Source organism: Streptomyces sp. NPDC058464 (assembly GCF_042721035.1).
GTDB lineage: Bacteria > Actinomycetota > Actinomycetes > Streptomycetales > Streptomycetaceae > Streptomyces.
The window spans coordinates 1-214445 of sequence record NZ_JBHXMA010000020.1 but is presented as its reverse complement, the minus strand read 5'-3'; the positions used below and the strand labels follow the sequence as shown (position 1 = coordinate 214445).

Genomic DNA, 214445 nt, shown 5'->3' with positions numbered 1-214445 from the left:
GGCTCACGCCGGCCGAGGCGCGGGAGCGCACGGACGCGGACGCAGTGGTGCGCACCGACGCGCGCGCCGTGCTGCTGGACGTCCGCGAGGCCGGCGAATGGGTGGCCGGACACGCGCCGGGGGCCGTGCACGCCCCGCTGTCCGGGCTGGCGGCCGGGGCTCCGCTGCCACCGGCCGCCGCGGACCGCCCGCTCGTCGTGATCTGCCGCTCGGGGCGGCGGTCGCGGGAGGCAGTGGCACTGCTGACGGCCCGCGGACTGGACGCCGTGGACGTCGAGGGCGGGATGACCGCCTGGCGCGCGGCGGGCCTCGCGGTCGGCGCCGAGGGCACCCCCGAATGAGCGCGCTCCTGCTCGCCCTCGGCGCCGGGGCGGTCACCGGGCTGGCGCTCGGGGCCCTGGGCGGTGGCGGCAGCGTGCTGGCCGTACCGGCGCTGATCTATCTGCTCGGCTTCACCCCGGCCGCGGCCACCACCGCCAGCCTGGTCGTCGTCACGGTCACCTCGGCCACGGCGCTCGTCGCGCACGCCCGCGAGGGCGCGGTGCGGTGGCGGGCCGGGGCCGTCTTCGCGGCGGCCGGGATCGTACCGGCGGCAGTGGGCGGCGCGATCTCCCGGCAGCTGCCGGCGGCGCTGCTGACCGGGGCGTTCGCGGTGCTCGCCGCCGTGGCGGCACTGCGCATGCTGCGGCCGTCCACCCCCGGGTCCACCGCGGTACCGGTAGCGGCCAGGGCGTCCCGGGTGGCCGGGGCGGGCGCCGGTCTCGGCGCGGTGACCGGGGTGCTCGGCGTGGGCGGCGGGTTTCTCGCCGTACCGTCCCTGGTGAACGTCGTGGGGCTGCGGATGCGCGCGGCGATCGGGACCAGCCTGCTGGTCATCACGATCAACTCGCTCACCGCGCTGGCGGCACGCACCGGTTCGGCGGCGGACGTCGACTGGTCGGCCGTGGGCCCGTTCGCCGGGGCCGCGATCCTGGGCGCCTGGGACGGCAGACGACTCGCGGCCCGGCTGTCCGCGGGCACCCTCCAGCGGATCTTCGCCTACGCGCTGCTCGCGGTGGCCGCGTTCATGCTGGTCGACGCGGTCGGTTGACGCGCTCAGCGGCAGCGCCCTGAAGGGGCGCGGGGCTGTATCAATATGCGGCTCCGCCGCGTGGGCGCGACCAGCCACGACGGCGCCGCACCCGACAGACGGCACACCGCGGCGCTTCCGACGGCCCGCTCAGGCCAGTGACAGGAACAGCTTCTCCAGCCGCGCCTTCATCTGCTCGGTGGTCTCGCCGTCCGCGCCGCCCCGCCCGGGGTCGGCAATGCACTGCTGGAGCCCGGTCGCGATGATCGCGAAGCCCGCCCGGTCCAGGGCGCGCGAGGCGGCGGCGAGCTGGGTGACCACGTCCTCGCAGTCACGGCCCTCCTCGATCATCTTGATCACGCCGGAGATCTGCCCCTGCGCCCGGCGCAGCCGGTTCAGCACCGACTTGAGCTCATCACCTTCGAACTGAAGCTCCACGACCACTCCTCACATACCCGTAGGGGTATGGTACCGCGCCGCTCACCACCTCCCGAAAGGATCGCATCCTCATGCCCACCACACCGTCGCACCCGGCACTCGACCCCGACCACGCCCTCACCCGTCTCCCCGAACTCACCGTCGTCGACGTCCGCACCCCGGGCGAGTACGCGTCCGGCCATCTCCCCGGCGCCCACAACATCCCGCTGGACAGCCTGGAGCGGGCCCTGCCCGCGCTCCGGGCGGCGCACGGCGAGCTCCTCCTCGTCTGCGCCTCCGGCGCCCGCGCGGAGAACGCCCGGGCGGTCCTGGCCGGGCACGGCATCCCGGCGGCCACCCTCACCGGCGGCACCCGCGGCTGGGCCGCGCGCGGTCACGAAGTGCACCGGCCGCGGGGCGGGTCCCGTACGGCATGGGCCATGGAGCGACAGGTGCGGTTCACCGCCGGGACGGTCGTCCTCGCCGGGCTGGCCCTCGGGCAACTGCACCCGGTCTGGCTGCTGCTGTCGGCGGGGGTCGCGGGCGGCCTGGTGTACTCCGCGCTCACCGACACGTGCGGAATGGCCGCGCTGCTGGCGAAGCTGCCGCACAACCGGCCGCGCGCGACGGACCTCGACGCGACCCTCGCGGCCCTCGCCGCCCCCGGTTCCGCCCGCGGCTGACCGCACGCCGGTACCGGGAGCGGCCGACGTAGCCTGGGGAGCGTCGGAGGGCGCCGCCCACCGCCGGACGAGGAGCACCGTGACCGCCGCCGCAGACGCAGTTCCGACGAGTCAGCCGAAGGAGCCCGTGTTCCGGCTGCTCCTCTCCTATGTACGGCCGCACCGCTGGGCCCTGCTGGCCGGCGCGGTGCTCTCGCTGGTGACGGGCGCGACCGGGCTGCTGCTGCCGCTGGTGGCCCGGGGGTTGATCGACGACCTGTCCCACGACCGTTCCATCACCGCCAAGTTGCTCGCGATGGCCGCTCTGGTGGTCGGCAACGCAGCGGTGGGCGCGCTGGGTTCGTACGTGCTCAGGCGCACCGCCGAGTCGGTGGTGCTCGGGGCGCGGCGCACCCTGTCGTCGTATCTGCTCAGGCTGCGGATCACCGCCGTGGACCGCACCGAACCCGGCGACCTGATGGCACGGATCACCTCGGACACCACCCTGCTGCGCGAGGTCACCACGGACTCGCTGGTCGCGCTCGGCACCGGCGGACTCACCCTGGTCGCCACCGTGGTGATGATGGGGGTGGTCGATCCCGTGCTCCTTGGCGTCACCCTCGTCGTGATCGCCCTGGCGGGCACGGTGCTGGGCACGATCGTGCCGCGCATCAACCGGGCGAGCCGCCGGGCGCAGGACGCGGTCGGGGTGATGGGGGCCTCGCTGGAGCGGGTGCTGGGCGCGCTGCGCACGGTGAAGGCGTCGGGTGCCGAGCACCGCGAGGAGCTGGCCCTGCACGAGGCGGCCGAGGAGTCCTGGCGGCAGAGCGTGCGGGCCGCCAAGTGGTCGGCGGCCGCCGGGAACACGGCGGGGCTCGCGATGCAGCTGGCGTTCATCACGGTGCTCGCGGTGGGCGGGGCCCGGGTGGCGACCGGTGCGATCGGCGTGGGCACGCTGGTGGCGTTCCTGCTCTACGTCTTCTACCTGATGCAGCCGATCCAGCAGGTGGTCGGGGCGATCACCCAGTACCAGACCGGCGCCGGCGCGCTCGCCCGGATCCAGGAGGCGCTGCGGCTGCCCGCCGAACCCGCGTCCCTGCCCGCCGAGTTGCCGACCGGCGGCGCCGAACCGGCCTCGGTCGCCTTCACCGACGTGCGCTTCCGCTACGCCGACGACCTGCCGTACGTCCACCACGGTGTCAGCTTCGACGTCCCCGCGCGGGGCATGACGGCGTTCGTCGGGCCGTCCGGCGCCGGCAAGACCACCGTGTTCTCGCTGATCGAGCGGTTCTACGACCCCGAGTCCGGCACCATCGCCGTGGACGGCCGCCCGGTGGCCGACTGGGAACTGCCGCTGCTGCGTTCGGCCATCGGGTACGTCGAGCAGGACGCGCCGGTGCTGTCGGGCACGCTCAGGGACAACCTGCTGCTCGGCAACCCGGCGGCGGACGAGGACGCGGTCGCGCGGGTGGTGAAGACGACCCGGCTCGACGGCCTGGTCGCCCGGCTGCCGCAGGGGCTGGAGACGCTGGTCGGGCATCGCGGGACCAAGCTGTCCGGCGGGGAGCGGCAACGGGTCGCGATCGCCCGGGCGTTGCTGCGCCGGCCCCGGCTGCTGCTCCTGGACGAGGCCACCTCGCAGCTGGACGCGGTGAACGAGGCGGCGCTCCGGGACACGGTCGCCGACGTGGCGCGGTCGACCACGGTGCTGGTGGTTGCGCACCGGCTGTCGACGGTGACCATGGCGGACCGGATCGTCGTCATGGACGCGGGCCTGGTCCGCGCGGTGGGCACGCACCGCGAGCTGGTGGCGGCGGACCCGCTGTACGCGGAGCTGGCGGCGACACAGTTCCTCGCCTCCGAGCACTGACCACGGCATCCGGCCGTAGGTCACGGCGTCCGGGGGCCGGGTACGGCGGAGGGCCGCCCCGGTTCCGGGACGGCCCTCGCGATGCGGTCAGGGGGGTCAGGACTCGACGGCCGGCACCAGTCCCATGACGGGCGCGGCCAGGTCGGTGACCTGGTGCAGTTCGCCCAGCCTCTGGACTCCGTTCAGGCCCTGCAGCTGGTCCGAGACCTTCGGGATCTCGTCCTTGTACGGCGCCGGGATGTCACTGCGGGCGAGCGAGTCGAGCACGCCGAGCGCGGTGAGCTTCCCGGGGTGCTGCGCGCTCGCGTCGGCCGCGTTCGCCAGCGGCGCGGCGAGGCCGGTGACCCCGACGGCAAGGCCGACGGCGGCGACGATACGTCGTGTTGAGATCATGTCCTCAGCAACGGCCCCGGCACCGGGCCGGACACGGGCAGCCGCTCCCCCTCACCCGTCAGGCGGAGTGCGCGGCCTGCGCTTGCCGACCCCGGCGGGGCGGAGGACGCTCGATGTGAGGGGCTCGCGCGGCCTGCTCCGCATCGGGTCGCGGGCTCCCGCAGGAGGTCACCATGGGCACCGCGACCGGTTCCACGTTCGACACCGCCACGTTGCGCCGGGCCATAGAGGGGAACACCGGGAACAGCCTGCTGGCGCTCTACGCGGACGACGCGGAGATCCGCATCATCGACCGCAACACCCAGCCCAGCCACCCCAAGGTCCTGCACGGCCGCAGGGACATCGCCGCGCTGCTGGACGACGTCTACAGCCGCGACATGACACACACGCTGGACCAGTGCATCGTCCAGGGCGACAAGGCCGCGTTCAGCGAGTCCTGCGAGTACGGGGACGGGGTCCGGGTGCTCGCCGAGTCGATGATCACGCTGCGGGACGGCAAGATCGCCGAGCAGATCATGATCCAGGCATGGGACGAGTAGTCGGGAGGACCGCGAGGGTCCAGGTCAGCTCCCGGTTGACCTGGACCTTCTCGGCGCGGGCGGCGCTGGGACACGCCCGCCGCCGGCGTCGCGGTGCGCCCGCCCTGCTGCTGTGGACGGTCCTGCGGGCGCCGCACCGCCGCGGGAAGCGCTGACGGCTCGGTTACCCTGTGGGCGGGCCGTGACTGGCGCTGAGGTGGATCACCACCGTGGAGCGGTCCGCACCGTCGATGCCGTGCGCCTGGGCGATCAAGGTCGAACAGCTCAGGAGTGTGCCGCATGTCCCAGGCCCGCCTCATCGACGGAACCGCCGTCGCCCGCCGGATCGTCGAGGAGACCGCGAAGCGGGCCGCCGACCTCACGGCGCGGACCGGTGTCACACCGTGTCTGGCGACCGTGCTCGTCGGCGAGGACCCCGCCTCCGTCACCTACGTCCGGATGAAGCAGAACCGCAGCCGCAAGGCGGGCATCGCCTCCCGGCACGTGGCCCTGCCCGCCGCCACGACCACCGAGGAACTCGTCGCCGTCCTGGGCGAGTTGTCGGCCGACCCGGCCGTGCACGGCATCCTGCTCCAGCACCCGGTCGGCGAACACATCGACGAGCGGGCCGCGTTCGAGGCGATCGCGCCGGAGAAGGACGTGGACGGCGTGACCTTCGCGTCGTTCGCGACAATGAGCTTCGGCCTGCCCGGCTTCGTCTCCTGCACGCCCGGCGGCATCCTGCGGCTCCTCGACGCCTACGACGTCGACCCGGCAGGGAAGCGAGCGGTGGTCGTCGGCCGCAGCGCGATCCTGGGCAAGCCGGCCGGCATGCTGCTGCTGGCCCGCGACGCCACCGTCACCTACTGCCACTCCCGTACCCGCGACCTGTCGGCGGTCGTCCGCGAGGCCGACATCGTGGTCGCCGCCGTGGGCCGGCCCCGGCTGATCCGGGGCCAGGACATCAAGCCGGGCGCGGTCGTGCTCGACGCCGGCTACAACGAGGGCAACGTCGGCGACGTCGACTTCGACACCGCCGTCGAGCGGGCCTCGCTGATCACGCCGGTGCCGGGCGGGGTCGGTCCGATGACCATCGCCGTACTGCTGGAGCAGACGGTGACGGCGGCCGCCCGGCAGCTCGGGGCGTGACGCGGGGCGTGCTCAGCGCATCCAGGCGCTGTACTGCATGACGGCCCCGGCCTTCACGCCGTACTCGGGGTCGTCCCGGGTGAGTGTGGACTCCATGCCGAGGACGGTCCCGGTGGCCGGGTCGAGGATCAGCATCCGGCGCAGCCCGGAGCCGCTGTCGTAGACGTACGCCTGCCCGGTGCGGCCCAGCCGGTCGGTGACCTCCCCCACCGGGCGCAGTCCGCCGGCCTTCGCGAGGAGTTCGGCCAGCGCCGCCGACTCACCGGCGCCGAGCGTCCAGTTGTCCAGCAACTCCGCGGCCGCGTCGAGGAGTTCGGGCGTGTCGAGGGTGTCGGTGTGGTTCAGCTCGGTCAGGTAGGCGCGCAGCTTCGCCGGGTCGTGCGGGGGTGTCGCCAGCGGTGGGGCGTCGCCCCACATCGGCGGATAGGTCCGCCGGCTGAGCACATGGCCGTCCTCGACGAGCCGCGGTGTGTCGCCTGCGTCGGTGAGGACCGGGCGGCCCGGACGACTCGGGTCGGTGGCCACGACCAGTTCGGTGTGGCTGCCGTCGGCCTGCCAGCGCACGACTCTCTCCTCGGGCAGGGTGACGGGCGGCTTGCCGTCGCTCATGCCCAGGCTCCAGGACTGCACATGGGTGCCCTGACGGAGGGCGGGCGACCCGTCGCGGGCCGCGACGGCGGCCAGTTCCGCCACGTCCGCGAGCGGTACGGGCACGGAGTGGGCACGGACGGTCAGCGGCCGGGGTGCGGCGAGAGCGGGCGTGCCCGACGAACCGCCCAGGAGCAGCGTCAGCGTGGTCGCGACCACGACGGCGGCCGCGACCAGCCCCCACGCCAGCCGCGGCCGGGTCCGGCGCACGGGGCGCGGCTCGTGCAGCAGCCGGGCGAGGTGCCGTTCGGCGGTGTGGTCGAGGGGGCCGTCGCCGAAGTAGGGGCCGTCGGCGGGGGCCGGGTCGGCGGCACGCAGCAGGTCGAGTTCGTCAGCCATGGCGGTGTCCCTCGGAGAGAGCCTCGGCGGCAGGGGGGCGCAGTCGGTCGATCTCGGCTCTGAGCCGGCGGCGGGCCCGGTGCAGCCGCATCGCCGCCGCCCGTTTCCCGCAGCCCAGGACGACGGCGACCTCGTCGACGCCGAGTTCCTCCCACGCCGTCAGCCGCAGCACCTCCTGGTCGGCCGGGGACAGCCGGGCGAGCGCCTCGTGCACCCAGGCGCCGGGCCGCTCGCTGCCGGGGCTGTCCACGACGTGCCGTCGGTGCGCGGTGTCGTCGTTGCCCACCCGGTCCAGGAGCCGGCGGCGGCGCCCGTACCCGCGCACCGCGTTGGCGAGGCAGTTGCGTGCCACGCCGTACAGCCAGGGCAGCGGGGCGGCCGGCAGGTCGGCGCGGCGCCGCCAGGCCACCGTGAACACCTCCGCCACCACTTCCTCCACCTCGCCGGTCCGCCCGTCCAGTCGCCGCGCGACATAGCGGCTGACCGCCCAGTAGTGCCGGCGATAGGCAGCGGCGAAGACCTCGTCGTTGCTCATGTCCCGTTCCTGTCCGGCACCTGCCCGATCGTCACACCCGTCTCCGTGACGCTCGTCGCATCCGTCGAGTGTGACCGGCGGGCACAGCCCGGACACAGGCGGGGCATGCGGAACCTCAAGTGGCTCACGACCACGGATCACAAGACGATCGGGACGCTGTACCTGGTCACAGCGTTCGCGTTCTTCCTTCTCGGCGGGGTGACGGCCCTGCTGATGCGCGCCGAGCTGGCCCGCCCGGGCCTCCAGATCATGTCGAACGAGCAGTTCAACCAGGCGTTCACGATGCACGGCACGATCATGCTGCTGATGTTCGCGACGCCGCTGTTCGCGGGCTTCGCGAACTGGATCATGCCGCTCCAGATCGGCGCCCCGGACGTGGCCTTCCCGCGCCTGAACATGCTGGCCTACTGGCTCTACCTGCTCGGCTCCACCATCGCGGTCGGCGGCTTCCTCACCCCGCAGGGCGCGGCCGACTTCGGCTGGTTCGCCTACGCACCGCTCTCGGACGCGGTCCGCTCGCCGGGCGCCGGCACCGACATGTGGATCATGGGTCTGGCCCTCTCCGGCTTCGGCACCATCCTCGGCGCGGTCAACTTCATCACCACGATCATCTGCATGCGCGCACCCGGCATGACCATGTTCCGGATGCCGGTCTTCGTCTGGAACGTCCTGCTGACGGCTCTGCTGGTCCTGCTCGCCTTCCCCGTCCTCGCCGCCGCCCTGTTCGCGCTTGAGGCGGACCGGAAGTTCGGCGCCCACGTCTTCGACGCGGCGAACGGCGGAGCACTGCTCTGGCAGCACCTCTTCTGGTTCTTCGGCCATCCGGAGGTCTACATCATCGCGCTGCCGTTCTTCGGCATCGTCTCGGAGGTCATCCCGGTCTTCTCCCGCAAGCCGATGTTCGGCTACCTCGGCCTGGTGGGGGCGACCATCGCCATCGCCGGCCTCTCGGTGACCGTATGGGCCCACCACATGTACGTCACGGGAGGCGTGCTCCTCCCCTTCTTCTCCTTCATGACCTTCCTGATCGCCGTCCCGACGGGGGTGAAGTTCTTCAACTGGATCGGCACCATGTGGCAGGGCTCCCTGTCCTTCGAGACGCCCATGCTCTGGACCACGGGCTTCCTGGTGACCTTCGTCTTCGGCGGTCTGACCGGCGTGATGCTCGCGTCCCCGCCGATCGACTTCCACGTCTCCGACTCGTACTTCGTCGTCGCCCACTTCCACTACGTGGTCTTCGGTACGGTCGTCTTCGCGATGTTCGCCGGATTCCACTTCTGGTGGCCCAAGTTCACGGGCAAGATGCTGGACGAGCGGCTCGGCAAGATCACCTTCTGGACCCTGTTCACCGGTTTCCACGGCACGTTCCTGGTCCAGCACTGGCTGGGCGCCGAGGGCATGCAACGCCGGATCCCCGACTACCTGGCGGCCGAGGGCCTCACCACGCTCAACACGGTCTCGACGACCTTCTCGTTCCTGCTGGGCGCGTCCCTGCTCCCGTTCTTCTACAACGTCTGGAAGACGGCCAGGTACGGGGAGAAGGTCGAATCGGACGACCCGTGGGGCTACGGCCGCTCCCTGGAGTGGGCGACGTCGTGCCCTCCCCCGCGCCACAACTTCCACGCCCTCCCCCGGATCCGCAGCGAGTCACCGGCGTTCGACCTGCACCATGCCCCCGTGGAGCGCGAGTTGAGCGCACGATGACGGCGAGGGAGGAGGAACGGGCACTGGTCAACCAGATCGAGGGGCATCTGCTGCTGTCCGCGACCAGGGAGGAGGGCCGGAGGGCGGCGGCTCGGCTCGCGGACCGCTTCGGCTGGCTCACGGACACTCAGCGAGTCGACCTTGAGCGGCATTTCGAGACCGAGTACGTGGCCCTGGCCCGCAGATCCTGGCAGCGCACGGCGCAACGCGCGGAGACACTGAGGCAGGAGTACGAGCAGAGATACCAGACGCTTCGCCTGCGACTCGTCGTCGGCTCCGTCCTCGCCTGCGCCCTCTTGGCGTCAACTGCCCTGATCTCACTGTCGGCCTGAGCGATGACGCGCCCCCGAAGGGGCGCGGGGAACTGCGCGACCAGCCACAGTCCACCCGCGCCCGACGAACTACCTACTCAGCTCTGACTCCACTGCTGGTTGGTCCCCCCGTTGCAGGCCCACAGCACCAGCGACGTCCCGTTGCTCGTGGCCGCCCCATAGGCATCCAGGCACAACCCGGCGTTGACGTTCGTGATCGTCCCGTCCGAGTTGACGTTCCACTTCTGGTTGTTCTGCCCGTTGCAGTCCCAGATGACGACCTTGGTGCCGTTGGTCGTGCCCTGGTTGTAGGCGTCCAGGCACTTGTTGCCGTACACCACGAACTCCTTGCGCGAGGTGTACGTCCACGCCTGGTTCTGACCGCCGTTGCAGTCCCAGATCTCGGCCTGGGTGCCGTTGGTGATGGTGTTGTTGTAGACGTCGGCACAGCGGCTGGAGGCCTTGCCCACGATGAGTGTGCCGTTGGTTCCGGGGATCGGGCTCACCGTGATCGAGCCGAGCGACGGCAGCGAACTCCCGGTGAACGTGAGCGAGTTGCCCGAACCCTTGCTCAGGTCGACCTGCACGGACACGGTGCCCTGCGCGGACCCCGTCGGCGGGAAGGAGACCGTGGTCGCGGTCTGGCTGTTGACCTGGAGGGTGCCGGTGACGGCGGTGGAGCCGGAGTTGGTGTAGGCGACGTCGACGACGTCCAGGCCGGTGCTCGCGGCGCTGACACCGGTGTACTTGCCGGTGGAGGACGCGCTGTAGCTGGTGCTCGCCGCCTCCGTACCGCCGCTGACCTTGAGCATCACCGAGCCGCCGGCCGGGACGCTGGTGGTGTAACTCGTGGCGTACGAGCCGAGGTTCGTCTGCGCCCACAGGTCGCGGACCGTCGCGGAGGCGCTGGTCAGGCCGAGGTCGGACCAGCGGGCGGTGATGTTCGCGGCGGCGGAGGTGCGGTTGAGCAGCACGACCGCGCGACTGCCGGTGCCGGCGAGGACCTTGCTGTAGACCTGCAGACCGGTGCTGTCCTCGGCGACCTTGACGCCCTGCAGCCCCCGCGCGTCCTGGTCGACGGCGACGACGTCGGAGTTCTTGAGGATGGCGGCCGTCTCACTGGTCATCGTGGTGAGGTCGTTGCCGGCGAGCAGCGGCGCTCCGGAGATCGCCCACAGGGCCATGTGGGTGCGGTTCTGGGCCGCCGTGAGGCCGGACATGCCGACGGTGAGCATGTCGGGGTCGTTGTAGTAGCCGGTGTGCTGGGCGGCCGGGTGCAGGGTCTGGTCGAAGTTGGACAGGACAGCCGACTGCGACGCCGTGCCGCCGTAGTAGTAGATGTCCGTGCTGGTCCGCCACATGGGGGCGAGGCCCGTCGCCCAGTTCCAGGTGTTCTGGTAGCCCCAGTTGCAGATGGACAGGGTCAGCGGGCGGCCGGTGGTGGCGGCGGCCGTGGCGACGGCCGAGCTGATCGACCTGTACGTGGTGGCCGCGTCCAGGCCCTCGGCGTCGCCGCCGCACCAGTCGACCTTCACGAAGTCGAAGCCCCACTCGGAGAACTGGAGCATGTCCTGGGCGTAGTGCCCCTCGCTGCCGGTGTCGGCGGCGGCCGGGCGGCCGGTCGGGTAGTAGTAGCCGCAGCCGTTCGCGCCCGCGTCGGTGTAGATGCCGGCCTTCAGGCCCTTGCTGTGGATGTAGTCGGCGATGGCGCTCATGCCACCGGGCCACTCACTGGTGTCGACGGTGATGTTGCCGGCACTGTCCCGGGTGCCCTGCCACCAGCCCTCGTCGATGTTGATGTACTTGTAGCCGGCGGCCGGGAGGCCGGCCGCGACGAACGCGTCGACCTGCGCCTTGATGACGTCGTAGTCGATCTTCGCCGCGAAGCTGTTCCAGGAGGCCCAGCCCATCGGGGCGGTGGGCACCGAGACCTGCGGAACCGTCGCCGCCTGGGCCGGGCCCGGGGCGGCGAAGAGCAGCGCGGCCGCGGCCGTCAGGGTCAGGGCGAGGGCGCGTACGGCGGCGGCCCACAGGTGTCGTACGAGACCGCTGCCGGTCGATCTGGGCGGGGGGTACATGCGGCTCCTCCACGGGGGTGCACGAGGGGGGTACGGCTCACTCACGTTCGGCACGCAGCTCATGTTGTTCGTGATTACGAACGTGGATCGATGTCCCGAACATGTCGCGCGCCGACCGTAGAGCCGCCGGAGGGTGAAGTCAACGGCTGTGACAGGTGTGAAGTCGCCGTTCCCTACGAGTCGTTCACCCCACCGGGACGCGCGCGCCGCCATACTGCTGGGCGTGCGCGTAGCGATCATGACGGCGGGCTCGCGGGGCGACGTCGCCCCCTACACCGGACTCGGGTACGGGCTGAGCCGTGCCGGACACGAGGTCACCCTGGTCACACACGGCCGCTTCGCGGGGCTGGTCGAAGGGTCCGGAGTCGGCTTCCACCCCCTGCCGGTCGATCCCCGGACCGAGCTGGAGTCCGCCCGGGGGCGCGGGCTGCACCGCAGCGCCAGCGGGGTCGGCAAACTGCTGCGGGTGGTGGAGCTGGCCCGCCGGCTGGTCGGACGGATGACGGACGACCTGCTCGCGGCCGCACAGGCCAGCGACGTCCTCCTGCTGTCGGCCTCCCTGGCCCCGATCGGCCACACCATCGCAGAGGGGCTCCGGCTGCCCAGTATGGGCGTCTACCTCCAACCACTCGCCGCCACCCGGGAGTTCGCGCCGCCCGTGCTCGGCGGCGGCACCTGGGGCGCCACCGGGAACCGGATCGCCGGACACGGCGTGACCCTGGCCGTGGAACAGGTCTTCGCATCCACCGTCCCCGCGCTGCGCACCCGCCTGGCCCTGCCCCCGCAGCGCTCCGGCACCGCCCGCCGGGCCAGGGAGCGCAGGCTGTGGCCCGTCCAGCACGGTTTCAGCCCCCAGGTGGTCCCCCGCCCCCGCGACTGGCGCCCGGGCCTCGGGGTGTGCGGCTACTGGTGGCCGTACGACGGCGAGGCACGGCTCCCCGAGGGGGTGGCGGCGTTCCTGGACGCCGGTCCGCCGCCGGTGTTCGTCGGCCTGGGCAGCGCCACGGTTCCCGACGCGAAGCTGCTGAGCGGGCAGGTCATGGCGGCGCTGCGGAGGGCCGGGCTGCGCGGGGTGATCCAGAGTGGCTGGGGCGGCCTGACCGCCGACGGCGACGACATGCCGACCATCGGCGAGCTGCCGCACTCGGTCCTGTTCCCCCGGATGGCGGCGGTGGTCCACCACGCGGGCGCGGGCACGACGGCGGCGGGCCTGCGGGCAGGGGTACCGGCGGTACCGCTCCCGATCCAGTTCGACGAGGCGTTCTGGGCGGCGCGGCTCGTGGGCCTCGGGGTGGCGCCGGCCGCCGTTCCGCTGCGGGGGTTGCGCGTGGAGACACTGGCGGATGCGCTCCATCAGGCGACCGAGCGACCCGAATTCGCGCAGCGGGCAGCCGAGTTGGGCCGCAGAATCCGAACGGAAGACGGCGTGGCCCCGGTGGTCGCAGCGCTGGACGAGCTGACCTGCTAGACGCCGGGGGCAAGAGCGCCCCTTTAGGGGCGCGGGGCTGTATCCGATATGCGGCTCCGCCGCGTGGGCGCGACCAGCGACCACGCACCCGCAGACACACCACTACCGCGAGCCCCCCGGACTCCACCCCTCCGGCCGCAAGATCCCCACCAGCAACCGCACCAACTCCTCCACGACGTCATCCAGACTCGCGTCCACCCACCCCGCACTCCAGTCGTGCAGCAACCCGTTCACGCTGCCGATGAACGCCGTCGCCGCCAGCCGGTAGTCCCGCGGCGCCGCGTCCCCCCGCGCCGCCGCCGCGTCCGCCTCGCTGCATATCAGCTCCACCCACCGCGCCCGCCGCGCCAGCCGCTGCTCCTCCAGCCGGGGACTGACCCCGATGATCTCCACGAAGGCGATGCGGATACGACGCGGGTCGGAAGTGACGTCCCGAGCGTAGGCCCGGAACAGCACCGTCACCCGCTCGACGAGCGGCAGCGGCTCCGCCTCCGCGAACGCCGCCGCCACCGCCGCCTCCGCCCACCCGTTGACCTCCAGGTGCAACGCGGCGAGCACGTCCTCCAACGTGCGGAACTCCTCGTAGAACTGACGGGTCGACAGACCCGCCGCCTGGCTCAGCGCGGCGACGGTGGTGGCGCGAAACCCCGGTGCGTCGCCGAAGAGCCGAAGCGCCGCGTCCAGGAAGCGCCGACGTCGCTCGGCCTTGCGTTCCTCGGCGGACCGGCCGCCGTAGCGACCCGTCGGTGCCTTGAGCCTGCCCGCCAAGATTGCCCCCTCCGTCGACCGCCCGATGGCCAATTTTCTCGCGTACGCCTCTTGTGGACTCAGCCACCCCCTCCTTACTTTTCAGTAAGTTCACTTTGAACGCGCCTGTGTTCAGATTTCGTGACCCATTGACCGCACGGGCACGGGCGCGTCCCCACCCCCCTTCAGAGGAGAGAGCAGTCATGCCTGCCTTCAGACCCAGGCACCTTTGCTCCATGGCCGCCGCCCTCGTCCTGACCGTCGCCGCACCCGCGACCGCCGCCACCGCCGCGGCCGACGCGTCCCTGCGCGAGGTGCTGTTCGTCGGCAACAACTGGGACGGCACCGCGACCGTCCTGAACTCGACCGGCGACTTCGCAAAGGTCGGCCAGCTCAACGTCATCCCCGACAAGGCCGCGCGGATCGCCGAGATCAACGCCGACCCCATCAAGTGGATCTACTACACGTCGATCCGCAACGAGGTCGGCCAGGGCCACGACCAGTACGTGGACGACATGTACTCCACCCCGGACGGAAAGTCCGTGGTCGTCTCGCGCCCGAGCTTCGCCGACGTCGTCTCCATCGACCTCGCCACCGACACGATCAACTGGCGCTTCCCGGTGGCCGGTTACCGCGCCGACCACATGGCCGTCTCCCCCGACGGCACGAAGGTCGCGGTCTCGGCGTCCACCGCGAACAAGGTGCAGGTGCTGGACATCAACACCGGTAAGGAACTGGGCGAGTTCGCCACCGGTGACAAGCCGCACGAGAACGTCTTCAGCCCGGACGGCAAGTACATCTGGAACATGGCGATCGGCGAGGTCACCACCTCGCTCGACGATCCGATCTGGGACTGGACGAAGGGCGACCGACACATCACCGTCGCGGACGCCACGACCTACAAGCAGGTCAAGACCATCGACATGCGGGACCGGCTGGACGCGATCGGCCTGACGGACTTCTCGGACGCGGTCCGGCCCGCGGCCTTCACACCCGACTGGTCGAAGATGTACTTCCAGGTGTCGTTCTTCAACGGCTTCCTGGAGTACGACATCGCCACCGACAAGATCACCCGGGTGAAGACGCTGCCGGCGAACCCGGCGACCAGCACCGACCGCACCACCTGGCTCCTCGACTCGCGCCACCACGGCATCTCGATGAAGCCGGACGGCACCAAGCTGTGCGTCGCCGGGACGATGGACAACTACGCGACGGTCGTGGACCGGACCACGCTCCAGGAGGGCCCGCTCGTCACCGCGTCCACGCCCTACTGGGCGACCGTGAGCGGCGACGGCAAGGACTGCATCATCTCGGAGGCCGGTGCCGACCAGGTGACGGCCATCGACTTCGGCACCGGTCAGAAGGTGCTCTCCGTCCCGGTGGGCGACCACCCGCAGCGCGTCCGGCTCGGCCATGTGCAGGCCGACTGGACGGGTTCGTCGGGGAGTTGACGGCTCATCACGGACTTCGGCCTCCGGGATGCGCGGCACCCCGGAGGCCGAAGCACTGCTCAGAACTTCGCCGCAACCCAGGCGGCCAGTTCCGCCTTGGCCGCGTTCAGCAGGGTGGAGCTGGGCGAGGTCGCCCCGTTGGTCACCAGCGCGAAGTGCAGCACGCCGGAGTCCGAGTCGGTGAGCAGCAGTCGGCGGCTGCCCGTCCCACCCGGTTCCGCCGCCACGCCGACCGGGGTCGAGGACGTGTACGACGGGGGCGCGTAGGACGTGCCCAGGTCGGAGACGACGGTGGTGGACGCGGTCGGGAAGGAGGCCGGGAGATGCAGGTCGGTCGGTGCGGTGGCACTGCTGGAGCGCCAGACCTGGACGGCGTACTGGCCGGAGCCGACCAGCGCGGCCACGTTCGGCAGGGAGCTGGGCACCGGGTTCCAGGTCAGGGTCGTGGAGCCGTCCCGGGAACGGTCCTCGTAGGTGTAGGCGAGGGTGGAGCCGGAGGTGGCGCTCGGGTAGATCCGGTCGAGCAGCCGGGCGTCCTGACGGAGCGTCACGGTACCGGAGTCGGTCATGTTCACCGCGGACATGTCCTCGTCGTTCCAGGCGTCGCCGGAGGTGAGGACCTTGTCGGGGTTGTCGTTCATCAGCTCGTGGTGGCGGCCGCTGTAGATGTCCCACTGCCACTGGGTGCCGGAGAGGACCGGCCCGGAGGACGCCGGAGTGGACCACCAATTGGCCCCGGAGAGACGGGAGTCGAGGGCCTGGTACATCGCCTTGTCGACGGTCGGCGCCTTGCCTGCGGTGGTGCCGGACAGCGGATGCCCGAACTCGCTGACGATCGCCGTGGTCCCGGCGGCCGACGCCCGGTCCCGGATGGTGCCGAAGTCGGTGGAGTACTGGCCGTCGGCGGCATTGCCCCACATGAGGATGCCGGAGATGGCCTTCTGGTCGTAGAAGTGGGTGTTGAAGACGTAGCGCGAGCCGAGCGTGCCCGCGTCCAGCAGGCCGCCCTCCTCCTTGGAGACGTTGCCGTTCCAGTAGAGGTTCGGTTCGACGAGGGCGGGCTTGCTGCTCCAGCCGGCCGCGTCCATCCGGGCGCGGAACTTCTGGTAGAAGGGCCACAGCCGGTTCTGCTCCCAGGTGCGGGAGGCCTCGCCGGAGTCGTAGGAGCCGGCGTACGGCTCGTTGTACGGGTCGAAGCCGACCACACCGGCGAACTCGTCGGACGTCAGGTGCTGGGCCAGGTAGGTCATGGTGGTCTGGGCCGTGGCCAGGAAGGCGTCCTGGAGGCCGTAGTTGTTGTGCCAGAAGTCGTACTGGCCTTCCTGGACGGCCGCGTTCTGGGTGATGTTCTGGCCCCAGAGGAAGCAGATGCCGCAGTACTCGGTCGGATAGTCGCCCAGCGCCACGGCCCATTCGGGGGCGCCGTCGCCCGTGTACCAGCTGCCCGAGTTGAACAGGTAGCGGGAGTACAGGTCCTGGTGGAAGTCGGGGAAGACGCGGATGCCGACGTCGAGGAACGCCTGCATCTGCGCGGTCGCGTTGGCCAGGTAGGTGGTGTCGACCTGGCCCTGGACGGGTTCGGCGTGCGCCCAGGAGAGCAGGAAGCGCACGGCGTTGCCGCCGCCGAGGGCGCGCAGCGCGGTGGCGGACTTCTTCGCGTCGGCGACCGAGGCGAAGGGCAGGCCGCTGTTCTCCTCCAGCTTGGTCTCGCCGGAGACGTTGTAGCCGCGCAGCACGACCTCACGGCCCTGGCCGTCGACGAAACGGCCGTTCTGCACGGTGAGCGCGGTGCCGTCGAACGAGAGGGAGCCGGACGGGGTGGCTGCGGTGGCGGACGGGACGCCCGCCACCGCGAGGAATCCGCAGAGGACAACCAGGACAACGATCAGTCGTGCCCGGATATTCGTCATGTCCATTACAGTCCGGTGATTTCCGGACACAGTCAATACTTCTGACTCACGAGTAAGTTGAGTACCGGTTCGCTCAGCCGGCCACTCGACCGGCCACGTTCAACAGGTACTCCTTACGGCTCAGCGGGTTGTGGTCGGTGCGCGGCCGCTCCGGGACGGGGCCCCGCTCCACCGGCGCGTAGTGGTCGAAGGCGGTCTCCAGCTCGCCCTCGCCCCGGGTCAGCCCCGGCAGCCGCTGCTCCAGTCCGTGCACCCGGGCCGCCGGCACCGCGCCCTCCAGGACCGCGAGCATCCCCTCGGTCCCGGTCCGCTGCGGCACCGCGCCGAGCCCGGCGAGCACCGGAAGCAGCGCGCCCAGCGTGTCCACCGGGGCCTCCAGGCGGAAGCGGTGCATGGGCTCGTGCACCAGGGTGCCGGCCCGCCGCAGCGCCTCGGTGAGCACCAGCGGGGTCAGACCGCGGAAGTCGTAGCCGGTGCTCGACATGCTCTTGTCGAAGCCCTGGTGCGCATGGCTCTGCCGGGGCGAGTAGCCGGAGTGGGTCATGGTCACCGCGCAGTCCGGGATCCGCCAGCCGTGCAGCCCCTGGCCGAGGGTCTCGCGCACGGTGTCCTCGACGGCCTTGAAGAAGGCGTACGGCATCGAGCCCAGCTCCACCTCCAGACGGAAGCCGATGCCCGCGCCGGGCGGGGCCGGCTCCACCCGCAGGCCGACCGTCGCGAGGAAGGGGTTGCCGTCCTTCTTGTTGAACTCGACGGCGGCCCCGGTGCCGGTGAGCCGTTCGACGCAGATGGTCGTCGACTCCCGGAAGGCCACGTCCAGGCCGTACTCGTCGGCGAGGGTCGCCTGGATCACCTCCTTCTGCACCTCGCCGTAGAGGGAGACGGAGGTCTCCTGCCGTGCCTCGTCGTGCCGGACGTCGATCAGCGGGTCCTGCTCGGCGAGCTGGGTGAGGGCGACGTGCAGGGAGCGCCGGTCGGTGCCCGCCCCGGGGACCACGACGGTCTCCAGGGTCGGGGGCGCGAAGTGGTGCTCGTACGCCCGGCCGGGCGCGCCGAGCGCATCACCGATCCGGATGCCGCCGAGCCCCCACAGCTTGACGATCCGCCCGGCACCGGCGCTGTCCCGCCGGAGGTCCGTACCGCACTCGAACACGCTGAGCGCGGTGACCCGCCCTTCCGGTCGGCCGGTGGCCGCCCGCCCGGACGCGCCGCGGTCGGCGGCCCGGGGCTCCCCCGTCCCGTGGCCCTCCCCGAACAGGACCCGGTCACGGACCGCGAGGCTCCCGGAGAAGAGGCGGGCATACGCGATCTTCTCGCCCGCCGGGCCCCGCTCCACCTTGAAGACCGAGGCGGACAGCGGCCCGGCCGGGTCGCCGGCGGCGGCCGGGAGCAGCCGCTCGATGCCGGCGACCAGGTCGGGCACGCCGGCGCCCGTGACGGCGGAGCCGAAGTACACCGGGTGGACCAGGGACCGCCGGGTCTGCTCGGCGAGGGCGGCGCGCAGCCGGGCGTCGGGGACACCGCCGTCGAGGTAGGCGGCGAGCAGCGCGTCGTCCCGGTCGGCGAGCGTGTCCAGCGCGGCCGGGCCGAGGCCGGGCAGGAAGCGGGCGGCGCGGGTGCCGAGCGCGGCGGCCCGGCCCATGGGGACGAGCGGCACGGCGAGCCTGCGGGCCAGCTGGGCGAGCACGGCGTCGTCGCGGGCGCCCCGCCGGTCGATCTTGTTGACGAAGACCAGGGTGGGGATGCGCAGCCGCCGCAGGGTCCGCATCAGGACGCGGGTCTGCGCCTGGACGCCCTCCACGGCCGAGACGACGAGCACCGCGCCGTCGAGGACACCGAGAACCCGCTCCACCTCGGCGATGAAGTCCGGGTGCCCCGGGGTGTCGATGAGGTTGACGGTGACGCCGTCGAGGGGGAACGACACGACGGCGGACTTGATGGTGATGCCGCGCTGCCGCTCCAGGGCGAGCGAGTCGGTCGTGGTGCTGCCGTCGTCGACACTGCCGAGCTCGTCGATGACGCCGGCGGTGTGCAGCAGCCGTTCGGTCAGGCTGGTCTTACCTGCGTCGACATGCGCGAGAATTCCGAGATTGAGCAGATGCACCGGTCGTGATGTCCTTCGGCATGGGTGGGATTCCTTCCTCGGTGGACATGCACGCAGTGCGCATCGGTGGTCCTCTCTCCGTGACGTCGGGTGAGGAGCAGTGCAGCAGGACGGCCCCGGCGGCCGCAATCGATTAACGCTCGGCGAGGGCGCCCGCCCCCACACTCGACAAGAGCCCCCGGACCACGCTCGGCAAGAGCCCCCGCCGCAGCGCTCGCCGCCCTCTCGGCGCGGTTCTAGAGTGACCTACATCACGCCGTCTGGCTCAAACCCCTCGCTCTCGCCACACGGTCTGGAGGCCACATGACCCACATCAAGGTGACGGTGGACGGCACGCCCTACGAGGACGAGGTGGCACCCCGTCTGCTGCTGGCCCACTACCTGCGCGACCGTCTCGGCCTGACCGGCACCCCGATCGGCTGCGACACCTCGAACTGCGGCGCGTGCACGGTCGACCTGGACGGGGCGACCGTCAAGAGCTGCTCGGTGCTGGCCGTCCAGGCGGACGGCTGCACGGTGACCACCGTCCAGGGGCTGGCCGAGGACGGGCAGTGGACGGCGCTGCAGCGGGCGTTCCACGAGCGGCACGGGCTGCAGTGCGGCTACTGCACCCCCGGGATGATCATGGCGGCCCGGGATCTGCTGCGGGAGAACCCGCACCCGTCCTCCGACGAGGTCCGGGAGGCCCTGGAGGGCAATCTGTGCCGGTGCACCGGCTACCAGAACATCGTCCGCGCGGTGCTCGCCGCCGCCGGACAACCGGACGGGCAGCAGGCCGGACAGCAGGCCCCCGCCGGGCAACAGGTACCCGAGGAGGCCACGGCATGACCGACCAGGCCGTACAAGCCGCCGCACACGAGATCGGCCGCTCCCGGCTGCGCAAGGAGGACGCCCGGCTGATCACCGGCCAGACCAGCTGGACCGACAACATCCAGGTCGCCGGGCTGCTCCACCTCGCGGTCCTGCGCAGCCCGATGGCACACGCCCGCCTCACCCGCGTCGACGTCTCCGCCGCCCTGGAACGCCCCGGGGTCATCGCCGCGTTCACCGGCGCCGACCTCGCCGAGGGCCTGGGCTCGCTGCCCTGCGCCTGGCCGGTCACCGAGGACATCGTGCTGCCGGACCACCCGCCGGTCGCCGTCGACGAGGTCCGCCACGCCGGCGACCCGGTGGCCGTCGTGGTGGCCCGCGACCGGTACGCCGCCGCCGACGCGCTGGAGGCGGTCGAGGTCGACTACGACCCGCTGCCCCCGGTCCTCGACCTGGAGGCCGCGCTGGCCGACGACGCCCCGCTGGTCCACTCCGACAAGGGCACCAACCGCTGCTACACCTGGCCGCTCGCCACCGGCGAGAGCTTCGAGGCCGTACGGCAGCGCGCCGACGTCACCCTCAAGCGGCGCTATCACCAGCAGCGGCTGATCCCCAACGCCATGGAGCCGCGCGCGGTCGTGGTCACCCCGATCGCCGCCTCCGGCGAGTACACGGTGTACTCCGCGACCCAGATCCCGCACATCCTGCGGATCATGCTGGCCACCGTCACCGGGATCCCCGAGCAGAAGCTCCGGGTGATCGCCCCGGACGTGGGCGGCGGCTTCGGCTCCAAGCTCCAGGTGTACGGCGAGGAGGCCGTCGCGCTCGCCGTCGCCCGCAGGCTCGGCCGCCCGGTGAAGTGGACGGAGTCCCGCTCCGAGGGCTACCTCGCCACCCACCACGGCCGCGGCATGATCCAGGACGTCGAGGTCGCCGCCACCCGCGAGGGCAGGCTGCTCGGCCTCAAGGTGGACCTGACCGCCGACATGGGCGCCTACCTGATGCTGGTCACCCCCGGCATCCCGATCCTCGGCGCCTTCATGTACCCGGGGATCTACAAGATGGACGCGTACGACTTCACCTGCACCGGCGTCTTCACCACCCGCACCCCCACCGACGCCTACCGCGGCGCCGGACGCCCCGAGGCGACCTTCGCCATCGAGCGGATCATGGACGAGCTGGCCGCCGAACTCGGCCTGGATCCCGTGGAGTTGCGGCGCCGGAACTGGATCCGGCACGAGGAGTTCCCGTACACCTCGATCGCCGGGCTGACCTACGACACCGGCAACTACGAGGCGGCCACCGAGAAGGCCCTCGCCCTGTTCGGGTACGACGGCCTCCGTGCCGAGCAGCAGCGGCGCAACGAACGCGGCGACCCGGTACGCCTCGGCATCGGCGTGTCGACCTACACCGAGATGTGCGGGCTGGCGCCGAGCCGGGTGCTGCGCGATCTCCGGTACGCGGCCGGCGGCTGGGAGGCGGCGAGCATCCGCATGCTGCCCACCGGCAAGGTCGAGGTGGTCACCGGCACCAGTCCGCACGGGCAGGGCCACGAGACCTGCTGGAGCCAGATCGCGGCCGACGTGCTCGGCGTGCCGTTCGAGGACGTCGAGGTGGTGCACGGCGACACCCGGTCCTCCCCGCAGGGCATGGACACCTACGGCTCGCGGTCGCTGGCCGTGGGCGGCGAGGCCGTGCACCGGGCGGCCGTGAAGGTGGTCGAGAAGGCGCGGAAGGTCGCCGCGCACCTGCTGGAGGCCAGCGAGCAGGACCTGGAGTTCACGGACGGCGTGTTCGCCGTGAAGGGCTCGCCGGAGGCGCGGAAGACCATCCAGGAGATCGCCTTCGAGGCGTTCACCAACCACGACCTGCCCGACGGCGTCGAACCGTCCATCAACGCGGAGACGGTGGTCGACCCGGAGAACTTCTCCTACCCGCACGGCACCCACCTGTGCGCGGTCGAGGTCGACACCGAGACCGGGCGGACCCGGATCAGGTCGTACGTCTGCGTGGACGACGTCGGCCATGTCGTCAACCCGATGATCGTCGAGGGCCAGGTGCACGGCGGACTCGCGCAGGGCATCGCGCAGGCGCTGTACGAGGAGGCCGTCTACGACGACGAGGGCAACCTCGTCTCCGGGACCATGGCCGACTACCTCGTGCCGTCGGCGGCCGACCTGCCGGACTTCGTCACCGACCGGACCGAGACCCCGGCGGCCTCGAACGCCATGGGCGTCAAGGGGGTCGGCGAGGCCGGGACGATCGCGTCGACGCCCGCGGTGGTCAACGCCGTGGTGGACGCGCTGCGTCCGCTGGGCGTGACGGACGTACGGATGCCCTGCACCCCCGAGCGGGTGTGGCGAGCGGTGAAGGAGGCGTCGGCATGATTCCCCCGGAATTCGAGTACGCCCGTCCGACGAGCGTCGACGAGGCGGTGCGCGCGCTCGCCGACGCCGGCGAGGAGGCGAAGGTGCTGGCCGGCGGGCAGAGCCTGCTGCCGCTGCTGCGGCTGCGGCTCGCCTTCCCGGAGCTGGTCGTGGACGTCGGCCGGATCCCGGAGCTGCGCGGGGTGCGCGAGGACGGCGACACCCTCGTCATCGGCGCGCTCACCACCCACCACGACGTCATCCGCGACCCGCTGGTACGGCGGCACGCCGGGCTGCTGGCTCAGGCCACGGCCACCGTCGCCGACCCCGCCGTACGGCACCGCGGCACCCTCGGCGGCTCGCTCGCGCACGCCGACCCGGCCGGGGACCTGCCCGCCGTGGCGCTCGCCCTCGACGCCGAACTGGTCGCCGAGGGTCCGGGCGGCCGACGTGCGATCCCGGCCGGGGAGTTCTTCGTGGACTACCTGCAGTCGGCGCTCGCGCCCGACGAACTGCTCGTCGAGGTGCGGATCCCGAAGACCGACAGCTGGGGCTTCCACTACGAGAAGTTCCAGCGGGTCGCGCAGGCCTGGGCGATCGTCGGGGTCGCGGCGCTGGTGCGGCGCGCCGACGGGCACATCGCCGAGGCGCGCATCGGGCTCACCAACATGGGTTCCACCCCGCTGCGGGCCGGCGCGGCCGAGCAGGCGCTGTCCGGTGCCGACGGTCCGGGGGCCGTGGCCCGGGCCGCCGAGGCCGCCGCCGAGGGCACCCGGCCCGCCCGGGACCTGTCGGCCTCGCCCGACTACCGGGAGCACCTCGCGCGGGTACTGACCAGGCGGGCCGTGCTGACCGCCGCCGGAATGGGGTGAGCGCCGATTCCCCCGATGGACGACCCGGAGCAGGTGGGGGCGCGCCTGGCGGAGACGGGGTACCTCGTCGACGAAGGGCTGTCCGTCACCTGCTTCCTGGCCCTCAGACTGCACCGGCCGCTGTTCTGCGAGGGTGACGCCGGCGTGGGCAAGACCGCGCTCGCCGCCGCCCTCGCCGGGGCGCTGGGCGCACCGCTGATCCGGCTCCAGTGCCACGAGGGCATCGACGCCTCCCAGGCCCTGTACGACTGGGACTTCCCGCGCCAGCTGCTGCATCTGCGGGCCGCCGAGGCGGCGGGCGTGCAGGACGCGGACCGGCTGGAGAGCGAACTGTACGACCGGCGCTTCCTGATCGCCCGGCCCCTGCTGCTGGCGCTCCAGCAGCATCCGTCGGTGCTGCTGGTCGACGAGATCGACCGGGCCGACGACGAGTTCGAGGCGTTCCTCCTCGAGCTGCTGTCCGAGTACTCGGTGACGATCCCGGAGCTGGGCACGCTGCGGGCCGAGGAGCCGCCGGTGGTGGTCCTGACCTCGAACCGGACCCGCGAGGTGCACGACGCGCTGAAGCGGCGGTGCCTCTACCACTGGTTCGACCACCCCTCCTTCGCCCGCGAACTGGCCATCGTGCGCAGCCGGTTGCCGCGGGTGTCGGCCCGCCTCGCCGAGCAGGTCACGGCCTTGGTGCAGGCGCTGCGCGGCGCGGACCTGGTCAAGCCGCCCGGAGTGGCCGAGACCCTGGACTGGGCCGAAGCGCTGGACGCGCTGGGGGCGAGCGAGGTGGACGCGGACCTGGCCGTGGCGACGCTGGGTTCGGTGCTGAAGTACCGGGAGGACACGGAGCGGGCGCGGGGGCTCGATCTCTCGGCGGTCCTCGCGGCCCGGGGCGGGTGAGCGGGCATGGGCGCGACGCTGTCGAGGACCGCCGGGGTGCCGGCGGATGCCGTACTGCTCGGTTTCGTACGGGCGTTGCGGGCGGCGGGGGTGGATGCGAGCGCCGAGCGCGGGTACGCGTTCCTGCGCGCCGTGGCCGCGCTGCGGCCGGGGCTGCGCTCGGACGTGTACTGGGCGGGGCGGGCCACGCTGTGCGGCGGCCACGACGACCTGGAGCGGTACGAGCGGGTGTTCGCGGCCTACTTCGGGTCGGTCGGCGCACCACCCGTCCGGCAGCCGGTGCGGACCGCTCCCCCGCCGCGGCTGCGGCTCGTCGCACGGGAGGCGGCCGGCGCACCCCGCTCCGGTGGCGAGAGCGAGCCGCCGGGCCCGCCCACCGCCGCCCTGGCCAGCTCCTCCGAGGTCCTGCGGCACCGCGACGTCACCGAGCTGGACCCCGCCGAACGGGACCAACTACGCCGTCTGCTGGCCGCGTTCACGCTGGAGGGGCAGACCAGGCGCTCGGCGCGGCGCCGGCCCGCCCGGCGCGGTGAGGTCGATCCGCGGCGCACGGTACGGGAGCTGCTGCGGCGCGGCGGGGAGCCGGCCCTGCTGCGGCGGCACGCGCGGGTGGCACGGCCGCGCCGGGTGGTGCTGCTCGTCGACGTGAGCGGTTCGATGGGGCCGTACGCCGACGCGCTGCTGCGGTTCGCGCACGCGGCGGTGCGCGCGGGCCGCACGGAGGTGTTCACCGTCGGCACCCGGCTGACCCGGGTGACCCGCGAACTGTCGCACCGGGACCCCGATCTGGCGATGGCTCAGGTCGCGGCGGCCGTGCCCGACTGGCGCGGCGGCACCCGACTCGGCGAGCTGCTGCGCGAGTTCCTCAACCGGTGGGGGCAGCGCGGCATGGCGCGGGGCGCGATCGTCGTCCTGCTCTCGGACGGCTGGGAGCGCGGCGATCCGGAGCTGCTCGGGCAGCAGATGCGCCGGCTGCACGGCCTGGCGCACCAGGTGGTCTGGGCGAACCCGCGCAAGGCCCGGCCCGGTTACGCACCGCTGGCGGCCGGGATGGCGGCGGCACTGCCCAGCGTCGACTCCTTCGTCGCCGGACACAGCCTGGCCGCTCTCGAGCGGCTCGCCGCGGTGGTGCGGGGCGCGCAGGACGGTGCTGCGCCGGGGAAGGGAGCGGACGGTGCGTGAGATTCTGCCGACGCTGGCCGGCTGGCACGCGGCCGGGTTCCCGTTCGGCCTCGCCACGGTGGTGGCGGTCAGCCGCAGCGCGCCGCGCGGCCCCGGTGCGGCCATGGCGGTGGGGCCGGACGACGAGGTGGTGGGCAGCGTGTCCGGCGGCTGTGTCGAGGGCGCCGTCTTCGAGCTGGCGCAGGAGGTCGTCGCGACCGGCGAGCCGTCGCTGCAGACCTTCGGCTACAGCGACGAGGACGCGTTCGCGGTCGGGCTGACCTGCGGCGGCGAGATCACTCTGCTGGTCCGGCCGGTGACCGCGGACTCCGACCCGGAGTTCGGCGCGGTCGCCGCGTCGGTCGCGGAGGGCGAGCCGGTGACCGTGGCCACGGTGGTGGACGGCCCCGCACCGCGGGGGGCCACGCTCGCCGTCTGGCCGGACCGGGCGGCCGGCTCCCTCGGCACCACCGGCCTCGACGTCGCCGTCACCGCCGACGCGCGCGGCGAACTCGCCCTCGGCGCCTCGGTCCTGAGGCACTACGGCCCGCACGGCGAACGCCGCGAGGACGCGGTCACCGTGTTCCTCCAGTCGTTCGCGCCGCCGCCCCGGATGCTGGTCTTCGGCGCGATCGACTACGCGGCCGCGGTGGCCCGCATCGGCGACTTCCTCGGCTACCGGGTCACCGTGTGCGACGCACGCCCGGTCTTCGCCACCCCGAAGCGCTTCCCCTCCGCCGTCGAGGTCGTCGTCGACTGGCCGCACCGCTACCTGAGCGGCACGGACACCGACGACCGCACGGTGATCTGCGTCCTCACCCACGACCCGAAGTTCGACGTGCCGCTGCTGGAGGAGGCGCTGCGCAGGCCCGCCGCCTACATCGGCGCGATGGGCAGCCGCAGGACCCACGGCGAGCGGCGCGCACGGCTGGCCGAGGCCGGTCTCACCGAGGCCGAACTGTCCCGGCTGCGCTCGCCGTTGGGCCTCGACCTCGGCGCTCGCACCCCGGAGGAGGTCGCGGTGTCCGTCGCCGCCGAGATCGTCGCCCTGCGCTGGGGCGGCAGTGGCGCGCCCCTGGCCACGATCACCGGCGCCATCCACGCACCCGCCGTCCGCTGACCGGGCCGGCCGTCAGGAGGAGTGAGTCATGGAACTGCACCACGAGTTCGGCGTCCCCGTCCCGGTCGACGAGGCCTGGCACGCGCTCCTCGACATCGAGCGGGTCGCGCCGTGCCTGCCGGGCGCGGTGGTCGAGGACTACGACGGCCGGACGGTGACCGGTTCGGTGAAGGTCAGGGTCGGCCCGGTCACGGTGACCTACCGGGGCACGGCGGTCTTCGAGGAGCAGGACGGGGCGGCGCACCGGATGGTGCTGGTGGCGAGCGGCCGGGAGACCCGCGGGCAGGGCACGGCCCGGGCGACGGTCACCGCGACGCTGGCCGAACGCGACGGCGGTACCGCCGTGTCGGTCCGTACCGACCTCACGGTGACGGGCCGTCCCGCGCAGTTCGGGCGCGGGGTGCTGTCGGAGGTCGGCGACCGGCTGGTGGGGCAGTTCGCGGACTGCCTGGCGGAACGGCTGGCCGAGCGGGCGCCCGGCCCCGGCGGCGAACCGGAGCCGCCGGGCGAGGACTTCGGGGAGGCCGTACCGGCGCAGCCGCTCGACCTGCTGCGTACGGCCGGGGTGCCGGTGGCCAAGCGGGCCGCCGCGGTGGCCGCCGTGCTCGCCGTGCTCACGGTGGCGGCGGCACGGCTGCGCCGGCGCCTTCGGCGGCATCGCGCAGGCCACCGGTGACTGTTCCGTCCGCCGAACACTATGAACACAACGCCCGGGCCATGGTTCCGGTCCCGGGCCGCTCCCTAGCATCGCCGCGGACGGCGCGCCGAAGCGCCGACGAGGACAGGGAGCCGCGCCTTGGACAGGTCGAGAACCCCCGCACGGGTCCGCCGGACGAGCCGCCACCGGCGTACCGGACTGCTCGCCTCGCTGGCGGCGGCGCTCACCGCCGCCTTCGCCGGCGCCCCTCCCGCACAGGCGGAGACACCGCCGCCGACCGCCGTCTCCTGCCCGGCCGAACTCGACGGCAGGGCCACCTGCTACACCGGCCAGGACGCCGACGGCGCCTACTACGCCATGGCCGTCCCCGCGCACTGGAACGGCTCCCTGGTCGTGCACGCCCACGGCGGCCCCGACCTCGGTACCGGCTCGGACCCGGCCCGCAGCGTCGACGACCTGGCCCGCTGGTCGGTGATGGTGAAGGAGGGGTACGCCTGGGCGGGTTCGTCGTACCGCAGGGGCGGTTACGGCACCCGCATGGCCGCCGAGGACACCGAGAACGTGCGCCGGCTGTTCGTCGCGAACTTCGGGAAGCCGCGGCGAACTTATGTGCACGGCCAGTCCTGGGGCGGGGACGTCGCCGCCAAGGTCGTCGAGGTGTACGGCCGCCGGGGCGGACCGTACGACGGGGCGCTGCTCACCAGCGGTGTCCTCGGCGGCGGATCCCGGGGGTACGACTACCGCGTCGACCTCCGCGTCGTCTACCAGTACTACTGCCGGAACATGCCCCGGCCGACCGAACCCCGGTACCCGCTGTGGCAGGGGCTGCGCGCGGACTCGACGCTGACGACGGCCGGACTGCGCGCCCGGCTCCAGGAGTGCACGGGCTACGCCTCGGCCCCGCAGGACCGCACCGCCCTCCAGCAGCGCAACCTCGACGACGTCCTCGCCGTCACCGGCGTCCCCGAGCGCACCCTGGAGTCGCATCTGCGGTTCGCGGTCTTCACGTTCCGGGACATCGTGATCGGCCGGCTGGGCGGCCGAAACCCGTTCTCGAACCAGGGTGTTCGGTACTCGGGGTCGCACGACGACGAGGCGCTCAACGCCGGGGTCGAGCGGTTCACCGCCGATCCGACGGCGGTGCGGGACCTGTCCTACGACAGTGATCTCACCGGCAAGGTGTCGATCCCGGTGCTCACGCTGCACGCGATCGACGATCCGACGGCGTTCGTGGAGCACGAGGCGGCCTACCGGGCCACCCTGCGCGGCGCGCACCGGGACCGGTACCTCGTGCAGACGTTCACCCACGAGTCCGAGCACAGTGCGCTGAGCGACGCGGAGTACGCCGACTCCATTGCGGCACTGGACGGTTGGGTGCGCACGGGCCGGAAGCCGACGCCCGGGACGATCGCGGACTCGTGCGCCGCGTTCGACCGTTCCTACGCCACGGGCTGCTTCTACGACCCGGACTTCCGCCCCGCCTCCTACGCCTCCCGGGTCCGGCCGCGGCCGGGCGGGCTGCACTGGCCCGCCATGACGGCGGCGCAGGAGAAGCGGTGGAGCAGGATCGCCGGGGTCGGGATCGCGCCCTGACGGAACGCCTCAGCGTGGCGGCAGCCGGTGCAGGGTCACCTCGGTGAGCGCGCCGTCCGCGGCGGTCGCGGTGAGGTAGGTGCAGTGGGGCTGGCGGCGGCGGTCGGTCGGGGAGCCGGGGTTGAGCAGCCGCAGGCCGCCCGGGGCCGTGGTGTCCCACGGGATGTGGCTGTGCCCGAAGACCAGGACGTCCAGGTCCGGGAAGCGGGCGGCGCAGCGGGCCTCGCGGCCCTGGGCGGGGCCGGTCTCGTGGATCATCCCGAAGCGCAGGCCGCCCAGGTCGGCGTGTGCGACCTCGGGAAGCCGGGCGCGCAGGCCGGGGCCGTCGTTGTTGCCGTACACCCCGATGAGACGGCGGCTGCGGCTCTCCAGCAGGTCGAGGGTGGCCTCGTCGACCCAGTCGCCGGCGTGCAGGACGACGTCCGCGCGCGGCAGCTCGGCGAGGAGCTGGTCCGGGAGCCGCTTGGCGCGCAGCGGGAGGTGCGTGTCGGAGATCAGGAGCAGGCGCACCCGGCCAGCGTAGGGCAGATGACCTCGGCGATATCTTCAGTCCAGACTTAACAGTCTCGACTGAGCAGCCTCGACTGGACAGTCACACCTGACGGTTCTACGGTGGGCACATGGCAGAGATCTCCGACTCCGCGACCCGTACGGCACGCGACCTGCGCGTGATGTTCAGCAGGATGCGCCGTCGCATCCGCGAGGTCGCCCAGGACGCGGACCTCACCCCGTCGCAGGAGTCGGCCCTCACCCTGGTGTCGAAGCACGGCGCGGCCACGGCCAGTGCGCTGGCCTCCGCCGAAGGGGTGCGGCCGCAGTCGATGGCGGCCACCCTGGCCGCGCTCGACCAGCAGGGCCTGATCCGCCGCAGCCCCGACCCGACCGACGGCCGCCGCCAGCTGGTCACCCTGACCGAGGCCGGCCAGGCCCGCGTCGAGGGCAACCGGCAGGCACGCGACGAGTGGCTGGCCCGCGCCTTCCAGGAGCGGTACACCGAGGACGAGCGCCAGGTCCTCCTCACCGCGATCGAGCTGCTGGAACGGCTGTCGCGCCCGTGACACCGAGGGGCACCGCGGGCCCCCGCGAGGACACCCGCGCGGCCTCTGCCCGGCCGCTCCCCGGCCCGGCTCACCCCCGAACCCCGTCAAGCCCCCGAAAGGCCTGATCCACCCCATGTCCCTGAGCACGCTCGACCCGCGCACCGCCCTTGTCGTCATCGACCTCCAGCAGGGCATCGTGGCCATGCCCACCCAGCCGCACACCGGCCCCGAGGTGGTGGCCCGCGCGGTGGAGCTCGCCGACGCCTTCCGCGCCCAGGACCTGCCCGTGGTCCTGGTCCGGGTCTCCTTCGCCGCCGACTTCGCCGACGCCGTCCCGGGCCGCACCGAGCGCCAGGCGCGCGGCCTCGCCTTCCCGGAGGGCTGGGACGTGGTCGTCGACGAGCTCTCCGGCCACGACGGCGACATCCATGTCACCAAGCACAACTGGAGCGCCTTCCACGGCACCGGTCTCGACGACCAGCTGCGCCGCCGGGGCGTCACCCAGATCGTGCTGACCGGCATCGCCACCAGCGTCGGCGTGGAGTCCACCGCCCGCGACGCCTACGCGCACGGCTATCACGTGACGCTCGCCACGGACGCCATGGCCGACGCCGACCCCGAGGCCCACCGGGGCAGCGTCGAGCGGATCTTCCCGCGGCTCGGCGAGTCCGGCAGCACGGCGGAGATCCTGGAGCTGCTCGCCAAGACCCACGGCTGAGGCCACCGTCGGGACCACGGCTCGCACTACGTCCGACCAGCCCTTTTGGTGCGCGGATGACACTTCACAACCCGGTCTTACCCGGAGGCGGGACACGCCTGTGGACAGGGCCGGGTTAGCATTCGGCCACAAGTAGGTGCCGTCCAGGCAAATGGGCGGCTTATCCAGGGGGCTAGGTAGCCGGATGCCGGTCAAAGTCAGTGTTGTCGTCCCTGTGTACAACCCGGGGCCCTATATCGAGGACTGCATCGCCTCGGTGCTGCGGCAGTCGCTGCCGCGCGACGAGTACGAAGTGATCTTCGTGGACGACGGGTCCAGCGACGAGACACCGGCCCGGCTCGACGCGGTCGCCGCCGAGCACCCGCACGTGCACGTCATCCACCAGGAGCCCTCCGGCTGGTCCGGCAAGCCCCGCAACGTGGGCATCGCCGCGTCCAAGGGCGAGTTCGTGATGTTCGTCGACAACGACGACTTCCTGGGCGACGAGGCCCTGGAGCGGATGTACAACTACGGCGTCGAGAACGAGGCCGACCTGATCATCGGCAAGATGGCCGGCAAGGGCCGCCCGGTGCCGGTCGAGCTGTTCCGCCGCAACCACCCGCGGGCCACCGTCGAGAACGCCCCGCTGATGGACAGCCTGACCCCGCACAAGATGCTGCGCCGGTCCTTCCTGGACCGCATCGGGCTGCGCTTCCCGGAGGGCCGCAGGCGGCTGGAGGACCATGTCTTCGTCGCCGAGGCGTACCTGCGCGCGTCGAACATCTCCGTGCTCAGCGACTACGTCTGCTACTACCACCTCAAGCGGGACGACGCCTCCAACGCCGGTTTCCAGCGCTTCGACCCGGTCGGCTACTTCGGGAACCTCCGTGAGGCCCTCGACGTCGTCGAGCGCTACACCGAGCCCGGCCACACCCGCGACCTGATGTTCCGTCGCTGGCTGCGCAGCGAGATGGGCGAGCGGCTGCGCGGCAAGCGGTTCCTGAAGCTGCCGGACGACTACCGCAGGGAGCTCTTCGACGAGATCCACAAGGTGATCGCCGAGCGCATGGGCCCCTCCGTGTTCGCCCTGCTGGAGCCGGCCCACCGGGTGGTCACCGAGCTGGCCGGCGCCGGCCGCTACGAGGACGTGCTCGCCGTCGCCGAGTGGGAGGCGGCCATCGCCCCCTCGACGGCCGCGCGGAGCGTCACCTGGGACGGCGACGCCCTGAAGATCGGGTTCAGCGCCGAGTACGCCGTCGACGGCGCGCCCAAGACCTACCCGGCCGACACCTCGGGCGCCGAGCCCGAGGGCCCGGCGGCCACGGCCGCGGACGCGATCGCCCGGCTGGAGCGCGGCACCGCCGCCCGCTTCGCGCGGGCCAGGGTCGACCTGATGATGCGCGAGCGCGAGACGCACGCCCAGTTCTTCCAGCCGGTCGAGATCACCCGCGAGACCCTCCCCGTCGAGGGCGAGCCGAACCGCGTCCGCCTGGTCGTGAACGCCACCGCCACCGTGGACCCGGCCACCGCCGCCAGCGGTACCCCGCTGCCGCCCGGGCTGTGGGACGCGTTCGTCCGCCTGACGATCGGCGGCTGGACCCGGGAGCACCGGCTGTTCCCGGTGTCGAAGGACCCGCTGCCCGCACTGCCCGTCCCGGGCGTCGTCGGCGGCCACCGGGTGCTGCCGTACTGGACGGTCAAGAACAACTTCGCCCTGGACATCGACCAGGCGGGCAAGCGGCTCGGCTTCGGCGAGTTCAAGCCCGCGGACTTCACCGTCGCCGGCGACCGGCTGCGCGCGGTGCTGCCGTTCCACGTCACCGGCGACGTGAAGGCGGCGATCCGGCTGACCGGTCCGAAGCCCGCCGCCGAGGTGCTGGAGGTGCCGGCCACGCTGTCGCCCGCCGAGGGCGGCCACGCCGTGCTGGACGCCCCGCTGCCGGTGCGATCGCTGCAGCAGGGCGGCTGGCGGATCGCCCTGTGCCTGGTCGCGGACGCCACCGAGCCGCGCTTCTTCACGCTGCCGCTCGTCGTCCGCAACTCCCCCGAGGGCCTGAAGGTCGCCAAGCCGGCCCCGAAGAAGCCCAAGGCCGCCGCCGCACCCCGGCCGAGGCCGCGGCCGGGCATCGCCCGCCGCCTGGCCCGCAGGCTCCCGCTGCCGGTGCGCCGCGCACTGGTCAGGGCGCTGGGCAGGGGCCGGAAGCCCGCACGACAGGAAGGCAAGTAAGAACCGTGCGACCGCTGAGCATCGAAGGCGCCTGGGTCCAGGAGCCCAAGGTCTTCCCCGACGACCGGGGCAGCTTCCACGAGTGGTTCAGGGCCGGGGAGTTCCGCGAGGCCCTCGGCTACGACCTCGACCTCGCGCAGGCCAACTGCTCGGTCTCCCGGCGCGGTGTGCTGCGTGGCATCCACTTCGCCGACGTGCCGCCGAGCCAGTCCAAGTACGTCAAGTGCGTGCGCGGGGCCGTGCTGGACGTGATCGTGGACATCCGGGTCGGCTCCCCCACGTTCGGCAACTGGGAGGCGGTCCGGCTGGACGACGAGAACCGGCACGCCGTGTTCCTGTCGGAGGGCCTCGGCCACGCGTTCATGGCGCTGACCGACGACGCCACCGTGGTGTACCTGTGCTCGGCCGGGTACGCGCCCGGCCGTGAGCACGGGATCAACCCGCTCGACCCCGCCCTCGGCATCGAGTGGCCCGAGGGCCTGGAGCCGGTGCTGTCCGAGAAGGACGCCGAGGCACCCTCGCTGGCCGAGGCGGCGGAGTCCGGGCTGCTGCCGTCGTACGCGGACTGCGTCGCCTACTACGAGCAGTTGCGCGGCTGACGACCGCGACGGGGAGCCGGGCCGTGGCCCGGCTCCCCGTCGGTCGGTGCGGTGTCAGGACTTCGCGTAGCGCTGCTTCAGCGCGCTGCGCTTGTTGCTGCCCTCGGCATTCCGGCCTTTTTCGATGATCACCAGATTGTGGTAGAAGTGCACGCCGACGACATTGAGGTCCGTGTACGACGGCTGGTAGTTCTCGGTCACGAATTCCTCGTAATTCAGCCCGTCCGTCAGCCGCTTCAGCATCCCCATACTGGTGTGCGCGGCGTCGAGGTCCTCGCTGCCCTGCCATTCGGGCCAGTACGAGGACTGCGTGTCCTCGACGATGTAGATGCCACCGTCCTTGAGACGCGGGAAGAGCGTGGCGAAGGTCGTGAGCACATGCGGACTGCGGTGACTTCCGTCGTCGATGATGACATCCAGCTCACCGATCTTGTCGGCGATCGAGTTCAGCGACGACGGGTCCGACTGGTCGCCGATGAACGTCGTGACGCGGTCCTCGTCGACAAATGACTTGTCCTGGATGTCCATTCCGAAAATCTGCGCCTTCGGGAAGAACTGCTTCCACATCCGCAGGGAAGCCCCGCCCTGACCTGGCCTGTTGTAGCCGCCGATACCGATTTCCAGCAGGTTGAAGGACTCGTTCCTCAGGTGCCCGAGGTGGCGCTGGTAGTGCTGGGTGTAGCGGTGTATTCCCCACTTGTCCGTCTTGAAGTGCTGGGCGAGTTTGTTGAGATCGCCGGAGATCGCGTCCAGCCCTGTCGGCTTGGCCGGCTGGGCCGGCCGCGCGGACAACCGCCGCTTCAGTCGTCGCAGGACCCGCACATTCTTCTCACCCAGTACGGACTTCACGGTCGCTCGCATCGACATCGCGGGACAAATCCTTTCCCTACCCGACCCACAAGATATTCAAAGCATCATCGTAGTGACGTGGGGCACTCCACAAGGGGCGAACACGGTGTCCTGTGAAAAAGACCGGCGGGCTCCGGTATTTCCGAACGCCGCAGGGCGGCCGACATGCTCGGTGAGCGGTCGGCCGCCCTGCGGCGCGTCGGTGCGAAGTGCCTTATGCGGGTATCTCCTTGCGGATGAGCGGCAGCCCCTCCTCGAGGGCCTGCCGCCAGTCCCGCAGCGGCTCCAGACCCACCTCGGCCCACCGGTCGTGCCCGAGGGCGCTGTAGGCGGGGCGGGGCGCCGGGCGGACGAACGCCTCGCTGGTCGTGGGGCGTACCCGCTCGGGGTCGGCGCCGAGCAGGCGGAACACCTCCCGGGCCAGCTCGCACCAGGTGGCCGCACCGGAGTTGGTGCCGTGGAAGACGCCGTGCGCGCGGTCGTCCCGGCCGAGGCGGGGGCCCAGGTCGGCGATCCGGGCGGCCAGGTCGGCGCTCCAGGTGGGCTGGCCGCGCTGGTCGTCGACGACGTCGAGGGTGTCCCGGCGGGACTCCAGCTCGATCATCGTGCGCACGAAGTTCTTCCCGTGCGTGCCGTACAGCCAGGCCGTGCGGACCACCGCGCTCGCGCCCGGCAGCTCCGCCAGGACGGCCCGCTCGCCCGCGAGCTTGGTGCGCCCGTAGGCGGTGCGCGGGTCCGTCGGGTGGTCCTCGGGATACGGGCTGGTGCGGGCCGCGCCGTCGAAGACGTAGTCCGTCGAGACGTGGACGAGGCGGGCGCCGTGCCGGGCGGCGGCACGGGCCAGCAGGCGCGGGCCCTCGCCGTTGATCAGCAGGGCCCGCTCCTCGTCGGTCTCGGCGTCGTCGACGGCCGTGTAGGCGGCGCAGTTCACCACGAGGTCGGGCCGGTGCCCGGCGAGTGCCGACTCCACCGAACCGGCACTGGTGATGTCGAGGTCGGCGCGGCCCAGGGCCACGACCTCCGCACCCCGGCGGGCGAGTTCCTCGACCACGTCGTGGCCGAGCATGCCGCCCGCTCCGGCGACGAGCCACTTCATCAGTGCTTCCCCTGCTCCTTGCGGGACTCCAGGGCGGCGCGCTCCTTGAGCGGCTCCCACCAGTCCCGGTTGTCGCGGTACCAGGCGACGGTGTCGGCGAGGCCGGAGGTGAAGTCGTGCTTGGGGGTGTAGCCCAGCTCGTCGTGGATCTTGCTCCAGTCGACGGAGTAACGCTGGTCGTGGCCCTTGCGGTCGGCGACGCGGTCGACGCGGTCCCAGTCGGCGCCGCAGGCCTCCAGGAGCAGCCCGGTGAGCTCCTTGTTGCTGAGCTCGGTGCCGCCGCCGATGTTGTAGACCTCGCCGGGACGGCCGCCGGTACGGACCAGGTCGATGCCCTGGCAGTGGTCCTCGACGTGCAGCCAGTCGCGGACGTTGCTGCCGTCGCCGTAGAGCGGGACGTTCTTGCCGTCGAGGAGGTTGCTCACGAAGAGCGGGATGACCTTCTCGGGGAACTGGTGCGGCCCGTAGTTGTTGGAGCAGCGGGTGACGCGGACGTCCAGGCCGTGGGTGCGGTGGAAGGCCAGCGCGAGCAGGTCCGAGGAGGCCTTGGAGGCGGAGTACGGCGAGTTCGGCTGGAGCGGGTGGCTCTCGGGCCAGGAACCGGTCTCGATGGAGCCGTAGACCTCGTCGGTGGAGACGTGCACGAACGGGCCGACATCGTGCCGCAGGGCCGCGTCCAGGAGGGTCTGGGTGCCGACCACGTTGGTGCGGACGAACGCGCCGGCGCCGTCGATGGAGCGGTCGACGTGCGACTCGGCCGCGAAGTGCACGACCTGGTCGGCCTCCGCCATGAGCTTGTCGACCAGCTCGGCGTCGCAGATGTCGCCCTGCACGAAGGTCAGGCGGGGGTGCGCCGCGGGGAGGTTCGTCAGGGTGCCCGCGTAGGTGAGCTTGTCCAGCACGGTGACGTGCGGCGCGTCGGGCGCGTCGGCGGCGAGCAGGCCGCGGACGTACGTGGAGCCGATGAAGCCGGCGGCGCCGGTGACGAGGAGGTTCATGAACGGATCTGCACCTTGCTGTGGTCTCCGAGAACGAGGCGGTGGGCGCTGGGGGTGCCGGTTGCCGGGGTCACCTCGACATGCCGGCCGATCAGCGAGGACTCGATCCTGCCCACCCCGTCGATGGAGGAGTCCCGCAGCACTATGGAGAACTCCAGCTCACTCTCGGTGATCCGGCAGTTCTCGGCGATCGACGTGAAGGGGCCCACGTAGGAGTCGCCGACGACGGTCCCGGCGCCGATCACGGCCGGGCCGACGATCCGGGAGTTGGTGACGCGCGCACCGGCCTCGACGACCACGCGGCCGACGATCTGGCTGGTCTCGTCGACCTCGCCGTCGATGCGCGGCTCCTGGGCCTCCAGGACCGTCCGGTTGACCTCCAGCATGTCGACGACGTTGCCGGTGTCCTTCCAGTAGCCCTTGATCACCGTGGAGCGCACGTCGGCGCGCTGGTCGATGAGGTGCTGGATGGCGTGGGTGATCTCCAGCTCGCCGCGCCAGGACGGCTTGATGGCGCGTACGGCGTCGTGGATGGCGGGCGTGAACAGGTAGACGCCGACCAGGGCGAGGTCGCTCTTGGGCTCCTGCGGCTTCTCCTCCAGGCCGACCACCTGGCCGTCGGCGTCCAGCTCGGCGACACCGAAGGCGCGCGGGTTGGGCACGTGGGTGAGGAGGATCTGGGCGTCGGGGCGGGTCTCGCGGAACTCGTCGACCAGTCCGCTGATGCCGCCGACGATGAAGTTGTCGCCGAGGTACATGACGAAGTCGTCGTCACCGAGGAACTCGTGCGCGATCAGGACCGCGTGGGCCAGGCCCAGCGGGTGCTCCTGGGGGATGTAAGTGACGTGCAGGCCGAACTTCGACCCGTCGCCGACCGCCTCCTCGATCTCGGCGGCGGTGTCGCCGACGATCATCCCGACCTCGGTGACGCCCGCGGCGGCAAGGGATTCGAGCCCGTAGAACAGCACGGGTTTGTTCGCCACCGGTACGAGCTGTTTCGCCGATGTGTGGGTGATCGGCCGCAGCCGGGTTCCGGCACCGCCGGAGAGCACCAAAGCCTTCATTCGCTACACCTTATAGGTGAACATCTGATTGAGACGTTCTTCTGTTTTCCTGACTGGTTACGACAGTATGGCTTCAGTGCGGATGCCATGTGACCACGAGGTACCCCGTAGCGGCATCCAGAGGCATCCAGACCGGTTTGTCCCGCGGTTCAGGAGTCCTCCGGCCAGGCCGCGGCGCGTTCCACCGCCGCCTCGACCTCGGCCCTTGACCGGCCCTCTTCACGGGCGTACTCGTTCACCGCGGCCAGTTCGTCGCGGGCCAGGTCGCGCCAGGCGCGCAGGGCGGTCTCGTAGGTCTCCGACTGGGCGCCGCCGGACTGCTCCCGGGCCGGTGGCCCGTAGGTGTCCCGCAGTTCCAGGACCTTGTCGTGGGCCGCGTCGGCCGCGCGGTGCTTCGCCACGAGTTCTTCGAAGGTATGTGCCACGTAAGGACACTAAGGAGGGTCGGCCCGCGCCGCCTGTCGAGAGCGGGGGCCGCGGGGTTCAGTCCTCCAGGACGAGATCCGCCCACACCTGCTTGCCGCCGCTGGCCGGCACCGTCCCCCAGGCCACCGCCATGGCCTCCACCAGGAGGATGCCGCGCCCGCCGGTGGCCTCCCAGCCGATGTTGGTGGGCTTCACCGGACTGCGCGGCGAGGCGTCGGCGACGGCGATCCGCAGCCGGTGGTCGACCAGGGTCAGGTCGAGCCGGACCGGTCCGTCGGTGTGGATGAGGGCGTTGGTGACGAGCTCGGAGACCACCAGCAGGGCGGTGTCCATCGCCTCGTCGGTCATGCCCCAGGAGCGCAGCACCCGGCGGCTGAAGCGGCGGGCGTGCCGGGCGGCCTCGGGGACCCGCCACACCGTCCAGCTCTCGCGCAGCGGGCGGACGGCCATCCCGTCGTAGCGCATCAGCAGCAGGGCGACGTCGTCGGAGCGGTGTGCGTGGCCGAGCAGTGCGTCGGCGGCCAGACCCAGCCGGGCGGGGTCGGTGCCGGCGAGGTCGCGGGCGAAGCGCTCCATGCCGTCGTCGATGTCGGTGTCGGGTGACTCGACCATGCCGTCGGTGGTGAGCGCGAGCAGGGTGCCGGGGTACAGGCTGAGCTGGGTCATCGGGAACTCGGTCTGGCCGAGCACCCCGAGCGGGGGGCCGCCCTCGGTCTCGGTGATCAGCGTGGTTCCGTCCGGGTGACGCAGCACGGGCGGCAGGTGTCCGGCGCGCACGCACCAGGCGGTGCCGTCCTCCATGTCGACGTCCACGTAGCAGCAGGTGGCGAAGAGATCGCTCTCCATGTCCAGCAGGAGCCGGTTGGCGTGCGAGACGACGACGTCGGGGGTGTGGCCCTCGGCGGCGTAGGCGCGCAGGGCGGTGCGCATCTGGCCCATGAGCGCGGCGGCGCTCGCGTTGTGCCCCTGGACGTCGCCGATGACGAGGGCCACGTGGTTGTCGGTCAGCGGGATCACGTCGTACCAGTCGCCGCCGACCTGCAGGCCCACGGTGGTGGGCAGGTAGCGGGCGACGGCCTCGCCGCCGGGCAGGCCGGGCAGCCGGCGCGGCAGCAGGGCGCGCTGGAGCATCCCGACGAGCTCGTGCTCGGCGTCGAAGGAGTGCGCGCGCATCAGGGCCTCGCCGGCGAGGCCGGCGGAGGCGATGAGCAGGGCGCGTTCGTCGGGGCCGAAGTCGTGCGGGCTGTCCCAGCCGATCAGGCAGGCGCCGGCCATCCGGCCGCCGGCGGGCAGCGGAAGGATGGCGAGGCCGCCGGGACCGACCTCGGCGAGCGCGGGTTCCAGGGCGGCGCCCGCGGGCCAGATCTGGGCCCGGCCCTCGCGCAGCGCGGTGGCGAGGGTGGGCATGGCGCGCACGGGTGCGTCGGGCCATTCGGTGCGCCACTCCCTGCGCCAGAGTTCGGGCCAGCACTCGGCGTCGGGCGGGTCGAGGACGACGACGACCAGACGCTCGTTCTCCAGCTCGGCCAGGGCGATCCGGTCCGCCTTGAGCGGCGCGCGCAGGGCGGTGACGACGGCCTGGCTGACGTCCTTGACGGTGCCGGCGGTGGCCAGGGCGGCGGCCAGCTGCTGCACGCGGGCCACGTCGGTGACGTCCGAGCGGAGCGTGGAGGCGTCGGCGACGGTGCCGGCCAGCCGGGCCGGGCGCCCCTCGCCGCCGGGGACCAGCCGGCCGCGCAGCCGCAGCCACTTGGGCGGGCCCGAGGGCTGCAGGATCCGGAACTCCAGCTCGCGGTCGCCGATGGACATGTGGTCGGCCTCGACGACGGACATGAGGGCGGGCAGGTCCTCGGGCACGGTACGGCCCAGCAGCGTCTCCACCTTGCCGTCGAACTCGTCCCGGCCCATCCGGAACAGGTCGAGGATGCCGTCGCCGACGGCGATCCGGCCGGTGTCCATGGCGAGGCTGAAGGCGTCGGCGGGCAGTTCGCCGGTGTCCGTGGCCGAGGGGAGCGGGGCGGGCAGGGCGATCGCCCCGGCGACCAGGTCCAGGCAGGCGCGGTCCTCGGGGCCGAAGCCGTCGTCCCGCTCGCTGACGGCGACGAGGAGTCCGGTGCCGCCGGGCAGCGGGACGACGGCCAGCCAGAACTCCTGGGACGGGGTGCGCCGCGCCTCCGGGCAGCCGGCCAGCTCGTCGGGGCCGAGCAGGACGGACCGCCCGGTGCCGTACGCCTCGGCCGCCGGGGACCGCCCGACGGCCGGGTAGGCGTCGCGCAGTCCGTAGAGGGTGCGGGGCAGGCCCGCCGACTCGGCGAGGCGCAGCACGGTGCCGTCGTCGCCGGGCGCGTACACCCCGGCGAAGGCCGCGCCGGCGAACACCAGTGCCTGTTCGAGAACGCGCCGGAGCCGATCGGGTGCGCCGGGATCGCCAGTGAGCGTTTCGAGGGCGATTTCGGCGCGATCGGTTCTCGTTCCGCGTACCGCAGCGCCCTCACTGACCACGCCGCCATTACAGCGCTTATGAGGCGTCTGCGCAGCCCCTGTGACCGTTCCGTGGAGGGCGGGGGGCGAGTGCGCCCGAAACGCACCGAACGTGTCGTGCCCCGGGCGCTCCGCGCGGCGCCTCCGTCCCGGGCGTGTCTGCGGCCGTGCGGGAATGTGCCAGGGCGAACGGGGGTACCCGCGGGTGGCCCGGCGTGTGCGTCTCCACCCCGCTCGCCGTGCGCCGGTCGCCGCCACGAGGGAGCCTTGATCCCGAGGACGCGACGCGCGGCCGGACGAGGAGGTGGTCGGGCGTGTCCGACGGGATGGGGGCGCCTCCGGCGGGAGCGGGGCCGGGCGTCGAGGTGCCTGCGGCCGCCGGCACCGGCTCCGGCCGGCCGCTGTTGTCGCTGGCGCTGGCCTCGATGTTGGAGGAGGTCCAGGCGCACTCCGGCGCGGTCTATCTGCTGGCGGCCGACGAGCCGGTCCTGGAGATGGCGGTGACGGCGGGTCTGCCCCGGGCGTTCGTGGCGCCCTGGGAGCGGGTCGGGCTGACCTCCCCGATCCCGGTCGCGGAGGCGGTACGGGAGCGGCGGCTGGTGTGGGTGGGCGGCGAGGAGGACATGGCGCGCCGGTACCCGCGCATCGCGGTGGTGCTGCCGTACGCGTTCGCGCTGGCCGCGCTGCCCGTGGCGACGGCGGACACGGTGTACGGGGCGCTGTACGTGACCTGGCCCGGCGCCCATCCGACGGTGCTCTCCGACCGGGAGCGGGCGTCGCTGACCGCGGGGTGCGGCCGGCTGGCGATGCGGCTGGAGCGGGCCGCGCGGGAGAACCGGCTGCTGCGTACCGAGCCCGATCTGCTGGCGGCGCCGCCGTCGGGCATGGCGGGCACGCTGGGCACGGTGGAGGCGGCGCGGATGGTCGGGCGGCTGCCGTACGGGCTGGCCTCGCTCGATCTGCACGGGCGGGTCGCCTTCGCCAACGAGGCGGCGGGCGAGCTGCTCGGCGTGCACGTCGACGATCTGCTCGGCACCCAGCCGTGGGTCTCGGTGCCGTGGCTGAACGACCCGATGTACGAGGACCGTTACCGGGCGGCGCTGATCAGCCAGCATGTGACGTCGTTCGTGGCGCTCAGGCCGCCGGGCGACTGGCTGTCGTTCCGGATGTATCCGAGCACGACCGGGCTGACCACCCGGATCAGCCGGGCCCGGGCGGTCGCCGAGATGGTGGGCGCGGCGCCGCGCGCGGATGCGACGCCGTCCCCCCGGCTGGTCACCATCTCCCAGGTGCTGAGCCTGTCCGGGGCGCTGACCGAGGCCGTCGGGGTGCAGGACGTGGTGCAGCTGGTGGCGGACGAGGTCGCCCCGGCCGTCGGCAGCCAGGCGCTGGTGATCCTCGGGTCGCGCGGCGGACGGCTGCACGTGCTGGGGCATCGCGGATACGAGGATCCGCGGATCGTGGAGCGCTTCGACGGCCTTCCGCTGGCCGAGCGGACGCCCGGCACCCATGTCCTGAACACCGGCGTACCGGCGTTCTTCGAGTCGAGGCAGCAGCTGGAGCGGCTGTATCCGGACCGGAACGAGACCCCGGACGGGTTCGCGGCCTGGGCGTATCTGCCGCTGATAGCGTCGGGCCGGCCGGTGGGCACCTGTGTCCTCGCCTACGCCGAGCCGCACCCCTTCCCCGCCGACGAGCGTGCCGTGCTCACCAGCCTCGGCGGGCTGATCGCGCAGGCGCTGGAGCGGGCCCTGCTCTACGACGCGAAGAACCAGCTGGCCCACGGTCTCCAGGCGGCCCTGCTGCCGCACTCGCTGGCTCCGCCGTCGGGTATCGAGGCGGCCGCCCGTTATCTGCCGGCCATGCACGGCATGGAGATCGGCGGCGACTTCTACGACCTGGTGCCCACCCGGCCGCAGGCGGCGGCGGTGATCGGGGACGTGCAGGGGCACAACGTGACGGCGGCCGGGCTGATGGGCCAGATCCGTACCGGCGTACGGGCGTTCACGAGTGTCGGGCAGGCGCCGGCGGAGGTGATGCGCAGCACCAACCGGCTGCTGATCGAGTCGGGCGCCGATCTGTTCGCGAGCTGTCTGTACCTTCGGCTGGATCCTGAGCGGGGGCGTGCGGTGATGGCCCGGGCGGGGCATCCGCCGCCGCTGCTGAGACGTCCGGACGGGCGGGTACGGGTCCTCGACCTGGCCGGGGGCCCGCTGCTGGGCATCGACGCGGAGGCGACGTACCCGACGACCGAGGTGTCACTGGCGCCGGGCTCGGTGCTCGCCCTCTACACCGACGGGCTGGTCGAGTCCCCCGGTGTGGACATCGAGGACGCACTGGTCGACCTGGGGGAACTGCTCTCGGAGAGCGGCGACCAGCCGCTGGACAAGCTCGCCGACACGCTCGTGCGGCACAGTGCGGCGGCGCAGGAGCGTGTCGACGATGTCGCGGTGCTGTTGCTGCGGGCGGAGGCCGACGGCTGACAGCTACGGCCGACGGCTTGACCCTCGCCGGACGCGATTCGGTCCGACCCTCCCGCCGGAGGGCCGGACCGTCCACCGTCGGCCGGAACCGCTGGTTGGCCGTGCGATGGGTCAGTTGGACGACGTGGTGCCGTCCGCGCCGGTCCCGGACAGGTCGCCCGTGCCCGTCTCGTCACCCGTGCCGGTCTCGTCACCGGTACCGGTCTCGTCACCGGTGCCGGTCTGGTCGCCGGCCGTGGCGGACGGGTCGGCGGTGCCGCCGATCTGGTCGCCGCCGGCCTGGTCGCCGGCGCCGTTCTCGTCACCGGCGGTGGCGGACGGGTCGGCCGTGGCACCGGCGTCACCGGCGCCCGCGCCCGCGTCGCCGAGGGTCGCGCCGGTCGCCTGGAGGGCGGTGGTCACCGGCTGGAAGAAGGTCTCGCCGCCGGAGGTGCAGTCGCCGCTGCCGCCGGAGGTCATGCCGACCGCGCCGCCGTCCTGGGTGAACAGCGAGCCGCCGCTGTCGCCGGCCTCGGCGCAGACGTTGGTCTGGATGAGACCGGTGACGGTGTCGACACCGTTGGGGTCGGTCTCGCTCTGGAAGTTGACGGTGGCGTCGAGGCCGGTGACCTGGCCGTCGTGCAGCCCGGTGGTGGAGCCCATCCGGAACACGGTCTCGCCGACGGTGGCGTCGACGGCCTGGTTGATGGCGACGGTCTGGCCGTTGCCTATGTTGACGTCACTCGTCGTCTGGGTGGCGGGGTCGTTGTACTTGACGAGCGAGAAGTCACCGGCGCCCGGGAACTGGGCCTGGTCCACGGTGGCGATCGGCTGGCCGGTCTCGGAGTCGGACCAGTCCTTGGCCGCGACCCCGCAGTGACCGGCCGTCAGGAAGGCGGGGGTGCCGTCCGAGGCGGTGACGTTGAAGCCGAGGGAGCAGCGGACGGTGCCGTCCTGCACCTGGGAGAAGATCGCGTCGCCGCCGGAGACGAGGGTCTTGAAGGTGCCCGACGACTTCTTGAGGGTCGCCATGTTCGAGCCGAGGCTCTGGACCGTCGACTCCAGCGTGTCCCAGTTGGAGCCGGTGACGGTGGAGTCGGCGGTGACCACGACCTTGTTGGTCTTCGGGTCGACGGCCCAGGCGGTGCCCGGGATGGTCGCCTTGGTCTTCAGGGTCTGGGCGACGGCCGCCAGTTCGGAGGTGCTGTTCTGCACCTGGCGCACCACCGCGCCTGCCTTCTCGGCCTGGACGACGATGTTGTTGTCGCCGCTGATGACGTTGACGACGAGCTGCTGCTTGCCGCTGTCGTAGTAGGACCCGGCGAAGGCCTGGCCCAGCAGGTCCTGCAGCTGCGAGGCAAGGTCCGAGGCGTCGGTCGCCTTCAGGGTCTTGGGGGCAGCGGTGGTGGCGCCGGAGGCGTTGTCCTGAGACGCGTTGGCCATCGGCAGCAGGAACGCCGCAGCGCCGAGCGCCGCGACACCGCCCACCGCGATAGCGGCCTTGCGCTTCGGAATTCGCTTGTGACTCAAACTTCTCGACCTCCAAGGGACGGAGTGTCTGCCGTTGCGGGGCAGTCGTTCGTGAGCGGCGCCTGGATGGCCATAGGTACGGGCGGGTCACGTGGTGCGTTCAATTCCGTTTGCCAACTTCCTTGACCCGGTGATGAATCGGCCATGGCGCGCCCGTGGCGGACCAGGTCCGCGTGCCGGGGCGCCGGCGCGGGAACAATCCCCCATATGACGATGACCACCGCCGAAGCCGACAAGATCCTCTCCGCCAACTTCGCCCCCTGGGTGCTCGACCTCCAACTGGCCGTCGAGGCGCTGGGCGAGGACCGGGCGACTCTGCGTCTGCCCTGGTCGGAGCGGCTGTCCAGGGAGGGCGGCGGGCTGTCGGGGCAGGCGTTGATGGCGGCGGCCGACACGGCGACGGTGATCGCGGTCTCGGCGGCCCGGGGCGGCTTCGTCCCCATGACGACGGTGCAGCAGTCGACCTCGTTCCAGCGTGCGGTGACCGGTTCGGATGTCCTGATCGAAGCGGTGCTGACGAAACTGGGCCGCCGGATGGCGTTCGCCGACATCACGATGAGCGATCAGAGGTCGGGCGCGCTCGCGGCCCGGGCGAGCACGGTCTACGCACTCCTGGGCTGACCGAACCGACACGTTCAGCAACCGGTCAATGACGGTCCGTTGCGATCACGGACCGGAATCCTTGCTTCAGGGAATCTGCACATCCCATACCCAAGCAAGGCACGGGGAGTGGCGGATCTGCACAACCGCGCGCCCCCTGCCGTGCCCTTGGCCCGGAGTGCCGGATTCGCCGCGGGGCAGGCAAGCCGTGCGACGGGGGCGAAGTCGTGCGGCTTGTGAAGGAGTCGCCGACAAGCGGTGCGCGCGCCTGCACGGATGAGCCCTTCGGCGGCCCAAGTTCCCAGGTGAGGCGCCTGGTTGATTGGAAGCGCGGACCGTGGGCGTGCTTTGATCCATCGCACCGCAGGGGCCGCCGAGGCTCCCGGAAACGGGCGTCCGGCGCCCGCGGTCACGGCCGTCCGCTCGTCCCCCAAGGGCCGTTGTTCGTCCCTGAAGGGCGTCGGGGGGCCGCTCTCCCCCTTGTGAATATCCATATGAAGGGAAGTTCCATCATGAACTCCACCCCCCAGGTTGAGACCGTCGAGATCTCCGACGCCGAGCTCGACAACGTCTCCGGCGGCCTGTCCCTCAACGCCCTCGGCACCGTCACCGGCCTGGTGGACGGCGTCGCCCCGGTTTCCGGCCTGGTCAACACGGTCGTCGGCACCGTCGAGGGTGTCACCGGCCTGAACACCCAGCCGGTCACCAACCTGGTCGCCGGTCTCTGATCGCACCTCGTTGCCGTTGAGTCCCGGAGCCGCAACCCGGCTGCTCCGGGACTCTCGGATGCCCTGGGGCATCCCCTGAAACTCCAGCGTCTCTCCCCTAGGTGAGGGAAGTTCCGTGCAGTTCCGCCAACAGGCCCTCGCCAAGCTCCAGTCACCGGAGGAGCTCGATCTCCCCGTACGTTTCGCCCGTCCGCAGGGCTGGCTCGCGCTGTCCGTCTCGGTCGTCGTGATGGCGGCGGCCTCGGTGTGGGCGGTGACCGGCTCGGTCGCCTCCACGGTGAGCGCGCAGGCCATCCTCACCCACGGGCAGGGCAGTTACATCCTGCAGAGCCCGGTCGCCGGGCAGGTCACGGCGGTCCTCGCCGAGCAGGGCGAACGGCTGCCGGCGAACTCCCCCGTCCTGAAGGTGCGCACCAGCGAGGGCGACTCGGTCGTGCGCACGGTCGCCGCGGGCCGGATCAGCGCGCTCGCCGCGACCATCGGGCAGATCATCCAGACCGGCGCGAACGTCGCCGCCGTGGAGAAGATCGCCCACGCCTCGGACCCCCTGTACGCGACGGTCTACGTCCCCGCCGAGAACGCCTCCTCCATACCGGCCGACGCCCGGGTCGACCTGACCGTGTCGTCGGTCTCGACGCAGGAGTACGGCGTGCTGCGCGGCCATGTGAAGTCGGTGGACCGCTCCGCCCAGTCGGCCCAGTCGATCGCCGCGTTCCTCGGGGACAGCCAGCTGGGCGAGCAGTTCACCAAGAAGGGCCGCCCGGTGGCCGTCCTGGTCCGGCTGGACACGTCGGGGAGGACGAAGAGCGGCTACAAGTGGTCCTCGGCGGACGGGCCGCCGTTCCGGCTCGACTCCATGACCCTGGCCTCGGGTTCGATCCGGCTGGCCGACCAGCGTCCCGTCGATTGGCTGCTCCCGTGACCACCGCCCAGGAGACCCGCGGCCGCCGGCGCGCCGCCCCGCCCAAGCGACCGGTCCCCAAGGGCCGCGGCCGGACGGTCCGTACGCCCACCGTGCTCCAGATGGAGGCCGTCGAGTGCGGCGCCGCCTCCCTCTCCATGGTCCTCGGCCACTACGGCCGGCATGTCCCGCTGGAGGAGCTGCGCATCGCCTGCGGTGTCTCGCGCGACGGCTCGCGCGCCAGCAACCTGCTGAAGGCGGCCCGCAGTTACGGCCTCACCGCCAAGGGCATGCAGATGGACCTGGCCGCCCTCGCCGACGTGCAGGGGCCGGCGATCCTGTTCTGGGAGTTCAACCACTACGTCGTCTACGACGGCATGGGCCGCCGGTTCGGCCGCCGGGGCGTCTACATCAACGACCCCGCCAAGGGCCGCCGGTTCGTGCCCATGGAGGAGTTCGACGGCAGCTTCACCGGTGTCGTGCTGACCCTTGAGCCGGGCGACGGCTTCGAGAAGGGGGGCCGACGGCCCGGCGTCCTTGGCGCGATGCCGGCCCGGCTGCGCGGCACCGCCGGCACCATGCCCGCCGCCGTCCTGGCCAGCCTCCTCCTGGTGCTGGTGGGCGCGGCGGTGCCCGCGCTCAGCCGCCAGTACATCGACCTGTTCCTCATCGGCGGCCAGACCTCGCTGCTCACCGTGCTGTTCGCCGCGATGGGCACCTGCGTCCTGCTCACCCTGGTGCTGACCTGGTTGCAGCAGGCGAACCTGCTGCACGGCCGCATCGTCTCCTCCACGCTCTCCAGCGCCCGCTTCCTGCGCCACCTGCTGCGCCTGCCGGTGACCTTCTTCGCCCAGCGCAGCCCCGCCGACCTGGTGCAGCGCCTGCAGTCCAACGACCAGGTCGCCGAGACCCTGGCCCGCGACCTCGCCGCGGCCGGCGTGGACGCGGTGGTCGTCGTCCTCTACGCGGTGCTCCTCTACACCTACGACGCACAGCTCACCTTCCTCGGCATCGGCGTGGCCCTGCTGAACATCGTGGCGATGCGGCTCGTCGTACGGCTGCGCGCGACCCGGACCGCCAAGCTGCGCGCGGACACCGCCCGGCTCACCAACACCTCCTACACCGGCCTGCAGTTGATCGAGACGATGAAGGCCACCGGCGGCGAGGACGGCTACTTCCGCAGGTGGGCCGGACAGCACGCGAGCACGCTGGAGGAGCAGCAGCGGCTCGGCGTGCCGAGCGCCTGGCTGGGCGTGGTGGCCCCGACGCTCGCGACCCTCAACAGCGCGCTGATCCTGTGGATCGGCGGTATGCGGGCGGTCGAGGGCGGGATCTCGGTCGGTCTCCTGGTCGCCTTCCAGTCCCTGGTCACCCGCTTCACCGCCCCGCTGACCCGGCTCAACGGCGTCGCGGGCCGTATCCAGGACTTCGCGGCCGACGTGGCCCGCCTCAAGGACGTGGAGAACTTCCAGGCGGACCCGGTCTACGCCCGCCCCGGCGCCGGCGACTCCACGCGGCGGCTGCAGGGCCATGTCGAGCTGGAGAACATCACCTTCGGCTACAGCCCCCTCGACAAGCCGCTGCTCACCGGCTTCGACCTGACCGTCGGCCCCGGCCGCCAGGTCGCCCTGGTGGGCGGCTCGGGCAGCGGCAAGTCCACGGTCTCCCGGCTGATCTCGGGCCTGTACTCCCCCTGGGAGGGCGTGATCCGCATCGACGGACAGCGGCTTGAGGACATCCCGCGCGGTGCCCTCGCCGCCTCCGTCTCCTTCGTCGACCAGGACGTCTTCCTCTTCGAGGGCTCGGTGCGGGACAACGTGGCGCTGTGGGATCCGTCGATCCCGGACGAGGCCGTGGCGGAGGCGCTGCGGGACGCGGCCCTCTACGACGTGGTGGCGCGCCGGCCCGGCGGCATCCACAGCAGGGTCGAGCAGGACGGCCGCAACTTCTCCGGCGGCCAGCGCCAACGCCTGGAGATCGCCCGGGCGTTGGTGCGCCGACCCAGCATCCTGGTCCTCGACGAGGTGACCAGCGCCCTCGACGCCGAGACCGAGCTGACCGTCATGGACAACCTGCGCCGCCGCGGCTGCGCCTGTGTGGTCATCGCGCACCGGCTGAGCACGGTGCGCGACAGCGACGAGATCGTGGTGCTCCAGCACGGCACGATCGTGGAGCGCGGGCGGCACGACGAGCTGGTGGCACACGGCGGGGCGTACGCCGCGCTGGTCAGGGAGCGATGAGATGACGACCGTGGACCAAGGCGACCTCGTACTCGGCGCGTTCGGCTCGCTGGGCGCCCGGATCGACTGCGCCGGCTTCAACCGCCTCGACCTCGAAGGCCCGCAGACGCTGTGGCTGGTGGCGTCCGGCGCCCTGGACCTGTTCGCGGTGGACGCCGAGCAGCAGGGCCACTGGCACCACCTGGGCCGTCTGGAGGCGGGCTCGCTCCTGCTCGGCCCGGTCGCGGGGCCCCAGCACACCCTGGTGGCACGCCCGTTGCGGGACTGCGTGGTGCACCGCATCGGCCTGCGCGAGCTCCACCAGCCCTCCCCCACCCAGACCTGGTCCTACGACGCGTACGGCAACCCCCAGTACGTCCCGCCGGCCACCAGCCCCCTGGAGTACGCCCTCGCCCTCGGCGTCGGCCGCGGCCTGTCCATCCTCTTCCAGGCCCCGATGACCGCCAGTGAGCGGGCCGCGGCCCCGACCGACGACGACGTCTTCTGGATGCAGGTGCCGCCGGGCAGTGTGCAGTACGGCTCGCTGTACGGCGCGGAGGCCGCCGCCGACCTGCTGATGGACCCGGCGCTGTGGCAGAGCATGGTCGACCAGCAGTACCGGCTGCTGACCACCCTGGACCGGTGGATCGAGCAGCTGGAGCGCACCCACGAGTCCCGTACGGCGGCCGGTATCAAGGCCGGTGAGGCGGTCCGCGCGCAGGCCGACCGGACCCTCCTCGCCTCGATCGGCAAGGGGGCCAAACGCACCACGGCCGCCGACGCCGACGCCTCCTACGCGGCCTGCAGACTGGTCGCCGAGGCCGCGGGCATCACCCTCGCGGAGCCCGCGCAGAGCGGCACCGAGAGCGACCGCATCGACCCGGTCGAACGGGTGGCCCTCGCCTCCCGGGTGCGGACCCGGGCGGTACGCCTCGACGGCCGCTGGTGGCACGACGACGTCGGCCCGCTGGTCGGGCACCGCGCCCTGTCCGGCGCTCCCGTCGCGCTGCTGTGGCGGCGCGGCGGCTATGTGGCCGTCCACCCGGCGACCGGCCGGGAGACACCGATCGAGAAGGCGAACGCGGCGGAGTTCGAGCCGCGCGCGGTGATGTTCTACCGGCCACTGCCCGACAAGGCGCTCAGCCCGCTCGGCCTGCTCCGGTTCAGCATGCGCGGCACCCGCGGCGACCTCGGCGGTCTGCTGCTGGCCGGGCTGGTGACCGTGGCGATCGGCTCGCTGGTGCCGATCGCGACCGGCAAGGTGCTGGGCGACTACGTGCCGAAGGCCCAGACGGACCTGATCGTGCAGGTCTGCCTGGCGGTGATGATCAGCGCGGTGGTGTCGGCCGCGTTCACCCTCCTGGAGAACCTCACGATCCTCCGCCTGGAGGGCCGGATCGAGGCGACCCTGCAACCGGCCGTCTGGGACCGGCTGCTGAGGCTGCCGACGAAGTTCTTCACCCAGCGCTCGACCGGAGAGCTGGCCAGCGCGGCGATGGGCGTCAGCGCGATCCGCCGGCTGCTGGCGGGGGTCGGCCCGGTGGTCGCCCAGTCGGTGACCGTCGGGGCGATGAACCTGGGCCTGCTGTTCTGGTACAGCGTGCCGATGGCGCTCGCGGCCCTGGGCATGCTGGTCGTCATCGCCGCCCTGTTCCTGGGGCTCGGGCTGTGGCAGGTGCGCTGGCAGCGCAAGCTCGTGGTGCTCGGCAACAAGCTGAACAACCAGGCCTTCCAGACCCTGCGGGGCCTGCCCAAGCTGCGGGTGGCGGCGGCCGAGAACTACGCGTACGCGGCCTGGGCGGGCGAGTTCGCGCGCAGCCGGGAGCTCCAACAGAAGGTGGGCCGGATCAAGAACCTCACCAGCGTGCTGGGTTCGGTCTACCTCCCGGTCTGCACTCTCCTGATGTTCATGCTCCTCGCCGGCCCGGCGCGGGGCGCCATGGACGCGGCGGCCTTCCTCACCTTCAACACGTCGGTGACGATGCTGCTCACCTCGGTCACCCAGCTGACCGGATCCTTCGTGTCGGCGGTGGCGGCGCTCCCCCTGTTCGAGGAGATCAAGCCGGTCCTGGAGGCCGCCCCCGAGGTCCGCACCGCCAGCACCCGCCCCGGCCCGCTGTCCGGCGCCGTCGAGGCCCGGCGCCTCTCCTTCCGGTACACGGACGACGGTCCCCTGGTCCTGGACGACGTCTCCTTCGACATCCGCCCCGGCGAGTTCGTGGCGGTCGTCGGCCCCAGCGGCTGCGGCAAGTCGACGCTGCTGCGCCTGCTGATCGGCTTCGACAGGCCGGTCTCGGGAAGCGTGCTCTACGACGGCCAGGACCTGGGCGCCCTCGACCAGTCGGCGGTCCGCCGCCAGTGCGGGGTGGTGCTCCAGCACGCCCAGCCGTTCACCGGCTCCATCCTGGACGTCATCTGCGGCACCGAGCCGTACACGCCGGAGGAGGCGATGGCGGCCGCCGAGATGGCGGGCCTGGCCGAGGACATCAAGCGGATGCCGATGGGACTGCACACGATCGTCGCCGGGAGCGGCGCGATCTCGGGCGGCCAGCGGCAGCGGCTGATGATCGCCCAGGCGCTGATCCGGCGCCCCCGCATCCTCTTCTTCGACGAAGCGACGAGCGCCCTGGACAACGACACCCAGCGCACGGTCATCGAGAGCACGCGCAAGCTGAACGCCACCCGGATCGTGATCGCCCACCGGCTGTCGACGGTCATGGACGCCGACCGGGTGATCGTGATGGAGGACGGCAAGGTCGCCCAGCAGGGCCCGCCGGCCCAGCTGCTCGCCGACACCGGCGGGCGGCTGCACGAGCTGGTGCGACGCCAGCTGGCGTGACGGGTCAGGCGCCGGGAATCGGGGCGCCGGAAGGCAGGCCGGCGTCCAGGTAGCCCTGGTAGTACTCCTTCCAGGGCGCGGTGACGCCGGCATGCGGGCCCTGGAGACGCTCGCCGCGGGCCTTGGCGTCGAGGGCGGAGAGGCAGACCTCCCAGCCGGCGCTGTTGCGGGCGGCGGTGTTCTCCTCGCCCAGGACGTGGGTGAGGGTGAAGCGGGTGTGCTCTTCGCCCTCCGGTGCGAGGTCGAAGCGGAGTTCGTCGCCGCCCCAGTCGAAGGACAGGTGCCGGGGCGGATCGACGGCCAGGACCGTGCCGGTCGACTCGGGCATGTTCGGGTCGCCGGTGAACATGATGCCGCCGCCGGGGCGCAGGTCGATCTCGGCGCGGGAGGGGAACCACTCGGCGAGTTCGTCGGGGTCGGTGACGAAGTGCCAGACCCGGTCGATCGGATGGCCGTAGACGCGGCTGAAGCGGACGGCGGGGCGGCCGTCGTCGAGGGTGACGTAGGTGCCGGTGAGTTCGGCGGACATGGGGATCAGTCCTTCGCCTTCGGGGAGGTTTCTTCCGGGTCGTCCGCCGTCTCGTCGAGGCGGCGTCCGAGCGCGTCCAGGCTGCTGGTCCACAGCCGGCGGTAGGGGGCCAGCCAGGCGTCCAGCTCGGCGATGGGGGCCGGGTCGAGGGCGTAGACGCGGCGCTGCGCGTCCTGCCGTACCCGGACCAGGCCCGCCTCGCGCAGAACCTTGAGGTGTTTGGAGGTGCTCGGCTGGCTGAGGCCGCAGGCGTCCACGATCTCGCCGACGGGCCGGGGGCGGGTGAGGAGGAGGCCGACTATGGCGCGGCGGTGGGGGTCGGCGAGGGCGGCCCAGAGGGTGTCGGCGGGCATAAGAATAATATGCCTGCGCGGTTATATTCCAGTCAAGGAATAGATGAGGGGCCGACGGCCGCCACGAACACCTGAGGCCACCGGGGGCCGGTCGCGCCCACGCGGCGGAGCCGCATATCCACACAGCCCCGCGCCCCCCTCGGCGAAGCGGCGGCCGGCCGCCGGTGCGCCGCCTTCGGCGTAGGCCGCGGCCAGCTCCGGGAAGAAGTCGCGAGCCCGGTCGCCCTCGGGCAGGACGTTCACGGCCGGGGGTTCATGGGCGATGAGCCCCGACACCACCTCCGGATGCCGGGCGGCCAGGGTGAGGCCGATGATCGCGCCCGCACTGCTGCCGAACACCAGCGCCCGGCCGCCCGCAAGGCCCTCGACGACCGCGCGGGCGTCCGCCGCCTGTTCGTCGAGGGTCGTCGGGGTACCGTTCCGGCCCGTACTGCGCGAGTTGCCGCGCCGGTCGTAGGTGATCACGGTGAAGGCGTCCGCGAGGTCCTCGGCGACCGCCGAGTAGTAGCCCGCGTCGCCGCCCGCGCCGCTGATCATCAGGAGGGCCGGACCGGCACCCCGCACCTCGTAGTGGAGGTCCGCGCCGGTCACCGCGAGCATGCGGTCGGTCATGATCGGTCTCCGTCCCCAGCGAAACGTTGCCGTTTCGCTGAAAGTGCTCTAGTCTCGATGTGTACGAAACCGTTTCGTTCGCGGCTCCGCAAATCCCGAACGACTTCCCTGGAGTGGTTCCCCCATGTCTGAGAAGACTCTGACCGACGACGCCCGCGTCGGTGCCGCGGAGGCACCTCCGGCCGCCGCCTCCTCGAAGCGGTGGTGGATCCTCGCGGTCATCGCCGTCGCCCAGCTGATGGTGGTGCTCGACGCCACCATCGTGAACATCGCCCTCCCGTCCGCCCAGGCCGACCTCGGGTTCTCCGACGGCAACCGGCAGTGGATCGTCACCGCGTACGCCCTCAGCTTCGCGTCCTTGCTGCTGCTCGGCGGGCGGATCGCCGACCTGTTCGGCCGTAAGACGGCCTTCCTCATAGGAGTCGTCGGCTTCGCCGCCGTGTCGGCGCTGGGCGGTGCCGCGAACGGCTTCGGGATGCTGGTCACGGCGCGCGCCCTGCAGGGTGCCTTCGGTGCGCTGCTCGCCCCGACCGCGCTCTCACTGCTCAACACCACGTTCACCGACGCCCGTGAGCGGGCCCGGGCGTTCAGTGTCTACGGCGCCATCGCCGGTGCCGGCGGTGCGGTGGGCCTGCTGCTCGGCGGTGTTCTCACCGACACGTTCGACTGGCGCTCGACCCTGTACGTGAACGTCGCGATCGCCGTCGTCGCCTTCGCGGGCGGTATGGCGCTGCTGCACAACCACCGCGACGCCGGGAACGCCAAGCTGGACGTGCCGGGCACGGTCCTGGTCGCCGCCGGTCTCTTCTCGCTGGTCTACGGCTTCTCCAACGCCGAGACGCACGACTGGGGTTCGCCGCTGACCTGGGGCTTCCTGATCGCCGGCGTCGCACTCCTGGCGGCCTTCGCCTGGTGGCAGACCAAGGCCAAGTACCCGCTGCTGCCGCTGGGCATCCTGATGGACCGCAACCGCGCGGCCTCGTTCCTCGCCGTACTGATCTCCGCCGGCGGCATGTTCGGCGTGTTCCTCTTCCTCACCTACTACCTGCAGCTGAACCTCGGCTTCAGCCCGACGAAGACCGGTGTGGCGTTCCTGCCGATGATCGGCGGGCTGATGGTGACGGCACAGATCGGTACCCAGGTCCTGGTGCCACGGCTCGGACCGAAGGTGGTCATCCCGCTGGGCTTCGCGGTCTCCGCGGCCGGCATGGCCTGGCTGACCGATATCGGCGTCGGCTCCAGCTACCTCAGCGCGGTGCTGCCGCAGCTGATCATCACCGGCCTCGGCCTCGGCCTGGTCATGCCGGCCGCCATGCAGCTGGGCACGGGCGGGGTGACGGCCGACGAGGCCGGTGTCGCGTCGGCGACGGTCAACGCCATGCAGCAGGTGGGCGGTTCGATCGGTACGGCGCTGCTCAACACGCTCGCGGCGAGCGCGGCGACGGACTACCTGGCCGGGAAGGACGCGACCAGCAAGCTGGTGCAGGCGCAGGCGACGATCGAGAGCTACACGACCGCGTTCTGGTGGTCGGCCGGGATGTTCGCGGCCGGCGCGGTCATCGCCTTCCTGCTGTTCCGCAAGGGGGTGCCGCAGCAGGACGCGAACGCGGCGCCGGTCGTTCACATGTAACTGCCGCAGAGCCGAGCCGCAGGGACCGAGGGGTCGCCGTCAGCAGGGAGACGGTGGCCCCTCGCCATTGTCGTCTGCGGGTGCCCTGTGGCTGGTCGCGCAGTTCCTCCCCCAGCCTTCGGCCGGGGGTACCCCCAGCGCCCCTATCGGGGCGCGCCAAGTCAAGCCATTCCAGAGAAGTTCACCCGGTTGAGTGGACCTGATCTTGCGCCGGCCGTATCAGGGATGGCGCGCGCTCCCAGCGGGTAACAACCGGGCCCCTATCCGCCCCGGCGAGGTGGAGCGCTGAGATGACGTCGGAAGCCGTGGACCCCGGGCTGCCCGCCGCCAACTCCTGTGCGCGCACCCGCCGCAGCGGGACGTACCTCGTCGTCGAGGTCTTCGGCGAGGTCGACATCGCCACCGAGGAGCTGTTCGCCGAGCATCTGCTGGCGGTGACCGCCGGAGCCGAGCCCGATGTGCTCGTCGATCTGCGGCGGCTGGACTTTCTCGACTGTTCGGGGCTGCGGGTGCTGTGCCGGGCCGAGGCGCGCGCCAGGGAGCGGGGCGGTCGACTGCGGCTGGTGTGCGAGGGGCCCCGGATTCCGCGGCTGTTACGGGCCTCGGGGCTGATGGGGCGTTTTCCGCCGCTCCCCGGCCTTCCCCGGGACGGGAATGCCGGAGAGCGGCGGTGATGCCGGGGGTCGGACGGGCAGCCCCACACCACCCGTCCGACCCCCGGTGCGAGATCGCAGGTTCCCCGTTCCAGGGGCCGCACTCCCCAGTTGCGGACCTGTCCGGCAGTCACGAGGACCGTGCGATCCCGGGCTCAGAAGGCGAAGACGCTCGTCCCGTAGGCGTCCCTCATGCACTGGTTGCCGAAGGTGTGCTCATAGGAGACGCGCTTGCCCTGCCAGACGCCCTCGACCGTGACCACGACGGGATCGTAGAGCTTGGTACACCACACGTCGCTTCTGGGCGCGAGGGCGTCGAAGTCGCCGCCGGCGCCGCGCAGTTCGGCGCAGGCCTCGGCGGCGGCCGGGTGGGTGCCGGAGGCGCTCGGGGCGCAGTTCAGGGTGACGGCGCGCTCGGGTGTGGCGGTGGCCGCCGCCGTGCCGTGGCCGGTGGTGAGCACCAGGGCCGAGGGGGCGTAGAGCGAGCTCGGGGCGGCGACGGCGGCCCCCGTCAGGGGTCCGCAGACGGCGGCGGCCGTAAGGCCGAGGGTCGCTGCCCAGCGCGCGGTGGTTCGCATTGTGTGCATCCTTCCGCTCGATTCGACGGGTGCCGCCCTCGGCCCGGTGGGTGCCGGGGCGGCGGGCGCCACTCTGCCGAGTCCGGCGCCGAAACACACATCGAACCCACAGGTTTCAGTAACCTTGCGTATTGAATCAGTGGCGTGAAGTCACGGAGTTCGAACGCGTCGACCGCTCAACGGGGCGGTTCTTGATCGTCCGAAGCGGCCGGATGGCCGGATCTCACCGCCTCGTTAATCGTCCTGAAACATTCCGCTTCCGCTGTCGGCGGACTTCCCCGCAAGCCCTTGCCTTCGCGCTGCAACGGAGTAATCGTCATTACATGATTACGCAAGAGCAACGAGACAAGCTCCGCGGCTGGTTCGCCGGCCGCCTGCCCGACGATCTCTTCGAGGAACTGGTCGAGGTGACGGCGGACCGCGAGGAGGTCACCGTCATCGGGCGCATCCCCGGACCCAAGCTGGCGGACGACGCGTCGGACGCCGAGCGGGAGGCGGCCGTGCAGGGCCGGATCCAGGAGTTCCGGGAGCGCACCCGGGAGACCCGGATGGCGGTGGCCCGCGAGGCCGAGCACCGGTTCCGGCACAAGGTCTCCTGGGGCGTGGAGTGCGCAGGGCAGCGGGCGCTGTTCACGCATGTGGCCGCGCCGGTGATGACCCGGCTGCGCCAGCCCGAGCGCCAGGTACTGGACACGCTGATCGCCGGCGGGGTGGCGCGCAGCCGCAGCGAGGCGCTGGCCTGGTGCGTGCGGCTGGTCCAGCGGCACACCGACGACTGGCTGACCGAACTCCGCGACTCCCTGGAACACGTGGAACGAGTCCGGGCCCAGGGCCCGGACGCAGACGACAGCGCCTCGTAAGCAGGCGCCCCGTACGGCAGCGGCCCGTCAGGGGCGCGGGGAACTGCGCGACCAGCCACGACGGCGCCGCAGACGACGGACGCCAGACGACCCGATTCGGCTCTCCCAGCGGAGCGCCTAGTTGCCGGCCAGTTCCGCCGGCTGCGCCGACGGCCCCCCGGTCCCGGCGATGGAGAGCGAGCCACGGCTCTGGGACGGCGTCGGGTTGTCGGTCAGCCAGTGCTGGCCGCTGGTGTGGTCGCGGACCTTGACCACGATGTCGGAGCCGGGGTCGACACCCCCCGTGGCGAGCGCGAGGGTCTCGTCCCAGCGGGGCAGCAGCTCGCCCTGGACGGTGAGGTCGTAGCGCACGTCCTCGCCGCGCTCGGCGCCTTCGTCGGCGCAGATGCCGACGATGACCACACCGGCGTCCGCGTGCGAGTCCAGGCACAGATCCGTGCCGGCCGCGCTGCGCAACTCGCCGTCGCTCTCGTACGTCCACTGCTGGGTCGAGGCCGAGGAGCACGCCGCGAGCACGACGGTCGCCCCGGCCTTGGGCTCGCCGTTGATGTCCAGGCAGAGCTGCGCGGCGGCGTTGCGCAGCCGGGTCGTGTGGTCGGCGGCCGGCAGCTTGGCGGTGCCGGAGGTGGGCGTGCCGGAGGTGGGCGTCGCGTCGGGCTCGGTGTCGCCGGGGACCAGGCCCGCGGTGGCGACGGCGTCGCTGCCGTCACCGCCGCCGGACAGCGTGCTGACGGCGAGGACGGAGGCGAGCAGTCCCGCACCGGCCACGCCGACGCTGGTGAGCAGCGTCTTCGACGACCAGGAGCCGGGCGGGCGGCGCACCGGCACGGGGATGCGGGCGAGGATCCGGGTCCGGGCGGCCGCGCGCCGGCGCCCGCCTCCTCCGGCGCGCCGGGCGGCGGCGCGGGTGAGGGGGACCTCCACGGTGCCCTTGCGCCCCGGGCGCGTGTCGAGGTAGCGCCGGGCTCCCCAGCCGAGCACCGCCTCGACCAGCAGCACCCCCAGTCCGCCCTCGACATGGCCGAGTTGTTCGGCGGCGGCCCGGCAGTACGGGCACTCCGCCAGGTGCTCCTGGACGTCCGGCAGCAGGGCGCCGCCGCGGCGGATCGGCACGTCGAGCAGCCGGTTGTAGTAGCGGCACTCCTGGGACGGCGCGAGATCCCGGTGCGCGCGGACACAGCCCTCGCGGAATTTCTCCCGGGCGTCCTCGAGAGCCGCCGATGCAGTTGCCGTGTCCATGCCCAACAGACCGGCCGGTACGGTTATCGGTTCCGCCTCCACCTCGGCATGCCAGAGCAGGCTCTGGGCGAGCGCCGGAAGGCCCAGGAATGAACGCTCCGCGAGGGTGCGGTTTTCCGGTGTCAGGGACTTCGTGGCGCGCATACCGCGGCCGCCGGCCGGTTTCCCGAGGTCGGGGAGAACCTCCGCTATTCGGTCCTCCGCGGACCAGTTGGCGACCGTGTCGCGGACGGAGACCAGCAGGCGCGGCCGGATCGCGTCGGCCGTCTCGCCGAGGGCCACCCGGTCGAGGACCTGGTGGAAGGCGGCGGCCGCGACCATGTGCGCGACCGGCCCGGAGGCGGCCAGGCAGATGACCGCGTATTCCTGAACGGGCCGCCAGTGCCGGGCCATGAGCAGCGCGGCGGAGCGTGAGGCCTCGATGTCGGATCCGGCTCGCAGCGGGGCGGCGAGGGACTCGTCGGACTCCCCGGCACCACCGCCCGGAGGCGGAAACGGAGGGCGAGGCGGGTGGGGGGTCGGCACGGAGCGGATTCCTTTGGTGCGGTGGTGCGTACCTCTTCGGTGCGCCTGCGGGAGCGGGAATTCGCCGACGCGGTGACGGTCGCGTTCCTCAACTGTCGAATTGGACCCGGCCATTCCCCCCGCGCGGGCATTCACCCTCGCACAAGTCTCACACAAGCAACAAGGCACCCGTACAACATCGACAGCATTGACAGAAAGTCAGAAAGGCGCTGGTGGCTATTGCCCCTGCATGGCCCCATTCACCTTTCCACGCGCCCCGTGTGAACCGTGCGCACGCGGCGGCCCCGCGCGCACGGTCCCGGCCCGTCCGCACGGGTGGTCCACTGATGACCGGCCCTCCTCAAGAGGCCCCGCGCGGAACGGCGGCTCTTCCACGCGAAACAGGCCGCCGGCCCCGTTCCTCCCGCCCTCGGCCGGCGGCCCCGAGGAGCCGGGGCAGCCCTCTCACCTGCACGTCCGGGCAGGTGTCAGAGCTGCCAGGAACGGAGCCGGTCCGCCGCGGCGTAGACGTCGGCCTTGCCGCTCATCAGGTCGCGGGCGAGGTCGACGAGGGCGCCGTAGGGCGGGTCCATGCCGACGCCGCTGACGTACATGTAGGACACGGCGGTCGCGCAGGCGAACCGGGCGTTGGCCGAGGGCAGCGGCTTGAGCAGGGCGAGGGTGTGCAGCAGGGCGGCGGCCCGCCAGGCCGGGTCGGAGTCCACGCCGAGCCGGGGCGGATCGACCCGGTGTCGGGCGACCGCGGCGACCAGCGCGGAGAAGTCGTTGATGGTGGGCTGCTCCGGCAGGACTTCCTCATGGCGCTGGAGCAGCCAGGGCACGTCGATATGGATGACCGGCGGCATGGCTCAGGCGGCCTCGCCCTTCGCGGGCGGCTCGTCGTCGGGGAACGCGGCGGCGAACTCGGCGGCATGGGCCGCGAAGAAACGGCGGAATTCCTCCGCCCCTTCCTGCAGGGCCCGGTGCCGCGCGATGTCGGCGGCCGCCGCGTCACGGACGAGGGCCTTCATGGACGTACCGCGTTCCTTGGCTATCTGCCTCAGGTCCTCAAGTTCGCGGTCGCTGAACTCCACGTTGAGAGCTGGCATGCCCTTCACCGTACCGCGCGGGTACTCCACCGTAAATACCCGCAGGTCAAGACCATCTTGCCCAGGTACCCGACAGGGACGGACCGAGGCTTCGCCCGAGCCTCACGTGTCGAGGCGGCTGATCCGTACCGCGCCCGTGGTCTCCCCCGGGTGGGCGCCGGTCAGGGTCAGCCGGATCCGGGAGCCGCGGGCCGGGGTGAAGGTGATGACGGTCGGCGTGTCCGAGGCGGTGGCCCAGTCGACCACCGTGTCCCGCACCGCCCGGTACGCCGTGCCGTCCCAGACGGCCACGTCGACCGACGTGGGGAGGGCGTGGGTCGCGTCCACGGTGAAGGAGACCTCCACCCGGTCGAAGGTGCGGGCGCGCCCGTGGTCGACCGACACCCAGTCCGCGGTCCGGGCGCCGGCGAACGCGGGCAGCAGGGCGGTGGCCGACTTGGCGAAGGCGTTGGACCAGCCGGTGGCCGGGTCTCCGTCGAGCATGGCGGCCGGGAGGGTGTCCGGGCGGCCGGAGTAACCGGCGTCCGCGTGCGGGTAGTCCGGCGGGGAGGGGTGGTCCGGGCCGAAGTCGGGGGCGGGGGTGCTCGCCGCCGAGCGGGCGGGGGTGGTGTGCACGGTGACGGTGGCCTCGCGCAGCCCGTCCACCCGGGCGCTCACCGTGAGGGCGCCCGGCTCCGTACCGGAGCGGACGATGGCGAGTGCCTTGCCGTGAAAGGCGGTCCGGGTGCTCGCCTGGTAGCGCTCCGCGCTCTCCTCACGGCCGTTGTCGAGCCCGGCGAGCGAGCCGCCGGCCACGGCGAAGGAGATCAGGTGCTCGGCGTCGGGCACCACCACGCCGTGCGCGTCGACGATCTCCGCGGTGACGAAGACCAGTGAACGCCCGTCCGCGGCGAGGAACTTGCGGTCGGCGGTGAGGCGTACGGCGTGCGGGGCGGCGGCGGTGCGCAGGACGTCGGTCGCGACCACCCGGCCCGCGCGCCGGGCCACCGCCTTCAACTCACCCGCCCGGTAGGGCACTTTCCAGGTCAGATGCAGTTTGCCCGCGCTGCCGTTGGGGCTGGTGTAACTGCCGGGGTAGGGGCCGGAGGTGAAGGTCTTGTCGTCGCCGGTGGCCTCGGTGGTCTCCAGGTAGGTGCGGCCGTCGGTCGTGGTCTTGGTGTCGAACTCCCGCACCCCCAGGGACTCTCCGTTCAGGAACAGCTCGACCGCGGGCACGTTGGCGTACGCCCACACCTCGACCGTCTGGCCCTCCTCGTGGTTCCAGCTCATCGGCAGCAGGTGCACCATCGGCTCGCTCACCCACTGGCTGCGGAAGAGGTGGTACATGTCCTTCGGGAACCCGGCCGTGTCGACCGCGCCGAAGAAGGACGCCTTCACCGGGAACACGTCGTACGGCGTCGGCTCGCCGATGTAGTCGATGCCCGACCACAGGAACTGGCCCGCGAACCACTTCCGGTCCCGGTCCTTCTTGTGGCCGTACTCGCCGCTCATCGTCCAGGAGGACAGGTTGTTGTCGTAGGACGAGGTGGCCCGGCGGCCGGGGGTGTGGTTCTCCCCGGTGTTGAGGTGCTCCGGCTCCTGGTAGGTGCCGCGGGTCGAGGTCTCCGAGGAGGACTCGGACTCGAAGAGGAACAGGTGCGGGTAGGCCGCGTGCAGCGCGTCCACGGACCTGGCGGTGTTGTAGTTGAGGCCGAGTCCGTCGAGCTTGGCGAGCATCAGGTCGGCGGCGGAGCCCGCCTTCGGCACGCTGCGGTACTTGTCGGAGCCGATGACCAGGGGGCGGGTGTCGTCGGCGGCCCTGATGGCGGCGATGATCCGGTCGGCCATGGCGAGGCCGGCCGTGGAGGTGGAGTCGGGGATCTCGTTGCCGATCGACCACAGGACGACGGCGGGCGAGTTGCGGGCGGCGAGGACCATCTCGGTGGCGTCGCTCTCGCACCACTCGTCGAAGAAGCGGCCGTAGTCGTACCTGGTCTTGCCGGTCTTCCAGCAGTCGAAGGCCTCCACCATCATCACGATGCCGAGTTCCTCGCAGACCTCGATCATCTGCGGTGAGGGCGGGTTGTGCGAGGTGCGGAAGGCGTTGACGCCCATCGACTTCATGAGGGTCATCTGTCTGCGCACCGCGTCGGCGCTGATCGCCGCGCCGAGGGCGCCCTGGTCGTGGTGGAGGTCGACGCCCCTGATCTTGGTGGGCACGCCGTTGAGGGAGAAGCCCTCGTCGGGGTCGAAGCGGTAGGTGCGGATGCCGAAGACCGTGCGGAGGGTGTCGGTGGTGGTGCCGCCGACCCTGAGTTCGGTGTGCAGGGTGTAGCGGTGCGGAGCGTCCGTGTCCCACAACCTCGGCTTCCCGACGGTCAGTTCCTGGGTCGCGGTGGTCCCGGCGGAGCCGGTGACGGTGACCGTGGAGGAGGTACGGGCGACCGTGCGGCCGTCGGGGTCGGCGATGCGGGACAGGACCGTCACGTCCGCGCCCGCGCCGGACTCGTCGACGACGGCCGTGCGCACCCGGACCACGGCCCGTTCCTCGGTGACGTCCGGCGTGGTGACGTACGTCCCCCAACGCGCCACGTGCACGGGGTCGGTCACCACCAGCCGGGCCTCGCGGTAGACGCCGCTGCCCGAGTACCAGCGGCTGCTGGGCAGCCGGTTCTGCACCTTGACCGCGAGGACGTTCGCGGTGGCGCCGTCGGTGTGCAGCAGGTCGGTGAGGTCGAAGGCGAAGCCGGTGTAGCCGTAGGGATGGCGGCCGACCTCGGTGCCGTTGCAGTAGACGTACGAGTCCATGTAGACGCCGTCGAACTCCACCGAGATCCGCTGGCCGGCGCAGCCGGGCGGCAGGGTGAAGGCGAGCCGGTACCAGCCGAGACCGCCCGGGAAGAAGCCGGTGCCGCTGGTGGTGCCGTTCTCGGTGGTGGGGGTCTGTTCGATGCTCCAGTCGTGCGGTACGGCGACCTGCCGCCAGGCCGAGTCGTCGTACCCGGGGTCGGCGGCGGCCGCGTAGGCGCCGGTCGGGTCGGTGATCCCGCCCGGGTTGACCAGCGCGAACCGCCAGCCGTCCCGCAGGGCGACCGTGCGGCGGCCGGTGACCCGCGGGGACGTACCTGCCTCCGGGGCCGCCCAGGCGCCCGGGGCGCCCAGCAGGGCGCCGGCCGTCGGGGCCGCCGTGGCGGCTGCCAGAACCGATCTGCGAGTGACCGTCATGGTGCGGCTCTCCCTCATCAGGGCCCAGAACTACTCACAACTGATCGTGAACAAACAGATTCTGACGGGGTGACACTTGTGTCCGTCAAGGGTCCGGAGGCCACCGCCCGCCCCTTTCGTCCCGTCGGCCGGTCCGTGTTCGACACCCCGGACAGGCCTCGGTCCCGACCGGCCGACCGTCGTCACTTGCCGGTCACGGGAGAGTCCGAAGCACTACGCTTAACACGAGTGGTGCACCTGTTGACTGTGAGTGTGCGCTTGGGAGTGGCGAGATGAGCCGGGTCTATCCGTTCGACGATGCGGCGACGGCCCGGGCTGTCATCGGCGAGGACGGCACACTGACCGAGTGGAACGAGGGCGCGCAACGGCTCCTCGGCCACCCGGCGGAGGAGGTCGTGGGCCGGTCCGCGGCGCTGCTGCTCGCCGGGGACGTCGCACCGCGCGCGCCCGTCGGCACCCGTTGGGACGGCACCATCGAACTCCGCCACCGGGACGGCCGTACGGTCCCGGTCTGGCTGCTCGCGCACCACAGCACGGCGCGGGACGAACAGCCCGGCCACTGGCTGGTGGTCTGCCCGCTGGACGGCGGCGGGCCGCGCACCCCGGACGACCCGCTGGCGACGGCCGCGCTGACGCAGTCGCCGTGTGCCATCGCGGTCTACGACGACCAGCTCAGGCTGCGCCGGGTGAACGACGCGATGGCCGAGGTCATCGGGCTGCCCGAGGAGCGGATCCAGGGGCTCAGGGTCACCGAGATCGGCGGCAAGCCGGAGAGCACGGACCTGGAACGGAACATGCTCCGGGTGCTGGCCTCGGGCCGCCCGCTGGACGTGCAGACGTACATGCGCACCGGCGGCGAGGACCGGGCGCACGCCTGGCTGGCCCGGATGGCACCGATCACCGACGCCGGCGGACGCGTCCGGGGCGTGAGCCTGGCCGCCCACGACTTCACCGAGAACTACCTCGCCCGCGAGCGGCTCCAGCTGGTCAACGCGGCGAGCGTGCGCATCGGCAGCACGCTCGACGTCGTCCGTACGGCTCAGGAGCTGGCGGACGTCTGCGTCCCCGCGCTCGCGGACCTGGTCACCGTCGACCTGCTGGACCCGCCGGAGCACGGCGGCGACCTCCCGGCGCGGCTGGCCGCGCCGGTCACCCTGCGCCGCACCGCGCACCAGTCCGTGCTGCCCGGCATCCCCGAGGCGGTCCTCAAACCCGGGCAGACCGAGGTCTACCCGGCCTCCTCGCCGCAGGCCGACTCGCTGACCGCCGGGCACACGATCGTGGTCTCGGTGGCGTCCGGCGCGCTGGACCAGTGGCTGTCCTGGAACAAGGCCCGCGGAGAGCGGGTGCGCGAGTTCGGCGTGCACTCGTCGATGTCGGTGCCCATCCAGGCCCGTGGCACCACCCTGGGGGTCGCGGTGTTCAGGCGGCACCGGCGGCTCGACCCGTTCGGCCCGGACGACGTGCTGCTCGCCGAGGAGATCACGGCCCGGGCCGCCGTCTGCATCGACAACGCCCGCCGGTACTCGCGCGAGCGCGAGACCGCCCTGGCCCTGCAGCGCAGCCTGCTGCCCCGGACGCTGCCCCGCACCGCCGCCCTGCAGGCCGCCTCCCGCTATCTGCCGGCGGCGCGGGCGGGGGTGGGCGGCGACTGGTTCGACGTGATCCCGCTGTCCGGGCTGCGGGTCGCCATGGTCGTCGGGGACGTGGTCGGCCACGGTGTGCAGGCCTCGGCGACCATGGGCCGGCTGCGGACCGCCGTGCGCACCCTGGCCGACATCGACCTGGCCCCCGACGAGCTGCTCACCCATCTCGACGACCTGGTGCTCCGGCTCTCGGCGGAGCAGGGCGGCGAGGGCAGCCCCGGCGAGGTCGGCGCGACCTGCCTGTACGCCGTCTACGACCCGGTGTCCCGGCGCTGCACGCTGGCCCGCGCCGGGCATCCGCAGCCCGTCCTGCTGCGCCCCGGCCACCGCCCCCACCGCCTCGACCTGCCCGCCGGTCCCCCGCTGGGGCTTGGCGGGCTGCCGTTCGAGTCGGCCGAGGTGACGCTGGACGAGGGCACGGTCCTCGCGATGTTCACGGACGGGCTGATCACCTCCCGGCACCGGGACCCGGACACCGGCCGCCGGCTCCTGCACCAGGCGCTGGCGGCGTACAGCGACTCCCTGGACGAGATCTGCGACCGGATCCTGCACGCCCTGCTGCCGCCGGGCGGCGCGGCCGACGACGTGGCCCTGCTGCTGGCCCGCACCCAGGGCCTGCCGCCGTCCCGGGTGGCGTCCTGGGACGTCCCCGCCGACCCCGCCCTGGTCGCGCCGATCCGCAAGCAGGCCGTGGAACAGCTCGACGTGTGGAACCTGAGCATGGCCGCCTTCACGGCGGAGCTGGTGGTCAGCGAGCTGGTCACCAACGCCATCCGCTACGGCGCCCACCCCATCCGGCTCCGCCTGATCCACGACACGACGACCCTGATCTGCGAGGTCTCCGACTCCAGCCACACGGCCCCGCACCTGCGCCGGGCCAAGACCTGGGACGAGGGCGGCCGCGGCCTGCTGCTGGTGGCCCAGCTGACCCAGCGCTGGGGCACCCGACACACCGCGGAGGGCAAGACGATCTGGGCCGAGCTGTCCCTCCTCGAGGACGACATCGCCTAGGGCACGCCTAGGGCCTGTCCTGTCCCGGTCCCGGCCCCGGCCGCCGCCGGCCAGCCCGTCAGCCGGTCAGCCGGTCAGCCCGTCAGAACCACCAGCTGACGGGTCGCGCGGGTCATCGCGACATAGCGGTCCACGCCGCCCTCGACGCCGGTGCCGAAGTCCTCCGGGGCGACGAGGACGACCAGGTCGAACTCAAGGCCCTTCGCCAGCTCGGGGGCGAGCGAGGCGACCCGGGAGGACGGTGCGAAGCGGGGGTCGCCGATGACGCAGGCGACGCCCTCGGCGTGGGCGGCGAGCCAGGTGCCGAGGATCTCGTCCAGCTCCGCCACGGACCCGTGGACCACGGGCAGGCCGCTGCTCCGGATCGAGGTCGGCACGTTGGCGTCCGGAAGCACGGCCCGGATGACCGGTTCGGCCTCCGTCATGATCTCTTCCGGGGTGCGGTAGTTGATGCCGAGCGAGGCCAGGTCGATGCGGTCGAAGCCGACCCGTACCAGGCGTTCCCGCCAGGTCTCCGGGAACCCGTGCCGGGCCTGGGCGCGGTCCCCGACGATGGTGAAACTCCGGGACGGGCAGCGCAGCAGCAGCATCTGCCATTCGGCGTCGGTGAGTTCCTGGGCCTCGTCGACGACGATGTGCGCGAACGGGCCGGCCAGCAGATCCGGGACGGGGGTGGGCAGTTCGGACTCGTCGACCAGGCTGACCTTGGCGTCCTCGCCGCGGAGCATGATCACCAGGCCCTCGCCGTCGTCACCGTCGGCGCCGGAGTCGGCGGCGGCCCCGATCAGGTTGTCGACGACCTGCGCCATGCGCTCGCGCTGGGCCGCGAGGACGGCCTCCTGCCGCCGCATGCGCCGGTCCGCCTCCGGGTCGCCGAGCCGCTGCCGGGCCGCGTCCAGGAGCGGCAGGTCGGACACCGTCCAGGCCTGGGCGTCGGCGCGCTGGAGCCTGCGCACGTCGTCGCGGCCGAGCCAGGGGGCGCACAGCCGCAGGTAGGCGGGGACCGTCCAGAGGTCCCCGACCAGGTCGGTCGCCTCCAGCAGCGGCCAGGCGCGGTCGAGACCGTCGACCAGGTCCCGGTCCCGCCGCAGCGACCTGCCGAACTCCTCGGGCGTGACGTCGTCGCCGGCGTACTTGTCCAGGAGGATGGCGGCCAGTTCCGCCCAGATCTGGTCGCGTGCCTCGTTGTGCGGGGTGCCGGGAGCCGGGGCCCGGAACGCGTCGGCCCAGTCGTCGGCGGTCAGCCGGAGGTCGGCCCAGTCGGTCGTGACCGTCATCCCCGCGGCGGGCGGCTCCTCGTAGAAGCGGACGGCCGTCTCGATCGCCCGGACCATGTCCGCGGACGACTTGAGACGGGCCGCCTCCGGGTCGGCCTCGGCCGTCGCGGCGGCGCCCTCCTCGACGAGGTCCCGCAGGACGCAGGTCTGCACGCCCTCCTCGCCGAGGCTCGGGAGGACGTCGGAGACGTAGTTCAGGTAGGGCCGGTGCGGGCCGACGAACAGCACCCCGCCCCGGCGGTGGCCGAGTCGCGGGTCGGAGTAGAGGAGGTGGGCCGTGCGGTGCAGGGCGACGACCGTCTTGCCGGTGCCCGGGCCGCCGTCGACGACGAGGGCGCCGCGGGAGCCCGCGCGGATGATGGCGTCCTGGTCGGCCTGGATGGTGGCGAGCACGTCGCGCATCCGCTCCGACCGGTCGGCGCCCAGGCTGGCGATGAACGCGGACTGGTCGTCCAGCGCGGCGTGCCCGTCGAGGCCGTCGGCGGTGAACACCTCGTCCCAGTAGTCGCCGATCCGGCCGTCCGTCCAGCGGTACCGGCGGCGGCTGCGCAGCCCCATGGGGTCGGCGTGGGTCGCCGCGAAGAACGGTTCGGCCGCGGGTGACCGCCAGTCGATCAGCAGCCTGCGGCCCGTGCTGTCGGTGAGGCCGAGCCTGCCGATGTACACGGGCTCGGGGTCGTCGGTACCGACCATGCGTCCCAGGCAGAGGTCCAGGCCGAAGCGGCGCAGGGTGCGCAGCCGTCCGGTCAGCCGGTGGACCTCGTTGTCCCGGTCCATCGCGGCCCGGCCGGTGCCGCCCGGTGCCCTGAGCTCGGCGTCGAGGCGGTCGGACAGCTCGGCGATCGACTGTGCGAGGCATTCGGCCACGGCGGCGAGGTGCCGCTCGTCGTCGGCGATCAGGGCGGGGTCGGCCTTGGCGGCGAGCCGTTCGGGCAGGTCGAAGGCGCGGGTGGTCAGGGGGTTCAAGGCATCAGCTCCGTGGGGAGGCCGGGCGGCCGGGGGCGCGTAGGGCAGGGTGTCCGGAAGGGCCGGAAGAGGGGGGACGGATATGAAGGGCGGGGGCGGGGCCGGCGACCGTGATCCCAGAAGAGGGTAGGACCGGGGGGCTGGGACGGCGACCGTCGTCCGGAGCTCATGGCAGGTCGCGGTGCGTGGGAGACTGCCGGGCCGTCGTGGCTGGTCGCGCGGTCCTCCCCCAGCCTTCGGCCGGGGGTACCCCCAGCGCCCCTGAGGGGCGCCACGGTGGCCGTCAGGCGGTACGTCACGCCATGCTCAGGCCTCGTCCAGGAGCAGCCTGGCCGCGGTCGTCGCTCCGTCGGTGCGCATCGCGCCGGCCACGGCGGCCGCACGGATGCGGGTCCCGGGGGTGAGGGCGGCCGCGAGCGCGGCCGACAGGGAGTCGACGGACGGCACCGGGCCGTCGTGGGCCGCGCCGATGCCCAGTTCGGCCACCCGGGCGGCCCAGTGCGGCTGGTCGACGATCTGGGGGACGATCACCTGAGGCGCGCCGGCCAGGGCGGCGGTCGTCGTGGTGCCCGCCCCGCCGTGGTGCACGACGGCCGCCACCCGGCGGAACAGCGCCTGGTGGTTGACCTCGCCGGTCGTGAAGCAGTCGTCCTTGTCGTCGGACGGTGCCAGTTCCGCCCAGCCGTGCCCGACGAGTACCCGACGCCCCTGGGCGCGCACCGCCTCGACGGCCGTCCGGGCGGCGTCCGGCGCGCCGCGCAGCGCCATGCTGCCGAAACCGACGTACACCGGCGGCTCACCGGCGGCCAGGAACGCGGACAGGTCGTCGGGCAGCGGCCGTTCGTCCGGCAGGATCCACGCCCCGGTCTGTACGAGGTCGAGGTCCGTGAGGTCCTGCCACGGGCCCAGGACCGGGTCGGCCGCCAGCCATGCCCGGCCGGTGAGGACATGGTCGCGGACGTTGTCGACGGGCGGCAGGCCGAGCGCCGCCCGGCGGCTGTTGAGGGCCTCGCCGTACAGCGCGTTCACCCGCTCGCCGTCCACCTTCCACAGCGTCCGCAGGTCGGCGTCCGGTGGGGCCGGACGGCCCGGGCGCCCCGCCGGCGGGAAGTACGGGGACGGCATGCCGAACGGATGCGGGCAGGCGAACACGTAGCGGATGCCGAGCTGCTCCGTCACCGACCGGGCGCCGGCCGGCATCAGGCCGCTCGCCACCAGCGCGTCGCACCCCTCGGCCGCCGGGCCGACCGTGTCGAAGTGCGCGGCGACCAGCTCGGGCGCGAGCCTGAAGGCGTCCTCGGGCGACGGGTTCGGCCTGGTCACCAGAGCGCGTACGGACGGTCCGAACGGCACATGCGGGAGTCCCGCGCGGGCCAGCAGCTCCGTGAACTCCACGTCCGGCGGTGCGCACACCCGCACCTCGGCCCCGAGCGAGCGCAGCGCCGCCCCGAGTCCCGCGAGCGGCTCGACGTCCCCGCGCGACCCGTATCCCATCAAAAGCACACGCATGTAGCAGATCCCCCAAATACCGCGGTTCCTGGCTTCGGCCTGCGATTCTGCGGGACGAGGGGGGCCTTGCCGCAAGCCCCCCAGTGCGCTATAAGTTGAGAGTGGCAAGGAGTGGGTGAACTCCTCGCCCTATTTTTTTGCCGGGCGGGAATGCCCGGCGTCCCTTCCCCCTACGGCGCGCTCAGCCAGGGGCGGACCTGCTTGCGTGCCTCGTGCAGCCGGGACTTGAGCGTGCCCAGCGGGATGCCCACCCGCTCGGCGACCTCGGCGTAGTCAAGCTGGCAGATGTCCCGGTAGACGAGCGGCGCGACCAGCTGCGGGTGCTCCCGCTCCAGCCGGTCCAGCGCCTCGAGCAGATCGATCCTGGACCCGGCGATCACACTCGTCGTGCGCGGGTCGACGTGCTCGGTCGGTTCGATGGTCGCCGGCTGCTCCGCCGCCCGCCGCTTCAGGTCCCGGTACTTCTGCCGGGAGCAGTTGGCGACGACCGTGTACAGCCAGGTGCTGAAGCGGCTGCGGCCCTCGAACGTGGAGATCTTCCGGGAGATCTGGAGCAGTACGTCCTGGGCCGCCTCCTCGGCGTCCTCCCGGCACGGCAGGAACCGCCCGCAGCGTCGTACGACGTCGGGCCAGACCGCGGACAGCAGCTGGTTCAGGGCCACCTGGTCGCCGACGGCGGCCCGCCTGGCGAGGTCTTCGGTCAGCGCGGCGTCCGGCACGGGAGGTCCCCCTCGAAGTCGATCTCAGGACAGGCATGATAGTCGTATGCAACCCCTGGAGCGGATCGGCCGCTATCGCCTCGAACGGCGCCTGGGCACCGGTGCCTTCGGGACGGTCTGGCTCGCTTACGACGACCAGCTGGACGCCCCGGTGGCGGTGAAGGTGCTCGCCGACAACTGGTCCCACCGGCTCGACATCCACGACCGCTTCCTGTCCGAGGCACGGCTGCTGCGGCGGGCCGACTCGAAGCGGGTGGTGCAGGTCTACGACATCGGCGAACTCCCGGACGGGCGGCCGTACTTCGTGATGGAGTACGCCGACGCGGGCACCCTCGCCGACCTGCTCGGCGGCGGCCCGCTCCCGGTCCCCGACGCGCTGCGGCTGACCGCGCTGGCGGCGCGCGGCGCGGCGGACCTGCACGGGGCGGGGATCGTGCACCGGGACATCAAGCCGACCAACGTGCTGCTGCGCACCGCGCCGGACGGCACCCGGCGGGTGCTGCTGGCCGACCTGGGACTGGCCAAGAGCCTGGCGCAGGCCTCGGGGCTGACCCTGGCCGCCGGTTCCGCGGGATACCAGCCGCCGGAGCAGGCCCAGCCCGGCGAGGGCATCGACGCCCGCGCCGACGTCTACGCGCTGGGCGCGGTGGGCTACGAACTGGTCACCGGCACGGTGCCGGCGGCGCCCGGGCAGGTCGTCCGGCCGGAGCGGCTGCGGCCGGACCTCGGGGACGACGTGCAGCGGGCGCTGATGCGGGCCCTGGAGCCGGACCGGCAGCGGCGCTGGCCGACGGCGCAGGCCTTCGCGGACGAGCTGGACCGGCTGGCGGCGGCCGCGGCGGCCCGCCGGCCGCGGCGGCTCGACGGCGTCCGCCGGCGGCTCAACGTGGTCACGCTCACCCTGGCCGCGGTCCTGGCGGCCGGCGGCACGGCCCTCGCGGTCACGCTGGCGCAGCGGGACGGGACGACGAGCGCGGAGACGAAGGTCTCCGACTCCACCGGCCGGGTGGTGGCCGAGGTGCCGTCCGGATGGGCGGGCGAGCTGCGCGACTCCGGCTGGAACCCGCAGGCCCTGGGGCTGGCCGCCGGGCACGAGCCGGGTCTGGAGGTCGCCGACGACGTGTCGGAGTGGCAGGACCTGACGGCCGCGGTGAACGGCGTGTTCATCGGGGTGAGCGAGCACGGGGACGTCGCCGCCAAGGTGAACGCCCTGTCCCACACCGGCTGCCACTACGACGGCAGCCGCGCCTTCACCGGCACCGAGTGGAAGGGCCGGGTCCGCAGCTGGAGCGACTGCTCCGGAGCGGGCGGCTCGATCCAGGAGGCGGCCCTCGCCCCGGCCGGCGGGGACAGCCAGCCGCAGGTGTACGTGCAGGTGCGGCAGAAGGGCGCCGGCGACAAGACCGCCACGGACGGCATCCTCCGCTCCCTTCGGGTCACCTGACCCGGTGAGTTTCGGCGTGCCCCCGAACTTTTCCGCCGTTTCTCGCATCGGATGGGAGTGACGGCGCACGGAGCGCCTCGGGCACACCCGGCACGCGTGCCACGACATCCAGGAGTGTTGATCCACATGGCGCACACGTCCCAGTCCTTGCGGCGCGGGGCGGCCCTGCTCGCGAGCACGGTCGCCGCTCTGGGCCTCCTGACCGCCTGCGGCAACGGCGGTCAGGGCAAGTCCCCGGAGTCGGTGTCGGGCACGGCCGCGCCCGCGACCGGTAACGCGTCGAGTGCGGACAGCTCGGGCACCTCCGCCGTCCCGTCCGCCGACGGGTCCTCGCCGGCGTCGCAGACGGGTGCCTCGGCCACGGGCGGCGGTTCGTCGACCGGGGGCACCACGACCGGCACCGCCGCCGCGGCCGGCACCCGCTGCCACACCTCGGAGCTGACCGCCTCGGTGGGCACCGACAATCCGGGGGCCGGTCAGGAGAACTTCCCGATCGTGCTCACCAACAAGTCGGGCCGCACCTGCACCGTGCGCGGCTACCCGGGAGCAGCCTTCGTGAACGCCTCCGGCACCCAGCTCGGCCCCGACCCGCAGCGCGAGTCGGGCACCACGGCCACCACGGTCACCCTCAAGCCGGGCCAGAGCGCCTGGGCGGGGCTGACCTTCTCCAACCCGGAGATCAGCGGCGCCAAGACCGCGACGCCGGCCGCCCTGCTGGTCACCCCGCCGGACGAGAAGGACTCGTTGAAGGTCACCTGGAACAACGGCGCGGTCCCGGTGTCCGGGAACGCCTCCTCGGTGCGCCTGAACGTGTTCAGCGCCGGTACCGGCGTCTGACCACCCCCTGACCGGACCCCGCTGCCCACTCCCCCGGGCAGCGGGGTTCGTCATGTCCGGGCCACGACTGTCACAGGCGTGCAACACGCACGGCCGGCTCCGATCTTTTTCGCCGGACCGCCCATCGAACCCGTCGACCACACAGCAACTGGGCTCCACGAGGGGCCGGGACGACGGAATCGGGGACGGACATGAGCGGCATCTCTCGCAGGCGGGTGCTGACGGCGGGCGCGACGGCGGGGGCCCTGGGCGCGCTCTCCGCCTGCTCGAACGGCAACTGGACGCTGGGCGGCAGCAGTTCGGGCGACGGCGTCAAGGACGGCGGCACCAACGGCGGCGCGCCGGCCAAGCCGCTGAAGCTCATCGGCGACGGCTCCACCGCCGACACCGGCGCACAGCCGCACCAGCCGAAGCCGACCCGGATGGCGACCGGCAGCAAGCCCCCGCAGTTCGTGGTGTTCTCCTGGGACGGCGCGGGCGAGCTCAGCAACAAGCTGTTCTCCCGCTTCCGCAAGGTGGCCGCGGACCACGGCGCGAAGATGACGTTCTTCCTCTCCGGCATCTACACCCTGCCCGAGTCCAAGAAGGACCTCTACCGTCCCCCGCAGCACCAGGTCGGCGCCTCCGCGATCGGCTACCTCTCCGACCGGCACATCCACAACACGCTCCAGCAGGTGCGCGCCGCCTGGCTGGAGGGCCACGAGATCGGCACCCACTTCAACGGGCACTTCTGCGGCTCCGACGGCGTGCGCAACTGGTCCCCCGCCGAGTGGCGCAGCGAGATCGACCAGGCCATGGACTTCGTCACCAAGTGGAAGACGAACACCGGCTTCACCGACCTGGAGCCGCTGCCCTTCGACTACCGCAAGGAGCTGATCGGCGGCCGCACCCCGTGCCTGGAGGGCCAGGCCAACCTGCTGCCCACGGCCGCCGCGCTCGGCTGGAAGTACGACGCCAGCTCCCCCGGCGGCCTGCAGATCTGGCCGACCAAGGTGCAGGGCAACCGCATCTGGGACTTCCCGCTGCAGTCCATACCGTTCTCCGGGCACTCCTTCCAGGTCCTGTCGATGGACTACAACATGATGTACAACCAGTCCGCCGGTAACCCGCTGGGCGACAAGACCCAGTACGACGCCTGGCGCACCCAGGCCCGCGACACCTACGTGGCCGGCTTCGAGCGGGCGTACTCCACCAACCGGGCGCCGTTCTTCATCGGCAACCACTTCGAGCGCTGGAACGGCGGCATCTACATGGACGCCGTCGAGGAGGCGATCGGCAAGATGGCCGAGTACGACGACGTGCGCTTCGTCTCCTTCAAGCAGCTGGTGTCGTGGCTGGAGGCGCAGGACCCGGCGGTGATCCGGAAGCTGCGCACCCTGAACCCGGGGCAGGAGCCGGTGGGCGGCTGGGGAGAGTTCCTGGGCGCGGCGGGTACCCGGACCTCGTAACCGGGTCCGTCTGCCGTCATCTGCTTTCATGGGCGGGCCGTACTTGATCACACCTCCGAGGAACGCGCCCTGAACACCCCGCTCGCCGAGACCCTGTCCGTCCTCCTGCTCGCCGCCGTTCTCGCCTGGGCCGTGATCCGGCCGCGCGGCTGGCCGGAGGCGGTGCTGGCCGTACCGGCGGCGGGGATCGTCGTCGCCACCGGCGCGATCTCCCTCGACCACGCGCGGGCGGAGGCCGAGCAGCTGGGCCCGGTCGTCGGTTTCCTCGCCGCCGTCCTGGTGCTGGCCCACTTCTGCGACGTGGAGGGCCTGTTCCAGGCCTGCGGGGCGTGGATGGCCCGGTGGTCGGGCGGGCGGCCGGTGCGCCTGCTGACCGCGGTGTTCGCGCTGGCGTCGGTGATCACGGCCGTACTCAGCCTGGACGCGACGGTGGTGCTGCTGACGCCGGTGGTGTTCGCGACGGCGGCCCGGTCCGGGGTGCGGGCCAAACCGCACGTCTACGCCTGTACGCACCTGTCCAACACGGCCTCGCTGCTGCTGCCGGTGTCCAATCTGACGAACCTGCTCGCGTTCGCGGCGAGCGGGCTGAGCTTCACCCGGTTCGCGGCGCTGATGGTGCTGCCCTGGCTGGTGGCGATCGGCGCCGAGTACCTGGTGTTCCGCCGGTTCTTCGCCCGTGACCTGTCCTCGGCGGCCCCGGGCTCCGCGGATCCCGGCGAGCCGCCCCGGCTGCCGGTGTTCGCGCTGGTGACGGTGGCCTGCACCCTTGCCGGGTTCGTGCTCACCTCGGCGGTCGGCATCGACCCGGCGTGGGCGGCGTGCGCGGGCGCCCTGGTCCTGGCCGGGCGGGCGCTGCTACGGCGGCAGGCGACCCCGCTCGCTGTGGTGAAGGCGACCGCGCCCGCGTTCCTGGCGTTCGTGCTGGCGCTCGGGATCGTGGTGCGGGCGGTCGTCGACAACGGCCTCGCGGACGCCCTCGGCCATGTGCTGCCGGACGGGACCGGTCTCCCGGCACTGCTCGGCATCGCCGCACTGGCCGCCGTCCTGGCGAACGTCGTGAACAACCTGCCGGCGGTGCTGGTGCTGCTGCCGCTGGCCGCGCCGGCCGGGCCGGGCGCGGTGCTGGCGGTGCTGCTCGGGGTGAACATCGGACCGAACCTCACCTACGCCGGGTCGCTCGCGACGCTGCTGTGGCGCAGGATCGTGCACCAGCACGACCACGGGGTGGACCTCGGGGAGTTCACCCGGCTGGGGCTGCTCGCGGTGCCGGCCGCGCTGTGCGGTGCGGTGGTGGCACTGTGGGGGGCGCTCCAGGTGGTCGGGACCTAGTCGGAATGCGGTGGCGATCTGGACGGGAGGCCATGGACATGCGGGTGATCGTCTGGCTGGTCGAGGGGACCTGGCCCGCCTGTGTGGACGCGGCGCGCCACTACGCGCGGGACGCGTCCGAGGTGGTGCTGCTGCACGTGGCCGAGCCGGGGGTGGCCGGGCTCGCGCACGGCGCCTTCTCGGGGCTGCTGGGCCGGGCCGGGTCGGAACCGGACCCGGAGCGGCGGCTGGTGGAGCTCGGCGGGGCGTCGGGGGCGGAGTTGCTGGCGGCGGCCGAGGCCCGGCTGGGGCGGCCGTGCACCCGGCTGGAGCGGGTCGGCCGGGTCGAACGGGAGGTGGTGGCCGCCGCCGGCGACGCCGGCCTGCTGGTCCTGGCCCGGGACGGCGACCGGTCCCGGCTCGGGCCGCACAGCCTGGGCAAGGCCGCGCGGTTCGTCGTCGACCACGCGCCCTGCCCGGTGCTGCTGGTGTGGCCGGAGGGTGCGCCGGACCTGACGACGATGCCGCCTGCGCCGCCGCACCCCTGAGCCCGCGCGGGCTCAGTGCCCGTGGTGGCCCCCGCCGCCGTAGCCGCCGTCGTAACCGCCGCCGTAGCCACCGCCGCCGTACTGGCCGTCCCCCGGGCCGTAGCAGTAGCCCGGGTACTCGACGCACGGGTCGTAGCTGGGGGCGCTCGACGGCGTCGGCTGCGCGGTCGTCTTCGACGCCGACGGGGTGGGCGTCGGCGTGGGCTTCGCGGACTTGGTGGTCGGGGTGGCGGCCGCGGTCGGCGTCGGGGTGGTGTCGGCGTCCCAGTTGACGATCTGCATCTGCAGGTCGGGCTGGGAGGTGTCCATCACCCAGCGCTGCGAGCTGACGTTCGCCCGGGTCTTGACCACGAGGGCACCGCCGCCGTCGGTGGCGGCGGGTGCGAGCGCCAGGTCCTGGTCCCAACGGGGCACCAGCGCGCCCTGGAGGGTGAAGTCGTAGTGGACGCTCTTGCCGGCCTTGGACCCCGTCGTGGCCGTGCACGGGGCGAGCTGCACGGAGTAGCCCAGGTGCGAGTCGAGGCACAGGTCGGGTGCGGCGGCGTTGCGCAGCAGTCCGTCGCCCTCGTACGTCCACTGCTGGCTGGCGACCGAGGAGCACTCGGCGAGCTCGGTCTCGGCGCCCTTGACGGCCTTCTTGCCGACCACGCCGATACAGAGGCCGGAGGCGATGTTGTGCAGCCGGCCGCGCAGGGTGCCCTGCGTGGTCCGGCTGGTGCCGATCCAGGACGGGCCCGAGGTGGCTTTGCCGGCCGTCGTGGCGGACGGCTTGGCGCCGGCCGAGGTGCCGCCGTCGCCGGAGCCGAGCACCGACCAAAGCACCAGCGGTATCACGACCAGACCGCTCACGGTGGCCACGGCCACGGTGAGGTTGCGGCGCCGTACCCGGCGGGCGGCCCGCTGCTGGGCGCGGCGGGAGGCGACGGGGTGCACGACCACGTCCTTGCCCGGGGCGGCCGGCGGCACGAACGCCTCGCCGCCCGTGAAACCCGCGATGGGCGCGGCCGCGGGCTCGGCCAGCTGCTCGGCCGGGCCGGCGGCACGGGACTCCATGTAGGCGCGGGCGCCCCAGCCGAGCACGGCCTCGGCGAGGGCGATGCCGAGTCCGCCGTTGAACTGCTGGAGCTGGTCGGCGGTGTACCGGCAGTGCTTGCAGCCGTTCAGGTGCTGCTGGAGGTCCCGGTCGATGTCGACCCCGCCGCGCCGGAAGGTCACGTCGATCATCCGGACGTAGCGCTGGCACTCGTCCTCGTGGGCGAGTTCGCGGTGCACCTGGAGGCACTCCTCGCGCATCCGCTCACGGGCCCGGCGCAGTTCGACACGCGCGTCCTGCTCGTCCAGGCCCAGCAGTGCGGCGGGGGCCGCCAGGGGCTCCGACTCGACCTCGGTGTGCCACAGGGCGGTCCGCGAGGACGGGGTCAGCCGCTGGAAGGCGCGGGAGAGCAGCCGCCGGTTCGCGGGCGGGAGCAGCCGGGAGGCGGCCCGCTCGCCCTTGCCGACGCGCAGCTGGGGGTGGAGCAGTTCGCCGCGGCCGTCGTTGTCCCATTCCGCGGCGATACGGCGGACGGTGACAAGGAGCTGGGGGCGCCAGGCGGCGGTGGGACCGGCCTGGCGGAGGGATTCACCGAAGAGTCTGGTGAATGCGGCGGTGGTGAGCATTCCCGCGCCGCGCGTCCCGTCGGTGCACAGACGGGCGTAGGCGAAGGCCGCTTCCCAGTGCCGGTCGAGAAGTTCTCCGACGGGGTGCAGGGCGGGGGCGGTGCCGGTCCACTGCTTGAGCTCGGCGCTGAGCTGCTCGTCGGTGACGTCGAACGGCCGGGCGGGGGTAGGGGAATTCCCCAGGCCTGCGTCATTCACGGCGGCATTTCCTTCCAGACGCAACGCGGGAATCGGCCCATACCGACTGGTATGCGACCGGTATGCGACCCGGCCGACACCGAGGCCGGATGGGCTTGTTGGGGGGTTCGGCACGCGAACGTCCGCCGTCGGCAGCTCTTTTGAAGCGTGGGGGGCGTACGGGAGCGGCCTCGCGCATGCGGTGGTGAAAATAATTGTCCGCATGCCGACACGGCACACCTTTGCACAGGCCAGCAGGGCAGAACAAGGGATCTCGGGGTTTTGCGCATTGCCCGGAGGTTGCGGTAATTTGACGAAACGTCAATGAGGGAGTCCGCGCGATGTCGCTGTATCGACATCGCAATTGGCGCGGGGATTCGGGGCCGACCGCCCCGGTATCGACAGAAACCATTGAACCACGGCCCGACCTGCACAGGCGGCCCGGCCGCCGGCTCCCGTGAAACCAATAGCCGCAGACATTAGAGACGCCCACCGGAGCGGTGGCCGGCGGGCGGGACACCGTGCTTTTCTCGGAGAACCCGGTTGAAGTGGAACGGGCAGGGAATTCCGGACGCGACGGCGAACGCGCGGACCGGGTGAGCGTGCCAGGTCCAGGACACCGGACCGAGGAGGGCGGGCATGACGGCCACGGGCATCGACAGCACCAACCTGCGGCAGTTCGAGGAGGACGGCTTCACCGTCGTACGGGGCCTGTTCGGGCACGACGAGATCGACGGGCTGTGCGCGGAGTTCGCGGCGCTGCACGCGGCGGGGCGGGTGGTGCCGGGGCACTTCGAGCCGAAGCCGACGGCGGATCCGCTGCACCGGTATCCCCGGGTAATGCAGCCCCACGAGATCAGCGCGCTCGCGCTGCGGTTCCTGCTGGACCCGCGGCTTCGGGTGATCCTGGAGGCGCTGTTCGGGGAGGAGGTGCTGGCCGCGCAGAGCATGTTCTACTTCAAGCCGCCGGGGGCCCGGGGGCAGGCGCTGCATCAGGACAACTTCTATCTGCGGGTCGAGCCGGGGACCTGCGTCGCGGCGTGGGTGGCCTGTGAGGCGATCGACCGGGAGAACGGCGGCCTGGAGGTGGTGCCCGGGACGCATCGGATGGATCTGTTCTGCCCGGAGGAGTCGGATGCGGAGCTGTCGTTCGCGCGGGAGTACGTGGCACCGCCGGAGGGGCTCGCGGCGGTGCCGGTCGATATGGGGCCGGGGGACGTGCTGTTCTTCAACGGGAGCCTGGTGCACGGGTCCCGTCCGAACCGCTCCGGCGGGCGGTTCCGGCGATCGTTCATCGGCCACTACGTGGGGCGGTCGGCGGAGCGGATCGGTGCGTATTACCGGACGTTGTCCATGGGTGGGGAACCTGCTCCCTTGCTGAAGAGCGAAGGGGGTGGTCCGTGCGGTACGGAGCGGCCGTGATTCGACTGCGGGTGCGTGGGGGCTTGTCGCGCAGTTCCCCGCGCCCCTAAAAGCCAGAGGCTGACGCGCGCCTCAGTGGCCGGAGATCGGATGGGGGCCGTAGGGCTGCTGTAGCTCTTCCAACTCCTTGTCGCTGAGCTCCAGTTCGACGGCCGCCACCGCATCTTCGATGTGGTTGGGCTTCGACGCTCCGATGATCGGGGCCGTCACCGCGTTCTGGTGGAGGAGCCAGGACAGGGCCACCTGGGCGCGCGGGACGCCACGGTCGTCGGCGATGCGGGTGACCGCCTCGACGATCGCGCGGTCGCCCTCCTGGTAGAGGCGGTTGCCGAAGTTGTCGTTGGCGCTGCGCTCGGTGACCGTGCCCCAGTCGCGGGTGAGACGGCCCCGGGCCAGCGGGCTCCACGGCAGCACGCCCACGCCCTGGTCGGCGCAGAGCGGCAGCATCTCGCGCTCCTCCTCGCGGTAGAGGAGGTTGTAGTGGTTCTGCATGGAAACGAACTTCGTCCAGCCGTTCCGCTCGGCCGTGTACTGAGCCTTGGAGAACTCCCAGGCGTACATCGAACTCGCCCCGATGTAGCGGGCCTTGCCCGCCTTGACGACGTCGTGCAGCGCCTCCATCGTCTCCTCGATCGGAGTGGCGTGATCGTAGCGGTGGATCTGGTAGAGGTCGACGTGGTCGGTGCCGAGTCGGCCGAGGCTGTGGTCGATCTCGGAGAGGATCGCCTTGCGGGACAGACCGCCGCCGTTGGGGCCGGGGCGCATCCGGCCGTGCACCTTGGTGGCGAGGACGATCTCGTCGCGCCGGGCGAAGTCGCGCAGCGCCTTGCCGACGATCTCCTCGCTGGTGCCGTCCGAGTAGACGTTGGCGGTGTCGAAGAAGTTGATGCCGGCCTCGAGCGCCTGCCGGATCAGCGGGCGGGACGCCTCCTCGTCGAGGGTCCACTCGTGGGTGCCGCGGTCGGGCAGGCCGTAGGTCATGCAGCCCAGGCAGATCCTGGACACGTCCAGACCGGTGCGGCCGAGCTTCACGTACTCCATCGTTGTCTCCCACCGTCGAGATCACGTCGTACAGAGGCGAGCGTACGTCGGGCGTCCGCCCGGCCTCCTGTCGTGGCGGTGGTTATCGGACGCCGTCAGGGCCGCTCCAGCAGGTCCAGCGCGCGTTCCCAGGCGAACTCGGGGCGGGGGCCGTCCGCTTCGGCCGCACCGGCGTAGGGGTCGCCGAAGCGGACGCCGAGCGCGCGCAGCCGGGTCAGGCTCTCCTGGTAGGCGGGGTGGGCGGCCAGCGCGCCGGCGACGCAGGGCAGGACGGCGATCGGGACGCCGAGCCCCAGGGCCTCGCAGAGGGTGCCGACGGCCAGGGTGTCGGCGAGCCCGGCGGCCCACTTGTTGACGGTGTTGAAGGTGGCGGGGGCGACCACGACGGCGTCCGGCGCGGGGAAGGGGCGCGGGTCGGAGGGCCGGCGCCAGGCCGACCGGATCGGGCGTCCGGTGCGCGCCTCGGCGTCGGCCGTGTCGAAGAAGCCGTTCATGGCGACGGGCGTGGCGATGACCCCGACCTCCCAGCCGCGCTCCTGGGCCGCGGTGATGAGCCTGCCGACGTCCGCGGCGATGCCTGCGGCACAGACGACCAGGTAGAGGAAGGGCTTGCGGGGCTCATCGGTCATCCGGGAACCCTATGCGGGCGCTACCGGAGCGGGAAGGACAGGCCTCGCTCGGACTCCGGGCGCGGACCGTGGATGCGGCGCTCGTGCTCCTCGATCGGCACGTCGTTGATGCTGGCCTCGCGCCGGGTCATGAGTCCGTGCCCGTCGAACTCCCACAGCTCGTTGCCGTACGACCGCCACCACCGGCCGTCCGCGTCGTGGCACTCGTACTGGAAGCGGACGGCGATCCGGTTGCCGTCGAAGGCCCACAGGTCCTTGCGGAGCGCGTAGTCGAGTTCCCGGGCCCACTTGGCGGCGAGGAGCTCGACGATGGCGGCGCGGCCGGTGACGAAGGTGTCGCGGTTGCGCCAGACCGAGTCCTCGGAGTAGGCGAGCGCCACCCGTTCGGGATCGCGGGTGTTCCAGGCGTCCTCGGCGGCCTGGACCTTCTGGACGGCGGTCTCCCGGGTGAAGGGGGGCAGGGGCGGACGGTCGGCCATGGTCTCCTCCTCGATTCAGGGAGAACGCGCGTTCTCCCGGTCGCTGCTACCGTAGGAGAACGCACGTTCTCTCGTCAAGGAGTGGCCCATGGACAGCGCGGTCGCGCGTGAACAGGCTCTGGACGCCGCCGAGCGGCTGTTCTACGGGCGCGGGGTGCAGTCCGTCGGCATGGACGACATACGCGGCGCCTCCGGCGTCTCCCTCAAGCGGCTCTACCAACTCTTCCCCGCGAAGGAGGAGCTCGTCGCGGCCTATCTGGAGCGGCGGGACGTGCGCTGGCGGCAGCGGCTCGCCGAGCACGTCCGGCGGCACGAGGACCCGCGGGAACGGCTGCTCGCGGTCTTCGACTGGCTGGAGGGGTGGTTCGGGGAGGCGGACTTCCGGGGGTGCGCCTGGATCAACGCGTACGGCGAGCTCGGTGCCACCTCCCCGCGGGTGGTGGACCGGGTACGGGGTCACAAGCAGGCCTTCCGGGACTACCTCGCCGAGCTGGTGGCCGACGCCGGCCTGGACGCCGCGCTCACCGGGCCGCTCTTCCTGCTCGCCGAGGGGGCGATGGTCACCGCGGGCATCACCGGGAGCACGGAGGCCGCGGCGGAGGCCCGCGCGGCGGCCCGGGTGCTGTTGCGCGCCGGGTGAGGTCAGCCGACGGCGGCGAGCCGCGCGAGCCTTTCGCGGGCCTCGGCGAGGGCGGCCGCGGCCTCCTCCTCCCGCCCGGCCAGGAAGGGCAGCACGTCGACGCGGGTCAGCTCGGCGGCGACCGGGTGGCGGCCTACGAGGTGGTCGCCGACCCGGCACGACTGCGCGGGCTGGAACTGGCGGTGCTCGACGTGCCGGTGGCCGCTAGCCCGTCGGTTCCTTCACCGTGATGGCGTGCACCGGGCAGGCCCGGGCCGCCTCCTTGACCAGCGGGTCGCCGCCGCCGTCTTCCATGCCGGGGAGCAGGGTGCTGAAGCCGTCGTCGTCCTGGGTGAAGACGTTCGGGGCGGTCAGGGCGCACTGGCCGGCGCCGATGCAGACGTCCTGGTCGATCTCGATGTGCATGGCAGGAGCCTCTTACCAGGTCACGGGGAGTTCCAGCATCCCCTGGATCGTGTCGCCGGGTTTGAAGGGGATCTCCTCCGGCGGTGCGGCGAGCCGCAGGTCCGGGAGCCGCTCCCACAGGGTGCGCAGGGCGATCTCCAGCTCGGTGCGGGCCAGGTTCTGGCCCAGGCACTGGTGGATGCCGAAACCGAAGGCCACGTGGTGGCGGGCCGGGCGGTTCCAGTCGAGGGTGTCGGGGTCGTCGTACACGGACTCGTCGCGGTTGATGACGGAGGTCGCGAAGAGCACGCCGTCGCCCTTGCGGATGGTGGTGCCGTCCACCTCGATGTCCTCCAGGGCGACGCGCAGCAGCCCGTCGGCGATGGACAGCATCCGCATGAGTTCCTCGACGGCGGCGGGCACCAGCGCGGGGTCGGCGCGCAGTTCGGCGAGCCGCTCGGGCTGCTGGAGCAGGGTGAAGGTGCCGAGCGAGATCATGTTGGCGGTGGTCTCGTGCCCGGCGACCAGCAGGATGAGGGCGAGCGAGACGACCTCGGCACGGTCGAGGGCGCCGTCGCGCAGTCGTTGGTGGACGAGGTCGTCGAGGACGCCGTCGCCGGGGGCCGCGTCCCGGCTCTTCAGGTCGGCCAGGTCGCCCAGGTAGGCCTCCAGCTTCTCCCGCGCGTCCAGGGAGTCGGCGGGCTCCGGACCGCGCAGCAGCCGCCGGGACTGCGCCTCGAAGAACTCGTGGTCCGCGTAGGGCACGCCCAGCAGGTCACAGATGACCATGGACGGCACGGGCAGGGCGAAGGAGCTCACCAGGTCGGCGGGCGGTCCCTCGGCGATCATCTTGTCCAGCAGCTCGTCGACGATGCGCTGGATGGCGGGCCGCATCCCGGTCGCCCGTTTGAGGGTGAAGTCCGGGATCAGCATGCGGCGCTGGGTCTGGTGCTCGGGATCGTCGAGGCCGAGCAGGGCGACCTGGCGGCGCTCCCGGGCCACCGCGAACCGGGCGTTCGGCATCGGGAAGTCCTCCCGCCGGCGGTCGCTGGAGAGCCGGGGGTCGGAGAGCAGCGCGCGGGCCGCGCCGTGGCCGGTCACCGCCCAGGCGGTGCGGCCGTCGTAGAGACGGATGCGGGCCAGCGGGTTTCCGTCCCGCAGCGGGTCGTAGCCGGTGGGTGGGTGGTAGGGGCACGTGCGGTCCTGCGGCCAGGCCACAGGTTCGGCCGGGTGGGCAGGATCGATGGGTTCCGTCACGCCCGTCAGTTCGTTCATGGAAGACCTCGCAGACGAATGTCGTACGTCGTGCCGATCTTCATTAGATGCCCGGGGCACCCATGGGACGACCGCAAGTTCAGCCAGATCGGTGAATCGGGTGATCTGGCCGAACCGCACGCGGTCGGGGGACGGTTCCGCGCCGAAATTCGCTTGCCGGTGCGGCGACGCGGGCCCCAGGATCTGCGCATGAACACTCCTGACGCCGTTGTGCCGCTGACCACCGCGACCGTCCGTCGGGTGCGGGTCCAGCAGCAGCCCGGGCGTCCCTGGAGGCCCGAGCCCGCACGCGCGTGACGGCCGCGCTCGTCGCCGGCCTGCTTGCCGGGTACGGGATCGCCGTCCCGGTCGGTGCGGTCGGCACATATCTAGTGTCCCTCACGGCTCGCACGTCACTGCGGACCGGCGCCTGCGCCGCGCTCGGCGTCGCGAGCGCCGACGGCCTGTACGCCCTGCTCGCCGCGGTCGGCGGGGCCGCGCTGGCGGCGGCGCTGCTGCCGGTGCTCGGGCCGCTGCGGCTGGTGTCGGCGCTGGTGCTGGTGGGGCTCGCCGTGCGCGGTGCGACGGTCGCGCTGCGCCAGTTCCGGGAGCGGCGGCTCACGACCAGGGAGGAGCGGCCGGTACCCGGCCCCGGGCGGGCGTATCTCGGCCTCCTCGGGATCACGCTGCTCAACCCGACGACGGTGATCTACTTCGCGGCCCTGGTGGTCGGCACGCGGTCCGCCGATCCGGTACGGCCGCTGGAGCAGGGCGTCTTCGTCCTCGCGGCCTTCGCCGCCTCGGCGAGCTGGCAGCTGCTGCTGGCGGGCGGCGGCGCGCTCCTCGGCCGGGGCCTGACCGGCCACCGGGGCCGCCTGGTCACGGCGCTGCTGTCGAGCTGCGTGATGCTGGGGCTGGCGGCCCGGATGGCGCTGTCACCGGGCTGACCGCCCGTGCGCCCGGGGCTCGGGACACGGGCGTGATCGCGTCACGGGGGCGGTGTCGTATGGATGATCCGGGGCACTCCCGGTGTTGAATCATGCCGTCAGTCATGGAAGCGAAGAGGGGACGGACCTCATGCCTCTTGAGGGCGAGTACGAGCCCAGCCCGGCCGCATGGGTGCGCGAGCAGGTCGAGCTGTACGAGAGCTCGGGCGGGAAGGAGGGCACCACCCTGATGGACACCGGGCTGCCCGTCATCCTGCTCACCACCCTGGGGGTGAAGAGCGGGAAGATCCGCAAGACTCCGCTGATGCGGGTGGAGCACGACGGGAAGTACGCCTTGGTCGCCTCCCAGGGCGGTGCGCCCAAGCATCCGGTCTGGTATTTCAACGTCAAGTCGCACCCGCTCGTCGAGCTCCAGGACGGGCCGGTCAAGCAGGACATGGCCGCCCGCGAGGTCACCGGTGCGGAGAAGGCCGAGTGGTGGGAGCGGGCCGTCGCGGCGTACCCGCCGTACGCCGACTACCAGAAGAAGACCAGCCGGGAGATCCCGGTGTTCGTACTGGAGGCGCAGTAACGGGGAACTGACGATTCCGGGAATCCATTCCGGCCGGGGACCGTCGGAATTTAGAAAAATCTGTTTCCGGAGGGCATGAACCGGCTTCGGGCCGGGCAGCCGGATAACAGGCCCCGCCGCGTTCCCCCGTCGCGGCGGGGCTTTCATGTGCCTTCGCCTGCCTCCTGCCGCCCGAGCGCCACGAACCCCCCGTTCGCGCCGACAGGGGCCGATCACTCCGTGCGAGAAGCGGAAATGCGGGAACGCATTCCGCAGAGCCCCCGGTCGACCGCGGGCGGCTCCCGAGCAAGGAGGACGCATGAGCGGCGGCGACGGCAACAGCGAGCTGGGACACAAGGCGTTCAGCCGGTCCCCCAGCCACTTCACGGACCGGATCACCGCGGACGGGCGGGACGGCTGGCCGGTGGCGGCCGGACGCTACCGGCTGGTGGTCAGCCGCGCCTGCCCGTGGGCGAGCCGGGCGGTGATCTCCCGGCGGCTGCTCGGCCTGGAGGACGCCCTGTCGCTCGCCGTCACCGACCCGATCCAGGACGACCGCAGCTGGCGCTTCACCCTCGACCCCGACGGCCGTGACCCGGTACTCGGCATCCGGTACCTGAGCGAGGCCTACGACCGCCGGGAGACCTACTACCCGGGCGGGGTGAGCGTGCCCGCCGTCGTGGACGTGCCGAGCGGGCGGCTGGTCACCAACGACTACCAGCGGCTGACCCTGGACCTGGCCACCGAGTGGACGGCACTGCACCGGGACGGCGCGCCGGAGCTCTACCCGGCGCGGCACCGGGACGAGATCGACACGGTCATGGCGCAGGTGTACGAGGACGTCAACAACGGGGTGTACCGGGCCGGGTTCGCCCACGGGCAGGAGAAGTACGAGGAGGCGTGCGCGGGGGTGTTCCGGCGGCTGGAGCTGCTCGCCGGGCGGCTGGCCGGGCAGCGCTACCTGGTCGGGGACACCCTCACGGAGGCCGACATCCGGCTGTTCACCACGCTGGTGCGGTTCGACGCCGTCTACCACGGCCACTTCAAGTGCAACCGCTTCAAGCTCACCGAGAACCCGGTGCTGTGGGCCTACGCGAGGGACCTCTACCAGACGCCGGGATTCGGTGACACCGTCGACTTCGACCACATCAAGCGGCACTACTACCAGGTCCACACCGGGATCAACCCGACCCGTATCGTGCCCCTCGGCCCGGATCTCGCCGGGTGGCTGACGCCCCATCACCGGGAGGAGCTCGGTGGCCGGCCCTTCGGGGACGGGACGCCGCCCGGCCCGGTGCCGGCGGACGAGGAGGTCGCGGTCGCGGGGCGGCCCTGAGAACGCGGAGGCAGGCATGGCCAAGCGCAGGAAGAAGCTGAAACTCCCGCTCGTCTACGCACCCGTCGGCCTGGTGCTGAGCTGGGCCGGCGGGGCGCTGGGCGCACTGGCCTTCCGCCGGACCTGGCTGGCGCTGCGCGGTGAGGAGGACGCTCCGGACGCCCTGGACCGGGACCGCGGCTGGGGCGAGGTGCTGCTGGCCGCGGCGGTCCAGGGCGCGGTCTTCGCGGTGGTGCGCAGCGCCGTGGACCGCACCGGCGCGACGGCCATAGAGCGCTCCACCGGGGTGTGGCCGACGGCCGGCAAGGGCGGCCGGGACCAGGTGGGCCCAACGGGGGCGGGGCCCGACGCGGCGTGACGGAGCGCCCGGCCGGGCCGGTGTGACCGCGCTCCTCGTACGGCCCGGCCGGGCGCCTCTCTCCGGTCGGCGGATTCAGCCGCCCGCCGGGCGCTTCCCGGCGCGCAGCTGCGCGAGCCGGGCCTCGGCCGCTGTCAGCAGCAGGTCGAGCGCGGCGGGGTAGGAGCTGTCCCGCATCGAGGCCACGAGATGGCGGGCGGTGGCCGCGATGTTCGGGTGGCTGGTGGCGGGCAGCCGCGCGTAGGTGGCCCGCCACACGTCCGCCTCCGCGTCCCGGGCGGCCTTGGGCAGGGCGGTGTTGGCGGAGTCGAGGGCGCCGTACGCCAGGGCCTGGTCGACGAAGGCGTGGTAGACGCGGACCGCCTCGGGATCCGGGAAACCGGCGTTCCGCAGCACCCCGAGGATGGTCTCGACGGCCTGGATCTCGTACGTCCGCCCGGTCACCCGGTGCGCGCTGAGCACCGCCGCCCGGGGGTGGGCGAGGGCGCCGGCGTGCATGCGCAGGCCGAGGTCGCGCAGGTCGGCGCGCCAGTCGCCGGTGGGCCGCCAGATCCGCAGGGTACGGCCGATCAGCTCGTCGGCGATGGCGAGCATCAGGTCGTCGGTGTGCCGGAAGTAGCGGTACAGGGAGCTGGGGTCGGCGCCCAGCGCACGGCCGAGGCGGCGCACGGACAGGGCGTCTGCGCCGTGCTCCTCGATCAGCCGCATCGCGGTCCCGACGATCAGCTCCTCGGAGAGGACCACGCCCTGTCTGGTGGGTCGCCGGCGCTGCCGGGCGGCGGCCGGTACGACGCGTTCGCTCACGGAACCTCCCTCACGGTGTGCCGGGCTGTGCCGGGCACCTTATGACAACACCGTTGACCTGTGAAGGGCACCGGCAGTTTCATGTCCCGTCACCGGGGCCGACCAGTCCGGCCCCCAGGTGCGAGCGGAGTGTGCCGGCCATGACCGACCAGCCCTACACAGCAGACCCCCCTGAGTTGCGCAGATCCCTCGGCGTCCTCGACGGCATCGCGGTCGCCGCGTCGAGTACGGCCGCCACGACCAGCATCGGCATCGGTCTGGGGGTGACGGCCGGGGTGGTCGGGCTGCATCTGCCGGCCGTCATGCTGCTGGCGTTCCTGCCGGTCCTCGGCATCGCGGGCGCCTACTCCCGGCTGAACCGGGTGGAGCCGAACGCGGGCAACGGCTATGTGTGGGTGGGCCGTTCACTCAATCCGTGGCTCGGTTTCATGGTCGGCTGGGTGAACATCGTGGCGACGGTGGCGTTCCTCGCGTACACCACGGCGGTCACGGGCTCCGCGATCCTGCAGCTGGCGGGCGAGGCCGGAGTGCACCGGATCGGCTCGCTCGCCCTCGACCCCGGCTCCACGGCGCAGACCACGGCCGTCGGCATCGTCGTCCTGGTCGCCGTCACCCTGACCGCCGTGACCGGCATCCGCACCGCCGCCCGCCTCCAGACCGGGCTGCTGGTCTTCGAGTACGTCGTGCTGCTCGGTTTCTGCGGCTACGGCATCGTCAGCGGACCGCACCCCTTCAGCCTGAGCTGGTTCGACCCGTTCGCGATCCCGTCGGCGACCGCGCTCGCCCAGGGCCTGCTCCTTTCGGTGTTCTGCTACTGGGGTTTCGAGGCCGCGTTCAGCGTCAACGAGGAGGTCCGCGACCCCCGGGACGCCTCCCGGGCCGGGCTGATCACCCTGGTGACCATGCTGGGACTGTTCCTGCTCGGCTCGGTGGCCTTCCAGCGGGTGCTGTCGGAGAAGGAGCTGGCCGGGCACGGGGCCGAGGGACTGGCGTTCTTCGGCGACCGGCTGGCCGCGCAGCCGTGGGCCGCGCTGCCGCTGGTGGCGCTGATGTTCTCGGCGGTGGCCTCGCTCCAGGCCGGGGTGATCCCGACGGCCCGGGGGATGTTCGCGATGAGCCGGGACCGTACCCTCGGGCCGGTGTGGTCCAGGGTCAGTGCCCGGTACGGGACCCCGGCGGCCGGCACGCTGCTGATCGGCGCACTGGCCACGGCGGTCGCCGCGCTCGCCCTGGTGATCCCGCGGCTCGCCGACATGATCATGGCGACGGTGAACGCCGTCGGCATCGTCGTCGCCCTGTCCTACGCGCTCACCGCGCTCGCCGCCGCCGCACGCTTCCGCGCCCTGCTCCGGGAGGACTGGCGGCAGGGCGTCCGGGCCGTGGTGCTCCCGGGGCTCAGCGCCCTCGCCCTGCTGGGCCTCGGCGGCTATCTCGGCTGGTCCTTCTACACCTCCACCGACCACTTCGAGGTCAGCGCGGACAACGGCTGGTTCCTGCTGACCACCCCGCTGGTGATGATCGCGTCCGGGTTCGTCGCGGCCGGGTGGGCGAAGTACGTGCGCCGCTCGCCGTACTTCCGCACCGGCGAGGGTACGGACGCGGACGCGCCCCAGCTGCTCACGACCCCCAACTAGGAACAGGAAACATGCACGCAGATCTGCTCTTCACCGGCGGCCCCGTCCTCACCCCCGGGGGCCCTGCCGACGGCGCCGTCGCCGTCACCGGCGAGCGCATCACCGCCGTCGGCCCCGCCGAGGAGGTGCGGGAGCTCGCCGGGCCGCGCACGGAGGTGGTCGACCTGGCCGGGCGGCTGCTGCTGCCCGGGTTCCAGGACGCGCACATCCATCCGGTGCCGGCCGGCCTCGAACTGACCCAGTGCGATCTGACCGGGCTGCGGACCGCCGAGGAGACGGTGGCCGCCGTGCGCGCCTACGCACAGGCGCATCCGGAACGGCCGTGGATCCTGGGCGGCGGCTGGTCCATGGAGGCGTTCGCGGGCGGCACGCCGACGAAGGAGCTGCTGGACGCAGTGGTACCGGACCGGCCGGTGTACCTGCCCAACCGGGACCATCACGGGGCGTGGGTCAACAGCCGGGCGCTGGAGCTGGCCGGGATCGGCCGCGACACGCCCGACCCGGCCGACGGGCGGATCGAGCGGGACGCCTCCGGCGCGCCGAGCGGCACGCTCCAGGAGGGGGCGATGCAGCTGGTCGGCCGGCTCACGCCGCCGGCCGGCCCGGCGGACCGGCTGGCGGCGCTGCTGCACGCCCAGCGGCATCTGCACGCGCTCGGCATCACGGCCTGGCAGGACGCGCTGGTCGGGGAGTTCCTCGGCATGGACGACCCGTCGCAGGCGTATCTGACGGCGGCCCGGGACGGATCACTGACCGCACGGGTGGTCGGGGCCCTGTGGTGGGACCGGGAGCGTGGCGCCGAGCAGGTTCCCGAACTCGTCGAGAAGCGGGCCGCGTTGAGCCATGGGCGGTTCCGGGCGGGCACGGTGAAGCTGATGCTGGACGGGGTGGCCGAGAACGGCACGGCCGCGCTGCTCGATCCCTACCTGGACAAGTGCGGCTGCGCGACGCGCAATCGGGGCAAGAGCTTCATCGATCCGAAGCAACTCCCGTCGTATGTCACCGAGTTGGACTCGCTCGGCTTCCAGTGCCATTTCCACGCGCTCGGGGACCGGGCCGTACGGGACGCACTGGACGCGGTCGAGGCGGCGCGGGCGGCCAACGGGATGAGCGACACGCGGCCCCACCTGGCGCATCTCCAGGTCGTGCACCCCGCCGACGTACCGCGCTTCGCCCAACTGGGCGCCACCGCCAACATCCAGGCGCTGTGGGCCGCGCACGAGCCGCAGATGGACGAGCTGACGATCCCCTTCCTGGGGTCCGAACGGGCCGGGTGGCAGTACCCGTTCGGGGCGCTGCTGCGGGCCGGGGCGCGGCTCGCGGCCGGCAGCGACTGGCCGGTGAGCAGCCCCGACCCGCTCCAGGGCATCCATGTCGCCGTGAACCGGGTCGAACCGGGCGGCGACGCGCCGGTGTTCCTGCCCGAGGAGCGGTTGAGCCTGGCGGCGGCGGTCACGGCGTACACGGCCGGTTCGGCCTACGTGAACCACCTCGACGACACCGGGCGGGTGGCGGTCGGGGCGCTCGCGGATCTGGTGGTCCTGGACGGGGATCCGTTCGCCGGGCCCCCCGAGCGCATCGCGGACACACGCGTCGCGCACACCTACGTGGGGGGCGCGCGAGTGTACTCAGCTCAGGAGGCCTGAGCAGTAACACACGTCACGGTCAGGTCACGCGTAGATCATTTACGCTCTGGGCAGCCTCGTAGCGCCTCACGGCTCAACTTTCGAGCCACGAAGGCCAGTTCGAGTGCACGGGTGGCCGACAGGCCACCCGTTCGCAGAGACGGGGGGCTCTGCGCACTGTCGCCCGAAAGGAAACACATGCCTCAGGACGTCACGTTCGACCTGCCCTTCGAGACCCCCGTCGTCGAGCATCCGGAGCACACGTCGCGGGACCTGTCGCAGGCCGCGGCCCGGGCCTGGCCGCGCACCCCGGATCCGGTGGTCGCGCCGCGCCCGACGGGCCGCGCGTGCTTTCTGATGGGCACAGCCGAGGCGGCGACACAGGTGCTCGTCCTGTAGCAAGGGCGCTTCGGCAAGGGCGGGCCCCGTTCATGGAAGGCCGGCGGCGTCGAGGATGAATCCGCCGTGGGCGAGCGGCTCGCCGCGTTCGAGAACCAAGCGGACACGAGGCAGCGCGCCCTCGTAGAGCCGGACCTCGTCGAGCTGGTCCTCGTCAGGCCGGACCTTGTCAGGCCGGACCTCGTAGGGCCGGTCCTCGTAGGGCTGGTCGGCTACCCGCGCCGCTTCCTCCGCCGTCAACACAGCAGTCGTGCCCCTCGCGGTCGTTCGCGGCAGGAGCCGGATCCGGTCGCGTGAGTCCGGCTGTCCGGCGAGGCCGTCGCGGCAGGGACAGCAGATTCCCGGACACCACCGGCCGACGACCATGGCCGGTCAATTCCGGTTGCCAGGACCACAGTTCGAAGGAGACCGGTGTGAATTCTCGAGTCATAGGCGCTGTTCCGAAGGAGTCCGCCGACAGCCTGCTGCCGGCGCGGCCAAGCGCCCAGCTCCAGCCCGCGGAGGCGGCGAACGCCCTGGCCCGCCTCCTGCTGGAACGCATCGACGGGCGCACGGAGGAGCACCGCCGGCACCAGGACGCCGCCCAGGAGCGACTGGACGCACTCGGCTCCCCCCACGCCGGCACCACGCTGCATGTGGAGGGAGCCCTCCAACTGGTGCCGCGCGCGTTCCTCCCTCCCGACGAGGAGGGCTACGCCCGGCTGAAACGACTCGACACCGGCCTGCGCCTGATCGAGGCTGCCTTCCCCCAGGTCAGCACCGATGTCGAGCTCTGCCGGCTGACCTGCGCGATGCTGGAGGGGGCCTGGCGGAGCCGGGCACTCGCCCCGCCGCGCGAGGAGGAGCCGGCGACCGCCTGCGCCTGCCCGCTGTGCCGGCGGCTGCCCACACCCCCCGCACGCACGCTGGCCGACTACAGCTGGCGGCAGAGCGCCGGTCGTCCCCTCACCGTCAAGGCCTGGCCCTACCGCCCGGAACTCGACAGCGTCCTGACCGCTGGATGGATCTGGGTCCGGCAGTTGAACGACCTTGAACGAGACCTTGGCCTCCGCCACCGCTTCGAGGACGACATCCTCGTCTTCCACGAGTACAAGCGCGTGATCGACACCATCGACACCACGCACGTCACCCAACTCGTCGAAGGCCGCCTGGCCGAGAGCTTCAGCATCAACAGCGCCCGCGCCCTGGTCTGCGGACTCTACGCGGCCCACAAGCGATCCGCCGACGAGTACTGGCTCCAGCAGCACCACGCGGGCGGCGTCACGCTTCCCCAGACCAACCCGCTCGACCACAGCACCTACTCGGCCCTGCAGATGCTGGACTGCCTGTTCTGGCACGTCTCACCCGACACCGAACTCTGGCAGGAGGAACACCTCGCCTCCCTGCTGCTGTGCCGCGTCATCGACGACATGGGCGACGTACGGGTCGACTCCCTCACCGGCGAGATCAGCAACTTCTGGCTCGCCGACCTACCCACCCACACCAAGGCCCTCTACGCCGCCTGCACGATCGCCCTCATCAAGTACGGCTGCATGCCCGAGGCGCATGAACCGATGTGGAACACCTGGTTGATGAGCAGCACCATCGTCTGGATGGGACTCACGGGCCGCCACGCCCTGTGGTTCGACGGCATCACCGAGGGCCTCCCCCCGGCCGAGGACTGCCCGCTGTGCGACCTGCAGCCCAACCCGTGCACCGGCATCCTCACCCACGGCACCACCCTCACCATCGGCCCGCGCCCCAGCGCACCGGCACTGAGCTCCCGGACCGCCGAGCTGTCCGCGCTCTGCCGAGCCCAGTTCCCCCGGACATGGGCCCTCTTCGACGCCGAGCTCCATGCCTTCGAAGCACTGCACGGCCCCTGGCAGGGCAATACCGACAGCACCTGGGAGATCCTGCGCCGCACCTACGTCGCCGCCGTGGAGGCATCCATGGATGCACCGTCCCCGGACCGCGCTCGGCAGATCCAACAGGACGCCGGCGCAGTCGGATCCGAAAAGTTCTACACCCTGTACGACCCTCAGACCGGGAGGGAGGACACCGCACTGCTCTCCTACATGTTCGGCTGCGCCCACCCGCATTTCATCTGGAACGCCACGGGACACCAGCCCACGACCGTCACCGGCGACTGGCTCGACGGCTGACGCCTCGATCCTGTTCCGGAACCACCGACGACACTGCTGCCCGGCCGGTCCTCCGGCCGGGCAGCAGCGTGCTCAGACCGGGAACTCGACCGGCAGTCCGTCCAGCCGGGACTCCCAGGTGGAGGCCGTCGAGGTGAGCTCGTCCGCCGGCACGGCCAGCCGCAGACCCGGCAGCCGGTGCAGGAGGACGTCCACCGCGATCTCGATCATGGACTGACCCATACTCTGCCCGGGGCACTCGTGAGGGCCCGCGCCGAACGCCAGGTGCGCCTGGTTGCCCTCCACCGAGACACCCGGGTCGGGCCGGACCTCGGGGTCGAGGTTTCCCGGGGCGAGACCGAGCACGAGCAGGTCGCCCGCCCCGATGAGATGCCCGCCCAGTTCGACGTCGCTGGCGGCGAAGCGCCCCGGCAGGACGGTCAGCGGCGGGGAGTTCCACATGGCCTCCTCCATCACCGCCGAGATGTTCAGCTGCCCGCTGGTCAGCCCGGAGAGCCGGGAGGCGTCGGTCAGGACCAGCCGCAGCACCCGGGCCAGCAGGTTGGTCGTGACAGCCGCGGCGATCATCACCATGCGCAGGTGATCGACGACCTCGTCGTGGTCGAGAGCCGCGTGATGGTCCAGAAGGTCGGTGGCGAGGTCGGAGCCGGGTTCGGTCCGCCTGCGCTCGACGAGTTCGCCGAAGATCTCCCTGATCCTGCCGTCGTGCATCACGGCGTCCTCGCCGCCCTTGAGCAGCTCGGCGCAGGACTCGACCAGCCGGCGCCCCTCCACCTCGGCGAGTCCGAGAACGCGGCTCATCACGAGCATCGGCACGAAGTCGGCGTAGTCCGCCACCAGATCGGCGCGGCCGACGGCCGCGAACCGGTCGATCTGCTTGTTGGCGAAGTGCGTGGCGTGGCGCCGGGTACCACGGCTGACGGCGGCCTGCAGCACGTCGTTGACGGCGCCGCGCAGCCTGCGGTGCGGCTCACCGTCCTGGGACACGCAGTCGGGACGCCAGGCGAGCATCGGGATCAGGGCAGAGGTCTCCTCGATCCGCCCCTCCCGGTAGTCCCGCCAGGTCCGCGCATCCCGTGGGAACTGGCTGGGGTTGTCGAGCACCCGCCGGCTGTCCCGGTAGCCCAGCACCAGCCAGGCGTTGATGTCGCCCTCCAGCAGCACCGGCGCGACGGAGCCGTGCTCCTTGCGCAGCCGCTCGTAGATGTCGTGCGGGTCGGTCGCCGCCTCCGGCCCGTACAGCCGGGCCAGTTCGGGCGAACCATGCGCGACCGGGCAGCCGCGGGGGGCGTCGGGGCTGTCGAGGCTCTGGTCGTTCATCGGGGCTCCAGTGCGACGGCGGAGCGTTCCTTCAAATGACGTATCAGGGCGATCAGTACATCGCGGCTGGAGGCCCGGTCCCGGGCGTCACAGGCCACGATCGGGGTGTGCGGGGAGATGTCGAGGGCGTCCCGGATCTCCTCGACGGGGTGTTCCTGGCAGTCGGGGAAGACGTTCAGGGCGATGACGAAGGGCACGTTCTGCCGCTCCATCTCCTCGATCGCCCGGAAGCTGGAGGCCAGTCTTCGGGTGTCCACCAGGACGATCGCGCCGAGCGCGCCCTTGAACAGGCCGTTCCACAGGAACCAGAACCGTTCCTGTCCGGGGGTGCCGAACAGGTACAGCATCAGGTTCTCGTTGAGGCTGATCTTGCCGAAGTCGAGGCTGACCGTCGTCTCGGTCTTGTCCGCGACGCCGATGAGGTTGTCGACGCCGACGGTCGCCTGGGTGAGGGTCTCCTCGGTGGTGAGCGGCTTGATGTCGCTGACGGAGCGGACCATGGTGGTCTTCCCGGTGCCGAACCCCCCGGCGATCATCACCTTGACCGAGCGGGTCCCCCCGGCACCGGGGTCGCCGGGATGGTCAAAGCCTTTCAAGTCCACTGAGTACCTCCTGGAGGAGCGCGAGGTCAGGCCCGCGTCCGGCGTGGTGCGCCGGAATGGGATCACGGGCTTCAATACGGCCTGCGTCCAGCAGATCCGCCAACAGCACCGCGAGAATGTTGAAGGGCAATCCGAGATGGGCGGTGAGTTCGGCCACCGACAGCGGATCACGGCAGCGCCGGACTATCTCCTCGTACTCGTGCTGCATCCCCGGGACCGGGGCGGTGCGGGAGACGACGAGGGTGGCCACGTCGAGGCTCGACGCCGACCCGCCCGGTCCGCTGCGTCCCCCGGTGAGGACGTAATAGCGCTCGAGACCGGACGGATCCGTGGGCCGGCGGGGAGCACTCATCCAGAGTGCTCCTCCAGGCGCGGAGAGGTGCCGAGCAGCTCGCCCATCCGCCGTGACAGGTCCCTCATCTGGTGACCGAGCAGCCCCTGGTCGAGCCCCTCGCGGGCCAGGACCCCGAGATACGTCTCCACACCGGCCCGTACGACGAAGAGATGACCGCCGTCGACCTCGATCATCGCCAGCCGCAGCTGCCCCGCGTACTTGGGGAACTGCTCGGCGACCGGCTGGGCCAGGGCCTGCAGCCCCGCAACCACGGCCGCGAAGCGGTCCACGTCGTCGGGGTCCTCGGCACCAAAGGAGGTGATGGCCTTGCCGTCGCTGGAGGCCACGAGGGCGAAACGGATCTCCGGGATACTCTCCACCAGATCACGGAGCGCCCAGCTCACGTCGGTTCCCTGTTGCGTCATGTGGACTAGTCGCTCTCTTCAGTGCGGTGCTCGGCGGACTCGCGTCCGGCGGCGGCGTCATCGGCGCCGGCCGGGGTCGCGGGTGCCGCGTCGTCTTCGTCTCCGGTCAACTCGGCCTCGCTGTCCGCCGCTTCGTCCGCGACGGGCGCGCGGCCCGCGGTGGCGAAGGCGGCCAGGCCGGCGAAGGACTCCTCGGGCGGGACCGCGGGGAACGCGGCGCCCTCCGTGCGCGCGGTGCGCTCCTCGGGCTGCTCCTCCTCGCGGCGCCGGCTGCGCCGCCGGGGCAGTCCGCCCGGGGTGGTGTCCAGGGCCTCGCCGGACTCCGGCTGAGTGACGGTTTCGACGGCGACCGGGCCGTGCGCCTGCACCGGGGACGCGGCGGCGGGGGAGGCCGTCACGGGGGCCGGAGCGGCGGGGGCCGCGGGCAGCGGGCTGAAGAACTTGTGCGGGACCACGACCACCACCGAGGTACCGAGCCAGGGCGAGTCCGCGAAGGTGACCCGGATGCCGTAGCGGCGGGCGAGGATGCCGACGACCCGCAGGCCGATGTTGGCGTCCTCGGAGATGCCCCCGATACCGGGTCCGGCGTCGGTGCCCGCCAGGGAGTGCTCGGCCTCGCGCTTCTTCTCCTCGCTCAGGCCCTTGCCGGAGTCCTGGATCTCGATGCCGACGCCGTTGGGCACCTCCTTGCCGGAGACGACGACCGGCTCGGTGGGCGGCGAGTAGCGGGCCGCGTTGTCCAGCAGGTGGGCGAAGATCAGCGTGAGATGGTCCACCAGACCGCCGTCGACGCCGAGTTCGGGCAGGTGCCGGACCTCGACGCGGTGGAAGTCCTTGATCCGGCCGATGCCGCCGCGCACCACGCTGAGCAGGCGCTGGGGCTCCTGCCACTGGCGGCCGGGGCGGTCCGAGCCGCCGAGCACGCCGATGCTGCCGGCGAGCGAGTCGGCGGGGCCGAGTTCCTGGTCGAGCTCCATCAGACCGCGGGCCACGGCGGGCAGCCGGCCGTGCTCGCCCTGCATCTCGTGCAGGCGGCCGCGCAGCTTGCTGGTCAGGACGTGGATCCGGTTGCCGACGCTGATCACGGCCTGTTCGGCGGAGGTGGAGCGGTTGAACTCCTCCTCCACACCGATCAGCGCGGTGCGCAGGATCCGGCGCAGGTCGGCCTGGACGTCCTTGTCGACCTTGGCGCACTGGTCGGTGACGGGCAGCAGGTCGTCGATGGCGTCGCCGTCGCGCAGCCGCTTCAGTCCGTCGGGCAGCTGCTCGTCGGCGAGCCGGGAGATCGCGGCCCGCTGGTGCGTGAGCTGCTCCTGCCAGACCTCGGCCTGGTCGGCGAGCTGCGCCTCGGAGGACTTCAGCTGGTCGCCGAGCCGCTCCTCGTACGCCCGCGCCTGCTCGGCCAGTTGGGCGTCGTAGTGGGCGGTCCGGTCGGTGAGCCGGGCCTCGAAGGCGGACGTCTGCTCACCGAGCTGGGCGTCGAACGTGGCCGACTGCTCGTTGAGCTGGGCCTCCAGCGTGGCGCGCTCGGCGGAGAACTTACGCTCCAGGCCCGAGACATGCTGCTGCCACTGCTGGGAGTGCTCGGCCTGCGAGCTGCGGAACGACCCTTCGGCGCTGCGCAGTTGACGCTGCGAGCGAATCAGAAGCCGCACGCACACGGAGCTCGCGACGGTGGCCGCGGCGCCGGCGACGGCAGCGGTTATTCGCTCGGAGCTCATGAACGTGGCGGCGACCGTCCCTCCCCCTAAGGCCAGCGGCATCAGCCACCAGCTGTACCAGGCGACAGGGGCCCGCGCCGCCGGCGGCGGAGTGGCGAGTTCCATCTGCATCCTTAGAAGCAACACAATCGAACAGCAACGAACAGGGGCAGTGTGCGAGGGCCGCACTCGTGAGTGCACACGACGGGACGGACCCAGCGTGGGGTGCGTCAACTCGCTGTGACGGAAGGGAGCTTATCGGGTTTGAACCCGAAAGGATCAACCTCGGCAAGCAGAGGAAGTGAGGGTTCCGTCACGCTCCGCCAGTTGGCGGCAAATCAACAAATACCCATTGCTGGCTGCGACTTCCCGACATGTACCCCACGACCGGATCCCGCACCGGCCCGAGATCTCATGGACACCTGTCCAGCTATAGTGGACACCTGTTCAAGAGATGGGGAGGGTCCACCGATCATGGAAATTCTGGCGAACGTGCTGGTCGGGCTGGTGGCTGCGCTGCACGCGTACATCCTGGTGATGGAGATGTTCCTGTGGCAGAAGGGCCCGGGGATGCGCTTCCACGGCTTCGACGCGGAACTGGCCCGCCGGACCGCGCCGCTCGCCGCCAACCAGGGTCTCTACAACGGCTTCCTGGCGGCGGGCCTGGTGTGGGGGCTGGTCGCGGCCGACCCGACGGGTTTCCGGGCCCAGGTGTTCTTCCTGTCGTGCGTGGTGGTGGCGGGGGTGTACGGCGCGGTCACGGCCAACCGGCGGATCCTGTTCGCTCAGGCGCTGCCCGGCGCGCTCGCGCTGGCCGCCGTCCTCGCCGCCCGGTGACCGGCCGCCCGGCCGCCGAGGACCCCCGGGCCGCCCGCACCCGGGCGCGGCTGCGGCAGGCCCTGCTCGACGAGTGCGCCGAACGACCGCTCGCCGAGGCCGGGGTGGCCGCGGTGGCGCGCCGGGCCGGGGTGGGCCGGGCCACCTTCTACGTCCACTACGACGGCCTGGAGGCGCTGGCGGTCGACGCCTGCGCGGACGTCGTCCGGGAGGCCGTGGACGCGCTGCACGCCTGGCGCGGCCGGCCGGATCCGGTGCACGCACCGCCGGCGCTGCCGGAGTTCTTCGCCGGGCTGGTCCCGCACGCGGCCCTGTACCGGGAGTTGCTCGCACCCGGCGGCGGGGGTCCGCTGGGCCGGGTGCTGCACCGGGACCTGCGGGCGCGCAGCCTGGCCGAGCGGGAGCTGGTGGGCGCGGCGGACGCCCCATTGGTGGCCTCGGCGGTGGCCGCCACCTTCGCCGGGGTGCTGGCCGACTGGCTGCACGGCCTGCTCGACGCCGGTCCGGACGAAGTGGCGGACCAGGTCTGGCAGTTGCTGGTCGCCCTGCACATGAGCCGCTGACCGGTCAGGCACAGGCGAAGCCGCGCCGCTCCTTGGGCCAGGCTTCCACGCCGTGCGAGGTGCGGACGTACGCCGTGTCGCCGTCGTCCGTCAGCCACAGGCGCCAGTCGCGGAAGCGGTAGCCGGTGTCGTGCGCGCCGGCGGGCATGGTGGTGTCCCCGTCGTAGCGTCCGGCGAGTTCGGAGCCCTCGGCGAACACGCCGTGCGGATCGCGGACGTAGGTCGTGCCGCCGAACGTCAGGAAGTGTGCCGACTGCCAACCGCAGTGCTCGGGGCCGGTGGAGCTGGTGATCTTCGAGACCGGTGCCCGGCGGCCGCCGGAGTCGGTCCAGATCTCGGGCCATCCCGCTCCCGTCGTCACGCTCGCCGGCAGCTCGGACGGATCGCAGGAGGCGTTGGTCTCCGGCCCCCAGCCGGGCCTGCCCTTCTGGTCCCTGGCGACCACGACGGCCACTTTCGTACGCCCGCCGACGTCGTAGGAGTAGAGCACCCGGTCCGCCTGCCTGCGCTCCACGCGGTAGCCGCTGCGCGGTACCTCCGGATCGAACATGTCGAAGAAGAGCCGCAGGCCCGCCTCGGGCGAGTCGCCGCCGTCGCTCTCGCTCCAGCCGTCGGGCCCGGTGCCCCAGTAGATCGCCCCGTCGCACTCCAGCGCGCGGCCGGCCGCGCCGGAGGCGGTGCGCATGGCCTGCGGGGTGCTCTCGTCGACCTCCTTCGTGGGGATGTCCAGCGACCCGCGGTACGGCGTCGCCGGCGGCGTCCCCTCGACCACGAGGTCCGGCCCGCCCGCGCCGTCGCACCCCACCGCCACGGCCGCCACCAGCACCGTCCCCGCCGCCAGCCCTCTGCGCATGCCCGCCCCCGCCCCTCGTCACCGTTGCCGTCCTTGGACGGCGGAGCGGGCCGGAACGTTCACGCCCGCCAGGAGGAGGGGGCTGGCACGATTCCATCGAAGGTTGGCCATCGTGCCATTTTCCCGCCGGGCGTGTCCCGGCAGGCTGGGTGACCATGAACGACGTGAACACGATGCATGCGATCAGCCAGGACGTCCTCGGCGGCCCCGAGGTGCTGAAGGTGATCGAGGTGGAGCGGCCGAAGCCGCGCCCCAACGAGGTGCTGGTCCGGGTGCGGGCGGCCGGCCTCAACCCGACCGACTGGAAGCACCGGGAGACCGGCGGCTTCCTGGGCAAGCCGCCCTTCGTCCTGGGCTGGGACGTCTCCGGCACCGTCGAGGAGACCGGGATCGGGGTCGCCGCCTTCCGGCCCGGCGACGAGGTCTTCGGCATGGCCTCCTACCCGTACGGGCACGGCACGCACGCCGAGTACGTGACCCTCCCCGCCCGCGCCCTGGTGCCGAAGCCGGCCGGGATCGACCACGTCCAGGCGGCCGCGCTGCCGCTGGTGTCGCTGACGGCCTGGCAGGCGCTGGTGGAGAACGCCGACGTACAGGCGGGGCAGCGGGTGCTGATCCACGCGGCGGCCGGCGGGGTCGGGCATGTGGCGGTGCAGATCGCCAAGGCGCGCGGCGCGTACGTGATCGGCACGGCGAGCGCCGCCAAGCACGACTTCCTGCGGGAGATCGGCGTGGACGAGCCGGTGGACTACCGGTCCGTGGACGTCACGGAGACGGTACGGGACGTCGACGTCGTCCTGGACACGATCGGCGGCGACACCTCGGTGGCCTCGCTGCGGGTGCTGCGGCCGGGCGGGGTCGTGGTGTCGATCCTGCCCGTGGGCGGCCCGCGGTTCCACGAGGAGGCCGACCGGCTGGGCGTGCGGGCGGTGCGGATGCTGGTGGACGCCGACCGGGCGGGGATGCGGGCGATCGCGGAGCTGGTGGAGTCGGGGAAGCTGCGGGCGACCGTCGCGGGGACCTTCCCGCCGGCCGATGCCGCCAAGGCGCACGAGCTGGGCGGCACCGGCCGGACCACCGGGAAGCTGGTCCTGGTCGTCGACTGACCTGCGCGGTCAGAAGGTGAGCACGGGCTTGATCACCTTGCCCGTGCTCATGTCCTGCACGGCCCGGTCGATCTCGGCGAACGGGTAGGTGCTGATCAGCCGGTGCAGCGGCAGCCGCCCCTCGCGGACCAGCCGGACCAGGGCCGGGATGAAGGCCTGGGTCTCGCTGTCGCCGAGGGTCAGGCCGACGATCCGCTTGCCGGCCAGCAACCCGTTGACGTCCAGCGGGACCTCGGTGCCGAAGGGCGGGGCGCCGACCACGACCAGGGTGCCGCGGGCGGCGAGCGCGTCGACGCCCTGGCGGAGGACGGCGACGCTGCCGGTCGTCTCCACGATGCCGTCGGCGCCAGCTCCGCCCGAGATGCGCCGAAGGGCTTCCCCGACATCCTCCCGGGTGGCGTCGACGGTGTGGGTGGCGCCCACCTCCCTCGCCAGTTCGAGGCGTTCGGCCACCCGGTCGACGGCGACGATCGTGGTGGCGGGGGTGAGCGCGGCGGCCATCACGGCCGACAGGCCGACCGCTCCCGCGCCGAGGACGACGATCGTGCTGCCCGTGGTCGGCTCCAGGACGTTCCACACGGCGCCCACGCCGGTCTGCACCCCGCAGCCGAGCGGGGCGATCGACTCCAGCGGCACGTCCGGGTCGACCTTGACCAGGCTGCGCTCGTCCACCAGCGCCCGCTCGGCGAACGAGGACTGGCCGAAGAAGTGGCCGCCGAGCGGCTCGCCGCCGCGGCTGACGGTGGCCGTGCCGTCGGCGCGCCGGCCGCCGATCAGGTTGAGCGGCAGCCAGGTGGTGCAGTAGGCGGGGTGGCCGCCGTGGCAGTTGCGGCAGGTGCCGCACGAGGTGAAGGACAGCACGACGTGGTCGCCGGAGGCCACACCGGTGACGGCGGAGCCGACGGCCTCGACGACGCCGGCGCCCTCGTGACCCAGGACTCCGGGCAGCGGGAAGGGAAGTCCGCCGCTCGCCACGCTGAGGTCGGTGTGGCACAGACCGGTGGCCACCATGCGGACGAGCACCTCGTAGGGCCCCGGCGCATCGAGTTCGACGTCGCTGAGGGTGAAGGAGGCGCCGCCGGACTCGACCACGGCGGCTCGGGTGGTGAGGGACATCGTAGGAACTCCTGGTCTGCGGGGCTCAGTCGAGCGAGACGACGACGGACTTGACCTTGGTGTAGCCGGCGAGGGACTCGGGGCCGTACTCACGGCCGAAGCCGGAGGCCTTGACGCCTCCGAAGGGGACGGCGGGGTCGAGCATCGCCCAGTCGTTGACCCAGACGATCCCGGCCTGCAGGCGGGCGGCGACCCGGTGCGCGCGGGCCAGGCTGCCGGTCTGGATGCCCGAAGCCAGGCCGTACGGCGTGGAGTTGGCGAGGGCGACGGCCTCGTCCTCGGAGTCGAAGGGCTGCACGGTGAGGACCGGTCCGAAGATCTCGTCCTGGATCACCCGGGAGTCGTTCGGCAGGTCGGCGACGACGGTCGGCCGGTAGTAGAACCCGCCGTTCAGGTCGAGGCGTTCGCCGCCACAGACGATGCGGGCGCCCTCCTTGCGGGCGAGTTCGACGTACTCCTCGACCTTGCGCAGGTGCTTCTCCCCCGCCATCGGGCCGACCACGGTGGCCGGGTCGCGCGGGTCGCCGACCGGGACGCCGGGTACGGCCTCGGCGAGGATGCCGAGCAGGGTGGCGTAGACGGGGCGGGCGACCAGGAGCCGGGGGCCGCCCATGCAGAACTGGCCGGTGTTGAAGACGAAGGCCTTGATGACCGCGCCGACGGCCTTCTCCAGGTCGGCGTCCTCGAAGACCAGGTGGGCCGCGTTGCCGCCGAGTTCCATGGTGACCGGCTTGAGCGCCTCCCCGGCCGTGCTCGCCACGTGCCGCCCGATGGCGGTGGAGCCGGTGAAGGCGACCTTGTCGACGCCCGGGTGGCGCAGCAGCGCCTCGCCCGCGACCGGCCCGGCGCCGGTGACGACGTTCACGACACCGTCCGGAACCCCCGCCTGCTGGAACAGGCGCGCCATGTAGAGAGCACTGAGCGGGGTCTCGTCCGCGGGCTTGTGGACGACCGTGTTGCCGGCGGCGAGGGCCGGGCCGATCTTCGAACCGGCCAGGATGAGGGGGAAGTTGAACGGGGTGATGGCGGCGACCACGCCGATCGGCTCGCGCCGGGTGTAGGCGAGGGCGTTGAGCGGGATGTCGCGTACGGCGCCGTCCAGGGAGTGGGCGAGGGCCGCAAAGTGCTCGTAGTCGTTGGCCGCGTTGGTGACGTCGACGGCTCCGGCGAGCGTGATGGGCTTGCCGACGTCCAGGCTCTCCAGGGCGGCTATCTCCTCGGCGTTCTCCCGGATCAGTTCGGCGACGCGGTGCAGCACGCGGCCGCGCTCCCGGCCGCTGAGTCCGGACCAGTCCCCCGCGTCGAAGGTCTCGCGGGCGGCGCGTACGGCGGCGTCGACGTCGGCGGCCCCGGCCTCCGCGACGGTGGTGATCACCTGGCCGGTGGCCGGGTCGGTCACCTCCGTCCGGGCCCCGTCGGCGGCCTCCCGCCAGTGGCCGCCGATGAACAGCTGCCCCGGTCCGTTCTCGAAGGTGGTCGTCATTGCCCACTCCCCAGCGTCGATGGCGCGGCCGGCGCGGAGCACCTTGGCCGCCAAGTTTTCAACAAACAGGATTCCTGTTGGTCGAGCATCTGGTCCGCAGTCTGATTACAGACAGGATTCCTGTCAATGGGCTAGGGTGAACGCATGGTCGGTACAAAGACAGGCCCCTCGCTGCTGTACATGGTCAAGCAGGTGGAGCTGGTGGTGCGCTCCCATCTCGACGAGCTGGTGAAGCCCGCCGGGATCACCGCGCTGCAGTACACGGCCCTGACCGTCCTGGAGCGCCACGACGGCCTGTCTGCGGCCCAGCTGGCCCGGGACTCGTTCGTCACCGCGCAGTCGATGGCCGACCTCGTACGGTCCCTGGAGACGCGCGGGCTCATCCGGCGGGAGCGCAATCCGCGCAACCGGCGGGAGCTGCTGATCCTGCTGACCGACGCCGCGCGCGAGCTGCTCGCCGGGGTCGCCGGGCCGGTGCGGGAGTTGGAGGAGCGGATGGTCCGCGAGCTCACCGCACATCAGGAGGAGCAGTTCCGGCAGGCGCTGAGCAAGGCGTGGCACGCGCTGTCCTAGCCGTGCGTCAGGGCTCTCACGTGCCCGTTCCCCGACTGTCGCGCACGCCACAGAAAATGGCGAGCCGAAGCAGCAGACATATGTCAATCGAACATGCTCAAATTCCCTCCATCGAGGGTAACTTGCAAGGCGGGGAACGGAATTGAACCGGCAGGGGTGGGAGGTGATGTCGCCGTGCGCCAGGACCCCCGGCAGGATCCCGCGCCGCTCTCCCGGCACCTGCGCGTCCACCAGGATCGCGGCCACACGGTGCTGGAGCTGCGGGGCGAGATCGACATCGCGGCGGCGACGGAGATCATGCCCTACCTGGACCGGGTGACCGCCCGGGAGAACGCCCGGGTGGTGATCGACCTGCTGCACGTCGAGTTCTTCGACTGCTCGGGGCTGCGGCTGCTCTACCGCGCGCGCAGCAGGGTGCTGGAGCGCGGCGGACAGCTCCAGCTGGTCTGCGCGCACCCGCTGACCCTGCGCGTGCTGAAGGTGACCGGACTGTCGCGGCTGCTGCCGCCCAGGGCGACGCTGGACGCGGCCCTGGGCCAGCCCGAGGCCACGTCCGGCACCTTATGACACCGTTGCCACCCTGATCGCTCCCGGATCGGCTAGGTGATGATCCTCGTCACCTGACCTGCGCCGACGGTCCGCCCGCCCTCGCGGATCGCGAACTTCAGGCCCTCCTCCATCGCGATCGGCTGGATCAGCTGGACGTGCATCGTGGTGTTGTCGCCCGGCATCACCATCTCGGAGCCCGGAGGCAGGGTGACCACCCCGGTCACGTCGGTGGTGCGGAAGTAGAACTGGGGGCGGTAGTTCTCGAAGAACGGGGTGTGCCGGCCGCCCTCGTCCTTGGAGAGGATGTAGGCGCGGGCCTCGAACTCCGTGTGCGGGGTGACCGTTCCGGGTTTGATGACGACCTGGCCGCGCTCGACGTCGTCCCGTTTCACCCCGCGCAGCAGCAGTCCGACGTTCTCCCCGGCCCGGCCCTCGTCGAGCAGCTTGCGGAACATCTCCACGCCGGTGACCGTGGTCCGCGTCTTCTGCGGGTGGATGCCGATGATCTCGACCTCGCTGTTGACCCGCAGCACACCGCGCTCGATCCGGCCGGTGACGACGGTCCCCCGGCCGGTGATGGTGAAGACGTCCTCGATCGGCATCAGGAACGGCCGGTCCACGTCCCGCACCGGCTCGGGCACGAACTCGTCGACGGCGTCGAGGAGTTCGAGCAGGGCCGCGGTCCACCGGGGATCCCCCTCCAGGGCCCTGAGCGCGGAGACCTTGACCACCGGGATGTCGTCGCCGGGGAACTCGTACTCGGTGAGCAGCTCGCGCACCTCCAGCTCCACCAGTTCCAGGATCTCCTCGTCGTCGACCATGTCGGTCTTGTTGAGCGCGACGACGATGTACGGCACGCCCACCTGGCGGGCCAGCAGCACGTGTTCCTTGGTCTGCGGCATCGGCCCGTCGGTGGCGGCGACCACCAGGATCGCCCCGTCCATCTGGGCGGCCCCGGTGATCATGTTCTTGATGTAGTCGGCGTGGCCGGGACAGTCGACGTGCGCGTAGTGCCGGCGCTCGGTCTGGTACTCGACGTGCGCGATGGAGATGGTGATGCCGCGCTGCCGCTCCTCGGGCGCCTTGTCGATCTGGTCGAACGGCGTGAAGGGGTTGAGCTGGGGGAACTTGTCGTGCAGCACCTTGGTGATGGCCGCGGTGAGTGTGGTCTTGCCGTGGTCGATGTGCCCGATGGTGCCGATGTTCACATGTGGTTTCGTCCGCTCGAACCTGGCCTTCGCCACTGGGGGCCTCCCGTCCGCGTCGGTGCCACCGAGCGCGGTTCAGCGCTACAACTCCTCCTTCCTGTCTAGAGGTTGCGCGGCTCGTCGAACAGGGCGCTCACGGACTCACCGTTGTGAATACGGCGTACGGCCTCCGCCAGTGCCGGGGCGATGGACAGGATCCGCAGCTTGTCGGTGTGCTCCTCGGCGGGCACCGGCACGGTGTTGGTGCAGACGATCTCCAGCACGTCGGGCTGCGAGCTCAGCCGCTTGAGCGCCCCGGCCGCGAACAGCCCGTGCGTGCAGGCGATCCGGATCGAACGCGGCCCCAACTCCCTCAGCCGCTCCAGCAGTTCGATGACCGTGCTGCCCTTGGCGATCTCGTCGTCGAGCACGATGACGTCCCGGTCGGCCACATCGCCGATCACCGAGCTGATGGTGACCCGGTCGTCCGGATACCGCTGCTTGGCGCCGGCCGCCACCTGGGCGCCGATCAGCCGGGCGAAGGCGGCGGCCTCCTTGGCGTTGCCGAGGTCGGGCGAGACGACGGTGGTGCGCGACAGGTCGTACCGCCGGAAGTGCGCCGCCAGCTCGCGCAGCGCGTGCAGATGGTCGACCGGCACCGAGAAGAAGCCGTGCACCTGCGGGGCGTGCAGGGTCATGGCGAGGACCCGGCTCGCGCCGGCGGCCACCAGCAGGTCGGCGACGAGGCGGCCGCCGAGCGAGATGCGCGGGGCGTCCTTCTTGTCGGAGCGGGCGTAGGAGTAGTGCGGCATGACGACGGTGATCCGGCCGGCGGAGGCGCCACGGGCCGCGTCGCACATCAGCAGCAGCTCCACCAGGTGCTCCTGCACCGGCCGGACCAGGGGCTGGATCAGGAAGACGTCCCGCTCCCGGCAGTTGGCCTGGAGCTGAACCTCCAGGCAGTCGTTGGCGAACCGGCTGACCCGGGTCGGGCTGAGCGGCACCCCGAGGTGCGCGCAGACCTCCTCGGACAGCTGGGGGTGGGCGCTGCCGCTGAAGACGGCGATGTCTCGCACGATCCGCTCCTCGCATGATCAATACGGGCTACGGGCTCATGCTACGGACCACGCGGCTCTCACCACGGCACGGGTGTGCCGTCCCAGGAGAAGAACCCGCCGGTGGGCCCCTCGTCGGGCAGCAGCGCCAGCCGTACGGCACCCCACGCACCCTCGGCCGGATCGCCGCCCCCGACGGCGGCACCGGGCACCAGGTCGGTGGCGCGCCGCCCGGGGGCGAGGGCGTTCACCTTGATCCCGTCCCCGGCCAGCTCCTGGGCGTACAGGACGGTCAGCGCGTTCAGCGCGGCCTTGGCGGAGCGGTAGGCGGCGGACCTGGGGACACCCTCGGTGAACTGCGGATTCGGTCCGGTGCTCCAGGTGAGGGACGCGGTGCCGCTGGAGACGTTCACGACGCGCGGGTGGGCGGAGCGGCGCAGGGCCGGCAGGAAGGCGTTGGTGACCGCGACGACGCCGAAGACATTGGTCTCGTAGGTCTGCCGGAGACCCTCGACGCCGGTTTCGGACGGGGTGCCGGTCACCGGCTGGACTCCCGCGTTGTTGACCAGGACGTCGAGGTGGTCGACGGAGGCGGCGGCCCGCTCGATGCCGCCGGGATCGGTGACGTCCAGTACGAGGAGCCGCGCGCCCCCGCCGATCTCCGCCACGGCCCGCTCGCCGCGCTCGGCCACCCGGGAACCGACGTGGACCTGGAAACCCTGCTCGGCGAGGAGCCTGGCGACATGGAAGCCGATGCCCTTGTCGGCACCGGTGACGAGTGCTGTGCGATCGTTCATGACAGCCACGGTCCCCCGGCCGCGTCCGCCCTGCCAGGGACCACCTGTACCAGGCGGACCGAGGAGGCGACGACGGCATGGCGAGGCAGGAACTGGCCCGCTTCCTGCGTGAGCGCCGGGCGGGGCTGCGCCCGCAGACGGTGGGGCTGCCGCCCGGCACCGACCGCCGCACGCCCGGGCTGCGCCGCGAGGAGGTCGCCGAGCTGGCCCACATGTCCGTCGACTACTACGTCCGCCTGGAGCAGGCCCGCGGCCCCCGCCCCTCCCCGCGCGTCCTGGACGCCCTGGCCGGGGCGCTGCGTCTGGCCCCCGCCGAGCGCAGCCACCTCTTCCGGCTGGCCGGGGCGGCCGCGCCACCGCCCGGCGGCGCGGCGGTACGGCAGGTGCGACCGCACGTGGCCCGGATGCTGGAGCGGCTCCCCGGCACCGCCGCGATCGTCACCGACGCGGCCTATGGCGTGGTGGCCTGGAACCCCCTCGCCCAGCTGCTGTTCGGCGGCGACCTGGGACACGGCACGACCAACCTGGCACGGCGGCGCTTCCTGGGCCGGGGACGAATGCACCAGAGCTCCAGTGCCGAGGAGTTCGCGCACATCGTGGCGGCCCGGCTCCGGCGGGCCATCACGCGCTATCCGCACGACGCGCAACTCAACGCCCTGCTGGACGAGTTGCGCGCGGAGAGCGAGGAGTTCCGGCAGGTCTGGGCCACCCATCCGGTGCATGCCCCGGGACATCGCACCAAGGTCCTCGACCATCCGGAGCTGGGACGCCTGCGGCTGAACTGCGACGTCCTGCTGGTGCCGGAGGACGACCAGGAGGTCGTCCTCGTCACCGCGGATCCGGGTTCGGTGTCGGCGCGCCGGATCGCGGAACTGGCCGCCCGGGCCTGACCGTTCCCCCGGACGGAGAAGACGCGAAGATCGCGCTGAGGCATCGCATGTATCAGTCCCGCCTCAGCTGTCTCAATCCGCCGACAACACGGTCTGACAAGGCTTTTGGCGGGCATTCGTGTCGTTGGAAAGGAGGACCGTCACATGGCGAGTTCCACCAAGGAGAGCAAGGCGAGCTCCACACAGGAGGCTCCCGTCACGGCCCGGCCCCGGCGCATGCCCGGCTGGGCGAAGCTGGTCACCGGGTTGGTGCTGGTGCTCGTGGTGCTGTTCGCCGGGATAAAACTGGCGGTGCTGCCGGGGATCAAGGACCTGTTCGGCACGGAGACCCGCGACAACACCGGCCCGGCGCTGCTCAAGTCCATCCAGGACATGAGCCGTTACGACGCGGCCTCCGGCAACTTCCAGGTCGTCGTGGACCTGGAGAAGGACGCCAAGTACCTGCCCAGCGCGATCCGCGGCACCCGCACCCTGTACGTCGGCGCGGGCACCGTCGACTCCTATGTCGACCTCGGCAAGATCGCCCAGAAGGACGTGACGGTCAACGACGACCGGACCGAGGCCACCATCCGGCTGCCGCACGCGCAGCTGGGCAAGGCCACCCTCGACGCCGACCACTCGTACGCCGTCTCCAAGCAGCGCGGTCTGCTCGACCGGATCGGCGACCTGTTCTCGGACAACCCGAACAGCGAGCAGGCGGTGCAGAAGCTGGCGGTGAAGCACATCTCGGCCGCGGCCAAGGACAGCGGGCTGACCACCCGCGCCGAGACCAACACCACCGACATGCTGGAGGGCCTGCTGCACTCCCTCGGCTTCACGGAGGTGCACGTGTCCTACGGGACGGTCTGATCGACACCGGGTGACAGCCCGGCAGGACCCCGGTCGCTCTCCGGCGGAGCGCGACCGGGGTCCGCTGCCTTCCCGTCGCCCGACCTGCCGGGCGCGGGTGTCGGCAAAGAGGTCGGCATCTCCCGGCGCTCGGCGGGTAACAGCGTTACCACGCCGCCGAATTGACGAGTGGAGGACCTCATGGCCAGCGCCGCCTCGCGCCCGCGCACCACCAAGGGCGACCCGAACGAGGGGACGAAGAAGGACGAGGGCACCGGCCGGGGCGCCGGGCTGTTCACCAAGGCCGCACGACTGATCAAGGCCCGCCCCACCGCACCCGGGGCCACCGCGAAGAAGGGCGGCGCCACAAAGCCCGCAGGCGCCACAAAGCCCGCAGGCGCCACAAAGCCCGGAGGCGCCGGCAAGACCGCAGGTACCGGCAAGACCGCGGGCGCCGTCAGGAAGAGCGCTGCCAAGAAGGGCACCACCGGCAAGGCGCCCGGCCCCGGAAAGCCTCCCGGCAAGGCCGCGACCAAAGCCTCCACCAAGCCCTCCACCAAGCCCACCGCGAAGCCCGGCGGTGTCGAGCGCCGGCCGCTGCCTCTCCCGCTGCGGCTGCTGGCCATGACGTGCGCCTTCGTCGCCATGGTGGCGTTCGCCGTCGTACTGGCCCAGCTGACGCTCGACCCGTCCCCCGCGTCGGTGTCCATCGCCCACACCAATCTGCACCCCGGCGCCACCCTCAGGATCTACCTGGACCAGCCCGCGTTCCGTGACGCCGTGAAACAGATCGGCGGGAACGTCCTGCTCGGCGTCCCCTTCGGGATCCTCGTGCCGGTCCTCGCGCCCGGCGCCCGGGGCGTCCTGCGGGTGCTGCTGCTCACCGCGATCGTGATGCTGCTGGTGGAGATGGCGCAGGGCGCGCTGGTCACCGGCCGGGCGTTCGACGTGGACGACGTCATCCTCAACACCACGGGGGCGCTGGTCGGTTGGCTGCTGCTGGGCCGGCGGCTGGGCCGCGCGGTGCACGCCCGCAAGCGGAAGGCGTGACGGCGGGCCGGTCGGCCGGAACCAGCCATCAGATCGTCCTGTACTGGTCCGTACCAAAGTATTGACGGGCCACTTATCTCACTCCTTAAATCAACAGGCATCACCCTTACCCCCCACCCCGGCCGGACGCCTCCTCGCGCCCGGCCGCCGTACGGAAGGGAGCGCCATGGCCTCGCCACGACTGCTCCGCAGATGCCTGTTCGCCGCGCTGTCCGCCGCGCTGGTCGGGTCCGTCGCGGTCGGTCCCGCACACCGGGCCGCAGCCGCCGACGCGAGCGCGGACGCCGTCACCTTCTCCGACACCTTCGACGGGGCCGCCGGTTCGGCGGTCAACTCCTCGAAGTGGACGCTGGAGACCGGTGACAACGTCAACAACCACGAGCGGGAGTACTACACCTCCGGCACCAACAACGCGGCCCTCGACGGCCAGGGTCACCTGGTCATCGCGGCCAAGAAGGAGAACCCCGCCAACTACCAGTGCTGGTACGGCACCTGCCAGTACACCTCGGCACGGATGAACACCTCCGGGAAGTTCAGCGCGCAGTACGGACACGTCGAGGCCCGGATGAAGATCCCGCGCGGGCAGGGCATGTGGCCGGCGTTCTGGATGCTCGGCACGGACATCGGGTCGGTCGGCTGGCCGAACTCCGGTGAGATCGACGTCATGGAGAACGTCGGCTACGAGCCCTCCACCATCCACGGCACCATCCACGGCCCCGGCTACTCCGGCTCCAACGGGATAGGCGCCGCCTACTCGCTGTCGAACGGGCAGGCCTTCGCGGACGCCTTCCACACGTTCGCCGTCGACTGGGCGCCCAACTCGATCAAGTGGTCGGTCGACGGCGTGGTCTACCAGACGCGCACCCCCGCCGACGTGGGCAGCAACACCTGGGCCTTCAACAAGCCGTTCTTCCTGATCCTCAACCTGGCCGTGGGCGGCGACTGGCCGGGCGACCCGAACAGCTCGACCTCCTTCCCGGCGCAGCTGGTCGTGGACTCGGTGTCGGTGACCACCAGTGACAGCGCGACCGGGGTCGCGATCAAGGGTCTGGCCGGCAAGTGCGTGGACGTGGCCGGGGCGAACACCGCCAACGGCACGCCCGTCGACCTCTACGACTGCAACGGCACCGCCGCGCAGCAGTGGACGGTCGGCAGCGACGGCACCGTCCGCGCCCTGGGCAAGTGCCTGGACGTCACCAGCGGCGGCACGGCGGACGGCACGACGGTCCAGCTCTACGACTGCAACGGCACCGCCGCCCAGAAGTGGGCCGTCTCGACGGCGAACGACATCGTGAACCCACAGGCGAACAAGTGCCTGGACGTCACGGGCAACAACTCGGCCAACGGCACCCGGCTGCAGATCTGGACCTGCACGGGCGGCGCCAACCAGAAGTGGACGGTCGGCTGAGGACAGGGCGTGCCGCGGGCTAGCGGCGCGCCGGGCGGGGCGTCCAGGTGAACTTGTCCCCGCCCACCCAGCAGACCACGTTCGGGTCGTCCAGGTCGTGGACCTTGATGCCGTAGGACGCGGCGACCTCCAGCACATCCGTGATGGTGCGCGCCTGGCAGACCACCTCGCCGTCGATCTCCACGATGCGGAAGGGCGGGGTGCCGGGCTTGCCGGGCATGACCCCGAGCACCAGGATCCGTGGCTGGGAGATGAACGGGCTCGCTATCTCGGTCATGCAATCGAGGGTAGATCCGTCCGGGCGGAAGTGACCGGTTTGAGTCGCTCCGCCCGGCCATCCGGGGGCCGTCGGCCGGGGATTTGCCCGGACGTTTGCATACACTTGGGGATGAGGTGACGCGCATCACTCACAGGCTCGGAACACCCCGGAGTGGTTGTCCGTTGAACCAGCCGTGGGTGCGGATGGGACAGTGTCCCCGGGCCTCACCATTCGCCCACAGGGACGATCGTTCGGCTGAAGCCCTGTGGAGCCTTTCGCCGAGAGGCGACCGCCATCCGTGCCCACCACCTGGCCGCCCCGGCCGCGAATCCCCCGTCGCGACCGGGGCTTTCCGCTGTCCGGGACCGTTCGCGACCATCCGTGCGCAACCGTTCGGGACGGCCGCGGAGGTCCGCTTGACTTCGAGAGCACTCCAATTCGTAGCGTTCGAGTCATGAGCGCTACGACATCTCAGCACAAGATCGGTTCCGGTTTCGGCGCGGGCAGCACGGCCGACGAGGTCCTGGCGGGCCTCGACCTCGGCGGCCGGCTCGCGATCGTCACCGGCGGCTACTCCGGGCTGGGCCTGGAGACCACCAGGGCCCTCACCGAGGCGGGCGCCCGCGTCGTCGTCCCCGCACGGCGCGTCGAGGCCGCCCGCGAGGCGCTGGCAGGCCTCGACGGGGTCGAGGTGGACGAGCTGGACCTCGGCGACCTGGAGAGCGTGCGCGGCTTCGCCGAGCGGTTCCTGGCCTCCGGCCGGACCGTCGACTTCATGATCGACAGCGCGGGGATCATGGCCTGCCCGGAGACCCGGGTCGGGCCCGGCTGGGAGGCCCAGTTCGCCACCAACCACCTCGGGCACTTCGCCCTGGTCAACCGGCTCTGGCCGGCCGTCGAGCCCGGCGGCGCGCGGGTCGTGTCGGTCTCCTCGCGTGCCCACCACTTCTCCGGGATGCGCTGGGACGACGTCCAGTGGCGGCACGGCTACGACAAGTGGGAGGCGTACGGCCAGGCCAAGACGGCGAACGTGCTGTTCGCCGTGCACCTCGACCGGCTCGGCCGGGACTCCGGCGTGCGGGCCTTCGCACTGCACCCCGGCGGCATCATGACCCCGCTGCAGCGGCACATCCCCCTCGCGGAGAAGATCGAGCGCGGCTGGGTGGACGAGCAGGGGAACCTGCTGGAGGTCGCGGGCCTGAAGACGCCGGAGCAGGGTGCGGCCACCCAGACCTGGGCGGCCACCTCCCCGCAGCTGGACGGCATGGGCGGGGTGTACCTGGAGGACTGCGACATCGCCGAGCCCGCCACGGAGGGCGAGCCGACCGGGGTTAAGGCCTGGGCGGTCGACCCGGAGCAGGCCGCCCGGCTGTGGGACCTGTCGGCGGAGCTGACGGGCGTCGACGCGTTCGCCTGAGCCGTGCTCAGGCCGACGGCTCGTCGGGCACCGGGTCCTCGGGGTGCACCGCCCCCGAGCGCGGTGCACCCCGGGGGCCCGCGCCGGCCTCGTCGGGGTCGGGGAGGTCCTCGTCGCGGTCCTGCGGCGGGCGGATCTCCGCCGCCTCCCAGGGGTCCCGGCCGGACCCGGCCTGCTGGTCCGGCAGGTCCCTGGGGACCGGCTTGCCGCCCTGCTTCTCGTCCACGGCACACTCCCCTCGCGTCGTTCCGAGCGTCAGGCGAGTACCTCGCCCGCACGCGGCGAAACACGCGGGTCAGCGCGGGCTGCGCTCCTCCAGGGCCGTGCGCCACGCGGGGAGCCGGTCCTCGGTCGCCGGTTCCGCGCGGCGGCCGCCGCGGCTGAAGAAGTCGGCGAGGGGCAGGATCGCGGCGCCGACGGTGACCGCGTCCGGGCCCAGCCGGCCGAGGTCGATGGTGACCTGCTCGGCGGGGTGGCGCAGCGCGTATGTGGTCGCATACCGGCGTACGGCGGGCAGGAACCGGGCGCCGAGCTGGAGCCCGGCCCAGCCGCCGATCAGGATCCGCTCGGGCTGGAAGAGGTTGATCAGGTCGGAGAGGCCGGCGCCCAGGTACTCGGCGGTCTCCTCCAGGACGGCGAGCGCGACCGGGTCGGGCTCGCTGCCCTCGGGCGGGTAGGCGGCGGCGAGCATCGCGGTGAGCGCGGTCTCCTCGTCGAGGCCCTCGGCCGGACGGCCGCCCTCCTCCCGCCAGCGGGCGAGCAGCGACTCGGCACCGGCGTACGCCTCCAGGCAGCCGAGCGCGCCGCAACGACAGCGGCGGCCGCGTACCCGTACGGTGAGATGTCCCCATTCGACGGCCCGGCCGTGCTCCACCTCGGCGGAGACCAGGCAGGCGCCGACGCCGGAGCCGAACAGCACCACGACCGCGTTGTCCGCGCCGCGCCCGGCGCCGAACCACATCTCGGCCTGGCCGAGGGTCTTGGCGCCGTTGTCGATGAAGTACCGCACGGAGTCCGGGAGCCGGCAGCCGGAGCGGAGGAGCTCCTCCAGGGGGACGGCGTCCCAGCCGATGGTCTGGCCGTGCACGACGGCACCCCGGTCCTCGGTGTGCTCGATGATGCCGGGAACGCCGACACCGACGCCGAGCAGCAGCTCGGGCGAACCTCCGTCGATGGCGAGGACCTCGTCGATACCGTCCCGGATGTGGCCGACGATCACCTCGACGTCGTAGCCCTGCTGCTCCAACGGCCGCTCGACGCGGGCCAGTTCGGTCAGGTTGAGGTCGAACAGCTCGACCCGGACCCGGGTCTCGCCGACGTCCACGCCGATCATGTGACCGCTGTGCGGGGCGACACGCAGCAGGGTGCGCGGGCGGCCGCCGTCGGAGTCGACGCTGCCGGCCTCCTCGACCAGGCCGTCGGCCACCAGGTCCGCGACCACGTTGCTCACCGATCCGGAGCTGAGGCCCGTCGCCGGGCCCAGCTCGAAGCGGCTGAGGGGGCCGTCGAAGTAGAGTCGCTGCAGTACGGCCGTGCGGTTGGCCCTCCTGAGGTCGCGTACCGTGCGCCCGTTCCGCCCCGCCATGTGGCTCCGCTCCCTTCACGAACCCTGCCCGACCTGCAACATACTCCTTCGGGGGGCCGGAAGCGATATTTTCCCAACCCTTAGTTCACGCTGTGAGCTAAGGAGGGGTTGATGCCGGGTCGCACCGTGGTGGGGGAGATCGTACGCGGGCGAAAGGTTCGTCGTGGTTGCTCGCGCAGTTCCCCGCGCCCCTTACGGGGCGCGCCGGGCGGGCGTCGATCAGGACGCCGCGTATACATCCTCCACAAAACGGCCGTCCGCCACCAGGGAGTTCAGCCATTCGTCGGGATTTCCCTCGGGCATGCGGTCACGGAACATCGTGCGGAACGCCTCCCGTACGCCTGGTGCCATGCGGGCGCCGTCGCCGCACACGTACACCCGGGCGCCCGCGGTCAGCAGCTCCCACACCTCGTCGGCCTCGGCCGCGATGCGGTGCTGGACGAAGGTGCCCGCGGCGCTGAAGGCGGGGCGGAGGGAGACCGCGCCGGCCTTCTCGGCGGCTCGCAGCTCCTCGGCGTGCAGGTAGTCGGCGTCGGCTGCGTCGCAGCCGAAGTAGCAGAGGGCGGGCGGGAGTTCGGTGCCTGCCGCGAGCGCTGCCCTGCGGTCGGCGACGGCGCCCCGGAAGGGGGCCAGGCCGGTGCCGGCGGCGATCATGACGACCGGTGCGGTGCCGTCGATGCGGAAGGCCTCCCGGCAGGGCTGGACGCGGGCGTGGACCGTGTCGCCGGGACGCAGGGCGGTCAGGTGGCCGGAGCCGGTGCCCCGGTAGGTGCCCTTGCCGGAGCGGGCGGGGGCCTCCAGCAGGGAGATCATCAGGTCGGCGTGGCGGGGGTCGGTGGCCGGGGACGAGGAGATCGAGTAGTGCCGGGGCTTCAGCGGGGTGAGCAGGTCCAGGAGGTGCGGCCAGTCGAGGGCGCCGCGCAGGGCGGGGTGGTCCTCGATGATCTCGACGAGGGTGCGGGGGTCGTCGCGCAGGGCGGCGAGGGCGGCCTTCTCGGGCGGGCAGGGGTTGGCGTCGGCGAGCAGGGAGAGCTGGTCGGTGCTCGGTCGCTCCTGCAACTCGACGTGGTGGGTGAGGAGCTGACGTGCCGTCAGCGGGCGGTCGACGGCGAGGCCGTCGCGGCGCGGGCGGGTGGCCCGGATGTCGAGGACGGCGTCGGGGTCGATGCCGAGGGCGGCGACCGCCCGGGTGACGAGGGCGGGGTCGTTGGCGGGGAGCACCGCGAGGTGGTCGGCGGTGCGGTAGGTGACGCCGTCCGGCAGGGCCACGCGCAGGAAGCGCTTGGTGCGGGGGTGGTCGGGAGCGGTGAGGTCGTACGCCTCGGTGACCGTCATGGGGACGAGTCCGTGGCGCTCGGCGAGGGCGTCGAGGGGGCCGCCGGTCAGGGTGCGGACCTCGTACGCGGCGGTGGGTTCGGCTCCGGCCGGGGTGGCGTCGGGGTCGCCGTGGTGTTCGAGGAGGGCGGTGCGCAGCCGGGCGGTGAACTCGCGGACCGTGCCGGTGAGGTCGCCGGAGGCGTCGGCCGCGGCCCGGTCGACGAGGCGGGTGGCGCCGAGTTCGGCGAGGCGGGCGTCGACGCGGGTCGGGAAGTGCTGGTAGGTGGCGGCCCAGTTGCGGTCGCCGACGCCGAGGACGGCGTAGGTCACGCCGGTGAGGTCGGGGGCGCCGTCGAGCCAGGCGGCGAAGGCGGTGGCGTCGTCGGTGGGGCGGCCGTTGTAGGAGGCGGCGGTGATGACGACGGGCCGGTCGGTGGGGAGACCGCCGGCGTAGGCGTCGAGGGCCGCCACCTCGGTGGCGCAGCCGATGTCGCCGGCCTCGTCGGCGAGCCGGGCGGCGAAGCCCCGGCAGGTGCCGTAGTTGCTGCCGTGCAGGAGGAGGGCGCCGGTGCCGGTGCGGACCCGGGCCGGGAGCGCGGCCGTCGGGTGCGGGTCGTGCTCGACCGTCGTCGGCGCCCCGGGCAGGGGCCGGTGGACGCGGTCGGCGGGGGTGCGCGGGGTGAGGGTCAGGGTGAAGCCCTCGGGCTTGAGGGTGAGGGTCTCCTTGACGGTGAGCGCGTAGTCCGCGTGGTCGTGCGGCCGGTAGCGGTGCACCAGCATGGCCAGCAGCATGGTCGCCTCGAGGAGGGCGAACTGCCGCCCGATGCAGGCGCGTTCACCGGTACCGAAGGGCTTGAAGGCGTGCACCGGGCGGGCCGCCTCCGCCTCCGGGGTGAACCGGGAGGGGTCGAACAGCTCGGGGTTGTCGCCCCAGACGGGCTGGCGGTGCAGCATCGGGGCGAGCACGGTGACGGCCTGTCCGGCCTGCAGCGGGATCCGGCCGCCGAGCAGGGTGTCGTCCAGGGCGTGCCGGCCGAACGCGGCGGCGGTCGGCCACAGCCGCAGGGCCTCGTTGAGCACCTGCCGGGTGTAGGCCAGGCGGCCGACCTCGTCGTACGTCGGCTCCGGGTCGGGCGTGTCGCCCCACAGCGCGTCGGCCTCGCGCTGCACCAGCTGGAGCGCGGTCGGGTGCTTGGCGAGGTAGTACAGGGCGAAGGACATCGCGCCGGAGGTGGTCTCGTGGCCCGCGATGAGGAAGGTGATGACCTGGTTGCGGATGTTGGCGCGGTCCAGGGTGGTGCCGTCGCCGGGGTGCCGGGCGGAGAGCATCAGGCCGAGGAGGTCCCCGGCCGCGCTCTGGTCGGTGCCGGTCCGGGAGGCGATGACGTCGTCGACGACCCGGGCGAGGTAGTCGGCGTCGTCACGGAAGGCCGCGTCCGCCGCCGAGTGGTCGGTGCCGGGCCGGCGGGCCAGGCGGGTCATGCTCCACTCCAGGCAGCGGACCATGGACTCGACGAAGGGGTGGGGTTCGGCGCGCTCGAAGGAGCCGAAGTCGTAGCCGAAGCCGGCCAGGCCGATGGTGTCGAGGGTCATCCGGGTCATGTCGTCCGGCACGTCGACCGGACGGCCGTCGCGGGCGGCCCGGTCCCAGGAGTCGATGAGCCGGCGGGCGACCTTGACCATCACCGGGTGGTAGGTGCGCATCGAGCCGAGGGCGAAGGCGGGCATGAGGATGTCGTGCGCCTTGGCCCAGTTGGGCTCGTCGTTGTACGCGGTGAACAGCCCGTCGGCGGCGAAGGCGCGGACGTTCTCCAGGGCGGGTCCCACATGCTTGGCGAACCGCTGCTCGTCGGCGAGGTCGGCGACCAGGTCGGCGTCGGCGACGAACAGGGTGTCCCGCCCGTGCAGCCGTCGTACGAGGACCGGCCCGTGCTCCCGCATCAGGTCCATGACCTGCTGGATGGGGGTGCGGCCGGGGCCGGTGGCGGTGATGTCGGCGACGGGGACGCCGTGCGGGGTGGGTGCGGTGACGGGGTGCAGCGCGGTGGGGGGCATGGCGCGACAACTGCCTTTCGCGGTACGGAAGTCCTGTGATCCAGCGTGGTCTTCCGGGGGTGCGGACCGGCACCGCCGCACTACACGATCGTGCAGTCGAAAGTGTCCGCCCGCTCTTGCGCGGTGCCGGTGGAGTTGCCCCTGGCCTCGACGGTCGCCTTGGATGAGTCGGATGAGGGAGAGCGAAGAGGAGCGGCGGTGGGCATGGAGGCGGGCGGGCTCGACGGCGTGGTGTGGCGCAATCGTGCCCTGACGCTGTTCGACCGGGTGGCGGTGCCGGTCGCGGTCTGCGACGTGTACGGGCTGGTGGTGCTGGCCAACCCGGCGATGGCCACCGAGTGCGGTACGACACCGGGCCGGCTGCGCGGCCGGGATGTGCTGGAGCTGTTCGGCCCGCAGGAGGAGGCCCAGGTGGAGCGGATCGCCGAGGCGCTGCGGCTGCGGCACCGCTCGCGCTACCAGGTGTCGGTGCGGTGGCGGGCGCCCGACGGGACCGAGCGGTACGGGGAGCTGACCGCGGACCCGGTGAGCGAGGCGGTGGGCGAGACGCCGTCGCTGCTGGTGATGTTGCGGGTGGACGGCGAGCACGAGGCACCGCCGGCACGGCCCGCGCAGGTCACCCCGGTCGAGGGGCGGGTGCTGGCACTGCTGGCCGGGGGCGCCACCACCGCGCGGGCCGCCCGCGACCTGGGGCTGACCAGGGACGGCGTCACCTACCATCTGCGCCGTCTGTCGGCCCGCTGGGACGCGGCCAACCGCACCGAACTGGTGGCCCGCGCCTACGCCTTGGGCGTGCTCGAGCCGGGCGTCTGGCCGCCGGCCCCGGCGGAGCAGGCCCTGCCCGCGGAGCCCGCCGTGCCCGCGGAGTAGGCCGTGCCCGCGCCCGCCGGGGCGCCGAAGCGGGCCAGGGTGTGCCAGACCATCTTGAGGTCCTGGATCCTGTACCGGCCGGTGCGGGCCGCGGCGCCGATGATCCGGGGGTCGACGACGCCCTTCTCGGCGATCAGGGCACCGAGTTCGGCGTACTCCGGGCCCCGGTAGGCGGCGTGCCGGCGCAGCTCGGGCACGGTGAGCCGGTAACCGGGGTGCCACTCGACCACTTGGCGGCGGAAGTCCAGCGCTCCGTACACCAGCCGCTCGGGCGGGTCGGCGTCGTCGTAGGCTCCGCCGAAGATCCGGCTCTCCCAGCGCCACCGGTCGCCGCCGGGGTGGGCGGTGAGCCCGCCGTTGCCGGTGCCGGTGACGAACTGGGAGTGGTAGGCGCCGTCCCGGGCGAGCGCCTCCAGGATCGGCAGACCGGCCGAGAGCCGGTCGGGGTGGAAGTTCAGAGTGATGCGCAGGCCGGGGTCGAGAGGCGGCCCCGAGGACAGCGCGGCCACGTGGCGCAGCGCCGCCGTGCTCCGTGCCGCCCCGGCGTCCGTGACGTCCATCGGATCCCCCCTGTGGCCCGTCCGGCAGTGGCCGGTCCGGTGCCGGCCGACCCTAGCCGATCACGGTCGGTCCGGTCGCGGCCGTTTCGCGTCCCGGGGTCAGCTCGTGACGGCGATGAGCACTCCGACCGCCAGGAAGACCAGCGCGCCGAGAGTCAGGAACACCACCGGCCCCACGACGTGCCGCCACATGCGCACCCGGGCGACCTGCGGGTTCTGGGCCAGGTAGACGACCTCCACCTGCCGTCCCGTCGCGAGCCCCATGCCGGACCCCTGGACCCGCGGCGAGAACTCCACCCGGTAGCCCAGGCGGTCCGTGAAGGCGATGACCGGGACCCATTTCGGCCCGTCGCTGTCGGTGGTGCGCACGTTGTCCACGACGAGTCCCCAGGTCTGCACCCCGTGCCGCCGCAGCCGGTGTACCACCCTGCCCTCGTGCGCCGCGGCCACGAACAGCCCCAGGCCGGCCACCGTGCACAGCACCGCGCCGATGTTCAATGTCCCAACCCTTCTGCCCTGCCCGACCGTTCGGCACCTCGGGTGCAGAAGACGCGTCGGCCCGGCGTTCGGTTTCCGGGGCCGCGTCCCGACTCCGCCGGCACTTCGGCGGACGCTCCGTAATCAACTCTGGTCAACCAGCCACTAGCGCGCGCGAGTGATCTGTGGACAATACGTTCGACGTGACACGCGAGTGGGAACAGGCCAAGGGATGCAACACGTACGGAAGTGGGCCGACGGGCTGCTGCGACTGCTGCGACGGCATCGGGACCCGGTGGTCGTCCAGACGCTGCGGTCGGCCACCGCGGCCACGATCGCCTACGTCCTCGCGCTCCACCTGAGCCCGGAACCGGCACCGCTCACCGCGCCGCTGACCGCGCTGCTGGTCGTCCAGGTGACCCTGTACGCCACCCTGACCAACGGCTTCCGCCGGGTCAACTCGGTGGTGGCCGGTGTGCTGGTCGCCATCGCCTTCAGCCAGTTGGTGGGGCTGACCTGGTGGAGTCTCGCCCTGCTGATCGTGGCCTCACTGGCGGTGGGGCATCTGGTCCGCGTCGACGAGTACATCCCCGAGGTGGCGATCAGCGCCATGCTGGTGCTCGGGGTCACCACCATCAGCAGCACCGCGTGGGCGCGGATCGTGGAGACCCTGATCGGCGCGGTCGTCGGCATGGGCTGCAACCTCCTGCTCCCGCCCCCGGTGTGGGTGGACGAGGCCGGCGAGTCGATCGAGGGCCTGGCCCGCCGGCTGCGGCAGCTCATGCTGCGGATGGGCGAGGAGGCGGCGGAGATCATGCCCTGGCAGCAGGCCGCCGCCCGGCTGCACGAGGCCCGCCGCCTGGACCACGCCATCGTCGAGGTGGACGCGGCGCTGCGGCAGGCGGAGGACAGCCTGCGGCTCAATCCGCGGGTCAGGGAGGGCCTGCTGCACCGGGTGGTGCTGCGCACCGGCCTGGACACGCTGGAGATCTGCACGGTCGTGCTGCGGGTGCTGGCCCGGACCTTCACCGACCTGGCCAAGGCCCGCGAACCCGAACCGCTGTTCGCACCGGACGCGGGCGTGGCCGTCGAGCAGCTGCTGTCCCAGATCGCCGACGCCGTGGTCAGCTTCGCGGTACTGGTGACCACCAGCATCAGCGAGAGCGCCGAGTCGGCCGAGGCCCGGCTCGCCGCCGAGCTGCACACCGCTCGCGGCACCCGCGACAAGCTCGCCGACCTGCTCCAGCAGGAGATCCGCCGCGACGACCGGAACTGGCAGCTGCTCGGCGCCGTCCTGACCGAGGTCAACCGGCTCCTCGACGAGCTGGACACCGAGCACCGCACGCGCCGTCTGCTGGAGGAGCTGGACCGGGTGTCCGGCGAGCAGCGCGCCAGGATGCCCCGGCTGACCTGGCTGCGGGAGCGGGTGGGCGTACCGGAGCGACTGCGGCGGAACCGGGCCGGTGGTGCGGTGCGTTCTCCCTCCGGGACGGGGAAAGGGGAACGCCGATGACGGACGCGGCGGTACGGATCGACGGGAACACACTGCGGCTGCCGGGCGGGGTGGCGGTGCGGTTCGTGCGCACGCTGCGGCTGCCGGAGACGGGCACGCATCCGCTGCCGCCGGGGCTCGGCGAGTTCCCGGTCCGGCGGGTGGGCGACTACCCGGACACGGTTCCGGCCGAGTGGCGGGCGCGGGGCGGGGTGATGCTGCCGGTGTACCTGCGCGAGGCGATGTGGCTGAGCTTCGCGGGCACGACGGAGCCGGCCGCGCTCCAGGTCGGTGTCGGCAAGGTGTGCGCGGTGTCCGGCGAGCCGTGGCGCGACCGGCTGTCCCGGAAGCCGCAGAACTACCTGGTCCTCCCCCGGCAACCGTGGCTGGACGGCATCAACTCCGGAAAGGGCACGGTCCGCCAGTTCGTGGCGGTGCCGCTCGGGCTGGGTGCGACGGTGGAGGGGCAGGTCACCGGCGAGGAGGTGTGGGGCGGGGTGCAGCTCCAGGCCTTCACGCTCGCGGACGGCCCGCTCGCCGAGTGGCGGCGCCAGGAGCGGCTGCGGCAGGAGCGGCTGCGACGCGAGCGCACCCGCGGGTCCGGACCGGCCGGCGGCGGCCTCGGCGCGGCCCTGCCGATGATGTCCGCCCTCCCCGCCCCGGCTCCCGGCGCGGCCCCTGCCGCCAGGTCGGCCGGGATGGGCCTCGGCGTCGGCGGCTCGATGCGCCAGGAGGTGTACGAGGACGACCGGCCGCTGCGGGACTGGGCCGAGACCCCGGCCGGGCGCGTCTTCGTGCACCTGGTCACGCCCCCGCAGTGGCACCGCATCACGGGCGAGGCGCCCCCGCCGTCGCCGGTGGACCGGGCGGCGTACACCCGCGCGGGGCTGCCCTGGTACGACTACTACGACCAGGACGCCCGGGATCTCGCTCCCACGGACGCCCTGGAGTCGGTCAAGCCGGTCGGCGACTGGCTCGGCGACGACCTGGAGCCCTGGCAGCAGCCGTCCCCGGGGCAGGTGGTCCCCCTGAAGGACGCGGCGGGCGAGCCGGTGGAGGACGGCGACTGGTAGCAATCCGTTGCACTGGTTGCAACGGTCATTGCTTTTCTTGCGTCGGCCCCTCGGTTCACGTCAAGGTGTGTCAGGTCCGGGTGATTCACGACCTGAGGTGCGTGGCATGGGCAGTGGTACGGAAGGGACGCGCGGCGGCTGGAGCAGGCGCCGGTTCGTCGGTGCGCTGGCGGGCGCGGCCGCGGTGGTCGCGGTCCCGGCCCCGGCAGCCCCGCCCTCGGCGGCACCGCCCGCGGAGCGGTCGGCCCCGGCGGCGCGCCCGGCTGCCACCACCCCGGCGAAGACCCCCTCGGCTCTCCGCCCGCTCTACCTCGGCACGTACACCTCCGTGGACGGCGGCGGCACCGGTATCGGCCTCGCCACCTACGACCCGGCGACCGGCCGGATCACCGGCACCGGCACGATCACGGGGGTCGCCGACCCGTCGTACCTGGCCGTCCACCCGGACGGCCGCACGCTGTACGCGGTGAACGAGCGCGCGGACGGGAGCGTGACCGCCGTACGCCTGGCGGACCGCAGGATCCTGGGCAGCAGGAGCACGGGCGGGGCGGGCCCCTGCCACCTCTCGGTCCATCCCACCGGCCGCTGGCTGCTGAGCGCCGACTACACCTCGGGCAGTGTGGCCGTGCACCCGATCGACGCCACCGGCGCCCTCGGCGAGCGCACGGCCCTGGTGACGCACTCCAGTCCGGCGCCCGGGCCCGGCCAGCAGGGCCCGCACGCCCACCAGTTCATCACCAGCCCGGACGGCGGCCATGTCCTCGCCGTGGACCTGGGCACCGACACGGTCTACAGCTACCGCCTCGATCCCGCGCGGGGCACGCTCACCGAGGTCGCCCAGGCGCACACGAAGCCGGGGGCGGGCCCCCGCCATCTGACCTTCCACCCCGGCGGACGCCACGCGTACCTGGCCGACGAGGTGGGCGACACGGTCGCGGTCTGCGCCTACGACCCGGCCACCGGCCGGCTGACGATCGGCGCGCCGCAGTCCTCCGGCAGCACGGCCGGCACCACCAACTACCCGGCCCAGTTCCTGGTCACCGCGGACGGCTCCTACGCCTATCTGGCCAACCGGGGCGACAACACGCTCGCACGGTACGCGGTCGAGGCCGACGGGGCCCGGCTGCGGCTGCTGGACACGGTGCCGGTGCACGGGGACTTCCCCCGTCAGATCGCCTTCTCCCCCGACGGCCGGCTGCTGTTCGCGGCCAACCAGCGGTCCGGCACCGTGAGCGTCTTCACCGTCGACCCGGACAGTGGTGAACTCCGGCTCGCGGGCGAGCCGTTCGCGTCACCGGTCGCCGTCTGCGCGCTGCCGCTGTAGCGTCCGCGGGCAGGAGGCGGCCGCGCTCGCCTGGGCCAGCAGCACGTGCATGCGCTCGGTGAGCTGGGCGATGTCGTCGGCGGGCGCGTGGAAGGCGAGCCGTACGTCGCCGTGGGCGCGGGTGCGTTCGATGCGCAGGGTCAGTCCGTGCCGGTCCACGGCGAGGGGCTGGACGCGGGTCGCGGCGTGCAGGCTCTCGGGTTCGACGAGCCGGGTGAGCCGCTCGACGGCGTCCGGGTGGGAGTCGGCCAGGTGGGTCAGCAGTTTGGCCTCGGCGCCGGCCAGCGGGTCCGGTTGCGCTGCGGCGAACTCGTCGAGGTCGACGACCACCGCGCCGGAGGGCCGGCGCAGCACCACTCGGGTGGGGTGGAAGACGAGGTGCTCGTCGACGGGGGCGAACCAGCCGGCCATCCAGAGCCGGGCCCGGATCCGGCCCCGCACCGGGACGGGCGCCACGTCGGCGAACTCCAGCACCGCGGACGGCTCACCGCGCGGGGCGCAGATCGCGGCCGTGAGCAGGGCGCTGTCCTCGGGCACGTGCAGCAGCACCCGGCCGTCGTCGGCGACGGCGTGCGCGCCGACGTACTCCTCGCGTCCGCCGTCCGCGGTCACCATGCACGACCATGCGACGGCCAGCAGGGACCGGGCCTGCTCCGCCGCACCGGGTCCGGCCGCCCAGGCTGCCTGTTCGTCACCCATCCCGCATCCTCCTTAGGTAAGGCTCACCTAACTTATCGAAGATCGGGGAGTACGCCAAGCGCGGAGCGCGTCACACAGGTGAAGAACAGGGTGAGGAAGGGAGCCGGGGCGGTCAGGAGATGACGCCCAGCAGGGCCCGCGCGCACAGGTCCCGCACCTGTTCCCGCGTCAGTTCCTCGGTGCGCAGCCACTCCAGGCAGACGTGGGTGGTGAAGGCGAGCCAGCCGCGCACCGCGAGCCTGGTGTCGGGGCGCTGCCCGAGGGCGGGGCCGAACTCGGGGTCGGCGGCGAGGGTGGCGAGGATCTGGCGCTCCTGGGCGGCCTGGGCCTGCCGGTAGACGCGACGCACGGCCTGGTCGCCGGAGGCCTCCGCACGATGGAAGGCCCGGAAGCCGTGCGCGTGGGTGTGGACGTAGTCGAGGTAGATATCGAGGCCCGCGGTGAGCTGTTCACGGGCGGGCACCCCGGGCTCGGCCGCCGTCATCCGCAGCATCCGCTCGCTCTCCCGCTCCACGACCGCTGCGAAGAAATCACGTTTCGTCGGAAAATAGTGGTACAGCAGACCTCGGGAGACACCCGCGATCTCCGCGACCTGCTCGATCCACACGTCGTCGTACGGGCTCTCGGAGAAGAGCCTGGCCCCGACCGAGAGGAGCTGCTCACGGCGGGCCGCGGTGCTGAGCCTGCGGCGGCTGCGCTCACCCTGGTTCGGGACCATGTCCGCACTTTACTTGACGTGGGTTCAACAACGGGACGAGACTGAAACCGGCCTATTGAACCCACGTACAACTAGATCGACGTGCCGCAGCATCGAGGGAGATCGCGTCATGGCGGAGACGGTCACGCAGCCGGGGACGGGGCCGGGCGGCCCGCTGCCGAAGGGGTTCCGGGGCGCCGAGCAGGGCTGGCCGGAGCTGCACCGCATCCCGCACCCGCCGCGCCGGCTGCCGCTCCTCGGCGACGTCCTGGGCGTCGACCGGCGCACCCCGCTCCAGGACTCGATGCGGATCGGCGGGCAGTTGGGCCCGATCTTCCGGCGCAGGGCGTTCGGCAACGAGTTCGTGTTCGTGTGGGGTGCCGGACTGGCCGCCGACATGGCCGACGAGTCACGGTTCGCCAAGCATGTGGGCCTCGGGGTCGCCAATCTGCGCCCGGTCGCCGGGGACGGCCTGTTCACGGCGTACAACCACGAGCCGAACTGGCAGCTGGCGCACGACGTCCTGGCCCCGGGCTTCAGCCGGGAGGCCATGGAGGGCTACCACGCGATGATGCTGGCGGTGGCCGGGCGGCTGACCGACCACTGGGACCGGGAGCTGACGGCCGGCCGCTGGGTGGACGTGCCCGGCGACATGACCAAGCTGACCCTGGAGACGATCGCCCGCACCGGGTTCGGGCACGACTTCGGCTCGTTCGAGCGGGACCGGCCGCATCCCTTCGTGACCTCGATGATCGGCACGCTCACCTATGCGCAGCGGCTGAACAGCGTGCCCGGGCCGCTGGCCCCGCTGATGCTGCGGCAGGCCTCCCGGCGCAACGCGGCCGACATCGACCACCTCAACCGCACGGTCGACGACCTCGTCGCCGAGCGGCGCCGGACCGGCCGCGGGGACGGCGACCTGCTCGACCGGATGCTGGAGACGGCCCATCCGGAGACCGGCGAACGGCTGTCCGCCGAGAACGTACGGCGGCAGGTGATCACCTTCCTGGTGGCCGGCCACGAGACCACCTCGGGCGCGCTCTCCTTCGCCCTGCACTACCTTGCCCTGCACCCGGAGATCGCCGCCCGGGCGGCCGCCGAGGTGGACCGCGTCTGGGGCGACACACCCGCGCCGGGCTACGACCAGGTGGCCAAACTCCGTTACGTGCGGCGGGTGCTGGACGAGTCGCTGCGGCTGTGGCCGACGGCGCCCGCCTTCGCCCGCGAGGCCCGTGAGGACACCGTGCTGGCCGGGCGGTACCCGATGCGCCGGGGCGCCTGGGCACTGGTCCTGACCCCGATGCTGCACCGGGACCCCGAGGTGTGGGGCCCGGACGCCGAGAGCTTCGACCCGGACCGGTTCGACGCGAAGGCGGCCCGCGGCCGGGCTCCGCACACCTTCAAGCCGTTCGGCACCGGAGCGCGCGCCTGCATCGGCCGCCAGTTCGCGCTGCACGAGGCCACCCTGGTCCTCGGCCTGCTGCTGCGTCGCTACGGCCTCGGGGCCGACCCGGACTACCGGCTGCGGGTGACCGAGCGGCTCACGCTGATGCCGGACGGCCTGCGGCTGCGGCTGGAGCGCCGCACCCCCGCCCCGGCGCCGGTGACCGTGCCGGAGGCACCCGCGTCAGGGAGCGGCGGGGGCTGTCCAGTGCACGGGACGGGCGACTGACGCCGGCAGCCGGGTGCCGGCACTGCCCCGGGCCGCGTCGACCTGCGGCTGGGTCAGGAAGATCGCGCCGGTCAGGTCCGCGTCGGTGAGGTCGGCGGCCCGCAGGTCGGCGCCGATCAGGTCGGTGTCCCGAAGGTCGGCGCCGGTGAGGTCGGCGGCGATCAGGCAGGCCCCGCGCAGGCTCACCCCGCGCAGGCCGGCGTTCCTGAGGCGGGCGCCGACCAGGTCCGCGCCCCGGCGGTCCTTCTTCCGGCCGCGGACGCCGGCGCGGGCCAGCTCGCTGGTGCGCAGCAGCAGGACGTTGACCTTCTCCCGGTGCGCGGCGACGTCCAGGGCGGCGAGTTCCCCGGGCGTCCCCCGGGTGAGTTCCTCGGTGTCCTCGAGGAGCCTGCCCAGTTCGGTGCGGACCGGGCGGGCGGCGGGCAGGTCCAGCGCCTCGGTGAGGTAGCGGAGCAGTTCGTGCAGCTGCCGTACGACGGGGAAGGCCTCGAACATCCGGCGGGCGTGCTCCGGGGAGCCGGTGCGCCAGTCCTGCCCGCCGAAGATCACCTGCGAGACCTGCTGCCCGGCGCCGAAGCAGTCGTAGACCGTGCAGCCGCCGAACCCCTTCTGCCGCAGCTCGGCGTGGATGCCGCAGCGGTGGTCGCCGCCGAGGTTGCCGCAGGGCTTTCCGGCGGGCTTGTCGACCGCGAAGTCCGCCGAGGCGGTGAACGGCAGGGCTACGCAGCAGAGCCCGAAACAGCGGGCGCAGTCGCCGCTCAGCCGGGCCCGTTCGGATATCTGTTCTGGCACCCGGTCAGCCTACTGACCGGCGAGGACCTCCTCGTCCGCATTTCTCAGCCGGGCCGCGTCCGCCCCCGGCGGCCGGCCGAACTGCCGCCGGTACTCGCGGCTGAACTGCGAGGCGCTGTCGTAGCCGACCGCGTACCCCACGTCGGCCACGTCGTCGGTGCTGCTCATCAGGCGCAGCCGGGCCTCCTGGAGACGGATGTGCTTCTGGTACTGGATCGGGGTCATCGCGGTGACCGCCCGGAAGTACCGGTGGAACGGCGAGGCGCTCATCCCGGCGAGCCGTGCGAGGTCCTCGATGCGCAGCGGGTCGGGGTAGTGCTCGCGGATGAAGCGGACGGCCCGGCCGATCTGGGTGAGCCGGCTGTCGGCGAGCCCGATCTGCCGGACGAGCGCGCCCTGCTCGCCGGTGATCAGCCGCCACAGGATCTCCCGCTCGATCATCGGGGCGAGCACCGGGATGTCGGCGGGCCGGTCGAGCAGCCGCACCATCCGGAGGGCGGCGTCGACCAGATCGGCGGGCGCGTCGCCGACCGCGAGCGCGGGCAGGTCGGTGCGGCGGCGCACACCGCCCGCGAGCGGGTCGGTACCGGTCTCCAGGAGCAGTGCGGCGATGCGCGCGGGCCGCAGCCGGAAGCCGAACCCCAGGAACGGCGTCTCCCGGGTGGCCCGGGTGCACTGCCCGCTCACCGGCAGGTCGACCGAGACGACCAGGTACTGGCCGACCTCGTAGTCGTAGATCCGGCCGCCCAGCGTCAGCCGTTTGGCGCCCTGGGCGACCAGCGCGAGGACGGGGTCCACGATGCCCGAGCGCGGCCCGGTGGGCCGTTCCGCACGGGTCAGCATGAGGCCGTCGATCGCGGGGACGGCGTCGGCGTCGCGCGGGGCGTGCCGGTCGATCAGGGAGCGCAGTTCGTCGAGGGACACGCTCCCGATTCAAACGCCGGCCGGGGACGTCCGCAACGCCCTCCCCTCTCCCTCCCCCCGGAAAACCGGCAGGATCGTGCAAGCCTCCGGTGCGATCGCCCTAACGTTCCCGCAGCTCAGGCTGGTTTGCTCGAAGAGCCGGATCCCCCGGCGACTTCCACCGCGACCTTCACGGAGCACTTCATGGCACTCGACTCGTACGTCGGTCTCGGCCGGTCCGGGCTCAAGGTGAGCCCCTTCTGCCTCGGCGCGATGAACTTCGGCGAGGACGGCGGCTTCGGCTGCTCGGTCGAGGAGTCGGAGAAGATCCTCCAGACCTATCTCGACCTCGGCGGCAACTTCGTCGACACCGCCAACTTCTACACCAACGGCCACTCGGAGGCGATCCTCGGCGACTTCCTCGCCGCCCGCCCCGGCCGCCGCGACCGCCTGGTGCTGGCCACCAAGTTCTTCGGCAACCTGCACCTCGGCGACCCCAACGGCGGCGGCGCCGGGCGCAAGGCGATCGTCGGCCAGCTGGAGGACTCGCTGCGCCGGCTGCGCACCGACTACGTCGACGTGTACTGGCTGCACAACCACGACCGGTCCACCCCGGTCGAGGAGACCCTTCGGACGCTCGACGACCTCGTGACGGCCGGCAAGATCCGGTACGTCGGTTTCTCCGACACCCCGGCCTGGTTCACCGCCAAGGCCCACACCATGGCGCTGCTGCGCGGCTGGGCGCCGGTGACGGCGCTGCAGATGGAGTACTCGCTGCTGGAGCGCACCATCGAGGGCGAGTTGATCCCGCTCGCCCAGGACGCGGGGATGGGGCTGCTGCCCTGGTCCCCGCTCAGGAGCGGCTTCCTCTCCGGGAAGTACCGCAGGGGGCGGGGCGCGCCCGCCGACGCCCCGCGGGCCGCCGTCCTCGGACAGCCCGACGAGGCCGACTTCACCGTGATCGAGGCGCTCGCCGCCGTCGCCGAGGAGATCGGCACCGGTTCGGCCGCCGTGGCGCTGTCCTGGGTGCAGAACCGCCCCGGCGTCACCTCCACCCTCATCGGCCCGCGCACCCTCGGCCACCTGGAGTCCAACGTCGCCGCCCTGGACGTCCGCCTGACGCCGGAGCAGACGGCCCGGCTCGACGAGGTGTCGGCCCCGGCCCTCAACTTCCCCCACGACCTCAACCGCCGCGTCGGCACCATGCTCCAGTACGCGGGCGCCACGGTCGACGGGGTGCCGAGCGCGGTGTATCCGCCGCTGCTGGAGAGCACGGCCCGCTACTGATCAGGGTCGTCGTCCGGCCGTACGTGGGTGAGCTTGGCCGGGTTGGTGACGACGTAGACACCGGATACCTGGTCGCCGTCCGGGGTGAGGTCCATGACCATCACGGCGTACGGGGAGTCGCCCGAGAAGAGCACCGCCGCGTCGTCGCCGTTGACACCGCGGTAGTGGACCTCCAGGTCCCCGGCGCGCCGGGAGGCATAGCCGGCCAGCATGCGGGCGGCCTTCTCCCGGCCGTGGACCGGTCGCAGCCCGGCCCCCTGCCGGGCGCCGCCGCCGTCGATCCAGACCGTCACGTCCGGGGCGAGGATCTCCAGGAGCGCCTGCAGATCGCCGCCGAGGGCGGCCTCGACGAACCGTTCGGTCGCCTCCCGCCGGACCCGGGGACGGGCCCGGTAGCGGGGGCGACGGGCGTGCACATGGGCGCGGGCCCGGTGGGCGACCTGACGGACGGCGGCGGGGCTGCGGTCGAGCATTGCGGCGATCTCGGTGTGGGGATAGCCGAACACCTCGTGGAGGACGAACACCGCCCGCTCCAGCGGGGTGAGGGTCTCCAGGACCACCAGCATCGCCAGGGAGACCGAGTCGTTGCGGACCGTGCGGTCGGCGGTGTCCGGGGCGAGGCCGGTGCCGGCGTCGGTGACCAGGGGTTCGGGCAGCCACGGACCCACGTACGTCTCACGGCGGGAGGCGATGGCCGTCTGCCGGGCGAGGGCGTGGTTCACCGCGATCCGGACGAGGTAGGCGCGCGGGTTGCCGATCTCCGCCAGGGGCGCCCGGCGGTTCTTGCCGGACCAGGACAGCCAGGTCTCCTGGAGCACGTCCTCCGTGTCGGCGACGCTGCCGAGCATGTTGTAGACGACGGAGAACAGCAGCTCGCGGTGGTCGGTGAAGAGCCGCGTCGCGGTGTGCTCGGGGCTGCCCTGCCGGTCTCCGGTGCCGGGTGACGTGTTTTCGGTGCCGGGTGACGTGCTCATCCCTGTTCCTCGTAGGTGATGTGGTACGCGGCCGCGACGGGATTGATCCTGGCGGGGTCCAGGCGCCCCTCGGTGAGGACGGCGGGTCCCGCCTCGACCAGGTCCTCGACGAACCGTTCCCAGCCACCGGGCGAGGAGATCTGCAGGACCCGGGGCGGCGGGTCGGAGGCGGCCCTCAGGGCGTGCGGGACGCCGTGCGGGAGCAGCGCGAACGCCCCGCGGGGAGCCCGGTGCCGCCGGCCGCCGAACTCGATCTCGAGGACGCCGTCCAGCACGTAGACGCACTCGTCCGCGCGATGGTGGACATGCCGCGGGATGTCCTGGGCGACGGTCACCTCCAGCAGCGAGCAGCGCCCCTCCGTGTCGTCGGTCGTCGCCTTGACCGCGAACGCGGGCGGCAGCGGAATGCGGCCGGGCCTGGCGGCCCCCGGTGCCAGCAGGATGAAACGGTCTTCAGACACGCGCGCGCTCCTTCTCGCCCGGTGTGGGCTTCCTGCCCCCGAACGCCTCTTTCCGGATGACGTCGAGGAGGCTCGGAACGCCCTCCGTGGTGCGGACGTCGACGAAGGCACGCACGTGGCCGTCACCGACCGCCTCGCGCAGCAGCACGTTTCCCAGATCCGCCCGCGAGGTGAACCGGCCGGGCAGGCGCGAAGTGCCGACCTGGTAGGCGCTGACGGCGGCCGTGTCAAAGAGGCCGGCGGGACGGACGACGGTCCACCGGTGGTCGCCGTCGCGCACGATCTCCTCCATCCGCCGCATGTCCTCGTACACGGTGCGCCCCATCGTGCGCGCGACGAGGGGTTCGAGCACCTTCCGGAAGAAGAAGGTCTCGCCGGGCGCCGGCACGCCGAAGAGCACGGTCGAGGACACGCACACCAGGCGCCGCACGCCGTGTTCCGTCATGGCCCGCGTGATGTGGGTGACGCCCTCCGAGTACACGGTGACGGGGTTTCGGCTGTAGGGCACCCCGAGCGTCGAGATCACCGCGTCCTGCCCGGCCACGACGCGTGCCACGGCGGCCGGGTCGAGCACGTCCGCACCGGCCACCCGCAGCCGCGGGCCGCTCGGCGGGAACGCCTCGGGGCGGCGGGTGACGGCGGTGACCGTGTGCCCTTCGGCGATCCCCTGCGCGGTGACCTGCCGCCCGGTCGGCCCGTTCGCGCCGAATATCACGAGTTTCACGTACTTCCCCTCTCCTGCCGGGCTTGGATGTGCGCGCGACGGCGTCGTCCAAGCCGCTTCTGTCACTGGGAGGGGTCCGGGGGCGCCGAGTGTGACACCCCGCTCTCGGGTGAGACCCGAACCACACGACCAGAACTCACCACGGAGTTTCCGGCCCGGTGGGGGTCCTCTTCATCCGGCGGAAAACAAAGTCGGCTACCACAGAGGCAGGAACCCGCAGGACAGGAGACGGACCATGTGCAGGCATCAGCCCCCGTGCCCCGGCGCCGACCACCCCGGCAGCCACCCGGCCGTCGTCGTCTCGGCCCATCCCGAACAGGGCTGGAGCCTGCTGTGCGACGGCACGATCGTCTTCGACGACACCGGTGAACTCCTGCCCGACGGACGGACCGTGAGCCCTCATCGACCCCCGGCCGCCGCCGTCTGAGTGGCTGTCAGTTCTCCTCGGCGACGAAGTCCAGGCGGTCGAGCCGCTCGGGGTCGGCCAGGATGTACATCTCGGTGATCCGGCCGTCGGCGATGGTGACCGCCATGACGGAGAGCGGGCGTCCCTCGGGCGCGGTGACCATGCCGACGGCACCGTTGACCAGCGCGAGCCGCGCCCAGCCCGCGAACTGCCGGAAGGTGAACGCGCCTTCGGCCACCGCCCGGGCACCACGCAGCACCTTGGACGCGGCGGCGCCGCGCACCAGCGCCCCCGAGTCGACACGCAGCACCACATCGGGGTGCAGCACGGCGACCAGCGCCTCGAAGTCGCCGCCCCTGGAGGCGGCCAGGAAGGCCTCCAGCACCTGGCGCTGCCGCCCGAGGTCGGGGTCGGCGGTGGGTGTGGCCCCCTGGACCCGGCGGCGGGCCCGGCTGGCCAGCTGCCGGGTGGCCGCCGCACTGCGCTCCACGATGGGCGCGATGTCGTCGAAGGGCACCGCGAACATGTCGTGCAGGACGAACGCCAGCCGCTCGGCGGGCTCCAGCGTCTCCAGGACGACGAGGAGGGCGAGCCCGACGGAGTCCGCCTCCAGCACCTCCTGTTCGGGGTCGACGCCCGACAGCGGCCGGATCACCGGGTCCGGGACGAACGTCTCGTCGATCGGCTGCTCGCGGCGCGCCGTACGGGAGCGCAGCATGTCGAGGCAGACCCGGCCGACCACCGTGGTCAGCCAGCCCCCCAGGTTCCTGATCTCGTCCGCCTCGGTCCGTCCGAGCCTGAGCCAGGCCTCCTGGACCGCGTCCTCGGCCTCGGCGAGCGAGCCGAGCATCCGGTAGGCCACCGCGCGCAGTTGACCGCGGTGTTCCTGGAAACGGCCGGCCAGCAGTTCCGCGTCCATGGTCATGTCCCCCCGTTCCTCCACGGCCGCAGACTATGCGGACCCGCCACGCCCGCAACCTCTTTTTTTACGGGACGTCACGCCTCGTCGCGGGCGAGTTTCAGCAGCCGGTCCAGGACCCGGGGCGCGCCGGTGCGCAGCCCGTCGTGCTCGAACTCGTCGGTGACCCAGGTGCGCAGGCCCCGGACGGCCCGTGCGGTCGCCAGCGAGTGCCCGGCGTCGACGTACATGTCGTCGTGGTAGACGGCGGCGGCGACCGGGACCTCGTTGGCGGCGAGGCGGGCCGGGTCGTACAGCGGCTGCCAGTCGGTGCGGGCGGCGAGCAGTTCCGCCGCCTCCCTCAGCGGGCGCAGGGACGGGTCGGTCTCGAACATCCAGGGGTGCACGGTCTCACCCGTGAACAGCACCGGGGCGTCGTCCGCGAGTGCCTTCGCCGCGTCGAACTGCGGGAACTCGGCGCGGACCCGCTCGGCCGCCCAGGCGGTGGGGCGGGCGTCCTGGCCGTAGATCGGCTCGTGGACCAGGGCGTACAGCGGGTTGCTCGCGTACGACAGCAGGCCCAGGGCCTGCTCCTGGAAGGCGTCGGAGAGTTCGGGGCCGGACGGGGTGCGGACGAAGGCGTCCTCCAGGAGGAAGTGCAGGCGGTGGCTGCCGTCGCTCGTGCCCAGCATCAGGCCGAGGGACTGGAAGGCCTCGACGGTGAGCCGGTAGCCGCCCGGCAGCAGCACCTCGCGGTCGAGGAGGTGTTCGGCGATCCGCCGGGCCCGCTCGACGTCCATCGGGTAGCGGTCGTAGTGGGCGGCGACCTTGCGCTCGATGCGCGGGTAGGCGGCGCGGTACACGTCGTCGGCGTGCGCGTCGAGGGACGGCAGGCCGCCGGTGATCACGGAGGCCCTGAGGCCCTCCGGGAAGAACGACAGGTACGTCACCGTGCAGAAGCCGCCGAAGCTCTGCCCGAGAGTCGTCCACGGGGCGCCCCCGGTGACCTGCGGCCGGATCGCCTCGCAGTCCCGGACGATCGAGTCGGAGCGGAACCGGGCCAGGTGGTCGGCCTGGGCGGCCGGGCCGCCGCGCAGCGGCAGCGTCTGCCGGTTGACCGGGGTGGACCGGCCGGTGCCGCGCTGGTCGAGGAGCAGCACGCGGTACTCCTGCAGGGCCCGGTCGAGCCAGGCCTGCCGCCCGACAAAACGATTCGCCCCGAAACCGGGGCCGCCCTGCAGATACAGCAACCACGGCAGTTCCTGGTCCGCCTTGTCGCTCGCGACCGCCTCCCGGGCGTACAGCTCGATGGTCTCGCCGTCCGGGTCCGCGTGGTCGAGGGGGACGGTGAAGTGGCGGTCGGTGAGGACGACGCCGGGCTGGCGGTAGCTGAGGCTCAACGGTTCTCCCGGGACGGACGGATGGTCGCGCCCCAGTTCAGCACACGTCCGGGGCCGGTCCACCCCCGGGATCATGAAATCGTTACTGAATACCCGATCAGCGGGCCGCGAGGCTGGAGCGGCGCACCACCAGTTCCGGCTGGAGGACCACCCGGCGGTGCTCGTGCGGTGCCCGGCCCTCCCGGTCCTCGGTCTCCTCCAGGAGGAGGTCGGCGGCCATCGCGCCCATGGTGACGGCGGGCTGGCGGACCGAGGTCAGCGGTACGGCGGCCGCGGCGGCGAACTCGATGTCGTCGTAGCCGACGATCGCGAGGTCGTCCGGGACGACCACCCCGGCCGCGTACATGGCCTGCAGGACGCCGAGGGCGAGGAGGTCGTTGGCACAGAACACGGCGGTGGGCCGGTCGGCGAGGCCGAGGAGGCGGGCGCCCGCGTCCCGGCCGGCGGCCACGTCGAGCCGCTCGGTCGGCAGCTCGCGCAGCGCCTCGGGGCCGAGTCCGGCCTCGGCGAGGGCGTTCAGGGCGCCGGTGCGGCGGTCACGGACCTGGTTGAAGCCGGGCGGGCCGCTGACGTACGCGATCGAGCGATGCCCGGCGTCGACGAGATGGCGCACGGCCAGTGCGCCGCCCGCCACGTCGTCGACGCTGACCGAGCACTCGGTGGTGCCCTCGGCGACCCGGTCGACCAGGACGAAGGGGATGCCGTGCCGGCGGAAGGACTCGATGTTGCGGCCGGTGGCGTCCGCCGGGGTGAGCAGGACGCCGCGCACCCGCTGCTCGGCGAAGAGCGACAGGTACTCGGCCTCCTCGCCGGCGTTCTGCGCGCTGTTGCAGACCATCACGCCGAGCCCGGCGTCCCGGGCCGCCCGCTCGGCGCCCCGGGCCACGTCCACGAAGAAGGGGTTGCCCATGTCGAGGACGAGCAGGCCCATGATCCGGCTGCGGCCCGCGCGCAGCTGGCGGGCGGACTCGCTGCGGACGTAGCCGAGCCGGTCGATCGCCGACTGCACCCGCGCCCGGGTCTCGCCGGCGACGGTGTCCGGACGGTTGATGACGTTCGAGACCGTACCCACCGAGACTCCGGCGGCACGGGCGACGTCCTTGATACCCACCGACTGGACCATCGGGCGAGACCTCCAGGAACATGGACGGCGCCTTCACCACAGGGAAGCGCACATCGGGAAGGGCTTCACATTACGACATGACTCGCACACCGGTCCGGGTCAGGCGGGCAGGGCGAAGTCGACGACATGGAGCGCGGAGGGTGTCGTACCGCTCGATGTCTCCTGGTACATGAACGACAGCACGTTGTCGGCCTTGACGCGCATCTCGTCGATCACCACCTCGCCGAAGGCGTTCAGGTCGCTGCCGTCGTACAGGAGTGCCCAGTCGGAGTACCCGGAGGCCTTGGACGCACCGGCGATCCGGCCGTAGGGGAACACCGCGTAGGCGTTGTCGTACTTGTCCAGGACCAGCTTGGTGCGCTGGCTGGAGTTCAGGGCGACCGGGATCTCGGTCTTCTGCCAGGTGCCGGAGGCGTTCCTGCGGACGTGGAAGGCGCGCCCGTTCGCGGTGCGGTCGGCGACGTAGTCGGTGGTGCACTGACCGAAGCGGCCGGGGACGTAGCTGATGATCGCGTGCGGGAGTCCGGTGGAGTCGGTCCACTGGCTCTCCTGGTTCATCAGGGAGTGGTCGGGGTTGAGGGAGTCGACGACCAGCCCGGAGTCGGTGACGGCGACGGTGTCCGAGCTGCCGGTGGTGGCGACCAGGGTCCCGGCGTCGTTGCGCCAGGTCCGGCCGCGGTCCGTGGAGTAGACGTAGCCGGTGTCGTGGTTGGTGATGCCGCCGCTGTTGCACATCACGGCGGCGTTCTGCTCGCGCCAGGTGAAGAAGGAGTGCAGCCGCCCGTTGACGTCGTACTCGATGCCGTGCAGGTACATGTTGCGGGCGGTCGACGAACCGTGCTCGCTCGTGTACGTCCCGGTGGAGCTGCTCCACTCCCCCAGCGCGGTCCAGCTCGAACCGTCGTACTCCGCGAGGGCGTTGCGGCCGTTCCCGGAGATCCCCACCCGGTAGCTGAGCTGGAGCTTTCCCTCGGGGGTGGAGACGAACTGCGGGTAGGTGAACTGGGAGGTGAGCGAGACACCGTCCAGAGACGTCTGTACGGCGCCGAAGACGGCCGAGGTCCAGGCGGTGGAGCCGGGATTGTCGAGCAGTCCGGCCACCGACTTCACGTAGAAGAAGCCGTCGCTGTGCGAGTCCATGTTGAGGTGCAGCCGGCCGTCGGTCCTGGACACGCCCATCGAGATGACGTTGTGCGAGTCACTGGACTTGAGCTGGTGGGCGAGGGTGACGGTCGACCACGACGACCCGCCCAGCACCCGGCGTCCGATCACCGCGTAGCCGGTCGAGGTGTACCAGCCGGCGTACTGGAAGCCCTTGTACGTGAACAGGCCGTTCTTCTGGAAGGAGTTGTTGTTGACCAGGCCGTCGTAGGAGACGAAGAAGACTGCCTGGGCGTCCAGTTGGGTGCTCTGCTGCTTGTTCACCGATGGTCCTGGGTCGGCCGCGCGGGCGGTGCCGGCGGCGAGTGCGGGGGTGGCCACGGCTCCGACGAGGGCGGCACCCAGCACGGTACGTCTCTTCACGAGCGGCTCCTGGAAGGGGGGGGACGGGTCAGGCGAGGTGGAACACCTCGGTGAGCGGTTTCATCGCCTCGTCGGGACGGGCGCCGTCGAGGGCTTCGAAGAAGGGGCCCATCTCGGCCTGCCAGCGGGAGTTGACCTCGGTGGCCTCCATGCCGGCGCGGGCCGCCTCGAAGTCCTCGGTCTCCAGATAGCCGACCAGCAGGCCGTCGTCGCGCAGGAAGAGCGAGTAGTTGTGCCAGCCGGTGGCGGAGAGCGCCGCGCGCATCTCCGGCCACACGGCGGCGTGGCGTTCGCGGTACTCGGCGAGGCGGTCCTGCCGGACCTTGAGGAGGAAACAGACGCGCTGCATGAAGTACCGCCCGGCTGCTAGAAGTTGAACTGGTCGATGTTCTTCGCGTCGAACACGGTCGGCTTGCCGAGGTTGATCACGCCGTCCTTGCCGATGGTGTAAGTGGTGTCGCCGGCCTTGAAGGTCTCGCCCTCCTTGCCGGTGATCTGCCCGGAGACGAGCGCGACGGCGGTACGGGCGGCCAGGTCGCCGAGCTTGGCCGGGTCCCACAGCTCGAAGCCCTCGACGGTGCCGTTCTTGACGTACTGGCGCATGTCGTTGGGCGTGCCGAGACCGGTCAGCTTGACCTTGCCCTTGTACTTGGAGCCGGACAGGTACTGGGCGGCCGCCTTGATGCCGACGGTGGTCGGGGAGATGATCCCCTTGAGGTCCGGGTACTGCTGGAGCAAGCCCTGGGTCTGCTGGAAGGACTGCTGGGCGTCGTCGTTGCCGTAGGCGATCTTGACCAGCTTGACGTTCTTGTACTTCGGGTCCTTCAGCTCCTCCTTCATGTACCCGATCCAGGTGTTCTGGTTGGTGGCGGTCTGCGCGGCGCTGAGGATCGCGATCTGGCCCTTGTACCCGATCTGCTCGGCGAGCAGCTGCACCTCGGTACGGCCGAGGTCCTCGGCGCTGGCCTGCGAGACGAAGGCGTTGCGGCAGCCGGCGTTGGTGTCGGAGTCGTAGGTGACGACCTTGATGCCGTTGCTCATGGCCTGCTTGAGGGCGGTGCACAGGGCGCCGGGGTCCTGCGCGGACACGGCCATGGCATCGACCTGCTGCTGGGTGAGCGTGTTGACGTAACTGACCTGCCCGGAGGTGTCGGTGGCGCTGGAGGGCCCGACCTCCTTGTACTTGGAGCCGAGTTCGGTGAGCGCCGTCTCGCCGCCCTTGTCGGCGGAGGTGAAGTAGGGGTTGTTGACCTGCTTGGGCAGGAACCCGACGGTGAGGCCCTTCTTCAGCGCCGCGTTCGGGTCGGCCTTGGCGGTGGAGGTGGCCGCCGCCGACTCGTCACTGCTCGAGTTGTTCTTGGTCGTACCACCACAGGCGGTGGCGGCGAGGGCGAGGGAGGACACAGCGGCGAGGGCCACACAGGCACGCCGGAGGGACGACTTACGCATGACGGTTCCTTTTCGAGTAACGGCTCTGGGAGCGCCTCCTCTTGGGGGCGCTGGGGGTACCCCCGGCCGAAGGCTGGGGGAGGAACTGCGCGACCAGCCACACACGGCCCGCAGCAATCAGACGGCCTTCGCACCCCTGTGCCGGGCCAACGAGATCTGCCGGGCAACCCGGGGCCCGAGCACCGAGACGACAAGCAACACACCGGTCACGACGATCTGAGACTGCGCGGACACATTGAGCAGACTCATCACGTTCTGCAACGACCCGAGCAGGAACACCCCGGCAATCGCACCGCCCAGCGTGCCCCGGCCCCCGTCGAAGTCGATGCCACCGAGCAACACGGCCGCCACAACGCTCAGTTCGAGCCCGGTCGCGTTGTCGTACCGCGCACTCGCGTAGTGCAGCGCCCAGAAGATCCCGGTGAGCGAGGCCATGAAGCCAGTGGCGACGAACAGGATCAGCTTGTTGCGCTTGACGCGGATACCCGCGAACCGCGCCGCCTCCTCGCTCGCCCCCACGGCGAACAGCGACCGCCCGAACGGCGTGGCGTGCAGCACCACCACGGCGATCACCAGCAGCACCAGGAACGGCAGGAAGGCACGAGGCAGGAACGTGCCGCCGAGCCGCCCCGCCGCGAAGTCCAGGTACTGTGTGGGGAAGTCGGTCACCGCGTCGGAGCCGAGGACGATCTGCGCGATGCCCCGGTAGGCCGCGAGCGTGCCGATGGTGACGGCGAGCGAGGGCAGTCCCAGCCGGGTCACCAGCAGTCCGTTGACCAGCCCGCAGGCCACCCCCAGCAGCAGGCACAGCGGGATGATCGTCTCGATCGCCATGCCCTCGTTCCAGAGCTTGCCCATGACGGCGCCCGAGAGTCCGGCGGTCGACGCGACCGAGAGGTCGATCTCGCCGGCGACGACCAGCAGGGTCATCGGCAGGGCGATCAGGGCGATGGGCAGCGTGTTGCCGATCAGGAAGGACAGGTTGAGCGAGTTCCCGAAGCCGTCGACGAAGCCGAACGACAGCAGCAGGAGGACCATCAGCAGCGCACCGACGACCGTGTCCCAGCGGACCGCGCGTGTCAGGGAGTCAGGCATGGCGGGCGTTCCTCTTCTTCAGGGCGGAGGCCACCCGCGACGCGACGATCCGGTCGACGGCGATGGCGAGCAGCAGCAGGAAGCCGTTGATGGCGAGGACCCACACGGAGCTGACCCCGAGGGCCGGGAGCACGCTGTTGACGGAGGTGAGCAGCAGCGCGCCCAGCGCGGCGCCGTACACGCTCCCGGAGCCGCCGGTGAAGACCACGCCGCCGACCACCACGGCGCTCACGACGGTGAGTTCGTAGCCGTTGCCGGTGCTGGAGTCGACGTTCCCGAACCGGGCCAGGTACATGGCCCCGGCGAGCCCGGCGAGGGCGCCGCAGAAGGTGTAGGCGGTGAGGATCCGCTTGCGGACCGGGATGCCGGCCAGCCGTGCGGCCTCCGGGTTGGAGCCGAGGGCGTACAACTCCCGTCCGCTGCCGAAGTGTTTGAGGTAGTAGGCGGTGGCGACGAGGACGGCGAGGGCGATCAGGGCCAGCCAGGGGACGGCCGACAGGCCGCCGGAGCCGAAGTCGACGAAGGAGCCGGGCAGGTCGCCGGCCGTGATCTGCCGGGAGCCGACCCAGATGGAGTCGACGCCCCGGATGATGTACAGCGTGCCGAGGGTGACGACGAGCGCGGGGACCTGACCGAGGCTGACGAGCAGGCCGTTGAGCAGTCCGCAGCCGATGCCGAGCAGGACGGCGAGGACGATCGCGACGACCGTGCTGCCGCCGCCGTGCAGGTAGTCGCCGGCGGCGAAGGCGGTGATGCCGAGGGTGGAGCCGACGGACAGGTCGACGTTCCGGGTGATCACCACCAGGGACTGGCCGGTCGCGACCAGCACCAGGATGGTGGCGTTGAGCAGCAGGTCCTTGATGCCCTGCTCGGAGAGGAACTCGCTGTTGCCGGCCTGGGTGACGGCGATCATCACCAGGAAGACGACGAGGATGGCGAGTTCGCGCATCTTGAACACCCGGTCGACGAGCCGGGTCCCGGCGGATTCGGGCGTCTCGGCGACGGGGGTCGGTTCGGATGTGGTCACCGTCATGCGGCGGCCCTCCCCGTGGCTGCGGCCATCACGGTTTCCTCGCTGGCTTCGGAGCGCGGGATCTCGGCGGTGATCCGGCCCTCGTGCATCACCAGCACGCGGTCGGCCATGCCGAGGATCTCGGGCAGGTCGGAGGAGATCATCAGGACGGCGACCCCGTCGGCGGCCAACTCACCGAGGAGCCGGTGGACTTCGGCCTTGGTGCCGACGTCGATGCCCCGGGTCGGTTCGTCGACGATCAGCACCTTGGGCCCGGTCGCGAGCCATTTGGCGAGGACGACCTTCTGCTGGTTGCCGCCGGAGAGGGTGGAGACGGCGTCGGCGATCCGGGCGTACTTCACCTGGAGCCGGACCGCCCAGTCGAGGGACCTGCTGCGTTCGGCGCCCCGGTCGACGAGGCCCGCCCTGACGGTCGTACGCAGCCCGGTCAGGCCGATGTTGCGCTCGATGGACATGTCCATCACGAGGCCTTGGGCGCGCCGGTCCTCGGGGACGAGGGCGAGGCCCGCGGACATCGCGACGGAGGGTGCGCCGCTGGTCAGTTTCCGTCCCCTGACCTCGACTTCGCCGGCGTCCCAGCGGTCGACGCCGAACACGGCACGGGCGACCTCGGTCCGGCCGGCGCCGACCAGTCCGGCGAGGCCGACGATCTCACCGGACCGCACCTCGAAGGAGACGTCCGTGAAGACCCCCTCCCGGGTCAACCGCCGCACGCTCAGGGCGACTTCGCCGGGGCGGACGTCCTGCTTGGGATACAGCTCGGCCAGGTCCCGGCCGACCATCCGGCGTACGAGGTCGTCCTCGGTCATGCCGTCGACGAGCTCGCTGGCGATCCAGGCGCCGTCCCGCAGGGTGGTGACGCGCCGGCAGATCTGGAAGATCTCCTCGAGTCGGTGCGAGATGAAGAGCACCGCGGCGCCCTGGTCGCGCAGGGTGCGGACGACGCCGAAGAGGCGGGCGACCTCGCTGCCGGTCAGGGCCGCCGTCGGCTCGTCCATGATCAGGACCCGGGCGTCGAAGGAGAGTGCCTTGGCGATCTCGACGATCTGCTGGTCGGCGATGGACAGGCCGCGGGCGGGGCGGTCGGGGTCGAGGGCGACACCGAGCCGCTTCATCAGGGCGGTGGTGGCCGCGCGGGTGGCCTTGTGGTCGATCCGGCCGAGGGCACGCCGGGGCTGCCGGCCCATGAAGATGTTCTCGGCGATCGACAGGTCGGGGAAGAGCGTGGGTTCCTGGTAGATCACGGCGATTCCGGCGTCGCGGGCGTCGCCGGGGCCGTGGAAGACGACGGGCTCGCCGTCGAGCAGCACCTGGCCGGCGTCCGGCCGGTGCACTCCGGCGAGGGTCTTGATCAGCGTCGACTTGCCCGCGCCGTTCTCCCCGGCGAGGGCGTGCACCTCGCCGGGGAACAGCTCCAGGGAGACGTCCCGCAGGGCGCGGACGGCACCGAAGGACTTGGAGACGTCCTTCAGCGCCAGCACCGGGGCCGGTCCCGTGTCGGACGGGTGGGTCATGGGGGCTCCTCGACGACACCGGCGGGACGGCACTGGCCGCCCTCACCGCGTCGTGAAAGGTTTCAACTGGATTGCCGGGACCGTAGGCACCACGGGCATGTCACGTCAATGGGTCCGTATCGAAAAAATTTCGATAGCCTAAGGTCACGGCGGAGTCACGGCGAACGGGGTTGGCCGGAGTGCTTGACACCCTTTCGATGGACTCATACTTTGCCGTTCTGAATCGTTTCATCATTCACTCCGGGAGCCCCTAAGTGACCGACCTCGTCGCGGTGAAGGCCGCGCTGAAGACCCAGGCCGTCGAGACGCCGTCATGGGCGTACGGAAACTCGGGGACCCGTTTCAAGGTGTTCGCCCAGCAGGGCGTACCGCGCTCGCCGAAGGAGAAGCTGGACGACGCGGCGCAGGTCCACGCGGTGACGGGGGTGGCACCGACAGTGGCGCTGCACATCCCCTGGGACAAGATGGACGGCTCCGACGGATACGCGGACCTGGCCAAGCACGCCGAGGAGCGGGGGCTGCGGCTGGGGGCGATCAACTCCAACACCTTCCAGGACGACGACTACCGGCTGGGCAGCATCTGCCACCCGGAGGCGGCGGTGCGCCGCAAGGCCGTCGACCATCTGCTGGAGTGCGTCGACATCATGGACGCGACGGGGTCCACGGATCTGAAGCTGTGGTTCGCCGACGGCACCAACTACCCGGGGCAGGACGACATCCGGGCACGCCAGGACCGGCTCGCCGAGGGTCTGGCCGAGGTGTACGACCGGCTGGGCGAGGGGCAGCGGATGCTGCTGGAGTACAAGCTCTTCGAGCCGTCCTTCTACACGACCGACGTTCCGGACTGGGGGACGGCCTACGCCCACTGCCTGAAGCTGGGGCCGAAGGCGCAGGTGGTGGTGGACACCGGCCACCATGCGCCGGGCACCAACATCGAGTTCATCGTGGCCACGCTGCTGCGGGAGGGGAAGCTCGGCGGCTTCGACTTCAACTCGCGGTTCTACGCGGACGACGACCTCATGGTGGGCGCCGCGGATCCGTTCCAGCTGTTCCGGATCATGTACGAGGTGGCGCGCGGGGGCGGGCTCACCGCGGAGGTGGCCTTCATGCTCGACCAGTGCCACAACATCGAGGCGAAGATCCCGGCGATCATCCGGTCGGTGATGAACGTGCAGGAGGCGACGGCGAAGGCGCTGCTGGTGGACCGGGGGGCGTTGGCGCAGGCGCAGGCTGCCGGGGATGTGCTGGGGGCGAATGCGGTGCTGATGGATGCGTACGACACGGATGTGCGGCCGTTGCTCAGGGAGGTGCGGGGCGAGATGGGGTTGGACCCCGACCCGCTGGGGGCGTACCGCCGGTCCGGGTGGGCGGAGAAGATCGTCGCCGAGCGGGTTGGCGGACAGCAGGCTGGTTGGGGTGCGTAAGCGTCTGGCGTGAAATGTCTCGTCGCGGGCTGCCGGCCGGATGTGGCTGGTCGCGCAGTTCCTCCCCCAGCCTTCGGCCGGGGGGACCCCCAGCGCCCCTGAAGGGGCGCGTTGCAGTCCCGCTCCTACAACGAATCAGGAATTCTTGTGACCACCCATCCCGAAGCTTCCGCCCTCCTCTCCCGGTCCCATCGGCTCGGTGCCGACCCCCGCAACACCAACTACGCCGGCGGGAACACGTCCGCCAAAGGCACCGCCACCGACCCCGTCACCGGTGGTGATGTCGAGCTGATGTGGGTGAAGGGGTCCGGTGGGGACCTCGGGACGCTCACCGAGGGCGGGCTCGCCGTGCTGCGGATCGACCGGCTCCGGGCGCTGGCCGGTGTCTATCCGGGCGTCGAGCGCGAGGACGAGATGGTCGCCGCCTTCGACTACTGCCTGCACGGCAAGGGCGGCGCCGCGCCCTCCATCGACACCGCCATGCACGGGCTGGTGGAGGCCGCGCACGTGGATCATCTGCACCCGGACTCCGGGATCGCGCTGGCGTGTGCGGCGGACGGGGAGAAGCTCACCGCCGAGTGTTTCGGGGACACCGTGGTGTGGGTGCCGTGGCGCCGGCCCGGGTTCCAGCTCGGCCTGGACATCGCCGCCGTCAAGGCCGCCAACCCGCGGGCCGTCGGGTGCGTCCTCGGCGGGCACGGGATCACCGCCTGGGGCGACAGCTCCGAGGAGTGCGAGCGGAACTCGCTGCACATCATCCGCACCGCCGAGGCGTTCCTCGCCGAGCGCGGCAGGCCCGAACCCTTCGGGCCCGTGGTCGAGGGGTACGGCGCCCTGCCCGAGGGCGAGCGGAGGGAGCGGGCCGCCGCGCTCGCGCCGTACGTCCGGGCGATCGCCTCCCAGGACAGGCCGCAGGTCGGCCACTTCACCGACTCCGAGGTCGTCCTCGACTTCCTGGCGCGGGCCGAGCATCCACGGCTCGCGGCGCTCGGGACGTCGTGTCCGGATCACTTCCTGCGGACGAAGGTACGGCCCCTCGTGCTCGACCTTCCGGCCACCGCCCCGCTGGACGAGGCGGTCGCACGGCTGCGCGAGCTGCACGCCGCGTACCGGGAGGAGTACGCCGCCTACTACCGGCGGCACGCCCTGCCCGACTCCCCCACCATGCGCGGCGCCGACCCGGCGGTCGTGCTGGTGCCCGGCGTCGGCATGTTCAGCTTCGGCAAGGACAAGCAGACCGCCCGCGTCGCGGGTGAGTTCTATGTGAACGCGATCAATGTGATGCGCGGGGCCGAGGCCGTGTCGGCGTACGCGCCGATCGAGGAGTCGGAGAAGTTCCGGATCGAGTACTGGGCGCTGGAGGAGGCCAAGCTCCGGCGGCTGCCGAGGCCGAAGGCGCTGGCGACCCGGGTGGCGCTGGTGACCGGGGCCGGCAGCGGGATCGGGAAGGCGATCGCGCACCGGCTGGTGGCCGAGGGGGCGTGTGTCCTGGTCGCCGATCTCAACGCGGAGAGTGCGGCCGGGGTCGCGGAGGAGCTGGGCGGGGCCGACAAGGCCGTCGCGGTCACCGTCGACGTGACGGACGAGGAGCAGATCGGCGCCGCCTTCCGGGCCGCCGCGCTGGCCTTCGGCGGGGTCGACCTCGTCGTCAACAACGCCGGGATCTCCATCTCCAAGCCGCTGCTGGAGACTTCGGCGCGGGACTGGGACCTGCAGCACGACATCATGGCCCGCGGTTCCTTCCTGGTGTCGCGGGAGGCCGCCCGGGTGATGATCGCGCAGGGGATCGGCGGTGACATCGTCTACATCGCGTCGAAGAACGCCGTGTTCGCCGGTCCGAACAACATCGCCTATTCGGCGACGAAGGCGGATCAGGCGCATCAGGTACGGCTGCTCGCCGCCGAGTTGGGTGAGCACGGGATCCGGGTCAACGGGGTGAACCCGGACGGTGTGGTGCGGGGATCCGGGATCTTCGCCGGGGGGTGGGGGGCTCAGCGGGCCGCCGTGTACGGGGTGGAGGAGGCGAAGCTGGGCGAGTTCTACGCCCAGCGGACCATCCTCAAGCGCGAGGTGCTGCCCGAGCACGTGGCGAACGCCGTGTTCGCGCTGACGGGTGGCGAACTCACCCACACCACCGGGCTGCACGTGCCCGTCGACGCGGGTGTGGCGGCCGCGTTCCTGCGATGAGCTCGCCGAAGTCGTATGCGGCGGTCGACCTGGGCGCGTCCAGCGGGCGGGTGATGGTCGGCCGGGTGGGCCCGGACTCGCTGGAGCTGACCGAGGCACACCGGTTCGCGAACCGGCCGGTGCGGGTGCCGGAGGGGCTGCGCTGGGACGTACTCGCCCTGTACGCCGGGGTGTTGGAGGGGTTGCGGGCCGCGGGTGCCCACTGCGGTGGACGGCTCGACTCCGTCGGCATCGACAGCTGGGCCGTGGACTACGGGCTGCTGGACGGCGACGGCGCGCTGCTGGGCAACCCGGTGCACTACCGGGACGCCCGCACCGAGGGCGTCGCCGAGCAGGTGTGGGCGACGCTGCCCGCGCCGGAGCTGTACGCCGGTACGGGCCTGCAGTACGCGCCCTTCAACACCCTGTACCAGCTGGCGGCCGCCCGGTCGGACGCCCAGTTCGCCCTGGCCGAGCGCCTGTTGCTGATCCCGGATCTGCTGTCCTACTGGCTGACCGGCGAGCAGGGCACCGAGCTGACCAACGCCTCCACCACCCAGTTGATCGATCCCCGGACGCGCGACTGGTCGTACGAGGTCGCGGACCGGCTGGGGATCGACCTCGGGCTGTTCGCGCCGCTGCGGCGGCCCGGGGATCCGGCCGGGGTACTGCGGCCCGAGGTGCTGGAGGAGACGGGGCTGACCGGGCCGGTGCCGGTGACCGCCGTCGGCTCGCACGACACCGCGTCCGCGGTGGCCGCCGTACCGGCGGACGGGGAGCGGTTCGCCTACATCTGCACCGGCACCTGGTCGCTGGCCGGTCTCGAACTCACCGCCCCGGTGCTGACCGAGGAGAGCCGGGCCGCCAACTTCACCAACGAACTGGGGCTCGACGGCACGGTCCGCTATCTGCGCAACATCATGGGGCTGTGGCTGCTCCAGGAGTGCGTACGGGCCTGGGGCGAGCCGGAGTTGGGCGGGCTGCTGCGGGAGGCGGCCGGCGTGCCGGCGCTGCGGTCGGTGGTGGACGCGGGGGACGCCGCGTTCCTGGCCCCCGGTCGGATGCCGGAGCGGATCGCCGAGGCGTGCCGGGTCTCGGGGCAGCCGGTGCCCGGGACGCCCGGCGAGGTCACCCGGTGCATTCTCGACTCCCTGGCGCTCGCCCACCGGCGGGCGGTCGCGCAGGCGCAGCGGCTCGCGGACCATCCGGTGGACACGGTGTACGTGGTGGGCGGTGGCACCCGCAACGCGCTGCTCTGCCAGCTCACCGCAGACGCCTGCGGGCTGCCGGTGGTGGCGGGCCCGACGGAGGCGGCGGCTCTGGGGAACGTGCTGGTCCAGGCCCGTGCGCACGGTCTCGTCGGTGATCTCGCCGGCATGCGGCGGCTGCTCGTCCGCACCCAGCCGCTGACCCGGTACGCGCCACGCGGCGGCACCGCCCGCTGGGCGGCGGCCGAGGCACGGCTGACCGCCCGGTGACCGGGCCGCACCGGTCACCCGGTGACGGCTCCCGACTCGCCGCACCGCAACCGGGTCTCCCGCTGGTCGCACCGGCCCATTACGCTGCACTCATCCGATGATCGACCTCGAGGAGCCGCGATGCGTGTCGCTCTTTTCCTGACCTGCGTCAACGACACGCTCTATCCGGACACCGGCCGTGCCGTGGTGAAACTCCTGACCAGGCTGGGCGTCGAGGTCGATTTCCCGATGGCGCAGACCTGCTGCGGACAGGCCCACTACAACACCGGATACCGTCATGAGGCGGAGCCGCTGGCTCGGCATTTCTCCGATGTCTTCGGTGAGTACGAGGCGATCGTGACCCCGTCCGGATCGTGTGGGGCGATGGTGCGGGAGCTGTATCCGAGGATGGGCGAGCGGGCGCGGGCGGAGGGGCGCGGGAGCGGGCTGGCCGCGGCGCTGGCGCCGGTGGTGCCGAAGACGTACGAGCTGACGGAGTTTCTGGTGGACGTCCTGGGGGTGACGGACGTCGGGGCATATTATCCGCACTATGTCACATACCACCCGACCTGCCACGGGTTGCGGAGTCTGGGCCTCGCCGACCGCCCCCGCCGCCTCCTCCAGGCCGTCAAGGGCCTGGAGCTGGTGGAGCTGCCGGGCGCCGAGGAGTGCTGCGGTTTCGGCGGCACGTTCGCGCTGAAGAACTCCGACGTCTCGGCGGCGATGGGCACCGACAAGGTGCGCAACGCCGAGTCGACCGGCGCCGAGGTGCTGTGCGCGGCCGACAACTCCTGTCTGATGCACATCGGCGGCACCATGACCCGGCTCGGCAGCGGGCTGCGGCCGGTGCACATCGCGGAGATCCTGGCGAGCACGGAGGAGGAGCCGGCCGTATGAGCGGGACGTTCGTAGGCATGCCTGTGTTTCCCCCACCCACCCACCCGGCCTTTCCGAAGGCCGCGCACGAGGCCGTCAACAACCCCACCCTGCGCGGGAACCTGCGCCACGCCACGCACACCATTCGTGCCAAGCGGGCCAAGGCGGTCGCCGAGGTGTCCGACTGGGCCGCCCTGCGCGAGGCGGGCAAGCAGATCAAGGACCACACGCTCCGTCATCTCGACCGCTATCTGGTCCAGTTGGAGGAGGCGGTGACGGCGGCGGGCGGTACGGTCCACTGGGCCGCCGACGCCGACGAGGCGAACCGGATCGTCACCGAACTGGTCAGGGCGACCGGTGAGTCGGAGGTCGTGAAGGTCAAGTCGATGGCCACCCAGGAGATCGGGCTGAACGAGGCGCTGGAGGCCGCGGGCATCCGGGCCTACGAGACCGATCTCGCCGAGCTGATCGTGCAGTTGGGCCACGACCGGCCCTCGCACATCCTCGTCCCCGCCATCCACCGCAACCGGGGCGAGATCAGGGACATCTTCCGCAAGGAGATGGGCGCGTGGGGGCGCCCGGCGCCCGAGGGCCTCACCGACACCCCGGCCGAACTCGCCGAGGCGGCCCGGCTCCACCTCCGCGAGAAGTTCCTGCGCGCGAAGGTCGGCATCTCCGGCGCCAACTTCATGGTCGCCGAGACCGGCACCCTGGTCGTCGTCGAGTCCGAGGGCAACGGGCGGATGTGCCTCACCCTCCCCGAGACGCTGATCTCGGTCGTCGGCATCGAGAAGATCGTGCCGACCTGGCAGGACCTGGAGGTCTTCCTGCAGACCCTCCCCCGCTCCTCCACCGCCGAGCGCATGAACCCGTACACCTCGACGTGGACCGGCACCACCGACGGGGACGGACCGCAGACCTTCCACCTGGTGCTCCTGGACAACGGCCGCACCGACACCCTCGCCGACGAGGTCGGCCGCCAGGCCCTGCGCTGCATCCGCTGCTCGGCCTGCCTCAACGTCTGCCCGGTCTACGAACGGGCGGGCGGCCACGCCTACGGCTCGGTCTATCCGGGCCCGATCGGCGCCATCCTCAGCCCCCAGCTGCGGGGCACCGCAAGCGAGATCGACGCCTCCCTGCCGTACGCCTCGTCGCTGTGCGGGGCCTGCTACGAGGTCTGCCCGGTCGCCATCGACATCCCCGAGGTGCTGGTGCACCTGCGCGAGCGGGTCGTTCAGGGCGGCGAGGCGGTCCGGAACGGCAACAAGGTGCTGCTCAAGCCGGCCAAGGGACACGCGGCCGAGCGGGCGGCGATGCGCGCGGCCCGCTGGGCGTTCTCCCACCCGGCCGCCCTGCGCACCGGCCAGCGGCTCGCCTCCCGCAGCCGCCGGCTGCATCCCCGTACGCTGCCGGGCCCCGGCCGGGCGTGGAGCGGGACCCGGGACCTGCCCGCCGTACCGGCGGAGCCGTTCCGGGACTGGTGGCAGCGGACCGGCGGCGGAAAGGGCGGCGCGAAGTGAGCAGCAGGGAGCGGATCCTGGGCCGGGTGCGGCGGGCGCTGGACGGGGTACGGGACGAGGACGGGCCCGTCGAGCGGACGTATCTGCGCGAGCACGGTGCGCGGAGTGTCGCCGAGACGGTCGATCTGCTGGCCGAGAACCTGGCGGACTACCGGGCGCTCGTGCACCGGTGCACGGAGGACGAACTGGCCGCCACGATCGGGCGGTTGGTCGCCGAGCGCGGTTCGAGGTCGGTGGCCGTGCCCGCCGGGCTCCCCCCGGAGTGGCTGGCGGCGACCGATGCCGAGCACGTCGCCGACAGCGCCGGGAGCACCCCGCACGAACTCGACCGGGTCGGCAGCGTGGTCACCGCGTGCGCGGTGGCGGTCGCCGAGACCGGGACGATCGTGCTGGACGGCGGCCCGGACCAGGGCCGCCGCCGGATCACCCTGGTCCCCGATCACCACATCTGTGTCGTACGGGTCCCGGAGCAGGTCGTCTCCTCCGTGCCCCAGGCCCTCGAACGACTCGACCCGGCCCGGCCGTTGACCTGGATCTCCGGTCCTTCGGCCACCAGCGACATCGAGCTGGACCGGGTCGAGGGGGTGCACGGTCCGCGCACCCTGGAGGTGGTGCTCGTCGGAGACGACCGGCCGGACTCGGGGGCCGACGGGCAGGCGGTCGGCAACACTCGCGGTTAACGTGAGGAAATGATCCGGTTCGAGCAGGTCACCAAGCGGTACGCGGACGGCACGACCGCGGTGGACGGCCTCTCCTTCGAGGTGACCGAGGGCGAACTCGTCACGCTCGTCGGCCCCTCCGGCTGCGGCAAGACCACGACGATGATGATGGTCAACCGGCTCGTCGAACCGACCTCGGGCCGGATCCTCGTCGACGGGGAGGACGTCGCGGGCGTCGACCCGGTGCGGCTGCGGCGCCGGATCGGCTACGTCATCCAGCAGGTCGGCCTGTTCCCGCACCGCACGGTCCTCGACAACACCGCGACCGTCCCGGCCCTGCTCGGCTGGAAGCGGGCCAGGGCCCGGGACCGGGCCGCCGAACTCCTCGACCTCGTCGGCCTGGACCCGGGGACCTACGGGCCGCGCTATCCGGACCAGCTCTCCGGCGGTCAGCGGCAGCGCGTCGGGGTGGCCCGGGCGCTCGCCGCCGATCCCCCGGTGCTGCTGATGGACGAGCCGTTCGGCGCGGTCGATCCGGTGGTGCGGGAGCAGTTGCAGGACGAGTTCCTCCGGATGCAGGCCGCCGTGCGCAAGACCGTGCTGCTGGTCACCCACGACATCGAGGAGGCGGTGCGGCTCGGCGACCGGATCGCGGTGTACGGGCAGGGCCGGATCGAACAGTTCGACACACCGGGAGCGGTGCTGGGCAGACCGGCCACGCCCTACGTGGCCGGGTTCGTGGGCGCGGACCGCGGGCTGAAGCGGCTGTCGGTGACCGATGTCCAGCCGGACGACCTGGAGCAGCCGCCGGTCGTCCGCCTGGACGAGTCCGCCGAGAGCGCCGCGGGGCGGCTGCGCGCGGAGGGCGCCCGCTGGGCGGTGGTCCTCGACACGCACGGCGACCTGCACGGCTGGGTGGGCCGGGACGAGCTGGCGGCGGGCGGCACGATCGGCGAACTCGTCCACCGCATGACCGCGTGGGTACCGGTGGGCGCCCCGCTGAAGCAGGCGTTCGGGGTGATGCTCCAGTACGACGCCGGGTGGGTCGCGGTGCTGGACGGTTCGCGCTTCCTCGGCGTGCTGACCCCGGCCAAACTGCACGAGGCGCTGCGCCGCTCGGTGGACGCGGACGCGCGTGGCGTCTCGCGGGGTCAGGTGCCGTTCGACTCGGTCTCCGACGCCTGACCGACGGGGCGCGGTGCTCGTCAGCAGTACGTCAGCGGGCAGCCACGGCGCAGCGAGTGCTGGGCGGCCCGCAGGTACAGCGCGACGTAGAAGGCGGCGTCGAGGTCCTCGCCCCAGGGGCCCGGGTGGGCGGCGGCCACGTCCTTCGCCGGGCCGTCCAGGAACCACATCGTCAGGTCGAGGTTGTCGCAGGCCTCCGGTATCCGGTGGACGGGAAGCCCGATCGCCGCCGCCAGCCGCTGTGCGAGGGCGAGCACCTCGGGTGCGCCGACGACCACCGTCTCGTCGGTGTAGGCGGACGCGACGGGCAACCGGATCTCCTCGTCGAGCGAGAACGGCACCAGCACCGACCAGCCCAGCAGCAGATCCCCCTCCTGCGGCGACAGGTGCTCCCGGCACAGCGCGCCGAACCCGTCCATGGGCGGCACCAGCTTCTCCTCGAACGACAACCCCGAGCCGCGCACGAAGGCGGCCGCCTCGGGCACCGACTCGTACGGCGCCAGCCCGCGCCGCCGCAGCTCCTCGTCGAGGGCCGCGGCGAGGGCGCCCTTGCCGCCCTCGTCCTCGTCGCCGTCGAGCCACTCCTGCGCACCGACACTCACCAGATAGATCCCCATGCCCCGAACGTACCGCCCACCACTGACAACGCGCCCGGACCTCACGTCACCGGCTGTCACATCACCGGCCGTCACGCCACCGGCCGTCACTTCAGCAGGCCCTTGTTCCGCAGATAGGTCCGGGCCACGTCCCGGGCCAGCCGCCGCCAGCTGTCGACCTGCTGGTTCATCGCGGCCAGATCGGCGGTCGTCAGGACGTCGTTGAGCTTGCCGAGCGCCTTCGTCACCCGCTCGCTGCCGGCCCGGGCACGGTTGACGACCGGGACGACGTAGTCGGCGTTCTGCAGATGCCTGTCGTCGGCGAGGAGGACCAGCCCGAACTGGCCGAGCGTCGCGTCGGTGGTCGTGGTCAGCACCATCTGGTCCTGACCGCTCTGCACGGCCCGCTTGGCCTGGGTGGTGCCGACGCCCTTGGGATCGATGCCGGTGATGTCGATGCCGTAGACCTTCTTCAGCCCCGGCTCGCAGTACGGCCGTTGCACGCATTCGTCGCCCGCCGCGAGTCGTACCTTCAGCCCCGAGGCGCCGAGATCGCTGAGTGTCTTCAGGTGGTGCTGCCGGGCGTAGGCGGCGGTGACCGCGAAGGCGTTCTGGTCCACCGCCCGGCCCGGGTCGAGAACGGTGAGGCCACGGGGTGTGGCGAGGCGGCGCAGTGCCTTCATCGTGGTGGTGAGGTCGGGCGAGCCGACGGGGGGCGCGTCGGGTCCGTTGGTCTTGGCGTTAAGCCAGTCGGCGAAGGTGGCCGCGTATTCGGGGACGGCGTCGATCTGCCCGGACTCCAGGGCGGGTTCGTAGAGTTCGCGGTTGGCGACGGTGATCAGGGAGGTCTTGTACCCGGCCCGGCCGAGGAGCTGGGCGTACATCTGGGCGAGCAGGTCGCTCTCGGTGAAGCCGGCGGAGCCGATGGTCAGGTGCCTGCTGTCGCCCGGGGGTGCGGTGACCCCGCCCCGGTTCTCCAGGGAGGGGCCGGTGGTGCAGGCGGTGAGGGTGAGGAGCACCGCGCCGGCCGCCGTGCGGAGCCTCATCGCGAGCCCCGCAGCCAGACCGGCGCGAGCCGTTCGGCGAGTGCGAAGAAACCCTCGACAAGCAGGGCGAACACGGCGACCAGGATCGCTCCGGCGACCACCATGGGCGTGCCGGCCAGGTTGAACCCCGCGGTGATGATCCGGCCGAGTCCGCCGCCGCCGGCGAGCGCGGCGATGGTGGCGGTGGCGACGAGCTGGACGGCGGCGATCCGCACCCCGGTGAGGACCATTGGGAGCGAAAGGGGCAGTTCCACGTGAAACAACACCTGTCGCCCGGTCATCCCCATCCCCCGCGCGGCCTGCACGATGCTCCGGTCGACCTCGCGCATGCCGACGTAGGCGTTGGTGAGCAACGGCGGTACGGCGAACAGCACCAGGGCGACCACGGTGGGGCCCTCGCCCCACCTGCCGACCGGGGTGAGGAGGAGCAGCACGAGGACGGCGAAGGTGGGGACGGCCCGGCCGACGTTGGAGATGTTCACGGCGAGCGCGCCGCCCTTGCCGAGGTGGCCGAGGACCAGCGCGACCGGGAGCGCGATCAGGCAGCTGATGACGAGACAGACGACGGTGAGGAGGAGATGCTGGAGCAGCCGGTGCCCGATGCCGTCGTCGCCGGCCCAGTGCGCGGGGTCGGTGAGCCAGGCCCAGGCGTCGGTGAGCGTCGTCACGCGCGGGCCGCCCGCGTCCACGGGGTGAGCAGCCGTTGCACCCCGAGCAGCAGCAGGTCGGCGGCGACGGCGATCAGCACACAGAGCACGGAGGCGGTGAGCACCTGGGCCTTGAAGTAGGTGTTCATGCCGGCGTAGATCAGGTTGCCGAGACCGCCGAAGCCGACGATCGCGCCGACGGTGACCAGGGAGACCGCGGAGACGGTGGCGATGCGCAGGCCGGCCATCGCGGCGGGCAGGGCGAGGGGCAGTTCGACGGTGAGCAGGAGGCGGATCGGGCCGTAGCCCAGGCCGCGGGCGGCCTGCCGGGTCTCCTCGGGGACGGCGCGCAGGCCCGCGAGGATGTTGCGGACGAGCAGGGTCAGCGAGTAGAGCACCAGGCCGGCGACGACGAGGGTGGCCGAGAGGCCGTACAGGGGCAGGAGCAGCGAGAACATCGCCAGGGAGGGGATGGTGTAGAGGATGGTCGTGACACCGAGGACGGGTCCGGCGGACCAGCGCCACCGGCGGGCCAGTACGGCCAGCGGCACGGCGATGACGAGTCCGACGAGCACCGAGACCGCGGTGAGCCGGAGGTGCTGGCCTACGGCGTCGAGGAGGATCTGGCGGCGGCTGGTCAGGTAGGCGCCGCAGATCCACTCGTTGCGCGCGAGGCAGTCGTTCGGGGGCGCGGTCACGCCTCCATTGCATCGGGAGGGCGAGGGGCCCGGCGCGTTGTGGTGATCCGTCCGGGCGGCTACTTCAGGCCGGCCGCGTCCAGCAGTGTGGTCACCGTCCGGGTGACCAGCCCGTCGTCGAGGTGCTCGATGTGAGCGCCGGCCCGGGCGCTGGCCCCGTCGAAGATCAGCATGAGCTGCCGGGCGAGCAGGGCCGGATCCGCCGCACCGCCCTGTGCGGCCTGGTCCTCGAAGTAGCCCTGCAGCAGTTCCTTGGCGGCTCGGGCCACCACGCTCGCGGGATGGTCGCCGTCCTTCAGTTCGACCAGGACGGCGAGGTACGGGCAGCCGCAGTAGCCGGGGGCCGCCGCGTTCTCCTCCACCCGCCGGAACACGTACCCGATCCGTTCGCGAGGGGTGGCCGCCTCGGCGTCCGGGGACCTGAGCTGGGCCTCGTACCAGGGCCTGCGCCGCTCCAGGCTGGCGGCCAGCACCTCGTCCTTGCTGTCGAAGAGCTGGTACATGGACCGCTTCGAGACCCCCGCGGACCTGCACAGCGCCTCGACGCCGATGGAGACGCCGTCGCGGTAGAAGAGCTCGGCGGCTGCGTCGAGCAGGCGGTCGCGGGGGGACGCCTTGTCTGTGGTGGCCATACGGCCGAGGTTACCGCGCGGGAGACTGTGAGGAAACCGATCGGTATACAGGGTGGCAGGCGAGGTGAACAAGCGCTTAGATAGGAACTCGGACCTGTTCCCGCGTGCGTTCCGCCTGCGCGCGTGCCACAACCCTGATCAGCCGGAGGCCCCGTTGTTCACTTCCGTCGACGACGTCTCCGCGCGCCTCGCGGAGACCGGCTACCTCGCCTCCCCCGCCGTCGCCACCACCGTCTTCCTGGCCGACCGGCTGGGCAAACCGCTCCTCGTCGAGGGCCCCGCCGGGGTCGGCAAGACCGAGCTGGCCAAGGCCGTCGCCGCGGTGGCCGGGGCGCGGCTGGTGCGGCTGCAGTGCTACGAGGGCGTGGACGAGTCCAGGGCGCTGTACGAGTGGAACCACGCCAAACAGCTGCTGCGGATCAGCGCCGGCCGGGACGAGACCTGGGACGAGGCCCGCACCGACATCTTCAGCGAGGAGTTCCTGCTCCCCCGCCCGCTGCTCACCGCGATCCGGGGCGACGACCCGAAGGTGCTGCTGATCGACGAGACCGACAAGGCCGACGTCGAGGTGGAGGGCCTGCTCCTGGAGGTGCTCAGCGACTTCCAGGTGACGGTCCCCGAACTCGGCACGGTCACGGCCACCCGCCGCCCCTTCGTCGTACTCACCTCCAACGCCAGCCGTGAGCTGTCCGAGGCGCTGCGCCGCCGCTGCCTGTTCCTGCACATCGGTTTCCCGGAGGAGGAGCTGGAGCGCCGGATCGTACGGCTGAAGGTACCGGAGCTCACCGAGGCGCTCGCCGAGTCCGTGGTCCGGGTGGTCGGGGCGCTGCGGGCGATGGACCTGCGCAAGGTCCCGTCGGTGGCGGAGACCATCGACTGGGCGCGCACCCTGCTGGCCCTGGGCGCCGACACGCTGGACGAGCAGGTCGTACGGGACTCCCTGGGCGTGATCCTCAAGCACCAGGACGACATCCAGAAGGCGGCCGCCAAGCTGGACCTGGACGCGCTGTGAGCACACCCGCCGACGCACCGACCGACGCTCCGGCCGACCTCGCCGACCGGCTCACCGGGCTGGCCGGCGCGCTGCGGGCGCACGGGGTGCGGATCGGCACCGGGGAGACCGTGGACGCGGGCCGGGCGGTGGCGGTGCTGGGACTATCGGACCGCGAGCTGTTGCGCGAGGGGCTGGCCGCGACCCTGCTGCACGGCACCGGCCAACGAGCCGTGTTCGACCAGGTCTTCGACCTCTACTTCCCGCGCGGGGTGGGCGGGCCCGGCGGTGCGTCCGGGGGCAGGTCCACCGACCGGGAGGAGCTGCGGGAGCGGCTCGCGGCCGCGCTGGCGGACGACGACACCGCGCTGCTGCGGCAGTTGGCGGCCGAGGCCGTGGACGGCCTCGGCGGATACGGGAGTTCACCGGGCTCGGACGGCTGGTCGTCGTACCAGACCCTGGACCGGCTGCGGCCGCAGACGCTGCTCGCTCGGGTGCGGGCGGACGTCCGCGCGCGGGGCGGCGGCACGGGGTTCGCGGACCGGCTGCTCGACGACGAGATCCGACGGCGGATCGAGGACTTCCGGGGCATGGTCGCGGCGGAGGCCCGGCGCCGGGTGGCCGAGCGGCGCGGGCGCGATCAGATCGCCCGGCGGGCGGTGGCGCCGAGCGCCGACCGGGTGGACTTCCTGTCCGCCGGGCGGGACCAGCTGACCGAGCTGCGCAGGACCGTACAGCCGCTGGCCCGGAAACTGGCGACCCGGCTGGCCGCGCGCCGCCGCCGGGCCGCGCGGGGCTCCATCGACCTGCGGCGCACCCTGCGCGGCTCGCTGTCGACGGGCGGGGTTCCGATGCGGCCGGTGCTGCGCCGGCGCCGACCGGTCCGCCCCGAGCTGGTGCTGCTGTGTGACGTCTCCGGCTCGGTCTCGGGGTTCTCCGACTTCACGATGCTGCTGGTGCAGGCGCTGCACGACCAGTTCAGCAAGGTCCGGGTCTTCGCCTTCGTCAACCGGATCGACGAGGTGACCGGCCTCCTCGAGCACGGCCGGGCCGATCCCGAGGGGCTGGGCGCCCGGATCCGCGCCGAGGCGACGCTCACCGGCTGGCACGGCAGCAGCGACTACGGCCACGCGCTCGGCGAGTTCGCGGAACGGTACGGCGCGGCGGTGGGCCCGCGCACCACGGTGTTCGTACTCGGCGACGCCCGCACCAACAACCTCGACCCGGACCTCGCCGCCGTCCGCCGGATCGCCGGACAGGCGCGCCGCTTCTACTGGCTGAACCCCGAGCCGCGCTCCCTGTGGGGCACCGGCGACTCGGCCGCGCCCGACTACGCGGAACTGGTGGAGATGCACGAGTGCCGCACCGCCCGCCAGCTCGGCGGGCTGATCGGACGGCTGCTGCCGGTGTGACACACCGGGTGCCGTCACCTACGGAAGGTGACGGCACCCGTCCGCTGTTCCCGCTGCTGTTCTCAACTCTCCTTGGCCTTCGCGTAGTCCGTCGCCATACCGCCGGCGAAGTCGTACACGATGCACTGCTCGTCCCCCACGACCCAGGCGTCGTGTCCCGGCGGAAGGACGAAGACGTCGCCGGGGCCGATCTCGCCCTCACCGCCGTCGTCCATGACGAGGTGCATCCTGCCCTGCACCACATAGCCGTTGTGGTGGACCATGCAGCGCTCGGTGCCCGCGATCGGCGCCACCGACTCCGACCAGCGCCAGCCCGGCTCGAAGGTGCCGATGGCGAAGTCGAGGCCGGTCATGTGCACGGCCTCCAGGTGGCCGCGGGGGAAGTCACGCCGCTCGTCCGGCTTGTCGACCGTCTTGATCTCCAGCATGACGGTGTCCTCCCTTCGAACTCCCGTCCACCACTCCATCGTCTTCCCGTCAACTCGGGAGCGCCATTCGCCGTGGCGGACGACTGCGCGGTCTGCGGCGGCGGTCTTCCTCTGCCCTGTGCTATGTGACATATTACTGCCCGTGAGCATGCGACTGACCTGCGACGTCGTAGTGATCGGGGCAGGCATGGCAGGCGCCGCCTGCGCCCTGTACGCGTCCCGGGCGGGTCTGGACGTCATCGTGGTGGATCGCGGCCCGGTGGCCGGCGGCACGACCGGGGCGGGCGAGGGCAATCTGCTCGTCTCCGACAAGGAGCCCGGGCCCGAACTCGAACTCGCCCTGCTGTCCGGCCGGTTGTGGACCGGTCTGGCCGAGGAGCTGGGTGAGGGGATCGAGTACGAGCCCAAGGGCGGGGTGGTCGTCGCCGCCGATCCCGAAGGGCTGGCCGCCCTGGAGAGGTTCGCGGCCGGGCAACGGGCCGCCGGGGTGACGGCGGAGAACGTCGGCGCGGACCGACTCCACGAACTGGAACCGTACTTGGCCCCCGGTCTGGCGGGCGGAGTGCGCTATCCGCAGGATGCCCAGGTGATGCCGACGCTGGCCGCCGCACATCTCCTACGGACCTCCGGCGCCCGCCTGTCGACCGGCCGTACGGTGACGGAGGTGCTGCGCGGCGCCGATGGTGCCGTACGCGGTGTCCGTACCGACCGCGGCGACATCCACGCCCCTGCCGTGGTGAACGCGGCCGGGACCTGGGGCGGCGAGGTGGCCGCGCTCGCCCGTGTGCGCCTGCCCGTCCGCCCCCGGCGCGGCTTCGTCCTGGTCACCGAGCCGTTGCCGCGCCGGGTACGGCACAAGGTGTACGCCGCCGACTACGTGGCCGACGTGGCCAGCGACTCGGCGGCTCTGCAGACCTCGCCGGTCGTCGAGGGCACGGCGGCCGGGCCGGTCCTGATCGGCGCGAGCCGGGAACGCGTCGGCTTCGACCGGTCGTTCTCGCTGCCGGCCGTACGGGCGCTGGCGGCGGGCGCGACCCGGCTGTTCCCGTTCCTGTCCGAGGTCCGGGCGATGCGCACCTACCTGGGTTTCCGCCCGTACCTGCCCGACCATCTCCCCGCGATCGGCCCCGATCCCCGTGCGCCGGGCCTCCTGCACGCCTGCGGGCACGAGGGCGCGGGCATCGGACTCGCCACCGGTACCGGGCAGTTGATCGCCCAGGTGCTGAGCGGCAAGACCCCCGAGCTGGACCTGACCCCGTTCCGTCCCGAGCGCTTCGGCGAGGAGGCCGTGTGAATCCCCTGGAGCTGGCGCAGGCCCGACCGGGCCCCGCCTTCACCGTCACCTTCGACGGCCGTGAACTCCCGGCGCTGCCCGGCCAGACGGTCGCGGCCGTGCTCTGGGCCTCCGGTGTCACCTCCTGGCGGACCACCCGCGGCGAGGGCCGTCCGCGCGGGGTCTTCTGCGGGATCGGCGTCTGCTTCGACTGCCTGGTCACCGTCAACGGCCGCCCCAACCAACGAGCTTGTGTGGTGCCCGTGCATGCGGGCGACGCGATCCGTACGCAGCGGGGCACGGGGCACGATGACTGAGCCGAGCCGACCGGAGACGTCACCCCGGCTCGCGGTGATCGGCGCGGGCCCGGCCGGGCTCGCCGCCACCCTGGCGGCCGCCCGGCACGGGCTGCGCGTCACCCTGATCGACGCGGCTCCGGAGGCGGGCGGCCAGTTCTACCGGCAGCCCGCCGCCGGGCTCGGCGCCCGCCGCCCACAGGCGCTGCACCATCGATGGCGCGACTGGGAGCGGCTGCGCGACGGCCTCGACCGGGACGTCACGGCGGGCCTGGTCGCGCATCTGCGGGACCATCACGTGTGGTGCGTGACCCGGCGGCGGTCCGGTTTCACCGTGCACGCGCTGCTCGGCCCCGAGCAGGAGCGGCCCGTAGAGGTGCGTGCGGACGCGGTGCTGCTCGCCACCGGCGGCTACGAGAAGGTGCTCCCGTTCCCCGGCTGGACGCTCCCCGGTGTCGTCACGGCGGGCGGGGCGCAGGCCATGCTGAAGGGCGGACTGGTGCTGCCGGGCCGTACGGCGGTCGTCGCCGGCACCGGACCTCTGCTGCTGCCGGTCGCCACCGGGCTCGCGGCGGCGGGCGCCCGGGTGGCGGCCCTGGTGGACTCCGCCGACCCGCGGGCCTTCGTACGGCACGCACCGGCGCTGGCCGCCCAGCCGGCCAAGCTCGCCGAAGGCGCCCACTACGCGGCCCGGTTGCTGCGGCACGGGGTACGCACCCTGGTCCACCACACCGTCGTCGAGGCGCACGGCGACCAGCGGCTCGAAGCCGTCACCGTCGCCGCGCTCGACGCCGAGGGCCGGGTACGGCCGGGCACCCGGCGGCGGATCGGCTGCGACACCCTGGCCGTCGGGCACGGGATGATCCCGCACACCGACCTCGCCGAGGGCCTGGGCTGCCGCATCGAGGGGATCGCGGTGGCCGTGGACGACGAGCAGCGCACCGACGTGCCGGGGGTGTGGGCGGCGGGCGAGGCGACCGGTGTCGGCGGCGCGGTGCTCGCCCTCGCCGAGGGGCACATCGCGGGCCGGTCGGCTGCCGCACGGCTGTCGGGCCGGAAGCCGGACCCGCGCGGCTGGGCGGGGGCCGCCCGGGCCCGCGCGGGACTGCGACGGTTCGCGGCGGCGATGGACGACGCCTACGCGCCGCCCGCGCACTGGGCCGAACAGGTCACGGACGACACGGTCGTCTGCCGCTGCGAGGAGGTCACCGGCGGGGCGGTCCGGCGGGCCGTGACCGAGCTGGGCGCCGGAGACGTACGGACCGTCAAACTGCTCACCCGGGCCGGAATGGGCTGGTGCCAGGGGCGGATGTGCGGGCCGGCGGTCGCCGGGCTCGCCGGCTGCCCGGAGACGGCGGCGCGCAGGCCGTTCGCCCGGCCGGTGCCGCTCGGGGTGCTGGCGCGGGCCGGCGGCACGGACAACGAACAGTGCTATGTCACATACCACCCGGAGGAACCCTGATGCCCACCCCTCACCCCCACCCCTGGCGCGGCGTCCTCGTGGCCACCGCCCTCCCGCTCCGCGACGACCTCTCCGTCGACTACGACAGGTACGCCGAGCACTGCGCCTGGCTGGTCGGGAACGGCTGCGACGGCGTCGTACCGAACGGCTCGCTCGGTGAGTACCAGGTGCTCACCCCCGAGGAGCGCGCCAAGGTCGTCGAGACCGCCGTGGCCGCGGTCGGCGGGGCGCGGGTCATGCCCGGGGTCGCCGCCTACGGGTCGGCCGAGGCCCGCCGCTGGGCCGAGCAGGCCCGGGACGCCGGCTGCGCGGCCGTGATGCTGCTGCCGCCCAACGCCTACCGAGCCGACGAACGTTCGGTGCTCGCGCACTACGCGGAGGTCGCGAAGGCCGGGGTGCCGGTCGTGGCGTACAACAACCCCATCGACACCAAGGTCGACCTGGTGCCCGAGCTCCTCGCCAAGCTGCACGGCGAGGGGTACGTCCAGGCCGTCAAGGAGTTCTCGGGCGATGTGCGGCGCGCCTACCGGCTGGCCGAACTCGCCCCGGAACTGGACCTGTTGATCGGTGCCGACGACGTGCTGCTGGAGCTGGCGATCGCAGGCGCCAAGGGCTGGGTGGCCGGTTACCCCAACGCCCTGCCGGCCGCGTCGGTCGAGCTGTACCGCGCGGCGGTGGGCGGGGACCTGGACACCGCCAAGCGGCTGTACGGTCAACTGCATCCGTTGCTGCGCTGGGACTCCAGGGTCGAGTTCGTCCAGGCCATCAAGCTGTCCATGGACATCGTCGGCCGCCACGGCGGCGCCTGCCGCCCGCCGCGTGTGCCGCTGCTGCCGGAGCAGGAGGCCACGGTCCGCGCGGCCACCGAGAAGGCCGTCGCCGCCGGCCTTGCGTGACCGGCCCCGGACTCCCAACCCCCGCCCCCCTCCCCCGATCCCCGATCCCCGATCCCCGATCTCCGATCCCCGAGGAGCGTCATGCGCAGCAAACTCGTCCTGCACGCCGTCGACTCGCACACCGAGGGCATGCCCACCCGGGTGATCACCGGCGGGATCGGGACCATCCCCGGCGCGACCATGAACGAACGGCGGCTGTACTTCCGTGAACACCGCGATCACATCAAGCAGTTGCTGATGAACGAGCCGCGCGGGCACTCCGCGATGAGCGGGGCGATCCTGCAGCCGCCGACCCGGCCCGACTGCGACTGGGGCGTGGTCTACATCGAGGTCTCCGGCTATCTGCCGATGTGCGGGCACGGCACGATCGGCGTGGCGACCGTGCTCGTGGAGACGGGGATGGTGGAGGTCGTGGAGCCGGTCACGACGATCCGGCTGGACACCCCGGCGGGCCTGGTCGTCGCCGAGGTGGCGGTGGAGGACGGCGCGGCGCGGAACGTCACGCTGCGGAACGTGCCGTCGTTCTCCGTCGCGCTGGACCGGAAGATCGTGCTCGCCGACGGGCGGTCGGTGACCTATGACATGGCATACGGCGGCAACTTCTACGCCATCCTCCCCCTCGACGAGTTCGACCTCCCTTTCGACCGCACCCGAAAGGACGACCTCCTCCGGGCCGGCCTGTCCCTCATGGAGGCGATCAACGCGGAGGCGGAGCCGGTCCACCCCGAGGATCCGTCCATCCGCGGCTGCCACCACGTCCACCTGGTCGCACCCGGTGCCACGGCCCGCCACTCCCGGCACGCGATGGCCATCCATCCCGGCTGGTTCGACCGCTCCCCGTGCGGTACCGGCACCAGCGCGCGGATGGCCCAGCTGCACGCTCGCGGCGAACTCCCCCTGGACACCGAGTTCGTGAACGAGTCGTTCATCGGCACCCGGTTCACCGGCCGGCTCCTCGGCACCACCGAGGTCGCGGGCCGCCCCGCGGTCCTGCCCAGCTTCACCGGTCGCGCGTGGATCACCGGCACCGCCCAGTATCTGCTGGACCCGGCCGACCCGTTCCCGGCCGGCTTCGTACTCTGATTCCCCCGACGACCCCCAGTGCCGACCCTCCAGGAGTTCCACCATGGCCGACCGGCCCAGCAGCACGCCCACCGCCGCCAAGCCCGTCAAGCCCGCCATTCCGTCGCTCGGCGGCCGGAAGCCGAACTTCCGGGAACGGGTCGTGGACGTCCTGCGTGCCGCGCTGATCGCCGGTGAACTGCGCCCCGGCGAGGTGTACTCGGCGCCGGGGCTCGCCCCCCGCCTGGGCGTCTCCGCGACCCCGGTGCGCGAGGCGATGCTGGAACTGGTGAAGGAGGGCATGGTCGAGATCGTCCCGAACAAGGGGTTCCGGGTCACCGCCGTCTCCGAGAAGCAGCTCGACGAGTACACGCACGTCCGGTCCCTGATCGAGATCCCGACGACCGTCGCCCTCGCGGCGACCGCCGACCCGGGCGACCTGGAGGCGCTGCGCCCGGTGGCCCTGGAGATCGTCACCTCGGCCGTGAAGGGCGACCTCATCGCGTATGTCGAGGCCGACCTGGCCTTCCACCTGGGGCTGCTGGCGCTGGCGGGCAACGACCATCTCGTCGAGGTGGTACGGGACTTGCGGCGCCGTTCGCGGCTGTACGGGCTGACGGCGCTGGTGACGGCGGGACGTCTGAAGGCCTCCGCCGAGGAGCACCTGGAGCTGCTCGACGCCCTGCTGGCCCGCGACGAGGAGGCCGTGCGCGAGATCATGACCCGCCATCTGGGCCACGTCCGCGGCCTGTGGGCGGCCCGGCAACCCGGGCACGGCTGAGAGCACCCGCCAACTGCACCCCGAAGTGGGCGAGTTGGTCGCGGGGTCGGCGCCTGAGCCGGCCACCCCTGAGTCCGGGTGAGGACCCGACGCCCGTGCCCCGTCAGCTCGACTCGCGCACCACCAGGCGGCACGGCACGGTGTGCACCCCGGGCTCCGCATCCGCGTCGATGGCCTGGAGCAGCCGGAGCGCGGCGATCCGCCCGATCTCGGCCAGGTTCATGTCGACGGTGGTGAGCGGCGGCCGGCAGGCGAGGGCCATGGTGTCCCAGTTGTCGTAGCCGACCACGGCGATGTCCCCCGGCACGTCCTTGCCGCGCTCGCGCAGCGCGTCCGCGACCCCCCGGGCGATCTGGTCGTTGCCGCAGAAGACGGCGTCGGTGTCGGGTGCCGTCCGCAGCACCGCGTCGGCGGCGCGCCGCCCCCAGGCCTCGCTCCACTCCCCGAAGTGCACGCGCCCGGCGGCGAGTTGCAGGTTCGCCTCGGCCAGGTGCTCGACGGCGTGCCGGGCGCGGTCCCGGGCGGCCTGGTGGTGCTCGGGTCCGGTGACATGGGCGATGCGGGTACGGCCGGTGGCGAGCAGGTGTTCGACGGCGAGGCGGGCGCCGCCGCGGTCGTCGGTGACGACGGAGGTGTCGGCGGGGTCGGTCGACGGGGAGAGGGCGTAGACGACCGGGATCGCCGGGTCGATGCCGGTCAGCGGCGGGCGGGGGTCGGTGCGGCGGCCGGCGACGATGATGCCGTCGACCCGGCGGTCGGTGAGGGTGCGCAGGTGGTGCTGTTCGCGGATGGCGTCGCCGCGGGTGTCGCAGAGCAGGACGGAGATCTTCCCGGCGCCCAGTGCGTCCTCGGCGCCGAGCAGGACCGGGGTGCTGAAGCGGCCGATGCCGTCCGTCGTCATCAGGCCGACGGTCCAGCTGCGGCCGCTGTGCAGGCTCTGCGCATGCTGGTTGGGCCGGAAGCCGAGCGCCTCCACGGCGTCCAGCACCCGCTGCCGGGTCTCCGGGCGCATCCGTCCGGCGCCGTTCAGCGCCTTGGACGCCGTGCCGACGCTGACGCCGGCGAGCGCGGCGACGTCGGCGAGCCTGGCCCGGCTGGCGGGCGGAGAGCCTGGAGCAGAGGTCACGGGCAAACCTTTTCCTGGACGGATCCTCGGCACCGTCGGCCTTCCGACGGCAGAGCCGCCCCACATCGTCGCAGCCGCTCATCCGAAGTGCCAGTCCCGTGGGGCAACTTGAAAAAACTGCGCCGGGTGTCTTGACCCCTTCCCCGGGCTGCCCTGTACTTCTCGGCGAGAAAACGGTTGCTCAAAACAGTTCCTCACTTCCGTGCGTACGACTTTCCAAACGGCGTTCGATATTTCGAAACCGCGTGTCCAGGCACCCCGCCCCTCCCCACCTCGGAGAGCCATGCCCCGCACCCCCTCCGCCCTGCCCTCCCCCGTCGGCCCGGTCCGCCTCACCCCCGACGCCCGCACCGCGCTGCGCCCGGCGGCCGTCACCGTCGACGGCGGTTTCTGGCACGACCGTCGCGCGACCAACGCCCGCGTCTCCCTCCCCCAGGGCCCGGACCTGCTGGAGTCCGCCGGAAACCTGCACAACCTGCGGCTCGCGGCCGGCACCGCCGACGGCGCGTTCCAGGGCGCGTACCCGTTCGTCGACACGGACGTCTACAAGTGGCTGGAGGCGGCCTCCTGGCACCTGGCCCGCGACACCGGCGAAGGCACCGACGAAACAGGCGAAGGCACCGACGAAGCACTGGCCGCCGACGTGGCGCGGATCATCGACCTGGTGGCCGCGGCCCAGCAGCCCGACGGCTATCTCAACACCTGGTTCCAGCTGGTCAAGGGCGGCGAGCGCTACCAGGACCTGCGCTGGGGACACGAGCTGTACTGCGCCGGTCATCTGATCCAGGCCGCCGTGGCCCACCACCGGGCCACCGGCCGCACCGAACTCCTCGACGTGGCACGGAGGTTCGCCGACCACATCGACTCCGTGTTCGGCCTCCCCGACAGCGGCAGGCCGATCGACGGCATCGACGGCCACCCGGAGGTGGAGACGGCCCTGGTGGAGCTGTACCGGGAGACCGGCGACCGCCGCTGCCTGGACCTGGCGGGCTACTTCGTCGACCGGCACGGCCACGGCCTGCTCGGCGGCGAGGCCTACTGCCAGGACCGGGTCCCGCTGCGCGAGGCGACGAACGTCGAGGGCCACGCCGTACGGCAGTTGTACCTGCTGGCGGCCGCCGCGGACCTGGCGGCGGAGACCGGTGACGCCGAACTTCGCTCGGCCTGCGAGCGGCTGTGGCACGCCATGACGACCACCAAGACCCACCTCACCGGCGGGCTCGGCGCGCACCACGACCAGGAGGACTTCGGCGATCCCTACGAACTCCCCAACGAGCGTGCCTACTGCGAGACCTGTGCCGCGATCGCCTCCGTCCAGTGGAGCTGGCGCATGGCCCTGCTCACCGGCGAGGCCCGCTACTCCGACCTGATCGAACGCACCCTCTACAACGGCTTCCTGGCGGGGGTCTCACTGGACGGCGAGCGCTGGCTGTACGTCAACCCGCTCCAGGTCCGCGACGGCCACACCGACACCGGCGGCGACCAGTCGGCCCGCCGCACCCGCTGGTTCCGCTGCGCCTGCTGCCCGCCCAACGTGATGCGGCTGCTGGCGAGTCTGGAGCACTATCTGGCGTCGGGCGACGAACAGGGCCTGCAGATCCACCAGTTCGTCACCGGGACGTACACGACCGACCGGGTCCGGGTGCGCGCCGAGACGGACTACCCCTGGCACGGCACGATCGCGTTCACCGTCGAGGAGACCCCGGCCCCGGCCGACGGCCCCTGGACGCTTTCGCTGCGCATCCCGCAGTGGTGCCGGGAGTTCCGGGTGCGGTGCGGGGAGGAGACGTACGACCCCGTGGCGGACGACGGCTGGCTGCGGCTGTCGCGGACCTGGACGCCGGGCGACCGGGTGGTCCTGGAGCTCTCGATGGAACCCAGGCTCACCGCCGCCGACCCGCGGGTGGACGCCGTACGCGGCTGTGTGGCGATCGAGCGCGGGCCGCTCGTGCACTGCCTGGAGCAGGTCGACCATCCGGGCGGCGGCCTCGACGACATCGTCCTCGACCCGTCCCGTCCGCTCGCCGTGAAGCACCGCCCGGACCTGCTCGGCGGTGTCACCACCGTGGTGGCCGCGGGCCGGCGGCGCGGCATCCCCGACCGGGGCTGGTGGCCGTACGCCTCCGCCCCCGACGTTCCCTCGGAACCCGACGGCGAGCCGGTCGAGTTGACCGCGATCCCGTACCACGTCTGGGCCAACCGCGAGGACGGCAGCATGCGCGTCTGGCTCCCCACCACCTGAGACACCCCCCGTTCTACGACAACGAGGTCACCCCGTGATACCCACCCGCCGTACCCTCATGGCCCTCACCACGGCCGCCCTTCTCCCACTCACCGCCTGCGGTGGCGGTTCCGGCTCCTCGGGATCGTCGTCCTCGGCCGGCGGGACCTACACCTTCTGGGACCCGTACCCGCAGTTCGACGCCTCCTCGGACTGGGGCAGGCAGGTCACCGCGTGCGGCAGCGCGGCCGGGGTGAAGCTCAAGCGCACCGCGTACGACACCACCGACCTGGGCAACAAGGCGCTGCTGGCCGCGCAGCAGGGCAACGCGCCGGACGTGATGCTGGTCGACAACCCGGTGGTCTCCACGCTGGTGGAGGCGGGGATCCTCAACAAGACGAGCGACCTCGGCCTGGACACCTCGTCGATCCAGCAGAACATCATCGGCGCCGGCACGATCGACGGCGCCTCCTACGGCGTCCCGATCGGCGCCAACACCCTCGCGCTCTACTACAACAAGAAGGTCCTCTCCGCAGCCGGCGTCGACCCGGCCTCCGTCAAGGACTGGGCGTCGCTCACGGCCGCGCTGAAGAAGGTCAGGGCGGCCGGGAAGAAGGGGATCACCTTCTCTGCGATCAACACCGAGGAGGGCAGCTTCCAGTTCCTGCCGTGGTTCTGGGGTGCTGGCGGCGACCTGACAGAGCTCGACTCCGCCAAGGGAGTTGCCGCGCTGTCGCTGTGGAAGCAGTGGGTGGACGCGGGGTACGCGCCGAAGGACGTGCTGCAGAACACCCAGACCACCAGCTGGCAGGAGTTCGCGACCGGGGAGTACGCGTTCGGTGAGAACGGCACCTGGCAGCTCGGCAACGCCGACAAGGCCGGGTTCGGCTACGGCGTCATCAACATCCCGGCGCAGAACGGCGGTTCGGCGCCGGTGCCGACGGGCGGCGAGTTCGTCACCGTGCCCGTGCAGAAGGACACCTCGCGCTACGACGTCAGCAAGAAGATCGTCGACTGCCTGACCAGCGCCGCCAACCTGCTGGCCACCGACACCACGCTGATGTACGTGGCGCCGACCTCCGCCGTGCAGACTCAACAGGTCGCGAAGAACGCGGAGTTGAAGCCGTGGGTGGCGGCGGTCGCGGCGGCCCGGGGCCGGACCAGCGGCGGTCTCGGCACCAAGTACCCGACCATCTCGCAGCCCCTGTGGACGGCCGTCCAGTCGGCGCTCTCCGGCGGCAAGAGCCCCCAGGACGCCCTGGCGGCCGCCCAGTCCAGCGCGCAGAAGGGCTAGACCGGCATGACCGTCGCCCGGGTCGACCGACCGCGGCGAGCACCGGCCGCCGCGGCGCGGGCGAGCGGCACCGGCGCCCGCTCCCTGCGCCGCAGGCGGCGGCTGACCGCGCTCGCGTTCGTGACCCCGCTGCTCGCCTACCTGGCCGCCTTCTACGTCTATCCGCTCTACCGCAACCTCGACCTGAGTCTGCGCGACTACACCGTGCGCTCCTTCGTGGCCGGCGACGCGCCGTTCTCCGGCTGGGACAACTTCCGCACGGTGCTGGACGATCCGACGTTCGGCCCGGCGATGCGGCACACCATGGTCTTCACCTTCGTGTCGATCGCCTTCCAGTACGCGATCGGTCTCGCCCTCGCGGTCTTCTTCAACCGGCACTTCCGGCTGTCGACCGTGCTGCGGGCACTGTTCCTGATCCCCTGGCTGCTGCCGCTGATCGTGTCGGCGTCGACCTGGTCATGGATGTTCAACAGCGAGTCGGGGGTGGTGAACTACTTCCTGCACTTCTTCGGCGTGGCCCCGGTCGGCTGGCTGACCTCGCCGGACTGGGCGCTGACCTCGGTGATCATCGCCAACATCTGGATCGGCATCCCCTTCAACCTGGTGATCCTGTACAGCGGCCTGCAGAACATCCCGGGCGAGCTGTACGAGGCGGCGGCCCTGGACGGGGCGGGCGCCTGGCAGCGGTTCCGCCGGATCACCTTCCCGCTGCTGCGCCCGGTGTCGGCGATCACCCTGCTGCTGGGGCTCGTCTACACCCTCAAGGTGTTCGACCTGATCTGGATCATGACCAAGGGCGGTCCCGGCGACGCCTCCTCCACCCTGGCCACCTGGTCGTACCAACTGGGCTTCGGCACGCTGCTGCCCAGGTTCGGTCCCGGTGCCGCCGTCGGCAACATCCTGATCCTCATCGCCCTGGCCTTCGGCCTCCTCTACGTCCGCGTCCAGAGGAGGCAGGAAGCATGAAAGCGCGCGGCCACACCCTGATCGGCCTCTGCCTCACCGCGCTGATGCTGTTCCCGGTGTACTGGATGCTCAACGTGTCCCTCACCCCGCAGCAGGACATGCGCAAGGACCCGCCGGACCTGCTCCCGCTGCACCCGACCTTCGAGGGCTACCGGGCGGTCCTCGACGACCAACTCCCCTACCTGGGAACCAGCCTGCTGATCGGGATCGGCACGGTCGTCCTCACCCTCGTGATCGCCGCCCCGGCCGGCTACGCGCTGGCGAAGCTGCGCCCGCGCGGTGGCGGTGCACTCGAACTGGCCCTCCTCATCGCGCAGATGATCCCCGGGATCGTCATGGCGATGGGCTTCTACGGCATCTTCCTGGATCTGGGTCTGCTCAACTCCTGGTGGGGACTGATCGTCGCGGACTCCACCATCGCCGTGCCCTTCGGCGTCATGATCTTCACCGCGTTCATGTCGGGCATCCCCGGCGAACTCCTCTCGGCCGCCCGGATCGACGGCGCCGGCACCTGGCGCACCTTCCGGTCGGTCGTCCTCCCGCTGAGCCGCAACGCGGTCGTCACCGTCTCGCTGTTCGGCTTCCTGTGGGCCTGGTCCGACTTCGTCTTCGCCAACACCCTCGACGGCGGCGGCAGTTGGAAGCCGATCACGCTCGGCATCTACAAGTACATCGGCAACAACAACCAGGAGTGGAACGCGATCATGGCCACCGCCGTCGTCGCGTCCGTCCCCGCGACCGTCCTCCTGATCCTCGCCCAGCGCTATGTGGCCGCGGGCGTCACCGCGGGCGCGGTCAAGGACTGACCCCTCCGACTCCCCTACGTCTTCAGGAGATCCATGCCATGAGCCGCATCCCCTTCAGAGCCGCCCTCGGTGCCACCGTCCTCACCGCCGCCGCCCTCGGCACCACGACCCCCGCCCAGGCGGCGCCCACCTCCGCCACCACCCTCGTGGTGAGCGCGAACCAGACCCTGCGTTCGGTCACGCACGTGGCCTCGGGCAGCCTCTACGGCCTGGACACCGCGAGCGTCCCCGCCGACAGCCTGGTCGAGCCCCTGAAGCCGAACACCTTCGTCCAGATGGCGCCCGGCGGCAGCCAGCTGCCCAACGGCGAGCCCAGCCCCGGCGGCGACGCCCTGACCGTGGCCCCCGAGGCGGCGAGGGCGGGCGCCAAGGTCGTCGTACGCATGCCGGACTGGTACCCCAACTTTCCCTACAAGTGGGTGAGTTGGAGCGACTGGCTGTCCGCCGTGGACAAGCAGGTCGCCTCGGTGAAGTCCTCCGGCGCCACCGACATCGCCGCATACGAGCTGTGGAACGAACCCGACTGGACCTGGGACACCTCGGCGGCCGGCAGCTTCGACTCCGGCTGGGCCACGACGTACCGGGAGGTCCGCGCCAAGGACTCCACCACCCCGGTCCAGGGTCCGAGTTACTCGGCGTGGAACCAGAGCTGGATGACCACGTTCCTCACCGACGCCAAGGCGAGCGGCACCGTGCCCGACATCGTCTCCTGGCACGAGTTGCAGGGCTCGCAGAACATCGCCGCCCATGTCGCCGCCTACCGCGCCCTGGAGACCAGTCTCGGCATCAGCCCGCGTCCGATCGCCATCGAGGAGTACGGCACCACGAGCGAGGTCGGCGTCCCCGGACCGCTGGCCGGCTATGTCGCCAAGTTCGAGCGAGCGGGGGTCCACGACGCCGAACTGGCCTTCTGGAACCACTACGGCACCCTCGGCGACACCCTCACCGACACCGGCGGCTCGCCCAACGGCGCCTACTGGCTGTACAAGTGGTACGGCGACATGTCGGGGAACATGGTGGTCACCACGCCTCCGGCGCAGACCGGCATCGACGGCTTCGCCGCCCGCAACGGCGCGGGCAACCAGATCAGCGTGGTCACCGGCGGCTGCACCGGTTCGTGTGCCGTGACCGTCAACGGGCTGTCGTCGCTGTCCGCCTTCGGCAGCACCGTGCACGTCAAGCTGGAGTACAGCCCGTCCAAGGGCCGCACGACCGCCGTCTCCGGGCCGGTCACCGTCTCGGACACCGACTACGCGGTCAGCGGCGGCTCGATCACCGTACCGGTGACGATGAACGCCTCCGACGGCTACCACCTGACCATCACCCCGAGCGGCACCGCCACCTCGCTGGCCGGCCGCTATCAGATCACCAACAGGAACAGCGGCCTCGCCCTGGACACCAGCGGCGCGGGCACCGCCCAGGGCACCGCCGTCGTCCAGGCCACCTCCACCACGGGCACCGACCAGAACTGGACGCTGGTGGCCGCCGGCAGCGGCCTCTACAAGATCCAGCAGCAGGCGAGCGGACTGCTCCTGGGCATCACCAACGCCGGCACCGGCGACGGCGGCACCGCCCTGATCTGGGGTGACAACGGCACCGCCGACCACCTCTGGCAGCTGATCCCGTCCGGCGACGGCTACTACAAGATCGCCAACTACAACAGCGGACTGCTGCTCGGGGTGACCGACATGAGCACCTCCTCGGGCGCCCGGGTCCTCCAGTGGGACGACAACGGCACCGCGGACCATCTGTGGAGACTGACCGCCCGCTGACGTACGCGGCAGTGAACCCGAGCACACCCGTGCGGGGCGACGACCGGCAATCGTTGCCCCGCACTCCCATCTCCAATTGATTCGCAGCCGAGAACACCCGGTCGACCCCGCCTTCCCAGGAGCACTGCTCCGGTGGCCGACAGATCCGAACAGGTGACCAGCAACGGGCGGTTATCGTGACCGGACTGATCGAACGCGGACAGAGCTGGCGGAGGACGGGCGGTGTCGGACGAGGGGCGGCTGGTCGCCGGGCGGTACCGGCTGACCGAACGGATCGGGCGCGGCGGCATGGGCACCGTATGGCGGGCCGAGGACGAGGTGCTGGGGCGGCAGGTCGCGCTCAAGCAGCTGCATCCCCGCCCGCACCTGTCGGACGACGAGCTGGCCACCCTCTACGAACGCACCCGCCGCGAGGCGCGCAGCGCCGCCCGGGTCGTCCACCCCAACGTGGTCGTCGTGCACGACGTGGTGGACGACGGCGGCCGCCCCTGCATCGTCATGGAGTACGTCGCCGCGCCCACCCTCGCCGACCTCCTCGACGGCGGCCGGACGCTCCCGCCCGAGGAGGCCGCCCGGATCGGCCTCGGCATGATCGGCGCGCTGCGTGCCGCGCACGCCGCCGGTGTCCTGCACCGGGACGTCAAGCCCGGCAATGTTCTGCTCGGCCCCGGCGACCGGGTCGTGCTCACCGACTTCGGCATCGCGCTGACGGCCGGCTCGTCGACGCTCACCCAGACCGGCCAGATGGTCGGCTCGATCCCCTACATGGCCCCGGAACGGCTGCGCGGCCTGACCCCGGGCCCGGCCTCGGACCTGTGGTCGCTGGGGGCCACGCTCTACCGGACGGTGGAGGGCCGGCCGCCGTTCCGGCGCGACACCGCGATGGAGACGGCGTACGCCATCGTCACCGACCCCGTCGAGCCGATGAAGCACGCGGGCCCGCTGGAGCCGCTCGTCCAGCTGCTGCTCGCCAAGGACCCGGCGGACCGTCCCTCGGCCGAACAGACGGAGCGGGCACTGCTGGCGACCTGGTCAGGGGCGGTCACGGCGGGGACGGCAGCGACGGAGGCGATACGGCCCCAGCCGACGGCACCGGTGCCGGCCGGGGCACAACCCACGGCCGCCGGTACCGGTCGGCGGCGCGCCCGGCGCGGCCGGGGCGTCCTGACAGCCGGGGCGATCACCCTCATGGCGGCCGCCGCGGTCACGGCGGCCCTGGTCCTCCGGCACACCCCCGCCGAAAGGCGCCCGGCGGCGACAACAGGGACAACGGCAAGCTCGGCCCCCTCGCCCTCCCTCTCCCTCTCCCTCTCCCCCTCGCCCGTCCCCCAGGGCTACCACCTCGTCGCCGACAAGAGTCTCGGCGTCTCCTTCCCCGTCCCCGACGGCTGGACCGCCGGTACCCGCGCCACCGACGAGGTCACCTACAAGGACCCGACCGGCCTGGCCGGCGTCACCATCGGCATGGTGGAACCGGCCGGCGCGAACCCCGTCACCCACTTCGCCGACATCGAGGCCAACACCAAGGTGAACTACCCCACCTACCGCAGGCTGCGGATGCAGCGGACCGCCTTCCGCGGGCAGCCGGCCGCGATCTGGGAGTTCACCTTCCGGGGCCGGGCCCGCGTCTTCCGCGCCATCGACCTGGGCTACGGCACGGAGGGCGGCCGGGAGTACGACATCTACCTCTCGGCGCCGGACGCGAAGTGGGACACCTACCGGCCGGTCTTCGACAACCTGAGGGACGGATTCCGTACGACCGGCTGACCGCTCGGCAACGGGGACCTTCGGCCGCTAAGTTGTCCGGCATGAGCAACCTTGACCGCGCGCCCGTTCCGAGCGTGTGCGGCGGCCGCGGATTCGTCGTCGCCGAACCCGTCCGCGAGCTGCTGAGCCCCCGCCACGTGCAACTCGGCGAGTCGACCGAGGTGCGCCGGCTGCTGCCGAACCTCGGCCGTCGCATGATCGGTGCCTGGGCGTTCGTCGACCACTACGGGCCCGACGACATCGCCGACGAGCCCGGGATGCAGGTCCCGCCGCATCCGCACATGGGGCTGCAGACGGTCAGCTGGCTGCACCAGGGCGAGGTGCTGCACCGCGACTCGACCGGCAGCCTCCAGACGATCCGTCCGCGCGAGCTGGGGCTGATGACCTCGGGCCGGGCGATCAGCCACTCCGAGGAGAGCCCCAAGTCGCACGCCCGGTACCTGCACGGCGCGCAGCTGTGGGTGGCCCTCCCGGACTCCCACCGCCACACGGACCCGAGGTTCGAACACCACCCCGACCTGCCGACGGTCACGGCCCCCGGCCTGACCGCCACGGTCATCCTCGGCTCCGTCGACGGCGCGTCGTCCCCCGGTACGACGTTCACCCCCATCGTCGGCGCGGACCTGGCCCTCGCCCAGGGCGCCGACCTGCGCCTGCCCCTGGAGCCCGACTTCGAGTACGGCGTCCTGGCGATGTCCGGCGAGGTGCACGTCGACGGCGTTCCGGTGCTCCCGGGCTCGATGCTCTACCTGGGCTGCGGCCGCACCGAGCTCCCCCTGCGGGCGGAGTCGGACGCCTCGATCATGCTCCTGGGCGGCGAGCCGTTCGAGGAGGAGCTGATCATGTGGTGGAACTTCGTCGGGCGTACCCAGGACGATATCAAACAGGCTCGCGAGGACTGGATGAGCGGGTCGCGATTTGGGGAAGTGAAGGGTTACGACGGAGCACCTCTGTCTGCCCCCGAACTGCCGCCGGTGCCGCTGAAACCGCGGGGTCGAGTGCGCTGAGCAGGAACTTCACAACCTGACACACACAGCACCGGGCGAGGTGAAACACACCCCGCCCGGTTCGCACAGACAGCAAGAGCAAACCCCTGTCACACCACTCGTTCCACCGCACCTCAAGGTGCAGGTTTCGCCAGCCGTAGTCAGCTTTGATCGGACTGATGCTGACCCAATGCTGACTTTACTGACAGGTAGTCACACCGCCGGGGAGGGCACCACCCTCGCTTCGGGCGCCATGCTCACCTCGGCGTTCTCGGACTCGCACCGCGAGTCGCCTACGGACGGCTCTTCCCGCGGGCAGCGAGAATCCCCTCCCTCCGAGGAACCATGCTGACCGCAGCCCCGGTTATGGGGTCCCCACAAACGCACCACGCGCCAGTCCTGGCCCATGACACCGGGTAATCTGCGCAATTTCACAACCAGCGCCGGATCGTGCGCAGCGTCCACGCACAGCCCGAGCAACGTCCCACCCGACTCCGGCCTATGGCGAGGATGAGCCGACGCAACACTTCCGAAGCCCTGAAAATTGACCGTCCCGGCGTAAACAAACCGACATTTGCCCCAGAGTTCGTAACCTCGGCACAGTGATCGCCTCAGACGTCGGCATGTACGTCAAGTACACGGAGCCGACGCGGGGCGGGCTGGCGGTGAACATCATCGAGCGCTAAGGGAACGGGCCCGGACCAGCATTTTCAAGTCTTTCAGCGCTGTCGGGGCCTTCACTGCTTGCACGGCGGAAAGTCCCCAGGATGTCCCCGCCAAACGCCCTTCACCAGAGTTGGTCATGGGGGGCGGCACGAGCATCACGGCCCTCCTCGGGTACATCCTCACAGGCAGGGCTCAGCTCGGCGCGGGTGCGGGTGGGAGATCCGGAATGGGAATATCCCCACGGGCGCGGGGAGCAGCGTCCGGCGAATCGGCGTGCACTGTCGGGGGTGGGAACATCCCCGCGGGCCCGGGGAGCAGGGTCCGCACAGGCCGCGGCCGTGCCGGGGGTCGGGAACATCCCCGCAGGCGCGGGGATGTTCCCGAGGGTGAATCTGCCGACGTCATCGTGGATGCCCCGCTCCCCGCACCCGCGGGGATGTTCCCTGGGATTCGAAGGGGGCGCGGGGCGGCGAGCTCTGCTCCCCGCACCCGCAGGGATGTTCCCGCGGGCGTGAAGTCCATGAACGCCTCGTAGACCCGCCGGGATAGTCCCGAACTACGCGGCGTGCTCAAGCTGTCGAAGCCTATGAGGAATCGACCGTGTCGAGATTTGCATGCAAGTATGGCCCCCACGGTCAGCTTGTGGCGCGATCACTGTCTCCCTACGGACGACGGACCGGCCCCAGCCGTCCGGCCATCGGTTCCGCCTGATCCGCTGCAGTACTCCTCGCACAATTGGGGATGATCCGGCCCTGAGCATGGAGCTAACCCTTCGGTTCAGTTGCTCCCCGCCCCCACGGGGATGGATTAGGCGGACCGCACATCCATGGCTAAAGACACTGCCTCTGCTGCCCTACCTGACATCCGCCGCCGTGTCAGCGAGAAGCGGCCGCCCGACGCGATCGGATTGCGAGGAGATCCGAGACTCCCTCGGACCTTCTTGATCGCAAGCGCGAACAGAGATCAACCGATCGAAGCCCTTCGGGGAGCCCCCGGGAACCTCTTGGACCTTACGCGAGGCCCGTAAAGGATCAAGCGCCGGATGCCACCCTGCGTGACACAAAAGAGGGCTGGAATCACTCGCACAAACACCAACAAATGACGCATTCCGCATGTCGATCAAGACTCTGAGCTGCCACTTGTCCTCGTGTTCACATTGGTCACCCCGTCCACCGAACGCACATTTCCGTTATCATTTCGAAACTATGAGCGTTAGGGCATTTCAGTCATATAGGCACTTAGTCGACGATAGAACACTCACCCAATCGAGGCAGTATTGAGCGTGCGGGTGATCACAGGTGCGCCACTTCCCCAAACTGCCGCGTCACCCTGCCCGACCGTGTGGGCAGACGGATCCAGCCAGGCACTCTGATACTCAGAGTTACATTGAGAGCACCATTCGAACACCTGCCATCAATCCGCCCCTGAGGGAAGCTCACATCTCGTTATCCGTTGGCGCTGCGATCGATGCCTATGCAGACATCGCTTGCGTTATCACATGCAAATGCAGTTGCCAAGCGCCAGTAATCGTGGACGGGGCGTCGGCGAGCAGCATCGCCCCCCTCCTGGTCGAAGTAGTGGGACGCCGCCCGCTCGTGGGCGGGTGCCGGGCTCGGGTTCGTCCGCGATAGCGACGGCGTTGTCTGCCTCAACCTCGATCACCGGGTCGACGCTGAGGGGGAGGTCGCCGGTTGGGCTCGCACTGTCCTCGACCCGGTCGTCACCGAGAACGGCGCCACGGACAACAAACGGAGCTCCCGTGCTCCCCACGAGGTGCCCATGCGCCCTGCTAGGGCTGAGAGGAGCGATCAGTTCTCCAGGATCCCGTCCTCAACCTCCCGGCGGCGACGGCAGCCCGAAGCGCTCCACTCGCCGACGGGACAGCCGCATCGGCCAAGGCTGCTTCCCTCGACCTCCGGCTGCACGGCAGGATCAACCCATGAGACTTCTGGTCATGGGCGGGACTTGGTTCCTGGGCAAGCACATCGTGGAGGGCGCACTGGCGCGAGGGTGGGAGGTCACCACCTTCAATCGCGGGCGCTCTGGCCGCGATGTGGACGGCGTGGAGGCAATTCACGGAGACCGTACGAGCCGGGTCGACCTGACGCGCCTTGCAGCGCAGGGGGATTGGGATGCCGTCATCGACACGTCGAGTTCGGAACTGCCTCCGCGCGACGTCCTGGCGGCCGCGACCACGCTGCGGCCGGTCGCCCGCCGGTGGGTGCACATCTCGACCGTGTCCGTGTACGAGGGATGGCCCCACCAGCCGCTCACCGACGCCTCACCGCTGCTCGACTGCCCGTCGGACGCCGACGAGTCCTACGGTTACACCGGCCCGGACGGCTCGCCCACCCAGTACGGATTCCAAAAGGCCGGCGGGGAGCGCGCCGTGACCGAAGTGTTCGGCACCGCTGCGGTGTTGCTGCGCCCTGGGGTGATCCTGGGCCCGGGCGAGTATGTTGGCCGACTGCCCTGGTGGCTGGAGCGAGCCGAGCGCGGCGGCCGCATCCTCGCACCCGCCCCGGCCGAGCAGCGCATCCAACCGGTAGACGTTCGAGATGTAGCGAGGTTCGCCCTCGACCAGGCGGCGAGCTCCTCGGGAGGCGGCTTCAACGTCGCCCACCCCGAAGGCATCACCTTCCGCGGCTTCCTCGAAGCCTGCCTTGCCGAGACGGGCGGTGCCGGGGCACCGGTATGGGTCGACCCGGCGGTGCTGATCGAGCAGGGTGTGAAGCAGTGGACGGAGCTCCCCCTGTGGCGTACTCACGCGGGCGTGTGGGCCGTTGACTCCAGCCGCGCAGTGGCTGCGGGGCTTCGGTGCCGGCCGCTTGCCGACACCATCCGGGAGACGTGGCGGTGGTGGGCCGGGGACGGGCGTCCCGTGGACCACCCGCGGTGGGCCGAACACGGGATCGCCCCGGAGAAGGAGGCGAAGATCCTGGCCTCGCTGTAGGTCAGCTCTCGATCGCGAGCAACCCGATGTGCGGGCCGATGCGGTGCGGCGGGGAGACGCGGTTGAAGTCCTCGATCCGCTCCCGCAGCTCCTTGGGGACCGGAGAGCCGTGGTACTCGGGCCGATTCAAGTGCCGTCCGATGCGGGCTGTCCGGACGACGATGCCCGTCTGCCGCTTCTCCACGGGGACCTCCCACACCAGCTGCAGTGCCTCTGCCGCGCCATCCACGTCACCCGTGATGAGGCGGGCGTGGGCGAGGTCGGCGGCCGCACCTGCCCGCACATGAGCCGACTGCTCCTCACTGGGCCGCTGCGCGATGAGCTCCAGGGCGCGCCGCGCGTCGGCTTCGGCCTGCGCGGCGTCGCCGATGACCAGGGCCGTTGTGCTGGTGGACATGGCCAAGCGTTCCAGCGAGAAGGCGAACTCACCGCCCACCCCGTCGTGCAAATCGTCCCGGATGCCCGGGCCTTCCTGCGAGGACAGCAAGATCGCTTGTCGGGCTGCGGCGACATCGCCGAGATGCGCATGGGCCCGGGCCTTGATCGCGTGGTGCCGTCGGTGCGCCATGTCCCCAAGACCTCCGTAGGACAGAGCGCGGGCGGACTTCGCCACCGCCTCGGTGGCGTCGCCCGTGTGGTACGCGATGTAAGCGAGAGTGCCGTCAGCGAAGGCTTGCAGCGGTGTGAAGCGGGTTGCCTCGCCGAACACGGCGGCCGTGCGCGCCAGGCTCCGGGCACTCGGAAAGTACCCGAGGTCGAACGCGGCGACCGCGAGAAGAGCGGCGGCCTGCCCGTTCAGGATCATGAGCTGTTGCTGCTGGACGGGAACCTGTGTCCGGTCCCGTTGCCGCTCGATCGCCAGGCGCAGCCTGTCGACGCTCTCGTAGGCCTCGGCGGGCGGTATCAGGTGATACCTGCGGGCTACGGCCCCCACCTGGTCGCGTAGTTCGTCGATGGTGTTGTCGGAGATGGACGCCGAAGCTGTCGCGTCGGCGCCGCCAAGGGCTTCTTCTGCGGTCATTCGAACTCGTTCTTCCAGGTCTTTCGCGGGTGCCTGGGGATCTGTCTTCGGCGGCGGCCCAAAGAGCTGCTCAGCCGTGTAGCCGGGCCACATTGCCTCAAGAATCTGGCAGGCCTCGGGGACCGGCAGACCTTGTAACTGACCGCCCGTCCACCGTCGGAACTGCGTCTCGCCACATGTCGGACTGGCGCTGCCGTTCCCGAAGATCCGCGCACCGTGCTTGGCGAAGTCCTGTGCGAACCGGCGGTAGGTGACCTTGTCCCGGCCGCACAGCCATGCGAGCAGCGTCCTCGGCTCAGTCCTCATTCCGCCCCCAGTCTGCGAGACGCAAACGATCGGCCTACGAATCGATCCCTTCTCTGGAAAGGGATACCGCCATTGCTCCCGGGGACAACATCCCCCGCAAAGAAGCCACTTCAAAGCTACCCCGAGGCCACTTCAGTCGCCCGGGAGCGCCGAAGAAGCCATGTCGCAAGTCATGGCGGAGCGACCCGGGATGGGTGAACTCTGATCGCCTACTTCGCTGAGAGTGCTCGACCGAGCACAGAGGCCAGGGAGTCACCCGAATGCCCCCAAAACCTTCCGGGTTGGTCAGACCGCTTGAGGTACCACCGCCTCTGGTGCCCGTGCGATACCCCATGACGGCCGGCTTCGACATTGCGCTGCCTGCGGTCCCGGTGAGCGTCGAGCGGGCCCGACGGGTCGCACGGGCTTGGTGCCGCCATTGCCGCGTGCCGAACAAACTGGTCGACACCCTGCTGCTCCTCGTATCGGAGTTGTGCACGAACGCCGTTCTGCACGGCACATCCGAAACCGTCGGCGTGCGCGTCTGGATGCCGTCGGGCTTCGTGCTACGCATCGAGGTCGCTGACCACACCCCTTCCCCGGCACCTTCGGTGCAGCAACCGGACGCCGGCGCGGAGAACGGCCGCGGCCTGTTCTTGGTCGACGCCTTGGTGGCTGACGCAGGTGGCAGGTGGGGGTTCACCGCAGACGGCACCCGAGCGTGGTGCACGCTCGGCCTGCCCACGGAGGTCCCGTGCCCGGAGCCTGCCGCATTGGAACCTGATCGAGCCCCCTCGCTCCGAGACTCAGTGAAGCCCTACACCCATTTCTGATCCTCAAGGCCTCCCCCATGCCTGATTCCTTAGCGACTGGTGCCGTGTTCACACACTTCAACGCTCGCGGCGCCCCCGATAACATGCGTCTGATCGTCAGTCCCGTTGGTGCGGATGCTGACCTTCGTCACGCCTTACAGGACCTGCAGCTGGGGCGTTACCACGCCGCCCGGGACCTCCTCAGAATGACGGGCCACAATTGGGGGCTCAGGACAAGCCGCAGCCAGTTGCTGGCCGCCGGCGCCAGCGAGCCGGGCGTGTTCAAACTCTGGCTGGACGAGGACCCGGCCAACCCGGACGCGACCATGATGTGGGCGCGGGTGCTCACCCGGGCGGCGCTCGACGCATACCGCCGGGGCAAGAGCGAGGACGTGGTGAGGCGCGCGGCTCAGTGGGCCGCGCAGGCATGCCAGAGAGCTGCCGATCTGCTGCCCGCGTGTCCGGTGCCCTGGATCGACAAGATCCTGCTCGCGCAACTTCCCTTCCCGTCCCACCTGCTCGATCCGTACGCGCGGACCCGCCCAGAGCCGTGGGACAAGTTGCCCCCGGCGGCCGGTGGCCTTGATCACGGAATGCATCACCGCGGTCCCTGGCCCCTGCTGTGGGAGGTCAACGCCCGCCATCCGGGCAATCGCGAGGGCTACCACCGTATGCGCCAGTACTTCCAGACCGTCTGTAGTCCTGGGGCCGCGATGGAGTTCTCGTGCTGGATGCTCCTGTCAAAGCCGCCCAGCGCGGACCTGTGGCTGCTTCCCGTGTACGCCCTCGTGGACAAGTACCGCGTGGAGCACGGGGAGGACGGCGTGACGGGCAGGGAGACTTTCTGGCAGACCGCGAACGCCGGAGGCCACGCCGTCAGGGCCTACGGCAGGTGGTTCGCCGAGATCCCGCCCGACGAGTACCCGTGGGTGTCGATGTCGGACCTCAGCCACCTCGCCCACGCCCTGGTCGCGAACGGCGCAACCGACATGGCCGCCGAGGTGCTGCGAGCGATGGGCCCCTACGTCACTGCCCAGCCCTGGCAGGACGTCAACACGGTCCTGGGCCGCTACACGAACTGGCAGGACTGGTTCCTGACCGCCCGCGCGTCCACCCTGCGCCGCTCGCCCGCCAAACGAGCAGCCCCATAAGCCACCCGCCTTGGCGTTCAACGCCTCCCGTCTGTCCCGTCCCCCTTCCCTGATTCGAAAGTGGATCTCTGGTGTCTCACAGTCGCAGCAGACCGACCTCCGACGACGCCTTCCTGGCCGAACTCGGGATCATGCCTGAGTTGTCCCGCCGTACGAGCCCGTTCCAGAACTTCGCGATCAGCTTCTCGGTGATCTGCATCCTCGCCGGCGGCATGAGCCTGTTCGGGCTCGGCATGGGCACCGGCGGGCCCGTGGTCATGCTCGGGACCTGGGTCACCGTCGGCTTCTTCACCCTCCTCGTCGGGATGTGCCTGGCCGACGTGGTCTCCGCCTACCCGAACAGCGGCGGGCCGTACTTCATGGCCAGCAAGCTCGGCGGCGCCCGCTGGGGCTGGGTGACCGGCTGCCTCAACCTCCTGGGCCTGCTCGGCGCCATCGCCGGAATCGACTACGGCGCAGCGACCTTCATCGGCGCCTTCCTCCAGATGAAGTGGAACCTCACTCCCACCACCGGCACCACCATGGTGATCTTCGCGGCCATCCTGCTCGTGCATGGGCTGCTGAACTCCGCCGGTGTCCGCGTGCTCAACGCGCTGAACTCGATATCAGTGTGGTGGCAGCTCGGCGGCGTCGCCGCCATCGTCGGCGCGCTCATGCTCGCCCCGGCCCAGCACCGTTCTCCGTCCTTCCTGCTCACCTTCCACAACGAGACCGGCTTCACCAGCCCGGCCTACGTAGTGCTGATCGGTTCCCTCGTGGCCGGCTACACGTTCTGCGGATACGACGCCTCCGCCCACATCGCCGAGGAGACCACCAACGCCCAGGTCTCCGCACCCCGCGGCATCGTCCGCTCCATCGGGGTGTCCTGGGTGGCCGGGTTCATCCTCCTCGCCGGCATGCTGCTCGCCGTCCAGGACTACGAGGGCACGCTGAACACCCAGACCGGGGCCGCACCCGCGCAGATCTTCCTCGATGTCCTCGGCCGGACGGGTGCCGAGATTCTGCTGGTGGTCGTGATCATCGCGATGCTGCTGTGCGGCAACGCCGAGGTCGGGGCATCGGCCCGCATGGTCTACGCGTTCTCGCGGAGCCGGGCGCTGCCGGGGTGGCAGAGCTGGCGGCGGGTCAACGAGCGGACGAAGACGCCGGTGCGCGCCGTGTGGTTCTCGGTGATCGTGCCGTTCGTCCTCGCCCTGCCCGCCCTGTGGTCGGTCGCCGCCTACGGGGCCATCACCGCGATCAACGCCGTCGGGATGATTCCCGCCTACGGCATCCCCGTCTACCTCGCCCTGCGCAAGGGCACCGCCTACCAGCCGGGGGCGTGGACCCTCGGCGCCTGGCGCAAGCCGATCTCGGTCATCGCCTGTGTCTACGTCGTGGTCATCACCACGGTGTTCTGCCTGCCCCAGACCGCCAAGTCCTTCAACTACGCCGGCGTCACCCTCGCGATCGCGCTCCTGTTCGCCTGGGTCACCTGGCTGACCCGCGGCAGGACGGCCTACCAGCTCACCGCCGACCGCGCCGCCCAGCCCAGCGAATCCCTGCTGAACGAAAGCCTCTGACGCGTGATGACTACCGAGAGCATCCCTGCCGAAAGCGGCAAGCGCCTCACTCTGGACGACTTGGGGCCCCTCATACGACTCGGCACCGTCAGCACGGTGATGGTGGTCATCCCGGACATGCTGGGGCGCCTCAAGGGCAAGCGGGTGAGCGGCCTCGCTCTGCTCGAACGGCTCAGCGACGGCGACGGCACGCATGTGGCAGATGCCTGCTCCTACCTCCTGGCCACCAACGCCGACATGGACCCCCTGAGCGGCTTCGACCTGACCAGCTGGGACGACGGCTACCACGACATGCGCGTGGTGGCCGACTGGAGCACGTTGCGCGTGCTGCCCTACATGCCCGGCCTCGCCCTGGTGCACTGCGACGCCATGGACGACGACGGGGCGTTCATCGAAGTCGCCCCCCGCCAGATGCTGCGCCGGCAGCTGGAACGCCTCGCGGAACTCGGGGTCGAGGCGCGGCTCGGTCTGGAGAGCGAGTTCGTGCTCCACGGCGAGGACGGCCAGCCGGTCATGGACCGCAACATGGACTACGACCTCGACCACCCGCCCCGCGTGGCGGACTTCTTCGGCTACCTGGAACACGCGCTGCGGGATGCCGGAGTGCCGCCCGAAACCCTCAAGACCGAGGGCGGCAAGGGCCAGACCGAGATCACGTTCCGCTACGGCGACGTGATGAGGGCCTGCGACGACTACACGGTCTACAAGCACTGCGTGAAGCACCTCGCGCGGCGGTACGGGATGACGGCGTCGTTCATGGACTCGCCGGTCACCGGCGTGACCAGCGGCCTGCATCAGCACCTGTCGCTCTGGCGCGACGGTCAGCCGCTCTTCGCCTCCCGCTCACGCCGTGACCTGCCCACCGAGGCCCTGAGCCAGAGCATCGCCGGGCTGATCACCGCCATGCCGCACCTGGCGCCGCTGATCGCGCAGAGCACCAACTCCTACAAGCGGTTCGTGACGCCGCACTCGTTCGCTCCCCAGTTCATGAACTGGGGCACGGACAACCGCGGCTGCGCCATCCGGGTCACCGGCCACGGAGACGGCACCCATCTGGAGAACCGACTGCCCGGCGGCAGCGCCAACCCCTACCTGGCGGCCGCCGCCTCGCTCGCCGCCATCGCCCACGGCCTCGACGAGAAACTAACCCCGCCGCCCCCGTGCCTGGGCAACGCCTACACCGACGGCGAGTCCGCGCCCCTCCACGGCGACCTGTCCGACGCCCTCAGGGACTTCCAAAGCAACCGGCTCGCACACGAACTGCTCGGTACCGAGGTCGTCGTTCACTACAGCCGGGCGGCCCAGGCCGAGGTCGACAGGCAACGCAGCAAGGTCACCGACGTCGAACGCGAGCTCCTCAGCCTTGCGTGAGACCCCTGGTCCCCTACTCCCTGCCGCCGGGCACACCTCCTCGCCTGGCGGCAGGGAGGCACTCCACTCCACCCACAAGAAGACCTGCCCAGGAAGCCGATGACGAACGTTGCCGTACCGGCGGCCCCCCGCAGTGCGAGTCCGGATGCCGAGAGCACTGACGTATCGCCGCCCCGCGGACTGTCGAGCCGCCAGTTACAGATCCTCAACTTCCTCCGCAAGGTCAGCGCTGAGCAGGGCTTTCCTCCCACGATTCGGGAGATCGCCAAGGCGGTCGGACTCCGTTCAGGATCATCCGTCTCCTACCAACTCGACCGGCTAGAGGCGCGGGGGCTGATCGACCGCGCCAACGGACGCTTCCGCGGACGAGTCCTCGCCGGCACTGCATCGCCCCAGGAACGAGCCACGATGCAGGTCGTGGGCTGCCCCCTCCTGGACGACAGCAGCGACGAACACAGCGACGGGACAGACCTCGTTGTCGTCCTCAAGGTGCCGCTCGACCGCCACGCCAGGCGCGCCCTGCGCTCCGGCGCCCACCTGACCGTCCAGCAGCTCCCCGCAGCCGACAGCGATTCCACCTCTGTGGACGCGTCCCTCATAGGCCAGGTCATCGGCGTCACCCACCCCGTGAGCGGCACCTACCTGATCCCGACGGGAGGGTAGGCACCGATGGACTCGGCCCGGACAACGAGGGGCACCAGCCTCGGCGACGGGGTGGTCGCGGAAAGGCTGTACTGGCGTGGCAGGCCCGTGCCGTACATCACCCGGTGGACGGCGGAGTCCGTTCCCCAGCCGCGCGTTGTCCGCCACGTCACGCGAGCCGGCGAGGGGATCGGCTTCGAAGACGAAGACCCCCAAACCGATCGCCGCCACGGAATCCTGTCCATCCGGTCAGCTCTCGCCCCGGGCCGCGGGGAGCCAGATTTCCGCCTGGTCCATCCCCACCGGCAGCGGCGGGCGATGGCGCACAGCCTGTGCCAGGTGTGCAGCGGCCCGGCCAGCACCCGGGCGGACGGCCGCACCCTGTACCTGCTGGGCGGTGCGAGACCGATCGCCGAGGGCGAGACGACGGCCGCGCCCCCGGTGCATCCACCCTGCGCCATCGAAGCGACCGAGAGCTGCCCGCCGCTGGGACACGGGTATGCCATCGCGCTGGTGGAGCGCGCCACGCTGTACGGCGTCGCCGGCGTCATCCACGACCCCGAGACGCTGGCGCCGCTTCCTCACGTCGGGGCGCGGCCCGGCGAGCTCACCCACGTCGACATCGCCGCACCCGCCAGCCGCTGGACGCTCGCCAGCTTCACCGTGGTCAGCCTCCACGGCGTAGCGACGGTCAGCCCCGAGGAGCTGATGGCCTCCGTCAGGCCGACATAGGCCTCCGCCCCAGGTACATAGCCAGCTCCATCACCGCGAGTACGGAGCTGGCTCCCGATTTACGACGTCGTCCCGCCGAGACTCTCCTCAGGAGACACGCATGTCAGCCACTCCCGAATTCCGTACCCCACACAGCCTGTGCCGCTACACCCATCCCGCCATGAACGTGCTCGGCCTCACCCTGGTCGGCACTCTGATCTGGAACCGCCCAGCCCTCTTCGCGATCTTCGCCGTCGTCAGCGCCGCCGGGCTCATAACCGCCCTCGTCGTCGCCCGTGTCAGCCCCAGAACCTCCCGCGAGCCCAACTCCCCCGCCTGGACCTGGACCGCGATCACGATCGACTTCCTCGGCGTCGCAGGCGCCCTCGTCGCGCTCTACCCGCTCATCAGCGCGCCCGCTGTCGCCAGCCAACACGTGGTCTCCGGCCCGCACATGGCGACCGTCGCCTGCCTGGTCGGCGCGCTCCTCATCGCCAGCCTCTGGGTCTACGCACACATCCGCAGCGACCGCCCTGTGGCGGCACCTGCCGCCCCCCAGTAACGCGAACCCGGTACCGGTGTGCCCCCCACCGCCGACCGGCCCAATCCGCAACCGAACTCCTGTCCCCGAGCGGCTACTCAACTCCCGCTCGGCGACCGGGACAAGACTCCTCGGCCCCGGCCGTTGGCGACCACCACGGCCAACACGAGGGGGCTCAATCCGGCCAGCCACCTGCATGAAGGAGAGCTCATGTCCCACGGGCAAGACGTCAGTGACTGGTTCACGGACCCGCCGCCTCGCCGGGTGGGGGTTCATGCCCTGATCACCCGAGGCCCGAAGCTGCTCGGGGTCACCCGCCCGTACAGGCAGTCCATCTCCCAGTGGGGGCTGCCGGGCGGCTCGGTGGCCGCCAACGAACTCCGCCGTGCCGGACTGAGCCGGCACCTCGCCACGCGCCTGGGCCTCCAGGCGACAGCCGGCCGTCTGCTCGTGATCGACGACGTACCGGAGAAACCGGGGCAGCACCGGGAAGGCACCAACTACGTCTACCAGGTGGAGATCCCCGATGACGTCGAGCCGACCGTGACCGAGGTCGGCGGCTTCGGTGAAGCGAAGTGGATCGACCGCGACCAGCTGGGCCACTTCGCCGTCGCTCACTCCCTGCGGCGCATCCAGCAAAGCCTCCTGGCCGCTAAGACGGAACTGGTCGCCGAACTGTTCCTCGGCGACCCGCAATACGGCAGCCAAGCCGTCAGCGGTCCAGCCGCCTAGAGCTGGAATCGACGGGCGCCAGTGCCTCGCCAACTTCCGGCGATCGTGCTCGGCGCCACAAGCCGCCCACGCACCGCGGCGGTTTCGCCACCAGCTCCCGGCGCGGGCCTTCCATCACCGTGTTCCCCCACGGCACAGCGAATACCCGCACCGGGTCTCACCCCCTTCGCCCCTCCGCCTCCCCGATCGGGAGGCGGAGGGTCCGACCTCACGGATGGCTTGGAGGCCAGCATGCAAGAGCTGACCAGGCCGGTAGAAGCCGACGCCGTCGACTCCACGGCCCTGCAAAACTTCGTTGCTCTGCGCGGACAACTCCGCGTCTCCTTCACGCCGCGGTGCAACATCGCGTGCTGGTTCTGCCACAACGAGGGCGACGTCCCGCCCCCGTTGACGAAGGCGGACCGCTCCCTGCAACCGCGCCCCCGAGCACTGGATCCGGACGGCTACCTGACCTTGATCCGCGCCCTGATGGCCGCGGGACTCAAGCGCGTGTACTTCACCGGTGGAGAGCCACTGACGTCCTCCATGGCCCGGCCGGTTCTGGAAGGCCTGCCGGAGCAGGCCCCGGATGCCTCGTACACCCTGATCACCAACGGGACCCGCATCCGCACCCACCAGGCGTGGCTCGCGCGAACCCGCCTGGACAAGGTGAAGGTGTCGCTGCACTACTTCTCCGACGAGAGCCTGCGCGCCATCGCCGGCACCCGCATCACCATCGACACCGTCCTCGACGGCATCGAGGCGGCCCGGGAGACCTTCCCTCAGGTCGAGCTGAACACGCTCCTCCAACAGGAGAATGCGCACGAGGTGGCGCACATCCTCGACTTCGCTCTGGAACGGCGCCTGCCCGTGCAGTTCATCGAGCTCGTGGGCACCGACTTCAACGAGGCCCGAGCCTCCTCAGCTGTCTCGGCCGACGCCATCCTGGCCTACCTGCGCACGCTGACCTCGGACGAGCACGTCGAAATCGCCGGAGTCGGCCAGGGCCGGCGCGTCTTCCGCATCGACGGCGTCGAGATCGACGTCATCCATCGCGACCTCGGCCGCCACCACGTCGGCCAGTGCGGCACCTGCCCGCTGCGCAGCCAGTGCGTTGAGGGTTTCTGGGCCCTTCGCGTGGACCACAACGGCGGCGTACAGCCCTGCCTGCTGCGCGACGACCTGCGCCTGAACGTGGCCGATCTCCTCTCCGACCCGGACCGGCTGGCCGCGGCCGTCACCGGGCACGTCGCGTCATTCACCGAGGGGACGCTATGACCCGCACGCCGCCTCCGTACCAGCCCTTCTACTACGAGACCGAGCCGTACCCGGTCGTCGTCCTGGAAGGCGTCTCCGGCATCGGCAAGTCGACCCTGGCCGGCCTTCTCGCCAAGCGGCTGAATGCCTCTCGCATCCACACGCTGACCGAGCCGCACACCCGATGGTCCTCCACCGTCAACGCCGACCTGCGCTCGCTCCCCCAGTTCGCGTTCTACCTGTCCGGCGCTCTGCACACCTCCGACCGGATACGCCAGGCCTGCGCTCACGGCCCGGTCGTGGCAGACCGCTACCTGTCGTCCGTCATCGCCTGCCACGCCGCCGTCCACCGCGTGCCCGTCGACGCCGTCACCGCTCTCCTGGAGCCTTTCCGCTACTACCTGACAGCGCCCACCCGCACCTACTACCTGCGCTGCTCGGAGGACGCGCTGCGCGAGCGGATGGCCGTCAAGACGGACGTGAAGAGCGACGACACCGACCTGCTCAATGTGCCCGATCGGCTCTCGCGGCTGCTCGCCAACTTCGCCCGAGTGGCCGAGAAAGACGACACCGCGGTCTGGCTCGACACCGACGACAAGTCGCCGGAGGAGCTGGCCGACTGGGTCACCGCTGATTTGGAGCGCCGCCTTGATTAACCGCATCGACACGGCCGCCGTCATCCGTGACGGCGGCGCCGTCGGACAGTACCCAGGTCAGATCCACGAAGGCGTCGGTTGGTGGCTCGGCGCCTGCCTCGTGGTCACCGCCAAGGCCTCTCGCCTCGCTGTGGCCCACGACGGTCACCCGGTCAGCGCCGAATTCGCTGACCGCCTGTGCCAGGGCGCGATCAACGCCCAGCACTACGCCTGCACCGTCCGCTACCTCGGATGGCAGCCCAAGGAGGAACTCCTGGCCGAACTGAGCGCCATCGAGGCCCCAGGTGCGTGGCTGTCCTCGGAGACCGCCGGTGACGTCACCACCGTACGAATCCGCCTGTACACCGCGCAGGGCACAGTCCTGGACAACACCAACGGACTCACGGCCATCCGCAGCCTCATCGACCAGGACCGTGTACCCCGTCCCGTGAACTCCCGGGCCAAAGGCACGATCGAGCCGTGGCCCCCCGTTCCGGCCGCCGGAGGCCGCTCGTGATCGACGCAGCGCAGATCATCGACTCGGGCACCAACATCCTGTTCGTGACGTTCGACTCACTGCGTCACGACGTCGCCCACACCACGGTGGAGAACGGCCGTACTCCCCGCCTCGCCAGGCTGCTGCCCGGCGGGCAGTGGGAACGACGCCAGACACCCGGGACGTTCACCCTGCCCGCGCACATGGCGTTCTTCTCCGGCTTCCTGCCCAAGCTGCCACAGCCGGAGCAGCCGAGCCGCCTGTGGGAATGCCGTCCGCCGGCCTTCAAGGAGGTTCCCCCCGAGACGTTCATATTCGACGCCCCGAACCTCCTCGATGGCCTCGCCGTGCATGGGTACCGCACGGTGTGCGTGGGCGGAGTCACCTACTTCTCCGCGGGGACGCCGCTCGGCTCGGTGCTGCCGACCATGTTCCATGAGGCGCACTGGCGGCCCGAGTTCGGCTCTCCCGAGCCCGACTCCACCCGCCACCAGGCGGACCAAGCCCTCGGCATCGCCGACCGGTACGACGGCCGGCAGCCGCTGTTCCTGTTCGTCAACGTCTCCGCCACACACGTCCCCCACGGTCACTATCTGGACAGCAGCACCGACAGCACCGCCTCGCAGGCCGCAGCGCTCGCCTACGCCGACGCTCACGTGGGCCGACTGCTCGACGGGCTGTCCGCCTGCGGGCGGTGGCTGGTCATCATGTGCGCCGACCACGGGGACGCCTACGGCGACGACGGATACCACGGCCGTGGTATCGCCCACCCAGTGGTGTTCAATGTGCCTTTCGCCGCCTGGGTACATGCCGGCCGTTAGGCTCATCCGGCATGAGCACCGAAGTGATGCGAGACGCCTCCGTAGTTGTGGCTCGCGACGCACAGGGTCTGGTAGCCCTGCTGAGCGCCGACTTCCCCAACCACGGGGGCGAGTTCCTCTTTCTCCCCGGTGGCCGCCGTGAGCCCGGCGAAGACCCGCTTGGGTGCGCCCGCCGCGAACTCCGCGAGGAGGCAGGAGTCACCGCAGAAAGGTGGCGCCCACTCGGCGCGTACGCGATCACTCTCGGCTCTACGGCGCGGGTCCATCTGTTCGAGGCCCGTGAACTCACGCTCGGCGCGCAAGAGCTCACCGAGACGGAGCAGGACTTCAAGCTCATGTGGTGGCCGATGGACGACGCGGTGCAGGCCGCTCACGAGGGGCGTTTCCTCCTGCCCGCCGGACCACTGGCTCTCTTTCTGGCCAACCACGCGACCTAATTCCTTTCCAACAGCCCCCGGGCGTCAGGTCGAGTCACCAGGGTGTTCGAGCAGTGAGGGCTGTCACCGCCTACTTCGAGCCGGGCCCGTGATGCCTCTGGTCAGGGCATGTGGGCCGTCCTCCTGCTTGTGGTGGTGACGGTCGTGTGGGCGTCGAGCGGACGTCTTCACGCGACCTGGTCAACAAGACCTACTCAGAGAACGGCGGCGCTCGGCGTCTTCGCGGCCGCCACCACCACAGCAGAATCCCGCAGCACCTCGGCGCTGCCCCACCCACACGCCCCCACACCAGTAGAGGCCGCCACCCCCGACAAGGGATTCCTTCCGAGGCGCCGGTACGCCGTTCTTGCCACGGTCCCGCATATGACGCTGGCTGCACATCACGCTGTGGATCTACGCCAGGAATCGCTGGACGGAGTGCTGGAGTGTGCGGAGCGGTCGCTCCAGGTGCGTCTCGCACCGGAAACCGTGGTCCGCAAGCGCTGGACCGTCGGGCTATGCCGGCTGCCAAGTTGGCGGTCACGACGGGAATGTGGCTACGGGAGTTCACCTGTCTGCTGGATATGGCGTTGCCCGGTCGGTTGCGGGGCGGTACGGCGGTGCCGGTGACGTTGCAGGCGATCGCGAAGTTCGGTTTCCCGCGGGTCGGATGGTGCAGCAGATGGCGTTGCGCTCACTGGCGCTGTACCGCCGTACGTAGCGCTCGGCGGCGGTTGCCCGCAGCGGGCCGGTGCTGCGGCGGCGGGCGGACCTGTTCGTGGTGGACGACGCCGATGTGCAGGGGATGCGGCTACCGGGGCAGGTGCGCTGGCAGCGGCGATGCCGGCGGGTCTCAGGAACACGATCAGCGAGGATCACATCCGGCCCTCTCAAGAGAGTTCCCAGGGCCCCGGGCCCGCGCCGCAGGCTCCCCAGTGGAGTCCCGCCGGATAGCCAGATGGCACACGCCCAGCCCTGTCGCCGACTGGACTGAGGCGTCGGCGGAGTCGCACTCAAACTCCTTGCTCACCTCGGGACGAGCTGCGCAACCAGAGCTGCCCTCAGCGACCACGACACAACTCCTTGGCCACCCATGACGAGAACGCTATTCTCACAGACTGCAATCACTGCTGCCAAAACGGCTCAATCGGGCTCCGCCGTATGGATGGCGTGGAGGAGAAACGACGTGAGACACACGAGCACAGCCAGAAGCGGGATTGGCCACCTCAAGACGGTGCTGCTGTCCGCCACCGCACTTGTTCTTCTGTCCGCGCAGGCAGCACCGGCGGCCACGTCCGCCCCGTCGGCCGTAACCAAGGGCAGCGTACGACTGCCCGCGGCCGCTGACATCAGCGAGCTCCCCCTCCCGCCGACAGCTCCCTCTGCGGCCCCCGGTTCGTGCACGACCACGGTGAACCCGCACCGGACCGGGTGCGTCTCAGCCGCCTGGGGTGCGTTGGGGTCGCCGGGCTTCTTCTCGGACCCCCGCTACGTGCTGCTCGGAGTGAACTTCGCCGGCGCCCCTCCCGCGCCGGATCCGGCGAATGTCTACAGCGGGCCCCAGGTGTTACTGGTCAGAACCGATGGCACCACCTTTTCCAACGGGGACGGCTGGAAGTGCCTGACCTGCGGTGTGCCGGCCGCCAACCGGCAGGACATCGACACCGCCAGCTACACCTATCCGCCGCCGTACGCGTTTCCCGGCGACCGCCGGGTGCTGGTCGGCAACGGGGTCCTGGACTGCGGCAGGCACCAGGTGACCGACCCCCGTTGCACGCCGGACCGCATGCACATCTACCCGATCGAGCTGGGCGGCCGGCCGCTCGGCGGAACCATCGGCGGCGGCCAGACCCGTGAGTGGCGGCTCAATCCGGACGGGGTACACCTGGGCTGGAACACCGCCGTCGTGGACAACGGCGCCTACGACGAGTTCGGCTCCGTAGGTCGACTGGAGTTCGACAGGGCCGCCGGACGCTACAACCTCACGCACGTCACCTTGCTGTACAACGGCGCCCCGCAGTACCAGCCCTACGTCGTGGAGCGCGGAAACCGGCTGAGGTTCAACCCGGCGGGGATGATCGGGGAGTTCCGGGGCTGGACCAGTGACGGGAAGGCGGCTCTGGGCGTGCAGTCGTACGAGTCGGACAGCGTAGACGCGTGGGCAACCTCGCTGGCCACGGGCCGGTCACGCCCGCTGACCCGGCACGCCGAGTACACGGATCCCATGTTCATGTCCCCCGACGGCCGGTGGCTGATCGCCGAAGAGGTGGTGGGATCCGGCCGCCTCGACTTCATCTCCGGGATGGAGGGCATCCCGCCGATCACGGACCAGCTGCCCACCACCGGCCATATCTCGGGCATCCGCAACAACGGAGAGCGCCGGTTCTTCCTCCCCTACCTCGTCCACGCGGCCGACGGCCGCGGCGTCCCGATCGACCCGGGGGCTGATCCCGCCTGGAACGCCGGTGCCGACCCGGTGTGGCTGGCGGACAGCACCGCGGTGGTGTGGCCGGAGAACCTGGTGACCTCGCCCGCGTGCGGCGGCGCCAACCCCCTGCCCTGCCCGGTGTCCACCGAGCCCGGCGGCCGCCACAGCCGGGTCATGATCGCCCGGTTCCCCGAACTCCACCCGGGTCGGGCCACCCCGCCGGCCCCGATCTCCGACTCCGTCCCCTGGGGCACCCCGTACACGGCGGGCCAGGCGTTCCCGACCCGCGCACACCTGCCCGCAGGCAGCTACACGTTGCCGGGCAAGTCCCACGGAACAGCCGACGTGGTGATCACCGCAGACGCCTCGAACGCGCTGATCACGAAGATCCAGGTCAGTTACCGAGACTTCAGCGACAACGGCACGGACGTCGTCAACGGCACGGAAAGCGCCGAGCGGGGCAGCGACACCACGATCAGCTCCGTGACCTGGCACGAGAACCTGGGACTGTCCGGACGGCACACCGGCACCAAGGTGACCGGACCCGACGGGTTCGCTCTGTCACCACGTGCGCTGGGGAACTACTTCGACGCCACCGGCACCATGACGACCACGATGGACGGACAGACGTGGACCCAGCCGGGCAACGGCGACTGACACCACGGTTCTGTCGGTGGAGTGCGGGTGGCCGATCCGGTCGACCGGCTGCCCGCGCACGGCGGCCTGACTCGCCGAATGACACCTTTTGTCGGGCTTGCTCCTGCTCCATGGCAGCCTCTTTCAAGGGCATCCATGACCTCCTCGCCGATGCGCATCCCGGCTGCGTCGTGGCGGGCAAGGGCAGTCGTGGAGCCCACGCCGGCCAGGGACAGGTCCGCCTGTCCCCGGCGGGCGACGTCGGCGATCAGGCCTTCGAGCCGTGCGATGAAGACGCCGGCGTTCCTCCACACCCAGAAGCGGTCGCAGGCAGTAGGCCACGGGTCACACTCGCCGGGTGTCTCCCGCCGCCGGCTGCTGGTGCGGAGCCGCCAGATCGCCTCCTCGAACTGATCCCGCAGTCACTCGGGGTACGGCCCGTACTCACCTCTCGGCACAGGTGACACCCCGGCAGCTGTCGGCGCTACCGCTACCGCCATACGGCCGCCGGCCGGCCGACGAGCGACAGGATCGGGTCCCGTCCAGGTGCCGCTTCACGGCCACCGGAGTGGTACGCGCGAAAGGCCCAGCGCGCACTCGACCGCGCCTACCGCCTCATCAACCCTCCGAGCCGACTCTTCGCCCCCTGCCTGCTCCGCGCCACCGTACGAGGTGCCTCCGAGGACCCACGGCCCCTTGCCCCCGTCCGCCCCTCTCGCCCAGCACCCCGCGTCCCACCCCCGGCGCCCCGCCGAACAGCCGCGCCACCGCAGGAGAGAGACGCCATGAACGTTGCCGTGACCGGACTCGACGCCCCCTGGGCGGAGATGGGGCGTCCACCTGGTCGGCGTAATTCATTGATTCCGCGGCGTCGGCGGCAGGTGTCGGGCTGGGCAACCTCACACCCGCCACGCGTTGCGCTGGCTCGTTGCCTGGTCGTTCGTGGCGTGCCGCGGGCCATAGTCGGCCGCAAGGACTCACTTGCGCCCGCCACCCCCCGCACATAACATTACGATCGTAATTTAACTGTTGGCCCCGGGTGGCGCCCTTGCGCTTGGGGAGGCGGATTCCGAGGTGATCGGAATGAGTCCGAAGACATGGGCGTCACCTGTCGCGGCGGCTGATCCGCCTCGGGTGAACTCGCGCACCAGGTGACGTCTACGTCAACGACGTGGTCGGTAGCGCCAGCTCAGTACATCGGGCGCGGGTGAACAGAACTCCGCCTCGCAGTCCCGGCACGTCGGTGTGTTGTGCCAGCAGACCCGCTAGGTATCACGCACCCCATCAGCAGGAGAAGCACACCATGACCACGTATCTGGCAGACAAAGCCGAGGACCTCACCGTCGAGGGCCCCTCCGCGCGCTTCACCTATCGGCGGATGGGTCCGCAGGGCGGCGTCCCGCTGATCCTGCTGAACCGGCTCCGGGGGACTATCGACTGGTGGGACCCGGAGTTCCTGGACTACCTGGCCGCCGACCACGACGTGATTCTGTTCGACAACGTCGGCGTCGGCTACACCGACGGTGAACCGCGCGACTCCCTCGAAGGGTTCGCCGAGGGGGCCGTCGAGTTCGTCGAGGCGCTCGGCCTTGCGCACGTGGACCTGCTGGGCTGGTCCCTGGGCGGCATCGTGGCCCAGCGTGTGGCCCTGCGGCGCCCCGAACTGGTCCGCAAGCTCATCGTGGCCGGCAGCGGCCCGGCCGGCTGGGTGCCCGGCGCACCGCCCATGAGTGAGAAGGTCCTGGGCATCATGTCCAAGCCCGACTGCGGCGACCAGGACGACATGATGTACCTGTTCTATCCGGACACCGACGCGGCCCGCGCTGCAGGGCGGGACCACTTGAGCCACGTCTCCACCCGGCTCGCAGCCAGAGGCCCTGGCATCTCCGAGGCGGCGGCGAACGGCCAGCTCGCCGCGGTGGGCATGCTTCTTGCCGTCCCCTTCGACGAGATGCGGGCGGGGCTGGAGGCCATCAAGCAACCTGTTCTGTACGCCAACGGCCTGCACGACGTGTTGATCCCCGCCCATAACTCCTACATCGCGGTCCAGCACCTCGACAACGCCACCCTCGTGCTCTACACCGGCGCCGGCCACGCCTTCCTCTTCCAGTACGCCAAGGCCTTCACCAAGCAGATCGCCGACTTCCTCGCCGCCTGACCCCCTCGACCCCACGGCCGCCCCCGCATGATGGGTGGACGACCGTGGGGTTGCACCATTGTGCGAGCGCCGCCTCACACAACTGTGAGGCGGCGCTCGCACAATGGCTGAACGTCAACACCACGAGACCTGGTAGGCAGTCGGGTCCCGATCGAGAACTTCGCAGGGATGGCCGGTGCGCTCACCACGGGTCGACCCAGTCTCGTCCTTCGACTTCCCATACGGCGGTGTCCCGGGCCCTGCTCCCGGGGTGCGGCAACCCCTGCAGTTCATCAATGCAGGTACATGTGCGACAGCTCCCGTGCCGCGCAGTCACTGGAGAGCCGCCAGTCCCTCCGCTGCGGGCTGCCCGTAGAGGGGAGTAACGGAGGACTGGAGGGCGACGCTGTCCTGCTTTCCGCGACTGCGTCCATCGCTTGCACGTTACTGCCTTCGGACAGCCTGGTGCTGAGCCACTAGGGTCAGATCTCGCTACTGAGCAGGCTCAGTCATGAGGGGCGGGCGGTGTCGGCAGTTCGGTGTGGCGCTCCGGTCGCCAGCTCGTGGTGGTACCCGTCGCAAGGGTGGTCACGCCGCCATCGGGCCACTCGATCTGTGCTGTAGTCCCGGTGGGCACCGTCGTGTGCACCTCCATGCCCAAGGCGTGCAGTTCCCAGCGGATCGCCACGCGGCCGTACGGTGACTCGTGGGCGGCGCCGGCCCAGGTGATGCCGCCGCCCGGTCGTGGGCGGAAGAGGATGTCGCGGTAGCCGGGTGAGGCGGCGGTCAGCCCGGCGACCGTGGTGTGCAGCCACTGGGCGACCGCGCCGAGGGCGTAGTGGTTGAAGGAGGTCATGTCGCCCGGGTTGACGGTGCCGTCGGGCAGCATGCTGTCCCAGCGTTCCCAGATGGTGGTGGCGTCGTGCTTCAGCGCGTACAGCCAGGAGGGGCACTCTTGCTGGAGGAGCAGGGTGTAGGCGGTGTCGACGTGCTGGGTGGCGCTGAGTGCGGGTGTCACCAGCGGTGTGCCGATGAAACCCGTCTGGATGGTGTGCCTGCCTTCGGCGACCAGTTCGGCCAGGCGGTCTCCCGCGATCGTTCTGGCGGCCGGATCCGGGAGCAGGTCGAACTGGAGGGCGACGGCGTAGGCGGTCTGGGTGTCGCTGGTCATCCGACCGGACGGCAGTACATAGGTATCGAGGAAGGCCTGGCGTACCCGGTGCGCGAGCTTCTCGTAATGGTGGCGGTCCTCGTCGAGGCCGAGGACGCCCGCGATCCACGCCGTGTGCCGCGCGGACCAGGCGTAGTAGGCGGTGGCGATGAGATGGCGGTCGGTGCGGCCGGCCCCGGGGTCTTCGGGGGGCGCGGCGGGGTCGAGCCAGTCGCCGAGCTGGTAGCCGTCGTTCCACAGGCCGGATGGGCCCGCGAGTTCGGTGATGAGGTCGACCCAGCGCCGTGCGCTGTCGTACTGGGCGGCCAGCAGGCCGGTGTCTCCGGAGTCCTGATAGAGCGCCCACGGGGTCAGCGTCACGACGTCGCCCCAGCCGGCGCCGGGTCTGGCCGGAGTCCACTGGGGGCCACCGGGGATGGCCGGTACGTACCAGGGCACGGTCCCGTCGTCGTGCTGCTCGACGGCGACGTCGCGCAGCCAGGATGCGAGCATGCCGTGGCAGTCGTACAGGAAGGCGGCGGTGGGCGCGAAGACCTGGATGTCGCCGGTCCAGCCAAGCCGTTCGTCGCGTTGCGGGCAGTCGGTGGGCAGGTCGACGAAGTTGCCGCGCAGGCTCCACACCACGTTCTCGTGCAGCCGGTTCACCTGGTCATCGGAGCACTCGAACCAGCCGGTCCGGGCCATGTCGGTGTGGTGGACGCGGGCGGTGATGTCGTGGTGAGGATCGGCGCCGCGCCAGCCGGTGATCTCCGCGTAGCGGAAGCCGTGGACGGTGAACCGCGGTTCCCAGGTCTCGCGGCCCTCGCCGCGCAGGACGTACCGGTCGGTGGAGAGGGCGTCGCGCAGGGGACGCACGCACAGCTCGCCGTCCTGGAGCACCTCGGCGTGCCGGATGACGACCGTGTGTCCGGCCGGACCGGTCACGGTGATACGGACCCTGCCGACGAGGTTCTGTCCGAAGTCCACCAGGAGACGGTCGGCGTCGAGGGCGGTCACCCGGGCCGGGGCCATCTCCTCGGTACAGCGCACCGGCGGCCCGGTGGGGGCGACCAGTGTCGCCGGATCGCGGGGAACGATGTCGACCGGTGACCAGCCGCTGTCGTCGAATCCGGGGCTGGACCATCCGGGCTGTTCCTCGCGGCCGTCGTAGGTTTCGCCGTCGAGCAGGCCGCTGGAAACGATCGGTCCGTGGGCAGCTCGCCAGGAGGTGTCGGTGCCGATGGTGGTGCGGGTTCCGTCGCGGTGGACGATCTCGAGCTGGGCGATGAGGGCGAGCCGGTCGCCGTAGAGGTGGGAGTGGCCGCCGTGGAAGCCCAGCCGTCCGCGGTACCAGCCGTCGGCCAGCCACGCGCCGATTGTGTTGTCGCCGTCGCGCAGGTGTTCCGTGACGTCGTGGGTCTGGTAGCGCAGTCGGTGGTCGTAGCTGGTCCAGCCGGGCGCGAGGGTGTGGTCGCCGACACGCCGGCCGTTGATCTCGATCTCGTACAGCCCGTGGGCGGTGACGTAGAGCCGCGCGCGCTCCACTTGCGCCCCGACGGGGAACTCCTTGCGCAGCATCGGCGGGCGCCGGTCGTTGTCCGGCCACTGCGGCGAGATCGCGTGCGCGGTCCAGTCAGCAGGTTCCAGCAGACCCGTCTCCAGGTACAGGGCCGGGCTCCAGTCGCTGGTCGTGCCGTCGGCGCCGCGGACCCGGACGCGTACCGCGGAGCGTTCCCGTGACGCCAGTGGCCGGTACGGCCAGTCGACGAGCACGGAGTCCTCGCCGGCCGCCCAGTCGGTACGGTGCGCGCCATCGGCGCCGGTGACCTCCAGCTGGTATGCCTGCTGCGTCCAGCCTGGCGGTGCTGTCGTCTTCCAGGAGATCCGGGGCGCCGGCTCACCGATACCGAGCGGCTCCCGGTGGTGTTCCGCGGTGGGCTCGGCCACGACGGGTGTCGGCTCGTGGCTCATCCCTTCACCGCCCCGGCGGTCAGGCCCTTGATGATGCGCTGGTTGATCAGCAGGTACAGGACCAGGGCGCCGACCACGTTGATGCTGATCGCGGCGAACAGGGGGCCGTAGGCCGTCTCGCCGTACTGCCCGGTGAAGTTGAGCAGCCCGACCTGGATGGTGCGCAGGTCGTCGTTGGTGGTGAACGTCAGTGAGATGAGCAGGTCGTTCCAGACGAAGAAGAACTGCACCAGCCCCACCGTGAAGACGGCGTTGCGGACCATGGGGAAGGCGATGCGCCAGAAGGCTGTGAGGATGCTCGCCCCGTCGAGCGTGGCGGCTTCGAACACCTCGCGTGGGATCGAGCGGAAGTAGGTGGCCATCATGAAGACGGTCAGCGGGAGGCCGGCAGCGGTGTAGGTGAGGATCAGCGGCCACAGTGTCCCGGACAGTCCGGCCTGGAAGTACACCCGGAACAGGGGAAGCAGGATCATCTGGCTGGGCACCATGATGCCGACGAGGAAGGCGAGCAGGACCTGGTGGCGCCCGCGCCAGACCATCACCTCCAGGGCGAAGCCCGCGGCGACGCCGAGCAGGACGATGAGGGCGAGCGAGGGCACGGTGGCCAGGAGGCTGTTGCGGATGTACAGGGCGACATGCCCGGTTGTCCATGCCTCGGTGTAGTTGTGGAAGCCCCAGTTCTTCGGAAGCGACCATGCGGGGTCGTTGACGAACTCGGACTGGGTCTTGAAGGAGCTCAGCAGCAACCACAGCAGGGGCGCCACCTCGATCACCAGCAGGAGGGCGACGAGGGCGTTCCGTACCAGACGCCGGGCGGGCCGGCCCTTTCGCCGGGGTGCCGTCGGGGGGTGGGTGAGGAGTTTCCGCGGCGGTGCCGTCAGGGTGTCGGTCATGGGGAGCTCAGCCCTTGGTCAGGTCGCGTCGCGAGAAGCGGAAGATGATGAGGGAGACGCCCAGGCAGACGACGGTGAGCAGCGACGCGATGGTGCTGCCGTAGCCGTAGTCGCCGTAGGAGAACGCGGTGCGGAACATGTACAGCGTCAGGGGTGTGGTGTCGCTGCCGGGTCCGCCGTTGGTCAGGGCGAGGACCGAGTCGAACACCTTGAGCGTGCCGTTGATGCTGAACACGGCCGACGACAGCACCACCGGCCAGGACAGCGGCAGGACGATGTGCCGGATCAGCCGCCATCCCGTGGCGCCGTCCATCCGTGCGGACTCGATCGTCTCCTCGGGTATGTCGAGCAGTCCCGCGTAGATGAGAACGCCGTAGAAGCCCATGGAGCGCCACACGTCCATCACGACCAGGACGAGGAAGGATCCGCCGCTGCCGGCGAACCAGTCGCCGTGGTGGATGCCCAGCGCTTCGATGGCGGTGTTGGCCAGGCCGTTCTGCGGCGCGACGGCGAAGAGCTTCTGGAACATCAGGGCCACGGCGACCGTCGGAAGGATCACCGGGAAGAACACCAGCGTGCGGATGAGCGCGGACGACTTGCGCAGCACGAACACGTAGAGCAGGGCGAGCAGGTACCCGCAGAGCACCTGCCCGACGCTGACGACGATCCCGTACTTGAAGGTGAACCACAGTGCCGAATGCGCCTGCGGGTCGTGCCACAGCTTCTCGAAGTTGCCGAACCCGTCGAAGGTGAACCCCTCGATGACGTTCCCCTTGAAGAAGGTGTAGCCCAGGGACCAGCCCATCGGCACCAGCATCACCAGTGTGTACACGAGCAGTGCCGGGCCCAGCAGGATGGCAAGGGCGCGGCGGTCTCCCAGAACTGAACGCATGACGGCTCTTTCACGAAGGGTTCGGAACGGTTCGCGGGTGATGGCGGACGGTCAGCCGTTGTCCAGGTCCGCCTGGACCTTCTTCATGAAGTCCTGCGCGGAGAGGGATCCGGTGACCAGCGGTGCGGCGTTCGTCTGGCTGGTCTCGGTCGCCTTCGTGTTGAACAGCGCCTCGAACCACAGGGTGCTGGTCGTGGTCTTCGAGATGGTGTCCTGCACCTGCTGGGTGAGCGGCGGCAGCGTGCCGGTGTCGCCCGTGGGCTTGAACCCGGAGATCGTCCCTTGGTCCTTCAGCGAGGCGGCGCCGTAGTTCTTGGCGGTGCAGGAGAGCCAGTCGCCGACCTTGGAGTCGTACGACTTCGCCGAAACGGCGACCGGGAGACCGACGTTGGCCGGGATCTGGTCCGCGGACCCCTTGCCGCCGGCGACGGTCGGGAACGCCATGAAGCCGATGTTGTCCGCGCCGACCTGGTTCTTGGTCTTGTCGTTGAAGTCGCCCAGCTCCCAGCTGCCCATGTAGAACATCGCGGCCTTGCCAGTGAGGAACTGCTGCACCCCGGTGTCGTAGTCGATCGATCCGACACCCTTGCCGAAGTAGCCGGCCTTGCCCAGGTCGGCGATGGCCTGCGCGGCCTTGACGTACTCGGGGTCGGTCAGCTTCGCCTTGCCGTCCGCCACGGCCTGCAGGGCGTCCGGGCCCAGTTCCCGGTAGAGGTAGCCGCTGACGAGACGGGTGAGGGGCCACCCCTCCTTGCCCGCCGCGGAGAAGGGGGTCACTCCCGCGCCCTTCAGCTTCGCCGCGGCCGCGACCAGCTCGTCGTACGTCGTCGGAACGGCGATGTGATGGGCGGCGAAGATCTTCTTGTTGTACCAGATACCCTCGATGTTGAACTGGTAGGGCATCACGTTGAACTTGCCGTACAGGTTCTGCACCGTCTTGACTGCGGCCGGCTGGATGTCGTCCCACACCCCGAGGCTCTTGAGCGTCTTTTCGAGGTCGAGGACCTGGCCGGCCTTGTCCAGCGTCTTGGTCAGCGCCGGAGTACCGCCCGCCGCGAACTGCACGGGCAGCGCGTCCTGCCCGGCGAGAAGCTGAACCTTCTGGTCGACATTGCTGATCGGCAGCGTCTGGATCTTCAGCGGCAGAGCCGCGTTCGGCGTCTTGCACGCGCCGGTGCTCAGGGACTTGAGCTCCTGCTGCACGATGTGGTTGTCGTCGTTGATGGTGAGGGAGTAGTCCTTGGCGCCGCTGCTCGACGCGTTCGTGCCGCCGCAGCCACTCAGTACGAGGCCGGCGGCGGTGGCGGTCGCCAGGGTGACGAGAGTGCGGGGCTTGAGGGTGTGGTGCACGGGGTTGCTCCTCGCAGTGCACAGCGCGTTGAAGCGCTTCAATGTTGCCCCGGAACCTACGGCCCACTTCACGGCCATGTCAAGGATGATTCGGTGATATTTCCGAACCGCAATGTGCGCACTACGACAAGAATCAGGGCACGCCAGGGGAACCGACCCCAGCCGGAGAGGCGGGCGGGGACTTCGTGGTCAGCGCGGCGCGCTGGCGCGGATGATCAGCTCCGGCTCCAGTACGACGGTGGCGTGACGATGCCGTTCGCCCGAGGCCACCTCGTCCATCAGCAGCCGCATCGCCTCCTGGCCCATGGCTCGCCCGGGCAGGTCCACCGCGGTCAGGGGCACCGCCGCGGAACCGGCCGTGCGGTTGTTCTCGCACCCGACGACCGCGACCTGGTCGGGTACGCCGATACCGGCCACTGTGTGCAGTTCGTGGATGATGCCGTTGGCCAGCTCGTCCGCGACGACGACGAGGCCGTCGGGCAGGTCGCCGGGCTTCCGGCCGGCGAGCTCCTTCCCGACCATGTGCCCGTGCGCCGTGGTCAGACCGGCGCTGTCGATCTCCTCCAGCGTCACGCCGGCACCGGCCTCCTCGACCGCCGCGCGCACCCCCCTGCGCCGTTCAAGCACGGGCTGGTAGTCGTCGTGCGCGACCACGTACGCCAGCCTGGTACGCCCGGTGTCGATGAGGTGGCGTGCCGCGAGATACCCCACGTGCTCGTTGTTCACCAGCACCGAGCAGCATGTGCCCGGTTTCGGCGAGAAGTTGAGCAGCACGATCTGCCGTCCGTGCGAGCGCATCCTGGCGATGCCGGCGGTGGAGTCCTCCATCGGAGCCAGCAGAACGCCGGTCACCCTGGCTTGGTCGAAAAGGTCCAGGTACTCGTCCTGGAGTCCCATGTCGCACGTCGTGTTCGCGAGCAGCAGGTTGAGGTCGGCCGCCCGGGCCGCCTCCTGTGCGCCGTGCGCCATGTCGATGAACAGCGAGTTCTCGATATCCGCGAGGACCATCCCGACGCTGTTGTTCGACCCGGACGCCAGCGATCGGGCCGCGTCGTTGCGCACGAAACCCAGCCGGGCGATGGCTTCGCGCACGCGCTGCGCCGTCACCGGGCTGACCTTGGCCGGATGGTTCAGGACGTTCGACACTGTGCCGAGCGAGACGCCCGCCGCCTTCGCGACATCCTGCATGCTCGGACCGGCGTGCCCGTTTGCCCGTGGACCTGCGGCTGCCACGACGCTCCTCGACTTCCGGTCTTGATCGGCCTGGACGCGAACTGACGGGGCCAGGCTGGTGTGGACAGCCGCAGGATACACGCTTCCGTTAAAGCGCTCCAACGTCTACAGCGGTCCCGCCCGTCGACGCGCCCCATGGTGGCACGAATGCCGAGGTCGCGGTGGTTCACCGGCGTTGCGCACGCGAGTCGCCGCACGCCCCCGGGCCGTCCACAGTTCGACTGGGCTTTCCAGAGAAGGTGCGACCAGGCGTGGGGGCTCGGCCTGCGCGATGCATGCGCAGACTCTTGACGGGCGGCGCGGAGGGTGTCAGCCTCGGCATCGCCAATGGGGTTGAAGCGCATCAATCCCGTCCTCCGTGTCTTGCATCCCCACCCAGCGATGACGTTTCCGGTGCCACGCCCGGCCGTGGCTCGACCGGATCGGCGCTGCCCTTCTGCTTCGGAGTAAGTGGCGAGCTCACGCCCGCCCTGCGTTCCCTGCCCTTCTCTCACCGTCGAGGGAGTCACGAATCCATGCACAGGAACAGACGATCATGGGCGAAGGTCGCCGCAATCGGCGCGGTGGCCGCCCTGGTGCCCTTCACAGCACCGGTTGTGTCCGCCCACGCCGTCACCTACAGCGGCGGCGTCATGTGGCAGCCGCCGAGCGGAGCACCGTCCTACGGCTCGATCTATGCGCACTCGATCAGGCTTCAGCACAGCACCGACGCCAACGGCACGCTCCTCGCGTCCTTCGAGCAGTACTCCAGCAACGGCATGCCGGTGTACCGCAGCACCGACTCAGGGCATACCTGGACGCAGATCTCCACGATCCAGGACCAGGCCAACTCGTGGAACAACATCCAGCTCGAACCGACGCTCTACGAGCTTCCGCAGGCGATCGGCTCGTTCCCGGCCGGCACGATCATCGCGGCGGGCGACTCCATCCCCACCGACAACTCCGCGACCAAGATCGACATGTATGCCAGCACCGATCACGGAGTGACCTGGAGCTTCGTCAGCTCGATCGCCACCGGCGGCGCGGCCGTCGCTACGAATGGGTACACCCCCGTCTGGGAGCCGTACTTTCTCGTGGCGAACAACAAGCTCATCGCCTATATCTCGGACCAGCGGGACCCCGCGCACGGCCAGAAGCTCGGCCACTTCACGACGACCGACGGCGTCAACTGGTCGTCCGAGGTCGACGATGTCACGTACGCGGACTACAACGCGCGCCCGGGCATGGCGATCGTCACCCGCCTCGGCAACGGGAACTACATCCTCACCTACGAGTACTGCAACGCGCCGAGTGGCGGCTGTCCCGTCTACTACAAGATCGCGTCCGATCCGGAGGCCTTCGGCTCGGTCACGGGAGTACGGCTCGTCACCACGGACAACATTCGCCCGGCCGGTAATCCGTACGTCACCTGGCTCCCGACCGGCGGCCCGAACGGAACGATCGTCGTCCAGGCCTACAGCGACCAGCAGCTGTACAAGAGCACGGACAACGGGGCGACCTGGGTGCGCATGTTCTCCAACACCATCGCCGGCTACAGCCGCGGCCTGCTCCCCCTGGCCGACGGCAAGAGCCTGCTGGTCACCCGAGGCGGCAGCCTGTCCAACCACGGCAGCCAGAACGTGGTGACCTACGGCATCGACGACTACGGCGGCGGCATCTCGACAGGTGCCGGCTACAAGGTCCAGAACAACCTCAGTTCCCAGGTGCTGGGCGTGCCCAACGGCAACAACGGGGCTCCGGTCGTCCAGGCGCCGGACAACGGAACGGGCGACCACAACTGGCGGTTCCTGCTCCAGAGCAACGGGTACTACCGCATCCTGAACACCTTCAACGGCAAGTACCTCGCTGTTCCGGGCGGATCCCTGTCCTCCGGCGCGGGCGTCATCCAGTGGACGGCGACGGGCGGTGCGGAGCAGGACTGGTCGGTCGAACCGTCACCGGCCGGCGGATACACCCTCACCAATCGGCGAAGCGACCTGGCGCTGACCATGGCGACCGACGCGAACGGCCAGACCTCTACCAACGAGCAGGTCACCCAGGCACCGCTCACGTCCTCGGCGAACCAGCGGTGGAACCTCGTCCAGACGGCGGCGCCCGACTTCACCGGCGGACAGTTCGTGATGACCAACGTCAACAGCGGAAAATACGCGGAGGTGATCGGAAGCGGTGACGGAACGCAGGCAGACCAGTACCGCGATGTGAACCATCCGGACCAGTACTGGACCTTCACACAGACCGGCTCCTACTACACGATCACGAACACGTTCACCGGAGACCTCCTCGACTCGGCGGGGGCCACCACCAGCGGTAGCGCGGTCGTCCAGAAGCCGGCATCCGGCGGAACGTCCCAACAGTGGTCTCTCATCGACACCAGCGACGGTAAATACCAGGTGGTCAACCGCGTCAGCGGACTGGCGCTGTCGGTGGTCGGCGCATCGACCGGCGACGGAGCCCTGCTGGACCAGGAGTCCACCTCGACCGCAGACGCACAGCGCTGGACGATCACCAAGATCAACTAGCCTCGCCCTTCCGTAGACGGACAGTCGACCACGGCGTCCCAGGGCTGACCACCCATCGATGGTCTCCGCCGCTTGCACGAGCCGACAGGCGACGTCCTCCTGCCCCGCACGCTCCCTCTCCGTTCCGTGGGCCCGTCTCCCGAGGGCGGAGGCGTAGACGGACCGTACCGGGCGGCGGTCTCCCCCGAGAGCCGATGGCTGGCCGTCGGTTGCTCGGTCGAACCCGCATCAGTGACACAAGGAGTCCGCATGACCAGATATCGCCCCGCAAGGCCACGCCCTGGAATCCGCAGACGGCGCATCCATGCCGCCCTCGCCACGATCGTGGCCGCCCTCATGGCCTTCCTGAGTCTGGCCACCGCCGGTCCGGCACAGGCCCTCAGCGGTGACATCCGTATGCACGACCCTTCCGTCATCAAGGTCGGCAGCTGTTACTACGGGTTCTCCACCGGATTCGAGCACGACTCGCTCAACCCGAGCGGGTCCATCACCGAACGCAGGACGTGCGACAGCACCCCGGCCACCGGCTGGACCAAGATCGGCAACGTCTGGGAGTCGACCCCGTCCTGGATCACCACCAAGCTCGGCTCGACCCCGCCGAACATCTGGGCCCCCGACATCAAGTACTTCAACGGCGTCTACCACCTGTACTACGCAGGCTCGCTCTGGGGCACGTCGTACGCCGTGATGGGCCTGGCCACGGCCACGAACATCGAGGGCCCCTGGACCGACCAGGGCATGGTCACGGACGTCAACTACCCGATCGACCCCAACGTCGACTGGGGGCCGGACGGCCGGCTGTACATCTCCTGGGGTTCCTGGACCGGCAGCGGCACCTACATGCACGTCCTGGACGGGACCACGGGCAAGCTCTCCACCACCGACAACAACCTCTGGCACATCGCCATCGGCATCGAGAACCCGACCATCATCCTCAACGGCGGCTACTACTACCTCTTCGGCTCGAAGGGGAACTGCTGCAACGGGGTCAACAGCACCTACTACACCGTGGTCGGCAAGTCCACCAGCATCACAGGACCGTACCTCGACCAGAACGGCACCGACATGGCCTCCGGCGGCGGGACCAGCATCCTCACCGGTGCCTACCCGAGAGTGGCCGCAGGCGGTGCGGACGCCTATGACGACGGCTCGTCGAAGTTCCTCGCCTACCACTACTACGACGGCAACAACTCCGGGCAGGAGACCCTCGACATCCGCCAGGTCACCTTCTCCGGTGGCTGGCCCATCCTCGCCGGCCCCCTGGGAGCGGCGAACAACCACCTGCTGAACCGCAACAGCGCCAAGTGCGCGGACGTCTGGTACCTCAGCACGGCCGACGGCGCGGCCGTGAACTCGGGCAACTGCAACTCAGGGGCCAACCAGCAGTGGGTGTCGACGGCCGTCGGCACCAACTACGAGCTGGTCAACGTCAACAGCGGTAAGTGCCTCCAAATCTCCGGTGCCTCCACCGCCGACGGTGCGGTCGCCGTCCAGTCGACGTGCACCGGGGCCGCAGAGCAGCTATGGACGAAGACGGCGGTGATCGGCGGCTACGTCACCCTCGCCAACGTCAACAGCGGCAAGTGCCTTGAGGTCGCCGGAGCTTCGACCGCCAACGGGGCGGCTCTGGACCAGTCGAGCTGCAACGCCGGGACGAATCAGCAGTGGCTTGTCGTCTGACATGCCAGGCAGCATGTCACCGGCGTCAGCAGGCGCGCGGTGTCGTCGGCGGGCTTGGCCGGACCGCATACGGCTGTCGCTCGACAGGAGGACCTCAAGCGATATGACAGCACCAATATCGCCAGCCCGTTGAACTGCGCTGGCCGGGCCCTCGCGTGGATCTGCCGTCGCACCCGCAGACGGGCCGGCGGCAATCCGCGCATCGCTACAGGCTTCCGCAAGCCGACAGCGCTCCGTGTTGTTGAAAGCTGCTGTACATGGTGAGTGCCACCACCACGACCGATGGTGATGTCGGTGGAACGGTCGACAATGCCGGTCATGGCAGATCGCAGTGCGGTGCTCCGGATCGTCACCTCGGCAGCGCGGGAGTCCCTGAAGCCGCTCGGCCTGGTCCAGCGCGGGCGGTCGCGGCTGTGGATCGATGATCACGAGTGGTGGCTCGGGGTCGTGGAATTCACTCCGCCGCGGACCGCCGGCAGCGGTCTGTACGTCGGTACGATGTGGCTGTGGCACGACGTGGACCACCTGGCCTTCCACTCAGACGCATTCCGGACCGGCCCCGAGCCGTTTCGCACCGAGGACCAGTTCACGCCGCTGGCACTCGAACTCGGCCGGCAGGCGGCTGCGAACGTGACCGCGCTGAGGGAGATGTTCCCGGCTCTGCCGGACGTAGCCCGGTACCTGACGTCCAGGCCGGTGCGACGGGGATTCCTCTGGGACAGCTTCGACGCCGGGATCGCAGCCGCTCTGGCCGGAGAACCGGCCACGGCCCGCGAGCATTTCGAGCGAGTCCTTCGAGAGGACCCGCTGGCCCCGTGGATGGTCCAAGCCCACGAGAAGGCACGCGAGCTTCACGCCATCGCTCCGGATCGCGACGCCGTGACTGCCTGGGTCACCCGGGCCGTCGACTCATGCCGGAACAAGCTGGGCCTGGATCCCGTGACGCTCGCGATCAGCTGAACGGACCCGCTCGTTGAGCGACAAAGCTGCAGTCAGGCCAGCAGGCCTCGCTTCCATAGCAGGCCGAAGCCAACCCGGCCGCACATTTGGCGCTTGATCATTTTGATCCGGTTGACGTGGCCTTCCACGACGCAAGACACCGCCGCGGTCACGGTCGTCACCGCAGAGGGGCGACAGGGGGCCTGACCTTGGTCTCCGTGGCAACGAACGCGGTCAGCAGGGTCGCGCACACCAAGAACACGCCGCCGGCTGCCAACGGCCCCAGCCCTCGTGAGGCTGCTGCCCTCATCTCTCTGATGTCGTGTCGGCGCCGGCGAGGGCGGCGTCGATCAGCGACTCTGCGATGGATCTCGCACACGCACCGGTGTGCCTACTGTTGAGCACGGTACCGCGTGCCGCCGCACCGTCGTAGAGCAGCGCGAGTTGTTCACCAAGGACCTCCGGAGCGGCGATGCCGGCCTGTCGTGCGATCTCCGAGAGGCGGCGGGCGAACTCCCTCTTGTGCGCCGCGACCAGTTGATGGGCGGGGCGCCCGGGGTCGGGCACCTCGACACTCACGTTCAGGAACGGGCAGCCCCGGACGGGAGCGACACTCTGCGGCGGCTTCCAGTCGAAGACAGCGAGGAGTTGCTCGCGCGGACTCCGGGACGGTTGATCGGACCCTGGGAGGGCGGGGAGGAGACCGCCCCTCAAGGTGCTCAAGTACGCCACGACGAGGTCGTCCTTGCTGGAGAAGTGCGCGTAGAGAGTGCGTTTCGACACGGCGGCGGCGGTTGACAGCTGCTCCATCCCGGTCGCGTTGATCCCTTGCGCCGTGAACAGCTCGGTCGCCGCTTTGAGGATCCGCTCCCGGGCACCACGACGCCGACGCGCGGAGTGAAGTTCGTCCATATCCCCGAGGATACCGATCGGTTTACAGGGGTCGTCGGTATCAACTACGGTGAAGCCTTGAGTAAACCGATCGGTTTATGCATACACGTCCGGCGTCGCGCCGCACGTGTATGCGTAACCCGCCGGCGCAGCATCCCGTTCAGGCTGCGCCCGGCACCGCATGTTCGCCCCTCCTGGTCGTCGCCCTGGCCGAAACCTCACCGCCCCCACCCGACCATCCATGTGATATCGGCACGAAGGAGAACTTATGCGCTACACGACATTCGGACGACGGACCGGACTCCGCGTCTCCGAGTACGCACTCGGTACGGGCAACTTCGGCACCGGCTGGGGAGCCGGCGCCGAGCCCGACGAATCGCGCCGGATGTTCGACAGGTTCGCCGAGGCCGGCGGCACGTTTCTCGATACCGCGGACAGCTACCAGTTCGGCGAGTCGGAAGAGCTGGTCGGGAAGTTCATCGCCGCCGACCGGGATCACTTCGTCCTGGCGACCAAGTTCACCAACGGAGCCACACCGCAGCGCGGCATCTCCAGCACGGGCAACAGCCGCAAGAACATGGTCACTTCGCTGGAGGCGAGCCTGAGGCGCCTCGGCACCGACTACATCGACCTATACTGGGTTCACTTCCCCGACGACCTCACGCCGATGGAGGAGATCCTGCGCGGACTGGACGACCTGGTCTCGTCCGGCAAGATCCTCCACGCCGCCCTTTCCAACTTCCCCGCATGGCGGGTCTCCCGCGCCGCTACCCTCGCGGACCTGAAGAACTGGGCACCGGTCGCGGGCATCCAGATCGAGTACAGCCTCGTCGAGAGGACCGCCGACCGGGAACTGCTGCCGATGGCCGAGAGTCTGGGACTGGGCGCCGCCCTGTGGTCACCGCTCGGCGGCGGGCTGCTGACCGGCAAGTACCGCCGCAGCGCCGAGGGGCGGCTGACCGACTTCAAGACTCTCATCCACACCGAGAGCACCGCGCAGAAGACCGCGGTCGTCGACACCGTCCTGGCCATCGCCGAGGAGACCGGCACGACACCGGCACAGGTGGCAGTGGCCTGGCTACGTGAGCGTGCCGCCCAAGCCTCGACTTCATTCATTCCTATCATCGGCCCGCGTAACCTCACGCAGCTCGACGACTACCTGGACGCCCTGGACGTACAGCTCAGCCCCAAGCAGTTCGCACTCCTGTCCGACGTCAGTGCGATCCCCCTCGGGGTGCCGCACGAGGCGACCGCCGGCGTCCGTGACAATGTCCAAGGCGGTGACGCGTCGCGCGTCAACCAGCCGAGCGTGCCCACGGCCTGAGCCACGGATCGAGCCGCCGGCCGTATGCCGTCCACACCACTTCCGTCCTGGACCATACGGGCGGTCCAGGACGGTCCCGTCAGTGCCGGCGGGCGACTCCGTTGTCGCGCAGCCACTGCAACAACTCGGCCCGACCCGGTAGGCCGTGGAAGTCGGCGCCTACTGAGCCGAGCGGCCGTTCAGGAGGCTGAGGGCGCTGAACCAGAGTATGCCCGGGTTGATACGTTCCGGATGGAGGCTCAGCATCGCGTCGAAGAACTCCGTGGGGGCGGGTGATCCCCGCAACAGCCGGTCCGCGTCGTCGAGGTAACGGCGCGTACGACCGATCTCGCCGGGGTCGTCCGCGCGGGCGGGGTCCTTGTGGCCGGCCACCACGAACTCCGCTCCGAGCGCCTCCACTTGGCCGAGTGCGCGACGCCACGCGTCACGGCCTCCACCTGCGGAGTCCGCGAGCGCCAGGTGTACGCCGTTGTAGACGACGTCGCCGGCTACGGCCAGCTTCAGGCTCGGCACCCAGAGCACGGTCGTGTCGTCGCCGTCGCTGTGCCCGACCTCTACCGGAGTGAGTGCGTGTCCCTCCAGGTTCAGCCCCTCTTCTCCGACGACCCGCACGTCGATGGGGACCGTCGGGATCTGGCCCGGGAACAGCACGTCCCAGAAGGGCCCACGGGACTCCGGAGTGGCCAGTCCTGCCATGTGGGCCTTGGTCCCGGCCGTGGCACGGACCGCTGCGTCGGGGAACCGTTCGAGCAGGACCGGAGCGCCGAGCCAGTGGTCACCGTGGCCGTGCGTGATGTAGATCTCGGTGAGGTTCCTGCCCGTTTTCTCCACCCAGGCGAGCACCCGACGGGCAGTGTGAGTGGTGAAGGGCGGGTCGACGAGAACGGCATCGTGTTCGCCGTAGACCAGGGTCGTGGAGATGGGCGACCACACCATGGGGTCGCCGTTGGGAAGGTTCAGGCTGCCGCTGCTCTGCGCGATCGCGGGTGTCACGAACACCTCGTACCGCAATGCGGTCATGATTCTCTCCTCGTACTGGAGCCCGCAGCGGAGACTGGAGGGCGGAGATCGCTTTCAGTGCGCCGCCCTGGGCCGCAGCGTGACCGCTGCGGCCCGGCGCCGTCAGAACATCGTGTTGTCGTTGGCGGCGGTCTCCGGTACGTCCTGCGAGGCGTCCCAGTGCTCGACGATCTTCCCGTTCCTGACCCGGAAGAGGTCGATGACCGCCCGACCGCGATCGCCCGGGGCGTCGATGTAGTGGCTGTGGACGGCCACCAGGTCGCCCTCGGCGATGACCCGCTTCGGCGTGACGCTCAGCTGCGGGAACTGCTCGAAGTACGCGGTCAGTCCGGCCCGTACGCCCGCCGCACCCTCGGAGATGTTCGGATTGTGCTCGTGGTACTCGGGGCCCACGTACGTGTCGATGGCGGCCAGGTCCTTGCGGACCAGGAGCCGGTCGACGTAGTCGGTGACGATCCTCTTGTTGTACGCCGTGAACCACCGTTGCCCCGGCGCCTCGGCGCGCGGCCGGCTGAGCGTGGAGAACATGTCGTTGCCGCTGGCCGTGCTCGCCGGCACCTCCTGGAGGATGTCCCAGTGCTCGGCGATCTTCCCGTCCTGGAAACGGAAGATGTCGATGACGGCGAGCCCGGGAGTGCCGGGGGTGAGCACACCGCTGGAGTGGAGGAGTACCAGGTCGCCCTCGGAGATGACTCGCTCCTCGTCGTACGTGGCCTCCGGGAACCGCTGTCGCCAGGCGGCGCCGAAGGCCTTCATGGCCTCGGGGCCGTCAGGGGCCAGCGGGTTGTGCTGGATGTAGTCCGGCCGCACGAAATCATCGATGACGGACGTGTCGCCGCCTTCGAACGCGGCCCTGAGGACCCGGACGGCGATCTGTGCCTTGCCGGTCCCCTCCACCGTCAGCACGATCTTCCCGGTGGTACGGCCGGTCTCACCGAGGGCATGGGCCTTGGCCGCCTCGGCGAGCGGGAAGGTGGCCTCGATGTGGGCGCGCAGAGCACCGGTCTCGACGAGGCCTACGACAGCGTTCATGCCGGCCTGATCGGCCTCGACGAGGAGGGACTCGAAGCGGATGCCCCGCTCGGCGATCTTGGCCAGTTCGTCGGGGTCGATGGGCACCGGCAGGATCGAGACGAGGGTGCCGCCCGGGCGCAGGACGGCAACGGATCGGGCGCGGGCGGCGGTGTCCAACGAGATCGGGTCGAGGACCACGTCGATGTCCGTGAGAGCCTCGGCGAAATCGACCGCGTGGTAGTCGATGACCTCGTCCGCTCCGAGGGAGCGCAGGAAGTCGTGCTTGGCGGCACTGGCGGTGCCGATCACGTACGCACCGCGGGACTTGGCGATCTGGACCGCGAGGTGACCGACGCCGCCGGCCGCCGCGTGGATGAGGACCCTCTGCCCAGGCTGGACATCGGCAGTGTCCACCAGTGCCTGATAGGCAGTGAGGGCCGCGAGCGGGAGAGCCCCTGCCTGCACATGGTCGATACCAGCGGGCTTGTGCGCGAAGGATCGAGCGGGAGCGGTCACGTACTCGGCGTGCGAACCGACCCCGTAGGGGTAGGGCAGCATGCCGAAGACCTCGTCTCCCGGCTTGAAGAGGGTGACCCCGGTGCCGACGGCCTCCACGACTCCGGAGACGTCCCAGCCCAGGACGAGTGGCAGGCGGTCGATGGTCAGCGGCCGGGCGCGGTTCCACCAGTCGGTCGGGTTGACGCCGGCCGCGCGTACGGCGACCAGAATCTCGCTCAGACCTGGCACGGGCCGGGGAAGCTCAACCTCCTTGAGCACCTCGGGAGAACCGTGGGTCTCCTGGCGGATGGCACGCATCGGGGCGGTGGAGTTATTCGTCATGTGTCCAGCGTCGCCGCGTATCTGCCGTCACCACCATGGCATGAATGCCAACTTTTAACGGGATCAGGCCACCAGGTGGGCACCGGCTCCGACCGCCCCGTCACTTGGGCAGAGCTTGACCCGGCGCCGAGTGAGATCCGGGGCGGGGGGCCCGAGGCGGGGTTGGGTCGCCCCCCCGCCCCCCCCCCCCCCCCCACCCACGCCAGAGGG

192 protein-coding genes, 2 pseudogenes and 1 riboswitch are annotated in these 214445 nt (G+C 71.3%); of the genes and pseudogenes, 109 read left to right on the top strand and 85 right to left on the bottom strand.

All coding sequences use genetic code 11. The features are described from left to right. Both ACFWPQ_RS26145 and ACFWPQ_RS26140 read left to right on the top strand, forming a co-directional pair. The coding region (locus ACFWPQ_RS26145) for a rhodanese-like domain-containing protein (RefSeq protein WP_384039356.1) at nucleotides 1–341 on the top strand (341 nt) is incomplete at its 5' end. Next, a complete protein-coding gene (locus tag ACFWPQ_RS26140; RefSeq protein WP_384039353.1) occupies nucleotides 338–1090 on the top strand; it encodes a sulfite exporter TauE/SafE family protein in 753 nt (250 codons plus the stop codon). The genes ACFWPQ_RS26145 and ACFWPQ_RS26140, both read left to right, overlap by 4 nt. A gap of 129 nt (nucleotides 1091–1219) precedes the next feature. Here ACFWPQ_RS26140 and ACFWPQ_RS26135 read toward each other — a convergent pair whose 3' ends face one another. After that, on the bottom strand, nucleotides 1220–1507 hold the full coding sequence (locus ACFWPQ_RS26135; RefSeq protein WP_361291823.1) for a metal-sensitive transcriptional regulator: 288 nt from the start codon (nucleotides 1505–1507) through the stop codon (nucleotides 1220–1222). 71 nt (nucleotides 1508–1578) lie between these two features. Here ACFWPQ_RS26135 and ACFWPQ_RS26130 point away from each other — a divergent pair, with 71 nt between their 5' ends. Together ACFWPQ_RS26130 and ACFWPQ_RS26125 are read left to right on the top strand one after the other, a co-directional pair. After that, nucleotides 1579–2169, top strand: coding sequence for a rhodanese-like domain-containing protein (locus tag ACFWPQ_RS26130; RefSeq protein ID WP_384039350.1), 591 nt, complete (start codon nucleotides 1579–1581; stop codon nucleotides 2167–2169). Nucleotides 2170–2248: 79 nt separating this feature from the next. Further along, the gene (locus ACFWPQ_RS26125; protein WP_384039348.1) at nucleotides 2249–4018 is read left to right on the top strand and encodes an ABC transporter ATP-binding protein; all 1770 of its coding nucleotides are present in this window, start codon (nucleotides 2249–2251) and stop codon (nucleotides 4016–4018) included. Nucleotides 4019–4114: 96 nt separating this feature from the next. Here ACFWPQ_RS26125 and ACFWPQ_RS26120 read toward each other — a convergent pair whose 3' ends face one another. Then, nucleotides 4115–4411 carry a hypothetical protein gene (locus tag ACFWPQ_RS26120; RefSeq protein ID WP_384039345.1) on the bottom strand — a complete coding sequence of 99 codons (297 nt, stop codon included), beginning with the start codon at nucleotides 4409–4411 and terminating at the stop codon, nucleotides 4115–4117. Nucleotides 4412–4584: 173 nt separating this feature from the next. Here ACFWPQ_RS26120 and ACFWPQ_RS26115 point away from each other — a divergent pair, with 173 nt between their 5' ends. The 3 genes from ACFWPQ_RS26115 (at nucleotide 4585) to ACFWPQ_RS26105 (ending at nucleotide 6078) form a co-directional block, all read left to right on the top strand. Further along, nucleotides 4585–4950, top strand: a complete 366-nt coding sequence (locus ACFWPQ_RS26115; protein ID WP_361291815.1) for a nuclear transport factor 2 family protein — start codon at nucleotides 4585–4587, stop codon at nucleotides 4948–4950. Further along, complete coding sequence (locus ACFWPQ_RS26110; protein ID WP_361291813.1) at nucleotides 4938–5105, top strand: hypothetical protein; 168 nt, start codon at nucleotides 4938–4940, stop codon at nucleotides 5103–5105. Before ACFWPQ_RS26115 ends, ACFWPQ_RS26110 begins: the two co-directional genes overlap by 13 nt. Nucleotides 5106–5121: 16 nt before the next feature. Further along, a riboswitch (ZMP/ZTP riboswitch) is annotated at nucleotides 5122–5204 on the top strand. A gap of 25 nt (nucleotides 5205–5229) precedes the next feature. Further along, nucleotides 5230–6078 (top strand): bifunctional 5,10-methylenetetrahydrofolate dehydrogenase/5,10-methenyltetrahydrofolate cyclohydrolase, encoded by an 849-nt coding sequence (locus ACFWPQ_RS26105; protein WP_384039341.1) that lies wholly within the window; start codon nucleotides 5230–5232, stop codon nucleotides 6076–6078. Between the two features lie 12 nt (nucleotides 6079–6090). Here ACFWPQ_RS26105 and ACFWPQ_RS26100 read toward each other — a convergent pair whose 3' ends face one another. Then, the gene (locus tag ACFWPQ_RS26100) at nucleotides 6091–7065 is read right to left on the bottom strand and encodes a CU044_5270 family protein (RefSeq protein ID WP_384039338.1); all 975 of its coding nucleotides are present in this window, start codon (nucleotides 7063–7065) and stop codon (nucleotides 6091–6093) included. After that, complete coding sequence (locus ACFWPQ_RS26095; protein ID WP_361291809.1) at nucleotides 7058–7600, bottom strand: sigma-70 family RNA polymerase sigma factor; 543 nt, start codon at nucleotides 7598–7600, stop codon at nucleotides 7058–7060. The genes ACFWPQ_RS26100 and ACFWPQ_RS26095 overlap by 8 nt, the downstream gene beginning before the upstream one ends. 105 nt (nucleotides 7601–7705) lie before the next feature. Here ACFWPQ_RS26095 and ctaD point away from each other — a divergent pair, with 105 nt between their 5' ends. Continuing rightward, nucleotides 7706–9304 carry a cytochrome c oxidase subunit I gene (gene ctaD / locus ACFWPQ_RS26090; RefSeq protein WP_384039335.1) on the top strand — a complete coding sequence of 533 codons (1599 nt, stop codon included), beginning with the start codon at nucleotides 7706–7708 and terminating at the stop codon, nucleotides 9302–9304. Beyond that, nucleotides 9301–9636 (top strand): hypothetical protein, encoded by a 336-nt coding sequence (locus ACFWPQ_RS26085; RefSeq protein WP_384039332.1) that lies wholly within the window; start codon nucleotides 9301–9303, stop codon nucleotides 9634–9636. Before ctaD ends, ACFWPQ_RS26085 begins: the two co-directional genes overlap by 4 nt. Nucleotides 9637–9713: 77 nt before the next feature. Here the strand turns inward: ACFWPQ_RS26085 and ACFWPQ_RS26080 are convergent, their stop codons facing one another. Then, entirely contained in the window at nucleotides 9714–11693 is a 1980-nt protein-coding gene (locus ACFWPQ_RS26080; protein ID WP_384039329.1) for a ricin-type beta-trefoil lectin domain protein, read from the bottom strand. A 238-nt stretch (nucleotides 11694–11931) separates the two neighbouring features. Between ACFWPQ_RS26080 and ACFWPQ_RS26075 the strand changes: the two genes are divergently transcribed. After that, a complete protein-coding gene (locus ACFWPQ_RS26075; RefSeq protein ID WP_384039383.1) occupies nucleotides 11932–13161 on the top strand; it encodes a glycosyltransferase in 1230 nt (409 codons plus the stop codon). Nucleotides 13162–13263: 102 nt separating this feature from the next. Here the strand turns inward: ACFWPQ_RS26075 and ACFWPQ_RS26070 are convergent, their stop codons facing one another. Further along, on the bottom strand, nucleotides 13264–13929 hold the full coding sequence (locus ACFWPQ_RS26070; RefSeq protein ID WP_384039326.1) for a TetR/AcrR family transcriptional regulator: 666 nt from the start codon (nucleotides 13927–13929) through the stop codon (nucleotides 13264–13266). A gap of 182 nt (nucleotides 13930–14111) precedes the next feature. On the opposite strand from ACFWPQ_RS26070, the gene ACFWPQ_RS26065 reads away from it, so the two are divergent. Beyond that, nucleotides 14112–15359: a YncE family protein gene (locus ACFWPQ_RS26065; RefSeq protein ID WP_384039323.1), complete on the top strand. Its 1248-nt coding sequence runs from the start codon at nucleotides 14112–14114 to the stop codon at nucleotides 15357–15359. A 59-nt stretch (nucleotides 15360–15418) separates the two neighbouring features. Here the strand turns inward: ACFWPQ_RS26065 and ACFWPQ_RS26060 are convergent, their stop codons facing one another. Continuing rightward, the gene (locus ACFWPQ_RS26060; protein WP_384039321.1) at nucleotides 15419–17275 is read right to left on the bottom strand and encodes a cellulase family glycosylhydrolase; all 1857 of its coding nucleotides are present in this window, start codon (nucleotides 17273–17275) and stop codon (nucleotides 15419–15421) included. A 67-nt stretch (nucleotides 17276–17342) separates the two neighbouring features. Beyond that, entirely contained in the window at nucleotides 17343–19373 is a 2031-nt protein-coding gene (locus ACFWPQ_RS26055) for a GTP-binding protein (protein ID WP_384039318.1), read from the bottom strand. 303 nt (nucleotides 19374–19676) lie between these two features. Between ACFWPQ_RS26055 and ACFWPQ_RS26050 the strand changes: the two genes are divergently transcribed. The 8 genes from ACFWPQ_RS26050 (at nucleotide 19677) to ACFWPQ_RS26015 (ending at nucleotide 28844) form a co-directional block, all read left to right on the top strand. Further along, the gene (locus ACFWPQ_RS26050; protein ID WP_384039314.1) at nucleotides 19677–20201 is read left to right on the top strand and encodes a (2Fe-2S)-binding protein; all 525 of its coding nucleotides are present in this window, start codon (nucleotides 19677–19679) and stop codon (nucleotides 20199–20201) included. Further along, the gene (locus ACFWPQ_RS26045) at nucleotides 20198–22570 is read left to right on the top strand and encodes a xanthine dehydrogenase family protein molybdopterin-binding subunit (RefSeq protein ID WP_384039311.1); all 2373 of its coding nucleotides are present in this window, start codon (nucleotides 20198–20200) and stop codon (nucleotides 22568–22570) included. The genes ACFWPQ_RS26050 and ACFWPQ_RS26045 overlap by 4 nt, the downstream gene beginning before the upstream one ends. Next, complete coding sequence (locus ACFWPQ_RS26040; protein ID WP_384039308.1) at nucleotides 22567–23421, top strand: FAD binding domain-containing protein; 855 nt, start codon at nucleotides 22567–22569, stop codon at nucleotides 23419–23421. Before ACFWPQ_RS26045 ends, ACFWPQ_RS26040 begins: the two co-directional genes overlap by 4 nt. Nucleotides 23422–23436: 15 nt before the next feature. Then, the gene (locus tag ACFWPQ_RS26035; protein ID WP_384039305.1) at nucleotides 23437–24312 is read left to right on the top strand and encodes an AAA family ATPase; all 876 of its coding nucleotides are present in this window, start codon (nucleotides 23437–23439) and stop codon (nucleotides 24310–24312) included. A gap of 6 nt (nucleotides 24313–24318) precedes the next feature. Further along, the gene (locus ACFWPQ_RS26030) at nucleotides 24319–25494 is read left to right on the top strand and encodes a VWA domain-containing protein (RefSeq protein WP_384039302.1); all 1176 of its coding nucleotides are present in this window, start codon (nucleotides 24319–24321) and stop codon (nucleotides 25492–25494) included. Then, nucleotides 25487–26593, top strand: coding sequence for an XdhC family protein (locus ACFWPQ_RS26025; protein ID WP_384039299.1), 1107 nt, complete (start codon nucleotides 25487–25489; stop codon nucleotides 26591–26593). Before ACFWPQ_RS26030 ends, ACFWPQ_RS26025 begins: the two co-directional genes overlap by 8 nt. Before the next feature lie 28 nt (nucleotides 26594–26621). Further along, complete coding sequence (locus ACFWPQ_RS26020) at nucleotides 26622–27269, top strand: SRPBCC family protein (protein ID WP_384039296.1); 648 nt, start codon at nucleotides 26622–26624, stop codon at nucleotides 27267–27269. A gap of 180 nt (nucleotides 27270–27449) precedes the next feature. Continuing rightward, entirely contained in the window at nucleotides 27450–28844 is a 1395-nt protein-coding gene (locus tag ACFWPQ_RS26015) for a hypothetical protein (protein ID WP_384039380.1), read from the top strand. 9 nt (nucleotides 28845–28853) lie between these two features. Here the strand turns inward: ACFWPQ_RS26015 and ACFWPQ_RS26010 are convergent, their stop codons facing one another. Then, nucleotides 28854–29354: a metallophosphoesterase family protein gene (locus tag ACFWPQ_RS26010; protein WP_384039293.1), complete on the bottom strand. Its 501-nt coding sequence runs from the start codon at nucleotides 29352–29354 to the stop codon at nucleotides 28854–28856. A 110-nt stretch (nucleotides 29355–29464) separates the two neighbouring features. On the opposite strand from ACFWPQ_RS26010, the gene ACFWPQ_RS26005 reads away from it, so the two are divergent. From ACFWPQ_RS26005 to rfbC, 4 genes are all read left to right on the top strand, one after another. After that, nucleotides 29465–29902, top strand: coding sequence for a MarR family transcriptional regulator (locus tag ACFWPQ_RS26005; RefSeq protein WP_361291777.1), 438 nt, complete (start codon nucleotides 29465–29467; stop codon nucleotides 29900–29902). Between the two features lie 115 nt (nucleotides 29903–30017). Then, nucleotides 30018–30602 carry a hydrolase gene (locus ACFWPQ_RS26000; protein WP_384039290.1) on the top strand — a complete coding sequence of 195 codons (585 nt, stop codon included), beginning with the start codon at nucleotides 30018–30020 and terminating at the stop codon, nucleotides 30600–30602. Between the two features lie 184 nt (nucleotides 30603–30786). Further along, a complete protein-coding gene (locus tag ACFWPQ_RS25995) occupies nucleotides 30787–32808 on the top strand; it encodes a glycosyltransferase family 2 protein (RefSeq protein ID WP_384039287.1) in 2022 nt (673 codons plus the stop codon). A 5-nt stretch (nucleotides 32809–32813) separates the two neighbouring features. Continuing rightward, nucleotides 32814–33407: a dTDP-4-dehydrorhamnose 3,5-epimerase gene (gene rfbC, locus ACFWPQ_RS25990; protein WP_361291771.1), complete on the top strand. Its 594-nt coding sequence runs from the start codon at nucleotides 32814–32816 to the stop codon at nucleotides 33405–33407. 54 nt (nucleotides 33408–33461) lie between these two features. Here the strand turns inward: rfbC and ACFWPQ_RS25985 are convergent, their stop codons facing one another. The 6 genes from ACFWPQ_RS25985 to ACFWPQ_RS25960 form a co-directional block, all read right to left on the bottom strand. After that, complete coding sequence (locus tag ACFWPQ_RS25985; RefSeq protein ID WP_384039283.1) at nucleotides 33462–34274, bottom strand: hypothetical protein; 813 nt, start codon at nucleotides 34272–34274, stop codon at nucleotides 33462–33464. Nucleotides 34275–34470: 196 nt separating this feature from the next. Further along, nucleotides 34471–35352: a dTDP-4-dehydrorhamnose reductase gene (gene rfbD, locus ACFWPQ_RS25980; protein WP_384039280.1), complete on the bottom strand. Its 882-nt coding sequence runs from the start codon at nucleotides 35350–35352 to the stop codon at nucleotides 34471–34473. Continuing rightward, nucleotides 35352–36350 (bottom strand): dTDP-glucose 4,6-dehydratase, encoded by a 999-nt coding sequence (rfbB, locus tag ACFWPQ_RS25975; RefSeq protein WP_384039277.1) that lies wholly within the window; start codon nucleotides 36348–36350, stop codon nucleotides 35352–35354. Before rfbB ends, rfbD begins: the two co-directional genes overlap by 1 nt. Continuing rightward, on the bottom strand, nucleotides 36347–37414 hold the full coding sequence (locus ACFWPQ_RS25970; RefSeq protein ID WP_384039274.1) for a glucose-1-phosphate thymidylyltransferase: 1068 nt from the start codon (nucleotides 37412–37414) through the stop codon (nucleotides 36347–36349). The genes rfbB and ACFWPQ_RS25970 overlap by 4 nt, the downstream gene beginning before the upstream one ends. Nucleotides 37415–37563: 149 nt before the next feature. Next, nucleotides 37564–37839, bottom strand: coding sequence for a hypothetical protein (locus ACFWPQ_RS25965; RefSeq protein ID WP_384039271.1), 276 nt, complete (start codon nucleotides 37837–37839; stop codon nucleotides 37564–37566). Nucleotides 37840–37897: 58 nt separating this feature from the next. Next, complete coding sequence (locus ACFWPQ_RS25960; protein ID WP_384039268.1) at nucleotides 37898–40342, bottom strand: SpoIIE family protein phosphatase; 2445 nt, start codon at nucleotides 40340–40342, stop codon at nucleotides 37898–37900. A gap of 305 nt (nucleotides 40343–40647) precedes the next feature. Here ACFWPQ_RS25960 and ACFWPQ_RS25955 point away from each other — a divergent pair, with 305 nt between their 5' ends. Then, nucleotides 40648–42804 (top strand): SpoIIE family protein phosphatase, encoded by a 2157-nt coding sequence (locus ACFWPQ_RS25955; protein ID WP_384039377.1) that lies wholly within the window; start codon nucleotides 40648–40650, stop codon nucleotides 42802–42804. 111 nt (nucleotides 42805–42915) lie between these two features. Here ACFWPQ_RS25955 and ACFWPQ_RS25950 read toward each other — a convergent pair whose 3' ends face one another. After that, on the bottom strand, nucleotides 42916–44313 hold the full coding sequence (locus ACFWPQ_RS25950; RefSeq protein ID WP_384039265.1) for a S1 family peptidase: 1398 nt from the start codon (nucleotides 44311–44313) through the stop codon (nucleotides 42916–42918). A gap of 207 nt (nucleotides 44314–44520) precedes the next feature. On the opposite strand from ACFWPQ_RS25950, the gene ACFWPQ_RS25945 reads away from it, so the two are divergent. The 5 genes from ACFWPQ_RS25945 (at nucleotide 44521) to ACFWPQ_RS25925 (ending at nucleotide 51600) form a co-directional block, all read left to right on the top strand. Next, entirely contained in the window at nucleotides 44521–44934 is a 414-nt protein-coding gene (locus ACFWPQ_RS25945; protein ID WP_384039262.1) for a PaaI family thioesterase, read from the top strand. Nucleotides 44935–45425: 491 nt separating this feature from the next. After that, nucleotides 45426–45641, top strand: coding sequence for a type A2 lantipeptide (locus ACFWPQ_RS25940; RefSeq protein WP_351711832.1), 216 nt, complete (start codon nucleotides 45426–45428; stop codon nucleotides 45639–45641). Nucleotides 45642–45756: 115 nt separating this feature from the next. Next, a complete protein-coding gene (locus ACFWPQ_RS25935; RefSeq protein WP_384039259.1) occupies nucleotides 45757–46563 on the top strand; it encodes an HlyD family efflux transporter periplasmic adaptor subunit in 807 nt (268 codons plus the stop codon). Beyond that, entirely contained in the window at nucleotides 46560–48782 is a 2223-nt protein-coding gene (locus ACFWPQ_RS25930; RefSeq protein ID WP_384039256.1) for an NHLP family bacteriocin export ABC transporter peptidase/permease/ATPase subunit, read from the top strand. The genes ACFWPQ_RS25935 and ACFWPQ_RS25930 overlap by 4 nt, the downstream gene beginning before the upstream one ends. Before the next feature lies 1 nt (nucleotide 48783). Further along, entirely contained in the window at nucleotides 48784–51600 is a 2817-nt protein-coding gene (locus ACFWPQ_RS25925) for an NHLP bacteriocin export ABC transporter permease/ATPase subunit (RefSeq protein WP_384039252.1), read from the top strand. Nucleotides 51601–51604: 4 nt separating this feature from the next. On the opposite strand, the gene ACFWPQ_RS25920 is transcribed toward ACFWPQ_RS25925, so the two are convergent. The 3 genes from ACFWPQ_RS25920 to ACFWPQ_RS25910 are packed head-to-tail and all read right to left on the bottom strand — an operon-like array spanning nucleotide 51605 to nucleotide 53094. Further along, nucleotides 51605–52129, bottom strand: a complete 525-nt coding sequence (locus ACFWPQ_RS25920) for an SRPBCC family protein (protein ID WP_384039249.1) — start codon at nucleotides 52127–52129, stop codon at nucleotides 51605–51607. Between the two features lie 5 nt (nucleotides 52130–52134). After that, complete coding sequence (locus tag ACFWPQ_RS25915) at nucleotides 52135–52482, bottom strand: ArsR/SmtB family transcription factor (RefSeq protein ID WP_384039246.1); 348 nt, start codon at nucleotides 52480–52482, stop codon at nucleotides 52135–52137. Between the two features lie 21 nt (nucleotides 52483–52503). Beyond that, nucleotides 52504–53094 (bottom strand): alpha/beta fold hydrolase, encoded by a 591-nt coding sequence (locus tag ACFWPQ_RS25910; RefSeq protein ID WP_384039243.1) that lies wholly within the window; start codon nucleotides 53092–53094, stop codon nucleotides 52504–52506. Nucleotides 53095–53218: 124 nt separating this feature from the next. Here ACFWPQ_RS25910 and ACFWPQ_RS25905 point away from each other — a divergent pair, with 124 nt between their 5' ends. Together ACFWPQ_RS25905 and ACFWPQ_RS25900 are read left to right on the top strand one after the other, a co-directional pair. Then, nucleotides 53219–54724, top strand: coding sequence for an MFS transporter (locus ACFWPQ_RS25905; RefSeq protein ID WP_384039240.1), 1506 nt, complete (start codon nucleotides 53219–53221; stop codon nucleotides 54722–54724). Between the two features lie 290 nt (nucleotides 54725–55014). Next, a complete protein-coding gene (locus tag ACFWPQ_RS25900; RefSeq protein ID WP_384039237.1) occupies nucleotides 55015–55398 on the top strand; it encodes an STAS domain-containing protein in 384 nt (127 codons plus the stop codon). A gap of 134 nt (nucleotides 55399–55532) precedes the next feature. Here the strand turns inward: ACFWPQ_RS25900 and ACFWPQ_RS25895 are convergent, their stop codons facing one another. Further along, a complete protein-coding gene (locus ACFWPQ_RS25895; protein WP_384039235.1) occupies nucleotides 55533–55955 on the bottom strand; it encodes a subtilase-type protease inhibitor in 423 nt (140 codons plus the stop codon). A gap of 323 nt (nucleotides 55956–56278) precedes the next feature. Here ACFWPQ_RS25895 and ACFWPQ_RS25890 point away from each other — a divergent pair, with 323 nt between their 5' ends. Further along, the gene (locus ACFWPQ_RS25890) at nucleotides 56279–56815 is read left to right on the top strand and encodes a hypothetical protein (protein ID WP_384039233.1); all 537 of its coding nucleotides are present in this window, start codon (nucleotides 56279–56281) and stop codon (nucleotides 56813–56815) included. A gap of 117 nt (nucleotides 56816–56932) precedes the next feature. Here the strand turns inward: ACFWPQ_RS25890 and ACFWPQ_RS25885 are convergent, their stop codons facing one another. From ACFWPQ_RS25885 to ACFWPQ_RS25870, 4 genes are all read right to left on the bottom strand, one after another. Further along, nucleotides 56933–58579, bottom strand: a complete 1647-nt coding sequence (locus ACFWPQ_RS25885; protein ID WP_384039230.1) for an RICIN domain-containing protein — start codon at nucleotides 58577–58579, stop codon at nucleotides 56933–56935. Nucleotides 58580–59046: 467 nt separating this feature from the next. Continuing rightward, entirely contained in the window at nucleotides 59047–59424 is a 378-nt protein-coding gene (locus ACFWPQ_RS25880) for a toxin Doc (protein ID WP_384039227.1), read from the bottom strand. 3 nt (nucleotides 59425–59427) lie between these two features. Beyond that, complete coding sequence (locus ACFWPQ_RS25875) at nucleotides 59428–59667, bottom strand: hypothetical protein (protein WP_089103774.1); 240 nt, start codon at nucleotides 59665–59667, stop codon at nucleotides 59428–59430. 102 nt (nucleotides 59668–59769) lie between these two features. After that, nucleotides 59770–62871: a glycoside hydrolase family 2 TIM barrel-domain containing protein gene (locus ACFWPQ_RS25870; RefSeq protein WP_384039224.1), complete on the bottom strand. Its 3102-nt coding sequence runs from the start codon at nucleotides 62869–62871 to the stop codon at nucleotides 59770–59772. 272 nt (nucleotides 62872–63143) lie between these two features. Here ACFWPQ_RS25870 and ACFWPQ_RS25865 point away from each other — a divergent pair, with 272 nt between their 5' ends. Beyond that, a complete protein-coding gene (locus tag ACFWPQ_RS25865; RefSeq protein WP_384039221.1) occupies nucleotides 63144–65528 on the top strand; it encodes a SpoIIE family protein phosphatase in 2385 nt (794 codons plus the stop codon). 74 nt (nucleotides 65529–65602) lie between these two features. On the opposite strand, the gene helR is transcribed toward ACFWPQ_RS25865, so the two are convergent. From helR to ACFWPQ_RS25850, 3 genes are all read right to left on the bottom strand, one after another. Then, nucleotides 65603–67771, bottom strand: a complete 2169-nt coding sequence (gene helR, locus ACFWPQ_RS25860; protein WP_384039218.1) for an RNA polymerase recycling motor ATPase HelR — start codon at nucleotides 67769–67771, stop codon at nucleotides 65603–65605. A 306-nt stretch (nucleotides 67772–68077) separates the two neighbouring features. Beyond that, a complete protein-coding gene (locus ACFWPQ_RS25855; RefSeq protein WP_384039215.1) occupies nucleotides 68078–69280 on the bottom strand; it encodes a glycosyltransferase in 1203 nt (400 codons plus the stop codon). Between the two features lie 170 nt (nucleotides 69281–69450). Further along, nucleotides 69451–69999, bottom strand: a complete 549-nt coding sequence (locus tag ACFWPQ_RS25850) for an RNA polymerase sigma factor (protein WP_384039212.1) — start codon at nucleotides 69997–69999, stop codon at nucleotides 69451–69453. Nucleotides 70000–70045: 46 nt separating this feature from the next. Here ACFWPQ_RS25850 and ACFWPQ_RS25845 point away from each other — a divergent pair, with 46 nt between their 5' ends. The 5 genes from ACFWPQ_RS25845 (at nucleotide 70046) to ACFWPQ_RS25825 (ending at nucleotide 75584) form a co-directional block, all read left to right on the top strand. Beyond that, the gene (locus tag ACFWPQ_RS25845) at nucleotides 70046–71443 is read left to right on the top strand and encodes a serine/threonine-protein kinase (RefSeq protein ID WP_384039210.1); all 1398 of its coding nucleotides are present in this window, start codon (nucleotides 70046–70048) and stop codon (nucleotides 71441–71443) included. Between the two features lie 126 nt (nucleotides 71444–71569). Then, complete coding sequence (locus ACFWPQ_RS25840; protein ID WP_384039207.1) at nucleotides 71570–72280, top strand: DUF4232 domain-containing protein; 711 nt, start codon at nucleotides 71570–71572, stop codon at nucleotides 72278–72280. Between the two features lie 191 nt (nucleotides 72281–72471). Further along, complete coding sequence (locus tag ACFWPQ_RS25835) at nucleotides 72472–73728, top strand: hypothetical protein (RefSeq protein ID WP_384039204.1); 1257 nt, start codon at nucleotides 72472–72474, stop codon at nucleotides 73726–73728. A 69-nt stretch (nucleotides 73729–73797) separates the two neighbouring features. Then, nucleotides 73798–75057, top strand: a complete 1260-nt coding sequence (locus tag ACFWPQ_RS25830) for an arsenic transporter (protein ID WP_384039374.1) — start codon at nucleotides 73798–73800, stop codon at nucleotides 75055–75057. Nucleotides 75058–75095: 38 nt separating this feature from the next. Continuing rightward, a complete protein-coding gene (locus ACFWPQ_RS25825) occupies nucleotides 75096–75584 on the top strand; it encodes a universal stress protein (RefSeq protein ID WP_384039371.1) in 489 nt (162 codons plus the stop codon). A 12-nt stretch (nucleotides 75585–75596) separates the two neighbouring features. Here the strand turns inward: ACFWPQ_RS25825 and ACFWPQ_RS25820 are convergent, their stop codons facing one another. Continuing rightward, nucleotides 75597–77441: an RICIN domain-containing protein gene (locus tag ACFWPQ_RS25820; RefSeq protein ID WP_384039201.1), complete on the bottom strand. Its 1845-nt coding sequence runs from the start codon at nucleotides 77439–77441 to the stop codon at nucleotides 75597–75599. Between the two features lie 618 nt (nucleotides 77442–78059). On the opposite strand from ACFWPQ_RS25820, the gene ACFWPQ_RS25815 reads away from it, so the two are divergent. After that, the gene (locus tag ACFWPQ_RS25815; protein ID WP_384039198.1) at nucleotides 78060–78842 is read left to right on the top strand and encodes a phytanoyl-CoA dioxygenase family protein; all 783 of its coding nucleotides are present in this window, start codon (nucleotides 78060–78062) and stop codon (nucleotides 78840–78842) included. A 72-nt stretch (nucleotides 78843–78914) separates the two neighbouring features. Here ACFWPQ_RS25815 and ACFWPQ_RS25810 read toward each other — a convergent pair whose 3' ends face one another. The 3 genes from ACFWPQ_RS25810 to ACFWPQ_RS25800 form a co-directional block, all read right to left on the bottom strand. Then, complete coding sequence (locus ACFWPQ_RS25810) at nucleotides 78915–79883, bottom strand: aldo/keto reductase (protein ID WP_384039195.1); 969 nt, start codon at nucleotides 79881–79883, stop codon at nucleotides 78915–78917. Between the two features lie 95 nt (nucleotides 79884–79978). After that, nucleotides 79979–80512: a flavoprotein gene (locus tag ACFWPQ_RS25805; RefSeq protein WP_384039192.1), complete on the bottom strand. Its 534-nt coding sequence runs from the start codon at nucleotides 80510–80512 to the stop codon at nucleotides 79979–79981. Nucleotides 80513–80532: 20 nt separating this feature from the next. Beyond that, nucleotides 80533–80991, bottom strand: coding sequence for a DUF1348 family protein (locus ACFWPQ_RS25800; protein WP_384039189.1), 459 nt, complete (start codon nucleotides 80989–80991; stop codon nucleotides 80533–80535). A gap of 88 nt (nucleotides 80992–81079) precedes the next feature. Between ACFWPQ_RS25800 and ACFWPQ_RS25795 the strand changes: the two genes are divergently transcribed. Both ACFWPQ_RS25795 and ACFWPQ_RS25790 read left to right on the top strand, forming a co-directional pair. Continuing rightward, on the top strand, nucleotides 81080–81631 hold the full coding sequence (locus ACFWPQ_RS25795; protein WP_361291702.1) for a TetR/AcrR family transcriptional regulator: 552 nt from the start codon (nucleotides 81080–81082) through the stop codon (nucleotides 81629–81631). Continuing rightward, entirely contained in the window at nucleotides 81628–81861 is a 234-nt protein-coding gene (locus ACFWPQ_RS25790; protein ID WP_384039186.1) for a hypothetical protein, read from the top strand. Before ACFWPQ_RS25795 ends, ACFWPQ_RS25790 begins: the two co-directional genes overlap by 4 nt. Here the strand turns inward: ACFWPQ_RS25790 and ACFWPQ_RS25785 are convergent. Next, the gene (locus ACFWPQ_RS25785; protein ID WP_384039184.1) at nucleotides 81836–82036 is read right to left on the bottom strand and encodes a ferredoxin; all 201 of its coding nucleotides are present in this window, start codon (nucleotides 82034–82036) and stop codon (nucleotides 81836–81838) included. The two genes, ACFWPQ_RS25790 and ACFWPQ_RS25785, sit on opposite strands and share 26 nt — an antisense overlap. 12 nt (nucleotides 82037–82048) lie before the next feature. After that, nucleotides 82049–83290 (bottom strand): cytochrome P450, encoded by a 1242-nt coding sequence (locus ACFWPQ_RS25780; RefSeq protein ID WP_384039181.1) that lies wholly within the window; start codon nucleotides 83288–83290, stop codon nucleotides 82049–82051. 18 nt (nucleotides 83291–83308) lie between these two features. On the opposite strand from ACFWPQ_RS25780, the gene ACFWPQ_RS25775 reads away from it, so the two are divergent. From ACFWPQ_RS25775 to ACFWPQ_RS25755, 5 genes are all read left to right on the top strand, one after another. Continuing rightward, nucleotides 83309–83587, top strand: coding sequence for a hypothetical protein (locus ACFWPQ_RS25775; RefSeq protein ID WP_384039178.1), 279 nt, complete (start codon nucleotides 83309–83311; stop codon nucleotides 83585–83587). Next, nucleotides 83584–84216: a LysE family transporter gene (locus ACFWPQ_RS25770; protein WP_361291694.1), complete on the top strand. Its 633-nt coding sequence runs from the start codon at nucleotides 83584–83586 to the stop codon at nucleotides 84214–84216. The genes ACFWPQ_RS25775 and ACFWPQ_RS25770 overlap by 4 nt, the downstream gene beginning before the upstream one ends. Before the next feature lie 130 nt (nucleotides 84217–84346). Beyond that, on the top strand, nucleotides 84347–84787 hold the full coding sequence (locus tag ACFWPQ_RS25765) for a nitroreductase family deazaflavin-dependent oxidoreductase (protein WP_384039175.1): 441 nt from the start codon (nucleotides 84347–84349) through the stop codon (nucleotides 84785–84787). Nucleotides 84788–85085: 298 nt separating this feature from the next. Beyond that, complete coding sequence (locus tag ACFWPQ_RS25760; RefSeq protein WP_384039172.1) at nucleotides 85086–86102, top strand: glutathione S-transferase family protein; 1017 nt, start codon at nucleotides 85086–85088, stop codon at nucleotides 86100–86102. A gap of 16 nt (nucleotides 86103–86118) precedes the next feature. After that, on the top strand, nucleotides 86119–86460 hold the full coding sequence (locus ACFWPQ_RS25755; protein ID WP_384039169.1) for a DUF4235 domain-containing protein: 342 nt from the start codon (nucleotides 86119–86121) through the stop codon (nucleotides 86458–86460). Between the two features lie 75 nt (nucleotides 86461–86535). Here the strand turns inward: ACFWPQ_RS25755 and ACFWPQ_RS25750 are convergent, their stop codons facing one another. After that, nucleotides 86536–87264 (bottom strand): TetR/AcrR family transcriptional regulator, encoded by a 729-nt coding sequence (locus ACFWPQ_RS25750; RefSeq protein ID WP_384039166.1) that lies wholly within the window; start codon nucleotides 87262–87264, stop codon nucleotides 86536–86538. Nucleotides 87265–87404: 140 nt separating this feature from the next. Here ACFWPQ_RS25750 and ACFWPQ_RS25745 point away from each other — a divergent pair, with 140 nt between their 5' ends. From ACFWPQ_RS25745 to ACFWPQ_RS25735, 3 genes are all read left to right on the top strand, one after another. Next, nucleotides 87405–88898, top strand: coding sequence for an APC family permease (locus ACFWPQ_RS25745; RefSeq protein WP_384039163.1), 1494 nt, complete (start codon nucleotides 87405–87407; stop codon nucleotides 88896–88898). An 11-nt stretch (nucleotides 88899–88909) separates the two neighbouring features. After that, entirely contained in the window at nucleotides 88910–90544 is a 1635-nt protein-coding gene (locus tag ACFWPQ_RS25740) for an amidohydrolase (protein WP_384039160.1), read from the top strand. 177 nt (nucleotides 90545–90721) lie between these two features. Beyond that, nucleotides 90722–90922: a hypothetical protein gene (locus ACFWPQ_RS25735; RefSeq protein ID WP_384039158.1), complete on the top strand. Its 201-nt coding sequence runs from the start codon at nucleotides 90722–90724 to the stop codon at nucleotides 90920–90922. Nucleotides 90923–90952: 30 nt separating this feature from the next. Here the strand turns inward: ACFWPQ_RS25735 and ACFWPQ_RS25730 are convergent, their stop codons facing one another. Further along, nucleotides 90953–91162: a hypothetical protein gene (locus ACFWPQ_RS25730; protein ID WP_384039155.1), complete on the bottom strand. Its 210-nt coding sequence runs from the start codon at nucleotides 91160–91162 to the stop codon at nucleotides 90953–90955. Between the two features lie 173 nt (nucleotides 91163–91335). Between ACFWPQ_RS25730 and ACFWPQ_RS25725 the strand changes: the two genes are divergently transcribed. Beyond that, nucleotides 91336–93066 carry a hypothetical protein gene (locus tag ACFWPQ_RS25725; protein WP_384039152.1) on the top strand — a complete coding sequence of 577 codons (1731 nt, stop codon included), beginning with the start codon at nucleotides 91336–91338 and terminating at the stop codon, nucleotides 93064–93066. 72 nt (nucleotides 93067–93138) lie between these two features. On the opposite strand, the gene ACFWPQ_RS25720 is transcribed toward ACFWPQ_RS25725, so the two are convergent. Genes ACFWPQ_RS25720 through ACFWPQ_RS25700 form a run of 5 tightly spaced genes read right to left on the bottom strand, consistent with a single transcriptional unit; the run spans nucleotide 93139 to nucleotide 97573 of the window. Continuing rightward, the gene (locus tag ACFWPQ_RS25720; RefSeq protein WP_384039150.1) at nucleotides 93139–94386 is read right to left on the bottom strand and encodes a cytochrome P450; all 1248 of its coding nucleotides are present in this window, start codon (nucleotides 94384–94386) and stop codon (nucleotides 93139–93141) included. Continuing rightward, nucleotides 94383–94988 carry an ATP/GTP-binding protein gene (locus ACFWPQ_RS25715; protein WP_384039147.1) on the bottom strand — a complete coding sequence of 202 codons (606 nt, stop codon included), beginning with the start codon at nucleotides 94986–94988 and terminating at the stop codon, nucleotides 94383–94385. The genes ACFWPQ_RS25720 and ACFWPQ_RS25715 overlap by 4 nt, the downstream gene beginning before the upstream one ends. Next, nucleotides 94969–95340, bottom strand: coding sequence for a DUF742 domain-containing protein (locus ACFWPQ_RS25710; RefSeq protein WP_234537899.1), 372 nt, complete (start codon nucleotides 95338–95340; stop codon nucleotides 94969–94971). Before ACFWPQ_RS25710 ends, ACFWPQ_RS25715 begins: the two co-directional genes overlap by 20 nt. Beyond that, the gene (locus tag ACFWPQ_RS25705) at nucleotides 95337–95747 is read right to left on the bottom strand and encodes a roadblock/LC7 domain-containing protein (RefSeq protein ID WP_046733906.1); all 411 of its coding nucleotides are present in this window, start codon (nucleotides 95745–95747) and stop codon (nucleotides 95337–95339) included. The genes ACFWPQ_RS25710 and ACFWPQ_RS25705 overlap by 4 nt, the downstream gene beginning before the upstream one ends. Nucleotides 95748–95752: 5 nt before the next feature. Next, entirely contained in the window at nucleotides 95753–97573 is a 1821-nt protein-coding gene (locus ACFWPQ_RS25700; protein ID WP_384039144.1) for an ATP-binding protein, read from the bottom strand. 348 nt (nucleotides 97574–97921) lie between these two features. On the opposite strand from ACFWPQ_RS25700, the gene ACFWPQ_RS25695 reads away from it, so the two are divergent. Together ACFWPQ_RS25695 and ACFWPQ_RS25690 are read left to right on the top strand one after the other, a co-directional pair. Then, nucleotides 97922–98284 carry a DUF1304 family protein gene (locus tag ACFWPQ_RS25695; protein WP_361291665.1) on the top strand — a complete coding sequence of 121 codons (363 nt, stop codon included), beginning with the start codon at nucleotides 97922–97924 and terminating at the stop codon, nucleotides 98282–98284. Further along, the gene (locus tag ACFWPQ_RS25690) at nucleotides 98281–98847 is read left to right on the top strand and encodes a TetR family transcriptional regulator (RefSeq protein WP_361291663.1); all 567 of its coding nucleotides are present in this window, start codon (nucleotides 98281–98283) and stop codon (nucleotides 98845–98847) included. The genes ACFWPQ_RS25695 and ACFWPQ_RS25690 overlap by 4 nt, the downstream gene beginning before the upstream one ends. Before the next feature lie 4 nt (nucleotides 98848–98851). Here ACFWPQ_RS25690 and ACFWPQ_RS25685 read toward each other — a convergent pair whose 3' ends face one another. Further along, on the bottom strand, nucleotides 98852–99700 hold the full coding sequence (locus ACFWPQ_RS25685; protein WP_384039139.1) for a hypothetical protein: 849 nt from the start codon (nucleotides 99698–99700) through the stop codon (nucleotides 98852–98854). A gap of 155 nt (nucleotides 99701–99855) precedes the next feature. On the opposite strand from ACFWPQ_RS25685, the gene ACFWPQ_RS25680 reads away from it, so the two are divergent. Further along, nucleotides 99856–100806 carry an NADP-dependent oxidoreductase gene (locus ACFWPQ_RS25680; RefSeq protein WP_384039136.1) on the top strand — a complete coding sequence of 317 codons (951 nt, stop codon included), beginning with the start codon at nucleotides 99856–99858 and terminating at the stop codon, nucleotides 100804–100806. A 9-nt stretch (nucleotides 100807–100815) separates the two neighbouring features. Here ACFWPQ_RS25680 and ACFWPQ_RS25675 read toward each other — a convergent pair whose 3' ends face one another. Continuing rightward, on the bottom strand, nucleotides 100816–101922 hold the full coding sequence (locus ACFWPQ_RS25675) for an NAD(P)-dependent alcohol dehydrogenase (protein ID WP_384039134.1): 1107 nt from the start codon (nucleotides 101920–101922) through the stop codon (nucleotides 100816–100818). Between the two features lie 25 nt (nucleotides 101923–101947). Continuing rightward, nucleotides 101948–103405 (bottom strand): aldehyde dehydrogenase family protein, encoded by a 1458-nt coding sequence (locus tag ACFWPQ_RS25670; RefSeq protein ID WP_384039131.1) that lies wholly within the window; start codon nucleotides 103403–103405, stop codon nucleotides 101948–101950. A gap of 144 nt (nucleotides 103406–103549) precedes the next feature. On the opposite strand from ACFWPQ_RS25670, the gene ACFWPQ_RS25665 reads away from it, so the two are divergent. Continuing rightward, a complete protein-coding gene (locus tag ACFWPQ_RS25665) occupies nucleotides 103550–103978 on the top strand; it encodes a MarR family winged helix-turn-helix transcriptional regulator (RefSeq protein WP_089103412.1) in 429 nt (142 codons plus the stop codon). A gap of 174 nt (nucleotides 103979–104152) precedes the next feature. Beyond that, nucleotides 104153–104545 carry an anti-sigma factor antagonist gene (locus ACFWPQ_RS25660; RefSeq protein ID WP_384039128.1) on the top strand — a complete coding sequence of 131 codons (393 nt, stop codon included), beginning with the start codon at nucleotides 104153–104155 and terminating at the stop codon, nucleotides 104543–104545. A 32-nt stretch (nucleotides 104546–104577) separates the two neighbouring features. Here the strand turns inward: ACFWPQ_RS25660 and tuf are convergent, their stop codons facing one another. From tuf to ACFWPQ_RS25645, 3 genes are all read right to left on the bottom strand, one after another. Further along, the gene (tuf, locus tag ACFWPQ_RS25655) at nucleotides 104578–105771 is read right to left on the bottom strand and encodes an elongation factor Tu (protein ID WP_384039125.1); all 1194 of its coding nucleotides are present in this window, start codon (nucleotides 105769–105771) and stop codon (nucleotides 104578–104580) included. Between the two features lie 65 nt (nucleotides 105772–105836). After that, nucleotides 105837–106790: a ribose-phosphate diphosphokinase gene (locus ACFWPQ_RS25650; RefSeq protein WP_384039122.1), complete on the bottom strand. Its 954-nt coding sequence runs from the start codon at nucleotides 106788–106790 to the stop codon at nucleotides 105837–105839. A 59-nt stretch (nucleotides 106791–106849) separates the two neighbouring features. Further along, nucleotides 106850–107566 (bottom strand): SDR family NAD(P)-dependent oxidoreductase, encoded by a 717-nt coding sequence (locus ACFWPQ_RS25645; protein ID WP_384039119.1) that lies wholly within the window; start codon nucleotides 107564–107566, stop codon nucleotides 106850–106852. A 77-nt stretch (nucleotides 107567–107643) separates the two neighbouring features. Between ACFWPQ_RS25645 and ACFWPQ_RS25640 the strand changes: the two genes are divergently transcribed. The 4 genes from ACFWPQ_RS25640 (at nucleotide 107644) to ACFWPQ_RS25625 (ending at nucleotide 111742) form a co-directional block, all read left to right on the top strand. After that, a complete protein-coding gene (locus tag ACFWPQ_RS25640; RefSeq protein ID WP_384039116.1) occupies nucleotides 107644–108456 on the top strand; it encodes a helix-turn-helix transcriptional regulator in 813 nt (270 codons plus the stop codon). Between the two features lie 216 nt (nucleotides 108457–108672). Further along, on the top strand, nucleotides 108673–109305 hold the full coding sequence (locus ACFWPQ_RS25635; protein ID WP_384039368.1) for a DUF4230 domain-containing protein: 633 nt from the start codon (nucleotides 108673–108675) through the stop codon (nucleotides 109303–109305). 576 nt (nucleotides 109306–109881) lie between these two features. After that, nucleotides 109882–110334, top strand: a complete 453-nt coding sequence (locus tag ACFWPQ_RS25630; protein ID WP_384039365.1) for a VanZ family protein — start codon at nucleotides 109882–109884, stop codon at nucleotides 110332–110334. A 166-nt stretch (nucleotides 110335–110500) separates the two neighbouring features. Continuing rightward, the gene (locus ACFWPQ_RS25625) at nucleotides 110501–111742 is read left to right on the top strand and encodes a ricin-type beta-trefoil lectin domain protein (protein WP_384039113.1); all 1242 of its coding nucleotides are present in this window, start codon (nucleotides 110501–110503) and stop codon (nucleotides 111740–111742) included. A 19-nt stretch (nucleotides 111743–111761) separates the two neighbouring features. On the opposite strand, the gene ACFWPQ_RS25620 is transcribed toward ACFWPQ_RS25625, so the two are convergent. After that, nucleotides 111762–112019 (bottom strand): hypothetical protein, encoded by a 258-nt coding sequence (locus tag ACFWPQ_RS25620; protein WP_383707009.1) that lies wholly within the window; start codon nucleotides 112017–112019, stop codon nucleotides 111762–111764. Between the two features lie 436 nt (nucleotides 112020–112455). On the opposite strand from ACFWPQ_RS25620, the gene ACFWPQ_RS25615 reads away from it, so the two are divergent. After that, a complete protein-coding gene (locus tag ACFWPQ_RS25615) occupies nucleotides 112456–113418 on the top strand; it encodes an SDR family NAD(P)-dependent oxidoreductase (RefSeq protein WP_384039110.1) in 963 nt (320 codons plus the stop codon). Nucleotides 113419–113425: 7 nt separating this feature from the next. Here ACFWPQ_RS25615 and ACFWPQ_RS25610 read toward each other — a convergent pair whose 3' ends face one another. The 3 genes from ACFWPQ_RS25610 to ACFWPQ_RS25600 all read right to left on the bottom strand — a co-directional run bounded on the left by ACFWPQ_RS25610 (nucleotide 113426) and on the right by ACFWPQ_RS25600 (nucleotide 118375). Beyond that, nucleotides 113426–113644 carry a hypothetical protein gene (locus ACFWPQ_RS25610; protein WP_361291642.1) on the bottom strand — a complete coding sequence of 73 codons (219 nt, stop codon included), beginning with the start codon at nucleotides 113642–113644 and terminating at the stop codon, nucleotides 113426–113428. Nucleotides 113645–113713: 69 nt separating this feature from the next. Next, on the bottom strand, nucleotides 113714–115003 hold the full coding sequence (locus tag ACFWPQ_RS25605) for an ROK family protein (RefSeq protein WP_384039106.1): 1290 nt from the start codon (nucleotides 115001–115003) through the stop codon (nucleotides 113714–113716). 219 nt (nucleotides 115004–115222) lie between these two features. Further along, nucleotides 115223–118375 (bottom strand): bifunctional cytochrome P450/NADPH--P450 reductase, encoded by a 3153-nt coding sequence (locus ACFWPQ_RS25600; RefSeq protein WP_384039103.1) that lies wholly within the window; start codon nucleotides 118373–118375, stop codon nucleotides 115223–115225. 204 nt (nucleotides 118376–118579) lie between these two features. On the opposite strand from ACFWPQ_RS25600, the gene ACFWPQ_RS25595 reads away from it, so the two are divergent. Continuing rightward, nucleotides 118580–119245: a PAS domain S-box protein gene (locus tag ACFWPQ_RS25595; RefSeq protein ID WP_384039362.1), complete on the top strand. Its 666-nt coding sequence runs from the start codon at nucleotides 118580–118582 to the stop codon at nucleotides 119243–119245. Here the strand turns inward: ACFWPQ_RS25595 and ACFWPQ_RS25590 are convergent. Then, nucleotides 119155–119805 (bottom strand): DUF3626 domain-containing protein, encoded by a 651-nt coding sequence (locus ACFWPQ_RS25590; RefSeq protein ID WP_384039100.1) that lies wholly within the window; start codon nucleotides 119803–119805, stop codon nucleotides 119155–119157. The two genes, ACFWPQ_RS25595 and ACFWPQ_RS25590, sit on opposite strands and share 91 nt — an antisense overlap. Before the next feature lie 99 nt (nucleotides 119806–119904). After that, entirely contained in the window at nucleotides 119905–120303 is a 399-nt protein-coding gene (locus ACFWPQ_RS25585) for a DUF3592 domain-containing protein (protein ID WP_384039096.1), read from the bottom strand. 211 nt (nucleotides 120304–120514) lie between these two features. Here ACFWPQ_RS25585 and ACFWPQ_RS25580 point away from each other — a divergent pair, with 211 nt between their 5' ends. The 3 genes from ACFWPQ_RS25580 to ACFWPQ_RS25570 all read left to right on the top strand — a co-directional run bounded on the left by ACFWPQ_RS25580 (nucleotide 120515) and on the right by ACFWPQ_RS25570 (nucleotide 124171). Then, on the top strand, nucleotides 120515–121795 hold the full coding sequence (locus ACFWPQ_RS25580; protein ID WP_384039093.1) for an aromatic acid exporter family protein: 1281 nt from the start codon (nucleotides 120515–120517) through the stop codon (nucleotides 121793–121795). Continuing rightward, nucleotides 121792–122847 (top strand): hypothetical protein, encoded by a 1056-nt coding sequence (locus ACFWPQ_RS25575; protein WP_384039090.1) that lies wholly within the window; start codon nucleotides 121792–121794, stop codon nucleotides 122845–122847. Before ACFWPQ_RS25580 ends, ACFWPQ_RS25575 begins: the two co-directional genes overlap by 4 nt. A gap of 106 nt (nucleotides 122848–122953) precedes the next feature. Then, the gene (locus tag ACFWPQ_RS25570; RefSeq protein WP_384039087.1) at nucleotides 122954–124171 is read left to right on the top strand and encodes a lactonase family protein; all 1218 of its coding nucleotides are present in this window, start codon (nucleotides 122954–122956) and stop codon (nucleotides 124169–124171) included. Here ACFWPQ_RS25570 and ACFWPQ_RS25565 read toward each other — a convergent pair. Beyond that, nucleotides 124139–124870, bottom strand: a complete 732-nt coding sequence (locus tag ACFWPQ_RS25565) for a DUF2470 domain-containing protein (RefSeq protein WP_384039084.1) — start codon at nucleotides 124868–124870, stop codon at nucleotides 124139–124141. The genes ACFWPQ_RS25570 and ACFWPQ_RS25565 overlap by 33 nt on opposite strands. Before the next feature lie 112 nt (nucleotides 124871–124982). Next, a complete protein-coding gene (locus ACFWPQ_RS25560; RefSeq protein WP_384039081.1) occupies nucleotides 124983–125588 on the bottom strand; it encodes a TetR/AcrR family transcriptional regulator in 606 nt (201 codons plus the stop codon). A gap of 109 nt (nucleotides 125589–125697) precedes the next feature. Between ACFWPQ_RS25560 and ACFWPQ_RS25555 the strand changes: the two genes are divergently transcribed. Further along, nucleotides 125698–127239, top strand: a complete 1542-nt coding sequence (locus ACFWPQ_RS25555; RefSeq protein WP_384039078.1) for a cytochrome P450 — start codon at nucleotides 125698–125700, stop codon at nucleotides 127237–127239. Here the strand turns inward: ACFWPQ_RS25555 and ACFWPQ_RS25550 are convergent. Together ACFWPQ_RS25550 and ACFWPQ_RS25545 are read right to left on the bottom strand one after the other, a co-directional pair. Further along, nucleotides 127195–128031, bottom strand: coding sequence for a pentapeptide repeat-containing protein (locus ACFWPQ_RS25550; RefSeq protein ID WP_384039075.1), 837 nt, complete (start codon nucleotides 128029–128031; stop codon nucleotides 127195–127197). The genes ACFWPQ_RS25555 and ACFWPQ_RS25550 overlap by 45 nt on opposite strands. Before the next feature lie 9 nt (nucleotides 128032–128040). Next, the gene (locus ACFWPQ_RS25545; protein ID WP_384039072.1) at nucleotides 128041–128955 is read right to left on the bottom strand and encodes an AraC family transcriptional regulator N-terminal domain-containing protein; all 915 of its coding nucleotides are present in this window, start codon (nucleotides 128953–128955) and stop codon (nucleotides 128041–128043) included. Nucleotides 128956–129138: 183 nt separating this feature from the next. On the opposite strand from ACFWPQ_RS25545, the gene ACFWPQ_RS25540 reads away from it, so the two are divergent. Further along, nucleotides 129139–130221, top strand: a complete 1083-nt coding sequence (locus tag ACFWPQ_RS25540) for an aldo/keto reductase (RefSeq protein ID WP_384039068.1) — start codon at nucleotides 129139–129141, stop codon at nucleotides 130219–130221. Here the strand turns inward: ACFWPQ_RS25540 and sigJ (ACFWPQ_RS25535) are convergent. The 3 genes from sigJ (ACFWPQ_RS25535) to ACFWPQ_RS25525 are packed head-to-tail and all read right to left on the bottom strand — an operon-like array spanning nucleotide 130215 to nucleotide 132380. Continuing rightward, on the bottom strand, nucleotides 130215–131195 hold the full coding sequence (gene sigJ, locus ACFWPQ_RS25535; protein ID WP_384039065.1) for an RNA polymerase sigma factor SigJ: 981 nt from the start codon (nucleotides 131193–131195) through the stop codon (nucleotides 130215–130217). The two genes, ACFWPQ_RS25540 and sigJ (ACFWPQ_RS25535), sit on opposite strands and share 7 nt — an antisense overlap. Beyond that, complete coding sequence (locus tag ACFWPQ_RS25530) at nucleotides 131192–131656, bottom strand: cupin domain-containing protein (RefSeq protein ID WP_384039061.1); 465 nt, start codon at nucleotides 131654–131656, stop codon at nucleotides 131192–131194. The genes sigJ (ACFWPQ_RS25535) and ACFWPQ_RS25530 overlap by 4 nt, the downstream gene beginning before the upstream one ends. Beyond that, on the bottom strand, nucleotides 131649–132380 hold the full coding sequence (locus ACFWPQ_RS25525; RefSeq protein WP_384039058.1) for an NAD(P)-dependent oxidoreductase: 732 nt from the start codon (nucleotides 132378–132380) through the stop codon (nucleotides 131649–131651). The genes ACFWPQ_RS25530 and ACFWPQ_RS25525 overlap by 8 nt, the downstream gene beginning before the upstream one ends. Nucleotides 132381–132615: 235 nt before the next feature. Between ACFWPQ_RS25525 and ACFWPQ_RS25520 the strand changes: the two genes are divergently transcribed. Beyond that, nucleotides 132616–132807, top strand: coding sequence for a DUF5999 family protein (locus ACFWPQ_RS25520; protein WP_384039055.1), 192 nt, complete (start codon nucleotides 132616–132618; stop codon nucleotides 132805–132807). 7 nt (nucleotides 132808–132814) lie between these two features. Here the strand turns inward: ACFWPQ_RS25520 and sigJ (ACFWPQ_RS25515) are convergent, their stop codons facing one another. The 9 genes from sigJ (ACFWPQ_RS25515) to ACFWPQ_RS25475 all read right to left on the bottom strand — a co-directional run bounded on the left by sigJ (ACFWPQ_RS25515) (nucleotide 132815) and on the right by ACFWPQ_RS25475 (nucleotide 142822). Next, nucleotides 132815–133711 carry an RNA polymerase sigma factor SigJ gene (sigJ, locus tag ACFWPQ_RS25515; RefSeq protein ID WP_384039052.1) on the bottom strand — a complete coding sequence of 299 codons (897 nt, stop codon included), beginning with the start codon at nucleotides 133709–133711 and terminating at the stop codon, nucleotides 132815–132817. A gap of 71 nt (nucleotides 133712–133782) precedes the next feature. Beyond that, complete coding sequence (locus ACFWPQ_RS25510) at nucleotides 133783–135084, bottom strand: alpha/beta fold hydrolase (protein WP_384039049.1); 1302 nt, start codon at nucleotides 135082–135084, stop codon at nucleotides 133783–133785. A gap of 97 nt (nucleotides 135085–135181) precedes the next feature. Further along, nucleotides 135182–136207, bottom strand: coding sequence for a LacI family DNA-binding transcriptional regulator (locus ACFWPQ_RS25505; RefSeq protein WP_361291607.1), 1026 nt, complete (start codon nucleotides 136205–136207; stop codon nucleotides 135182–135184). A 99-nt stretch (nucleotides 136208–136306) separates the two neighbouring features. Then, a complete protein-coding gene (locus ACFWPQ_RS25500; protein ID WP_384039045.1) occupies nucleotides 136307–137731 on the bottom strand; it encodes a BNR repeat-containing protein in 1425 nt (474 codons plus the stop codon). A 28-nt stretch (nucleotides 137732–137759) separates the two neighbouring features. Next, complete coding sequence (locus ACFWPQ_RS25495; RefSeq protein ID WP_384039042.1) at nucleotides 137760–138080, bottom strand: L-rhamnose mutarotase; 321 nt, start codon at nucleotides 138078–138080, stop codon at nucleotides 137760–137762. 17 nt (nucleotides 138081–138097) lie between these two features. Continuing rightward, on the bottom strand, nucleotides 138098–139180 hold the full coding sequence (rhaS, locus tag ACFWPQ_RS25490) for a rhamnose ABC transporter substrate-binding protein (protein ID WP_384039039.1): 1083 nt from the start codon (nucleotides 139178–139180) through the stop codon (nucleotides 138098–138100). 117 nt (nucleotides 139181–139297) lie between these two features. After that, the gene (locus ACFWPQ_RS25485) at nucleotides 139298–140275 is read right to left on the bottom strand and encodes an ABC transporter permease (protein WP_384039036.1); all 978 of its coding nucleotides are present in this window, start codon (nucleotides 140273–140275) and stop codon (nucleotides 139298–139300) included. Further along, on the bottom strand, nucleotides 140268–141308 hold the full coding sequence (locus tag ACFWPQ_RS25480) for an ABC transporter permease (protein WP_384039033.1): 1041 nt from the start codon (nucleotides 141306–141308) through the stop codon (nucleotides 140268–140270). The genes ACFWPQ_RS25485 and ACFWPQ_RS25480 overlap by 8 nt, the downstream gene beginning before the upstream one ends. Next, nucleotides 141305–142822: a sugar ABC transporter ATP-binding protein gene (locus ACFWPQ_RS25475; protein ID WP_384039030.1), complete on the bottom strand. Its 1518-nt coding sequence runs from the start codon at nucleotides 142820–142822 to the stop codon at nucleotides 141305–141307. The genes ACFWPQ_RS25480 and ACFWPQ_RS25475 overlap by 4 nt, the downstream gene beginning before the upstream one ends. A gap of 254 nt (nucleotides 142823–143076) precedes the next feature. Between ACFWPQ_RS25475 and rhaI the strand changes: the two genes are divergently transcribed. The 7 genes from rhaI (at nucleotide 143077) to ACFWPQ_RS25440 (ending at nucleotide 152109) form a co-directional block, all read left to right on the top strand. After that, nucleotides 143077–144246, top strand: a complete 1170-nt coding sequence (rhaI, locus tag ACFWPQ_RS25470) for an L-rhamnose isomerase (protein WP_384039027.1) — start codon at nucleotides 143077–143079, stop codon at nucleotides 144244–144246. 147 nt (nucleotides 144247–144393) lie between these two features. Continuing rightward, on the top strand, nucleotides 144394–146433 hold the full coding sequence (locus ACFWPQ_RS25465; RefSeq protein WP_384039024.1) for a bifunctional aldolase/short-chain dehydrogenase: 2040 nt from the start codon (nucleotides 144394–144396) through the stop codon (nucleotides 146431–146433). After that, nucleotides 146430–147890, top strand: a complete 1461-nt coding sequence (locus ACFWPQ_RS25460) for a rhamnulokinase family protein (protein WP_384039021.1) — start codon at nucleotides 146430–146432, stop codon at nucleotides 147888–147890. The genes ACFWPQ_RS25465 and ACFWPQ_RS25460 overlap by 4 nt, the downstream gene beginning before the upstream one ends. A gap of 120 nt (nucleotides 147891–148010) precedes the next feature. Then, complete coding sequence (locus ACFWPQ_RS25455) at nucleotides 148011–148766, top strand: (Fe-S)-binding protein (protein WP_384039017.1); 756 nt, start codon at nucleotides 148011–148013, stop codon at nucleotides 148764–148766. Further along, the gene (locus ACFWPQ_RS25450) at nucleotides 148763–150265 is read left to right on the top strand and encodes a LutB/LldF family L-lactate oxidation iron-sulfur protein (protein WP_384039014.1); all 1503 of its coding nucleotides are present in this window, start codon (nucleotides 148763–148765) and stop codon (nucleotides 150263–150265) included. Before ACFWPQ_RS25455 ends, ACFWPQ_RS25450 begins: the two co-directional genes overlap by 4 nt. Continuing rightward, nucleotides 150262–150945, top strand: coding sequence for a lactate utilization protein C (locus tag ACFWPQ_RS25445; protein ID WP_384039011.1), 684 nt, complete (start codon nucleotides 150262–150264; stop codon nucleotides 150943–150945). The genes ACFWPQ_RS25450 and ACFWPQ_RS25445 overlap by 4 nt, the downstream gene beginning before the upstream one ends. Nucleotides 150946–150954: 9 nt before the next feature. Continuing rightward, complete coding sequence (locus ACFWPQ_RS25440; protein ID WP_384039008.1) at nucleotides 150955–152109, top strand: ATP-binding cassette domain-containing protein; 1155 nt, start codon at nucleotides 150955–150957, stop codon at nucleotides 152107–152109. 20 nt (nucleotides 152110–152129) lie between these two features. On the opposite strand, the gene ACFWPQ_RS25435 is transcribed toward ACFWPQ_RS25440, so the two are convergent. From ACFWPQ_RS25435 to ACFWPQ_RS25415, 5 genes are all read right to left on the bottom strand, one after another. Then, on the bottom strand, nucleotides 152130–152726 hold the full coding sequence (locus ACFWPQ_RS25435) for a hypothetical protein (RefSeq protein ID WP_384039005.1): 597 nt from the start codon (nucleotides 152724–152726) through the stop codon (nucleotides 152130–152132). Nucleotides 152727–152812: 86 nt separating this feature from the next. Continuing rightward, complete coding sequence (locus ACFWPQ_RS25430) at nucleotides 152813–153751, bottom strand: ABC transporter substrate-binding protein (protein ID WP_384039002.1); 939 nt, start codon at nucleotides 153749–153751, stop codon at nucleotides 152813–152815. Next, the gene (locus ACFWPQ_RS25425) at nucleotides 153748–154419 is read right to left on the bottom strand and encodes an ABC transporter permease (RefSeq protein WP_384039000.1); all 672 of its coding nucleotides are present in this window, start codon (nucleotides 154417–154419) and stop codon (nucleotides 153748–153750) included. Before ACFWPQ_RS25425 ends, ACFWPQ_RS25430 begins: the two co-directional genes overlap by 4 nt. Beyond that, the gene (locus tag ACFWPQ_RS25420; RefSeq protein WP_384038997.1) at nucleotides 154416–155096 is read right to left on the bottom strand and encodes an ABC transporter permease; all 681 of its coding nucleotides are present in this window, start codon (nucleotides 155094–155096) and stop codon (nucleotides 154416–154418) included. Before ACFWPQ_RS25420 ends, ACFWPQ_RS25425 begins: the two co-directional genes overlap by 4 nt. A 59-nt stretch (nucleotides 155097–155155) precedes the next feature. Then, a complete protein-coding gene (locus tag ACFWPQ_RS25415; RefSeq protein WP_384038994.1) occupies nucleotides 155156–155728 on the bottom strand; it encodes a TetR/AcrR family transcriptional regulator in 573 nt (190 codons plus the stop codon). Between the two features lie 154 nt (nucleotides 155729–155882). On the opposite strand from ACFWPQ_RS25415, the gene ACFWPQ_RS25410 reads away from it, so the two are divergent. Together ACFWPQ_RS25410 and ACFWPQ_RS25405 are read left to right on the top strand one after the other, a co-directional pair. Continuing rightward, complete coding sequence (locus ACFWPQ_RS25410) at nucleotides 155883–156740, top strand: AAA family ATPase (RefSeq protein ID WP_384038991.1); 858 nt, start codon at nucleotides 155883–155885, stop codon at nucleotides 156738–156740. Continuing rightward, nucleotides 156737–158131, top strand: a complete 1395-nt coding sequence (locus ACFWPQ_RS25405) for a VWA domain-containing protein (RefSeq protein WP_384038988.1) — start codon at nucleotides 156737–156739, stop codon at nucleotides 158129–158131. The genes ACFWPQ_RS25410 and ACFWPQ_RS25405 overlap by 4 nt, the downstream gene beginning before the upstream one ends. Nucleotides 158132–158193: 62 nt before the next feature. Here ACFWPQ_RS25405 and ACFWPQ_RS25400 read toward each other — a convergent pair whose 3' ends face one another. Continuing rightward, complete coding sequence (locus ACFWPQ_RS25400; protein ID WP_384038985.1) at nucleotides 158194–158559, bottom strand: cupin domain-containing protein; 366 nt, start codon at nucleotides 158557–158559, stop codon at nucleotides 158194–158196. A gap of 142 nt (nucleotides 158560–158701) precedes the next feature. Here ACFWPQ_RS25400 and ACFWPQ_RS25395 point away from each other — a divergent pair, with 142 nt between their 5' ends. The 6 genes from ACFWPQ_RS25395 (at nucleotide 158702) to ACFWPQ_RS25370 (ending at nucleotide 164329) form a co-directional block, all read left to right on the top strand. Beyond that, nucleotides 158702–159853, top strand: a complete 1152-nt coding sequence (locus ACFWPQ_RS25395) for an NAD(P)/FAD-dependent oxidoreductase (RefSeq protein WP_384038982.1) — start codon at nucleotides 158702–158704, stop codon at nucleotides 159851–159853. Further along, nucleotides 159850–160149 (top strand): (2Fe-2S)-binding protein, encoded by a 300-nt coding sequence (locus tag ACFWPQ_RS25390; RefSeq protein WP_384038978.1) that lies wholly within the window; start codon nucleotides 159850–159852, stop codon nucleotides 160147–160149. The genes ACFWPQ_RS25395 and ACFWPQ_RS25390 overlap by 4 nt, the downstream gene beginning before the upstream one ends. Continuing rightward, on the top strand, nucleotides 160142–161590 hold the full coding sequence (locus ACFWPQ_RS25385) for an FAD-dependent oxidoreductase (RefSeq protein ID WP_384038975.1): 1449 nt from the start codon (nucleotides 160142–160144) through the stop codon (nucleotides 161588–161590). Before ACFWPQ_RS25390 ends, ACFWPQ_RS25385 begins: the two co-directional genes overlap by 8 nt. Continuing rightward, nucleotides 161590–162486, top strand: coding sequence for a dihydrodipicolinate synthase family protein (locus ACFWPQ_RS25380; RefSeq protein WP_384038972.1), 897 nt, complete (start codon nucleotides 161590–161592; stop codon nucleotides 162484–162486). Before ACFWPQ_RS25385 ends, ACFWPQ_RS25380 begins: the two co-directional genes overlap by 1 nt. An 81-nt stretch (nucleotides 162487–162567) precedes the next feature. After that, entirely contained in the window at nucleotides 162568–163569 is a 1002-nt protein-coding gene (locus ACFWPQ_RS25375) for a proline racemase family protein (RefSeq protein WP_384038969.1), read from the top strand. Between the two features lie 43 nt (nucleotides 163570–163612). Continuing rightward, on the top strand, nucleotides 163613–164329 hold the full coding sequence (locus tag ACFWPQ_RS25370) for a GntR family transcriptional regulator (RefSeq protein WP_384038966.1): 717 nt from the start codon (nucleotides 163613–163615) through the stop codon (nucleotides 164327–164329). A 103-nt stretch (nucleotides 164330–164432) separates the two neighbouring features. Here ACFWPQ_RS25370 and ACFWPQ_RS25365 read toward each other — a convergent pair whose 3' ends face one another. Further along, the gene (locus ACFWPQ_RS25365; RefSeq protein WP_384038962.1) at nucleotides 164433–165455 is read right to left on the bottom strand and encodes a LacI family DNA-binding transcriptional regulator; all 1023 of its coding nucleotides are present in this window, start codon (nucleotides 165453–165455) and stop codon (nucleotides 164433–164435) included. A gap of 283 nt (nucleotides 165456–165738) precedes the next feature. Between ACFWPQ_RS25365 and ACFWPQ_RS25360 the strand changes: the two genes are divergently transcribed. From ACFWPQ_RS25360 to ACFWPQ_RS25325, 8 genes are all read left to right on the top strand, one after another. Next, nucleotides 165739–167697: a glycoside hydrolase family 127 protein gene (locus ACFWPQ_RS25360; protein WP_384038958.1), complete on the top strand. Its 1959-nt coding sequence runs from the start codon at nucleotides 165739–165741 to the stop codon at nucleotides 167695–167697. A gap of 58 nt (nucleotides 167698–167755) precedes the next feature. Further along, nucleotides 167756–168970, top strand: coding sequence for an extracellular solute-binding protein (locus ACFWPQ_RS25355; RefSeq protein WP_384038955.1), 1215 nt, complete (start codon nucleotides 167756–167758; stop codon nucleotides 168968–168970). A gap of 6 nt (nucleotides 168971–168976) precedes the next feature. Beyond that, nucleotides 168977–169936, top strand: coding sequence for a carbohydrate ABC transporter permease (locus tag ACFWPQ_RS25350; RefSeq protein ID WP_384038952.1), 960 nt, complete (start codon nucleotides 168977–168979; stop codon nucleotides 169934–169936). Beyond that, a complete protein-coding gene (locus ACFWPQ_RS25345; RefSeq protein ID WP_384038947.1) occupies nucleotides 169933–170742 on the top strand; it encodes a carbohydrate ABC transporter permease in 810 nt (269 codons plus the stop codon). The genes ACFWPQ_RS25350 and ACFWPQ_RS25345 overlap by 4 nt, the downstream gene beginning before the upstream one ends. A 38-nt stretch (nucleotides 170743–170780) precedes the next feature. Beyond that, on the top strand, nucleotides 170781–172514 hold the full coding sequence (locus tag ACFWPQ_RS25340; RefSeq protein WP_384038944.1) for an RICIN domain-containing protein: 1734 nt from the start codon (nucleotides 170781–170783) through the stop codon (nucleotides 172512–172514). Between the two features lie 222 nt (nucleotides 172515–172736). After that, entirely contained in the window at nucleotides 172737–174281 is a 1545-nt protein-coding gene (locus ACFWPQ_RS25335; protein WP_384038942.1) for a serine/threonine-protein kinase, read from the top strand. A 41-nt stretch (nucleotides 174282–174322) separates the two neighbouring features. Next, entirely contained in the window at nucleotides 174323–175288 is a 966-nt protein-coding gene (locus tag ACFWPQ_RS25330) for a pirin family protein (RefSeq protein WP_384038939.1), read from the top strand. Between the two features lie 2584 nt (nucleotides 175289–177872). Continuing rightward, the gene (locus tag ACFWPQ_RS25325) at nucleotides 177873–178886 is read left to right on the top strand and encodes an NAD-dependent epimerase/dehydratase family protein (protein ID WP_384038936.1); all 1014 of its coding nucleotides are present in this window, start codon (nucleotides 177873–177875) and stop codon (nucleotides 178884–178886) included. A gap of 1 nt (nucleotide 178887) precedes the next feature. On the opposite strand, the gene ACFWPQ_RS25320 is transcribed toward ACFWPQ_RS25325, so the two are convergent. After that, the gene (locus ACFWPQ_RS25320) at nucleotides 178888–180213 is read right to left on the bottom strand and encodes a DNA-binding protein (RefSeq protein WP_384038933.1); all 1326 of its coding nucleotides are present in this window, start codon (nucleotides 180211–180213) and stop codon (nucleotides 178888–178890) included. Between the two features lie 260 nt (nucleotides 180214–180473). Here ACFWPQ_RS25320 and ACFWPQ_RS25315 point away from each other — a divergent pair, with 260 nt between their 5' ends. From ACFWPQ_RS25315 to ACFWPQ_RS25245, 15 genes are all read left to right on the top strand, one after another. Next, a complete protein-coding gene (locus ACFWPQ_RS25315) occupies nucleotides 180474–181025 on the top strand; it encodes an ATP-binding protein (RefSeq protein WP_384038930.1) in 552 nt (183 codons plus the stop codon). Nucleotides 181026–181210: 185 nt separating this feature from the next. Next, complete coding sequence (locus tag ACFWPQ_RS25310; protein ID WP_383717014.1) at nucleotides 181211–182155, top strand: hypothetical protein; 945 nt, start codon at nucleotides 181211–181213, stop codon at nucleotides 182153–182155. A 131-nt stretch (nucleotides 182156–182286) separates the two neighbouring features. Beyond that, a complete protein-coding gene (locus tag ACFWPQ_RS25305; protein ID WP_384039359.1) occupies nucleotides 182287–183717 on the top strand; it encodes an amino acid permease in 1431 nt (476 codons plus the stop codon). Nucleotides 183718–183723: 6 nt separating this feature from the next. Continuing rightward, entirely contained in the window at nucleotides 183724–185088 is a 1365-nt protein-coding gene (locus ACFWPQ_RS25300) for a glutamine synthetase family protein (protein WP_383717011.1), read from the top strand. Nucleotides 185089–185187: 99 nt separating this feature from the next. Continuing rightward, nucleotides 185188–185751, top strand: a complete 564-nt coding sequence (locus ACFWPQ_RS25295; protein ID WP_384038927.1) for a MarR family transcriptional regulator — start codon at nucleotides 185188–185190, stop codon at nucleotides 185749–185751. 297 nt (nucleotides 185752–186048) lie between these two features. Next, complete coding sequence (locus ACFWPQ_RS25290) at nucleotides 186049–186462, top strand: hypothetical protein (protein WP_384038923.1); 414 nt, start codon at nucleotides 186049–186051, stop codon at nucleotides 186460–186462. A 100-nt stretch (nucleotides 186463–186562) separates the two neighbouring features. Further along, nucleotides 186563–187003 (top strand): hypothetical protein, encoded by a 441-nt coding sequence (locus ACFWPQ_RS25285; RefSeq protein WP_384038920.1) that lies wholly within the window; start codon nucleotides 186563–186565, stop codon nucleotides 187001–187003. A 189-nt stretch (nucleotides 187004–187192) separates the two neighbouring features. Further along, nucleotides 187193–187714, top strand: coding sequence for an NUDIX domain-containing protein (locus ACFWPQ_RS25280; RefSeq protein WP_384038917.1), 522 nt, complete (start codon nucleotides 187193–187195; stop codon nucleotides 187712–187714). 231 nt (nucleotides 187715–187945) lie between these two features. Further along, on the top strand, nucleotides 187946–188971 hold the full coding sequence (locus ACFWPQ_RS25275; RefSeq protein ID WP_383716996.1) for a radical SAM protein: 1026 nt from the start codon (nucleotides 187946–187948) through the stop codon (nucleotides 188969–188971). Then, a complete protein-coding gene (locus ACFWPQ_RS25270; protein ID WP_384038914.1) occupies nucleotides 188968–189606 on the top strand; it encodes a dTMP kinase in 639 nt (212 codons plus the stop codon). Before ACFWPQ_RS25275 ends, ACFWPQ_RS25270 begins: the two co-directional genes overlap by 4 nt. Further along, the gene (locus ACFWPQ_RS25265; protein ID WP_384038912.1) at nucleotides 189599–190102 is read left to right on the top strand and encodes a hypothetical protein; all 504 of its coding nucleotides are present in this window, start codon (nucleotides 189599–189601) and stop codon (nucleotides 190100–190102) included. Before ACFWPQ_RS25270 ends, ACFWPQ_RS25265 begins: the two co-directional genes overlap by 8 nt. Further along, a complete protein-coding gene (locus tag ACFWPQ_RS25260; RefSeq protein WP_384038909.1) occupies nucleotides 190099–190902 on the top strand; it encodes an STM4013/SEN3800 family hydrolase in 804 nt (267 codons plus the stop codon). Before ACFWPQ_RS25265 ends, ACFWPQ_RS25260 begins: the two co-directional genes overlap by 4 nt. An 11-nt stretch (nucleotides 190903–190913) precedes the next feature. After that, nucleotides 190914–191339: an NUDIX domain-containing protein gene (locus ACFWPQ_RS25255; RefSeq protein ID WP_384038906.1), complete on the top strand. Its 426-nt coding sequence runs from the start codon at nucleotides 190914–190916 to the stop codon at nucleotides 191337–191339. 1543 nt (nucleotides 191340–192882) lie between these two features. Further along, nucleotides 192883–194403, top strand: coding sequence for a hypothetical protein (locus tag ACFWPQ_RS25250; RefSeq protein ID WP_384038904.1), 1521 nt, complete (start codon nucleotides 192883–192885; stop codon nucleotides 194401–194403). Nucleotides 194404–195685: 1282 nt separating this feature from the next. Next, nucleotides 195686–196540 (top strand): alpha/beta fold hydrolase, encoded by an 855-nt coding sequence (locus tag ACFWPQ_RS25245; protein ID WP_384038901.1) that lies wholly within the window; start codon nucleotides 195686–195688, stop codon nucleotides 196538–196540. 484 nt (nucleotides 196541–197024) lie between these two features. Here ACFWPQ_RS25245 and ACFWPQ_RS25240 read toward each other — a convergent pair whose 3' ends face one another. The 5 genes from ACFWPQ_RS25240 to ACFWPQ_RS25220 all read right to left on the bottom strand — a co-directional run bounded on the left by ACFWPQ_RS25240 (nucleotide 197025) and on the right by ACFWPQ_RS25220 (nucleotide 203963). Further along, nucleotides 197025–199640 (bottom strand): family 78 glycoside hydrolase catalytic domain, encoded by a 2616-nt coding sequence (locus tag ACFWPQ_RS25240; RefSeq protein ID WP_384038899.1) that lies wholly within the window; start codon nucleotides 199638–199640, stop codon nucleotides 197025–197027. After that, a complete protein-coding gene (locus ACFWPQ_RS25235) occupies nucleotides 199637–200533 on the bottom strand; it encodes a carbohydrate ABC transporter permease (RefSeq protein WP_383716976.1) in 897 nt (298 codons plus the stop codon). Before ACFWPQ_RS25235 ends, ACFWPQ_RS25240 begins: the two co-directional genes overlap by 4 nt. 7 nt (nucleotides 200534–200540) lie before the next feature. Further along, nucleotides 200541–201425 carry a carbohydrate ABC transporter permease gene (locus ACFWPQ_RS25230; protein WP_383716974.1) on the bottom strand — a complete coding sequence of 295 codons (885 nt, stop codon included), beginning with the start codon at nucleotides 201423–201425 and terminating at the stop codon, nucleotides 200541–200543. A 51-nt stretch (nucleotides 201426–201476) separates the two neighbouring features. Beyond that, complete coding sequence (locus ACFWPQ_RS25225) at nucleotides 201477–202775, bottom strand: ABC transporter substrate-binding protein (RefSeq protein ID WP_384038896.1); 1299 nt, start codon at nucleotides 202773–202775, stop codon at nucleotides 201477–201479. A 189-nt stretch (nucleotides 202776–202964) separates the two neighbouring features. After that, the gene (locus tag ACFWPQ_RS25220) at nucleotides 202965–203963 is read right to left on the bottom strand and encodes a LacI family DNA-binding transcriptional regulator (protein ID WP_383716968.1); all 999 of its coding nucleotides are present in this window, start codon (nucleotides 203961–203963) and stop codon (nucleotides 202965–202967) included. A gap of 560 nt (nucleotides 203964–204523) precedes the next feature. Here ACFWPQ_RS25220 and ACFWPQ_RS25215 point away from each other — a divergent pair. The 3 genes from ACFWPQ_RS25215 to ACFWPQ_RS25205 all read left to right on the top strand — a co-directional run bounded on the left by ACFWPQ_RS25215 (nucleotide 204524) and on the right by ACFWPQ_RS25205 (nucleotide 209167). Beyond that, nucleotides 204524–206527, top strand: coding sequence for an RICIN domain-containing protein (locus ACFWPQ_RS25215; RefSeq protein ID WP_384038893.1), 2004 nt, complete (start codon nucleotides 204524–204526; stop codon nucleotides 206525–206527). A gap of 249 nt (nucleotides 206528–206776) precedes the next feature. After that, nucleotides 206777–208207: a family 43 glycosylhydrolase gene (locus ACFWPQ_RS25210; RefSeq protein WP_383716964.1), complete on the top strand. Its 1431-nt coding sequence runs from the start codon at nucleotides 206777–206779 to the stop codon at nucleotides 208205–208207. A 318-nt stretch (nucleotides 208208–208525) separates the two neighbouring features. Further along, on the top strand, nucleotides 208526–209167 hold the full coding sequence (locus ACFWPQ_RS25205; RefSeq protein WP_383716961.1) for a hypothetical protein: 642 nt from the start codon (nucleotides 208526–208528) through the stop codon (nucleotides 209165–209167). A 285-nt stretch (nucleotides 209168–209452) separates the two neighbouring features. Here ACFWPQ_RS25205 and ACFWPQ_RS25200 read toward each other — a convergent pair whose 3' ends face one another. After that, on the bottom strand, nucleotides 209453–210058 hold the full coding sequence (locus ACFWPQ_RS25200) for a TetR/AcrR family transcriptional regulator (RefSeq protein WP_384038890.1): 606 nt from the start codon (nucleotides 210056–210058) through the stop codon (nucleotides 209453–209455). 247 nt (nucleotides 210059–210305) lie between these two features. Between ACFWPQ_RS25200 and ACFWPQ_RS25195 the strand changes: the two genes are divergently transcribed. Then, the gene (locus ACFWPQ_RS25195; RefSeq protein WP_383716956.1) at nucleotides 210306–211361 is read left to right on the top strand and encodes an aldo/keto reductase; all 1056 of its coding nucleotides are present in this window, start codon (nucleotides 210306–210308) and stop codon (nucleotides 211359–211361) included. Between the two features lie 159 nt (nucleotides 211362–211520). On the opposite strand, the gene ACFWPQ_RS25190 is transcribed toward ACFWPQ_RS25195, so the two are convergent. The 3 genes and pseudogenes from ACFWPQ_RS25190 to ACFWPQ_RS25180 all read right to left on the bottom strand — a co-directional run. After that, the gene (locus tag ACFWPQ_RS25190) at nucleotides 211521–212381 is read right to left on the bottom strand and encodes an MBL fold metallo-hydrolase (RefSeq protein WP_384038887.1); all 861 of its coding nucleotides are present in this window, start codon (nucleotides 212379–212381) and stop codon (nucleotides 211521–211523) included. Nucleotides 212382–212483: 102 nt separating this feature from the next. After that, nucleotides 212484–213242, bottom strand: a pseudogene (locus tag ACFWPQ_RS25185) (nuclear transport factor 2 family protein); the annotation flags it as partial. 30 nt (nucleotides 213243–213272) lie between these two features. Continuing rightward, nucleotides 213273–214211 (bottom strand): annotated as a pseudogene (locus tag ACFWPQ_RS25180) (NADP-dependent oxidoreductase); the annotation flags it as partial. Between the last annotated feature and the right edge of the window lie 234 nt (nucleotides 214212–214445).

What these genes read in the sequence shown, in the direction of transcription:
- ACFWPQ_RS26140 (WP_384039353.1), top strand. Translation starts at nt 338, where the DNA reads ATGAGCGCGCTCCTGCTCGCCCTCGGCGCCGGGGCGGTCACCGGGCTG.
- ACFWPQ_RS26130 (WP_384039350.1), top strand. Translation starts at nt 1,579, where the DNA reads ATGCCCACCACACCGTCGCACCCGGCACTCGACCCCGACCACGCCCTC.
- ACFWPQ_RS26120 (WP_384039345.1), bottom strand. Translation starts at nt 4,411, where the DNA reads ATGATCTCAACACGACGTATCGTCGCCGCCGTCGGCCTTGCCGTCGGG.
- ACFWPQ_RS26115 (WP_361291815.1), top strand. Translation starts at nt 4,585, where the DNA reads ATGGGCACCGCGACCGGTTCCACGTTCGACACCGCCACGTTGCGCCGG.
- ACFWPQ_RS26110 (WP_361291813.1), top strand. Translation starts at nt 4,938, where the DNA reads ATGGGACGAGTAGTCGGGAGGACCGCGAGGGTCCAGGTCAGCTCCCGG.
- ACFWPQ_RS26105 (WP_384039341.1), top strand. Translation starts at nt 5,230, where the DNA reads ATGTCCCAGGCCCGCCTCATCGACGGAACCGCCGTCGCCCGCCGGATC.
- ACFWPQ_RS26100 (WP_384039338.1), bottom strand. Translation starts at nt 7,065, where the DNA reads ATGGCTGACGAACTCGACCTGCTGCGTGCCGCCGACCCGGCCCCCGCC.
- ACFWPQ_RS26095 (WP_361291809.1), bottom strand. Translation starts at nt 7,600, where the DNA reads ATGAGCAACGACGAGGTCTTCGCCGCTGCCTATCGCCGGCACTACTGG.
- ctaD (WP_384039335.1), top strand. Translation starts at nt 7,706, where the DNA reads ATGCGGAACCTCAAGTGGCTCACGACCACGGATCACAAGACGATCGGG.
- ACFWPQ_RS26085 (WP_384039332.1), top strand. Translation starts at nt 9,301, where the DNA reads ATGACGGCGAGGGAGGAGGAACGGGCACTGGTCAACCAGATCGAGGGG.
- ACFWPQ_RS26080 (WP_384039329.1), bottom strand. Translation starts at nt 11,693, where the DNA reads ATGTACCCCCCGCCCAGATCGACCGGCAGCGGTCTCGTACGACACCTG.
- ACFWPQ_RS26075 (WP_384039383.1), top strand. Translation starts at nt 11,932, where the DNA reads ATGACGGCGGGCTCGCGGGGCGACGTCGCCCCCTACACCGGACTCGGG.
- ACFWPQ_RS26065 (WP_384039323.1), top strand. Translation starts at nt 14,112, where the DNA reads ATGCCTGCCTTCAGACCCAGGCACCTTTGCTCCATGGCCGCCGCCCTC.
- ACFWPQ_RS26060 (WP_384039321.1), bottom strand. Translation starts at nt 17,275, where the DNA reads ATGGACATGACGAATATCCGGGCACGACTGATCGTTGTCCTGGTTGTC.
- ACFWPQ_RS26050 (WP_384039314.1), top strand. Translation starts at nt 19,677, where the DNA reads ATGACCCACATCAAGGTGACGGTGGACGGCACGCCCTACGAGGACGAG.
- ACFWPQ_RS26045 (WP_384039311.1), top strand. Translation starts at nt 20,198, where the DNA reads ATGACCGACCAGGCCGTACAAGCCGCCGCACACGAGATCGGCCGCTCC.
- ACFWPQ_RS26040 (WP_384039308.1), top strand. Translation starts at nt 22,567, where the DNA reads ATGATTCCCCCGGAATTCGAGTACGCCCGTCCGACGAGCGTCGACGAG.
- ACFWPQ_RS26035 (WP_384039305.1), top strand. Translation starts at nt 23,437, where the DNA reads ATGGACGACCCGGAGCAGGTGGGGGCGCGCCTGGCGGAGACGGGGTAC.
- ACFWPQ_RS26030 (WP_384039302.1), top strand. Translation starts at nt 24,319, where the DNA reads ATGGGCGCGACGCTGTCGAGGACCGCCGGGGTGCCGGCGGATGCCGTA.
- ACFWPQ_RS26020 (WP_384039296.1), top strand. Translation starts at nt 26,622, where the DNA reads ATGGAACTGCACCACGAGTTCGGCGTCCCCGTCCCGGTCGACGAGGCC.
- ACFWPQ_RS26005 (WP_361291777.1), top strand. Translation starts at nt 29,465, where the DNA reads ATGGCAGAGATCTCCGACTCCGCGACCCGTACGGCACGCGACCTGCGC.
- ACFWPQ_RS26000 (WP_384039290.1), top strand. Translation starts at nt 30,018, where the DNA reads ATGTCCCTGAGCACGCTCGACCCGCGCACCGCCCTTGTCGTCATCGAC.
- ACFWPQ_RS25995 (WP_384039287.1), top strand. Translation starts at nt 30,787, where the DNA reads ATGCCGGTCAAAGTCAGTGTTGTCGTCCCTGTGTACAACCCGGGGCCC.
- ACFWPQ_RS25985 (WP_384039283.1), bottom strand. Translation starts at nt 34,274, where the DNA reads ATGTCGATGCGAGCGACCGTGAAGTCCGTACTGGGTGAGAAGAATGTG.
- rfbD (WP_384039280.1), bottom strand. Translation starts at nt 35,352, where the DNA reads ATGAAGTGGCTCGTCGCCGGAGCGGGCGGCATGCTCGGCCACGACGTG.
- rfbB (WP_384039277.1), bottom strand. Translation starts at nt 36,350, where the DNA reads ATGAACCTCCTCGTCACCGGCGCCGCCGGCTTCATCGGCTCCACGTAC.
- ACFWPQ_RS25970 (WP_384039274.1), bottom strand. Translation starts at nt 37,414, where the DNA reads ATGAAGGCTTTGGTGCTCTCCGGCGGTGCCGGAACCCGGCTGCGGCCG.
- ACFWPQ_RS25955 (WP_384039377.1), top strand. Translation starts at nt 40,648, where the DNA reads ATGGGGGCGCCTCCGGCGGGAGCGGGGCCGGGCGTCGAGGTGCCTGCG.
- ACFWPQ_RS25945 (WP_384039262.1), top strand. Translation starts at nt 44,521, where the DNA reads ATGACGATGACCACCGCCGAAGCCGACAAGATCCTCTCCGCCAACTTC.
- ACFWPQ_RS25940 (WP_351711832.1), top strand. Translation starts at nt 45,426, where the DNA reads ATGAACTCCACCCCCCAGGTTGAGACCGTCGAGATCTCCGACGCCGAG.
- ACFWPQ_RS25925 (WP_384039252.1), top strand. Translation starts at nt 48,784, where the DNA reads ATGACGACCGTGGACCAAGGCGACCTCGTACTCGGCGCGTTCGGCTCG.
- ACFWPQ_RS25920 (WP_384039249.1), bottom strand. Translation starts at nt 52,129, where the DNA reads ATGTCCGCCGAACTCACCGGCACCTACGTCACCCTCGACGACGGCCGC.
- ACFWPQ_RS25915 (WP_384039246.1), bottom strand. Translation starts at nt 52,482, where the DNA reads ATGCCCGCCGACACCCTCTGGGCCGCCCTCGCCGACCCCCACCGCCGC.
- ACFWPQ_RS25910 (WP_384039243.1), bottom strand. Translation starts at nt 53,094, where the DNA reads ATGACCGACCGCATGCTCGCGGTGACCGGCGCGGACCTCCACTACGAG.
- ACFWPQ_RS25905 (WP_384039240.1), top strand. Translation starts at nt 53,219, where the DNA reads ATGTCTGAGAAGACTCTGACCGACGACGCCCGCGTCGGTGCCGCGGAG.
- ACFWPQ_RS25900 (WP_384039237.1), top strand. Translation starts at nt 55,015, where the DNA reads ATGACGTCGGAAGCCGTGGACCCCGGGCTGCCCGCCGCCAACTCCTGT.
- ACFWPQ_RS25895 (WP_384039235.1), bottom strand. Translation starts at nt 55,955, where the DNA reads ATGCGAACCACCGCGCGCTGGGCAGCGACCCTCGGCCTTACGGCCGCC.
- ACFWPQ_RS25890 (WP_384039233.1), top strand. Translation starts at nt 56,279, where the DNA reads ATGATTACGCAAGAGCAACGAGACAAGCTCCGCGGCTGGTTCGCCGGC.
- ACFWPQ_RS25880 (WP_384039227.1), bottom strand. Translation starts at nt 59,424, where the DNA reads ATGCCGCCGGTCATCCATATCGACGTGCCCTGGCTGCTCCAGCGCCAT.
- ACFWPQ_RS25875 (WP_089103774.1), bottom strand. Translation starts at nt 59,667, where the DNA reads ATGCCAGCTCTCAACGTGGAGTTCAGCGACCGCGAACTTGAGGACCTG.
- ACFWPQ_RS25870 (WP_384039224.1), bottom strand. Translation starts at nt 62,871, where the DNA reads ATGACGGTCACTCGCAGATCGGTTCTGGCAGCCGCCACGGCGGCCCCG.
- ACFWPQ_RS25865 (WP_384039221.1), top strand. Translation starts at nt 63,144, where the DNA reads ATGAGCCGGGTCTATCCGTTCGACGATGCGGCGACGGCCCGGGCTGTC.
- ACFWPQ_RS25855 (WP_384039215.1), bottom strand. Translation starts at nt 69,280, where the DNA reads ATGCGTGTGCTTTTGATGGGATACGGGTCGCGCGGGGACGTCGAGCCG.
- ACFWPQ_RS25845 (WP_384039210.1), top strand. Translation starts at nt 70,046, where the DNA reads ATGCAACCCCTGGAGCGGATCGGCCGCTATCGCCTCGAACGGCGCCTG.
- ACFWPQ_RS25840 (WP_384039207.1), top strand. Translation starts at nt 71,570, where the DNA reads ATGGCGCACACGTCCCAGTCCTTGCGGCGCGGGGCGGCCCTGCTCGCG.
- ACFWPQ_RS25835 (WP_384039204.1), top strand. Translation starts at nt 72,472, where the DNA reads ATGAGCGGCATCTCTCGCAGGCGGGTGCTGACGGCGGGCGCGACGGCG.
- ACFWPQ_RS25825 (WP_384039371.1), top strand. Translation starts at nt 75,096, where the DNA reads ATGCGGGTGATCGTCTGGCTGGTCGAGGGGACCTGGCCCGCCTGTGTG.
- ACFWPQ_RS25815 (WP_384039198.1), top strand. Translation starts at nt 78,060, where the DNA reads ATGACGGCCACGGGCATCGACAGCACCAACCTGCGGCAGTTCGAGGAG.
- ACFWPQ_RS25810 (WP_384039195.1), bottom strand. Translation starts at nt 79,883, where the DNA reads ATGGAGTACGTGAAGCTCGGCCGCACCGGTCTGGACGTGTCCAGGATC.
- ACFWPQ_RS25805 (WP_384039192.1), bottom strand. Translation starts at nt 80,512, where the DNA reads ATGACCGATGAGCCCCGCAAGCCCTTCCTCTACCTGGTCGTCTGTGCC.
- ACFWPQ_RS25800 (WP_384039189.1), bottom strand. Translation starts at nt 80,991, where the DNA reads ATGGCCGACCGTCCGCCCCTGCCCCCCTTCACCCGGGAGACCGCCGTC.
- ACFWPQ_RS25795 (WP_361291702.1), top strand. Translation starts at nt 81,080, where the DNA reads ATGGACAGCGCGGTCGCGCGTGAACAGGCTCTGGACGCCGCCGAGCGG.
- ACFWPQ_RS25785 (WP_384039184.1), bottom strand. Translation starts at nt 82,036, where the DNA reads ATGCACATCGAGATCGACCAGGACGTCTGCATCGGCGCCGGCCAGTGC.
- ACFWPQ_RS25780 (WP_384039181.1), bottom strand. Translation starts at nt 83,290, where the DNA reads ATGAACGAACTGACGGGCGTGACGGAACCCATCGATCCTGCCCACCCG.
- ACFWPQ_RS25775 (WP_384039178.1), top strand. Translation starts at nt 83,309, where the DNA reads ATGTCGTACGTCGTGCCGATCTTCATTAGATGCCCGGGGCACCCATGG.
- ACFWPQ_RS25765 (WP_384039175.1), top strand. Translation starts at nt 84,347, where the DNA reads ATGCCTCTTGAGGGCGAGTACGAGCCCAGCCCGGCCGCATGGGTGCGC.
- ACFWPQ_RS25760 (WP_384039172.1), top strand. Translation starts at nt 85,086, where the DNA reads ATGAGCGGCGGCGACGGCAACAGCGAGCTGGGACACAAGGCGTTCAGC.
- ACFWPQ_RS25755 (WP_384039169.1), top strand. Translation starts at nt 86,119, where the DNA reads ATGGCCAAGCGCAGGAAGAAGCTGAAACTCCCGCTCGTCTACGCACCC.
- ACFWPQ_RS25745 (WP_384039163.1), top strand. Translation starts at nt 87,405, where the DNA reads ATGACCGACCAGCCCTACACAGCAGACCCCCCTGAGTTGCGCAGATCC.
- ACFWPQ_RS25740 (WP_384039160.1), top strand. Translation starts at nt 88,910, where the DNA reads ATGCACGCAGATCTGCTCTTCACCGGCGGCCCCGTCCTCACCCCCGGG.
- ACFWPQ_RS25735 (WP_384039158.1), top strand. Translation starts at nt 90,722, where the DNA reads ATGCCTCAGGACGTCACGTTCGACCTGCCCTTCGAGACCCCCGTCGTC.
- ACFWPQ_RS25720 (WP_384039150.1), bottom strand. Translation starts at nt 94,386, where the DNA reads ATGAACGACCAGAGCCTCGACAGCCCCGACGCCCCCCGCGGCTGCCCG.
- ACFWPQ_RS25710 (WP_234537899.1), bottom strand. Translation starts at nt 95,340, where the DNA reads ATGAGTGCTCCCCGCCGGCCCACGGATCCGTCCGGTCTCGAGCGCTAT.
- ACFWPQ_RS25705 (WP_046733906.1), bottom strand. Translation starts at nt 95,747, where the DNA reads ATGACGCAACAGGGAACCGACGTGAGCTGGGCGCTCCGTGATCTGGTG.
- ACFWPQ_RS25700 (WP_384039144.1), bottom strand. Translation starts at nt 97,573, where the DNA reads ATGGAACTCGCCACTCCGCCGCCGGCGGCGCGGGCCCCTGTCGCCTGG.
- ACFWPQ_RS25695 (WP_361291665.1), top strand. Translation starts at nt 97,922, where the DNA reads ATGGAAATTCTGGCGAACGTGCTGGTCGGGCTGGTGGCTGCGCTGCAC.
- ACFWPQ_RS25685 (WP_384039139.1), bottom strand. Translation starts at nt 99,700, where the DNA reads ATGCGCAGAGGGCTGGCGGCGGGGACGGTGCTGGTGGCGGCCGTGGCG.
- ACFWPQ_RS25680 (WP_384039136.1), top strand. Translation starts at nt 99,856, where the DNA reads ATGAACGACGTGAACACGATGCATGCGATCAGCCAGGACGTCCTCGGC.
- ACFWPQ_RS25675 (WP_384039134.1), bottom strand. Translation starts at nt 101,922, where the DNA reads ATGTCCCTCACCACCCGAGCCGCCGTGGTCGAGTCCGGCGGCGCCTCC.
- ACFWPQ_RS25670 (WP_384039131.1), bottom strand. Translation starts at nt 103,405, where the DNA reads ATGACGACCACCTTCGAGAACGGACCGGGGCAGCTGTTCATCGGCGGC.
- ACFWPQ_RS25665 (WP_089103412.1), top strand. Translation starts at nt 103,550, where the DNA reads ATGGTCGGTACAAAGACAGGCCCCTCGCTGCTGTACATGGTCAAGCAG.
- ACFWPQ_RS25645 (WP_384039119.1), bottom strand. Translation starts at nt 107,566, where the DNA reads ATGAACGATCGCACAGCACTCGTCACCGGTGCCGACAAGGGCATCGGC.
- ACFWPQ_RS25640 (WP_384039116.1), top strand. Translation starts at nt 107,644, where the DNA reads ATGGCGAGGCAGGAACTGGCCCGCTTCCTGCGTGAGCGCCGGGCGGGG.
- ACFWPQ_RS25635 (WP_384039368.1), top strand. Translation starts at nt 108,673, where the DNA reads ATGCCCGGCTGGGCGAAGCTGGTCACCGGGTTGGTGCTGGTGCTCGTG.
- ACFWPQ_RS25625 (WP_384039113.1), top strand. Translation starts at nt 110,501, where the DNA reads ATGGCCTCGCCACGACTGCTCCGCAGATGCCTGTTCGCCGCGCTGTCC.
- ACFWPQ_RS25620 (WP_383707009.1), bottom strand. Translation starts at nt 112,019, where the DNA reads ATGACCGAGATAGCGAGCCCGTTCATCTCCCAGCCACGGATCCTGGTG.
- ACFWPQ_RS25615 (WP_384039110.1), top strand. Translation starts at nt 112,456, where the DNA reads ATGAGCGCTACGACATCTCAGCACAAGATCGGTTCCGGTTTCGGCGCG.
- ACFWPQ_RS25605 (WP_384039106.1), bottom strand. Translation starts at nt 115,003, where the DNA reads ATGGCGGGGCGGAACGGGCGCACGGTACGCGACCTCAGGAGGGCCAAC.
- ACFWPQ_RS25600 (WP_384039103.1), bottom strand. Translation starts at nt 118,375, where the DNA reads ATGCCCCCCACCGCGCTGCACCCCGTCACCGCACCCACCCCGCACGGC.
- ACFWPQ_RS25595 (WP_384039362.1), top strand. Translation starts at nt 118,580, where the DNA reads ATGGAGGCGGGCGGGCTCGACGGCGTGGTGTGGCGCAATCGTGCCCTG.
- ACFWPQ_RS25590 (WP_384039100.1), bottom strand. Translation starts at nt 119,805, where the DNA reads ATGGACGTCACGGACGCCGGGGCGGCACGGAGCACGGCGGCGCTGCGC.
- ACFWPQ_RS25580 (WP_384039093.1), top strand. Translation starts at nt 120,515, where the DNA reads ATGCAACACGTACGGAAGTGGGCCGACGGGCTGCTGCGACTGCTGCGA.
- ACFWPQ_RS25575 (WP_384039090.1), top strand. Translation starts at nt 121,792, where the DNA reads ATGACGGACGCGGCGGTACGGATCGACGGGAACACACTGCGGCTGCCG.
- ACFWPQ_RS25570 (WP_384039087.1), top strand. Translation starts at nt 122,954, where the DNA reads ATGGGCAGTGGTACGGAAGGGACGCGCGGCGGCTGGAGCAGGCGCCGG.
- ACFWPQ_RS25565 (WP_384039084.1), bottom strand. Translation starts at nt 124,870, where the DNA reads ATGGGTGACGAACAGGCAGCCTGGGCGGCCGGACCCGGTGCGGCGGAG.
- ACFWPQ_RS25560 (WP_384039081.1), bottom strand. Translation starts at nt 125,588, where the DNA reads ATGGTCCCGAACCAGGGTGAGCGCAGCCGCCGCAGGCTCAGCACCGCG.
- ACFWPQ_RS25555 (WP_384039078.1), top strand. Translation starts at nt 125,698, where the DNA reads ATGGCGGAGACGGTCACGCAGCCGGGGACGGGGCCGGGCGGCCCGCTG.
- ACFWPQ_RS25540 (WP_384039068.1), top strand. Translation starts at nt 129,139, where the DNA reads ATGGCACTCGACTCGTACGTCGGTCTCGGCCGGTCCGGGCTCAAGGTG.
- sigJ (WP_384039065.1), bottom strand. Translation starts at nt 131,195, where the DNA reads ATGAGCACGTCACCCGGCACCGAAAACACGTCACCCGGCACCGGAGAC.
- ACFWPQ_RS25520 (WP_384039055.1), top strand. Translation starts at nt 132,616, where the DNA reads ATGTGCAGGCATCAGCCCCCGTGCCCCGGCGCCGACCACCCCGGCAGC.
- sigJ (WP_384039052.1), bottom strand. Translation starts at nt 133,711, where the DNA reads ATGACCATGGACGCGGAACTGCTGGCCGGCCGTTTCCAGGAACACCGC.
- ACFWPQ_RS25505 (WP_361291607.1), bottom strand. Translation starts at nt 136,207, where the DNA reads ATGGTCCAGTCGGTGGGTATCAAGGACGTCGCCCGTGCCGCCGGAGTC.
- ACFWPQ_RS25495 (WP_384039042.1), bottom strand. Translation starts at nt 138,080, where the DNA reads ATGCAGCGCGTCTGTTTCCTCCTCAAGGTCCGGCAGGACCGCCTCGCC.
- rhaS (WP_384039039.1), bottom strand. Translation starts at nt 139,180, where the DNA reads ATGCGTAAGTCGTCCCTCCGGCGTGCCTGTGTGGCCCTCGCCGCTGTG.
- ACFWPQ_RS25485 (WP_384039036.1), bottom strand. Translation starts at nt 140,275, where the DNA reads ATGCCTGACTCCCTGACACGCGCGGTCCGCTGGGACACGGTCGTCGGT.
- ACFWPQ_RS25480 (WP_384039033.1), bottom strand. Translation starts at nt 141,308, where the DNA reads ATGACGGTGACCACATCCGAACCGACCCCCGTCGCCGAGACGCCCGAA.
- ACFWPQ_RS25475 (WP_384039030.1), bottom strand. Translation starts at nt 142,822, where the DNA reads ATGACCCACCCGTCCGACACGGGACCGGCCCCGGTGCTGGCGCTGAAG.
- ACFWPQ_RS25460 (WP_384039021.1), top strand. Translation starts at nt 146,430, where the DNA reads ATGAGCTCGCCGAAGTCGTATGCGGCGGTCGACCTGGGCGCGTCCAGC.
- ACFWPQ_RS25455 (WP_384039017.1), top strand. Translation starts at nt 148,011, where the DNA reads ATGCGTGTCGCTCTTTTCCTGACCTGCGTCAACGACACGCTCTATCCG.
- ACFWPQ_RS25450 (WP_384039014.1), top strand. Translation starts at nt 148,763, where the DNA reads ATGAGCGGGACGTTCGTAGGCATGCCTGTGTTTCCCCCACCCACCCAC.
- ACFWPQ_RS25440 (WP_384039008.1), top strand. Translation starts at nt 150,955, where the DNA reads ATGATCCGGTTCGAGCAGGTCACCAAGCGGTACGCGGACGGCACGACC.
- ACFWPQ_RS25435 (WP_384039005.1), bottom strand. Translation starts at nt 152,726, where the DNA reads ATGGGGATCTATCTGGTGAGTGTCGGTGCGCAGGAGTGGCTCGACGGC.
- ACFWPQ_RS25430 (WP_384039002.1), bottom strand. Translation starts at nt 153,751, where the DNA reads ATGAGGCTCCGCACGGCGGCCGGCGCGGTGCTCCTCACCCTCACCGCC.
- ACFWPQ_RS25415 (WP_384038994.1), bottom strand. Translation starts at nt 155,728, where the DNA reads ATGGCCACCACAGACAAGGCGTCCCCCCGCGACCGCCTGCTCGACGCA.
- ACFWPQ_RS25400 (WP_384038985.1), bottom strand. Translation starts at nt 158,559, where the DNA reads ATGCTGGAGATCAAGACGGTCGACAAGCCGGACGAGCGGCGTGACTTC.
- ACFWPQ_RS25385 (WP_384038975.1), top strand. Translation starts at nt 160,142, where the DNA reads ATGACTGAGCCGAGCCGACCGGAGACGTCACCCCGGCTCGCGGTGATC.
- ACFWPQ_RS25380 (WP_384038972.1), top strand. Translation starts at nt 161,590, where the DNA reads ATGCCCACCCCTCACCCCCACCCCTGGCGCGGCGTCCTCGTGGCCACC.
- ACFWPQ_RS25375 (WP_384038969.1), top strand. Translation starts at nt 162,568, where the DNA reads ATGCGCAGCAAACTCGTCCTGCACGCCGTCGACTCGCACACCGAGGGC.
- ACFWPQ_RS25370 (WP_384038966.1), top strand. Translation starts at nt 163,613, where the DNA reads ATGGCCGACCGGCCCAGCAGCACGCCCACCGCCGCCAAGCCCGTCAAG.
- ACFWPQ_RS25360 (WP_384038958.1), top strand. Translation starts at nt 165,739, where the DNA reads ATGCCCCGCACCCCCTCCGCCCTGCCCTCCCCCGTCGGCCCGGTCCGC.
- ACFWPQ_RS25355 (WP_384038955.1), top strand. Translation starts at nt 167,756, where the DNA reads ATGGCCCTCACCACGGCCGCCCTTCTCCCACTCACCGCCTGCGGTGGC.
- ACFWPQ_RS25350 (WP_384038952.1), top strand. Translation starts at nt 168,977, where the DNA reads ATGACCGTCGCCCGGGTCGACCGACCGCGGCGAGCACCGGCCGCCGCG.
- ACFWPQ_RS25345 (WP_384038947.1), top strand. Translation starts at nt 169,933, where the DNA reads ATGAAAGCGCGCGGCCACACCCTGATCGGCCTCTGCCTCACCGCGCTG.
- ACFWPQ_RS25340 (WP_384038944.1), top strand. Translation starts at nt 170,781, where the DNA reads ATGAGCCGCATCCCCTTCAGAGCCGCCCTCGGTGCCACCGTCCTCACC.
- ACFWPQ_RS25330 (WP_384038939.1), top strand. Translation starts at nt 174,323, where the DNA reads ATGAGCAACCTTGACCGCGCGCCCGTTCCGAGCGTGTGCGGCGGCCGC.
- ACFWPQ_RS25325 (WP_384038936.1), top strand. Translation starts at nt 177,873, where the DNA reads ATGAGACTTCTGGTCATGGGCGGGACTTGGTTCCTGGGCAAGCACATC.
- ACFWPQ_RS25320 (WP_384038933.1), bottom strand. Translation starts at nt 180,213, where the DNA reads ATGAGGACTGAGCCGAGGACGCTGCTCGCATGGCTGTGCGGCCGGGAC.
- ACFWPQ_RS25315 (WP_384038930.1), top strand. Translation starts at nt 180,474, where the DNA reads ATGCCCCCAAAACCTTCCGGGTTGGTCAGACCGCTTGAGGTACCACCG.
- ACFWPQ_RS25310 (WP_383717014.1), top strand. Translation starts at nt 181,211, where the DNA reads ATGACGGGCCACAATTGGGGGCTCAGGACAAGCCGCAGCCAGTTGCTG.
- ACFWPQ_RS25305 (WP_384039359.1), top strand. Translation starts at nt 182,287, where the DNA reads ATGCCTGAGTTGTCCCGCCGTACGAGCCCGTTCCAGAACTTCGCGATC.
- ACFWPQ_RS25300 (WP_383717011.1), top strand. Translation starts at nt 183,724, where the DNA reads ATGACTACCGAGAGCATCCCTGCCGAAAGCGGCAAGCGCCTCACTCTG.
- ACFWPQ_RS25295 (WP_384038927.1), top strand. Translation starts at nt 185,188, where the DNA reads ATGACGAACGTTGCCGTACCGGCGGCCCCCCGCAGTGCGAGTCCGGAT.
- ACFWPQ_RS25290 (WP_384038923.1), top strand. Translation starts at nt 186,049, where the DNA reads ATGGCGCACAGCCTGTGCCAGGTGTGCAGCGGCCCGGCCAGCACCCGG.
- ACFWPQ_RS25285 (WP_384038920.1), top strand. Translation starts at nt 186,563, where the DNA reads ATGTCAGCCACTCCCGAATTCCGTACCCCACACAGCCTGTGCCGCTAC.
- ACFWPQ_RS25280 (WP_384038917.1), top strand. Translation starts at nt 187,193, where the DNA reads ATGTCCCACGGGCAAGACGTCAGTGACTGGTTCACGGACCCGCCGCCT.
- ACFWPQ_RS25275 (WP_383716996.1), top strand. Translation starts at nt 187,946, where the DNA reads ATGCAAGAGCTGACCAGGCCGGTAGAAGCCGACGCCGTCGACTCCACG.
- ACFWPQ_RS25270 (WP_384038914.1), top strand. Translation starts at nt 188,968, where the DNA reads ATGACCCGCACGCCGCCTCCGTACCAGCCCTTCTACTACGAGACCGAG.
- ACFWPQ_RS25255 (WP_384038906.1), top strand. Translation starts at nt 190,914, where the DNA reads ATGAGCACCGAAGTGATGCGAGACGCCTCCGTAGTTGTGGCTCGCGAC.
- ACFWPQ_RS25245 (WP_384038901.1), top strand. Translation starts at nt 195,686, where the DNA reads ATGACCACGTATCTGGCAGACAAAGCCGAGGACCTCACCGTCGAGGGC.
- ACFWPQ_RS25240 (WP_384038899.1), bottom strand. Translation starts at nt 199,640, where the DNA reads ATGAGCCACGAGCCGACACCCGTCGTGGCCGAGCCCACCGCGGAACAC.
- ACFWPQ_RS25235 (WP_383716976.1), bottom strand. Translation starts at nt 200,533, where the DNA reads ATGACCGACACCCTGACGGCACCGCCGCGGAAACTCCTCACCCACCCC.
- ACFWPQ_RS25230 (WP_383716974.1), bottom strand. Translation starts at nt 201,425, where the DNA reads ATGCGTTCAGTTCTGGGAGACCGCCGCGCCCTTGCCATCCTGCTGGGC.
- ACFWPQ_RS25220 (WP_383716968.1), bottom strand. Translation starts at nt 203,963, where the DNA reads ATGCAGGATGTCGCGAAGGCGGCGGGCGTCTCGCTCGGCACAGTGTCG.
- ACFWPQ_RS25215 (WP_384038893.1), top strand. Translation starts at nt 204,524, where the DNA reads ATGCACAGGAACAGACGATCATGGGCGAAGGTCGCCGCAATCGGCGCG.
- ACFWPQ_RS25210 (WP_383716964.1), top strand. Translation starts at nt 206,777, where the DNA reads ATGACCAGATATCGCCCCGCAAGGCCACGCCCTGGAATCCGCAGACGG.
- ACFWPQ_RS25205 (WP_383716961.1), top strand. Translation starts at nt 208,526, where the DNA reads ATGGCAGATCGCAGTGCGGTGCTCCGGATCGTCACCTCGGCAGCGCGG.
- ACFWPQ_RS25200 (WP_384038890.1), bottom strand. Translation starts at nt 210,058, where the DNA reads ATGGACGAACTTCACTCCGCGCGTCGGCGTCGTGGTGCCCGGGAGCGG.
- ACFWPQ_RS25195 (WP_383716956.1), top strand. Translation starts at nt 210,306, where the DNA reads ATGCGCTACACGACATTCGGACGACGGACCGGACTCCGCGTCTCCGAG.
- ACFWPQ_RS25190 (WP_384038887.1), bottom strand. Translation starts at nt 212,381, where the DNA reads ATGACCGCATTGCGGTACGAGGTGTTCGTGACACCCGCGATCGCGCAG.